Here is a 228,400-nt window from a genome sequence, read left to right on the forward strand (position 1 = left end):
CCGCACCGCCCACCGCACCGGCCACCGCACCGGCCACCGCACCGGCCACCGCACCGGCCCACCGCACCGGCCACCGCACCGGCCACCGCACCGGCCACCGCACCGGCCACCGCACCGGCCACCGCACCGGCCACCGCACCGGCCACCGCACCGGCCACCGCACCGGCCACCGCACCGGCCACCGCACCGGCCCACGCACCGGCCCACGCACAGCCCACCGCACCGGCCCACGCACAGCCCACCGCACCGGCCCACGCACCGGCCCACGCACCGGCCCACGCACCGCCCCACGCACCGCCCACCGCACGCTTGGCCCATGCGCCGTTCCCGTCCCGCGTCCCGTACTACGCCGGCGCCTTAGCCCACCGCATATGCTTCGGCCGCGCCTTTCGCGCAGAACTTCGTTGGCTGGGTGGAACCGCTCCAGGACGCGATCCGGCCGGCTGCCCACCATGAGCCGACTCCCCGCCGTATACACGTTTCCCGGTAGGTCGAGCATGTGACGTTTCCCCTTGTGGATAAGGGAAAACCAGCTGGCCCCACCTCGCTGATGCGGCATAGAATCGAACACATGTTCGAGGAAGATCTGGAGTCGATCCCCACCCGCGACCTGCTGGAACAGGCCGCCGACTGCCGCACGATCGCCAACCGGGCCGACGCACGGCTGCTGGAATGCGCCCAGACGTACGCCGACCGCTTCCACCCCTCGATCTGCGAACCCCGCCCCACCCGCCGCGCCTATGACGGCCGCGAACGCGCCGTGATCCTGGGCGGCGACGGCTGCCCAGCAATCGCCGAGTTCGCGATCGCCGAATTCGCCGTCGTGCTCGGAGTCTCGCCCGGCGTCGGCCAGGTTCTGCTCGCCGACGCCCTCGCCCTGCGGCACCGGTTCCCCCGCACCTGGGCGAGGATCCAGGCCGGCGAGGCCACCCCGTGGAAGGCCCGCCAGATCGTCCGGGCATGTATGAACCTCGACCACGCCGCCGCGGAGTACGTCGACCGCAAGGTCGCCGCGATCGTCGACACCCTGCCGCCGTACCGGCTGGAAAAGATCGTCCGCGCCGCCCGCAAACACGCCGACCCCGCCCGCGCCACCGCCGAGGCCACGCAGGCCGCCGACGAACGGGGTGTCTATGTCGGGCGCGGGGACGGCCACGGCAACAAAACCCTCTACATCAAAGCCCCCGCCGGCGCGGTCAACCGCTGCAACGCCACCATCACCGACATCGCCGAAGCCCTCCACAAATTCGGCGACACCCGCCCCGTCCAACACCGCCGCGCCGACGCCATCGAGATCCTCTCCGACCCCGCCTTCACCCAAGAACTCCTCACCCAAGCCCGCACCCAGCCTCGCCCAAACCCGCCAACCATCCCCACCGAACCCAAACCGGACACCAACCACGAACCCCACACCCCCACAACCCCAGAGTGCCCACCCGCGCCGAACAACCCAGCGCCCCCGAACGACGCGACGGTGCAGGACAACGCGGCGGTGCAGGACCCAGTGGCGCAGCATGACCCGGTGGTGTGGAACGACCCGGTGGTGCGGAACGACCCGGTCGTGCAGCACGACGGGGTGCAGGACGACGGGGTGCAGGACGGCGCGGCCCCGCTGGACGACGGGGTGCTGCCGGGCAACTCCGTGGTGTCGGGCGATGCGATGGTGCCGGTTGGTGAGCACTGCGGGGAGGTGACGCACGCCAGCCCTCTCGGTCGGCCGCTTCCCGGCTCCCGACGCCGACCGGACCTGCTCAAGCCAGCGGACCTGCTCAAGCCAGCAGACTCGCTCAAGCCAGCGGACTCGCTTGAGTCACTCGACCCGGTTGAGTCGCCGGTCCCGATCGGCCTACAGGCGCCGCTCGAATCGCCGCACTCGGGTGAACTGCAAGGGACGCGTGAGTTGGTGGAGCCTGTCGGTCCGCCCGACGATCCGTGGCTGGAAGCCGCAGCGCCCTACGACCCCGACCCACCAACCGACCTGTACGACCGGCGAACACCACCCGAACCCGCCCACTCACGAACCGAACCCGACCAGGGCTCGGCAATGGATCCTGCCGCGCTGCGGGCACTCCGCGCCCGGCTCGCCCAAATCAAGCAAGACGCCTACACCAACTCGAGCTGCCCCGCCAACCCCAACGCCCAAAGCAGTCAGCCCGACCCAGCTGGGCCGCATGACCTCGGCAGTTCAGGTGATCCGGGCAATTCAGGTGACGCGGACAGTTCAGGCGAGCTCGCGCGCCCGGGGACTCCGGCGCGACCGGGTGACGGGGTCAAGGGACAGGTGCGTCCGGTGCAGGTGCGTCCGCGGCGGGCGGGTGTAGGTCAGGTACGTCCGGCACAGACCGAAGTCATCGTGCACCTCACCGATCACACGCTGGCCACCGGCAGCGGCGTACTGCGGGCCGAAACCATCGGGCCGCTGCTCGCCACCCAACTCACCGAACTCATCGGCTACGGCCCATACACAGTGAAGCCGGTGATCGACCTGAACGACGCGGTGGGCGTCGACGCATACGAGATTCCCACCTCGATCCGGGAGCGCGTCAAGCTGATGTATCCCGCCGAGTTGTTCCCCTACGGCACCCGCGAAACCACCAACACCATCGACCTCGACCACATCGAGCCATACGACCCTCACGGACCCACCAAACAAACCAGCACCACAAACCTTGCACCGCTCAGTCGCTTCGGCCACCGGGTGAAGACCCACGCCCGCGGCTGGACCGTCCGCCGGATCGACTACAGGACACTCGAATGGACCACCCCCCACGGCTTCACCTTCGACGTCGACCCCACCGGCACCCACCGAGTCGACCCATGAGGCCATGCCGTCGAGGTCGAATGCCCGTCGGTGAGGCGCAACGCGTCCGGGTTCACCGACTGGGCCGACGGCCAGATCGTCGTCGACGCATCGGCCAGCGCACCCGGGTGCCGACGCAGCAGCCACCGCCTCGTACTCCAGTTGTAGTTCGTGATCAGGCGGCGTGGCGGTCCCGGAAGCGGAACGTCGACTGCTCGATGATCCCGGGTTGTCTCGACTCGGGAAGAACGATCGACCGGTACGAGATACCCAACGGGCGGATCCCGTATGTGCCCCGAAGCATCCGATCGCTTAGTGCGGACCCGTCCGCCTTCACCATCAGCAGCCGGGGCGCCATCGGCAGATGACGGCGTCCTCCACCAGACTGGGACGGCGCCGCGTCACGCCGGTGACAGCCGCAGGAGGTCGTGATAGGTCTCGGGCTCGCCTACCGAGGTCGCCGAGGTCCCGCGCCGGACAAACTCACGCCCGTCCGGCCAACGGGCGACGAACTGATCACCCGTGGCATCGTCGTAACGGATGACGGTGATGTCAGTGACATCGACCGCGAACAGATGGAAGTGGCCGGGCACGGGACGCCAGCCGAGGGCGTCTGCGACCGCGTCCGCGTAGCGACGCTGAATCGCGGCGTCGTCAGTCGGCTCGGCGCGGCCGCGCACCTTGTACTCACCCTCGCCGCCATCGCGGCTCGTGATCACACTGTGCACGAGGATCCGCGGGTCACGCAGCAGGTCACGTGCCTTGGTCGACCCCCACATCATGGACAGCCAGAGATCGCCGTCCATCACATACGGCTCGACCGGGCTGAGCCGCGGCGTGCCGTCGCGCCTGATCGTGGCGACGAGGACGACTCCCGGATCCAGCAGCCGTCGGCGCCCGAACTCGATCAGACGCGGCTGACGGGATTCGATCTCGGCCCAACGCATGGTGTCCTCCTCGGTGAGCGCCGTCATCAGTCACCGTCCTACACCGGCCCACGGACATTCGCAGGCGTGACGGCACGCCTACTGCACGCCTAGTGCACGCCTAGTGCACGCCTACTCCGCTCGCCGAACGGCGGCCCTTCCGGCATCTGCACCGCCGCCAACTGCCACGGCACACCGACCAGCCGGCCCAGCGCTCGCCGCGGCGCGAGCCCTCTGGACTGGAACGCCGGCCGCGGCTAACCGGGGTTCACCAGCTTCGGCCCGCCTGTTCACCCGGCTGCTCCGCCACGCCGACCGACAACCTTGGACACCTTCGGCGCTGGTCACACCGGCGACGCCGCCACCAAGCCCGAACTCGCGACTGCCACCGCCGCCGCCAAATAGGCCAACTCACCTGATCACGAACTACGACTGGAGTACTAGGCGGGACTAGCAGCTCGGTGGCGGCCAGTCGGCATGCCCGGCCAGTTTGTCCTCGCACCAGGAGGGCAACGGCGCCGAATCTGGCACGATCGACATATCGCTCGGCGGTGCCGCGCCAGCAGCGAGTCGGCGAGTCGGCGAGTCCCACGGGTGCGGCTGTCCCACGATCTGCACACGTCGGGCGAAGGGGGCGGGGCAGCGTGGGGATTCCCGCTGGGCCGGGAAAGTTGCCTTGGGCTACGAGTGATCAGCCGCTGGGGCAGGGGAGACCGGAGCCGTCGAGGCCGTCGGAGGGGTTGGATGGGGTGTCGGTGAGTACGACGGTGCCGCCGAGGCTGCCGAGCAATGCGGCGGTCAGGAGGATGCCGGCGAGGGCGGTCAGGCCACGGCTGGATCGGAGGAGGGCGACGCTCGAACAGGCGGCTGCCACCAGGCACATCGCGATGCCGACGAGTGTGACGACGCCGACCTGGGGGAGTGGCGGGACGTGGTGACAGTCTTCGGCCAGGACGGTTTCCAGCCAGCGTTGGCGGCGAGACCAGCGGTACCAGTAGGCAAGCGCGCCGACGCTCAACGCCAGTACGCCGCCGAGGATGAGTCCGAGGGAGCGTCGCCTCATACGAGCGGAGCGCCGTCGGGTGCTACACCGGCGAGAGGTCCGACAGGGATCAGTTCGACCTGCATGACCGCTCCCGCCTTCCCGCGTTGAGCGAATCAGCCTAGGACTCCCCAGGGTCGGCCCGCAGTGGACCCTGTGCCAAGCACGGCCCGCGGTAGATCCCGGCCCAGCACACCGGAGGCGGCCCGCACTAAGCCCCGGCCCAGCACACCGGAGGCGGCCCGCACTAGGCCCCGGCCCAAGCACGCCGGCGTGGCCCGCAGTAGGCCCCGGGCCAAGCACGCTGTGGGGTGGGTCCTCGGTCAAGCAGGCCGGGGTGGGCCTTTGGTCAAGCACGCCTGGGGTGGGCCACGTCAAGCATGCTTGGGTTAGGCCTCCGCTCAAGCACGCTGGGGGCGTCCTTCCAGGACGAGCAGTCGCAGGAACCGCTGCTCGCCCGCTGTCGTCCGAGCGAACAACCCGTCCACCGGAGCCGGTCGGCGGGCCTGTACGCCGGTGCCCGACATCTCCGCCAGCTCCGCGAACGTCGCGTCGACCTCCTCGACCGTGACCGTTGGCTCGGTGGATGGTGACGGTGGGGTCCTTCGCCTCGAACGCAGGCGTGCACATCTCCACCTGCACCGGCACCAGCTGCACCACCTGCGCCTGCACCGCCTGCGCCTGCAGCGCCTGCACCGGCATCCCCTGCGTCGGCAGCAGCTGCGCCGGCCGGCTGTCGCGGCACGATCCGGCCCGGCGGCCGAGGCGTTCCCTGATGCCGTAGAGGTTCTGAACCGCTGTCACTCAGGGGCCGAGGGTGGTGCTCGGTCAAAGCACGAGCGGATCGCGTTGAAGCCCGGAACCGGGCAAGCAGCCGGGGTGAGTGGGATTAGCGTTAAAAGTTGTGGTCGGGGTTGAGGTCTTGACGGGGTGCGGCGTGACTCAGTAGCTTGCAGGGGTTGTTTTTAACGTTAATATCAGCCGGGAGGCGGGGATGGTGCGGCAGCACACCAGTCGGGGCCCGGCTCCGCATGGGCACGTGACGCTTGCGCAGGTGGCGCAGCGGGCTGGGGTGTCGGCGCAGTCGGTGTCGAATGCGCTCAACAATCCCGATCGGCTCGCGCCGGAGACCCGGAAGCGGATCCTGGCCGCCGTCGAGGAGCTGGGCTACGAGCCGAATCTGAGCGCTCGCGCCCTGCGCAACCGGAGCTCGTCGCTGATCGCGTTCAAGATGCGCCCGTCCCGCCCGGACAAGGCGTCGCTCCTCATGGACGACTTCCTGTATGTACTGAACGCAGCCGCCGTCGAGGCCGGCTACCACCTGATCCTGTGTCATGCCGAGGACGGCCCGGCCGGCGAGATCAAGGCGTACCGGGACCTGCTGAAGAAGACCTCGATCGACGCTTTCGTGCTGGCCGAGACGCATCACAACGACGACCGGGTTGCCGCGCTGCGTTCCTGGGGTGTGCCGTTCGCCTCGTTCGGCCGCTCCTGGGACGGCGACGACAGCCTCGCATGGGTCGACGTCGACGGCCGCGCCGGCACCCGCGCCGCGACCGACCATGTGGCAGCGCAAGGACACACAAGGATCGGCCACATCGGCTGGCTTGCGGAGTCCGAGCTCGGCCAGGACCGTCGCGAAGGCTGGCTCGACGCCTGTCGCGAACGGGACCTCGAGACCGACCTGCAGGCCGCGGTCGTGGACTCTCTCGAAGCCGGCTGCCAGGCCGCACATCGCATGCTCGATGCCTCGCGTCCCGCGACTGCGCTGGTCTGTGCGTCCGACACCCTCGCGCTCGGCGTGATGCGGGCGCTGCACGAAAGAGGCCTGCGGCCCGGGGTCGACGTCGCGATCACCGGGTACGACGACTCACCGACCGCCGCCCTGGTGAGTCCGGGACTGACCACTCTGCGCCAGCCGATCGACGAGGTCGGACGGCAGCTGATCCAGGCCATCGACAACCTGATGGCCGGCGATCCCCGCCAGCCGCAACACGTCCTGCTCGAACCTGAACTCGTCGTCCGCGGATCGAGCCTGCCCGGACCACGCACGCATACCTCCTGAAGGGACCCAAGATGAGGCACGGAACCAGACTGCTAGCGGTGCTAGGCGCCGCAGCGCTCGTGGTCACCGCAGTGATCTCCGCCCCGGCCGCACCCGCGGCCGCCCCGCCCGCCGACCCGTTCGTGGTGAACGTCGAGAACCTCCCGAGCGGTCGCGGAGTCGGCGGTGCCATGGATCTGACGTCGTACGGCGACCTGGACTGGGTCCACGTCATCGGTACGGGGATCGATCGCAAGGCCGGCGTACCGCAGGCGATCACGGTCGACGATCTGAATCCCGACGGCGGCCGCACCACGCTCGACGACAGCCCGATCTCGTTCGGGTGGTCGGACGGACCGGCCACGGGGGTCGCAGGGGCCTCGGGGATCACCACCGGAGGTGTGTTCAACTACGACACGACGACCGTGGGCGACACGACGGCCCACGATGCCGGTTATCGGATCACGGTCCCGGCCGCGGACTCGCCACGACGCCTGGTGTTCGTGGGTGGGATCTGGCAGGCCACCGGAGCCGTCACTGTCGCGGCGGTTGACGGCAGCGGTACGGCGTACACCACGCAGATCAACGCGAGTGGTACGGCGGCCGCCAAGCGCTACACCGTGACGATCCGCCCGGGCGAGGGCGTCGTCGTGACGGGCAGATTCGCGAGCAAACTCCAGGCGGCCGGCAACCTCTCCCTATCGGCTGCGGCGCTCTCGACGGTGTCGCCCGGTCTGACGACGACTGCGGCACCGGTCGCGATGAACCTGACGGCCGAGGGTGTGGACGATTGGATGCACCTGGACGGATCGACGCTCAACCGTCGCGCCGGCGTACCGGATTCGACGCCGCGGCTCGCGGTCGCGAACCGGCAGGGGGGCGGCGCGATCGGCGCGCAGAACGACAACCCGGTGAGCTATTCGTGGACGAACGGTACGCCGACCGCGTCTCAGCCGGGCACCCGTCACGGCGGGATCTTCTTCGCCGACGGCGCGAACACCGACGTCGACCTCACCGATCCGTACGGGTACGACCTCACGGTCCCGGCGGCAGCGGATCGTCGTACGCTGCGCTTCGTTTCCGGCGTATGGCGTGCCTCGGCGAAGATCTCGGTCTACGTCAACGGAACGCTGGCCTTCGTGAACACGGATCTGGTCAGCATCGATCCGTCGGTCACCAGGCTCTTCGAGCTGAACCTCGGGCCCGGTGACTCCGCCCGGATCAGCGCGCAGCTGACCCGCAAGACGCATGCCTCAGGCAACGTCACGTTGGCGGGAGTAGCGTTGGCGAGCAGCTACCGGCAGCTGATCCAGAACACCCTCGACGAGGCAGCGTCGGCCGACGTGTACGCCGCCAGCGCGTCCGCGCAACGTCAACTGGACAACGAGATCACTTCCGCGACGGCGACACTCGCGGATGGCGGCGCGCAGCAGGACGAGCTGCGACTGGCGTACACCTTCCTCAAGGCCGCCTTCGACGAGGCGCTGTCGTCTGCGGCAAACGCGCAGTACACCTCCGTGACCAACCCGGGGCTGACGTCGTCGTTCGGTTGGGAGGGCGATCTGAACGCGCCGATCGCGTTCATCGACGGCAGTTACCGACTGCGCAGTCGGGGCGACGCGATGATCACCTTCGGGGTGCCGAACGTCCCGGGCAAGATCAAGTGGTCGAACGCCGAAGGGTACCTGCCGGCGTTCGTCAGCGAGTACGCGAAGGACGGGCTCGCAATCAAGATCGAAAGCTTCGCAGACCTGGTCGTTGTCGGCGGCAACCGGTTCGAGGTCGCGTACTCGCGGATGACGGTCACCAACACCACGTCCGCACCGGCCCGGCTACCGCGGGTGTCGAACCTGCTGACGCCCCTGAACCATGCAGACACCACCGTCGGCGCCGGGCAGACCGTCGTACGCGACTATGCGGTGGCTGCCGATCGGTTCGGTGGCACGTACGACTGGCCGACCGCGGTCCAGTTGCAACAGCTCGGCGGGTTCGACCAGCACTACGGTCACATGCGCCAGTACTGGAACGACCGACTGTCGGCGATCGCGAACATCACCGACCTGCCGGACAAGCGGCTGATCAACGCCTACAAGGCCGGGTACATCTACACGCTGATCATCCGTGACGACATCAACGGCGCGAAGGAACTGCACGTCGGCGAGAACGGGTACGACGAGATGTTCGACCACGACACGATCGGTATCGTGTCGACGCTGCTGACGATCGGCGATTTCACCTACGCGCGCGACTATCTGTCGACGCTGCCGGCGCAGCTGCAGTACGACGACGCGAAGTGGAAGTACAGCTGGCCGTACGCCCTGTACCTGCAGCGCACCGGCGACAAGGACTTCATCCGCAGCCGGTTCGAGACGATCAAGAAGAACACCCACACGATCGAGACCGACCGGATCGACGGCGGCACCGGGATCATCAAGCAGACCGACGCGATCGACTCCCACGGGTACTGGACGATCGACAACTGGTCCGCGCTGACCGGGCTCACGACGTACCGCTATCTCGCCTCGGCACTCGGGGAGACCGCGGAGGCCGCGTGGGCGAAGGCGGAGTACGACGACCTGCTGAAGGTCGCGACCGCCCGTATCGATCAGACGATGAAGCAGTACGGCCTGGACTACATCCCGATCTCGATGGTCGAACCGAACGAGACCGGTCCGCGCAAGGATCCGCGGGACGCGAACTGGGCCTCGATGTTCCTGTTCGGGCGATGGGCCTGGGACGGGTACCTGTTCGGCGCCGCGCAGAGCGGGACGATGTTCGACAAGATCGACGACACGTACACGCACGGGTTCGAACGGCGCAAGGACATCTCGGACTCGATCTACAACTTCGGCGGGTACCCGCACGGGTACTTCTCGAGCGCGTACAACGCCGGCTACGGGAGCGCCGCGCTGCGGGGCGAGGAGTACCGCGATCTGGGGATCAAGTCGTACCAGTACATGATCGACAAGACGATGAGCGGACCGTTCGGCTGGTGGGAGGGCGTCGACTACCCGAGCGCCGACTCGCCGTGGGACATCGACCACGCGCGCGGCGGTGGCGGGTCGAACCAGCACATGTGGGGCCAGTCGACCGCGACGAAGGTCCTGTTCGACTCGCTGATCGCGGAGAAGTCCGACGGCACGGTGATCATCGGGCGCGGCGTCCCGAACGAGTGGATCCGCACTCGGCAGAAGATCGGTCTCAACAGCTACCCGGTCACGAACGGCGGCCGCCTCGGCTACCAGCTCACCACGGCGGGCAAGACCGTGACCCTCCAACTCACCGGCAACACGGCAACCCCCACCGGCTACAGCCTCGAACTCCCGGCGCTACGCAACAACATCGCGTACGTCGCAGCAAAGGGCGCAACCATCAACCAGTCCGCCGGCACCATCCACCTACCCCGCGGCACCACCCACGCAACAGTAGTCCTGCGCCACACCATGTGAGGCACCGGCCGCGGCACCCGCGTCCGGACTGGCGGAGCCATGCAGGGGCCGGTAGGTTCGCGCGGGTTGATAGCCGGGCGGGAGGAGCGTTGTGGCCAGGAAGCGGAAGCGCCGCGGTGGAGCACCGGGGCGGGCGGGTCGCACGGCGCCGGGGCAGGCGGGAGGTACGCCGGCGGTTGCCGCAACACGTCGTACGTCGGCTCCGGTGCCGTGGGCGGTGTTCTGGTTGGCAGTGATCATGTTCGCGAGCATCGGCCTGCCGGAGGACTGGATTCTTCTGTGGAGCAAGGACGACGGGCCGCAGGCTGCGCAGTCGGCGGTGCTGATTGGCGGGTTCGTCGCGACGACTGTGCTCCTGCATGCGATCGTGGTTCTGCAGCTTGCGGCGCGTTCGGGAGCCGACGATGTGGTGCGGTCGGCGAAGGACACGTACCAGATCGCACTCGCTCGTACCGGCATCGGCGTACTGGTCGGAACGACGATGGTGTTCCTGCAGTTCAACGGCGCGCCGGACGGGATCAAGGTCACCAGTGTCCTCAGCGATGCCGCGACGGTCGGCGGGATCGTCGGGCTGATTGCGTGTGTGCCGCACAACGTGTGGGTCACCTTCACCACGCTGCGTCGCATGCGCGCGGAACGTCTACCGCATTGGTTCAAGGTCCAGATGACCTTGGCCGTCATCGACACCTATCTGCTGTACCGCCTCCTACTCCTGATCACGACGATCTGAAGGTGAGCTCGATGTGGGTTCCGGTGGGGACGCCGGGGTGGCGGAGCCATGCGATGCCGGTGTCTGCGTCGTAGTGAAGGTCGGCGCCTTCGACGGACGTCGGCTCGGAAGGCACGCGTAGAGCTGTCGTGACCTGCACGCCGTGCGGTGCCTCGCAGGAGAAGCGGATTCTGGTCTGATCTTGCTGCCAGTCCACGACCCGGCCGGCCGACGCCAGCAGCGGCTCCTCGTCGTAGGTGAGGTCGCGAAGCCAAGTCAACTCACCTGGACCCATCGAACGATGCCGGACGATGCCCAGCCGCGGATCGAGCAGATCGAGATAGGTGCCCTCGACAACATGCGAACCGCCACTCTCCTCGAGCACAGCGCCGACGAGATACGGACCACGCTGCACCGACAACCAGTTGGTCGACTCCCAGGAGCGACCGATCAGCTCCCGGATCGCGGCGACCAGCTCGGAGGCGCGCTCAGATGATTCGGTGAAGTCGGCCGGACGAGACGGAAGGAACCGCACCCGACCCTGACCGACCGCCTGTACGCCGTCGTGCTTGCGATCGGCCCCAAGAGCTTCGGCCAGATGGTCCGCGCAGGTGTCGTACCGGCCGGTCCACCAGGAGCGGATCTCGTGGTACGGGTCCGCGTCGTCGCCGACGTACAGCAGGCTCCCGCCGCGACTGACCCACCCGGCCAGGGCGTAATGGATGCCCGGGGCAAGAGGTTTCTGGAACTCGTAGCTGAGGACGAGTACGTCGACGTCGTCCAGCGCATCGGGAGTGTCGATCACGTTCTCGAGTTGAACCGGACAAACCCGCTGCCCGTCGTACAACGGCGGCAGCGCCAAGCCGTAGAAGTCGGAGAAATGCAGCTGCTCGCGGCCCTCCAGCGCGAGCGCGTCCTGCAGGCCGTCGTAGTGTCCACTCTCCCCACCGGGCGACCAGCGCTGGAACATGGCGGTGTCCGAGAGCGCGATCCCGATCCGGGGGCCTTCGTGAGCCCACCGCACGTCGGGTTGGTCGAGGTCGCGCAGGCTGTTCATCGCGATCAGATAGCTGGTCGCGGTGTCCGGCGGAATGAGCTCCCGTTCGGTGGATCCGTCGCGCAGGTACGGGCGGTTGAAGATCCGGTTCGGCCACGGCGCCACCTCGTACCGCGCGACGCCCGGGTGCAGCAGCGACGCGATGAGGGTGCGCTGCCAGTTGGCCAGGTAGTCCTCCCAGGTGCGGTCCGGGTGGTCCTCGATCGGGTCGTGCAGGAACCACATCCGCCGGTCCGTGCCGCGGGTGAGGTCCTGCGCGATGCCGTACTCCAGGTACGCCGTCTCGAACGTGCGCTCGGCGACCTTCCCGGCGTAGACGTTCGGCGTCCGGGACGTTCCGGTCCACACCTGCGCGATCGCGCCGTCGATCGACGGCAGTGTCCGCAGACGTGATTCGGGGCTGATGATCTGCCACTGCGTGTAGTTCAGGAGGCTGTGCGTCGGCACGTAGAAGCGCACCTGCCGACCCTGCTGCAGAGCCTCGTCGCGTAGCACCGAGGTGACGCGGTCGAGGCTGCGGGAGAGCAGGTGCTGCTTGAGCTGCCCGGAGCGGAAGTGCGCCTCGGGAGTGCTGTGCGGAGGCTGCCACGGCTCCTTGAAGAACGCTTGCCACTCGCGCTTGAACGACTCTGAGTAGCCGGCACGCGCCCAGAACTCCGGCTCCTCGAGATGGATGCCTTCGACGCCGAGCCCGATGATCGGGCGGAGCTTCTGCACCAGGTACTCGGTGAAGTTGAACGTCGGGACCATGTACGGGATGTCGGTGCTCTCACCGTGCAGGATCGGCGCCCCGTCGCCCGCCGTCTGCGCGTCGTCCCAGTGCCCGGAGCCGTCCCATCGTCCGTCGAGATAGTCCTGGTAGGTACCCCAGGAGATCCCGGTCATCAGGTGCACGCGATACCCGGCTTCACGCCAGCGCGCGATCCGCTGCGGTGTCGTGTCGTTGAGCCCGTAGACCATCACGAAGTCGGTGCGGAGGTCGATGGATTCGTCGTACGGCGCCTGCTCCTGAAAGCCCGTCAGCTCGCCGTCCTTACCGGTGCTCATCCGATGACCTCCGCGAGCCAGTCGAGTCCCGGCTCGGCGTGCTCGACGATCGTGAAGTGACTCGCGCCTTCGCGCACCCGCAGCGTCGCGGTCGGGCAGTGCGCGGCGAGCCAGCGGCCGTGGTCCGCCGGGATGATGCGGTCTGCCGTACCGTGCAACAGCAGGACCGGCGCTGTGATCGCTTCGACCCCGCAACCCCACGGACGGGTGTAGGACGCGTCGTCGTCGATCTGCCCGTACGGACCGGCGTCGAGCCCCGGACCGGCGACCTTCCCCAGCCATCCCCATGAACCGTCGAACATCGCCAGGTCGTCGGCCGTGAATCCCGCGTCGTAGTCGAACCCCGAGTTGTGCAGCGCCTCGCGCACGTCGGCCCCGGCGGCCGCGGTGCCCAGCGCCGCGATCGAGGACGGCAGCATCCCGTCGAACCAGCCCAGACCCTCGACGCCGTACGGCGCGATCGCCGCCAGCGTGACCACCGCGCGGACGCGGGCGCCCAACGCAGCCGCGGTACCGAGTGCGAAGGTCCCGCCACCTGAGTAACCCGCGACCGCGAACTGGTCGATCTCGAGCGAGTCTGCGACCGCAGCCGCGTCGGCGGCGACGGAGGCGACCGGTCGGCCCCGCCGGACCGTGGAACCGCCGTACCCCGGCCGATCGAACGACACCCAGCGCAGCCCCAACCGGTCGGCCGCGGCGAACAGCGGCTCCGGCGGCGCGCCGACGTTCGGCGTGCCGTGGTTCCACATCACTGGGAAGCCGTCGCCGCCGGTGTCGTAGCTGTGCAGAATGCGCCCGTCGGCCAGGTGCAGGTCACGTTCGATCATCAGCCGAGAAGTTCGGAGGCTCGGAGTTGCTGCCAGATCTCGGACTGGTCGACGACAGCGACGCCGAGCTTCTCGGCCTTGGTCAGTTTGGACGCGCCGACGTCGGCCCCGGTGATGAGCAGGTCCGTGCTGGCCGAGACCGACGAGGCGATGGTCGCTCCGGCCTTCTCGCAGAGGCGCTGGAAGGCCGGCCTCGCGACCTTCTCTCCGGAGCGCGGATCGCTGATGGAGCCGGTGACGACGACTGTCTTCCCGGCCAGCGGTGCGCCGGCCGCCACGACCGGCGGGAGATCTTCCTCGCGTACGTCGAGTGAGACGCCGGCGGCCCGGAGGCGCTCGAGCTCGGGCCGGAGGCGGGTCAGGTGCTCGATCAGCGAGGCGGCGACCTTCGGGCCGATGTCCTCGACGGCGACCAGACCGTCCTCGCCCGCGTCGGCGACTGCTTCCAGCGAGGTGAAGCCGGCCCGGCACAACCTGGCCGCAGTCCCTTCGGACGCCATCGGGATCGCGAGGCCGATCAGTGCGCGGCGCAGACCGACCTGCCGGCTCGCGTCGATCGAGTCGATCATCCTGGCAGCTGAGACCTCTCCGATGCGGTCGAACTCGAGCAGTCGCTCGGTCGTCAGCTTGTAGAAGTCCGAGGGGTTCTCCAGGATCCCGGCCTCGGCCAGGCGCTCGATCCAGACTCCGCCGATCGCGTCGATATCGGCCGCGGCGCGGGACGCCCAGTGGATCAGCCGCCGCACGGTCTGGGCCGGGCACGCGACGTTGGTGCAGAACAGTTCGCGGCTGTTGCCCTGCTCGGTCAGGGGTTGCTCGCACGACGGGCACTTGCTCGGCGGCACGATGTCGCGTTCCTGTCCGGTGCGCTTGGACGCATCAAGTACGCCGGCCACGAACGGGATCACGTCACCCGCCCGGCGGACCAGGACCGTGTCGCCGATCTTGATGCCGCGGGCCTTGATCACCTCCTGGTTCGCGAGGGTCGCGCGAGTGACCGTCGTACCGCCGACGAACACGGGCTCGAGCCAGGCGACCGGGGCGATCTTGCCGGTCTTGCCGACGTCCCACACCACGTCGGCGAGCACCGTGGTCTTCTCCTCGGCGGCGAACTTGAACGCCAGCGCACCACGCGGCGAGCTCGACCGCGTGCCGGCGGCAGCGAAAGCGTCGCGATCGGCGAGCCGCAGTACGGCGCCGTCGAGGTCGTAATCCAGGTCGTTGCGTTGCTGCTCGATCGTCGAGATCACCGCCTGCGCCGCGGCGGCGTCGTCGCAGTGCCGCATGTCGGCGACCGTGAACCCCATCGTCTGCAGCGCGCGCTCGAGATCCGCCTCGGCCTGGTCGCTGAGCAGATCGAATGCCAGGAACTGCAGGCGCCGCTCGGCGACCGTCGCGGGATCCTTGGCCCGCAGCGTCCCGGCCGCGGCGTTGCGCGGGTTGATCAGCGGCTTGTCCGGGTGGGCGGCGTTGTAGGCGGCGAACGTGGAACGCAACATGACGGCCTCACCGCGGACCTCGACCCGGTCCGGTACGTCGAGACGGTCGGGGACGCCGTCCGCAAGGGCACGCACGAGCGGCGTCACGTCGTCGCCGGTCGTCCCGTCACCACGGGTGATCGCCCGGGCGAGGCGACCGTTCTCGTAGACGAGAGCCAAGGACAGACCGTCCAGCTTGGGCATGACGACCACCGATTGGCCGGGGAAGCGGCCGAAGAAGGCCTCGACCTGCTCCGGGCGGGTCGCCTTCTCCAGCGACAGCATCGGTCGCGAGTGCCGGATCGGCGCGTGCAGGATCGCCGGCGCGCCGACCTGCTCCAGCGGGTTCGGGTCGGGCGCGAGCTCCGGGTTGGCCTCGACGAGCGTCCGCAGCTCGTCCTCGATCGCGTCGTACTCCGCGTCGGCGACCGTCGGTGTGCCGCGGTAGTAGGCGTCACGCAGTACGACGATGCGATCGGCAAGTTCCTGGATGCGCTCCCCAATGTCCACGCCAGGACACTACCCAAGCACTCCGACAATCCGCGCGATCTCCTTGCCGGTCAGTCGATCACCGTCTCGTCGACGAGGTGCGTCACCTCGCGTTTGCGGGGGAGCATCAGGGCCGGCACCAAGGTGAGGAGGACCAGGGACCACGCCACCCAGTACGTGTGCGAGAACGAGTTCGCGGCGTCCACCAGCCCGCGTCCGATGGCCGCGGGGTCCAGATGCAGCGCGGCGAGGCTCTCCGGCCGCGTGTTGGAGATGATGGCCGCCTGGGTCTCGCGGAGCCCGTCGCCGAGCCCCGGGATCTGCTGTGTGCCGGGGATGATCGGCGAGTCGTTGAGCTGGTTGGTGAGGATCACCGACATCGTCGCGACGCCGACCGACGACGCGATCTGCTGGCTGATGTTGAGCAGTGTCGAGCCGCGCGCGACCTGGGGCCCGGAGAGCGTCCGCAGTGCCGTCGTGAACAGCGGCATCATCGTGCCGCCCATCCCGAAACCCATCACGACCAGCATCGCGATGATCGCGATGTACGGCGTGGTCGCGGTGATCTGGGTCAGCCCGAACATACCGATCACGATCGCCGCGAGCCCGAACGGGACGATCCGGCCCACCGGGATCTTGTCGACCAGCCGGCCCGCGATCGGCATCGTCACCATCGCGCCGAGCCCTTGCGGCGCGACCAGGAGGCCGGCGTGCAGCGTGGACTCGCCGCGGATCTGCTGGAAGTACGTCGGCACCAGCAGCAGCCCGCCGAAGAACGCGGCCGCGAACAGGAACATCGTGATGATCGAGATCGTGAGGTTGCGGTCGCGGAACAGCCGGAGATCGAGCAGCGGGTGCCGCGGCCGGAACGAGTGCCAGACGAACGTCCCCATCAGCGCCACGCCGATCAGGATCGAGACCCAGACCCGCGGCGCTCCGAAGTCACCGCCCTCGGCGGGCAGCGACGAGACGCCGAACAGGAACAGCGCGAGTCCGGGCGACATCAGCACGACGCCGAGGACGTCGAGCGACTCGGTGCGCTCCGCCGTGTCCTTGGCCAGCGCGAACCAGGCGTAGACGAGCGCGATCGCGCCGAGCGGCACGTTGATCAGGAAGATCCAGTGCCAGCTCGCCACCTGGATCAGCCAGCCGCCCAGGATCGGGCCGAGGATCGGTCCGAGCAGCATCGGTACACCGAGGATGGCCATCAGCCGGCCCATCCGGTGCGGCCCGGCCGCTCGAGTCATGATCGTCATACCGAGCGGCATCAGCATGCCGCCGCCGAGGCCCTGCAGGACCCGGAAGCCGATCAGCATGTCGATGCTCGTCGCGGTCGCGCACAGCGCGGACCCGGCGGTGAACAGGAAGATCGCCATCATGTACAGCCGCTTGGTGCCGAACCGGTCGGCGGCCCAGCCGGTCAGCGGGATCACGGTCGCCAGCGCGAGCGTGTACGCCGTGACCGTCCAGGCGACGTGCGAATACGCGACCGGACTCTCGGGCGAGCCGAACTCGTCCTGGAAGGTCGGCAGCGCGACGTTGACCACGGTGATGTCGAGAATCGACATGATCGCGCCCAGCACCACGACGCCGGCGATCTTCAGCACCGCGGCATCGATGTGGTCGGGATACTCGGTAGTGCTCTCGCTCACAGTCTGTCCCCCCTCGAACGAAACATCCCTGTGCAGACCCTACGCCCGAAACCCCACCCGAAAGCTAGCCCTTTCCCGCCGCACTACACGGTGTGTTGCCGACAGACAACGCACCGTGCCCAACCGCCTACCCCCGAGATCGACCTAGTACCTACGTTCGGACGTTTCGTTCGGTGAGATGGATCAGGGGATGTCTAGTGGATTGGTAGACTTTGAGGTGGATCGCGTCCCGGTGGGTTTGTTGCCATCGGCCCCGTTCACCAGGCGGGACCGCGGGTGCCGGGACGCGATCCGCACGGCCCCGGATCGGTTGCTCCTGGGGTAGGGGCCGGCTTATTGTTGCGCAAACGATTGAGCAGTTGGGTGACGGGCGAGCGGGGGATGGATGCAGGCGGCGGAGCTTCCGTTGGCGGGAGTTGTGGTGCTGGACTTCAGCCAGTTCCTGGCGGGTCCGGTTGCGGCGCTGCGGCTGGCTGATCTCGGTGCGCGGGTGATCAAGATCGAGCGGCCGGTGACCGGCGAGATCGGCCGGACGCTCGCGTTCGCGGGTCGGTGGGCGGACGAGGACACGGTCTCGTTCCACGCCATGAACCGGAACAAGGAGGCGGTCGTTGCCGACCTCAAGGACCCCGGCGAGCTCGAGCAGGTCAAGAGCCTCGTCGCGCGCGCCGACGTACTGATCCACAACTTCCGGCCGGGCGTGATGGAGCGACTCGGCCTCGACTACGCGTCGGCGCGAGCGCTGAACCCAGGGCTCGTGTACGCGGCCGCATCCGGGTACGGCGCCGACGGACCATGGGCGAGCCGCCCGGGCCAGGACCTCCTCGCGCAGTCCGTCTCGGGTCTCACGTGGGTGAACGGCGGCGATCGCCCTGTCACAGTGGGTCTCTCGCTGGCCGACCACCTACTGAGCTGTCACCTCGCCGAGGGGGTGACCGCCCTCCTCGTCCGCAAACTGCGCACCGGCCGCGGCGGCCTGATCGAGACAAGCCTCCTCGAAGGCATGCTGGACCTACAGTCCACCGTCCTCACAGCTCACCTCAACAACCCGCGCGCTCCGTCGGCACCTGACCGTCGCCCAGTGCCCCGCGACGCACTCACGCCTGGCCGCCTCTACGCAACAGCCGACGGCCACCTAGCGATCGCCCCGACCTCCCTCACCCATCTCCTCCAAGCCCTGACCCACCAGCCCGTGCCATCCCACGCCACCTCACCACTCGAAGGGGCGCCGGGTGTGCTTGTGTCGGATGGGCATGGACGGGACGAGAGCTGGGTTGCGGAGCGGCTCTTGACGGGTGGTACGGCGTACTGGCTCGAGGTTCTCGGTGGGTTCGGGATCGAGTGTGCGCCGCTGCGAACGCTCGACGAGCTGATCGCGTCGCCGGAGTTCGCCGCGATCGCGATGACCCAGACCGTGGAGCGTCCGCCGGCCGAACCATGTGGTGAGTCGCTCCGGTTGACGACCACGCGAAGCCCGATCCGCATCGACGGCGCCATACTCCACAATCACCGAGCCGCACCACGTCTGGGAGCCCAGGGTCGCCTACGCGGCGGCGCCGACCCACTCGCCGAGGCCCGTGAGGGCCGTGGGGGCACAGGCCGGGGGCGTCAGTAGGGTGGGCGGTATGGCCACCCTGGGAGACGTCGCCGCGCGTGCCGGCGTCTCGATTTCTGCTGTGTCCCGGGTGCTCAGCGACGCGCCGGACTCACGTGTGAGTGCGGCGACTCGCGAGCGGATCGTCGACGCGGCGCGGGAGCTGAACTACCGCCCCAACTTCGCGGGTCGCGCGCTCAAGTCCGCGCGTACGCAGGTGGTCGGTCTGGTCGTCCCCGACATCACCAACGCGCTGTTCACCGAACTCATGCACGGCGCCGAGGACGAGGCCACCGAGCGCGGGTACACGGTTCTGCTCGGCCGCTCGGACGACGTCCGGCCAGGCGGCGAGGTCATCGCGCGCCTGATCGGCGAAGGCCGGGTCGACGGTATGGCGCTCCAGGTCGGCGACGCGGTGCAACCCGCGGGACTGCGCGACCTGATCACCACACAGGCGCCGATCGTGCTCGTGAACTCCTCCTACCCGGGTCACGTCGGCTCGGTCACCCTCGACGACCATCGCGGCGCGCTGATCGCGACGCAGCATCTGCTCGAGCTCGGGCACGAGCGGATCGCGTTCGCCAACGGGCTTCCGCGGTCGTTCACCGCGAAACGCCGGCGTACCGGGTACAAGCTGGCGCTCGCCACCGCCGGCCTACGGATGCCGAAGGAGTACGAGACCAGGATCGGCTACACCGTCGACAACGGCCGTACGGCGTTGCGCCGGTTGATGGCGCTCGACCCGAAGCCGACCGGCATCGTGGTGGCGAACGTCAACGCCGCCGTCGGCCTGCTGGGGGAGGCGCGCAGGGCAGGGATCCGCGTCCCGGAGGATCTCTCCGTCGTCACCGTCCACGACTCGTGGACCGCCGAGAACACCTGGCCGCCGCTGACCGCGGTGAAGATGCAGTTCTACACCGTCGGGCGCGCCGCCGTACGCAGCGTCATCCGCCGCATCGAGACCGGCGAAACCTCCGACGAGGTCGTCACCGACCCACCCCCGGAACTCGTCGTCCGCGAGTCCACCGCCCCACCCCGCACCGCCTGACCCGCCGGCAGCTCCAGCGTGCCCGCGGACTTATGCAAACGTGTGCAAAAGTCCGTGCGCAAACGATTGACCACTTTGGGGTCTGCGGTTTAGCGTTTCTGCTCTAACGTTTGAGCAGATGGAGTTCTTTCATGAAGTCACCCGGAGTACGTCCCGGGGCAGTGCGCACTGTGGCTGTCGCGGCTGCTGCGTGTGCGATCGGTTTGCTGGCTGCTTGTGGTTCGTCGGGCGGTGGGGCGGGCGCGGATGTCGAGCAGACCGACTCCGGCGGGGCGATCACGGTGTGGGTGGATCCGCCGCGAGTGCCTGCTGCCAAGGCCTTTCAGAAGGCGCATCCTGAGATCAAGGTGACGCTGAACCAGATCGACGGGACGGTCGGCGGCAAGTCGCTGCAGCAGCAGTTCGCGCAGTTCAACCAGGCCGGCAAGGGCTGGCCGGACGCGATCTTCTTCCCGTCCAACGACGACATCGCCTGGGCGGCGGGTGCGCAGGTCAACTTCACGGCAGACCTCACCGAGCTCGTCCCGGACGTGATCAAGGGGTACGAGGACGCCGTGATCGCGCCGTGCAAGATCGACGGCAAGATCCGCTGCCTGCGCAACGACGCCGCGCCCGACATCTTCTGGTACAACAAGGCGTTCTTCACCCAGAACGGGTACCAGGTCCCCAAGACCTGGGAGGAGTACGGCGACCTGGCGGTGCGCATCGCGAAGGAGCACCCGGGCAAGCTGAGCGGCTTCACCGGCGACGCCTATGCACCCGACCGGTACCTGTGGGCCTCCGGCTGCCCGACGAACGCCCGCAAGTCCGAGACCGAGGTACACCTCGACCTGACCGACCAGAAGTGCGTACGAGCCAAGGAGTTGCTCGCGAAACTTGTTCAGGCGAAGGCGGTTTCGACCGTCGGGATCTTCGACGCGGACGCCGCCAAGGTCGGCAAGGACCTGGTCATGAGCCCCGGCGCCGCCTGGTGGGGCGACTACCTGTTCCGTCAGTCCTGGAAGGTCCCCGCCGGTCAGATGGCGGGCGTCGCGCCGTTGACCTGGAAGGGCGAGGACAAGCCGGCCACCGGCAACGAAGGCGGCGGACTGTGGGGCTTCTCGCGGCACATCACCGGTAAGCAACTCGAGAACACGCTGACCTTCGCGAAGTTCGTTGCCACCGACCCCAAGTGGCAGGTCGAGCTGTCGACCGGCCTTCCGGCGTACGGGCCGGTCCAGGATGCGTGGATCGCGAAGCAGTCCGAGCAGAAGTACTTCGCCGACAACGCGGGGACCTTCGCCGCGATGAAGGGCGCCAACGCGTACGTCCAGCCGGATCACTCGTACCTGCTCTACAACACGGGCAGCGTGTGGACCGAGACGATGGCGGCCGGCCTGGCCTCGGGCAAGAGCGTTGACCAGGCCTGGACCGGGTTCAACGACGAACTTCTCAAGCAGGCCAAAGCCATGGGTTACACCGTCAAGTAGGCCGTCAAGTAGGCAGTCGAGCAGAGCAGGAGTTCCGCATGACGACCGCGACGGTCGACAAGCGCAGTACGCGTGTGCCGGTGCCGAAGACCCAGCGATCCCGCGCGACGGCGTCCCGGTCGAGTGAGACGCGCGGCGCCTGGATCCTGTTGTCGCCGTACGTCGTCCTGCTGCTCATCGGCGGCATCGTGCCGGTGGGGTACGCGATCAAGACCGCGCTGGAGAAGCCGCCGACACCGCTGGACCCGAGCACCGGGTTCGGCGGCGTCGCGAGCTTCAGGACGGTGTTCACCGACTACCGGTTCGTCGACACGTTCCAGAACGTGCTCGCGACGCTGGTGATCTGGCTGCCCATCATGATGGTCGGCATCGTTGGCCTCGCACTGCTGATCCACGCCAGTCCGGGCCGTTTCGGTTCGGCGATGCGGTTCGTCTATTACATCCCCGGCGCGCTGGCCGGTATCGCCAACTTCGTCCTGTGGGTGTACCTGCTGAACCCCGGGCAGTCGCCGATCGAGGGGTTCTGGCACGCGATCGGCGTCGACACGATCAAACAGGCGGTCGCGGCACCCGGGCAGCTGCCGTTCATCCTCACCGCGATGATGTTCTTCCAAGGCGTCGGCTCCTGGATCGTCGTCGTCAACGGCGGGCTGAACGGCATCTCCGAGGACATCTTCGAGGCGGCCGCCCTGGACGGCGCGAACGCGTGGCAGCTCGCGTGGCACGTCAAGCTCCCGATCATCCGGCCGTGGGTCGGGTACGCCGCCTTGATGAACCTCGCGTACGGGTTCCAGCTGTTCCTCGAGCCGCAGCTCCTCGACCAGGTGGCGAGCAACGCGCTGCCGGACCAGTGGACGCCGACGCAGCTCGGGTACGCGTTCGCCTTCAGCAACTACAACTTCCCGGCCGCGGCGGCGATGTCGCTGATCCTGCTCGTGATCACGCTCGGCATCGGACTGCTGATCGTGTTCCGCAGCGGGCTCTTCGGCAAGGAGGACAACTAAAGTGACTGGCATTGAGAGCTGGAGCCCCGGCAGGCTGGCCAGGGTCGTGTCGATGCTGTTCGTCGCCGCGATCTTCCTGCTGCCGATCGCCGGGTTCGTCGCGATGGCGTTCCGCTCCAACGACGGCGTGGAGGCCGGAAGCGGCGGGTTCCTCGGCCTCGGGGACATTGCCTGGAGCAACGTCCGGTACAGCTGGTCGCAGGTCAACGGTTTCGGCCCGGAGGGCGGCCTGTTCACCCGTTGGCTGACGAACTCGCTCGTCGTGGCGGCCGGGGGAGCGATCCTGGCCGTCGTCGCGGCACTCCCGGCTGGCTACGCGATGGCGCGGCTACGGTTCCGTGCCCGCCGGGCGGTGCTCCTGATCACCTTGGTCACGATGGTGATGCCGAACACGGTGCTGGTGATCCCGCTGTTCCTCGAGGTGAACGCGGTGGGTGCGGTCGGCGAGCTGTGGCCGGTGGCGCTGATCATGGGATTCTTCCCGTTCGGCGTGTACCTGTCCTACATCCACTACCTCACCACGATGCCGAAGGAACTCGTCGAGGCGGCCCGTCTGGACGGCCTGGGGGAGGTGTCGGTGTTCTGGTGGATCGGGCTGCGGATCTCCAAGCAGGTCGTCGTACTCGTCGCGTTCTTCGCCTTCGTCGCGAACTGGACGAACTTCCTCCTGCCGTTGGCCCTGCTGTCGTCGAACCAGAGGAACCAGACCGTGTCGATCGGTCTGCAGCAGTTGATCGGCGCGAGCCCGCTGTTCAACCCGACCGTCGCGGCCGGCCTGGACGTCAAGCTCTACATGCCGCAACTGGCGCTGGCGACGTTCATCTCGATGCTGCCGCTGCTCGCGGTCTTCCTCGGCGCCCAGCGGTTCCTCATCCGCGGCGAGACCGTCGGGGCGGTGAAAGGCTGATGACCGGCCTTCCGGAATTCGCGCCTCACCCCGGCTACACGCTCAACCCGCCGGCCAGGCCGCGCCCGATCGTGATCGTGGGCGCCGGCGGCATCGTCCGCGACGCCCACCTGCCCGCGTACAGCAAGGCAGGTTTCCCCGTCGCGAGCATCACCGACCTCCAGCTCGACCGCGCACAGGCCCTCAAAGACAAGTACGGCATACCGAAGGCGTACGACGATGTCGCTGCCGCCGTCGCAGCCGCACCGGACAACGCGGTGTACGACATCGCCCTCCCGCCCGAGGCGCACGTCGACGTCCTCGAACAGCTGCCCGGCGGAGCCGCCGTACTGCTCCAGAAACCCTTGGGCAACGAGCTCGTCGAGGGCATCCGTACTCGCGAAGTGTGTCGCCGCAAGGGTCTCGTCGCGGCGGTCAACACCCAGCTCCGCTTCGCGCCGTACGTCGCGGTCGCGCGGAAGCTGATTGCCGACGGCATCATTGGCGAGCTCTACGACTTCGAGATCCGGGTCTCGGTCCGCACGCCGTGGGAGATGTTCCCGTACGTCCTCGAGCTCGACCGGCTCGAGATCAACATGCACAGCGTCCACTACCTCGACCTGATCCGCTCCTTCCTGGGCGATCCGACGGGCGTGTCCGCGGTCACCGTGCGACACCCGGAGAAGACCCACGCCAACAGCCGCTCCGACATCGCCCTGACGTACGGCGACCGCCCGGTGCGGGTCGTCGTGTCGACGAATCACGATCACCACTTCGGTGAACGGTACGAAGAGAGCTACATCAAGTGGGAAGGCACGAAAGGCGCCGTACGCGTGCAGCTCGGGCTGCTGCTCGACTATCCGCGCGGTGGTGAGGACCGGCTCGAGCTCGTCACCGACGATCGCCTGGAGGCGGGCTGGCGGCCGGTGCCGTTCGAGGGCTCGTGGTTCCCCGACGCGTTCATCGGCTCGATGGGCGTGGTCCAGCGCTACCTGGAGGGCTCGATCCCTTCGCTGCCCACGTCGGTGGAGGACGTCTTCCGCACGATGGCGGTGGTCGAGGCGGCCTACACGTCCGCGGCACATGGTGGCGAGCCGCCGCAGTACGACGCCTGATCGATCAGAGAGGAACAGCGATGGGGACCGAGTGGTGACGGAACTTCCCCTGTCCGGGGTGACCGTCCTCGACTTCAGCCAGTTCCTGGCCGGGCCGGTGGCGGCGTTGCGGCTGGCCGATCTGGGCGCGCGGGTGATCAAGATCGAGCGCCCCGGCAGCGGGGACGCGGGCCGTCAACTGGCGTTCGCGGGCCGGACGGTCTCGGGCGACAGCATGTCGTTCCACGCGATGAACCGGAACAAGGAGAGCATCGTCGCCGACCTCAAGGACCCCGCCGACCTGAACAAGGTCCGGGCACTGGTCGCGGCGGCCGATGTGGTGGTCTCGAACTTCCGTCCCGGCGTGATGGAACGACTCGGCCTCGACTACGACACCGTCCGCCGGATCAACCCCGGCATCATCTACGGCAGTGTCAGCGGGTACGGCGAGACGGGTCCGTTCAAGGACCGGCCCGGGCAGGATCTTCTCGCCCAGTCGATTGCCGGACTGCCCTGGCTCAACGGTTCCCGCGACGACCCGCCAGTACCGGTCGGACTGGCCGTCGCCGATCATCTCGCCAGCTGTCATCTCGCCCAGGGCATCACGGCGCTGCTGGTACGGCGGTTCCGCACCGGTCGAGGCGGACACGCGCAGACCAGTCTGCTGGAGGCGCTGCTCGACCTCGAGTTCGAGCTGCTGACGACGCGGTTGAACGACCCGTCGATCGCCGTCCAGCGGAAGGGCAGCCGCTCGGCGCACGCGTTCCTGCCGGCGCCGTACGGGATCTATCCGACCAGCGACGGGTACCTCGCGATCGCGATGAACCCGGTCCCGACCATCGGCCGCCTGCTCGACCTGCCCGAGGTCGCCGCGATGACCGATCCGCAGTCGTGGTGGGACCGGCAGGAGGAGATCGAAGAACTGCTGTCGGCCAGGCTCAGCACCCGGACTCGCGACGAATGGCTGGCTGTTCTCGACGCCGAGGACGTGTGGTGCGCCCCCGTTCTCACGCTGGACGAACTGGTGGCGCACGACGGTTTCCGGGCGATAGCGATGACGCAGGAGTTGCGCCGCGACGGGCTCGAGCTGACCACCACGCGGAGCCCGATCAGAATCGACGGCGAGCGGCTGACCAACTCGCGGCCGGCGCCCCGGCTGGGCGAGCACAATCCCGTCGAACAGGAGATCGCATGACGACGTTGCGTGGCATGACCTGGGAGCATCCGCGCGGGTACGACTGTCAGGTCGCTGCGGCGAAGGAGTACGCCCGTCGTACCGGTGTCGACGTGCAGTGGGAGTACCGCTCGCTCCAGGCCTTCGCCGACGAGCCGATCGCGGGTCTCGCGGCCCGGTACGACCTGCTCGTCATCGATCATCCGCACGTGCCTCTCGCGGCCGCCGAAGGACTGCTGGCACCGCTGGACGGTGCCGGTCACGACGAAGAGCTAGCGGCGCTGGCGAACGATGCCGTGGGCAACAGCCACGCGTCGTACGCCCACGACGGCCACCAGTACGGACTCGCCACCGACTCCGCTGCGCAGGTCGCCGTACATCGTCCTGACCTGCTGCCCACGCCGCCGACGGACTGGGACGGCGTACTCGAACTGGCCCGCGAAGGTCGAGTCCTGTGGCCCACGAAGCCGATCGACGCGTACTCGAGCCTGTGCACCCTTGCCGCCAACCGCGGTACGCCGGTCGCAGCCGAGCCGGGCCGCTTCCTCGCCGCCGACGACGCGGGCGCCGTACTCGACCTGATGCACCGACTTGCAGAGCGAGTCCCGGAGTGGTGCCTCGCAGCCAACCCGATCGAGGTCGCCGAGGCCTTGGCGGGGGACGGGCCATGGGCCTACGTGCCGTTGGCGTACGGGTACACGAACTACTCACGTCGAGGTTTCCGCACGCATCGGCTCAAGTACCTCGACATTCCCGCCGGGCCGCGTGGTGTCGCCGGGTCGCAGCTCGGGGGAGCCGGCATCGCGGTCTCGGCGTACACCCGGGAACTCGACGCGGCCCGTGCGTACGCCGTTTGGCTGGCCTCGCCGGAGGTCCAGAACGGGGTGTACTACGACGCGGGCGGCCAGCCCGGGTACGCGTCCTCGTGGGACGACGATCGTCTGAACGAGGACTCGTGGGACTTCTTCCGCGGGACCCGGCAGACCCTCGAAGACGCGTGGGTGCGACCGCGGACGGCGGGCTACATGGAGTTCCAGGACGTCGTCTCACCGTGGGTCACGGCGACCCTCCAGGGAGAGCTGACCGATGCCGAGCTGGTACGGCGCGCGAACGCGCTGGCCGAGCGACTGTTGGGAGAGCGATGAAGGTCGCGGAGCGGTGGTTCGAGGAGTACGAGATCGGTGAGAGCCGCACGACCGTCGGGCGGACGATCACCGAGGCCGACATCGTGCTGCACGCCGGTCAGACGGGTGACTTCTTCCCGCATCACCTCGACGCCGAGTGGATGGCGACGCAGCCGGCCGGGCAGCGGATCGCGCACGGCACGCTCATCCTTTCCGTCGCCGTCGGGATGACCGCGGGCGACATCAATCCGCGGTCGATGTCGTACGGCTACGACAGGATCCGCTTCATCAAGCCGGTGTTCATCGGCGACACGATCACCGTCACCGCCGCCGTCACCGGGAAGTCCGACCACAAGCGGACGCCGGAAACCCACGGCTATGTTCACGAGCAGGTCAGCGTGACGAACCAGCGCGCGGAGACCGTTCTCGTCCTCACCCATCTCTACCTGGTCGACAAGCGAGGTCCGGCATGATCATCGACGCACATCAGCACGTGTGGGATCTGGACCGCTCGCCGTACCGCTGGCTCGGCCCGCACGTGCCGCAGTGGAATCGCACGTTCACCTTCGAGGAGCTCAAGCCGCAGTTGGTGCGCAACGGCGTCGACGCGACCGTGCTCGTGCAGTCCGACGATCACGACGGCGACACGGACCTGATGCTGGAGGTGGCCGATCAGCATCCGGAGGTCGCGGCGATCGTCGCGTACGTTCCGCTCGATCAACCCGGTGTCGCCGCCGAGCGCCTCGCGCAGTTGCGCAAGGATCCGCGCGTGGCCGGGATCCGCAACCTGATTCACGACCTCCCGGACCCGGACTGGATCCTGCGGCCCGACGTCGACGAGGGTCTCGGCGTACTCGAGCAGGCGGACGTGACGTTCGACTACGTCGCCGTACTGCCTCGGCATCTCGAACACGTCCCGACGCTGTCGGAACGGCACCCCGAACTCCGGATCGTCATCGACCACCTCGCCAAGCCACCGATCGGCGAGGCCGAACGTGAGCCGTGGTGGAGCCTGATCGCGGCCGCCGCTGAGAACCCGCGGGTGTACGCGAAGGTCTCCGGTCTCTACCCCGAGACCTGGACCCGGGACTCGCTGCAACCCTTCCTCGACCGGGCCCTGGAGGTGTTCGGGCCGGAGCGACTCATGTACGGCGGCGACTGGCCGATCTCGACCGCAGCGGGCGGCTACGACCCAGTCTTCAAGGGCCTGTCCGAGGCCCTCTCGCACCTCTCGGACAGCGACCGCGAACAGATCTACTCGGCCACCGCCCGCCGCTTCTACCGAATCAGCGGGTAGGCGGCCTCCAGGCACCGGGGTTTGCGGGAGATTCGCGCGGGCACCGGATGGTGTCGCACGGGGATTCAACCTGCCGGGTCGAACCCGGCCCTGGAAAGGGAGAGGACCATGGAATTCGTTCTGTGGATCATCGCCGTGATCCTCGTGATTTCGGGGATCGTGTCGCTGTTCCGTGGCCAGATGATCTGGGGTGCCGCGCTGATCGTGCTCGGCCTCCTGGTCGGACCAGGTGGAGTCAGCATCTTCACGTGATCAACCGCGTCCCCGCGCCGTCCTCGGCGCGGGGACGATCAGGTTCGGCCGTTCGTGCCCTTGTGTCTGATGTACGCCGGGAGCGCGAGCCACAACGCCACGAACCAGATCAGTACGCCGACGACCGTGGCGACGGCGGCGGCGCGGGGGAGAACGACGTCGATGGCGATCAAGATGCCGCCGCACATCGACACGATGAGGAGCGCCAGACCGCCGCGCGTCAGGCGGTCCGCGGCATTGACCAGGCGGTCGCGCAAACCGTGGCGGTACAGCAGCCGGTGCAGCGCGACCGGCGCCAGGAACAACGCGACCGCCAGCGCCGCGGCGATCAGCGTGCAGGCGTACACCGCGTGTGTGAAGTCGTCCGCCGCGTGGAACTGATTCTGGAACGCGATCCCCAGCAAGAACGCGAACAGGATCTGCGTCCCGGTCTGCACGAGCCGCAGCTCTTGCAACAGTTCGTTCCAGTGCCGGTCGAGGCGCTCACCGGAGCTCTCGTCATCACGCTCGTACGTCTGCGGATCCGAGCTCATCAGTCAGCCTTCCGTCGTACGTCGCCCTCAGGGTACCCACCGCGTATTCGGATCAAGCGTTCGCGACGGCGATCCGGGCCGCGACGGCAGCGTTGTTCCGGGCCAGTGCGAGGTTGGCCGGGATGCTCTGCCCGTCCGTCTCCTTCTCGATCCTGGCGAGCACGTACGGCGTGACTGCGGGCCCCACGACTCCTGCCCGCGCGCTCGCTTCCAACGCAGCCGTGAGTACGGCGTCGATGCGCTCCGCCGGAATCTCGTCGTCCACGGGAATCGGAACCGTGAGCAGGACGCCGGTCTCGGGCCGCGCCCGGAAACGGAGGACGTCGCAGACCATTCGCTCGTCGTCGACGCGGTGCGGGACCGGCAAGCCGCTCGACCGCGTGTAGAAGGCCGGGAACCAGTCGTGCTGCCAGCCCAGGACCGGTACGCCGGCGGTCTCGAGATACTCGAGTGTTCGCGGCAGGTCGAGGAACGCTTTGGCGCCGGCGCAGACGGTGATGACCGGGTGGTTGGCGATCGCGTCGAGGTCGGCCGAGACATCGAGGTCTGATCCGCGGTGGACGCCACCGATGCCACCTGTTGCGAACACCGGGATGCCTGCGGCGTGTGCCAACGCCACCGTCGCCGAGACGGTGGTGACGCCGACGCCCCAGCCCTGTGCCTGCGCGACTGCGAGATCGCGTTCGGCGACCTTGCGGGTGCCCTGCAGCACTCGCTTCTCCTCGTCCGGCGAGAGGCCGACGTGGGCCTGACCGTCGAGGACCGCGGCGACCGCCGGCACCGCACCGTGCTCTCGTACTGCCTGTTTGCAGAGTTCGAGCGCGTCGGCGTTCGCCGGGGCGGGCAGTCCGAGGTTGGAGAAGATCGTCGACTCGAGCGCGACGACCGCTCGGTGCTCGGCGAGGGCCTGGGCCACGTCGTCGGACAGAATGGGTTCAATCACACGCGGTTCCGTTCTCCTCGGCGGTCATGGACAGCATGGCACCGGGCTCGCGGAGAACCCGCCTGGCAAGCGTATGGCCCGCCGTGACCGCCTCGACGACGTCGGCATCATCGAGTACGGCGGACAGGAAGCCCGCCGCGAACGCATCGCCCGCACCGGTCGTGTCGCGCACCTCGTCGACCGGGGGCACCGGGACAGTTGTCGAGGTGGTGGCGTGGATCTCTGTCGGCTCGACGCCGTTCTTGACGACAACCGTCGTACCAGATGTCGCGAGGTCGCGGAGGGAGCCGAGGTCGGCTTCGATGCCGTTGGCAAAGATGTACGTCGGTCGCAGTGTCCGGATCAGGTCGCGGAACGGCGCGGGACCGATCGAGTCGATGAGCGCGATCGAGGACGCGTCGATCGTGAGGATCGCGCCTTCCGCGTGCGCGATGTCCGACGCGCGGCGGAGGACGGACAGCGACTGGCCGACGAGGGAGTACGCCGACAGGTGGACGACTCCGGCGCCGGACAGCCAGCGGTCCGGTACGTCGGCCAGTTCGGCTGCGGCGGCGCGGTCCGGGTACATCGTGCGTTCGCCGGACGGGTCCACGATGATGACGATGGTTCCGGTCCGCCCTTGGCGCTGGACCTTCGCGTCGACCCCGGCCTCGGTCAGGTCCCGCACCAGAGCCGTGCCGACGGTGTCGTCCCCGACGCGTCCGACGAACCGCACCGCCGTACCGAGGCGGCCGGCGAAGGCAGCGACGTTGGCTGCCGCGCCGCCGCGTGTCCGGCAGATCCGCGCGGGGTTGTCGGTGCCGGACCGTGCCGCACCCGCCGCCCAGACCACGACGTCCTCGACGAGGTCGCCGACACACACGAGCGTACGGCGATCCCGCACAGCCATCACCTCCCGCGCCGACGCTACGAGACCCCACCGCCCCGGGGCGAGTTCCGCGGCATGTCGACCGCTATGTCGGCACGTTCGCGAGCAGGCCTTCGAGCAGTTGCCGGCCGAGCGGCCAGTCGCCGAGATTGCTGGCGGAGTTGAGATGGCCGGCGTGGTCCACCAGGTGGCAATCCGCCTTCCAGGCGTCGGCGAAGGTGGTCGCCCGTTCCGCGCTGCAGTACGGGTCATTCGTGCTGGCTATCAGGAGCGAAGGGCAGGGGAGTGGTTGCGTCGCGACGGTCTGGAACGTGCCTGCGCGTTCGCTCGGGAACGTGGGGTGCTGAGTGTCCGGGGGTGCCACCAGCAGCGCAGCTGTGGCAGACCCGCCCGCGGCAAACCAGGCGGCTGCGGCCCAGCAGCCGAGGCTGTGCGCTACCAGCACGACGTCATCGTCACGGCTGCGAGCATCGTCGTACGCACGCTGGACCGCGGCGACCCAGTCGCCCAGCTCGGGCTCGCTCCAAGACGCCGGAACGATCCGTACGGCGCGATCGCCCCAGGACTGTTCCCATCGGCTTTGCCAGTGCACATCGTCGGAGCCGTCGATGCCCGGGAGGATGACGAACGCTGTCACTGCAGACCTCGCTTTCACTTGCGCAACCCACAACCGTGGGAGGCTTGAGGCCCTGAGTCTGATCGAATCAACGGACCCACAACAGCGTGGCAAGTGATCACAAAGACATTGGCGGCGACAACCATGGAATCACTCGACGAGATCGACCGGCGGATCCTCGCCCTGCTCCAGGCCGAGGGCCGGCTGACCGGTGCCGAGCTCGGCCGCCGGGTCGGGCTCTCCCAGCCCGCCGCCAGCGCGCGGGTCCAGCGACTCGAGAAGACCGGCGTCATCACGGGGTACCGGGCGATCGTCGACCCCGCCAAGCTCGGGCTCGGCATCACCGCCCACATCAGGCTGCGCACCTCGCACGCGCAACTCGAACAGGCGCTCGCGCTGGCCTCCCGGACCCCTGACATCACAGCGATCCGTCGGGTCACCGGCGAGGACTGCCTCCTCTGCGACGTTCATTGCTCCGACGCGCGACGCCTCGAGACCATCATCGACAGCCTCGCCCGCTTCGGCCCGGTGACCACGGCGCTCGTCCTGCACGACTACTCGGCCCGCGCGTTGACCCCGGCCCCGGAGTGAGCGGGATGATGGTTGTGCATTGGTGCGCGAATCTGCATCATAGATTCCACTAATACGCATGGATGGTGAATGCCGTCCTGTCGGAAGGAGTGGTCCGAAGTGACCGCCCAGTGGGAGTTCGTGCTCTGCGACGCGCTCGCGAAGGTGCACCCGGTGCGGGACCCGCGCCCCGTGTCCGCCGAAACCCGGTTCCAGGCCTTCCTCGGTGAGCGGGCATCGTTCCAGCTCGCGTATCGCCCTCCGCTCGAGCCGACGTTCCGCGACCCACGGCCGCTGCAGGTCCGGGTCGAGGGTACGGCGGCCGACCTGGTCGCCATGTCGAGCGTGGACCTCGTGCCTTGCACTTTCGTCGCGCTCCCGGGGCATGACGACGGGTACGAGTTCGACGAGCCCGGCCTGTACCCGGACGTGCTGCGTCCAGTGCCGAACGGTGAAGCACCGGTGCGGTTCGGCAGCTGGAGTGCGTTGTGGTTCGACGTCATGACGACCGATCCGGCGCGGGCCGGCGTACATGAACTCACTGTCGTGGTGAGCGCGCCCGACGGCTCCGAGTTGCATCGCGCTCCGGTCGCCGTCGAGATCACGGGGATCGAGTTGGAGCCGCTCGACATTGTGTCGGGGCATTGGATGCACCTCGACTCGCTCGCGGACCACTACGGCGTCGAGGTGTTCAGCGAGGAGCACTGGGCCATCGTCGAGCGCTTCATGGCGTCCGCGGTCGAGATGGGTGCGACGTCCTTGCTGGCACCGGTGTGGACGCCGCCGCTCGACACCGCGGTCGGTACGTATCGCACCGTGGTGCAGCTGATCGACATCACGGCGACCAACGACGGGTACGCGTTCGGGTTCGATCGGCTGCGGCGGTGGCTCGACGTCTGTCGGCGTACCGGGATCACCGGGGTCGAGGTCGCGCATCTGTTCACCCAGTGGGGCGCGAAGGCCACGCCCGGCATCGTGGTGGGCGAGGAGCGCGTCTTCGGGTGGGACGTGCCGGCGACCGACGTACGGTACCGGGAGTTGATGGAGGCGCTGCTGCCGGCGCTGCAGGCTGTGCTCGACGAGGAATGGGATCGCGAGTACGTCGTCTTTCACATCTCGGACGAGCCGTCGGGGCAGGACGGGCTTGCCGGCTACCTCGCTGCGAAGGCTGTCGTCGCCGATCTCCTGAAGGGCTGGACGGTCGTCGACGCCCTGAGCGAGCACTCCTTCTACACGTCGGGTGCCGTCGAGGTTCCCGTGGTCGCGACCGACCATGTGGAGCCGTTCCTGGCCGAGCGTCCTGAGCGGATGTGGGTGTACTACTGCGTCAGTCAGGACCGCGATGTCGCCAACCGGTTCATCGGGATGCCTTCGGCGCGGAACCGTGCGATCGGGCACCAGTTGTTCGCGTCCGGCGTGGACGGGTTCCTGCACTGGGGATTCAACTTCTGGTACACGTGGCACTCGATCCGGCGGGTGGATCCGTTCGCGGACACCTCGGCCGGCGGCGCGTTCCCGTCCGGCGATCCCTTCGCCGTCTACCCCGGCCCGGACGGCACGCCCTGGCCGTCGCTCCGGCACCGCGTTTTCGCGCAGGCGATGTGGGACCACCGCGCGCTGCAGGCCGTCCGCGCGGCCCACGGCAACGCGGCCGCCCTCGACCTCATCGACCCCGACCGAACCCTCCGCTTCGACCGCCCAGTACTCGACCCGAACCACTACTACGAAGCGCGCCGACGCATCACCAATGCACTGACTACCGGTAGCCGCGTTTGAGGAGGTACTTCGCTCCGGCCTCATAGCCTTTCGGGGTGAGGAGCTCGAAGCCGAAGGCATCGGCGAGGCGGCTGGTCGTGTTGAACGCGGCGCACACCGCGAGCGCGTCCTTGACCTGCTGGGGCGAGACGCCGGCGGCCAGGACTTCGCGCAAGTCGTCGGCGTCGACGCGTCCGTTGCGGATCAGCTTGCCGAGCATGCGCAGCGTTGCCCGGAGCGGCTCGTCGATCGCCGCCGATTCCAGGTCGTCCAGGATCGCCGCAACCCGTTCACCGTCCTGGTAGGCGAGGCTCGCGGTCGCCGTGTGGGCGCCGACGCAGAAGGCGGACTGGTTCAGCTTGGAGACGTAGGCCGCCATCAGCTCACGATCGCCGACGGACCAGTCGGACGGCCCGCGCAGTGCTTCGTGGGTGAACTCCTTGGCCGGGTTGCCGTAGAAGTCGGACCGGTAGAAGGTCAGCTTGGCGGCGTCCGGAAGCGGCTGCCCGGAGAACAGCCGGACGAGCGCGAACATCAGCTTCGTCCCGGGCCGGTAGCCGTGGTTGAGGATGTCAAGATGCATGACCGGGCGCCTCCTCGGAGACCGCCTCGGCCAGCGCCGCCAGCCCGGCTTCGTACAAGCGGGTCGAGTGACCGACGGCGGCGCAGATCACCAACTCGAACACCTCGTCCTCCGTGCATCCCGTTACGGCCAGGTCGGCCTCGCTGACGCGTACCGGCGTACGAGTGATCTTGCTGATCAGCGTGCTCACCGGCGGGACGAGACTTTCGTCGTTGAACGCACGCGCGCGCTGCTCGGCAGCTGCTCTGCCGTCGCCCGTCAGGATCCGGTCCACGAGCGCTCGGTGTGCCGCTCGTTTGGTGTCGTCTTCCAGCACCGTGCTGTCACCTCCTCGGCGGACTCGGCCGTCCGCCCTCAGGTGTATGACGATCAGCGCACCACGAAATGCGACATCCGCGCTACTTGGTGACCAGCGAGCGGAGCAGGAAACCGACGTTGGCGGGGCGTTCGGCGAGGCGGCGCATGAAGTATCCGTACCAGTCGTCGCCGTACGGGACGTAGATGCGCACCCGGGACCCCTGCGAGCGGAGCTGCTCCTGCGCGCTCGGCCGGATGCCGTAGAGCATCTGGAACTCGAAATCGTCCTGACCCTTGCCGTGCTGTGTGGCGAGTGCCTGGGCGATGGAGATCATGCGCGGGTCGTGACTGGCGATCATCGGGTAGCCGAGTCCGCCCATCAGGATGCCGAGGCAGCGGGCGTACGCGCGGTCGACGTCGCTCTTCGCGGGGTGCGCGACGGACTTCGGCTCGGCGTACGCGCCCTTGACCAGGCGGACCCGCGACCCGGTGGTGGCGAGGTCGCGGCAGTCGGCCTCGGTGCGGTACAGCATCGCCTGCAGCGCGACGCCGACCGACGGGTGGTCCTTGCGCAGCTCGGCCAGGATGCCGAGCGTGGAGTCGACCGTGGTGTGGTCCTCCATGTCGAGGGTGACGGTCATCCCGGCCTCGGAGGCCGCGGCGCAGATCGCGTGCGCGTTCTCGGCGGCCAGCGCCTCGCCGTCGCCGGGCAGCGCCTGACCCATCGCGGACAGCTTGAGCGATGCCTCCGACCTGGACGCGAGACCTTCGTCGGCCAGCAGTTCGATCAGCGTGAGGTACGCGTCCCGGGTCGCCTCGGCCTGGGCTCGATCGAGCGTGTCCTCGCCGAGGTGGTCGAGGGTCACGGCGAAGCCGCCGGAGGTCAGCCGGCGGGTGGTGTCGACGGCGGCGTTCACGTCGTCGCCGGCGATGAACCGCCTGACGACCTTGCGCGTCACCGGGGACTTGGTGACAGCGGCCCGGACACGACGGCTGCGGGATGCGGCGAGCAGAGCGGTACCAAGCACGGCGGACTCCTCCTGGTCAGGATGTGAGTGCACTGTAAGGACCATTACGCTCGGCGGGCGTCATCCAGCTGACAGAGGCTACGTGGCAGATCGTCATACAAATGTCTAAGCTGGTCGGATGGACCTCGATGACCTGGTCGGCGCGGTCTCGGACGCGTTCGGTACGCCGGCTGTGCTCGAGGACCGCGACTTCAACCTGATCGCGTTCAACACGCAGGCCGACGAGATCGACGCGGTCCGGGCCGGGTCGATCCTGCGCCGGCGTTCGACGGCCGACGTCCGGAGCTGGTTCGAGCAGTTCGGCATCGCCACCGCGACCGGACCGGTCCGTACGCCGTCCGAGCCGAGCCTCGGCATCCTCCCGCGGCTGTGCCTGCCCGTGCGATGGAACGGCGTGACCTACGGATACTTCTGGCTGCTCGACCCAGAAGGCGGATTGGGTACGCCGGAGCAGCTCGAGGCGACCGCCGCGATCGCGCGCGAGGCGGGTGCTCTGCTCGCGCAGCGGGCCCGGGGGAGTCGTGACGCGTCGCTGCTACTCGCCAACCTGCTGGCACCTGACGACGCGGTGTCGGCGCGGGCGGTCGAAGAGCTCGACAGCAGGGGGCTCGTCCAGCGGACGGCGTACGTCGTGGTTGTCCATGCCGAACAGCCCTCGCGTGAGGTCGTGCCGCTCAATCTCTGGTCGCTGCCGCGCCATGTGCTCGCCACTTCGGGAGAGGGCTTCACGACATTGCTTGTCGACCTCGCGAACGAGCGGATGTTCTTGATCGAGCAGGCGATCGACCGACTTCGGCAGTTGCACGCCCAACGCCTGGGCGACCAGGCCGCGGCGCGCCTGCTCGTCGGAGTCGGTGAGCCGCAGCGCGGCCTCGCCCACGCGCGGACCAGCCATGAACAGGCCATGCGCGCCACGAAGATCCTGGCGGCCGTACCGCGTCTCGGTGCGGTCGCTCATTGGTCGCAACTCGGCGTACACCGGTTGATCTCCTGCGGTCCGCGGTCGGCCCTGGTGGACGCCGTACTCGATCCGCGGGCGCAGCGGCTGCTCGACGCCGGCGGTGAGCTGGTTCGGACCGCGCAGGTCTTCCTGGACCGGGCCGGCAACATCCAGGAGCTGGCCACGGAGCTCGCCATCCACCGCCAGACGGCGTACTACCGCCTCCGCCGCATCGAGACCATCACCGGCTTCGACCTGCACCGCGGCGAGGACCGCCTCACTCTCCACCTCGCCCTGACAATGGCACCACTGCTCACCGAAATCAACGAACCAGTTCAAGGAGGACGACGTGCTCGTCAATGACGGCAGGTCTGGGCCAGGCACGCTCATCGTGACCAATGTGACGGTCTTCGACGGTGAGAGCGCTGAGCTCGTCGACGGACCAGTTGCTGTCCGGGACGGGCGGATCGTCTCGGTCGGGGACACCGCGGACCTTGGCGACGGCGCCGTTGTCGTCGACGCCGAGGGCGGCACCGTGCTGCCTGGGCTGATCGACGCGCACTGTCATCCGTACGGCATCAGTCTCGACATGGTCGATATCGAAGCGAGCCCGCTGAGCTACATCGCGATCGTCGCGGCCGGCCGGCTGCGCAACGCGTTGCGGCGCGGCTTCACGACGATCCGCGATGTCGCCGGTGGCGAGGCTGGGCTGGCGAAGGCGATCGCCGAGGGGCGGCTGGAGGCGCCGCGGTACCTGTTCACCGGACCGGCGCTGAGCCAGACCGGTGGGCATGGCGACCCGCGGCCGGCGCACTGGGACACGTGTCCTTGCCACAGTCACACGACGGAGGTCGTCGACGGGGTGGACCCGCTGCGTCGGGCTGTCCGTGAGCGTTTCCGGCAGGGTGCGCACGCGATCAAGATCATGACGTCGGGCGGCGTCGTATCGCTGACGGACCCGATCCGGATCCCGCAGTACTCCGAGGACGAGATCCGCGCCGTCACGGCCGAGGCGGCCCGGCGGGGGAGCTACGTCGCGGCGCATTCGTACTCGCCGGAAGCGATCGTGCACTCGGTGCGGAACGGCGTACGGTCGATCGAGCACGGCAACCTCCTCGACAGCGCGTCTGCTGCGGCGATGGCTGAGTACGGCGCATTCCTCATCCCGACGTTGGCGGCGTACGACGCGATCGACCGGCGCGGCGTGGAGCTCGGGATGGCTGCGGTGTCGCGGGCCAAGAACCGTGAGGTGCTCGACGCCGGCCGGCAGGCGATCGAGCTCGCCGTCGCCGCAGGGGTTCCGGTCGGGTTCGGCACCGACCTGATGGGTGAGTTGGAGGAAGAACAGCTCAACGGGTTGCGGCTGCAGAGCGAGGTGCTCGGCATCCTCGACACCCTGCGCTGCGCGACCTCGGTGAACGCCCGCCTGCTGGGGTTGGAGGACCTCGGCGCGGTCCGGCCTGGGGCGATCGCGGACCTTCTCGTAGTCTCGGGCAACCCGTCGGAGCAGCCCGAATGCCTGTGGGATCCAGCCGCACAACGGGTCGTCATCCAGGGCGGACGCGTCGTTTAGGAGATCCATGCCGGACAGCATCAGGTTCATCGACAAGGCGGCCCTCGAGCGCACGCTCGGCTGGACGCAGGCGATCGACGCACTCGATGCCGCGCTGATCACCGGGACTGGGAACACGCCGCCGCGGACGTTCGTGGAGGTGTCCGGCGGCCAGCTCATCCTGATGCCCGGCGAGGTCGGGCCGCAGGTCGGCGTGAAGGTCGTGTCGGTCAGCCCCGGCAATGCCGCCCGCGGCCTGCCCCGGATCCAGGGTGTCCACATCGCCTTCGACGGGCCGACGCTGCGGCCGGTCGCCGTCATCGACGCCGAGTCGCTCACCTTGCGACGTACGGCGAGCCTCTCGGCGCTCGCCGTACGTCGGCTGGCGACCACGGACTCGAACTCGCTGCTGGTGTTCGGCACAGGCCCGCAGGCGTTGAGCCATGCCCTGGCGATCAACGCGGTCCGTCCGCTGGACCAGGTCGTCGTCGTGGGCCGCCGGGCCGAGGCGGTTACCGCGCTCGTCGGCTCGCTCGAAGCGCAGGGCCTCCCGGCTCGGCGCGGGGTCCCCGACGATGTCGCGGACGTCGACCTGGTCGCCTGCTGTACGACGGCGACCGAGCCGCTGTTCGACTCCGAGCTGCTCCGGCCGGAAGCGACCGTGGTCGCCGTCGGGTCGCACGAACCAGCCGTCCGGGAGGTCGACACGAACCTCCTCCGCCGCGCCACCGTCGTGGTCGAGTCACGCGCCTCAGCGCTGAGCCAGGCCGGCGACATCATCCTCGCCATCGCGGACGGCGTACCCGAAACCGACGCGATCACAGCCGACCTCCACGAACTCGCCACCGGCCGCCTCGACATCACCGCCGGCGCGCCCCGCCTCTTCAAAAGCGTCGGCGAAGCCTGGTGCGACGTAGTAGCCGCCACCGCCGCCCTCCAAGCCATCTCGTCAGACGACATGCGATAGACCGCCTGCTTCGCTGTCGAGGCGGCGCAGAGTTTCCGAGAAGCGGCCGCGGGCCTGGAGTTGCGCGGTGCCGGTGCTGTAGTCGGTGACCTGTTGCCATTCGTTGCCGGTCACGTAGTACACGTGCGGACTCACAGGTCCCGGCGAGTCGGCGAAGAAGCAATTGGCGAGTCTGAGGAGCATTCCGAAGGCGCTGACCACCGTCTGATCTCGCACCACGTGAATGAGCAGCATGTCCCGGGCCGGCATGGCCACGAGGCAGCCGTACGGAGGGTTCTCGATGCGCAGGGATTCGCGCAGCACGGTGTCGAGAACCAGCGCCCGGGACGCGGTGAACATGCCGCCGGTGAGCATGGCAACCTCGGCGCCGTCGCCACCCGGGTCTTGCACCAGCTCGACGTTGTCCTCGAGACGGCGCAGGTTCGCCAGACCCATCCGGGTGATCTCCTCCCACGGCACACCCAGGGAGTCGAGGTCGAAATGCATTGCGACCGCGCGCCCCGTGCAGGTCGCCGGCGCGATGAGTACGCCTGGCACGAACTCCGGCACCCGGTCGGTCCAACCTCGATCGATCGTGGCTGCGCAGACCAGCCGAAGGTGGAGCTCGTTCTCCAGGTCTTCCGGGACCATCGGCCGTTCGCCCGGAGGAAGCATCTGGTCGAAATGCGCAGCCACCGCCGATCGCCATTGCTGTCGTGGCAACCCGCTGACGGTGCGCGCGAGATTCGCGAGCCCGGCAGACGGAGTGTCGCCCACCGGACTGTCGTCGTCTCCGGCCGCTACCAGTGCGCCGGCGCCGTCGTACCGCATCGAAAACCCGCGTTCCGCGACCGCGGCCTCGGCCAGACGGACCAACCGCTCGGCCTGCGGCATGGTCAGCGGAGTCAGCACCGGGTGCCGCTGATCCATGTCCAGGCCGTTGTGTCGCCTGCTGCATCCACGGTCGCTCCGGCCGCCGTCTCTGTCCTTGCGAGCACTCATCGAGCACCTCCTTTGCCCCAAGAACATATGGACTTTCGGGCACTCGAACGGCCGGTCTTCGCAATCTGTGGATAACCGGCTCTTGTGATGCATGTGTGGCTGGCTTGGGCTTATCCGGCGGCTGCTCGAGCGACGTGATGCAGGCACTGGTGTCCGTCGAGTCGTGGATTTCGGCGGCCTGCTAGTCGGCCTCGGCCGGGTCGGGGTTGGAGTGGGGAGTTCTGCTGGTCGATCCGGGTACGCTGCTCTCCCCGCTCGGGGCCAGCCGCCCGATCGAAGTGGGGAGGCTCGTGTACTGGATCCGGCGGGTAATCCTCCCCGGTCCGTAGCTCAGGCTGTGATGGGCTCCGTCGACAGCAGGCAACTGATTCCTGCGTTGGCCGGGTTGTTCCCTGGTGTGGAGGGATGCCCCCTCGGATTTTCGGTGGGCAACCCTGCAGTTGAGGGGGCAACCTCCGGTTTGAGGCGTGGTCGGGGTTGGCCGGCTGGTCACCGACGGGATTGACAGCCGGCCCACTCCCTTAACCGAGCGGCGTTGCCCCTGGGAGCGGCTGTACGTCGGAGTGCGTCAGGGGGATAGGGTTTCGCTCTGATGTCTCCTACGCGTACTCGTCGTCCTCGTCCGGCTGATATGACCGTCCCCGTCGGGGCGCGCACCGTGTTCACCGATGGTGCCTGCTCGCGCAATCCTGGGCCGGGAGGTTGGGCCTGGGCATTGTCGAAGACCGTGCATGCCTCCGGCCACGAGGCGGTTTCCACGAACCAGCGCATGGAGATCCGGGCCGCGCTCGAGGCCGTGCGGGCGAACGAGGGTCCGCTCCTGGTCGTTTCGGACTCGACGTACGTCGTCAACTGCTTCCGCGACGGCTGGCACACCGGCTGGCTCGAGCGCGGCTGGCTCACCTCGGCAAGGAAGCCGGTCGCCAATCAGGACCTGTGGGAGCCCTTGGTCGAATTGGTGACCCAGCGCGGGGATGTCGCCTTCCAGTGGGTCAAGGGCCACTCCGGCCACGAAATGAACGACTTCGTAGACGCCCTCGCCGTCGCAGCCTGCTTCCCACAGCACTGACCCGGCCGGACGCCCAGTCGTTGGTGCGGGCTTCACCCTGTGGGTTGGGTGATGTTGTCGCGTCGTCGTTGTACGACCAAGGTGGTGCCGAGCGCGGCTCCGCCGAGTGCGATGCCACCCATAGCCCCGAGCGCGATTGAGGTGGCGTCAAGGCCGGGGGTCGACCGGGCGCCTGTCGCAGGGGCCTGGTCGGCGAACTCCGGATATCCAGTGCCTTCATCCGGCCAATCGTCGGGCACGAGGTTCGTGGGCGACGGGTCTCCGTATCCGGGATAACCGGACCCTTCGTCCGGCCAACCGTCCTGGGACTGAGCGGGCTGGCGCGTGCTGTCGGGTTCCCGAGGACTTGCTGAAGCTTCGAGCGTGCCGAGCGTGCCGGCCGCAAACGCAACTGCGAGTACCGCGAATGCTGAGGTTCTGTGATTCCTGATTCCCTCGGACATGTTCCGTTCTCCTGTCCTCGCATCTGGCGGGGCCGCCGGTGCTGGTGGTCCTGGTACGCCGGATGCTCGGTGCTCCCGTTCTCGCTCGGGCAGGTATCACGGCGGCTCGGCCCGGTATCACGGCGGTATCGCGGCTGTTGACGCGCTGCCAGGCGAGGTCGACAGTCGAGAGGTGGGTATCGACGTGCTCGGCCCGCTCTCGATCGAGGGGGATCAGAAGACACTCGGACGACGTGACCGCGTCGTGGTTGCCGCTCTGGCCGTGCACCCTGGTGAGGTCGTCAGCGCCGAGCGACTGGCCGACGCCTTGTGGGGGGAGGTATTGCCGGCGTCGTGGCCGAAGGTGGTCCAGGGGTGCGTGATGCGCCTGCGCAAGGTCCTCGGACCTCACGCGATCGAGACGGTGCCGCTCGGCTACCGGCTCGCCGTACCGCTCGACGAGATCGATGCGCAGCGTTTCGATCGCGCCGTTGCTCGCGCCAGGGACCTGCTGGCGGCCGGCGAACCGGAACGGTCCGCGCTGGTGCTCGCCGACGCGTTGACCCTGTGGCGGGGTCCGCCGCTGACCGAGCTGGACAGCTGGGACACGGCTCGGATCGAGGCATCGCGACTTATCGAGCTGCGGCACGCCGCCGAGGAGCTGTACGTCGAGGCGGCGCTGCGATCGGGCCGGCACGACAACGTGCTGGCCAAGGCGGAGGCGCTGGTCGCCGAGGAGCCACTGCGTGAACGTCGCTGGATTCTGCTGGCGACCGCGCAGTACCAGTCCGGCCGCCAGAGTGAGGCGTTGCGAACGATCCGCCGACTGCGCACCGTGCTGAATCGCGACCTCGGCCTGGACCCCAACCCCGCCATCGACGCCCTGGAGCAGGCGATCCTCCAGCAGGACCCGTCGCTGGTGGCGGAGAGTGTCCTGCCGGAGCCGAGCCCGGTCTGCCCCTATCCGGGACTGAAGCCGTACGACGTGGACGACGCGGACGGCTTCTTCGGACGCGACGCCGATATCGCGGCCTGTCTCCACAAGCTGTCCGAAGAGTCCGTCGTGGCCGTCGTCGGACCGTCCGGCTGCGGTAAGTCCTCCTTGGTGCGGGCCGGGGTCGCGGCAGCGTTGCAACGCGACGGCTTGCGGGTCGTGGTGATGACCCCGGGACCGCATCCACTGGCTGCGATGGCTGCCGCGATGCCTGGTGCGGGTTCTTCGCCAGTGCTGCTCGTTGATCAGTGCGAAGAGGTCTTCTCGCTGTGCCAGGACGCCGATGAGCGCGCCCGCTTCCTGACCGCACTCAGCGCGCACCGGGCAGCGGCGCCGGTGATCATGTCGATGCGTGCCGATCGGCTCGCCGACGTCTCCTCGCACCCGGGTTTCGCCCGGATCGTCGAGCGAGGGCTCCACCTGTTGCCCGGCATGACGCCGCCTGACCTACGGGCAGCGATCGAAGAGCCCGCTCGGCTGGCATCGCTGGTGATCGAACCGGGACTGGTTGATCTGCTGACCAACGAGGTGGCCGACCAGCCGGGCGCGCTCCCGCTGATGTCGCACGCCCTGCGCGAGACCTGGCAGCGCCGCGAAGGACGCACACTCACCGTCGCCGGCTACAACGCCTCCGGTGGGATCCGTGGCGCCGTCGCTCAGTCCGCCGAAGAAGTCCACGAGCGGATCCCGGCGGACCAACGCCAGGTCCTGCGCGACCTGTTCCTGCGCCTGGTCGCGCCCGGTCCGGACGGCGACCCGGTCCGCAGCCGCTTGCCGCGCAGGGTCGTCGTGGTCCGTCCCGAGGACAACGTGATGATCGACAGGCTGGTGGCCGCACGTCTGGTCACCAGCGACGCCGGGGTGGTCGAGCTCGCCCACGAATCGCTCGTCCGCGCCTGGCCGCGACTGCGCGGGTGGCTCGAGGAAGATGTGGAAGGCCGGCGCATCCTGCACCACCTCGCCGGTGCCGCCGACGCCTGGAACAACCTGGGCCGACCCGGGAGCGAGCTATACCGCGGCGTCCGCCTCGCCAAGGCATTGGACTGGCAAAACCGTACGACGCCGACTCTGACTCTGGCCGAGGAAGAGTTCCTTGCCGCAAGCAAGCGATTGTCCGAGACGGAACTGCACAAGGCCGAGAGCCAAGCTCGCCTGCAACTCAGGATCAACCGACGACTCCGCGCCGCCCTCGTCGCGGGCGCGTTTCTGCTGGTCGGCGCGCTGACCGCGGGGCTGGTCGCCGTCCGTCAGGCAGACCGCGCAGAACAGGCCGCAACGAGTGAACTGGCCCGCCAGGTCGGCGCTCGCGCGCTGCTGACCGAGGACATCAGCCAGTCGCTCCTGCTCGCGACCCAGGGCGTCCGCCTCAACGACTCGCCGGAGACACGAGCCAACCTGGTGGCCGCGATGAACGCGCGCCCGCTCCTGGTTCGGTCTGCGCCCGCCCCGCTGGGCCTGATCGACTTCCTTGAGGTCTCTCCCGATGGACACCGGATCGTTTCCGGCGACAACAACGTGACGATCCACCTGTACGACGCGCGATCAGGGGATGTTCTCTACTCGTACAGCTTTGGTCCAGTGGTGGCGGACGAGCACGCAGATATCTTCACCAAAGCGAGGTTCAGTCCGGACGGCCGCTTGGTCGCGGCGCTTGCTGGGAGTGCTGAGGAAACACTTGATCCTCGATGGCCACTCGTTCTGTTGAGCGCCCAAACTTTGGAGCCCGTGACGCCACAGCCCATTCTTCCGCAGATGGACGAGCTGCGCTTCGACAGCCTGACCTTCAGTGCGGACGGTCGCTACCTTGCTGCCGGCGTTTATGGAGCGTCCTACTACTCCGACGCATTCGGTCTGGTCTGGGATCTCCGCGCACTTGGTCGGCCACCGCACAAGGTGCCGCTTACCACTGCCTCCCAAAGCGTCGTTCTCAGCCCGGACGGCCACACAATCTACGGCCAATGGCCGCTTACCGCCTACGACGTAACCACCGGCAAGCGGCTGTGGCAACGGCCAGATCTCCTTGGTGGGCCGTACTTCGACACCGCTATCGGTCCCCCCACCGCGGCCCTCACCAAGCGTGGCGACCTGCTGGCATTTCAGCATCCTGGCCCCGATCGGAGCGACAGGACGACGACGACCTTGGTGAACGCGCGTACGGGGAAGACCCTCAGGGTGCTGCGTAGCCAGACCGATCCACCTCGCGACATGGCATTCTCCGGCGACGGCAAGCTGCTGGCTACGGCTCAGTCCGGCGGAGAGGTTGTCATCTGGGAGGTCGCCAGTGGCGTCCCACGCCTTCGTCTCAAGACGACCGAAGCGTCGTGGGCCGTCGCCTTCAGCCCGGACGCGCGGAGGCTGTATACCGGCGGGGACGACGGCATCCTGCGTATCTACGATCTCGGCGGGCAGCGGCCGTACCTTCGCTCGACGCAGGCCGTTCCGCCGCGCCAGTACCTCCACGTCCTTGCCTCCGACAACGGACAGAAAACCGCCTACCTGTGGCGAGATGGCAAGTCGTCCTGGGTGCGGATCGCCGATGCGACCACGGGCACGATGACGACACCCACCCGTCTCGACATCGAACTGCAGCCAGTCTCACGGACACCGGCGGCGTGGCACCCGAACGGACAGGAGTTGATCGTCCACGACCTCGAGACGATCAAGATCATCGACGCCCGGACCGGCAAGATCCGCAAGGAACAGGACATCCCCGTGTCCGCGGTCGGTTACATCGACCATGGCAAGCGCATCGTTACCAGCAAGACGGAGGGCACCGCCTACTTCGACCCGGAGCTGTCACCCTTGGGGGCGACGTACACCTTCACCACAGACTGCTGCGTGGCGTCGTCGAAGGACGGTGAGACGGCGGCGCTTTTCAAGGACGACAACGGAGTCTCCAGGGAGAACTGGCGAATCGTCCGAGCGGCGACCGGCGCGGACATTCGGGGCGGAGGTCTTCCCGTTCGCCTCAACTCCACCACGTACTCGCCCGACGGGCGACTGATCGCAGTCACCGGAGCCGACGGCGCGGTACTCACCATCGACACCCGGTCGGGCGAGGTCAAACGCGCAGCGGCGACCGGACACACCGACGAAGGCATCAGCATCCGCTTCTCACCAGATGGCACACGCATCGTGTCCGGAGCCGCGGATGGCACCGTCAGCCTGTGGGACGCCCACACCCTCGACCTCCTCGGTACTGTCGCCGCCACCACCGAAGGCAAGCCAGTCGCAGTTCACGCGACTTTCACGGGTGGTGGCAGCGATATAGTCACGATCGCGGCGTACGACGGCAAGACATACCAATGGGACACGCGCATCAACCAGACCATCGCCCACGCCTGCGCCATGGCCGGCCGCAACCTGACCGCCGCCGAATGGGCACAGGCGTTCGGCAACCGTCCCTACGAGAAGACGTGTCCGTGAGGGGCGTGCCCGCACTCGGTCAGGTGAGGCCTGCGTCGTGGATGCGGTTGGCGATCTGGACGCGGTTGGTGGCTTGGAGTTTGACCATGATGCGCGAGACGTGCGCTTTGACGGTGGCCATGCTCAGGTAGAGCTCTTCGGCGATCTGTGCGTTGACCTTGCCTTGGCCGACCGCGATGGCTACCTCCCGTTCGCGGGAGGTGAGTGTGCCGGCCAGTGACCGCGCGTCGAGGACGTGCTGGGCTTCTGGCTCATCCGCGCCGAGGCGGGCGATCAATTGGGCGGTCACGGTGGGGGAGAGCATGTGTTCGCCGGCGGCGACCTTGTGTACCGCCTCGACGATGGCCGCCGGCGGGGTGTGTTTGAGGAGGAAGCCGCTGGCCCCGCCGCGAAGGGCGCGCAGAACGTAGTCGTCGGCGTCGAAGGTCGTCAGCACGATCACTTTGGGCGGTGCGGGCCGGTCCATCAGCTGAGCGAGAGCCTCGAGCCCGTCGAGTCGCGGCATACGGATGTCCATCAGGACGACGTCGGGCGTGACCCGCGCGATGAGGTCGAGCCCGGTCTGGCCGTCGTCCGCCTCCCCGGCCAGTTCGATCGTCGCGTCGTCGCGCAGGATCATGGCGAGTGCCGCGCGCACGAGCGCGTCGTCGTCGATGATCACCACACGGACGGCGGTGCTCATGCCGGCCACGGCAACCAGGCGCGGACCACGAAGTGCCCGTCCAGTTTCAGGTGCTCGAGGCGGCCGCCGATCAGCTCGGCGCGTTCGGTCAGTCCGAGCAGGCCGAGACCGGATCCGGGCGTCAAGCTCACGGCGGAGCCGAGTCGCAGCGGGTTGCGTACCTCGAGCACCAGTTGCCCGCCCGCGTGGCCGCTGAGGGTGACGTCGACTGCTGTGTCCGGTGCGTGTTTGCGGGCGTTCGTCAGACTCTCCTGGATCATCCGGTAGGCCCCGCGCCCGATCGCCTCGGGCGGTTCCGCCAGGTTGTCGACCCGGTTGTGCAACCGGACCTTCGTGCCTGATCCGATCGCCTCCTGGACCAGTGCCGGAAGGTCGGCCAGCGTCGGTTGCGGACGCTCCGGTGGTGCGTCGGTTTCGAGGGTTCGCAGTACGCCGAGGATCGCGTGCAGGTCCTGAAGCGCGAGGTGGGCGCTCTTGCGGGTGATTGCGGCTGCCTCGGCCACCTCGGCATCGCTCAGATTTCGGCAGTACTCCAGTGCACCCGCATGCAATGCCACCAGCGACAGGCGATGCGCCAGGGCGTCGTGCATTTCGCGGGCGATCCTTGCCCGCTCGGTGACCTGCGCCTGCTCGACTCGCAGGCCCTGCTCGCGTTCGGCACGATCCGCTCGCTCCCGCAGCGTGGACAGCAGGTCGCGGCGAGCACCGACGTACATGCCGGGAGCGATCACGGCACTCACGAAGACGACCGTGAACAACAGCGAGAAGAGCAGCGAGTCCTCCGCGCCGGGATGGGTTTCGAAGAAGACGACCGACGCGGCGAAGCCCACGACCGCGACCGGTACGATCTCGCGCCAGCGCCGGCGCGTCGCCAGGGACACCGTGGTGACGACGACAGCCCCCGACGCGGCCGTGGAGAAGGATCCGAAGATGTTGACGATCATGGCAACGAGGAACGGGTTGGTACGTCGCCGGCGCATCAGGACCACGCTGACTACTCCGAGCAGCAGGTCGATGGCCCAGAGCGCACCGATCTGTCCGGCGTACGTGTTGTAGTAGCTCGTGATCCAGAAGCCGGCGCCGGTGACGATGGCGAAGAGGTAGCGCCACGTCGACTGCCAGTGGCTCAGCGGAGGTGGTGGCGCGGCTTGAATGGCGTCCACCTTGCTCACGGTACGGGAGGTCTGCCGTTCCGGGCAGAGACCACGGTTCGGCCGGACCCCTACCGTGGTCTGTTCAGCTCTGTCCCGTGGTTCGAGGTCATGGCATTGCGGCTGATGTGCCGGGCCGGTGCGGGGGCCCAGGCTCGACCACATGATCACAGTCGAAGAACTCAGTAAGCGGTACGGAGCGCACCAATCCGTGGACCGCGTGTCCTTCCGGGCGCAGCCCGGATCCGTCACCGGCTTCCTCGGTCCCAACGGGGCAGGCAAGTCGACCACGATGCGCATGATGACGGGGCTCACCCCGCCGTCGGCGGGTCGCAGCACCATCCTCGGCGTCCCGTACGCCGAACTTCCCAACCCGGGGCGGCACGTCGGGGTTCTCCTGGACGCGTCCGCGCAGCACACCGGGCGGACCGGGCGCGAGATCCTTCGCCTCGGCGCCATCGTCATGGGCCTTCGCCCCCAACGGGTCGACGAGATGCTCGAGATCGTCGGGCTGTCCGCCGACGAGGGCAACCGCCGGGTCGGCAACTACTCGCTCGGCATGCGGCAACGTCTCGGCATCGCGCACGCGCTGCTCGGCGACCCGCAGGTGCTGATCCTGGACGAGCCGGCCAACGGGCTCGACCCCGCCGGCATCCATTGGATGCGCGGGCTGCTGAGAGGCTTCGCGGACCAGGGTGGAACCGTCCTGCTGTCCTCACATCTCCTGCACGAGATCGAGGTCATCGCCGACCACCTGGTCGTCATCGGTCGCGGCGTCATCGTTGCTGATGGCAACAAGGCCGACCTGCTGAACGCCGCGGGCACGCTCGTCCGCGGCCTGGACCCGGATGCGCTGGCGCGCTGCCTGGACGCCGCCGGGTTCGTGTACCAGCTCGAGCCCGACGGCGCGTACGTCGTGGATGCCCCCCGCGAGCAGATCGCCGCGGCCGCCGCACGGCATGGCGTGGCCGTCACCGAGCTGCGAGGCGCGGACGGTTCCGGACTCGAGGAAATGTTCTTGCAGCTCACCGCCGACGACGCACGAGAGAAGGTCATCGCATGACTACCGCGACCCACCACCTCGAACTGTCACCGGATCCGAGGGTGGCATCCGTACCGTTCAGCCGCCTGCTGCGGGCCGAACTGCGCAAACTGGTCGACACCCGGGCCGGCTTCTGGCTGCTCACCGCGATCGGTCTCATCACGGTCGCCGTGATCGTCGTGTTCCTGTTCGTCGCCGATCCGGACCAGCTGACCTTCATGAACCTCGTCGGTGCGACGGCGACCCCGCAGAGCATCTTGCTCCCGGTGCTCGGCATCCTCGCGGTCACCGCCGAGTGGAGCCAGCGCACCGGCCTGGTCACCTTCACCCTCGAGCCCAGCCGGATCCGGATCGCCGTCGCGAAACTGGTCGCTGTGGTCCTGGTCGGCCTGCTCGCGGTGGTCGTGGCACTCGGTGTGGCAGCCTTGAGCAACCTCGCCGGGATGGCGTTCATGGACGGCGCCGGTAGCTGGAACATTGGCGCCGCCAACGTCCGCGACTTCTTCGCCGTACAACTGATCGGCATCGTTCAGGGCTTCGCCTTCGGCATGTTGCTGATGAACACCGCCGCCGCCATCGTGCTCTACTACGTGATCCCGATCGCCTGGACGGTGCTCTTCTCGATGGTCGGCAGCCTCGAGAAGGTCGCGCCCTGGCTCGACGTCAACACCGCCATGGCGCCGGCCTTCGACCAGCGGACGTTCCAGGCCGGCGACTGGGCCCACATCGCAGTCTCCGGCGCCATCTGGGTACTCCTGCCACTCGCCCTCGGCCTCGTGCGGCTCCTCCGCCGCGAGGTCAAGTCAGCCTGACATCACCTCGGCAGCAGAACCTGGACCTGGGTTTTGATCTCCTGGACGACGTCGTCGACCGGCTTGGCGATGTTGATCGTTGCCGCCATGCTGACGAACATGATCGCGGACACGATGTGGGCGAGCGTTGCGGCGTCGGCGGCGCTGCTGCGCCCGTCTCGCTGGAGCACGTCGGCGATCGCCTGCTCGGTCTGGACGGTAAGGCCGAGGGCGGTGCGGTGGTGGGGCTCCTCGGGGTCGCCGAAGACGATCTCGCGCAGGTAGGTCCGCCCGTTGTCGATCTGCTTGCGGTTGCATTCCACGACCGGGCGGACGATCGCCATCACCGCGTCGAGTACGTCGGGGATGCTCCCGGCAGCCGACGTACCTTCGGCGAGCGCGTCGGCGTACGACGAGTTCTGCACGAGCAGGAGGAGTTCGCCCTTGGTCTTGGCGTAGAGGAAGAGCGTGCCGGCGCCGATGTCGGCCTTGTCGGCGATCTCCTGGGTGGTGACCTCGTCGACTCCGCGCTCGGCGAAGAGCTCCCGGGCGGCGGCGGTGATGCGGTCGAGCTTCTCCTGCTTGTTCCGCTCGCGCCGTCCGACTCGTTGGGAGGCGAGTGGCATGGCTGCCTTCCTTATCTGCTGCGTGGGCTCCGGCTGTGTGGACTCGAATGTGCCGGCGCTCATTCTTCCACGGGCGCAAGAGCAGCCACTGGTCAGCGGGCGAGGAACTCGACGGCGACCGGGGCGAATTGCTCGTGGTACTGGAAGATGCCGCCGTGGCCGGAGTCGGGGTAGATGACCAGTTCCGAGTCCTTGATACGCCGGTGCAGGTCCTCCGACAGCACCGAGGGCACCATGCGGTCGTTGTCGCCGTTGGCGATCAGGGTGGGCTGGGTGATCATGGACAGGTCGGCGGGGGCGGAGCGTCCCCACCTCTTGATCGCCTTCAGCTGCGTCTGGAACGCCGTGACCTTCATCTCCGCGTCGCGGTCGGCAGTGCGCTCCTTGAGCCGGTTGACGAACGCGCGGGCGGCGGGCTTGCCGGTGGCGTTGCGGTTGAAGAACAGGAACTCCTTGGGGTCCGAGCGGGTCAGAGTCGCTCTGAGGATGTCGTAGTACGTGATGCCGGCGACCTTGTCGATGTCCTTGCCGCCCGCGGGGCCGGTGCCGGTGAGGACGAGCTTGCGGACGAGCTCGGGGTGTTTCACCACGAGGGCCTGGGCGATCATGCCGCCGAGGGAGAAGGAGAAGATGTCGATCTTGTCGAGGCCGAGCGCCTTGACGAAGGTGTAGGCGTCGTCGGCCATGGCCTCGATGCTGTCGGGAACGCGGCCGGTGGAGGCGCCGACGCCACGGTTGTCGAAGGCGATGACGTGGTGCTCCGCGGCGATCGGGTCGATGATCCGGGGATCCCAGTTGTCGAGGGTGGCGGCGAGGTGGACGAAGAAGACGACAGGGATGCCGCCCTCCGGCCCGAGCTCGCGGTAGGCGTAGGTGACGCCGCCGGCGTCGACCGTGCGGGTCGGCGCGTCCTTGTAGGCGGTGATGACGGTACTCATGATGGTTCTCCTGGTTCGTAGGGTTTGTCAGGGCAGGCTGATGACGGCTTTGCCGCGGATGCCGGCCTTGTGCAGGGACTGCACGGCCTGCACGGTCTGGTCGAAGTCGAAGACCCGTCCGACGACGGGGCGCAGTACGCCGCTGTCGACGAGGGCCGTGATCTGGCGAAGCTGGTCGCCGCTGGCGCGCATGAAGAGGAACTCGTACGTCACGCCGAGGCGCCGTGCCTGGCGCCGGATGCGGCTGCTGAGCGCGGCCATCGCCAGCCGCAGCACCGGGTTCGCGCCGACCTCGCGGCCGAACGCCGCATCAGGCGGTCCTGCGATCCCGATCGCTTTGCCGCCCGGACGCAGCACGCGGAGCGACTTCTCGAGGTTCTTGCCGCCGAGGCTGTCCAGCACCAGGTCGTACCCTTCGACGAGCTGTTCGAAGTCCTGGCTGCGGTAGTCGATGACGAAGTCCGCCCCGAGCTCGCGCACGAAGTCGGCGTTGCCGGCGCTCACCGTGGTGGCGACCGTTGCGCCGAGGTACTTGGCGAGCTGGATCGCGACGGTCCCGACTCCGCCGGAGCCGGCGTGGATCAGGACCCGTTGACCCGGCTGCAGGTTGCCCCGCTCGACGAGTGCCTGCCATGCGGTCAGAGCCACCAGTGGTAGCGAGGCGGCTTCCTCGAGGCTGACCGAGGCGGGCTTGAGCGCCAGGTCGGCCTCGGCGACCGCGATCCGCTCGGCGAATGTTCCGATGCGGTCCTTGCCGGGCCGGGCATAGACCTCGTCGCCCAGCCTGAATCCCCGCACCTTCGCACCGACGCCGAGCACCGTTCCGGCGACGTCGTTACCGAGGATCAGCGGCAGCTTGTACGGGAGGATCCGCCTGAACTCGCCCGCCCGGATCTTCTCGTCGAGCATGTTGAGCCCGGCGGCCCGGACCTGCACGAGTACGTCGTGCTCCCCGACCACGGGCTCGGGGACGTCCGCTTGCTGAACCGGCCCCTTGTACTGCTTCACGACGAACGCGCGCACGGCGACTTCCTTCTAGTTCCGACGACTTGCTCAGATCGAATAACCTGAGTTGCCTCAATAATGAGTGCACTCAGTTAAATTGTCAAGCGAGCCTCGGAAGACAAGACAGAACCCCCGGCGAGTGGACGTGTAGCGTCGTCGGCGGGAGGCGTTGATGAAGGAACTTGTCGGGCGGGTGGCCCTCGGCGTTGCCGGGTTCTCGTTCGCGCCCAGGGATCGCTCCGCCGATCTCGCGACGATCCGGGCCGGAATCGCTGCGGGTACGGCGATCCTCGACACCGCGCGTGCATACGCGCGCGTCGACGCGCCGTTGTACGGCGAGGAGCTGGCCGCCGAGGCAGCTCGGGGTACGGGCGTGATCGTCGGGACCAAAGGTGGTCATTCGCGAACCGGCGAGTCAACCTGGGATGCCGACATCAGCGCGCGCCGGATCCGGTCCGACGTCGAGACGAGCCTTCGGGTGTTCGGGCGCGAGCGACTCGATCTCTACTACCTCCATCGCGTCGATCTCGCCGAACAGCCTGTGGAAGAGGGCGTTTCGGCTCTCGCGGAGCTGCGCGACGAAGGCAAGGTGGCCCGGGTCGGCCTGTCGAACGTCAGCGTCGCCGACCTCGAGCGGGCGGCCGCGGTCGCGCGTGTCGACGCCGTACAGAATCATCACAGCGCCATCGGACGCGAGTCGCTCGACGTGCTTGCGTGGTGCGAGGCCAACGAGGTCCCGTTCTTCGCCTACTCGCCCCTTCGGCCCGCGTCCGCGGCTCCGTCGCCACATCTCGCCGCGCTCGCCGACGAACGTGGCGTCTCGCTGCAACGCCTGTACCTACGTGCCCTGCTGGCGTCGTCGCCCGTGCTGTCCGTCGTTTCCGGCGCGACCCGACCGGAAACTGTCCTCGACTCCCTCGCCGCAGAATCCGAGCCGTGGGACGAGCCCCTGGCAACGGCCTACGCCGCCGACCTCACCTGACCTCCGCGAACCGAACTTTCCGGTGGGCGGCAGCGTCGATGGTGGTGACCAGGACGATGTCGGTGCGGAGATTCGGGGGACGGGATGGGGAGCAGGTTCGGGTTGCCGATCGGGCTCGCGCTTGGTGCGGCAGTGGCGATGGCTTGCCTGCACACCGCATTCGCGAGTGAGGGCCGGCCGGCTAACGCATCCGAGACGGCACCGCGTGCCGCTGCGACCACTCCTGTGAAACCGGCAGCGTCACCTTCGGCGACGCCCTCCCACGCGCCGTCCGCCGGGCCGGTGAAGCAGGCGGGCGGGAAGGTCGTCTACCTGACGTTCGATGACGGCCCGGACCCGCACTGGACGCCCGAGGTGCTCGCCGTACTTCAGGCGCACAACGCGCACGGCACGTTCTTCATGCTCGCCGAACACGCGAACGAGCACCCCGACCTGGTCGACCAGGTCCGCTCAGCCGGCAACACCATCGGGAATCACTCGGTGTCGCACCCGCAGTTGCCCAAGCTCTCGCCCGCCCAGTTGCACCACCAGATCGCCGACGGCGTCCGCTCGAAGTGCTTCCGCCCGCCGTACGGCGCGACGAACGCCGCGGTCCGTGCCGAGATCCGGCGCAACGGCATGCAGCAGGTCTTGTGGGACGTCGATCCGCAGGACTGGGCGCGACCGGGTACGTCGACGATCGTGCGGCGCGCGCTGGCCGGCGCGCACCCCGGCGCGATCATCCTCATGCACGACGGTGGCGGGAACCGAGCCCAGACGGTCGCCGCCCTGGACCAGGTCCTGACGACCCTGTCGGCCCGCGGCTACACCTTCGCCACCCTGTCCTGCTGACGTCCGTATCCTGCCGCGGCGTGACTCAGGTTGGTCGAGGTTGCTCGTCCTCGGGGAGCGGGCGAATATGCACCCGCGATCCGGAGGTCGCGGCCTGGCGGACGAGTTCGGTGACGCCGGCGGCGTCCGTCACGGTCCGGGTGGGTGCGGCGCGGTCGGGCACGGTGTAGGTCACTTCGTAGAGAGCGGCGGTCTCCAATGTCCCCCCAGACGGTGTCGGTCGTTCAGGCGTGCTGGCCGGTGCCCTCCGATGGAACGGTGATGCCGTTCTCGAGAGCTTGGCGCAGGAGGCTGTCGAGTTCGCCGGAGTAGATGCGCTCGGCGTCAAGGTCTCCGGTGTCCTGGGCAGTGCGGAGTTGTTCCCGGGCGGAGGTGATCCGCTGGTGCAGTTCCGCGGTGAACGTGTCCATGATGGACCTACCTTATGCACGAGTTGCAGAATTCTTCAATTCGTGATCGCATGAATTTGCAAGGTAGGGAGCGAGTGGAGGGCGGAGGATGACGACACCGTTGCACCAGTTGAAGGCGGAGTTCTTCAAGACACTGGGGCATCCGGCGCGTATCCGGCTGCTGGAGCTGTTGAGCGAACGCGAGATGGCGGTCAGCGAGCTCCTGCCGGAGATCGGCCTCGAGGCGTCGAACCTGTCCCAGCAGTTGGCCGTGCTGCGCCGCGCGGGCCTGGTGACGGCCCGTCGCGAGGGTTCGCAGGTGTACTACGCGTTGACCAGTCCGCAGGTGGCCGAATTGCTCGCGGTGGCCAGGCGCATCCTGACGTCGGTTCTGTCGGACCAGGTCGAGCTGCTGGACGGCCTGCGTGCGGACCGGTGACCTCGAACATGTCTGACCTTCATCAACCTCTCCGACGCAGGGAACGACCTATGAAGCGGCGCCAGCCCCGCCCGATGAAGATCGAGACCGTCCAGAAATGGGTCGCCTCGGTCATCCTGTTCCACGTCGGCAGCGTCCCGACGGTGTCGCTCGCCGTCTACAGCATCGGCTTCGCCGACACCGAGCGCGGCCGCGGGATCGGGCTGTGGCTCATGTCAGGCGTGATCGGCCTGCTGACAGTCGCCGGCATGCGCCTCATCCACCAGCGCACCCCCTTCTCGCCCTGGCTGGCCCTTGGCATCCTCCCCACCGCCGTCACCGGCTTCTACATCTTCTGACCTCTCAGTTGCGGAGTTGGGCGGCGTGGTCGGGGACTTGGGTTTGCATGTCGCGGGGTGGGCGTTCGTAGCCTTTGGAGGGTGGGCGGGGTGGGAGCTCGAGGGGCGGTCGCTGGACCTCGTGGTAGGGGACGGTCGACAGCAGGTGGGCGATCATGTTGATCCGGGCGGAGCGTTTGTCCTCGCTCTCGACGACGTACCAGGGCGCCTCGGGGATGTCGGTGTGGACGAACATCTCGTCCTTCGCGCGGGAGTAGTCCTCCCAACGGGTGATCGACTCCAGGTCCATCGGTGAGAGTTTCCAGCGGCGCATCGGGTCCTCGACACGGCTGCGGAAGCGGTGCTCCTGTTCGCTGTCGCTGACCGAGAACCAGTATTTGCGCAGCAGTACGCCGTCCTCGACGAGCAGCCGTTCGAAGATCGGGCACTGGTGCAGGAACCGTGCGTACTCCTGGTTGGTGCAGAATCCCATCACGCGTTCGACGCCGGCGCGGTTGTACCAGCTGCGGTCGAACAGGACGATCTCGCCGGCGGCCGGCAGGTGTTCGACGTACCGCTGGAAGTACCACTGCGTTCGCTGGCGCTCGGTCGGTGCGGGCAGGGCGGCGATCCGGGCGACGCGGGGATTGAGGTACTCCGTGACGCGTTTGATCGTGCTGCCCTTGCCGGCTGCGTCACGGCCCTCGAAGATCACCACGACCCGGGCCTTCTCGACCCGTACCCATTCCTGCAGCTTGACCAGCTCGGCCTGCAGCCGCAACAGCTCGCGCTCGTACCGCTTCTTCGGCAATCGCTTCGTAGCGCCCATCCCAGAACGATGCCGCATCCGCCGCCAAGAACACAGCGGTCACGCCGCAGACGGGTCTTTCGCCTCTCTCACTGAGGTGACAACGACTCTGCCCGGCGGGACGACGGGAGCAGACGATCGAGGTGTCAGAAGTTCAAGGGAAGGGAAGATACATCATGACCACCACGCTGCACCGGCGCGATCTACACACTCCCGCGACGGAGCCCGTTCGCCATCCGATCATCACTACTGCGGCCGGGCGTGCGCTGGCCGTACTGCGGGTTGTTGTCGGGCTGTCGTTCTTGTGGGCGTTCGTCGACAAGGTCTTCGGTTTCGGTTACGCGACCCCGTCGGGTAAGGGCTGGATCGACGGCGGCGACCCGACGGCGGGGTTCCTGGGTAAGGGAACCAGTGGCCCGTTGGCGGACTTCTATCAGTCGCTGGTTGGTGACTGGTGGGTCAGCCCGTTGTTCATGATCGGTCTGGCCGGTATCGGTGTGGCGTTGACGCTGGGCATCGGGATGCGGATCGCGGCCATCAGTGGCGCGATGCTGTATCTGCTGATGTGGTCGGCGAATCTGCCGCCGGAGAACAACCCGGTCCTGGACGACCACATCGTCGGCGCTGTCACGGTCGTTGTCCTGGCGCTGGTTGCGGCTGGCAACGTCTGGGGCTTCGGCAAGTGGTGGAGCGGCCTCGACTTCGTCCGCAAGTACCCCTGGCTGCGGTGACCTCGATGGAAACCAAGCCGGTCAGGGCTAGCATGCTGGCTCATGGGAGCTTGGTCCGACGCTGACATCAACGACCAGGGCGGGCGCACCGTCGTGATCACTGGCGCGAACTCGGGCCTGGGCCTGCGCGCCGCGACGGTGCTCGCGGCGTGCCTGGATTCGGTGCGAAAGGCCGCGGCGGACATCCGGGAGGCGACCGCACCCGACGTGCAGGGCGGCGACTACTACGGGCCGCAGAAGTTCGGCGAGTTCTTCGGTGGGGTGGGCCCGGCCCGGATCGATCCACGGGCACAGGATCAGAAGCTGCGTGCGCGCCTGTGGGAGCGCACCGCGGAACTGACCGGCGTCCCCCCGGATCCCGCCTACGACCATCCCGCTGGCGCAACGGATGACCCGCCTCAAGCGCTGGGCGGGAGGTGCCGGTCCGATGAGTGTTGACGTGATCGTCGTCGGCCTCGGTTTCGGCGCCGCGTTCGTCCCGATCTACCAGGCGCACCCCGAGGTCGGCCGGGTCGCGGTCGTCGATGCCGATCCCACCCGTACCGCGTCTGTCGCGGACCGGCTCGGGATCACGGTGCGCTTCGCGTCGCTCGAGGACGCGCTGTCCGCTCCCGGGTGGGACGCCGTACACCTGCTGACGCCGGTGCGGTTCCATGCCGCGCAGGTCCAGGAGGTGCTGAGGTCCGGGCGGCACTGTGCGTCGGCGGTGCCGATGGCAACCACCCTGGAGGACCTCGATGCGCTGATCGCGGCGCAGGACGATGCCCGGCGCAACTACATGATGATGGAGACCGCGGTCTACTCCCGCGAGTACTTCCACGCCAAGGAGTTGCTGGAGACCGGGAAGCTCGGCCGGCTCACGTATTTCAAGGGCGACCACCTGCAGAACCTCGACGGGTATCCGGAGTACTGGCTGGGTTACCCGCCGATGCACTACGTCACGCACGCCCTCTCGCCCGCATTGGCGCTGGCGAACACGCGGGTCGAGTCGGTGCGCTGCCTGGGCTCCAGCCGGCTGACGCCTGATCGCATCGGCGTTGCGGGGGAGGGGTTCGGGACCGAGGCCGGGCTGTTCAAGCTGGCGGGTGACGACTTGGTCGCCAACGTCACGATGTCGTTCTTCCAGCTCGGCCGCAGCTATCTCGAGGGTTTCTCGGTGTACGGCGACGAGGGCGCGCTGGAGTGGCCGCAGCTCGAGGGCGGGCCGATGAAGCAGTTCAAACTCGAGCCGCTCGCGGACGGTCGCCGTGGACGTCCAGTGACGGAGGTCGACGTACGGCCCGGCGGAGCGACGGAGTTGCTGCCCGAGGCACTCAGGCCGTTCACCGACGGCGGTCACGGCGGATCGCACCCGCACCTTGTCCACGAGTTCGTGTCGAGCATTGTCGAGGCCCGGACTCCGCGGGTCGACGCCCGGACCGCCGCGACCTGGACGGCGCCCGGGATCTGCGCCCATCAATCGGCCCTGCGGGGCGGCGCGGAGGTCCAGGTGCCGGACTACGGGGAATGATGGGGTGGGGGTCAGGGCACCGGGAATGGATGATCAGCGCAGCGTGGCGATTGTTGGCCGGAACCGCGGTGCTGGGCCTCGCGTTCGTTGCCTCGGCCCCTGCGGTTGCGCACGCACAGGACACGACCGTGCAAGTGGCGGTCGCTCCGACACCGTCTCCGACCCTGGGCTCGACCAATTCCAGCCGACCCCAGCCGCCGGGCGCGTCGGACTCCAGCCCGAGTGACTACGACGGTGCGATCTGGGTGGTGGTGGCCGTGGTGGTCGTCGTCGCCCTGGTCGGAGGCGGAACCCTCTACCTGATGCGGACCCGTCGCATCGACCTGACCCAACGAACCACACCGGACGAGGAACGCGACGCCGAAGCCGAACGACGCGACCACCAGCAATAACAAGCCGGCAATAGCAAGCCGGCAATAACAGCCCAGGCCGACAGGTCACCCGTCGGCAGGGTGCGCGCGATGCTCCGCCCGCCGCTCGGCCCCGGTCTCCTCGGCGTCGGTGTCGTCGCCGGCGACGCGACCGACGAACTCGGCGTTGGTGCCGGTGCCCGTCGTGGTCGGCGTACCGTGGTCGGGGTTTCCGCCCGTGGCCCGCGTCATCGCGGTGGTGTCGTCGGCCGGCGCGTCGGCCTCGTTGATCGTGTGGGACAGGCGCCAGCGCTTGAACCGCTGCCAGATCGACATCGAACGCTCCGATCACTCGCGGAAAATGATCCGGTACCCGCGGAACACCCCAGAAAACCGGCAGGCCCCCTCAGGACTGGCCGTTGGGCGATGGGACCGCGATCACGCAGAACTCGTTGCCCTCGGTGTCACGCAGCACGACGAAGTCGTGGCGCTCGGGGTACGGCCAGTCCTCCGCCCGCATGGCGCCGAGCTTGAGGAGGCGCTCGATGTGGCCATCGCGGTCCGAGGTATACAGGTCGAGATGTACGGGCGTCGGCACGGAGGGGATGTCCTGTGCCCGCTGCAGGAGCACCGCGGGCCCCGTCCCTGCTGGATCCTCGAGCCTGGCGAACTGGTCGTCGGCGCCGATCCGTGCGGGTCGCTCGTACCCGAGCGCCGCGGACCAGAAGTCGGCGGCGCGATCCATGTCGGTGGCGTTCACGCAGACGGTCGCCAGGCGGAGGTCCCCGACCTCTTCAGGGCGTTCAGTTGTAGTCGGCATACCGCTCCGGTGCCCTCGGCGGTATGCCTGCAATCGGCGGTTTGCCTGACGAACGTCAGGGGAGCGGGCGGCCGCCGGTGGCGCCGATTCGTTCGCCGGTGACGTACGTCGAGTCGTCCGAGGCGAGGAACACGTACAGCGGTGCCAGTTCGGCAGGTTGGCCGGCTCGTCCGAGTGGTGTGTCGGCGCCGAATTCACCGACCTTGTCGGCGGGCAGGGTCGCCGGAATGAGGGGCGTCCAGACCGGCCCCGGAGCGACCGCGTTCACCCGGATGCCTTTCGGTGCCAGCTCCTGCGCAAGTCCCTTGGTGAAGTTGAGGATCGCGGCTTTACTGGTCGCGTAATCGAGCAGATTCGGCGACGGCTCGTACGCCTGGATCGACGTCGTGTTGATGATCGACGACCCCTCCGACAGATGGGGGAGCGCTGCCTTGCACAGCCAGAACATCGCGTAGACATTGGTCTTCAGCACCCGGTCGAACTGCTCGGTGGAGATGTCCGCGATCCCTTCACGCGACATCTGGTACGCCGCGTTGTTGACGAGGATGTCGAGTCCGCCGAGTTCCTCCACGCAGTGCTCCACGAGTCGCTTGCAGTGCTGCTCATCCTGAATGTCGCCGGCGAGTGCGGCCGCCGTCGACCCCGACTCGCGGACCAGCCGGCAGGTCTCGCCGGCGTCCGGTTCCTCGGCTTCGAGGTGCGAGATCATCACGTCCGCGCCCTCCCGCGCGAACGCGAGTGCGACGGCGCGCCCGATGCCGGAGTCGCCGCCGGTGATCAGCGCCCGCTTGCCGGCGAGTTTCCCGCTGCCGCGATAGGTCTTCTCGCCGTAGTCGGGCTCAGGCGTCATCGCGCCGCCATGCCCGGGATGCTCTTGCTTCTGCGGCTCTTGCTGCTCAGGTCCGGCGTACCTGGTCCTCGGATCGCTGCTCATCGCGTGCCTTTCGTCGTTGCGTAGCCCTCGCAGTACCCGCCGCCAGACATCGATACGCGCGTTTCTGCGCCGGACCCACGGGTACCGGCCGGGCGTCCACGACTTGAGGTGACCACGATGTCAGGAACTGTCCGTTCGGAGGCTGAGGAGTACCGGCAAGGAGCCGACCGGCCGCTGGGTGGTTATGCGGTGCTGATGACGCTGTTCGGCGCTCTGGTGGGTATCGCGGGGGCGGTCGCCGCGGTCCGAGGGACGAACGGCCGGCGGATCTCGCCGTACGACCTGCTGCTGATGACGGCAGGCACCCACAAACTCGCGCGGCTGGTCAGCAAGGATGCGGTCACCAGCCCGCTGCGGATGCCGTTCACCCGGTATCGCGAACCCGGCGGACCGGCCGAGGTCATGGAGGAGGTGCGCTCCGAAGGGTCGCTTCAGCATGCCGTCGGGGAGCTGGTGACCTGCCCGTTCTGCCTGGCGATCTGGGTCGCGACAGCGTTCAGCATCGGTTTCCTCTTCGCACCACGCGTCACCCGCGTGGCGGCTTCGGCGCTCACCGCGACCGCCGGTTCCGACTTCCTGCAACTCCTCTACGCGCGGCTGCAGCGGTCTGCGAATTGACCTGATCCGGCCTGGGTACCTGCCGGTGTGCGTCCTGCACGATGAGGAGATAGGGCCGATGGTCGTTTCGGATCAGGTACCGATTGGCAAGCGCTCTCTCGACCTGGAGTGGTTCCGTCGGGAACTCGAGCAGGAGCGGCAGTTCAGGCTGGAGCAACTCATCAGCTTGTCGTACCAGGCCGAGGCGCCGTGTTCAACGGCTCTCGGCGAGGTCCGAGCCGCGTTGACGGCCGGCGCGCGGCGGGCGTTGGCGGAGATCGACGCCGCACTCTTCCGCCTCTCCCGGAACACCTTCGGAGTCTGCGAACTCTGCGGGCAGGCAATCCCGAGCTACCGGCTGATAGCGATCCCGACGATCAGGCTGTGCCTGCCGTGCGAGCGCTCCCAGCCAAGCCATCAGGACTAGCGGCCATGGGGGCGTATCGATGGATCTGGCGCGCGATCGCAGGCCTCTGGATCGTACTGGGTGCTGCCGCCGGCGCCGTCGTTCTTCCGCTCGCGGTCTGGATCGCCCTCGGGCTTCCGGCGGTGGTTCTCTGGCTGGCGTCCTCGGTGCGGAAGCTGGTCACCGACGACGGCAAACCTTCACCGACACGAAGTGCGGCGTTGGTGCTCGTTGTGTACCTGGGTGTCATCGCAACCCTGGCGGCTGCGGTCTTCATCGATCTCGGGGCGTTGGTGGTTCTGGCGTTCCTGGCCGCCGGCTCCCCGGCGGCAATAGGGTGGTACGCGCGGAGGCTCGGCTGGGACAGCCCGAGGTCAGGACCCTCGCCGACATCCGCCAGTACGGCTGAGCTGTGCAGGCAATGGATCGAGAGCTACGGCGAGTTGCGCCGTGCGACCTCGAGTGCGGCGCGCCTTCGCGTGGTGATGGCGCGCCAACGCTGCCTCGACGAGCTCGAACGGCGTGATCCGGACGGTTTGCACGCCTGGCTGTCCTCGGCGGCGAGCGCGGGCGGCGATCCGCGGCGCTTCTTGTCCGACGCCGGCGGCTGAAGCAGCGCGTTGCGCGGCCCCGGGGTTGCGGCAGGCGACGAATTCCGAAGCGCATGCCTGCTCGTGGCGGTGGGAACCGCGTGAGTATCAGGGAAGAATTTGCTCAAGAGGGTGATGACATGACGACTGCACGGGATTTGATGACGCCGGGTGCGGAGTGTGTCGGCGAGAACGAAACCCTGGTCCTGGCGGCGCGGAAGATGCGGGATCTGGATGTCGGGGCGCTGCCGATCTGCGGTGAGGACAACCGGCTGAAGGGCATGCTGACCGATCGTGACATCGTCGTGAAGTGCATCGCCGACGGAGGCGATCCGACGAAGGCCACGGCTGGTTCGTTCGGGCAGGGAAAGCCGGTGACGATCGGTGCGGACGACAGCATCGAGGAGGCGCTGCAGACGATGGAAGCGCATCAGGTACGCCGCCTGCCGGTCATCGACGGTCATGATCTCGTCGGGATGCTGGCCCAGGCGGACGTCGTACAGGCGATGCCCGGGCGCGCCGGCGGGACCGTCAGCGACATCTCCGAGCCGAGCTAGCTGACGCCGAGCAGGCGGGTCGCCTGCAACGAGGTGGCCAAGCTGCGCTTCGGTGACCGGTGTGTGTCGAGGGGGCCGGCGATATTCGGGGATGAGGCAGATGGATCTGGTGGATCGGACGGCCTTGCTGGCGCGGTTGGCGAGGAAGATCGCCGAGGACGGTCCGGAGCTGTCGCTCGTGACCCGTCTCTGCCGCGCGTTTCTGGCTCTCGTGGGTGGTGACGGAGCTGCGATCACCCTTTCCTATACCGAGCCGAGCCGCGTGACGCTGTGCGCCACGGACGACGTGGCGGCGCGTTTGGAAGATCTGCAGGATGTGCTGGGCGAGGGCCCGGGCCCTGCTGCGTACAAGGCCGAGACCGCCATGGCGACCGACCTGCGTGTCGATCATGATCGATGGCCGTTGTTCACCGAGGCGGCCCGCGAGGTGGCGGGTGCCCGGACCGTGTACGCCGTACCGATGCGTCCTGGTCAGCGCACGATCGGCGTAGTCACGGTTCACCAGAACGACGGCGACCTGCCGGACGGTGACCGCGCGCAGTTCCTGGCCGATGCGATCGGGGCCGCGCTCATGAAGGAGCCACCGCCACCGGTCGAGTCGGAGCTCGAGCCCGGGCCGTGGTCGACGCGGGCGCAGATCCATCAGGCCACAGGCATGGTACTGATGCAGTTGCGGATCAGTCCCAGCGACGCGATGGCGTTGATGCGGGCGCATGCCTTCTCCCACAACACGACCCTGGCCGACGTCGCCGAGCAGATCATCAGCCGGCGCCTGCGATTCTCCGATGACGACGACGCCGACCACGACGCCGAGAGTTGACGGCAGCTGAACTCAGGACTTCTTGGCGGCGGCTTTCCCGCCCTTGCGGCCGGCTTCCTTCTTCTGGGCCGTCGTACCGCCTTGCTTGCTGTTGCCGCCCTTGCCGCTCTGTTTTCCGCCGTGCTCGCTGGACTTGGGCGCGTTGGCGATCTTGGCAGCGCGCTCCTTCGACATTCCTTTGTCCTTGAGCGCCTCGTACTGCTTCTCGTTCTTGACGTTCGCCGACTTTCCGGGCATCTCTGCCTCCTCGGGTGTGTGAATCGCGTTACCCGCCGTCAAGTAGTTGCTGGTGGCCCCTGACAGGAGTCCGCCGTGGACGGGGCCACAGCTCCGCGGCCCGATGTCCGCGTAGCCCAGCAGTACCCGCGGCCGAACGATTCATGCGCCGGTCAGACGGTGGGGAGGCGGCGGCTGTCGATCAATTGCTGAGCGACCTCGCGGAGCTTGGTGTTGGTGTCCTGGGAGTAGCGCCTGAGGACCTGGAAGGCACGGTCACTGTCCAGGTCGTAGCGCTCCATCAGGATCCCCATCGCCTGGCCGACCAGCTTCCGGGCGTCGACCGCGACCATCAGGTTCTGCTCGCGGCGCGCGGTCGCGACCGCGACCGCGGCGTGCCGGGCGAGGATGTGGGCGACGGCCTCCTCATCCGGCCCGAAGGCTGCCGATTGATGGCTGTAGAGGCCCAGAACGCCGACGGCCCCGAACCCCGTCCACAGCGGGACATCGAGAACACTGTGAACCCCGAGGCCGAGAACCTTCTTGGTCCACTCCGGCCAGCGGGTCTCCTGGACGAGATCAGGGATCGAGACGGTGGCACGGTCGCGCATGCACTCCACCAACGGTCCGTCCCCGCCGGCCAGCTGGAACCGGTAGATCTCGGCGACGACAGGATCGGTGACGGCGGGCACCTCCGGCCGGTTGCCGGCCGTGTGCAGTGCTACGCCGGCGTAATCGCAGTTCAGCGCCTGCAACGCGAACTCGACCAGTGCCTCGACAGTCTCTTCCACACCCTCCGCTTCGTGCATCTCCAGAGCGAGCCGGGAGAAGCCTTCAGCGGCCGGTACAAGGTCTGTCCGCGCCGAAGGTTCGCCCGCATCGTCCTCGGTACCCGTGATTCGCCGGCCTGTGTCCGTCACGTCCCTATCATGCACCGCAGCACGCGCCGAACCCAGAAGGGGAAGCCGTTTCGAGGGGTACGCCGAGGGCACCAGAGCGAAATGGGAGAGATCGATCGGATTGCGGAGCCGTGGGGGACACGGGCGGCGTACGGACCGGGGGAGTTCTGGCCGGTGCGGGTGGACGTGCGGCTGGACGACGGAGTGCGTCCGGCCGATGTCGACGAGTGGGTACAGTCCGCGACCATCCTGCACTCGAACGGTGACGGGCTGGACATCGCGGTCAAGGACGGCCGGATCGTGGGGGTGCGGGGCCGGGCCGACGACCGGGTGAATCACGGCCGGCTGGGGCCGAAGGACCTGTTCGGCTACCAGGCCAACAACTCGGCGGACCGGCTGACGACGCCGCTGGTCCGCCGGGACGGGGAGCTCGTGGAGACGGACTGGGACACCGCGATGGCGGCGGTGGCCGGACGAACGCGGGAGCTGCTCGCCGAGCGCGGCCCGAGTTCGGTCGGCTTCTACACCACCGGCCAGCTGTTCCTCGAGGAGTACTACACGCTCGCGTTGATCGCCCGCGGCGGTATCGGCACCAACCACCTGGACGGCAACACCAGACTCTGTACGGCGACCGCGGCGGCAGCGCTGAAGGAAACGTTTGCGTGCGACGGTCAGCCTGGCTCGTACACCGATGTCGATCATGCCGACGTGATCGCGCTCTACGGCCACAACATGGCCGAGACCCAGACGGTGCTGTGGACCCGGATCCTCGACCGGCTCGCCGGCCCGAACCCGCCGAAGATCCTGTGCGTGGATCCGCGCCGTACGCCGGTGGCCGCCGCCGCGACGATCCACCTGGCGCCGAAACCCGGGACGAACGTCGCCCTGATGAACGCGATCCTGCACGAGATCATCGCGAACGAGTGGGTCGATCGCGACTACGTCGACCGGCACACGATCGGGTACGACGAACTCGCGAAACAGGTGGCGGACTGCGATCCGGAGTGGGCTGCGGCGATCTGCGACGTACCGCCTGGTGACATCCGCGACGCGGCCCGGCTGCTCGGCACCGCGGAACGGCTGCTGTCGACGGTGCTGCAAGGCTTCTACCAGTCTCACCAGGCGACGGCAGCCGCGGTCCAGGTCAACAATGTCAACCTGCTCCGCGGGATGCTCGGCCGGCCGGGGTGCGGGATCCTGCAGATGAACGGCCAGCCGACCGCGGAGAACACCCGGGAGTGCGGCGCCGACGGCGACCTGCCGGGTTTCCGGAACTGGGCGAACGAAGACCAGGTCGCCGACCTCGCGAAGGTCTGGAACGTCGACCCGACGCAGATCCCGCACTACTCCGAGCCGACGCACCTGATGCAGATGCTGCGGTACGTCGAGGACGGGTCGATCCGCTTCCTCTACGTCAGCGGGACCAATCCGGCGGTGTCGCTGCCCGAGCTGGCCAGGGTCAGGAAGCTGCTCAGCCAGGAGCGGCTGTTCCTCGTCGTCCAGGACATCTTCCTCTCGGAGACCGCGGAGCTGGCCGACGTGGTGCTGCCGGCGGCCACCTGGGGCGAGAAGACCGGCACGTTCACGAACGCCGACCGTACCGTGCATCTGTCGGAGAAGGCCGTGGAGCCGCCCGGTACGGCGCGGGCTGATCTGGACATCTTCCTCGACTACGCCCGGCGTCTCGAGCTGACGGACAAGGACGGCGAACCGCTGGTGAAGTGGACCGACGCGGAAGGCGCGTTCGAGGCATGGAAGGAGTGCAGCGCGGGGCGGCCGTGCGACTACAGCGGTTTGAGCTACGAGAAGCTGCGGGGTGGGAGCGGGATCCAGTGGCCGTGCAACGCGGAGCATCCGGACGGCACCGAGCGCATCTATACGAATGGCGAGTTCTGGAGTGAACCGTCGTACTGCGAGAGCTATGGCAAGGATCTGGTGACGGGCGCGCCGTTGGACCCGGTCGAGTACGAGGCGATGAATCCGTCCGGGAAGGCGGTCCTGAAGGCGGCGGAATACCTGGAGCTGCATGAGCCGCCGACGTCTGAGTATCCGTACCTGCTGACGACCGGGCGCACGCTGTACCACTTCCACACGCGGACGAAGACCGGGCGCGTGCGGCAGCTGCAGAACGCTGCGCCGGAGGTCTGGGTGGAGATGTCGCCGTACGACGCGGAGCTGCAGGGATGGGACGAAGGCGATCTCCTGCGGATCAGCACGTCGCGGGGGAGCGTGAGGGCGCGGCTGCGGATCAGCGGGATCCGGCCGGCGACCTTGTTCCTGCCGTTCCACTACGGGTACTGGGACGCGCCCGACGAGCGGTCGGCCCGGGCGGCCAACGAACTCACCGCCACCGACTGGGATCCGTGCTCGAAGCAGCCGCTGTTCAAGTGCGCGGCCGCCAGGGTCGAACGGATCGGCGTGGGGAACGCGCCCTCGCCGGCGCCGACCACGACGGCGTCCAAGCCGGTCGTCGCCGGCGTATCACCGACGCGAGGTGGGACCGACGCCGTGGTTCTCGAGCACTTCCCGGCGAAGGGGGACGAGCGATGACGAACAAGGTGGGCCTGGCGATCCGGGAATTGCACCGCGCGGAGAACGACCTGGCCGCGGAACTGCTGCAGGTGTCCAGCCGGCACAAGTCCGATCATGAGATCTTCTACCTCGGCAGGGATCTGGCCAGGTGGTCGCAGAACCACGTGCGGGAGCTCGCGAAGCACGGCAAGAACTACGAAGTCGACCTGGACGCCGAGGCGCACGACGAACCAAGCCTGCTGGCGACCGTCCGGCAGAAGGGTGCAGAGCTGATCGGCGGGCTCCACGATCCGTCGCTCCTGCTCCTGAAGGACCTCAGAGAGATCCACCGCAAGGCGGCGGGTGTGTCACTCGACTGGGAGGTCCTGGCCCAGACTGCCCAGGCCCTGAAGGACACCGAGCTGCTCACCCTCACCAAGACCTGCCATCCCCAAACCCTGCGTCAACTCCGCTGGGCCAACGCCTCCCTGAAGGCGAACGCCGCCCAGATCATGGTGACGCCTTAGCTCGTGTGGGTACAGGGTGTTGACAATCGGATGACTGAGGAGGACACAGTGGGCAGGATCGCTTTTCTGGTAGCCGCCGAAGGGATCGAGCGGGTCGAGCTGACCGAGCCGTGGGCCGCTGTCGAGAGCGCCGGGCACGAGCCCGTTCTGGTGAGTCCGGACAGCGGCGAGGTGCAGACGTTCGACCATCTGACGGCCGCGGACAAGCTGCCGGTCGACGAGGTTGTCGCCGACGTGGCAGTCGACGACTTCGCCGCGCTCGTGCTGCCCGGTGGAGTCGCCAATCCGGACGCCTTGCGGCGCGACGAGAAGGCTGTTGCCTTCGTCAAGGATTTTGTTGCCTCCGGCAAACCGGTGGCCGCGATCTGCCACGCTCCGTGGACGTTGGTCGAGGCCGGTGTCGTGCGTGGGCGCACGCTCACGTCCTGGCCCAGTCTGCAGACCGATCTCCGCAACGCCGGAGCCACCTGGGTCGATCAGGAGGTCGCGACCGACGACAACCTGATCACGAGCCGGAATCCGGACGATCTCCCGGCGTTCTCCACCGCTCTGCTCAAGGCTCTCACTTGAGACCTGCGAGGCGGACGCCGTTGACGATGTAGCGCTGGAAGATGAGCACGAGCAGGATCGTCGGCAGCGCTGCCAGGGTCGATCCGGCCATCAGCATGCCCCATTCGTTGCCGCGCGCCGAGCGGAACGTCGCGAGGTACTGCATGATCTGGGTCAGGTCGGGGTTCGACACGACGAGCACCGGCCAGACGTAGGAGTTCCAGTATCCGAGGAACGAGGCGATGCCGACGACGACGAACGGCCCGAGCGACTGCGGCACGAAGATCTGCAGGAAGATCTGCCAGCGGGTCGCGCCGTCGATGAGCGCGGCCTCCTCCACCGCGGCCGGCATGTTGAGGTAGAACTGCCGCAGGAAGAACATCTGGGCGCTCGCCGCGACGCCGGGGATGATCAGCACCGCCAGGGTGTCGAGCATGCCGAGCTTGCTCACGACGACGAACGACGTCAGCAGGATCGCCATCGCCGGGACGAACATCGGCGTGATGCAGACCAGCCACCACAGCCGCTTCCCGGCGAAGTCGAGGCGCGCGAACGCGTACGCCGCCATCGAGTTCACCACCAGGCTCGCGACAGTGAAGATAACGGCGCCGACGAAGGTGATGACCATGGCGCGCACGAACGCCGGATCCGCGAGGATCAGGCGGTAGTTGTCGATCCGCCAGACGTCGGGGAAGAACTGGAACGGACTGCGCAGCACCTCGTCCTGGCCCTTGAACCCGGAGATCGCCATCCACGCCAGCGGAAAGAGCGCGGTCACGGCGATGCCGGCGACGAGCAGGTACGACAGGAGCCGGCGCGGGGCGTACCACGAGCGGTTCATCGGGGTCCTTTCGGTGACGCCACCTCAGGCGTCCGACGACTTCTCGGAGCTGACGACCCGGAAGATGACGAGCGAGATGGTGCCGATGACGAGGAACAGCAGCAGCGCCGCGGTCAGGGAGTAACTCGTCGCGTACGGCGTGGCGTCACGGAAGCTGTTGAAGATGTAGAGGTTGGGCGTGTTCGTCGCGTTGACGGGGCCGCCGTTCGTCATCACGAGCGGCAGCTGGAACTCCTGGATCGTCAACGTCAGGCCGGAGACGAGCAGGAACAGGATGACGTTGCGCAGCGACGGGATCGTGATGTAGCGGGTGCGCTGCCAGAAGTTCGCACCGTCGAGCCTGGCCGACTCGAAGTAGCTTTCGGGGATGTCGAGGATGCCGGCGAGCATGATCAGCGTCGAGACGCCGAAGCCGAGCCAGATCGCGGGGACCGCCACGGCCGGCAGCGCCGTCGACGCCGTGTTGAGCCACGCGAGCGGGCCCTGTCCGAACAGCCCGATGAACCAGTTCGCGAAACCCTCGTCCTGGTAGATGAAGACGAAGATGATCGCCGCCACGACGCTCGAGACGACGGCCGGCACGTAGACGGTCGTCTTCATGAAGGCCGCCATCCGCTTCGACAGCGTCGCAAGGAAGCTCGCCAGGAGCAGGGCCAGCACCAGGATGGTTGGCACGACCATCAAGGCGAGCTTGAGGCCGACCAGGAGCGACTCGTAGAACTCAGGGTCGGTGAGGACGTACTTGTAGAAGTCGAACCCGACGAACTCGGCGTCCTTGTAGAAGCTCATCTCGAAGAAGCTCAGGTAGAACGCGTAGACGAGCGGCCAGATGACGAAGATGCCGAGCAGCACGACCATCGGCGTGATCATCAGGTACGCCGTGAGATGCGCACGCAGATGCCGCGGGACCTGTTCGGTGATCTTCGTGGGACGTCGGCGCCGTCGGCGCGACGTACGGCCCGGGTCGGTCGCCGCACCGGCCTGGGCCGTCGGCTGCGCCGGCGTGTCGATCATGGACATACCTGTCAGCCCTTCGGTGCCGTGCCCTTGAGGCGCTGCTGCTTGATGACGCGGTCGATCGCGTCGCTCGCCTTCTGCGTCGCCGTCGGGATGTCGGACTTGCCCTTCATGACGGACTCGATCGCGGTCGCGAAGGCGAGGGAGATGTCGAACGGGTACGCCGGCTCGGCCTTGCCGGTCGCGACGACCTTGTCGCTGATGATCTTCATGAACGGGTCGGCCGTGGCTGCCGGGTCACCGGCGAGCGCCTGGTCGACCGACGTACGGACGGTGTACTTCGAGAAGCCGCTCTGCCGGAAGAAATCGGCCATGATCGCCGGGTCGCCCGCGAGCAGGTACTCGATGAACTTCGCCGCCGCCTCCTTGTGCTTCGACTTGGCGTCGACCGTGAGGGTCCAGCCGCCGAGCGTCGCGGTCGGCTTGCTCGGATCGCCGTCGACGGACGGGAACGGAGCGACCGCGGTGTTCTTGATCATCGCCGGGAAGGTTTGCTTGAGCTGGCCGACCGCCCACGAGCCGTTCGCCATCATCGCGACCTGGCCCTGACCGTACGGCGTCGCGTCGGGATAGCCGACCTTCGGCTGCTGCGGAATCCAGCCCTTCTGGAACAGGGTCTGGTAGAACTCGAACAGCTTCGTGTAGCACGGGTCCTTCGCGTTGGCGGCGGACCAGTCGTCGTTGATCGGCAGGTGGCCGCACGCGTTGTACTGCAGGCCCCAGCTCGACCAGCCGAGGTCGGTGGCGACGGAGGCGATGCTCATGCCCTTGACCTTGCCCTTGGTCAGCTTCTCGGCCCACGTGAGCAGTTCGTCCCAGGTCTTGGGTGGCGCATTCGGGTCGAGACCGGCGGCCTTGACGAGGTCGGTGCGGTAGTAGAGCACCGTCGACGGCTCGACGAGCATCGGGTACGCGTAGTGCTTGCCGTCGACCTGGACGAACCCCCCGACGTTCGACTTGATGTCGCTCCACGCCTTGCCGGGCAGCAGCTTGTCGAGCTCGGCGAACTGGCCGTTCGCAACGCCGGCGGGAATGCCGCCGTAGTTCGTCGTCGCGACATCCGGTTGGGTGCCGGCGGCCTGCGCGGCCTTGAGTTTCTGCTGCCACGTGTCACCGGGGACGACCTGGTACTTGACCTTCACATCGGTCTGCGACGCGTTGAACTTGTCGACGTACGTCTTGAACCATTTCTGCTGGTACGGCTCGAACTGCGACTGCCAGAAGGTGATCTCGGCCGGTCCTCCGCTACCCCCGGAGCCCCCTGAGTTGCCGTTGTTCGAGCTGCAGCCCGCGAGGGCGATCAACGCGGCCACGGCTGTTGCTGCGACGATCCTGAGTCTCCGTTGACGCATGCCGATGCTCCCTTGACGCTTGGGTCCTACAACGCTGCTCACGCGAGGGAGTGTGGCAGAAATCGATTTCCCAGACAATGCCCTGGAGACTGGTTATCGAGAAGTTGCAGAGCGTTCGGTTGCGTTCGGTTACGTTGTGCGCTCGCTGATGCTGTCTCGATGTTGTTCCAGCAGGTGGAGCACGGGTACGCCGAGGTGGCGGCGAGCCTGCGCCGACCAGTCGACGTGGAGCAACTCGGCGATCACGTGCGGCCGGGTGAGTACGACGACCTCCTGGCCGTTCACCCGCTCGATGTAGTCGGCCAGCTCGTCGATCGGGTGCCGGCGGGTGATCAGGCCCTCCGCCTCGCGATCGAACGAGCGCAGGCGCCCGACGCTGCGGTTCAGTGCCTCAGTGGCCTCGGCGTCGACGGCACGCTGTGCCTCCTCGGCTGCTACGTGGACCTCGTCGTCGGCGCGGACGGCGTACCGCTGTGTGGTGATGCCGAACAGATCCGATCCGGCAAGGTCGGCCAGCGACGTCTCCACCTGGGTTTTGGCGTCCTCGCAGGGAATCACCACGTGGAACTTCACTCGATCGGGAGCGTCGGCGAACAGCTGCACGATCTGTTCCGCGTCGGCTACGCTCAGTTCTTCCTCGACCAGAATCATCACGTCGTACATGTGACTCACCTCCACTCCTGGTCCGGTACCCGATTGGCGTCCGGAGGTCACGGCCGAGTCAGACGGGTGCGGGTTCGGTGGGTGGCGGCGGCGGTTCGGTCGGCTCGGGTGGCTCGGGCGGTTCGGGACGGGTCGGGGTCGGCGGCACCGGCTCGTGCGGGTCCGGTGGATCCGGCGGCGGCGGGATGGTTTCCGGGTCGATGACCATGGCAAACATCGGCTCCTCCTGTGATCGGGAACTGATCAGGTGGCGCTGCGCATGGTGGTCCGGTATCCGGCTGCCCGCTGCCGAAACGGCCAGGGTTTGCCCGGGCACGGCGCGGGCACCGGAGGGTGGCTACTCGGGGATTCAGCCTGCCGGGTCGTGCCCGGCTGTGGAAAGGGGAAGACCATGGGACTCGTTCTGTGGATCATCGCCGCGATCCTCGTGGTGTCCGGGATCGTGTCGCTGTTCCGTGGCCAGATGATCTGGGGTATCGCGCTGATCGTGCTCGGCCTCCTGGTCGGACCCGGTGGTGTCAGCATCTTCACCTGATCCGCGGCGTCGCCCCCACCGCTACCTCCGAGTGGGGGCGACGTACGCCTAGCTGGTGGGGTCGTCGTCTTCCCAGGCGATCGAGCTGATGCGCCAGCCGGCCGGTGTGCGGACGAACTGGATGGTCTTGTGCCCGCCGCCCTCGAACCGCCGGCCGTTCTGGACGCCCGACTTGCGGTACTCGCTGAAGCGGTGGGCGATCGAGCCGTAGATCTGGGTCTGCTCACCGACCTCCCACTCGGCGAACTCGGCCAGCGTGCCATCGGTGAGTATCTGCTGCCGGGGTGCGATGAAGGAGCCGAGATCGTAGACGACGGTCCGGTCGCCGGTCTGACTGATGATCGTCCCTTCCGGGATGAACACCTCGTGGATGCGGTCCGTGCGGGGCGGCCCGTCGGTGTTGGTGAACGCATTGAAGAACAGGCGCATCAGCTCATCGAGCTCGGCTTTGACGACATCGGACTCGCGGCGGTTCGGCATGCTGCGCATCCTAGGTGACCCGTACGAAACCGACCGGCAGTTTGTCAGGTGCCGGAGCGGGAGGCGCCGAGGGTGGCCTGTGCTTTCTCCACCGCGGTCGTGGTGGCGCCGTCGATGTCGTCGGGCAGTCCGTTGATCACGGTGACGGCCACGATCACGTCGTCGACGGCGACGGTGACCATGGTGACTTCGAAGCCTTCCAGCGGACCGCCGGTCGCCGTGAAGCGGACGGCGACCGGGTCGGTGCCGACGGCCGGCGCGGAGACCTCACGGACACTGATCGGCGAGCTTCCTTCGCCCGGAATCTTCAAGGTCATGGTGCGGCAGGTGGTGACGGCCTGCTTGAAGGACTTCTGGAGTGCCCGGGCGGCTGCCGGTGATCCCATGGCGTCGATGGTCTCGTCGACGAAGGGGCCTTGCGCGCCACCGGAGTACGACTGACCGGCGGATGCCTTCGAGCCGGGCGGGTTGTCCGCGTTGGTGAAGGCAACCAGCTTGGCGCAGCGGCTGTCCTTCGACGACACGCTGACGTCGGAGTCGTCGCCCGCGTCGTCCTTCTCGAGCGAGAATCCCGGCGGCAGATCGGCCAGCGCGAGCAGTGCCTTCATGAGCTGAGCCGCCGTGCGTGCCGGTGCTGCGGGCGGGTTCGACGACGGTACGGCGCTCGGCGTGACGGCAGGCGGCGTACTGCTCGGTGCCGTGCTGGTGGGCGCCGGCGTCGAGGAAGGGGCGCTCGAGGGCGTGGAAGAGCCGCTGTCCTTTCCGCCGGAGCAGGCGGTGAACGCGAGCATGAGAACCGCGGAACAGGCAACAGCACGAAGGGATTTCGTCATGGGAGTCTCCTGGTGGCAAAGGGCATGGGTCGGGCGCTGCCGACCAGACTTCCCGGCACACCAGAACAACCAACTGCGGTCCCGCCGGGACCGCACTCACAGAATGAATCGTTTGAAGCCGCCGAACGTTACGCCAGTGACAAAACTGTGACCGAAGGCTCAACGTCTCCAGCGCCGGGCGACTGAGCTCTGAGGGGTCAGGGTTGCTGGTGCGGAGCCGGAGGTGTTGGGAACAGCGAGATGAGTTTGCCCGGCTGCCGGGGCCGCGGGGCGCCGGCGGGGTCTTCGAAGATCTCGAGCCGGTCGTGGATTCGCATGATGAGTAGTTGTGCGATCGCGCTCAGGTCGCTTCCCGGGTCGTCGGCGATCTGTTCGAGCAGTTCGGCGACGATCAGTGCCTCCGGGCCGGACAGCACCGGCACGAGGCTTGCATCGGTTCCCGCTCCGAGGCGGTCTCCGAGCGTGTCAGGTCGTCGTCCCGGCCAGGGGATGGTCCCGGACGGATCGGCGGTGGTGAGGCTCTCGTCAGGTTGTGGCATGCGATGCGCCTCCAGGCGGGATGTGGGGTCCAGACGTCGCCGACCAGACTTCCCGGCACACCAGACTGCTTACTCCTGACATCGAGCAAGCGCCCGGCCGCGTTACAGCGATCGCGGTCTTTAACGATCCAAGGACCCCCCTTGACGCTTGCCTCGCGCAACGATCACGGAGAGTTGCCGTCTGAGCGGCGGTCGGTCAGGACAGAACGAAGTACCGCAGCCACAGGTACGGCGCCGCGACGGCGATGGTGATCGCGGTCATCACCACGCCCTTGCGGGTGAACTCCCAGAAGGTGATCGGGTTGCCGGCGCGCAGCGCGATGCCGATGGCGACGACGTTGGCGCTGGCGCCGACCGCGGTCGCGTTGCCGCCGAAGTCGGCTCCCGCGGCGAGCGCCCACCACAGGGCGTTGGCGTGGGCCGGGTCGTGCATGCTCTTGGTCAGTTCGAGGACCACGGGGCTCATGGTGGCGACGTACGGGATGTTGTCGACGATGCCGGACAGGACCGCCGACACGAACAGGATCAGCATCACCGCCAGCAGGGGCTTGCCGTTGGTCGCCTGGCCGACCTGGTCGGCGAGGTTGCCGATCACGCCCGTCTTGACCAGGGCGCCGACCATGACGAACAGGCCGGCGAAGAACAGCAGGGTTTGCCACTCCACGCTGGTCATGTAGTCCTTGGTCGGCACGCCGGAGATCAGCACGAGCAGGCCGGCGCCGAGGAGTGCTACCACGGACGGGGCGAGGTGGAAGAGCGAGTGGCCGATGAATCCGGTGAAGACGACCACGAGGACCGAGCCGCATTTGATGAGCAGGCGGGGGTCCTGGATCGCCTCGCGCTCGTTCAGCCGCAGGACGTTCTCGACCCTGTCGGGATCGACGTCGAACGATCCCTTGAACAGGCGGGGGAGGACCAGCGTGAACACGATCAGCTCGATGACGACGAGCGGGGTCATGTGGAGGAGGAAGTCGTTGAAGGTGAGGCCGGAGCGGCTGGCGATGATGATGTTCGGCGGGTCGCCGATCAGCGTGGCGGCGCCGCCGATGTTGGAGGCCATCACCTCGGCGATCAGGAACGGGACTGGATTGATCCCGAGCCGGTCGCAGACCAGCAGTGTGACCGGTGCGATCAGCAGCACCGTGGTCACGTTGTCCAGGAACGCCGAGGCGACGGCGGTGATCAGCGTCAGCAGGATCATCACCCGCAGCGGCGATCCCTTGGCCCGCTTGGCGGCCCAGATGGCGACGTACTCGAAGACTCCGGTACGGCGCAGGATGCCGACGATGATCATCATGCCCAGCAGCAGGAAGATGACGTCCCAGTCGATGCCGGTGTCGTGGGAGTAGAACGCGTGCTCGGCATCGGTCACCCCGAGCGCGAGCAGCACGGCCGCACCGCCGAGTGCGGCGAGCAGCTTGTGCGTCCACTCCGTCGCGATCAGCACGTAGGCGACCACGAAGACGACGACCGCGATCACTGTCACGTGATCACTGGTCCGTCGGTCAGTGCGCCGCGACGACCAGTTCCAGCAGCCGGGACGCGGTGATCGCGCCCAGGATCTCGCCGTCCTTCACGACCGCGACCAGCGGGCACCGCAACCGGGCCATGATGGCCGCCACCTCGATGACCGTGTCGTCGTGGTTGACCACCGGCAGCTCGACCGGTTCCCTCGGCAACAGCTTGCGGACGGTCACTCCTGCCAGCCGGTCGGCTACCTGGTCGGCCAGCGGCTCGTCCATCACCCGAGCCAGGGACGGATCGTCCTGCACGTACGTCGGGACCAGGAAGCGCACCACCTGCGACGCGGGCAGCACCGAGTGCGGCCGGCCCTTCTCGTCGACCACGATCAACCCCGGCAAGCGCCGCGAGGCGAGCAGTTCGGCAGCGTCGCGCGCGTCCGTGTCCAGGCTGACCACCGGAAACGCCTCGGCCATCTGCTCTCCGTGCACACCTGCACCATACGCCGGGACTCTCAGGCTCACACAACGTCAGCAGGTCCTGACCGTGGGATCCTTCCAGCATGGTGCGGCCTCCGGGGTCGTCGATCGCCCCGCACCTCGGTCGAGGGCGGGTACTGCCGACCAGACTTCCCGGCGCTCCGCCGCCAAGCCTCTCCCATCACAGGCATTAGGCGCAAACGAACTCGCGGACCGCAGACGCAGCGACCAATGCCGTCGGCAACCAATTGCCACCTTCTCGGACAGAGCGGTGGATGATCGAAGTGCGGACTATGCTCGGCCCATGATCTGTCGTCAGTGGCGAGGGTGGACCACGCACGAGAACGCTGCCGCATACGAGCGCGTCGTCCGGGAACAGGTCATCCCCGGAATCGAGGCGCTGCGCATCCCGGGCTTCCTCGCGATCGATCTGGTTCGCCGCGAGCGGGAGCAGGACGTCGAGTTCATGACCCTGATGTGGTTCGAGTCCTTGGACTCCGTACGGACGTTCATGGGCGAGGACTACGAGACGGCCCACGTGCCGGCAGCCGCCCAGGCCGTACTCGCGGACTTCGACAAGCGATCAGCCCACTTCGAGGTACTCGACCGCCGCGAACAGCCACACTGAACCTCACCCGCACGCCGGCACCTCCGCAAACGTGGCGGGTCACGTTGGACGCGTGGGACGGAGGGCTGTGTGTCAGCCGCCGGTGGCGGCGGCGGGGATGATTGTGACGGGGCAGTCGGCGTGGTGGAGGACGGTCTGGCTGACGGAGCCGATGAGCATGCCGGCGAAGCCGCCGCGTCCGCGGGCGCCGAGGACAATCAGGCCGGCGTCCGATGAGAGACGCAGAATGTGCTCGGCCGGGTGGCCGGTGATCTGGATGAGTTCGGCGTCGTGGCCGTCGCGTTTGTGGACGGCCTCCCGGAGCTGGTCTTCGGTGATCCGGTGGAGCTCGGTCCCGGTCGGCTGGGCGGCGACGACCCGTACGGCGAGGCTGTGGCGGCGGGCGTACTCGATGCCGTAGTCGAGGGCTGTGTCGCCGGCAGGCGATCCGTCGTACCCGATGACGACGCGGACTCCGTCGAGCTCGGCGAGGTCCGGGCGTACGACGACGATCGGGCACCGGGCGTTCGCTGCGAGGTCCAGGCCGGTCGCACCGACGAGCGCACCGGCCATCAGGCCGAGCCCGCGGCTGCCGATCACCACGACCTCCGCGTCGCCGGAGGCCTTGACGAGAACCGTTGACGGCGCGCCCTTGTCGATGTGGGTGTCGATCTCGATGCCCGGGGCCAGCCCGCGGGCCAGCTGGACCGCGCGATACACGACTTCGCCGGCGTTCGACGCGGCCTCATGTGCCGCGACGGCGTGCAGCATGCGGAGAGTGCTGCGCAACGACGTTGCTTCCACGGCCGCCCACTTGATGGCGATCTCGGCGGCTGGTGATCCGTCGATGCCTACGACCACAGGCTTGTGCCTCATACCTCCTCCTGAGCTCCTTTCGTTCCAGCATGGCCCGTTCGGGTGGCGCGCGCACCGGCTGGGCTCATCAGCCGAGGAAGTGGCCGGCTGGGCGCTTGCGGGAGTGGTTGGCCGGTGGCCGGTGCCAGGTGCTGCGTTGGGTGGCTTCGATGGCGGCGCTGACGTCGGCTGACCACGCACGGATCTTGTCCCAGTCGCGCGCATCGCCGGCCAGTTTGCCGGCCGCGAGCCGGCGAGCCAGGAAGCCCTTCGCCGTGGCCGGTTCAAGGCGGCCGGCGAAGGTGACGGCCGGTGTCGCGCCGATCGAGCGGGCGAGGTGGCGGACCGCCGGCGGCATCGTCTGGTCCTCGTCCTTGTCGGGTCCGACAGGCCCGCTGTGGAAGAGCCAGACCTGGCGCTGACGGAGACCTGCGACGTTGTGGCGGAGGAAGCGTACGGCGTCCCGCCGCCACCGACGGACGTAGATCGCGCTGCCCAGGACGACGGCGTCGTACGGCGCGACGTCGTTCACACTCGTCACCTCGGCAACGTCGGCGGAGTGCCCGTGCGCACGTAGCTCGTCACCGATCGCGGCGGCAATGCCCGCGGTCGCGCCCATCTTGCTGGCGTAGGCGACCAATACCTTCTTCGACATCGGAACCTCCTTCGGGGTCGCATCCAGGACACCAGGCAAAGGGCCGCGTGGGCAGAGCCGAACGGCCCGGTTGCCTAGGACCCAACGGCACCCCTCGGGCGTTTTCCGGCGCTCTTACGTCGGATCGCCTGTGTGCTCCTCACCGACGGGACTTCCGGCCCTGTGGCCTGACCGCGGTGCGGGCTATTGCTGGAGCTATGACCGACGTCGCGTGGCCCCTGCGCAGGTCGGCGCCGCGCAATCCGTGGTTCCGGCAAGATCCGTCCGTAGCCCTCGTGGTGGCGGCGGGGTTGTACGTCGTCGTTCTGTTGCTGACTCTGTTCGCCGGTACACCAGGCGACGACTACTTCTTGCTGTATGTGTTCCCGGTCGCCCTGATCGCGATGACGTTCGGCCTGCGCGCGGGCGCCCTTGCCGGGATGTCCGCCGTTGCCTTCGTGGTGGTCTGGGTCGTGGTGCGTGACATCTCGTTCTCCACCGCTGGGTGGGCGGCGCGCGTTGCGCCGCTGCTGGTGCTGGGGCTCCTGCTGGGTATGGCGGCCGACCGATTGCGTTGGGCGGAGGCCGAGCGTCTCCGGCTTGAAGCAGCCGCGCTGCTGCACCGCGAGGCGATCGAGATCAACGATTCGCTGGTGCAGGGCATGGCCGCCGCCCGGTGGTCCTTGCAGGCCGGTGAGGTGGGTGTCGGCGTCAGGATCCTCGACGGGACTATCGACAGTGCCCAGGAGTTGGTGTCCGACCTGATCCGGAGGGCCGGCATGGGACGCCGCTCCGAACCGCTCGACGGCTCGGCGGCGAGGCGTCCACCAGTGCCCTGACACTCGCCACGACGGGTGCGTCTCTGATCAGTCGGTCGGTGCCTGGAGTTCGATGACTGTGCCGTGGGGATCGTTGGTGGTGATGCGGACGGTGCCGCCGAGGGCCTGCGCGCGTTCGGTGAGGTTGCGGAGGCCGCTGCGGCGGGTGCTGGGGCCGATGCCGATGCCGTTGTCGGTGATGCGTGCTAGGACGAGACTGTCGCCGACCGAGATCTCGACGGTCGCTTGTGAGGCTTTGGCGTGCCGGACGATGTTGGACAGCGATTCTCGGATCGCGGCGAGGATCTGGGGCCTGGCCGCGGCTGGTACGGCGGTGTCGATCGGGCCGCTCAGGGTCAGGTGTGGCCGGAACCCGAGTGGTTCGGTGTATTCGTTGACCAGGGCCTGGATGTCGCCGCGTAGTGTGCTGGCGCCGGGGGCCTGCTGGAGGCCGAAGATCGCGGCGCGGAGGTCGTGGATGGTGGTGTCGATGTCGTCGACCGCCTGGGCGAGTCGTTGCTGGTGTTCGGGGCGTGCCAGGCGGTGCATTCCCTGGAGTTGCAGTCCGGTGGCGAACAGGCGTTGGATGACGAGGTCGTGCAGGTCCCGGGCGATCCGGTCGCGGTCCTCGAGGACCGCGAGCATGTCGCGGTCGCGTTGCGACTGAGCACGTTCGAGGGCCAGGGTGGCCTGGCCGGCGAACATCCGGATCAGGTCGGTGCCGTCGGACATGGCGGTGTCGCGGCCTTGTTCGGAGGCGACCACGAGCAGGCCGCCGGTGCCGGTAGTGCCTGCCGGTAGCGGTGCCATCGTGGTACGGCCGAGCCGTGCGCCTTCGGGGAACTCGGTCAGGGTGTCGTTGTCCTTCAGCAACTCGGCCAGGTCGTCGATCGTGACCTGCTCGCCGCCGGTCAGGGCGCGGCCCAGCACGGGAAGGTCGTGGGGCAGCCGTTGTCCGAGGAAGCGCTGGAACTGCGGCGGCCCGTCGACGGCTCGGACGACGAGTTGGTCGCCGTCGGCGAACAGTACGGCCGCGACGGCGGTGCCGGACACCTCCCGGGCCCTCTGCGCGATCAGCTGGAGTGCCTGGTCGGGGTCGAATTCGCCGAGCATCAGCTGGGTGATCTCGGCGGTGACCTCGTGCCAGCGGCGGCGCTGTTCGGTGTCGGCGTACAGCCGGGCGTTGTCGATGACCACGCCGGCCGCGGCGGCCAGGGCGGTGACGGTGCGTTCGTCGTCTTCGGTGAAGTCGGCGCCGCCGGTCTTCTCGGTCAGGTACAGGTTGCCGTAGGCGTGTTCGCGGGTCCGGATCGGGACGCCGAGGAAGCTCTTCATCGGTGGGTGGTTGGCCGGGAAGCCGTAGGAGCGGGGGTGCTCGGCGAGGTCGTGCATCCGGATCGGTTCGGGGTGCTCGATCAGCAGGCCGAGGATGCCGTGGCCCTCGGGGTACGGGCCGATGGCGGCGATCTCCTCGTCGCTGACACCGCGGGTGATGAACCGGACCAGTCGCCGGCCGTCCGGCCCGACGACGCCGAGCGCGCCGTACCGGGCACCGGCGAGTTCGCAGGCCGCGGTGACGATGCGGTCCAGGGTGCTGTTCAGATCCAGATCCGCACCGATGCCGACAACCGCGTCGAGGAGCGCCCGCAGGCGTTCCTGGTACTCCATGATCTCGTCGACACGCCCGAGCAGCTCCTGCAACAGCGCATCAAGACGCACCCGGGACAGGCCTGCGTACTCCAAAGCGCCCTCGTCCCAGCCCCCACGCCCTGACCGCGAGCCGTCAGTCACACCGCAACACTACGTGAAGTAACCGTCTGAATGAACCGCAACGCTGACCGCACCGACGGTGGGGGAGTGGGAACAGGCCCTGGTGACTGGGGACAGGCAATACCGGGTTCCGACCCACCGTTGCCTGTCGCACGTTCCGCGGTGGGCATGAGATCGGCGCCGGTGGGTCGTACCGCTGTTGTGGCGGCCGTCGTTGCTCGACCGGAAGGTTGCCGTCGGCATCGACGGTACGGCGTAGTCCGCGGAGGCGCTGGGGTCCGCTCAGCCCGCCGCCGTCCGCGGCGCTGGTGCACGAGAGCGCCGACGTCGGCCTGGTGGTGGTCGGGGCGCACAGCGCGCTGCGGGGCAGGGGTGGCGGCGGCCGCCGAAGGTCCTGCACAAGGCGGGACTCTGGGCCCTGGCGGGTAGCGTGGGTACGGCGGGATGCTGGGGAGGGGCGCCGGGGTACCGGCTGGCCGGAGCGAGACGTGGTTGAAGGAGTTCGTGATGGCGATCAAGGTGTTCCTGCTCGATGACCACGAGGTGGTGCGGCTGGGGCTGCATCAGTTGCTCGACGCGGAGCCGGACATCGAGGTGGTCGGGGATGCGTCGACGGCAGCCGAGGCGATTGCCCGGATTCCCGCCGTACGTCCCGATGTCGCTGTCTTGGATGTGCGGCTGCCTGACGGTGACGGGATCAGCGTGTGCCGGGAGGTCCGCTCGCAGATGGACGAGCCGCCGGCGTGCCTGATGCTGACCTCGTTCTCCGACGACGAGGCGCTGTTCACCGCGATCATGGCCGGCGCGTCCGGGTACCTGCTGAAGCAGATCCACGGTCAGGCCTTGATCGACGCCGTACGTCGTCTTGCGGCCGGGGAGTCGCTGCTGGACCCGAGCATGACCGCCAAGGTGCTGGACCGTCTGCGGCACCCGGTTGACACCGAGGACCCGCGGTACGCGTCGTTGACCGAGCAGGAACGCCGGATCCTCGCCGAGATCGCCGAGGGCAAGACCAACCGCCAGATCGCGCAGTCGCTGTTCCTGGCCGAGAAGACCGTCAAGAACTACGTGTCCTCGCTGCTGCGCAAACTCAACCTGGAGCGCCGCACCGAGGCGGCTGTGTTCGCTGTCGAGCACGAGCGGAAGCAGCGCGGCTGAACCTCGATAGCGGCTGTCGTGAAGCGCCGATAGTCAGGGCCGGGGTTCGGCGTTCGTGATGGGGGAGGGCTTGAAACCCTTGGTGACCAGATAGACGCCGAGCGAGAGCTCCCACACGGCGATCGGGAGGGTCAGGACGGCTGAGATGGCGGACGTCTGCGCCCAGAGATCGAACAGTGTTGCGATCACGGAGATGACGAGGAGTGGGGCGCCGATCAGGCCGAGCACCGGGAGTGCTCGCGGCACGAGGCGCGACTGGTACAGCAGGGTGCCGATCAGCAGGGCGTTCACGGCCGGGATGAAGCCTTGCCCGAGCAAGAAGATCCAGTCATGGAACGCGACCAGCGCCCGGGCAGCCACTTCTGTGTCCGGTCCGGCGCCGGCCCTTCGCAGGCTGACGACGGACATCAGGCTCACGACGCAGCCGACGATGGTGGCAGCCTCGAGGACGCGCGCTCCGACGAAGCCCAGCGCACGCAGTTCGCTCTGCCTGCGCACCACCGGGTACAACGCGACCGCGGTGCCGATGCAGGCCAGAGCGACGATCATCTCCAGGATGCCGCCGATGACCACCGGGGTGTCCGGTCCGGGGCCGGTGACATAGTTCGGCTCGCGGACCTTGCTGTAGAGGCCGAGTGTCGGGATCGAGACGAAGCTGAGCAGGTAGAAGGCGCCAGCGACGAGGGCGGTCTTCCGCAGGGAAGTCATCGGGACCCGGGTCGGCGTCGTGGTCTGCTTGAGGGTGGTCATGGCGTTCTCCTTGCGTGCGTTGAGGTGCCGTCCGGGTACGGCGTACCGGCTTGCGATCGTCTGGTGACCGAGATCAGCGGCAGGCCCAGGTCACGGACCTTGTCCAGCAGACCGTGCAGGGCGGCTTGGTCGGCAACGTGGCCGGAGATGACGGTGGTTCCGTCGGGCTCGACGGTCAGGTTCAGGCCGTCGAACCAGGTAGCCCATCGGCGATCGAGGTGGCCCTGCAGGCGGATCTCGTAGGCGTCGCTCACGATTCCTCCGTCCCTCGCCTTGATCGAAAGGTAGAAGGAGAGGTGGTGAGCGAGCATCACCACATGTGGTGATCTGCGTGATGAAAGGCTAGGAGAGCAGACCGAGTTCTCGAGCCCGGCGGACCGCGGCCCGGCGGTTGTTGACCCCGAGCTTGGCGTAGACGTGTTTGGTGTGGGTCCGCACCGTATTCAAGGAGACGACGAGTTCCCGGGCGATGTCAGGACCGTCGAGGTCGGTGTTGAGCATCCTCAGGATGTCCAGTTCCCGCGCACTCAGTTCCTCGACGAGGCCGCGTTCGGCCGGCCGGTTCGTCGCGACGCCGCTCAGGAGCCTCCGAACGTAACTCGGCGCGATGCCCCGTTTCGCGGCGGTTCTCAACAGCGTCGTCATCGGCGCGCCCTCGTCCGCGAAGACGCAAACGTAGTGTTCCGGCTCGGCCAGGGTCAGCGCTCGTCGCAGCAACGCGAGCGCGGAGGCGGTGTCGCCTCGCGCTTGATGCGCGAGGGCCTGTACGACCAGGATCTCGATGACGCTTCCCGTTCGCAGGCCCTCTTCGGCCGCTGTCAGGAGACGCTCGAGGAGCCGTACGGCGTCATTGATCAGGCCTTGGTCATGCTCGGCCGTGGAGCGGGCGAGAAGCAGCCTGGCGAGGGTGAGGTGTTCGAACTCGCGGCCGTAGCTCAGCTCGTCCTCGGTGGACAGAGTCGCGTGGTGCGCCCAGTCGAGGGCTTCGCCCAGGTTGCCTTGCCGGATCCAGACGCGTGCTCTGAGTGCAGGGATCGGCCGTACGGCGGGGAAGAAGTCACCCACGTACACGCGCTCCGCCTCGTTGAGCAGTGTGACGGCGCCGTCCGCATCTCCGTCGGCTTCACACATCCTTGCCATCGCGACCCGTCGGCGGTACGGGTTCTGCGGTAGTCCGGTGTTCTCGCCCAGCTCTTGAGCGTGCTGCAGTTGCTTCCTTGCCGCTCGGAGGTCGCCGCGCTCGCGGTGGAGCTCGCTCAGGCCGACGTACATGTCCGCGGTGCCGCGCAGCACAGGCTTGCCTTCCTCGGCGGCTCGGCTCAGTGCCTGTTCGTAGGTGCGTAGTGCATCGCCGAGACGCCCCTGGGTGACCCGGATGTCTGCCAGCGCGATCGCGCAGCCCAAGGTGTCGGCGACGAACCCGGCCTTCAACAGTCCTGCGACGCAATCGGAATACGCCCGGTGTCCGGCCTCGAGGTCTCCGCTGCCCCAGAACGCGAGCCCCATCAGACCGGCGGAGCCGGCACGGCACAGATCGTCCTCGTCCTGGGCCAGACTGATCGCCTGCTGAGCGTGTCTGACGGTGGCCGCTGTGTTGCCTTCGGCAAGAGCGAGCGCGGCGCGGTACATCTCGATCGTCGCCGGAAGGCGGGAGAACTCGGCCCGGTCGACGACGACCATCTCGATCGCCGGGTCCTCCGACGGGGTCGCGACCGCTGATCGGTGAATCCACCGCTCCGCGATCCGCAGCCGGTTCTCCACGCCGTCCAGCTGACCGCCGGACAGCAGAGCGCCGGCCAGTCCAACGGTGAGTACGGGTCGCTGGTGGACGAGGTCGTCGGGCAGCATCTCCTGCCAGACCCGCAGTGCGGCCTCCTGTCTGGTACGCCGCATTGCCGGGATCGCGAGTTCGATGAGGCCGGCCGCTCGTTCCAGGTCTGCCGCGGCGAACGCGTGGCGGATCGCCTCGGCCGCGTCGTCGTTCTGCTGGTACCACAAGCTCGCACGCCGGTGCAGCTCGGGAACATCGCCGGATCGCTCGTCCAGGAGATGTGCTTGGAGGACGTCGGCGAACAGTTGGTGATAGCGATACCACTGGCGGCGGTCGTCGAGCGGAACCAGGAAGAGGTTGGCGCGCTCCAGGGCCGCGAGCTGTGCGGTGCCACCGGACTGAGAGGTGACTGCGTCGCACAGCGGGCCGCTCAGCCGGTCGAGGATCGAGGTCATCAGCAGAAACAGCCGGGTGGATTCCGGCTGCCGTTGCAGGACTTCCTCGGCGAGGTAGTCGACGACGTATCGGTCGTCTCCACCGAAGCCGGCGACGAACCCGGCGACGTCCTCACGGCCCTGCATCGAGAGCGCGGCAAGTTGCAGGGCGGCGATCCAGCCTTCCGTACGTCGCTCCAGCGTCAGGATCTCCTGTGCTGTCAGGGACAGTCCCATGGTCTCGCTCAGATAGGCCGCGGCTTCGTCGGGGGTGAATCGCAGGTCCGCGACGCGGATCTCGACGAGCTCGCCCTGCCCTCGCAGCCGCCCCAGTGGAAGTAGTGGATCTGCGCGGCCCGCGATCACCACGTGGGCCTGTTCGGGCAGGTGTTCGAGCAGGAAGGCCATCCCGTCGTGGATGTCGCGTGTGTCGATGTGGTGGTAGTCGTCGAGCACCAGCACGACGTCCGTCGGGGCGGCGTGCAGATCGTTGAGCAGGGCGCTGAGAACAGCCTCCACCGGCGGCTGGGGCGACTGCAGGAGAGCCAGCGCGCCTGCGCCGATCCCGTCCACAGCAGTTCGCAGCGCGGCAACGACGTACGTCCAGAACACCGTGGGGTCGTTGTCCCGCTGATCGAGGGAGAGCCAGGCGATGGCCCGGCCGTCGCGCCCAAGTCCGGCCACCCAGTCCGTCAACAGCGTCGTCTTGCCGAACCCGGCCGGAGCAGACACCAGCGTGAGCACCGAATCCGACCCACGGCTCATCCGGTCACTCAGCCGAGGACGTGCGACCAGCCCACGCCGCAGCCTCGGGACACGGACCTTGGCGTCGAGCAGCGTCCCCGCCATCACAACCTCCCCCTCGCGAGTTCCATTGTGACCGGACCAGCGCGAACCGGACAGCCTGGGCGGGACCGACCGTTTTCGAGGTCGACGACGCGGGCACCCGGCAAACACGGGCGAAACGCTGATCGGAACCGGGACCGGAGGGGCTAAGTGAAAGCGCTGACCTGGCAAGGCAAGCGGGACGTCGCGTACGGCGATGTGCCCGACCCGATCATCCAGCAGCCGACCGACGCGATCATCAAGGTCACGTCGACCGGGATCTGCGGGTCCGACCTGCACCTGTACGAGGTGATGGCGCCGTACCTCGAGGAAGGCGATGTGCTCGGCCACGAGCCGATCGGCATCGTCACCGAGGTCGGTGCGGAAGTGACCGGCCTCGCTCCCGGTGACCGCGTCGTCGTACCGTTCCAGATCGCCTGCGGGCGGTGCTTCATGTGCGATCAAGGCCTGCAGACGCAGTGCGAGACCACTCAGGTCCGCGATCAGGGGATGGGCGCGGCGCTCTTCGGCTACACCAAGCTCTACGGGCAGGTCCCGGGCGCGCAGGCGGAGTACTTACGCGTCCCGCAGGCGCAGTACGGGCCGATCAAGGTGCCGGCGGGGCCGCCGGACGACCGGTTCGTCTACCTGTCCGACGTACTGCCGACGGCCTGGCAGGCGGTCGAGTACGCCGACGTGCCGCCGGGCGGGACCGTCGTGGTGATCGGGCTCGGTCCGATCGGCGACATGGCTGCCCGGATCGCGATGCACCGCAGCTGTCGGGTGATCGGCATCGACCTGGTCGCGGAGCGGCTCGAACGCGCCCGGCGGCGCGGCGTCGAGACACTGGAGTACGGCGACGACGTGGCCGAGGTGGTCCGCGAGCTGACCGCCGGGCGCGGGGCCGACGCGGTGATCGATGCGGTCGGGATGGAGGCGCACGGGTCACCGGTCGCGAAATTCGGGCAGCAGCTGGCCGGGTTGCTGCCCGACAAGGTCCAGCAGCGGTTCATGGAGACGGCGGGAGTGGACCGGCTGGCAGCGCTGTACCTGGCGATCGACGTGGTCCGTCGCGGCGGCACGATCTCGTTGGTCGGTGTCTACGGCGGGATGGCGGATCCGCTGCCGATGCTGACGATCTTCGACAAGCAGATCCAGTTGCGGATGGGGCAGGCCAACGTTCGCCGCTGGGTGGACCAGATTCTCCCGCTCCTCGGGAACGACGATCCGCTCGGGGTCGACGACTTCGCCACCCATCGCCTGCCGTTGTCGGACGGGCCTGCGGCGTACGAGATGTTCCAGAAAAAGCAGGACGGCGCGGTCAAGATCCTTTTGGCTCCGTAGCCGGGTGGGTACCGGTAGCGGGATGTTGGCAGCAGGACGGTACAGACTGGGCTCCGTCATCGGGCGGGGCGGAATGGGCGAGGTCTTCCGCGCGACCGATGAACAGCTGGGACGTCCGGTTGCGGTCAAGGTGCTGTTACCGTCCGATCGCGATCCGTGCGCGGGGGAGAGGTTCCACCGCGAGGCGCGCGCCGCGGCGAGGCTGAACGATCCGCACGTCGTGTCCGTGTACGACTTCGGCCACCACGACGACGGCTTCTTCCTGGTCATGGAACTGGTCGAAGGTCGTACGATCGCCGACGAGCTGGCCGAGCACGGGCCACTGCCGAAAGACCGGGCGATCGACATCGTCGAGCAGGCCGCCGCGGGACTGGCCGCGGCACATCGTGAGTCCGTCGTGCATCGCGACGTCAAGCCGGGCAATCTTCTGCTGGCGGCGGACGGGACCGTCAAGGTCGCGGACTTCGGGATCGCTCAGCTTCCAGGAGATGGCGCGGCAACGCTGACGGCGGGCGGCCAGATCATCGGCAGCGCGCCGTACCTCGCGCCCGAGCGTGCCAGCGGCGGTCAGGCCGGCCAGCCGTCCGATGTGTACGCCTTGGGTTGCGTGCTCTACCAGTTGGTCACGGGGCAGCCACCGTTCACCGGGGAACACCCAGCGGCGATCCTCTACCAGCACGTCGACGCCGATCCCGAGCCGCCGAGTCTGGTCAGCCCCGAACTCGGCGGACAGTTCGAGAGCGTTCTGCTCAGCATGCTCGCCAAGGATCCCGACGGCCGTCCGTCCGCTTCCGAGATCGCCACCGGCGCGCTGCGTGCTGCGCCAGTCCGTACGCCAGACCGTACGCCAGCCGGTGCGCCTGTTGGTGCGCCTGTCGGCTCGCGGCTGAAGGCGTTGCTGGCCGGGGGGATCGCGGTCCTCGCGACCACAGCTGCCGTGCTGGCCGGAGTCGTCCTGGACGACAGTGAGAAGAGGTTGCCTCCGACAACCGACGTCGGTCCGCAGCCGATCGTGACATCTGGTACGCCGGAAGCGCGCCCGACCGCGACGAGAACGTCAACCTCCACAACGCGACGTACCCCGTCAGGGGCGACGAGGTCAGCTCCGGCGTCGCAACGGGTGTCGCCGAGCACGCCTGCGGCTGCCACGACCTCGACCGACCAGTCGCCGTCGAGCGCACCCACTCGAAGCAGCACGACACGAACACCGGAAACGCCTGCAACCGGTCCATCCTCCTCGGCCCCGCCTCCGACATCCGAGAGCCCGACGCCTGACAGGCCGACATCCGGCTCCCCGGCATCCGGCACGCCGTCGCCGAGTTCCCAGGCCAGCACCACGCCATCGGCTTCGACCCCAGCCGCTCAAGACCGAGCCCACGGGAATTCGACCGATCGCACCGAACCGACTGCCTGCTGACGCCTACCGTGGGTACCTGGCTTACGGAGAGAGGATCCTGGACGGAGGAAATCGACACCATGGCTGAGGCGGAGCCCGCAGACGAGGCCGCGACGATCGCGGACCGGGTAGCTCATGCCGCTCAGGACCAAGGGCTGACGATCGCGGTCGCGGAGTCGTTGACGAGCGGTGCCATCGCCAGCCGTCTCGGCGCGGCGCCCGACGCCAGTTCCTGGTTCGCCGGCGGTGTCGTGGCGTATGCGTCGGAGGTCAAGTTCAAGGTGCTGGACGTCGTGCCAGGGGCAGTCGTGTCCGCGCGGTGCGCTGCGCAGATGGCGCGTGGTGCCGCACGGTTGATGGCTGCGGATCTTGCCGTCGCGGTGACGGGAGTCGGTGGCCCGGGGCCGGTGGAGGGCCATCCTGCCGGGACGGTCTTTCTCGCCGTCAGCTCCGGCTCGGAAGAGCAAGTCCTCGAGCACCGTTTCGACGGCAGTCCGCAACACGTGGTGGAGCTCGCGACGCTCGCCGCTCTGCAGGCCCTGCTGAGCGCACTGGGAGCCGCAGGCTGACGCCCGCGAGCGGGTTTGCGGGCAGCCAAGGCTGGCTACCGGCCGAGAATGATGAAGCTGGGGTTCAAGTTGATCGCCGAGGCGTACGGACCACGGGAGATCGTCGCGCAGGCGGCGCGCGCCGAGGAGGCCGGGTTCGACTTCGTCGAGGTGAGTGATCACTTTCATCCGTGGGTGAGCGAGCACGAGCATTCGGGTTTCGCGTTCTCGATGCTGGCGGCGATCGCTGCCCGTACGTCGTCTCTCGGTCTGGCGACCGGTGTGACGTGTCCGTTCATCCGGTATCACCCGGCGATCGTCGCGCAGGCCGCGGCGACCATCGCGATCCTGTCCGACGGGCGCTTCACGTTGGGAGTCGGTGCGGGGGAGCGGCTCAACGAGCACGTCGTCGGCGCCGGTTGGCCGGCGGCCGCCACCCGGCACGAGATGCTGCGTGAGTCGCTGGAGATCATCCGGCTGCTGTGGAGCGGCGGATACCACTCGTACGACGGGAAACATGTGCGACTGGAGGACGCACGCGTCTTCGACCTCCCCGATGAGCGGCCGGATATCGCCGTCGCCGCCGGTGGGCCGGAGGCGGCTCGGCTTGCCGGTGAGCTTGGTGATGCGTTGTTCGTGACCGAACCGCGTGCGGACCTGGTTGCGGCGTACGAAGAAGTCGGTGGGCGCGGCCCTCGCTATGCCGAGGTCCCGTTGGCGTGGGCGGAGTCGGAGGATGACGCGGCGGAGTCGGCGCGGCGGTTGTTCCGGTTCGGTGTGACGGGCTGGAAGGTGCAGGCCGAGCTGCCGAATCCGGTGAACTTCGACGCCGCGACGGAGCTGGTCACCGCGGATCACATGCGTGACCAGTTCGGCTGCGGGCCTGACGTGGAACGCCATGTGCAGATCGCGCGTCCGTTCGTCGATGCGGGTTATGACCGTCTGGCGCTGATCAACGCCGGCCCGGACATGGACGGCTTCTTCGACTTCTTCACCAAAGAACTCGGCCCCGCACTCCGCGCCCTCTGACACGACCTGACACGACCCGGCGGACGGCATGGACCGGTGTGTCGGCGGGTACCGGGAGGGGGACCGTCCAGCAGCGGGCGGGTGCTGACGGATCGCAGCGCTGGAGGCGATTGTGATCACAGTTGGTGACGTGGACACGTACTACGACTACGACGAGCGTCGATGGAAGTATCGCCGCCTGGGCGGCGGCCCCGTTCGTTCGAAGCCCGTATGTCCACAGGCGAGAGAACTGATGACGGGAGAGATCGATGGGTCTCGGAGACAAGGCGAAGCACACCGCGGAGGCGGCGAAGGGCAAGATGAAGGAGAAGACCGGCGACGCGACTGACAATCGCGATCTGCAGGCCGAAGGGCAGGCGGAGAAGACCAAGGCCGACCTGAAGCAGGCCGGCGAGAAGGCAAAGGACGCCTTCAAGGACTGACCCCTCCCGCAAGGAACTCCCGGATCCCCACTCCTCACGGGTGGGGATCCGTCGCGTTGTGCGCACCCTCCGTTCGCCGCCCGGCCCGCTGCCACGGCCAGCTCGACCAGCCGGCCGACGCCGATCCGTCTGCTGAGTCACGGTTCGGTGACGTCAGCGGTACGGCATGAGCATGCTCGGTCTGGTGAGTATGTTTCAGTTGTTAACGTGTCCATAGATGGGTGAAGACTTTCCGCGTGCCGGTCGCGGGGGCGGAGGCAATTCCTCCAGGGATCGCGCTGTGCGCGGAATGCCCTTTCCAGGAACGATGTTCGGCGATGCGTCGCCAAGGTCCGATTGATCGCCGTTACGAGAACGTGACGCGTGGATGTCTGGTTGATGTCTTGACCAACCGGAATGTGAGCGCAAACATGTGAGCGCTAACAATCCGATCGGGCCCTGGAGGGGAAGAGTTGTGAAGAAGAGGTTTGTGGCCACTCTGAGTGGGGCCTTGCTGATGCTCGGCCTCGCGGCGTGCGGCGGACAAGGAGCGGGCGCGACTACCGACACCGCGAGTCAGCAGCCCAAGGATCTGACCATCGGGGTATCGATGCCGACACAGACGTCCGAGCGCTGGATCGCCGACGGCAAGGCGGTGAAGGAGAAGCTCGAGGCGAAGGGATACAAGGTCGATCTGCAGTACGCGAACGACGACATCCCGACCCAGTCGCAGCAGGTGGACCAGATGATCACCCAGGGCGCCGACGTGCTGGTGATCGCCGCGATCGACGGCACCGCGCTGAGCAGCCAGTTGCAGGCTGCGGCCGACAAGAAGATCCCGGTGATCGCGTACGACCGGCTGATTCGCGGCAGTCAGAACGTCGACTTCTACGTCAGTTTCGACAACTACAAGGTCGGCGTCGCCCAGGCCAAGGCACTTCTCCGCGGGCTGGGTCTGGAGAACGCGGACGGCTCGAAGGGCACCAAGACCGGGCCGCTCAACATCGAGGTCTTCGCCGGTTCGCTGGACGACAACAACACGCACTTCTTCTTCCAGGGCGCCATGGACACCCTCAAGCCGTACATCGACAACGGCACGCTGGTGGTCAAGTCGAAGCAGACCAAGCTCGAGCAGGTCGCGATCCTGCGCTGGCAGCAGGAGGCCGCGCAGAAGCGGATGGAGAACCTGCTGACCTCGAGCTACAACGACGGCGCCAAGGTGGCCGGCGTCCTCTCGCCGTACGACGGCATTTCGCGCGGCATCATCACCGCGTTGCAGAACGTCGGTTACGGTACGGCGGCCAACCCGATGCCGGCGATCACCGGTCAGGACGCGGAGATCGCGTCGGTCAAGCTGATCAACACCGGTGTCCAGAGCTCGACGATCTTCAAGGACACCCGGTTGCTGGCCGCTCAGGCCGTCAACGCGTCGGTGGCGTTCCTGGAGAAGAAGGAGCCGGAGGCGAACGACACCAAGTCGTACGACAACGGCGTGAAGGTCGTCCCGGCGTACCTGCTGCCGATCCAGACCGTCTTCAAGCAGGACATCCAGAAGCAGCTCGTCGACTCCGGTTACTACACGGCCGCCGAGGTCGCCGCCGGTCAGGCGAAGTGAAGCCCGGCCGGGTCCCGGCGGTATGCGAACCGCCGGGGCCCGGCCGCGATCCGATGTGGATGGTGTGGCCGTGAAGGAGGCTGAATGAACGACGTGCTGCTCGAGATGCGGGGAATCACCAAGCGTTTCCCCGGTGTCACGGCTCTCGAGGACGTGTCACTCGCCGTACGGCGTGGGGAGATCCACGCGATCTGTGGCGAGAACGGTGCCGGCAAGTCGACGCTGATGAAGGTGCTGTCCGGCGTCTACCCGACCGGTAGCTACGAGGGCGAGATCAGGTTCGACGGAAAACCCGTGCACTTCGGTGGCATCCGTGACAGCGAAGCCGTCGGGATCGTCATCATCCATCAGGAGCTGGCCCTCGTGCCCTACCTGTCGATCGCGGAGAACATCTTTCTCGGCAACGAACGCCGCGGCCGCGGCGGGCTGATCGACTGGAACCGGGCCAACGCCGAGGCCCGCGAACTGCTGACGTCGGTCGGGCTGGACGAGAACCCCGTGTCGCCGGTGATCCAGCTCGGAGTCGGCAAGCAGCAGTTGGTCGAGATCGCCAAGGCCCTGTCCAAGGAGGTCCGGCTGCTGATCCTCGACGAGCCGACCGCCGCGCTCAACGACGTGGACTCGGCACATCTGCTCGAGCTGCTCCGGCGGCTCCGGGACCGGGGGATCACCTGCATCATGATCTCCCACAAACTCAGCGAGATCACGGCGATCGCCGACTCCACCACGGTGATCCGGGACGGAAAGACGGTCGAGACTCTCGACATGAGCTCCGGGGACGTGACCCAGCAGCGGATCATCCGCGGCATGGTCGGACGCGACATCGACAGCTTCTATCCGGACCGGGTCTCCGAGCCCGGGCCCGAAGTGCTGCGGATCGAGAACTGGACTGCGTGGCATCCGGTCCAGCAGCGCAAGGTCGTCGACGGAGCCTCCCTCAACGTGCGGGCCGGCGAGGTCGTCGGCATCGCCGGACTGATGGGCGCGGGACGCACCGAACTCGCGATGAGCGTCTTCGGGCGCTCGTACGGGCGCAATATCAGCGGCCGGCTGTACCTGCACGGCAAGGAGGTCCGGGCCCGAACCGTGGCCGAGGCGATCTCCAACGGCATCGCCTACGCCACCGAGGATCGCAAGCGGTACGGGCTGAACCTGATCGCCGACGTCCGGGCCAACGTCTCCGCCGCCGCACTAGGCAAGCTGGCCCGGGCCGGCTGGATCAACGGCAACGAGGAGATCAAGGTCGCCGAGCAGGGCCGGCGGGACATGAACATCAAGACGCGCACCGTGCTGGACACCGTCGGCACCTTGTCCGGGGGCAACCAGCAGAAGGTCGTGCTGTCCAAATGGCTCTTCACGGATCCGGACGTGCTCATCCTGGACGAGCCCACGCGCGGTATCGACGTCGGAGCCAAGTTCGAGATCTACACGATCATCAACCGGCTCGTAGCCCAGGGGAAGGCGGTCATCGTCATCTCCTCCGAACTCCCTGAACTGCTGGGGATGTGCGACCGGATCTACACGTTGTCGGCCGGACGGATCACTGGCGAGTTGCCGGTCGGCCAGGCCACCCAGGAAGACCTCATGGCGCTCATGACGATGGAGAAGGAGCTCGCCGGATGACCAGCACCGAACCAACCGCTCGACCACAGGACGCACCGGCGGAGAGCGCCCCCGCCGCCGCGCTGCACGTCGGTACCAGCGATCCGCTCACCTTGCTGACGCGCAACCTGCGGCAGAGCGGCATCTACATCGCCTTCGTCGTGATCGTGGCGCTGTTCGCGTTCCTGACCGACGGTGTCCTGCTCAGCCCGGGCAACATCACCAACATCGTGCTCCAGTACTCCTACATCCTGGTGCTCGCGATCGGCATGGTGATCCTGATCATCGCCGGCCACATCGACCTGTCGGTCGGGTCGATCGTCGCGTTGACGGGCGCGGTGTCCGCCGTACTGGTCATCCAGCACGGACAGCCGTGGTGGGTCGGCGTGGTCGCGGCCGTCGCGGTGGGTGTCGCGGTCGGGGCCTGGCACGGCTTCTGGGTGGCGTACGTCGGTATGCCTGCGTTCATCGTGACGCTGGCCGGCATGTTGCTGTTCCGTGGCCTGACGTTGCAGGTGCTGGACAACGTCTCCTTGTCGCCGTTCCCGGCCGACTACCAGAAGGTCGCCAGCGGCTTCCTGAACGGCCTGATGGGCGGGCAGGGGTACGACGCGTTCACGCTGCTGATCGCCGGGATCGCGGTCGCCGGGTACGCGGTCAGCGTGTTCCGCACCCGGTTGGCGCGGATCCGCTACCAGCAGCCGGTGGAGTCGTTCCCGCTGTTCGTGGCTCGCGTGCTGGTGGTCGCCGCGGTCGTCATGTACTTCGCCTGGCAGCTGGCTCATGCCCGCGGTCTGCCGATCGTCCTGATCATTCTGGCCGTCCTCGTGATCGCCTACGGGCTGATGACGAACAACACCGTCTTCGGCCGCCAGGTCTACGCGATCGGCGGCAACCTGTCGGCCGCGATGCTGTCCGGTGTGAAGGTCCGCAAGGTCAACTTCTGGATCTTCGTGAACATGGGCTTCCTGGCCGGGATCGCCGGCGTCATCTACTCGTCGCGGTCCAACGGCGCCCAGCCCGCGGCCGGCAACATGTTCGAACTCGACGCCATCGCCGCGGCGTTCATCGGCGGCGCCGCCGTCGCTGGCGGCGTCGGCACCGTGGTCGGGGCGATGGTCGGCGGTCTGATCATGGCGGTGATGAGCAACGGTATGCAGTTGATGGGTGTCGACCAGTCGACGCAGTCGGTCGTGAAGGGCCTGGTGCTGCTGCTGGCCGTTGCCTTCGACATCTACAACAAGCGCCGCGCCGGCGCCTCCCGCTGACGAAGGAGCCCTATGGATCGCCCCGTGGTGGGTTCGGGACCAGCAGATCTCGGGGCGACCCGCTCCCTCGGTATGGCGGACGTCGCGGCCCGCGCCGGGGTTTCGCACCAGACGGTGTCGAGGGTGGTCAACGCGCAGCCGAACGTGGCTGCCGCGACCCGCAAGAAGGTGCTGGACGCGATCGCCGAGCTCGGCTACCGGCCCAACAGCGCGGCCCGGGCCCTGGTGACCGGGTCGTCGCGCACGATCGGCCTCGCGATCGCCAACGTGAGCCAGTACGGACCCGCCCAGACCTTGCTGGGTCTGGAACATGCGGCGCGCGAGGCCGGCTACTTCCTGACCGTGTCGGTACTCGACGACGACAGCCCCGGCAATCTGATCGAGGCCGTCGAGCGGTTGGCGACGCAGTCCGTCGCCGCCATTGTTGCGTTGAGCACCTATGAGGGTGCTGTTCGCGCCTTGCCCGTGGTGAATCCGAGAGTGCCGCTGATCACCGTCCAGGCGGAGCGTGGCGGGCAGGACCTCGCGGTCTGGGTCGACCAGGAGACCGGCGCCGCGCTCGCCACCAAGCATCTCCTCGACCTCGGGCACCGCACTGTGCATCACGTGAGAGGGCCGGCCAACGCCCTCGAGGCCGACGCCCGGCAACGTCGCTGGCGGATCGAGCTCGAGTCGGTCGGCGCTCCGGTGCCCCCTGTGCTGCACGGTGACTGGTGGCCGCCGACCGGTTACCTGGCTGGTCGCGAGCTGATCGCACGGCGTCGCGGGGGAGAGGAGGTCACAGCCGTCTTCGTCGCCAACGATCAGATGGCCCTGGGCCTGCTCAGCGCGTTCGACGAAGCTGGGATCCGGGTTCCGGACGACATCAGTGTCGTCGGATTCGACGACGTCCCCGAGGCGCCGTACTACGCGCCGCCCCTGACGACAGTTCGGCAGGACTTCGCCGAACTGGGCCGGCGCGTCGTCCAGGCGGTCCTCGCGCGCATCGGTGGTACGTCGGTCCAGCCCGAACCGGTGCAACCGCGTCTGATGGTCCGCAGTACGACCGCCCCGCCACAGGCTGCTCGGCCGGGCATCCGGGGGTCAGCGGCGCCGCGCACCTAGTATTTCCCCATGGCGAGAGCAAGCGAGGGGCTTGGGCGAGCTCCGAGCATGACCGATGTGGCCGCTGCGGCAGGCGTCTCGCACCAGACCGTATCCCGGGTGCTGAACGGATCGGAGCTGGTGCGGGACGAGACCCGCACCCGCGTGCTGGCGGCGATCGCCGAGTTGGGCTACCGGCGCAACAACGCGGCCCGGCTGCTCGTGACGAACAGGTCGCACCGCATCGGGATGATCTCGGCTCATCTGGTGCTGCACGGGCCGAGCATGATCGCTGTGTCGGTTCAGGACGCCGGCCACAAGGCGGGGTACGACGTCTCGCTCGTCGCGGTCGAGGACTTCACGGCGCAGTCGCTCCGGGAGGCCGTCGATCGCCTGCTCGACGAGGCTGTTGAGGCGATCGTCGTTGCCGTCGCCCATCGCGAGGCACTCGGGCAGGTCAGGTCCCTCGAGATGCCCGTACCCCTGGTCGTCGTCCAAGGCGTGAGCGACGGACAGCGGATGGCGGTGGGAATCGACCAGGAGGCGGGTGCCTGCCTGGCGGTGGAGCATCTGCTCGACCTCGGCCACCGCCACGTCGCCCATGTCACCGGGCCGCTGGAGTGGGTGGAAGCCGGCCAGCGGCGTGCGGGCTGGCGGAGCGCGCACGAGCAGCGCCATGTTCTGCCCGGACCGGAGCTCTCCGGCGACTGGTCGCCGGAGAGCGGGTACCAGGCGGGTCTGCGGATCGCCGAGGATCCGGACGTGACGGCGGTCTTCGTGGCCAACGACGGGATGGCCATCGGGTTGATGTACGCCTTGCACGAGAAGGGCCGCGACGTCCCCGGTGAGATCAGTGTCGTGGGATTCGACAACGTGCCGGAGGCGCGGTACCTCTGGCCGGCTCTCACGACCGTCGACCAGGAGTTCTCCCTGCTCGGCCGGCGAGCTGTCGAGCTGACCCTGCGGGCGCTCGGCGGTGAGGTCGATCCGTCGGCCGAGCTGATCCGTCCGGCACTCGTCGTACGCGACTCCACGGGACCACCGCGGTACTGACAGTTAGCGCTAACAGGCACTGTCCGAATGGTTGTTGGCGTTGTTGACAAGCTAGAATGTTAGCGTTCACAATCTCGGCACTGATGCTGTTCCTGCGCATCATCAGAGAGGATCTGTGCATGAGCCCCGAAGACCAGTACGTCGTCGGAGTCGACTTCGGTACGTTGTCCGGCCGCGCTGTTGTCGTTCGCGTGAGTGACGGGGCCGAGCTCGGTACCGGCGTCCACGAGTACGCGCACGCGGTGATCGACGACCGGCTGCCGGCGACCGGTCTGCGGTTGCCGCCGGAGTGGGCCCTGCAGGTCCCCGACGACTACCGCGAGGTGCTCAGGACCGCCGTCCCCGCGGCGATCGCCGCGTCCGGGATCGACCCGGCGCGGGTGATCGGAATCGCTACCGACTTCACCGCCTGCACGATGGTTCCGTGCCTCGCCGACGGTACGCCGCTGAACGAGGCCGACGGGTTCGCGGACAGACCGCATGCGTACGTCAAGCTGTGGAAGCACCACGCCGCGCAGTTGCAGGCCGACCGCATCAACGAACTCGCCCGCGAGCGGGGCGAGGACTGGCTGCCGCGGTACGGCGGATTGATCTCGTCGGAGTGGGAGTTCGCCAAAGCGTTGCAGATGTTCGAGGAGGACCGCCCGCTCTACGACCGGATGGAGCGCTGGGTCGAGGCGGCCGACTGGATCGTGTGGCAGTTGTGCGGGCGCTACGTCCGCAACGCCTGCACCGCGGGCTACAAGGGCATCCTGCAGGACGGCCGGTATCCGTCGACGGACTTCCTCGAGGGCCTCGCGCCCGGTTTCGGGCGCTTCGTCGAGGACAAACTGGAGCACCCGATCGGGCAGCTCGGCTCCGCCGCCGGACAGTTGACTGCCGAGGCAGCTGCCTGGACCGGCCTCCCTGAAGGGATCGCGGTCGCCGTCGGGAACGTCGACGCGCACGTGACAGCGCCCGCGGCGCAGGCAGTGGATCCGGGGCAGATGGTCGCCATCATGGGTACGTCGACGTGTCACGTGATGAGCGCGGACGCGCTGCGTGAGGTGCCCGGCATGTGCGGTGTTGTCGATGGCGGCATCATCGCGGGCCGCTGGGGCTACGAGGCCGGCCAGAGCGGTGTCGGCGACATCTTCGGCTGGTACGTCGACAACGCCGTACCGCCGTCGTACCACGAAGCTGCTGCCGCCGCGGGGGAGTCGTTGCACGAGCACCTGACGAGGCTCGCGGCCGATCAGGCGGTAGCCGAGCACGGGCTGGTCGCGCTCGACTGGCACAGCGGCAACCGGTCGGTGCTCGTCGACCACGAACTCTCGGGACTGGTCGTCGGCCAGACGTTGGCGACTCGCCCCGAGGACGGCTACCGCGCCCTGCTCGAGGCGACCGCGTTCGGTACCCGCGTCATCGTCGAGACGTTCGCGAACAGCGGCGTACCGGTCAAGGAGCTGATCATCGCCGGCGGGCTCGCGAAGAACGCCCTGCTGATGCAGATCTACGCCGACGTCACCAGGCTTCCGCTGTCGATCATCGATTCCGAACAGGGGCCGGCGCTGGGTTCGGCCATCCACGCGGCGGTCGCCGCCGGTGCCTATCCCGACGTCCCGACGGCGGCCAAGAGCATGGGCAAGGTCCGGCGCGGCGTCCACCTCCCGGACGAGGAACGGGCTAGGGCCTACGACGAGCTGTTCGAGCTGTACCTCGAACTGCACGACTACTTCGGGCGGAACACCAAGTTGATGCGGAAGCTGAAAGCGATCCGGCGTAGGGCGGTGGAGACCAAGTGAGCGCGATCGCGGACGTTGCCGACACGCTCACCCGGCTGCGGGCCGAGGTGTGTCAGCTGCATGCGCATCTGCCTGCCTACGGGCTGGTGGTGTGGACGGCGGGCAACGTCTCCGCCCGGGTTCCCGGACACGACCTCATGGTGATCAAGCCGAGCGGGGTCGCCTACGACGAGCTGACACCGGAGAACATGGTTGTCTGCGACCTCGACGGCAAAGTCGTCGACGGTGAGCACGCGCCGTCCTCGGACACCGAGGCGCAGGCCTACGTCTACCGGGAGATGCCGGACGTCGGCGGTGTGGTGCACACCCATTCGCCGTACGCCGTCGCGTGGGCCGCGCGCGGCGAAGCGATCCCGTGTGTCACGACGATGTGTGCCGACGAGTTCGGCGGCCCGATCCCCGTGGGGCCGTTCGCGATCATCGGAGACGACTCCATCGGCCGCGGCATCGTCGAGACGCTCCGCGGCTCGCGTTCGCCCGCCGTGCTGATGCAGAACCACGGCGTCTTCACCATCGGGCCGACCGCCAAGGCCGCCGTCAAGGCGGCTGTCATGTGTGAGGACGTCGCCCGGACGGTGCACCTCGCCCGGCAACTCGGCGAGCCGATCCCCATCGACCAGTCGTACGTCGACCAGCTCTTCGACCGCTACCAGAACGTCTACGGACAACGATGACCGCTGCTCTGTGCTGGTCAGATCCCGGAAGGACCGCATGACTGTGAACACCACTGAGACCGCTCGCGAGGTCTGGTTCCTGACCGGCAGCCAAGGCCTGTACGGCCCTGGCACCCTCGAGCAGGTCGCCGAACAGTCTCAGGCGGTTGCCAAGCGTCTCGCCGAAGCCGGCCTGCCCGTGGAGATCGTGTGGAAGCCGGTGCTGCTCGACGCCGATGCGATCCGCCGGCAGATGCTGGCGGCGAACAGCGCGCCGGAGTGCGTCGGCGTCATCGCGTGGATGCACACTTTCTCGCCGGCCAAGATGTGGATCGCCGGACTCGACGCGCTCCGCAAACCGCTGCTGCACCTGCACACGCAGGCCAATGTCGCGTTGCCCTGGTCAACGATCGACATGGACTTCATGAACCTCAACCAGGCCGCCCACGGCGACCGCGAGTTCGGCTACATCCAGTCCCGGCTGCAGGTGCCGCGCAAGACCGTGGCCGGGCATGTCGAGTCTGCTTCGGTCCAGCAGCGGGTCGGGCACTGGGCTCGTGCGGCGCTCGGCGTCGCCGAACTTCGCTCGCTCAAGCTCGCGCGCTTCGGCGACAACATGCGCGACGTCGCCGTGACCGAGGGAGACAAGGTCGAGGCGCAGTTGCGGTTCGGCGTGTCGGTCAATACCTACAGCGTCAACGAGCTCGTCGCAGCGGTCGACGGCGTCTCGGGTGACGAGGTCTCCACCCTGGTGGACGAGTACGTCGAGACGTACGCCGTCGTACCGGAACTGCTGCCCGGCGGCGAGCGGCACGAGTCGCTGCGCTACGGCGCACAGATTGAGCTGGGGCTGCGATCGTTCCTGACCGACGGCGGGTTCGGAGCGTTCACCTCCAACTTCGAGGATCTGGGCGGACTCCGCCAGCTGCCTGGTCTGGCCGTGCAGCGGCTGATGGCCGACGGCTACGGATTCGGCGGTGAGGGGGACTGGAAGACCTCGGTGCTGCTGCGTGCCAGCAAGGCGATGGCCGACGGGCTGCCGGGCGGCACGTCCTTCATGGAGGACTACACGTACCACCTGGTGCCGGGGGAGGAGAAGATCCTCGGCGCCCACATGCTCGAGGTGTGTCCGTCGCTCACGTCGGCCCGCCCGTCGCTGGAGATTCACCCGCTCTCGATCGGCGGCCGCGAGGATCCGGTCCGGCTGCGCTTCACCGCCGACCCGGGAGACGGTGTCGTGGTCGGGATCGCCGACCTGGGCGACCGCTTCCGGCTCACGGCCAACGTCGTACACCTCGTCGAGCCGGACGAGGCGCTCCCGCGGCTCCCCGTCGCCTGTGCGGTGTGGAAGCCCGAGCCGTCCCTGTCTACCTCGGCCGAGTCGTGGCTGGTTGCCGGCGCACCGCATCACACGGTCCTGACGACCGCCCTCGACCGGGAGGTCTACGAAGACTTCGCCGACATGCTGTCCGTCGAGCTGGCCGTCATCGACGCGTCGACCACCGTGCGCGAGTTCCAGCGCGAACTCCACTGGAACGACGTCTACCACCGCCTCAGCAGAACCCGCTGAAGGAGGTTGATCTGCGCCATCAACCCGTGATGCAACTGCCGTCGGGCCCGCCTGGTGCATGGTGGTGGGAGGACGCGGGGTAGGAGGTGCGATGCGGCTGCGCGGGAAGGTTGCGTTGGTGACTGGCGGGTCCGCGGGGATCGGGGCTGCTGTGGTGGAGCGGCTCGCTGCGGCTGGGGCCCAGGTGGTCGTGCATGGACGCGACGCTGAGCGGAGCGCTGCGGTTGCCGAGAGGGTGGGCGGTGCCGTTGTGCTGGGAGATCTGGCCGTGCCTGGCGTGGCGGCCGAGGTCGCCGAAGCGGCGATCGCCGTCCACGGGCGTGTCGACGTCCTGGTCGCGAATGCCGGCGCCGGCTGGTCGGGGCCGTTCACGAAACTGAACGGCGACGAGCTCGAGCGGCTGGTCATGCTCGACCTGCTCGCACCACTGCACCTGGTTCGTTGCCTCCTTCCCCCGATGATCGAGCGGCGAAGCGGTCACATCGCGCTCGTCGGGTCGGTCGCCGGGCGTACGGCGGTCGCCGGCGAGGCCGTCTACGCCGCCACCAAGGCCGCTCTGGACATCTTCGCGGAGAGCCTCCGCCTGGAACTTCGTGATACCGGTGTCGGTGTGAGCCTCATCGTCCCTGGCGTCGTGGACACCGCGTTCTTCACCGCCCGCGGCCGGCCGTACGAGCGGAAGCGCCCCCGCCCGGTGTCCGCAGCCACAGTCGCGCAGGCGCTGGTCGATGGCATTGCCAACGACCGCGCAGAGGTCTGGGTGCCGGGCTGGCTCCGCGTCGCGCCGGCCGTGCGTGCGTTGGCGCCCGGCCTCTACCGACGACTTTCCGCTCGGTTCGGCGAGCAGGCGCCGGGGAGATGAAAGGCACCGTCGTAGCGTCCGCGGACGCTTTCTTCCTGCACATCGAGCGTATGGGCGCAGCGCAACATGTCGGCGGTGTCGTCGTCCTCGAACCCACCGATCAGCGACCCACGCTGGACGAGGTCCGGACTCTGGTGGCCAGTGACTTCGCGCGACTGCCACGAATGCATCAGCGCCTCGCACCGCCGACGCGCTGGCGCCGTCCGCGCTGGGTCGAGGCGGAACATGTCGACCTCGATTGGCACGTAGTCGAGCACCGGTCGCCTGCTGGGTACACCGGCCTGCTGCGGCTCATCGGCGATCTGGCGGAACAGCCGATGCCGCGGGACCGGCCGCTGTGGCGGATCGTGCTCGTTCGCGACGTCGGTCCCGACGGCGCCGACGCCCTGGTTGTGCTCGTTCACCATGCGATTGCCGACGGCATCGGAACGGTGCTGCAGGCCATGAGCCTCTTCGAGCCTCGCATTTCGATCGCCGTGCCGACCGGTCCCAGGCCCCGTCGACCGGCACGTGCGGCGGCCATCGCGGCCGGTCTGGCCCAGCTGGCGACCGACGGCACCGCGAAGCCGTTGCCGGGCGGCTCGTTGCGCCGCGACTTCGCGACGGCCGACGTCCAGTTCGACGTCGTACGACGGATCGCGGCAACCCGGGGCGTACGGGTCACAGACCTGTTGATCGCACTCCTTGCCGACGGCGTGCACGCTGTGTCGCCGAGGCTCCCGCAGGCCATGCGGTTCTCCGTGACGACCATGGTGCGGACGCCGGACACCGCGGCGGAAGGCAACGCGACCGCGGCGGTCATCGTCGAGGTTCCGGTGGACGGGAGGCCGTTCGACGAACTGGTCGCCGAGGTCGCCACGCGGACCGCCCGGCTGCGGCGGCCCACGCGGGCGCTCGCGTCGCGGTTCGTGATGGCGACCGGGCTGCGGGTCGTACCGGAGCCGTTCGCGGAGTGGTTCGCGCGCACCGTGTACGGTCCACGATTCCTGCACGCAGTGGTCTCGAACATGCCCGGTCCGACGGTCCCGATGACGTTCGCCCACGTCCCGCACCGCAGCGCGTACCCGATCCTGCCGCTGGTGCCGGGTACGCCGCTCGCGGTTGGTGCGCTGAGCTGGTCCGGCGTCCTCGGCATCGGCCTGGCGACCGACCCCGAGTTGATCGACGGTACGGCGCTGGCCGCTCATGTGCAGCGGACGCTCCGGGAGCTGAGCACCGGGTCAGGGCCCGGGCCACTCGAGGGCCAGGAAGAGGCGGGCGCGTGAGTCCGGGTCGTCCAAGCGGTCGCCGTACAGGGTTCTGAGCCGCGCCATCCGGTACCGCACTGTCTGGGGGTGGATGCTCAGCTCGTCTGCGATCGCGTGCCGGTCGCCGAAGTGCCGAAGCCAACTGGCCAACGTCTGTGCGAGCCGTTCGCGGGCCGCGGCGGTCTCACCGGCGAGTGGCGCGAGCATCTCGTCGCGGAGCGCGGCGACCAGGGCCTCGTCGCGCCACACGATCAGCGCGTCCAGGTGCTCGTCGGCGAACACCGGGTCGTCGGAGAGTACGCCGGTACTCCGCAGCCGGACCGCGATCCGGGCGATCTCCAGGCTGCGCGGAAGTTGCGCCAGGGCGACGGCGTTGCCGACCACCGCGCCCATCCCGGCGAGCTCGCGACCGAGCTGCAGCCGGCGTCCCGGACCCGACGGTTCCGGAACGATCGCGCCGACCAGCAGGCCGTTGCGCCGGATCGGCAGCGCGCCGGGCTCGAGCCGCGCGACCAGCGTGCCCGCGGGCTGGTGGTCGCCGCCGTAGATGACGACTGCGGCGGTCTCCGGGATCCGCCAGGCCGCCTGCCGTGCGGCGGTGCGGATCGCTTCGGTACTCGCCCGGCCGGACAGCAGCAGGCTGGCCAGCTCCTCGCGACGCCGCTCCCGGGCCAAGGCATCGTCGAGCTGTTCCTGCAGATAGCCGTTCGCAGCCGAGAAGGACAGTTGGTTGACGAAGACGAACACCGAGTCCGCCAGCGCGGCGAGATGGTCCGGCGCGAACTCCAGCCGCAGCGCAGTGGCCGCGACGTGCCGCCACGCGACCCGAGCACCGAGCTGGAAGGCGGTGAGCAGCCGGGTCAGATCGGTGCCCTCTCGCAGCTGGCGGCGACCGATCTCCTCGAACACCTCGCGGACGCCTCCGTCAGCCCGTTCGGCGTGGTCGAGCGTGGTCTGCCCCGGGCTGCTGAGGTTGGCGATCGACATGTCGAGCAGGCGGTGGACGAACAGTTCCGCGGGCCCGAGCACGACGTCCCGGTCGGTGTCCAGGAACGCCGCGTAGTCCGGCCAGTGCTCGGCCAGCCGGTCGCGGACCTCGTCGAGCAGATCAGGGAGGCCTGTGAGCAGAGCCGCCTCGAGGCCGGCGCGGTCGAAGGTGGCGATGGTCATGCGATGACTCCCACCGAGAAGCTCAGGGAATGCGCATCGAGCCAACTGTAACGCGGTGACAAATTCCGGTCGCCCGAATGTGCACGATCGGGGCAGAGTTGGCAGGAAACCGCTTCCGATCATGGAAAGGTGCATCCAGACGGGCTGCAGAGAGAACTCGGTAGGAGGGAACAGGGCGAGAACTTCCCTGTCGCGTTGAAGCTCCTCCCCGGCGCACCGCGGGAAGGCCTGCATGCCATCTACGCCTACGCGCGGACGGTCGATGAGCTGGGCGACAGCCTCCCCGGAGACCGTACGGCGGCCTTGCACGCCTTCGCGGACGACCTGGACCGTATCTGGACCGACCGCCACCCGGCGCACCCCGTCCTGCGCCGGCTGGAACCGGTCGTCCGCGCCCACGGCCTGCCGGCCGATCCGTTCCACCGCCTGATCCAGGCCAACCTGCAGGACCAGACGGTGACGCGCTACCGCACCTTCGACGATCTCGTCGGCTACTGCCGGCTGTCCGCCGATCCGGTCGGCCGGATGGTGCTAGGTGTCTTCCATGTCAATGATCCCGAAACCGAGCGGCTGTCCGACCTGGTGTGTACCGCGTTGCAGCTGGTCGAGCACTGGCAGGACGTCGCGGAGGATCGCCGGGCCGGACGGATCTACCTCCCGCAGGAGGACCTGACGTCGTACGGCGTCCCCGAGAGTGACCTCGACCAGCCCGCGGCGTCGGAGGCGCTGCGGCGGCTGATGATTTTCGAGACCGATCGGGCCGCGAGGATGCTCGCCGAAGGGGCCGCGATCGTGCGGCGGCTGCACGGCTGGGCGCGGGTATCGGTCGCCGGGTTCGTGGCCGGCGGGCAAGCCACGGTACGGGCGTTGCGCCGTACGGGCGGCGACGTACTGGCACACGAGGCGCGGCCGTCGAAGGCCGAAACGGTCCGTCTGTTGATCAAGGCGGTGGCGCGATGAAGCCGACGGTTGCCGAGGCCTACGCCGCCTGTTTGGACATCACCAGAGCGGAGGCGCGCAACTTCTATTACGGCATCCGGCTGCTACCGCCTCCGAAACGCAATGCCTTGTCGGCGCTGTACGCACTCGCCCGGCGGATCGACGACATCGGCGACGGCGACCTGCCGTTGGAGGACAAGCGAAACGCGCTCGCCGGGGTCCGCAAGGATCTCGGCCGGCTCGACGACCTGGACGAACCGGTGTACGTCGCGGTGGCCGACGCCGCCCGTCGGTACCCGGTCCCGCTCGGTGCCTTCGAGGAGCTCGTCGCGGGGGTCGAGACGGACCTGTGCGACGTACGCATCGCGGACTTCGATGAGCTCGTCGTGTACTGCCGCCGGGTCGCGGGATCCGTCGGTCGGCTCTGCTTGTCCATCTTCGGTCCCAGCACCGGGGGCACCGACTTCGAGACCCTCGCGCTGTACGCCGACCAGCTCGGCATCGCTCTGCAGCAGACCAACATCCTGCGCGACATCCGCGAGGACTTCACCAACGGCCGGATCTACCTTCCGTCCGACGAGCTGGAGCACTTCGGCGCCCGGGTCGCCCTCGACGAGCACGGCGCGCTCGATGACCCGCAAGGCCGGCTGGCCGGGTACATCCGGTACGCGGCCGGCCGGGCACAGGACTGGTACTCGCTCGGCTGGCGGCTGCTGCCGTACCTCGACCGGCGCAGCGGTGCGTCCTGCCGCGCGATGTCCGGTATCTACCATCACCTCCTGCGCCGGATCGGCGCGAACCCTGTCCTCGTCTATGACCAGCGGTTGTCGCTGTCGGCGGGCGAGAAGGCCCAGGTCGCTCTCGCATCGTTGGCCGGACGACGGAAGTCGGTGCCGTCATGAAGCGGGTGGCTGTCATCGGCGGCGGACTGGCGGGGATCACCGCTGCGCTCGAGCTGGCCGATGCGGGCTGTGCGGTGGCGCTGTTCGAGGCGCGGCCGAAGCTCGGCGGGCTGACACACTCGTTCGAACGGCACGGTCGGTGGATCGACAACGGCCAGCACGTGTTCCTTCGGTGCTGTACGTCGTACCTGCGGCTGCTCGACCGTTTAGGGGTGCGGGATCAGGTGCAGCTGCAGCGGCGGCTCGATGTACCGGTGCGAAGCGGCCTGCACAGCGGTGTAGGGCGGATCCGGCGGAACGGGATGCCTGCGCCGCTGCACCTTGGGCCTGCGTTGGCGTCGTACCGCTGGTTGAGTGTCGCGGAACGGGTTGCGGCGATGCGAGCGGCGCTGGCGATCGCACGGGTGGACCGTACGACTGCCGAAGCGGATGCACAGTCGTTCGGGGAGTGGCTGGCGGCGCACGGTCAGAGTCCGCGCGCGGTGGAGGCCTTGTGGGAGCTGATCGGGATCGCGACGCTCAACGCCCGGGCTGACGATGCGTCGCTGGCGGTGGCGGCGACGGTGTTCCAGCTCGGACTGCTCGAGCGGAGCGATGCCGCGGATATCGGATGGTCGTTGGTGCCGTTGCAGCAATTGCACGGTGATGCTGCGGCGCGGGTGTTGATGGCTGCGGGCGTCGCGGTGCGGTTGCGGGCCCGGATTCGTGCCCTGGAGGAGGGCGACGGTGCATGGGCGATCGAGGGGGAGGAGTACGACGACGTCGTACTGGCGGTGCCGCCGGCCGAGGCTGCAGGACTGCTGCCGGACGGTGCGGTGGAGCTGCCTGCAGGGTGGGCGGAGGCACTCGGTAGTTCGCCGATCGTCAATGCGCACGTGATTTTCGATCGGGCTGTGCTGCACGAGCCGTTCGTCGCCGGTGTCGACAGCCCGCTGCAGTGGGTGTTCGACCGGACGGTGCAGAGCTGCGGGGGAGTTCATGGCGACAGGGATGAGCAGTACCTCGCCGTCTCACTGTCGGCGGCGGACGAGCTGATCGACGCTCCGGTCGCGGACCTGCGTGAGGTGTTGGTGCCTGCTCTCCGGCAGTTGCTTCCCGCGGCTGCCGACGCGCGTGTGAAGGAGTTCTTCGTGACCCGAGAACGACATGCCACCTTCCGGGCGGCACCTGGCTCCGGCCGGCTCCGTCCGGGTGCGACCACGGCCCGCGCGGGCCTGCATCTCGCAGGTGCGTGGACCGCGACCGGCTGGCCCGCCACGATGGAAGGCGCCGTACGCAGCGGCGAGGCCGCGGCAGCCTCGGTGCTACAGACCTCAGCACTGCCGGTCGCGTCATGACCGCCGTCGATCCGATGCCGTCGGCAACCAAGGTTCCGGATCTGTTGGCCCGTGCGCGGGACCTGGTCGAGCCTGCGCTGCGGCAGGCCGTGACCCGGCTCGACGACCAGACCCGGCTGGTCGCGTCCTACCACCTCGGATGGTGTGACGAGGACGGCCGGCCGACGACCGGCAGCTCTGGCAAGGCGATCCGGCCGGGGCTGACGCTGCTCGTCACCGAGGCGGTCTGCGGTACGCCGGATCCGGGTGTGCCCGGTGGTGTCGCGGTCGAGTTGGTGCACAACTTCTCGCTGATCCACGACGACCTGATGGACCGCGACAGCCGGCGCCGGCACCGCCGGACCGTCTGGGCTGTCTGGGGCGACGCCACCGCGATCCTGGTCGGGGACGCGCTGGCCTGTCTCGCCGACGAGGTGCTCGCGGAATGCGGCTCGCCGTACGCTGCCCGAGCCGGTCATGCACTGGCGGTCGCGACGCGGGAGCTGATTCGCGGACAGGTTCTCGACGTGGCCTTCGAGCAACGAGACGACGTCGGCCTGGCGGAATGCGTGGACATGGCCGTCGGCAAGACCGGCTCGTTGCTCGGGGCATCGGCCGAGCTCGGGGCGATCCTGGCCGGTGCTGACCCTGCGACGTGCGAGGCGTTCCGGAGATACGGGCGGGAGCTGGGGCTGGCGTTCCAGCTCGTCGACGACCTGCTGGGCATCTGGGGTACGCCGGAGCAGACCGGCAAACCGGTGTTCTCCGATCTGCGGGCGCACAAGAAGACGCTGCCGGTCGTGTGGTCCCTCGAGTACGGCGGGACGCCTGGGCAGGAACTGGCTGCGTGGCTCGCGGAGACCGGGGACCCGTCCGAGGACGACCTGCAGCACGCCGCCGTACTCGTGGAACGTGCGGGCGGACGCGAGTGGGCGATGGCCGAGGCCGCGGAGCGGGTGCGCCGAGCTGGCAGGGCCTTGTACGTCGGGGGCGTCCAGCCGGCCAACCGTGAGCAGCTCGATCAATTGGCCCAGTTTGTCGCGGAGCGTCAGCTGTGACCGCCGAACGGGTGGCCGAGGAGTCGCGGGCCGACGTACAGGTGCAGGAATGCCTGGACGCCGCGGTGGCGTACCTGCGGTCGTTGCAGCACGAGGACGGATGGTGGAAGGGCGACCTGGCGACGAACGTGACGATGGACGCCGAGGACCTGATGCTGCGGCACTTCCTCGGAGTGGCGACGGCGCGGACGGACGCGGAGACGGCGCGATGGATCCGGTCGCAGCAGCGTGACGACGGGACGTGGGCGACGTTCCCCGGCGGGCCCGGGGACCTGTCGACGACGGTCGAGTCGTGGGTCGCGCTGCGGATGGCGGGGGAGGATCCGGAGGCGCCGCACCTGACGAAGGCGGCCGAGTTCGTCCGATCGGCGGGCGGGGTGGAGAAGGCCCGGGTGTTCACGCGCATCTGGCTCGCGCTGTTCGGGCTGTGGCCGTGGGACGCCTGCCCGGGCCTTCCGCCGGAGCTGATCTTCCTGCCGCGCTGGGCGCCGTTGAACGTCTACAACTGGGCGTGCTGGGCCCGTCAGACCATCGTGCCGCTGACCATCGTGAGTGCGCATCGCCCGGTCCGGCCGGTCGGCTTCACGATCGACGAACTGTTGTCGGGTCGTGCAGCGTCGGCGCATGCTCCGCTGTGGAACCTCGAAGGAGCGTTTCAACGATTGGACGTCGTACTGAACGCCTACACGCGGTGGGGGCCGCGCGGGCCGCTGAAGGCAGTGCGCCGGTTGGCGATGCGGCGGGCCACCGAGTGGATCGTGGCTCGGCAGGAGGCGGACGGCGGTTGGGGCGGCATTCAGCCCCCGTGGGTCTATTCGCTGATCGCGCTGCAGTTGATGGGCTATCCGATCGACCATCCCGTGATGGCCGCGGGGCTGCGTGGGCTGGAAGGGTTCACGGTGCACGAGGAGACGGCCGACGGGCCAGTGCGCTGGTTGGAGGCCTGCCAGTCGCCGGTGTGGGACACCGGGCTCGCGGTGGCCGCGCTGCTCGATGCCGGCGTACCCGGGGACGACCAGACGGTGCTCAAGGCAACTGATTGGCTACTGGCCGAACAGATCGACGCGCCGGGTGACTGGCAGGTCCGGCGGCCGGAACTGGTGTCGGGCGGGTGGGCGTTCGAGTTCGCGAACGACGGTTATCCCGACACCGACGACACCGCAGAGATCGTCCTCGCACTCCGTCGGGTCGAGCATCCCGAACCGGAGCGATTGCGGTCAGCGCTGGACAACGCGGTCGCGTGGACGACCGGCATGCAGTCGGCCGACGGGGGATGGGCTGCGTTCGACGCCGACAACACGGACACGACTGCGCTGAAGTTGCCGTTCTGCGACTTCGGTGCCGTGATCGACCCGCCGTCGGCCGACGTCACCGCGCACGTGGTGGAGATGCTGGCGGCGGAAGGGAAGGTTGACACGGACGAGTGCCGGCGCGGCGTTCGGTGGTTGCTGGCCGCGCAGGAGGACGACGGATCCTGGTTCGGTCGCTGGGGGACGAACCACGTGTACGGCACGGGGGCGGTGGTCCCGGCTCTGATCGCGGTCGGGATGCGGACTGACGATCCCGTCATCCGGCGGGCGGTGCGATGGGTGGAAGAGCACCAGAATCCGGACGGTGGCTGGGGCGAGGATCTGCGCTCGTACGTCGACCCGTCCTGGATCGGCCGAGGTGACTCCACGCCGTCGCAGACCGCGTGGGCCCTGCTGACCTTGCTGGCCGCCGAGTCCCGTGGCGAGGCCGTGCAGCGGGGACTCGCGTACCTCGTCGACACGCAGCGACCGGACGGCGGCTGGGACGAGCACCGGTACACCGGCACAGGGTTCCCCGGCGACTTCTACATCGGCTACCACCTGTACCGCTTGGTCTTTCCGATCTGGGCCTTGGGCCGCTACCTGAGGAGCACGCGATGAGCGGCGTCGTCTGCACGCCTCTCTACGCCGAGTGGCTGGCGCTCCGAGCGGCACGCCCCGTTCACACCGGCCGTTCTCGCGGATCCCGGCACGAAGGCCCGGTCCTCGTTGCAGGGGTCGCCGGCGCGCTGGTCGACGGAATCGCCCCGGGAGACCTGGTCGTTGCGACCGAGATCCAACACCACCAGCGAACAGTGAGCTGTGATGCCGCTCCTTTTGTCGTGGGGGAGTTGCGTCGGCGGGGGTTCACCGTGCATGCGGGGCGTGTCGTGACCACTGATCACGTTGTTGACTCGCCCGCGGAGCGGGCCGCGTTGGCGGCGCAGGGAGCTGTTGCCGTTGACACCGAGTCGGCGCTGCTGGCCGGCGGCGACGGGCGGACCGTGGTGGTTCGCGCGGTGGTGGATACGCCGGGGCGGCCCCTTCGGGCGTGGGGGATGCCCGCGCGCGGAGTGCGTGCACTGCGAGAGTTGCGGCGTACGGCGGGAGTGATCAACGCGTGGAGCGCGGCCACTGGTGAGCGAGAGGTGCTGCTGGCCGGGCCGCGGTCGTTCTGCGCTGGTGTGGAGCGGGCAATCGAGACGGTCGAGCGAGCCCTGGAGCGATTCGGTGCGCCGGTGTACGTACGCCGGCAGATCGTCCACAACCGGCACGTCGTCAGCGACCTCGAACGCCGCGGCGCGGTATTCGTCGAGGAGGTCGACGCGGTCCCGGAAGGCAGCCTGCTCGTGCTCGCGGCGCACGGCGTCGCTCCCGCGGTACGCGCCCAGGCGGCCGAGCGTCAGCTCCGCGTCGTCGACGCCACCTGCCCACTGGTCGCCAAGGTCCACCAAGAAGTACGACGGTACGCCGACCACGACGACACCGTCGTACTCATCGGGCACGCCGACCACGAGGAGGTCGTCGGGACGACGGGCGAGGCGCCCGGCCACGTGCTCGTCGTCGCCGGACCCGCCGAGGCCGAAACGATCCAGGTGCCGGACCCGACCAGGGTCGCCTACGCGATGCAGACCACCCTCGCCGTCGAGGAAGCCTCCGAAACCGCTGCCGTCCTCCGACGGCGATTCCCGGCGCTCAAAGGTCCTCGCACCGACGACATCTGCTACGCCACCAGCAACCGCCAGGCGGGCGTCCGCGCCATCGCCAGGCAGTCCGACCTGGTGATCGTGCTCGGTTCCCAGAATTCGTCGAACTCCCGCCGGCTTGCCGAGGTCGCAGAGGCTGCGGGAGCCCCCGCAGTCCTCATCGACGACGCCACCGAGCTGGAGCTCGCCCGCTTGGCCGGCGCGACCAGGATCGGCATCACAGCAGGCGCGTCCGCCCCGCCAACACTCGTCGACGAACTTGTCCGCTGCCTGTCGGGCCTGGGGCCGGTCATGGTGACCGAGGCCGGCGAGCTGACCGAGGACATCCGTTTCGCGCTACCGAAAGAGGTGAGTCAGGCGTGACCATGCCGCTGCGGCAGTCCATCCGCCTGGGCAGCTACCTGATGAAACAGAAGCTTCGGCGCCGGGAGAAGTTCCCGATCCTGCTCGAGCTCGAGCCGCTGTACGCGTGCAATCTGAAGTGTGCCGGCTGCGGCAAGATCCAGCAGACCCACGACTGGCTGAAGCAGCGGATGCCCGTCGAGCAGGCCGTCGCGGCGGTCGAGGAGTGCGGTGCGCCGATGGTGTCGATCGCCGGCGGCGAACCGCTGATGCACAAGGAGATCGACGAGATCGTCCGGCAACTGCTGGCGCGGAACAAGATCGTGTTCCTCTGCACCAACGCCGTACTGCTGCCGAAACACCTGCACAAGTTCACGCCACACCGGAACTTCGCCTGGATGGTCCACATCGACGGGCTGCGGGACCGTCACGACCAGTCGGTGTGCAAGGACGGCGTGTTCGACCAGGCGGTCGACGCGATCAAGCAGGCGCAGGCGGCCGGCTTCCGGGTGATGACCAACACGACGTTCTTCGACACCGACAGCCCGCAGGACGTGATCGACGTCCTCGACTACCTGAACGACGACCTGCACGTGGACAACATGCAGATCTCCCCGGGGTTCGCGTACGAGAAGGCGCCCGACCAGGAGCACTGGCTCGGCCCGGACGAGACCCGGCAGTTGTTCCGGAAGGCGTTCGGCGACGGGCGGCGGAAGCGCTGGCGGCTGAACCACTCGCCGCTGTTCCTCGACTTCCTGGAGGGCAAGGTCGACTTCGACTGTACGGCGTGGGCGATCCCGCTGTACTCGCTGAAGGGCTGGCAGCGGCCCTGTTACCTGATGGACGACGGGTACGTCGAGACGTACCAGCAACTCCTCGACGAAACCGACTGGTCCAAGTACGGCCGCGGCCGCGACCCTCGCTGCGCCAACTGCATGGCCCACTGCGGCTACGAACCAACCGCCGTAGTAGCAACCCTGGGCTCCCTCCGAGAATCGATCCGCGCAGCCATCAGTTAGCCCGTGGGCCGCCGGGCCGCTCCAGCTTGCCCATCCCGGCCTACGCGTCGCACTGTAGCGGTACAAGGTCCAGTCGCCGGGCCCTTCCGCTGCAGTGCGTGCGGGCGCACGATGAGTCATGAAGACCATCGCTGCACTGCCCGACGGTTACACCGTCCGTCCGGCTGAGCCGGCCGATGCCGAGGCGCTGTTCGACATGCTCGCGGCCTACAACACTGCGGTGGTCGGGTTCGCCGACACAACGTTGCAGGAAGTCGCCTACTGCATTGACAGGCCCGGCTTCGACCGGACGATCGACGGCTGGCTCGTGCTCGCCGCGGACGGCCTGCCGGCCGGGTATGCGACCACGCTCGGCACAGGTGATCGTCGGCAGATCGACATCGAAGTGGCGGCGAAGGACCCAGAGGTCGCCGGCTGGCTGGTCGATCGGACGACGCAGCGCGCCCAGGAGATGGGACGCGAGCGCGGCCATGCCGAGGTCACCGTCGACGCGTTCGTCTGCCGGACAGACGAACCGCTGCGCGCGCAGCTGTCCGACCACGGCTTCACCACAGGTACGTCGTACCACCGGATGCGGATCGACCACACCGGACCAGCTGCCACCCCGGCTGTCTCCCAGGACGGGCCCGTCGGCGTCGTGGTCCGCCGCGGGGCCTTCGACGACGCCACCCGCTGGGCCGCACACGAGGTCATCAACGAGTGCTTTCGCGGCCAGTTCGGCTGGGTCGAAACTCCCCACGAGGCGTGGCTCGAGGCGAACTACGACTTACCCATCTTCGAGTGGGCCCAGCTCACCCTGCTCGAGGTTGACGGCCGGGCGGTCGCGGTCCGCGTGTGCAGCGACAAGTACGTCGAGACTGAGAACTGCGGCTACATCGGCATGCTCGGCGTGGTCGAGGAGTTTCGGGGGCGGGGTCTGGCCAAGTTCCTGCTGCACGACGCCTTCGCCCTCGACGCAGCCATCGGCCGGGCCGGCACGATCCTGCATGTCGACACGAACAACCCGACGCCTGCACTCGGCCTGTACCTGTCAGTGGGCATGAACGCCACCGTAGTCTTCGACGGCTGGCGCCGTGTTGTCCCCGTCGCCTAGCTCGGCGAAGCGGGCACCGACCGAGGGGCTGACGGGGTTCTGAAAGGTAGGGGCATGTCCGATCGCCCCTGCTCTTGCCACCCGCCGGTTTGCGCGGTGAGAACCTCCGAGTGTGCCAAGCACACGTTGCAGAAGATCTGCACCGACGGCCTGATCGCTCAGGACGACCAATGGTGGGATCAGATCATCTGGGTCATCGGCGCACGGCACCATCACCTGGTGACCGGCGACGCGGAGTTCGCGGCCGATGCTTTCCGGATCGGCGCGGCTTCCCTGGACATCCTCCGGCGTGATCGCTTCGACAGCCGGTCGGGCCTCTACCGCGGTCCGGCCCTCACGCAGGACGGCAGCGCCGGCTACCCGGAACCGCCGTACCAGCTACTCGCAGCCGAGGTCGGCGCGGATCCGGAACCGTACGCCGCCCAGCGGGCCGAACTCGTTGCCGCCATCAACGACCATCTCTGGTCGGACAAGCTCGGCACGTACGGCTATTTCCTCGGACCCGACGGCCTTGATCTCCATCAGGAAACCGCTGGGCTCGCGCTGGTGATCGAGTTCGGCATCGCCGAGGCGGAGCGCGCAGCGGGGATCGTCGGGGGCACCCACCGCGAGCCTTTCGGCGTGGTGAACGTGTGGCCGCACTTCGCCCGCTTCAGCCCTCCGACTCGTCCACGAAGGTCCGTTCGGGCTCAGGTTCGGTGCCGACGGCATCACGATCCGGCCGACCGTGCCGACGACGTACGCCGGTGAGTGGTCGCTGCAATCGCTTCGTCACCGAGCAGCGACGCTCGACGTGACGCTGCGCGGCGAAGGCACTCGCGTCCGGTCTGTTCACCTCGACGGTCAAGCGATGGAAGCACCGTTCGCCCCGGCGACCCTCGCCGGCCACCATCACGTCGAAGTCGTTGTCGGCTGATCGCGCCGGTGTGGCAAGAGCAGGAATCCCAGGGCAACCCCGAGGAGACAGGGGAGGCCGTGGTTGTCGTGCAGGATCGTGTCGACCACGGCCAACACTGGTACGGCGAGCGCCGTGATCCGGAGCTGTACTGGCGGTAGGACGCCGTACCGGCGCGGGGCCAGGAGGATCACCGTGGCCAGCCCGCCGATCAGGCCGGCGACGCACATCGAGTTGCCTGCCCCCACTGGATTGAGCCAGATGTAGCTCATGAACTGACCGAACCATCCGCAGGCGAAGTAGAGCACAAGCCACCGTCGGCGGCCGAACACGCGCTCGGCCAGCGTGCCAAAAACCGCCAGCAAGAGCAGGTTCGAGACGAGCCCGGACGCCCACCCGTCCTGGAAGAACATACCTGTCAGCAATCGATACCACTGGCCGTGGTCGATGCGAGAGGCGTCCCGTACGACGTGCTCGTAGAGCGGCCGGTACACCAGTTGCGCGATCCCGCACGCCAGCGTCACCAGAAACACGGCTGCAGTCAGCAAGGGCCGGGTCGGGCCGACGGCGAGTGCCGTGAGCGGGGTCCGAGTTGCGGTGGTCACAGCAGGACCCTACGGTGCCGACGGCTGCCGCACCTCCGACGTTTGTCATGGTGAAGGTGCTCAGCTCGAAGACTTGACCCACCACCGGTGACGTGCGCCGGTGGCGGGTCAAGCGCCTACTCGCCCACGAGTGGGTCGACGGATGGGGCCCAGCTGAAGTACGCCGGGTCGTTGAACGTGCCGGGAACCTTGCCGAGACCCTGGATGACCGTCGCGGTGCCGTTGGCGTGCCCGACGGCGTACAGATAGGCCGATTGGGTGTCCTTGTCGATGCCCAGCAGCAGGGTGCCCTGAATGCCGCACTTCTGCGCGATCAGGAATTCGAAGCCCTGCCAGGTACGGGTGCGTACCGGTTTGACGACCGGTTTCATCGGCGACGTCGTCGGGATGTGAATCGTGTAGAGCGCGCCGCCCCGGGTGTTCGCGAGGAACGTGTCGTAGGTCCGGGTCTTGCTGATCAACGTCATCGCCTTCACCGACGCGAAGCCCGAGGACATGCCGGTGATCTGCCTACCCGCGCTGGTGGAGGTCCATCTGTGCAGCGCGCCGTCGCCTCGCAGTCCGTAGTTCGTGGTTCGCGGGACGGAGGTTCCCTCCTGATAGCGAGCCTCCTCGAACGCGACCATGTCACCGTACTCGCCGCCGTCGACCGGCAGGAGTCGGATCGAGGCTGTATCGAGTCCGCCGTTGACGAACGTGTACACACTGCGGGCCAGGGTGCCGCCGGTGATCACCTGGCTCTCGACCAGATCTCCGCCCGGACTCGGGACGGTGAAGGTCGAACCGCTGAGCCGTACCGGATCCTTGAACAGCCCGGGTGCCACCACATGGTCGTTCGTTCTCGTCGGAGGCGAGTTGGCAGTGATGCGCTGCGACCTGTGATCACCTCCAGCCGTGACCGAACCCAGATCCAACGCGCACTTGCCGGCGCTTACATCGCCGGTGGTTGTGGTCACAGCGTCCGCGGCTCCGGGAAACAAGCCGACGGCCAACAGCGCAGCCGCACTGAGTACTACCGATCCTCGACGGACAAGCCTTCGCTTACCGTGCATTTCGCAACCTCTCGCGACCCGACCCCCAGGTTGCGGCTCCATGCCAGCAGTAGATCGTTACCCACCTTGATGCAGCCGACCCGCAGAAAGTTGCGCGCACTCGTAACCGAGCCAGGTTACGTCCTATCATCAGCCGCATGGGGGAATCTGAAGCCGGGGAGGGGACCGATCGCGGTCCCGATGAATCAGATCTCAGTCGTTGGCGTGAGCGTCAGCAAAGATTGTCCGAGATCCACACGCGTGGAACAGCGCAACTCGACGCGCAGTTCGAGTTGCGGCCGATCGCACGTGACTTGGCCGAACTGCTGTGGTCCTTTCACGACGACGATCAGCTCTGGAAGCAACTGAGATCGGAGCATCGAACGCTGGAGGGCCTCGACGAAGGTCAACGAGTACGCCTCCTTGCCGCCGGCAACCTTGATTGGACGCCGTTCCTGGTCGAGGCGGGATATCGCCCGCCTCCGCAGGTCGAGGTGCTCGCCGACGAATTCCGGCGAGACATGTTTCGCGCCATCGACAACCCGCAGGGAATCCACATCCGCGCGCTGCGCGATCGCGTCGCCGATCTCGCCACCCGGCTCGACCAGACCTTGGCGGACGAACGGCCCGGAGCCTTCGCAAAGCTCGGCTCGTATCTGCGACTGACCCTGCCCGTCGCCGCCCGGGCTGCCCTCGTCAACGGAGCCGCCGCAGCCGGCGGCCTCGCAGCCGGCGCCGCAGTAACCGCAACGGTCGCAGGGATCGGGGTAGGTCCGGTCGCTGCCGCTGTTGCAGGAAGTGCCCTCCGGGTTGCGTTGGACCGGGCGCTTCCGGAGTGGTCGCCGGAGGATCGGCCACAGGCCGGACGTACGGCGGATGAAGTCACCTGGACACTCATCCAACGGATCCGTCCGGGCGAGGCCGGCATGACCCAGGCCAACCTCCGCATGCTGAGCATGGTGGCCGCCGAACGTCCGGACGACATGCTGTGGGTCGTCGCTCAGGACGCCGGCATGGAACCCCACTTGCAGGCTGCGATTGAATGGATCGACCGCAGCCTGGGCGCTCTCTTCATTGCTTGGGAGCAGACCGGCGCCGAAGGCAAGCGGGACGAGAATCTGGAGCGCCTCGTCGATCGATTGACCGGCATCCGCAGAATTCTGGCCGACATCGGCCTCGGTGGTGGGCCGCTCCTCGGCGAGCTCGCAGACGGCCTGGGCGAAGCCGTCGTCGCCGTCCTGAGCGACCTCCCTCCGGGCCACTGCCAGCCAGGCTGATCAATCGCCTACGCGGGAGGTCGCGTGGTCCGAGCCGCGGACTTCGAAAGACGGATCGACGGCGGCGCGCGCTCGACGCTGGCTGGGTGGGGGGCCGTGGACCTGCACGAGCTGGCGTTGACGTACCAGCACGCCCAGCGGACGCTGAAGTGGAAATCGTCCCGCTGGCCGACCGTGTGGATGAGCACCGTCCCGAGGAGGGATACGCAACCTTGACCATCTAGACTGCGGGGGTGCGACATCACGACGTGATTGTCATCGGGGCCGGGTCCGGGAACATGGTCATAGGGGACTCCTTTGCCGGGCTCGACGTCGCCGTCGTGGAGGAGCGCCGGTTCGGTGGAACCTGTTTGAACTTCGGGTGTATCCCGTCGAAGATGCTCGCCTATGCGGCCGAGGTCGCAGACACCGTACAAAGGGCGGGGCGGTACGACGTCGACGCCGAGTTGCTCGGATTGCGCTGGACCGAGCTCCGGGACCGCGTCTTCGCCCGCATCGACGCTGATGAGGCGAAGGGGCGTGCTGGTCGGGAGGCGAGCGACTTCGTGACGGTGTATCCGGGACACGCTCGCTTCCTCGGTCCAACCAGGTTGCAGATCGAGCTGGGTGCCGAGTCGGTTTCGGTGGAGGCAGATCAGATCGTGATCGCAGCCGGCGGCCGTCCGGTGATACCGCCGCCGGTTGCGGCGTCGGGTCTGCCGTACGAGACGTCGGACACGATCATGCGGATCGAGACTCCGCCGCGGCGGCTGGCAATCCTCGGGGGCGGCTACATCGCGGCTGAGCTCGCCCACGTCTTCGCTGCCGCGGGCAGCGAGGTCGTCATCATCGAGCAAGCAGACCACTTGCTCGGACCCCAGGACGAGTCGGTCGCGCAGGCTTACACCGAGCTGGCGCGGCATCGTTTCGAGCTGCACCTTGGTCGCGAACTGACGAAGCTGGAAGGCGGACCCGGCGCACTGCGGCTGCGGCTTGACGATGGTACGACGCTGACCGCCTGTACTCTCCTGGTCGCCGTGGGCCGCACGCCGAACTCGGACAAGTTGGATCTGGACAAGGCCGGGATCAGCACGCACGACGACGGACGCATCGTTGTGGACAAGTACCAGCGCACCGAGGTCGACGGGGTCTACGCGCTGGGCGACATCTGCTCGCCGTACCCGCTCAAGCATGTCGCGAATCGGGAGGCCGAGACCGTCGCGCACAATCTGCGCCATCCCGAGGATCTGCGTGCGACCGACCACGGCGCCGTACCCGCGGCTGTCTTCACTGATCCGCAGGTCGCGTCGGTCGGTTCGACCGAGCAGGACATCCGGGACGCGGGAAGCGACTATGTTGCCGCAAGCACCCAGTTCGCCGATGTCGCGTACGGGTGGGCGATCGAAGACACCACTGGCTTCTGCAAGCTGCTCGCCGACCGTGCCACGGGCCGCCTGCTCGGCGCACACCTCTTGGGCCCGCAGGCGGCGACGCTGATCCAGCCGCTCGTCGTGGCGATGACGCTCGACATCGACGTCAAGACCCTTGCCGAACGCCCCTTGTGGATCCATCCAGCCCTCACCGAGGTAGTGAAGGAGACCCTGCGCCAACTCGCGGCTTGATGCGATTGCTGAGCGGTGAGTGTGCGGCGGCGGGTAGCTGCACGGCCCTCGCAGCCCTTGCCGCTCTGCTCACCGCCGTGCATGTTTGACTTCGGGCGGCGGCGTGAGCTCTTGTGCAAGTCCCTTGGTGAAGTTGAGGATCGCTTTGCTGGTGGCGTAGCTCCCTTCCGCGCGAACGCGACCGCGAGTGCGACGGCGCGCCCGATGCCGGAGTCGCCGCCGGTGATCAGCGCCCGCTTGCCGGTCAGCTTCCCGCTGCCGCGCCCGGCAGGCGCCTTTCTGCCAACGCGGCGGCGGCACCTTCTGCGCGACGTCCGGGCGGATAGTGAGGGCCCGCGAAGAAGGTGGACAGGCGGGCACAGGCATCACGTTCCATGACTGGAGGTTGCGACCTGTTGCGCTTGTGAAGTGGGTACAGCGGGGGGATGTTCGAAGACTTTGTGTTGAAGGAGCTCGACGTCGCGGGGATCCGGACCCGGGTGCGGTACGGCGGTTCCGGGCCGGCTGTGGTGTTGCTGCACGGTCACCCGCGGACGCACACGACGTGGTACGCCGTCGCGCCACGGCTCGCCGACGCGGGGTTCACCGTGGTGTGCCCGGATCTGCGTGGGTACGGCGGATCGGGCAAACCTGTGACGGACGCCGACCACACTCCGTACTCCAAACGTGCGATGGCCGCCGAGGTCGTCGGCCTGATGGAAGTGTTGGGCCATCAGCGGTTCGCTGTCGTGGGGCACGATCGGGGCTCGTACGTCGCCTATCGGACCGCGCTGGATCATCCTGATCGGGTGGCGAAGCTGGTCGTGATGGACGGGGTGCCGGTGGTGGAGGCGCTGGAGCGGTGCGGGTCCGAGTTCGCGGCGGCGTGGTGGCACTGGTGGTTCTTCGCGCAATCGGCGAAACCGGCCGAACGGGTGATCTGCGCCGACCCGGAGACCTGGTACGAGGCCTGGACCAAGAACACACCGCAGGCGCTCGGACCGGAGAACCACGCCGACTTCTTGGCGGCGATCCGCAACCCGGCGACGGTGCACGCGATGCTGGAGGACTATCGGGCCGGGATCGGGATCGATCGCCACAACGACGAGGCCGATCGTGCTGCCGGTCGGCGGATCGAGTGCCCGACGCTGGCCCTGTGGTCGACCGATGACGATCTCGAGCGGCTCTACGGAGATCCGGTCGAGGTCTGGCGGTCCTGGTGCCACCAGGTGGAAGGGCACGGCATCAAGTCCGGTCATCACATGGCCGAGCAGGCGCCGGAAGAGCTGGCCAACAGCTTGTCCGCGTTCTTGGGCTAGTTGCCGGGTAGGAAGAGGCACACCAGGTGGACGCGGACGCCGTCGGGTTATGGCTGATGTGACTCGACCGTCGCGCCGAGCTTGACGGCGCGCTCGGCCTCGCGATCCAGGTCATCGACCGATTCGCCTTGCTGGTCGAGCTTGCGCCGGTAGAAGTCGTAGGCGGCCTGCCTGCTCATGCCCAAGGCGGTGCCGACCTGGCTCCAGCTGGAGCCCTCCTCGCGGGCCTGACGCATGAGGTGCCACCGCGCAGCGGTCAACGGCTCCACCACGCGCCTGCTTGCGGCGCAGCGCCTCCAGCCCGGACGCCCGCCAACTCGTCGGTCAGGCAGTGGGCATCCTGATGGAGCGCTACAACCTCGACGGCGACCGGGCCTTCGCCATACCGCGGCGCTGTTCCCAAGACACCAACACGAAGCGGCGCGCCGTCGCGCTCCAGCTGATCGACACCCGCAAGCTGCCCGACTGATCATCCGGAGTGCCGCAGGCCGGGTGATTGCCGTACGCATACGGCCGGGCACCGGCAGTGTCAGGAAGCCTGATCGCGCGCGAGGTCCGGTGTTCCAGGTTCCGGGAGTTCAGACCAGCAGCCCCGGAACCGCACCCGACACCAGGGGCTTGACCGGTTTGTGGCGTGGGCACCGGTGAGGTCGCTGCGGTACATCACCTCAGCGATTCGGGGTTACAAAGAGGAACGGAATCATGGAAATCATCGGAGTCATCGTCGCCGGCATCATCATCGGCCTACTCGGAAAGTTCGTCGCTCCGGGCAACAAGGACAACATCCCGATCTGGCTGACCATATTGTGCGGAATCGGCGGGGTAATTATCGGATGGTTCGTCTACACAGCGTTCGGCGGTAATGGCAGCCCAGGCGTCGACTGGGTGCGCTGGATCGTGGCCATCGCGATCTCAGCCGTTCTGGTCGTCATCGCATCCACGGTGACCGGTCGGAACACGTCCGCGCGAGGCTGAACGGCAAGTCTGCTCGCCCATTCGAGCCGCAGTGGACGGCTCGAAGGGGCGTGGGGCAGGGGACATCAGGAGCGGCCTAGCCTCTCCGGTCGATGTGACATGAAGTTGGTTGGAGCATTGGCGGCGGGGGCCAACGCGACCCCGGATGGGTGGACTACGCCGGGCACGTCGAGGGGAGGAGTTGGCGTGTAGTCGGGCGGCCTTCTTGGTCGAGGCGTACGACTATGTGCTTGTCCCATCGTTCGTCGGCGTGCGGATGGTCGGAACGCCAGTGGCAGCCGCGGCTGTCTTGTCGTGCGGTCGCCGCAGCGACGACAGCCCGCGCCACCGTCGCGAGCGGGCCGGTGCCTAGGGTGTCGAGCTCGTCCGCGGCGGCGTTCAGGCCGGCGCCGTCGCGACGGATCCCGGCGTACCTGCTGAGGATCGTGCGAATCCGCTCCGGTTCACGATCCTCGCCGAGCGTGAGCTCACGGGCGCGGCCGAGGTCCTTCGCGGGGATGTCGAGGGTCAGGGCCGTTGCGACGCGTCGCCCGAAGACGAGTCCTTCCAGCAGGCTGTTCGAGGCGAGCCGGTTGGCCCCGTGTACGCCGGTCGCGGCGACTTCGCCGACCGCGTACAGGCCGGGTACGTCGGTTGCGCCGTTCCGATCGGTCCGAACGCCGCCGCACAGGAAGTGTTCGGCCGGCGCGACCGGGATCTGCTCGGACAACAGGTCGACGCCGATGCGTGCGCATGAGGCCAGTACGGTCGGGAACCGCTTCCGGAGTACGTCCGGCGCGACAGCTGTCGCATCCAGCCAGACATGGTCCGATCCGTCGCGGCGCATCGTCGCCTCGATCGCCCGAGCGACGACGTCTCGCGGCGCCAGGTCGGCCCGCGGATGCCGTCCGGCCATGATCCGACGGCCGTGGACGTCGCGCAGTACGGCGCCTTCACCTCGGACAGCCTCGGTGACCAGGGGCAACTGACCGCTGGTCTCACCGGTGTGGAGCGCGGTCGGGTGGAACTGAACGAACTCCATGTCCACCAGCGACGCGCCGGCCCGCAGCGCCAAGGCGATCCCGTCACCGCGCACCGTCGCGGGATTGGTGCTGGCCAGGTAGGCGTTGCCGATACCGCCGGTGGCCAGTACGACGGCGCGCGCCTCGATCTGCCTGAGTTCGGTGCCCGTCTCGACGAGCACCCCGACCACGCTTCCGGACTCCGACTGAAGCAGACCGACGGTACGCCCGGTCACCGTCTGAACGCTGCTTCGTTGCAGGGCGCTGAGGAGCGCGCGGTGAACCTCAGCACCGGTGGCGTCACCGCCTGCGTGCACGATCCGAGGACGACTGTGACCGCCTTCGAGCGTCCTCGACAGCGAGCCGGCACCGTCACGGTCGAAGCGCGCCCCGTGAGCGATGAGTTCGGCAAGCCGCTGCGGTCCCTCCTCGACCAGCGCGCGGACGTTCCGGGGATCGCAGAATCCCGCGCCCGCGACCTCGGTGTCGTGCCAGTGGTCGAGTGGATCGTCCTCGCCGTACGCGGCCGAGATGCCACCCTGCGCCCAGGGCGTACTGCCGTCGCCGGCACTGAGCAGGATCACCTGACGGGTGGCCGCGAGACCGAGTGCGGTTGACATGCCCGCCACGCCGGAGCCGATGACGACGACATCGGCCACGCGCGTCATCGAGCACCCGCAGGCTTGCCGATGGCAACCATCCGCTCGACCGAACGCCGCGCCCGCTCGACGACCTCAGGCGGTAGCTGGATCTCGTCGCGTCCCTCCCGCAGGCACCGCACCAGCAGCTCCGGGGTGATCATCTTCATGAAGCGGCACGAGGCCTTCGGGTTCACCGGCAGGAACGTCGTCTGCTGGTTGACCTTGCGAAGCTGATGGAGCATGCCGATCTCCGTCGCGACCAGAGCCGTCTTCGCAGTCATGCCGCGAGCGGTGTCCAACATGCCGGCGGTGGAGAGGATGTGCGTCCGCTCGGCCGGAAGGTCACCCACGCCGGCGAGCCAGAGGGCCGATGACGCGCAGCCGCACTCGGGGTGCACGAGAACTTCGGCCGCGGGATCGGCGGCTACCTGAGCGCGCAGGTCGGCCGCGGTGATGCCGGCATGTACATGACACTCGCCCATCCACACCTCGATGTTGTCCCGGCCGGTCTGTCGCCGGACGTGCGCGCCGAGGAACTGATCCGGCAGGAACAGGACCGGCTGATCCGCCGGAATCGAGTTCACCACCTCCACTGCGTTGGACGAGGTACAACAGATGTCGGCCTCGGCCTTCACCGCCGCGCTGGTGTTGACATAGGCAACAACAACCGCATCGGGATGGTCAGCCTTCCAGGCTCGTAGCTGGTCGGCGTCGATGGTGTCCGCCAGCGAGCAGCCCGCCTGGGCCGTCGGGATCAACACGGTCTTGCCGGGGCTGAGAAGTTTGGCCGTCTCCGCCATGAAGTGCACGCCGCAGAACACGATCGTGGACGCCTCGGTACTGGCCGCGATGCGCGACAGTGCGAGTGAGTCGCCGACGTGGTCGGCTACGTCCTGGATCGCCGGTTCCTGGTAGTTGTGGGCGAGGATCACAGCATCCCGCTCCTGGGCGAGGCGCCGTACCTCTTCCTGCCAGCTGATTGCCGTGCGCTGACCAACGGTCACAACAGATCCTTCTTTCGGGAGGTTTTCGCTTGATAAGCGATAACTGGGCATGGCGAGCCCTGGTTCAGCCGTGGCTGCGGGTCACCAGCAGACTGATGTCGAGTGCGGTAGGGGAGTGGGTCAGGGCACCGACCGAAATGGCATCGACGCCGGTGGCGGCGACATCGGCAATGGTGTCCAGGGTGATGTTGCCGGAGGCCTCGAGCCGGGTGGCGGATCCGGAGGTGTTGCGCCGCTCGACGATCAGAGCCATCTGCTCGAGCGGCATGTTGTCCAGCAGGATCCACTCGACCTGGCAGTCCAGCGCTTCGCGGGCCTCCTCGGCAGTGGTGACTTCGACCTCGATCGCCATGCGGTTGTCTTCGGCGGCCATGCCGTCCCGGACCCGGCGAACGGCCGGGAGGACGCCGCCGGCCGCGGCGAGATGGTTCTCCTTGAGCAGCACCATGGCCGACAGGTCGAGCCGGTGGTTGGTCCCCCCGCCGCAACTCACGGCGTACTTGTCCATGGCCCGGAGGCCGGGTGCTGTCTTTCGGGTGTCGAGGAGCGCGATCGGGCGTCCGTCGATCGCTGCGACGAACGCCGACGTGAGGGTTGCGATGCCCGACATCCGTTGTGCGAAGTTCAGCGCCACCCGCTCGCCGGTGATGACCGACCGCGCTGCGCCGCTGATCCACGCCAGCGGCTGCCCCGGGACAACCGGATCGCCGTCGGCGACAGCCGTCCGCACCGTCACGGTGGGATCGACGGCGGCGTACACCTCCTGTACAGCGGTCAGACCGGCCACGCGACCGGACTGCTTGGCGATCATCGTCGCCTCGGCCTCCAGCGCCTCCGGGACGCTCCATCGGGTGGTGACATCGTCTGCCGCCTGGTCCTCGATCAGTGCGGCCGCCACCGCGGTCCGGACCGTCTCCGTCGTCAGTTGCATCTGCTGCCCTGCTCTCCGTGATGTTTTCGCTTCAGAGGCGATAACTAGATGCACGCTACCATCGGCCTCGTGCCCACAGCCAAGAAAGGTGATCCGGTTAACTTCCCCAGTTACCCGCACGAGGTGCTAGCCGTGGTCCTGTCCGTTCGCGACGGCAGGCTGTGCGTGCTGCTGTGGAAACGCGCACGGAGCCCGTACCGCGGCCGCTGGGCCCTTCCCGGCGGCGGGGTCGAGCCCACGGAGCGGCTTCGGGACGCCATCACCGGGCACCTTGCGACGAAGGTCGACGTTCGTGACGTCGCGCACCTCGAACAGTTGGCCACGCACAGTGCGATCGATCGTGATCCGCGGGCCCGCGTGCTGGCGACGGGCTATCTGGGCCTGGTTCCGTCCGACGTACAGCCGAAGCTTCCGTCCGACACGCAGTGGCACCCCGTCGACGAACTGCCGCGGACCGCGTTCGATCATCACTACTTCATCGATGCCGCGGTCGCGCGGTTGCGCGCGAAACTGTCGTACACGAACATCGGTTTCGCGCTGGCTCCGCTGGAGTTCACCATTGCGGAGCTCCGTGATCTGTTCGGTGCCGCACTCGGCTATGAGCTCGGTGCCACCAATCTCACCCGCGTGCTGACCCGCAGGCACGTGATCGACCCCACCGAACGGCGAGCCAGCCCCGGCCAGAGCGGCGGCCGTCCTGCGACCGTCTACAAGTTCGTGGCCCGCGAGCTGACCGTCACCGACCCGTTCGCAGTACTCCGCCCCCCACGCTGACGAGTTTCCCGAGGGTGGCAGGAGAATCACGCACCTTCTCAGGTCATGCCTGGACAGTGCCTCGGCAGCCGGGGGTCTGGCGGCGTTGGGTCCAGCCGCTGCCCCAATGGACGATGTCGAGGATCCCGGCGAAGACGACCCAGCCCCAGTCGAATCCGTGCAGGCCGCCGCCGGTGTGCAGGGTATGCTCCAGCCGCCGGGTGATCGCCTTGAGCTCCTGGACAGTCAGCGTTCCACTCCTGTCCGGTCGGAGCCGGCGGCGCGGTAGTCGGCGATCGGGTGGTATCGGTCGTACAGCGTCGTGAGAATGCTGAACAGGAAGATGAAGAAGAACGCGTCCACCAGGTGCAGTTGACCTGGTCCCCGCGAGAGCAGCACGTCGGCCAGGATCACCAGTACGACGTTCGTCGCGAAGACGACCCCGAACGACACCGCGGCGGAGTTCCACGAGTAGCCGCGCTTCGCCGCCCACAGGCCGATCGCGGCGTTGATCACCACGAAGACCGCGATCCCGAGGAACACCTGCAGGCTGCTCGCCTCGACGCCGGGCAGCACCTCCCCGAAGATGATGCTGATCAGACCGATCAGGAAGACCTTCTCCAGCGTCGTCGCGTCGAGAACCTTCCGGTGCGCGGCCTGGTACGCCGCACGCTCGGACGCCTCGTCGATTCCCAGCGGCAGCGGATCGGCGCGGAACTTCCAGGACCAGTCGGCGGGGCTCAACCGTGGACGGACGAAGAAATACAGGACCGCGAGCAGCGCGAGCACCGCGACGACGAGCGCCGGGAGGAACCACGGGACGTCCTGGATCGTGTCTGTCAGGTCCAGCTTGGCGACGTGGATCCAGTACTCCTGCGGCAGCTTGACGATGATCCAGATCGCAGCGGCGACGATCACCCAGAACTTGAAGGCGTACCGCAGTGGGTTTCGCCGGGTGCGAACCCCCTCGTACGCGATGAAGAAGTACTCGAAGGTGTTCGGGAACAACAACAGCAGCAGCCGTACGCCGCTCAGCTCGAACACGACCACACCGATCTGCCGGAAGAAGAACAGGAAGCGGCTGACCTTCACCGCCGAGGGATTGGTCCAGTTCCGCAGACTCGCCAGGTAGGCGATGGACAGGTAGAAGACATCCATCGCCTTGTCGTAGCTCTGGTAGAACGGCGGGTCGAACCCGAAGGTCTGGAAGATCGTCTGGTCGACACCGTCGAGCAGAAGACACGCGATGATCGCCGGTAACGGGAACAGGGGGATCAGCAGCGGCAGCGCGAATCGCGCGAGGACCACGCTCCAGAACACGACCTCGACATCCATGTCAGAACTCCCCGTTCCGGCCCATCCGGCGGGGTCGACCTGTGGTCGATCATCGTGACCCCCCTCGGTCGAGTGTTGCCTGCCGGCCGCTCAGGTTGCTCATCCGCTGCGGGTGAGTCTTCGCCGAACCGGCGGTGATAGATGTGCCGGATGGAGCCTGTCCCAGTGCGCCATGCCGCTACCACGCGCGACGACGTAGACGAGCGCGGTGATCAGCGGGAAGAACAACAGGGCGACGAGCCAGACGGCCTTGACCACTCCCGAGGTGTCGGGTCGCGGAACAGGTCACCCACGATCGAGAACAGCATCATCAGATAGGCGACGAAGGCAAAGCTGATGATGAACCACACAACATCCCAGGCGTGGTCCTGGTCGTTGCGGGCCTCATGCTGAGCCGCCAACACGCCTGGCCACCGGCGCCGGCGACTACTCCTGATGCGTCTTCTTCGTGATGCGGCACCCCGACGTCCAGCGGTGGTCGGCTAGCGTCGGGGCGTGTTGCTGCCTGAATCGTCGGTGCCGGGGGCGGATCTGCCTGTCCGGGCGGTTTTGCCTGCCACGGTCGATGCGGTGCGTTCGCGCGGTACCGCGGTGTTGGTTGCGCCGCCTGGGTCAGGGAAGACCTCGCTGTTGCCGCTTGCGCTGGGCGACGCGCTCGAGGGCACGATCGTCGTCGCCGAGCCGCGAAGGATGGCAACCCGCGCGGCTGCGACCCGGCTGGCGATGCTGGTCGGCGAACCGCTCGGGCAGCGGATCGGCTACGCGATGCGCGGCGAACGCAGCGGCAGCAAAGGACTCCGTATCGAGGTCGTGACGACCGGGCTCCTCGTACGGCGACTGCAACAGAACCCGGAGCTGCCGGGTGTCGCCGCGATTGTGATCGACGAGTGCCACGAGCGGCACCTTGATGCCGATCTGCTGCTCGCGTTCTGCGTCGACATCCGGGCGAATCTCCGGGAAGACCTGGCGATCGTCGCGACCTCGGCCACGGCGGACACGATCGGGCTGAGTCGCGCGTTGGGCCCGGATGCTCCGGCGCCGGTGATCACCGCGTCTGCGGCGCTCTTCGACGTGGCGATCGAGTGGGCGCCACCACCGGTCCCCGTGCCGCTGCTTCCCGGTGGGCGGGTCGACCCGCGCCTGCTGGATCACGTCGCGGCCGTCGTCCGGCGTGCACTGACCGAGAACGACGGCGACATCCTCGTGTTCGTCCCGGGGGAGGCCGAGATCAACGGTGTGACTCGCCGGCTGGCCGGGCAGAATGTCCTGCCGTTGTACGGTCGCCAGTCCAGGGCCGAACAAGACCGCGCGTTGAGGCCCGCCGCAACTCGTCGGATCGTGGTGACGACGTCGGTCGCGGAGAGTTCGCTGACGGTGCCTGGCGTCAGGGTTGTGGTCGACTCGGGTCTTGCCCGGGAGCCGCGGACCGATCAGTCCCGTGGCCTCGGTGCGTTGGTCACCTGCCGGGTGTCGAAGTCGTCGGCCGACCAGCGAGCGGGCCGTGCCGGGCGGGAGGCGCCCGGCCGGGTCTATCGGTGCTGGTCCGCCACCGACCACGCGCATCTCGACGATCATCCGGCGCCGGAGATCGCGATCGCCGATCTGGCAGCTTTCGCCCTCGATCTCGCGGCGTGGGGTGCGCCGGCCGGCGACGGTCTGACCTTGCTCGAGGCGCCGCCCGTGGTGGCGATGACCGCGGCCACCGAACTGCTGCGCCGCCTCGACGCCATTGACGACGGCGGCCGGATCACCGAGCGAGGACGGCAGATGGCGGCGATCGGCGCGCATCCTCGGCTGGCTCGTGCGCTGCTGGACGGGACGCCGCGCGTCGGCGCCGACCGAGCACGCGAGATCGTCGCGATGCTCTCGGACGACTCCGGACGCGACTTCGGCGATGACCTACCGGCCCGCTGGCGGGCCCTCCGCCGCGGCGAGGACCGCGGAGCCACGGCCCGCTGGCGAGAAGAGACGAAGCGCCTCGGCCGAGGCGACCCGCTGGGTGGAGACGGAGTACGGCGGGGGACGGGCGCCGTACCGGATGATCTTGCAGTGGGGGTTGTGGTGGGGTTGGCGTATCCGGATCGGATTGCCCGGGTCCGGGGAGCTGACTCGGCGACGTACCAGATGTCTGGTGGGACGGGGGCTGCGCTGGATCCGCAGTCGCCGTTGCGGACGACGACCTGGCTGGCGATCGCGGTCGCCGACCGAGCGCCCGGTCGCGCCGACGCCAGGATCCGTTCCGCGGCGCCGATCGACGAGCAGACCGCGCGAGACATCGCCGGCGACCTGGTCTCGACCACCGACCAGATCCGCTGGGACGACGGCCGGATCGTGACGCGACGTGTCGAGGCACTCGGCGCGATCGTGCTCAACGACGTCCCGCTGGCAAAGCCCGACCGGTTCCTCGTCCAAGCCGCCGTCCGGGACGGTATCCGGCGCAGCGGTCTGTCGGTACTGCGCTGGTCGGAGGCCGCACTTGCCTTGCGGGAGCGGCTCGCGTTCTGCCACGCCCACCTCGGCGCCCCGTGGCCTGCGGTCGACGACGAAGCGCTGCTGGCCGATGTCGACGAATGGCTGGGTACCGAGCTCGCCTCGGTGCGAGGCGCGCGCGATCTTGCCCTCATCGACGTGGCTTCGGCGCTCCGGCGACTACTGCCGTGGCCCGCAGCAACCCGGTTCGGTGAACTCGCACCGGAACGGCTCCAGGTCCCATCGGGGTCCGAGGTCCGACTCGCGTACGACGGTGCCGAGCCACCGGTGCTCGCGGTGAAGCTGCAGGAGGTATTCGGCTGGACTGCCACTCCAGTCGTCGCGGACGGTCGTGTCCCAGTCGTTCTGCACCTCTTGTCGCCCGCACGGCGGACGGTCGCGATCACGAGCGATCTCGCCTCTTTCTGGAAGCAGGGCTATCCCCAGGTCCGAGCCGACCTGCGAGCCCGCTACCCCCGCCATCCCTGGCCGGAAGACCCACTCACCGCCATCCCGACCAAGCGACCAAAACCCCGCCAGTGAACCGAGCTGAGGCCGTCCCTTGACAGTCAGCTGTAGGGACCCTGATGAGCACGAGGCGCCTACCCACGTCGGTACGCCGTTGGGGTGGTTCGGGTCAGCCGCTTGAACGCAGTGGCGAAGTACTGCGTGCTGGCGAAGCCGAGGGAGTGCGCGATCTCGGTGACCGGCAGATCGGTCTCGCCGAGCAAGGTGCGGGCGTGCTCGATCTTGCTGCGGAGTATGAACTCGCCCGGCGGCAAGCCGAGCTCCTGGCGGAACTGTGCGTGCAGGCGGGCCGGTGACAGGCCGACGGCGCGGCTGAGCATCGGCACGGTGATCGTCTCGCCGAGATGTTCTGCGACGTACTGCCTACTCCGCTCTACCACCGCCGACACCGGCCGCGCCTGGTCGGCGGCGCTCGCCGTCACTGTCCGGACCAGGAACTGCGCAAGGGACATCGCCGCCTGGAGTCGGGCGAGCTCGCTCGCCTGGCCGCTGAGCTGCGCGATCGCGTCGTCCAACAGGAACCCAGCCTCGGGGTGTGCTCGGAACTGCCGGGTCGGGATACCCAGTAGCGCCTGGGTCAGCTGTCGTCGGCGGGTGCTGTCCAAGTAGAGCAGCGGCGAGTCACGGACGCGGACGATCAGCCAGTACAGCACGCCCTTGTCCTCGGGCTCGCCGGCACTGTCGTGCTGCTCGTCCGGGAGGGTGACGAACTGGTCGCCGCCGTTGAGCTGATAGACCCGGTCGCCCAGCCGGTAGCGCTGCCGTCCCCGGGCGAGGAAGCAGACCTCGACGCAGCCCGGGTGGGAGTGCGCGCCGAGTACGTCGTGCGCATACGAGTACCGATAGCGGCCGAGGGTGACGACTCCAGGCAGGCGGGGATCCTGCAGCTCCAGTCGGTCGGCCATGTTCGATTTTGTCTCGCGTTCGATTCCGGACGCAAGCAGTCGGAGCCGACCCTAGCGTCGTGGTCATGCTGACAACAGACGATGTGGTCCGGTACCACGACCAGGGTTTCCTCGCGCTCGAGTCCTTCATCTCCGCCGAGGAGGTCGAGCGGATGCGTACGATCTACGACCGTCTCTTCGCCGAGCGGGCCGGACGTTCGGCCGGCGATCAGTTCGACCTGGCCGGTGCGGACGACGAAGAGAGCGAGGCCAACCTCCCGCAGATCCTCAACCCGTCGCAGTACGCGCCGGAGCTCCTGCGCAGCGAGACGCTCGATCGCGCGAAGGAGGTCCTGGCCGAACTGCTCGGTCCGGAGGCGACGTTCGGAGGCGACCATGCGATCAACAAGCCGCCCCGGAACGGGGTCGAGACGCCCTGGCACCAGGACGAGGCGTACTGGAACCCGGCGGTCAGCTACCACGCGCTGAGCATCTGGATTCCGTTGCAGGAGGCAACGGTTGACAACGGCTGCATGCATTTCGTCCCCGGCTCGCACCGCGGCGAGGTGGTCCCGCACCGGCCGATCGGCGGCGACCCACGGGTGCACGGCCTCGAAGTGGAGCCCGGATCGGTCGATGTCTCCACCGCCGTGGCGTGCCCGATCCCGGCCGGCGGGGCGACGATCCACGCCAGCCGCACCCTGCACTACACGTCACCGAACCGGTCGGCCGACCACCGGCGGGCGTACATCATCAGCGGCGGCACCCCGGAGGAGCAGGCCGCCACGCCACGCGACTTCCCCTGGCAGGCCGCCCGACACACCGCACGCGAAAAGCGAGCCAACACCGCCCGCCCCACAGACACCTGACCGCCAGCGGCCCATCCCGCTGAGTGATTGGACGCGATCCGGGTAGCTCAGCAAGCGTGTGGCCCATTCGCCGGGCTCGTCCTCGTCCGACATGACCCAGTCAGCCCGAGCACCAGGTGGATTGCCTCCATGTCTCCATCTAGTCACGTTCTGCATTAGGATGTGGTCGCCGAGGGCGTCGAGGGTCCGTCGCCGGGGCATGGATGGCTTGACCGCGGGGTGAATCCTTCGCGTTCGTACATCGACAGTGTGCCGACGTACCCGACACCGCCTGAAGTGGCGGCGGTATCCGTTCGCTACGACGAAGCAACTCCTCGCTGGGACCGAACTGGCACCATCCGACCGGCTCGATCCCGTCGTACACCAGCACGCCGTGCGTGTGACCTTGGTTGAGCAGTTCCTTCTTCCGCGCACGACTCCAGGACGCCAGCTCGGCCCGCTTCCTCGAACACAACGACTGAGCGCGAAGTGCCGCTAATTCACAGTGGGTGGGGTCTGGCTGTTGACGGACAGGTCGAGCGGGATGACGATCCGAAGTGGGACGCGCCCCCGTCGAGGTGAGCAGCGTCGCTTGCCCGGGTGCGTTGGGGAGGAACCATGCGGGCCAGATCCCTCGTGGCCGGTGTCGCCACACTGCTCGTCGTACCGATGATCGCCGTGCAGGCCGCCGAAGGACGCGACCGGCCGTTCTCGACCGCCAGGATGGTCGTTCGGCCTGTCGTCGACCCGGTGACCAGCGGGAGTACGACCGGAGGTGGCGGCCAGTTCAGCAAGGTCCAGATCGAGCGCTACCGCTGTGCGGTTGCCGCCGGTTCCGCTTACGGGACTCCGGCCGGGTCGATGGACATCTCCTGCAACGATGTCCAGCCGTACCGCCAGGACTTCAACCCGGACAACGAGCTTGCGATCGTGGTCAACCCGAAGGTGCCGACGCATCTGCTGGCCGGATCGAACGACTACTTCTATCGGTTCAACAACTCCACCGGGGCACGCCAGGCGTTGGTGCCGACCGGGTTCTTCACGTCGTTCAACGGCGGGGCGAGCTGGGTCGACGGCCAGATCCCGATGCGGACCGGCAACGGCGCCGGCGACCCGTCGCCGGCCTTCAACGCGCGGCTGTCCGGGAACACGGCGCAAACCGGCTGGGCGATGATGGCCCAGCTCGAGAACGTCGGTGGCCTCGGCGGCCCGTTCGTTGCCCAGGGCGATGTGTCGGTGAGCTACTCGCGCAACGGCGGTATCACCTGGAGCGAGCCGGTCACGGTGATGAAGGGCAAGGGCGCCTCCATCGGGCCGGCGAACCAGGCGACCTTCTTCGACAAGGAATGGCTGACCGTCGACAACAACCCGGCCTCGCCGTTCTACGGCCGCGCGTACGTCGTCGCGGCGCGCTTCCTGAACGCCTTGCAGGGCGCGTACGCCGAATCGCCGGTCTACTTCGCCTACTCCGACAACGGCGGGCAGACCTGGTCCACACCGAAGGAGATCTCAGGCTCCAACGCGCTGTGCACGTTCCAGAACGCCGGGCCGGCCGGCGAGTGCGACGAGAACGGGTTCCCGATTCCCGATGTGGCGCCGAACGGCGACCTGATCGTCCACTTCCAGAACGGCAACATCCAGGCGGGCTGGGAGACTCCCGGCGAGTACGAATCGACCCTGCTCGCGGTGAAGTCCACCAACGGCGGAGCCACCTTCGGGGATCCGGTGGTGATCGCCAATCTGGAAGACGGTGCGGCCGACACTCCCTGGAGCGTCATCGGACGGCAGACCGTGACCGGGCACCAGATCCGGTGGCAATCGCCGGGCACGATCGTCGCCGACCCGAACAACCCGGCGCATTGGGTCGTGGTCTACAACGACAACTTCGCCGGTACGCACGACGCGGCGCCGGCCAGCTGCCTTGACGCGATCCCTGGTACGGCGCCGGACTACAATCCGTGCAACGCCGTGACCAACACCAATATCTACATGGCAGAAAGCTGGAACGGCGGTGCCTCGTGGACGCCACGGATCACCGTGGACGCCGCCGCCGGCGACCAGTGGTTCCCGTGGGCGGACTTCCGGTCGGACGGCTCACTGGCGATCGCGTACGACTCCAACGAGAACATCGCCGACCCGGCCGGTGATCGTGACGACACCTTCAACCACGTGCTGCTGACGATCGCGCCACGGACACCGGCGGGAGGTGCGGTATCCGCCCTCACGCGTGAAGCACTCGTCCCCAACGGCACCGGCCGCAGCCCTGCGGAGCAGATCGACATCTCCGTCACGCATTGGGCGGGTCAGTACGTCCCGCAAAGCCAATGGCCGCGCATTTGCGGACCCGACGGCTACACCGACCCACCGATCACCAACGCGGAAGGCAAGGACTGCAACGTCTTCCACGGTGACTACACCGGACTGGCGGTCGGATCCGACAACCGCATCAACGTCGTCTGGACCGGCCTGAACCGTCTGGTCGTATCCCCACAGATCGACCCATACACCGGCGGTCTTCACAACGGCTACGCCCAGGACGCGATGTTCGCCCGCCGCTGACCCTCGATCCGCCGGCGCGTGACGAGTTTCCCGAACTCGTCACACGCCGGCGCCGGAGCCCGGCGTACCGCTCAATGCCGGGTCAGGGCGAAGAGCTCACCAACCAGAGCCTGTCTGACAGTGGCAACGGGCTCAGTTGAGTGGCTTCCAGCCGGGCCATGGGCGCGGTCCACGCGGGCCACGAATACAGGCCACTCGTAGATCGGCTTCCGGGCGGCTCCTCATTCGCACGCTGAGCCGCTTGCGTACCCGATCGCCTCCGCCCAAGCCGATTCATGCGCACGGCAACTCACCGTTCTACTCACCGGATTGGCTGATTCGAGTCCCCTCACCGGCTTTGGAAGATTAGTGGTCGGGCGTCTCCAGGACCGTGGCCGGTGTCTGCCTGAAGGCGTGTGCCTCACCCGCCGCGGGTCCCTGGACCTTCATCAAGCCGTGCCCCCGCCTGGCAGTGCCGGGCGGGGGCAGGGGTGTACTGCGGTTGGTTCAGTCGCCGAGGCGTTGTGGGCCGTAGGCGCCGGTGAGCAGGAAGTTGACGTTTGCGCCGAAGGTTGTCTTGAAGCTGCCGAAGCTTCGGATGGGGGTGGTGGGGCCGGTGGTGCGGCCGACGGCGTACACGGTGGCGAGGTTGGTGTCGCGGTCGAAGGCGGTCAGCAGGGTGCTGGTGGCGCCGCAGCGCTGCGCGATCAGCTCCTCGTAGCCGCCGAACCCGCCGGCGCGGACCTGGGTCACGATCGGCTTCATCGGCGCGGTCACCGGGATCCGGACCGTGTACATCTGGCCGCCCCGAGTGGTGACGAGCAGCGTGTCGTACGCCGCGGTCTCGGCGATCAGCGTCATCGCCCGGACCGAGCTGAAGCCCGGCGCCGAGCCGTACGCCTTGGGTGCGCTCGACACCTTGTAGCGGTAGATCGACCCGTTGGCGTGCAGGCCGTACAGGAAGTAGTGCTGGTTGGCTCCGTACACGTAGTTGGAGTCGGTGATCTGACTGAAACCGCTCCAGCCGGTGCCCAGCTTGGTCGCGTGGACGGTCGGCGTGGTCGCGGTGCCGGTGTAGATCGTGGTCGCGGCGTACAGGTTCGCGCCCTGCAGGATCATGCCGTAGTAGGCGTCGGTGGACCGGTCGGATTCTTCGTACCAGGTGGAGCTGGCCCGGACGCCGGACAGCTTGTACTGGCTCAGGTTGGCCACTGTGGGTGGCTTGGTGGCGGTGATGTGGTAGCCGCCGGCGGTGCCGGTGGCGTTGACGGCACCGACCGCGACGCCGCAGGCCGTGGTGGCGGCCTGGGCGGCGGTGGTCGGAAGGGTGGCGGCGGCCTTGCCGGCGGCGCGGAACGATTCCGGCCTCGGCGTGGTCGCATCCGCGGTCAGGGGGACCGCCGCTGCCGCGGCCAGGCTCAGACCGGCCATCGTCAGCGCAACACGTCGCTTACTCAACACAGAAGTTCCCTCTCGTTATGCACAACCCCCACGGACATGTCGCCCGTACGCAGGTTCAGATGTCCGAGCCGGGTGGTTTGGTTGAGTGCGAATTTCGATTTCTGTGGGCATTTCCTGAGAGAATTCTCAGGAATAGGGGATTGCTGAGAATTTTCTCAGTAACGCTTTTGTTGACAGCTGCCAAGGTCAGCGCTACCGCGAGCATGGCGCGGCTAGGCGCGTGCGGGCCGTGCCTCTCGTTCCGAGGGCAATGATTCAGTCGTCCAGTACTCACCATCGACCTGGAAGGCTTCGAGCTTGGTCGACGCAACCTCGACTGGTTGGCTGTGCAAAGAATCAGCCTCAAACCACGCTCCGCCGTTCTGCGCTATCTGGCTGTCGGCAGGCCCGCCGTGCGGATCTCTGGCGGGGCGCGTCGGATGATGGCGCCATAGACGACTGCGGCCGCGACGGCGAGGACGAGTCCGGCGTCGACCGACGCGGACCATGCCATACCGGTGCCCGCATCGGTTCCGGCCGCCTCGAAGTACAGGGTGCCGATGACGGCTACACCGGCGGCGCTGGCGAACTGTTGCGTTGTCGTCAACGCGCCGGCCGCGGCGCCGACGTGAGCAGCGGGTACGTCGAGCAGGGCGGCTCCGACGAGCGATGGGAGCACGAGGCCGTTGCCGAGGCTGATCAGCGCGCTGATGGTGACGATTGCCGCGATCGACGAGCCGTGACCTGCGACAGCCGCGAGGATCACGAGACCGGCTGCGGTGAGCAGGCTTCCGCCGACGAGCACGCCGGCCCCGTGCCTGGCGACGAGTCGGGGTGCGAGCAGAGCGCTCGCCGAGAACGTCACTCCGGCAGGCGCGAAGGCCAGGCCGGCACGGAACGCGTCGAGTCCGAGTCCGGTTTGCAGCAGCAGGGCAAGGGTGAACATGTAGCTGCCGAAGAAGAGCATGAACGCGAAGTTGGCCACCAGGCCCGTTCGGAAGGACCGCGCGCGCAACAGCGAGAGCTCCAGCAGGGGTTGGCCTCCGCCGGTTTGGAGCACTCGCTGCCACCTGATGGTGAGTGCCAGGACAGGCACCGCGGCCAGCAACGAGATCCAGGTCCACAGTGGCCAGCCCGAGGAGCGTCCTACGGTTAGTGGTACCAGCAGCAGCGCGACTCCGACGGCGAGTCCCAACGCGCCGAGCGGGTCCAGCCGGGCATTGGCCGTCGTTCGAGCTGATGGCCGTGCCGGCAGAACACGGAGCGCGGCGACGGCCCCGACCGCGCCGATCGGCAAGTTGATCAAGAAGATCAGCCGCCACCCCAGGCCGGCGACGTCCGCGGTCACCAGAAGCCCGCCGAACACTTGTCCGGCGATCGAGCCCGCCCCTGCGGCCACGCCGTACCACGCCATTGCCCTAGCTCGCCCGGAACCTTCGGACTCGGCCGAGATGACCGCCAGCACCTGCGGCAACATGAGCGCAGCGGACAGCCCTTGGAGAAGGCGTGCGGCGATCAGTTCCTCCGGCGTCTGCGCAACACCGCACAGAGCGGACGTGATCGCGAACGCCACCATGCCGGTCGTGAAGAGCCGCCGATGCCCGAACAGGTCGCCGAGCCGACCGCCCAGCACAAGAGCGCTGGCGTAGGCGAACGCGTAGCCACCGACAACGAGTTCGATCTCGGCCTCGCCGGCCCGCAGGTCCAGCCGGACCGATGGTGCCGCGACGTTCACAACGAAGAAGTCGAACGCTGCCATGAAGGACCCGGTCAGCAGCACCACCAGCAGCCCGGCAAAGCTGCCGGTCGCCAACGGCGGCGTACTCGGCTGGGTCCATCACGACGACGCGGCCGCGGCCACCGTGGCGGCCCTCGAGCACGGTGACGCCGGCAACGCGTACAACATCGTCGACGACCTTCCCGCGACTTGGGAGGAGCTGTTCACCGCGATGGCGCGGCAGTTCGGTGCCCCGCCGCCACGCAAGGTACCGCGGTGGTTGATGCGGCTGGCGGCGCCGTACGTCGCGTCGTTCGCAACTGACACGACGATGCGGGTGTCGAACGCCAAGGCCAAGAACCTGCTCGGTTGGACACCCGCGTACCCGACCTACCGCGACGGCATCAAGGCCATCCGATCGGTGTGACTCTCGGTCCGATGTCACACCGGCCGCTCGGCGCGTGTCCTTGTGTCATCGACCGACGAGAGGAGAAACATGGAGCGCCGGCAGCCGGTGGTGACCGGGTCCGTGGTCCTGGGGGCGTTGACGTTCGTGGTTCCGGGCCTGTGGTCGTTCTTCTGGCCGGAGAGTTTTCACCGGCACATCGCGAGCTTCGACCCGTTCAACCTGCATCTGTTCCACGATCTCGGCGCGTTCCAGCTGGGAATCGGTGTCGCGTTGCTAGGTGCGCTCTGGACGAGAGATGCCCTGGTTGTCTCACTGCTCGGCGGTGCCACCGGGGCGGTCGTGCACTTCGTGTCCCATCTGCTGGATCGTGACCTTGGCGGGCGCTCCAGTGATCCGCTCACGCTGGGCATCCTGGCCGCGATCCTCCTCGTCGCTCTCGGGCTCCGCCTGCGAGCCGTGAGGCGAACCGCACGGCCGTAGGAGGCTGGTCAAGTCGGAGGATTTGCTGCAAGTACCGCATCAGCCCGCGTCGTTCACCAGCTCGATGAGCGTTTGTTTGGTGACCTCACCGAGCACCCGCGCGGCGACCTTGCCGTTCTTGTCGATGACCAGCGTGGTCGGGATCGCTGACGGTCTGATCTGCTTTCCGAAGCCGAGCAGCAGCTTCCCGCTGGGGTCGAAGAGGCTGGGATAGGTGAGGCCGAGCTCCGCTACGAACCTTCGCGGCGCCGGCTTGGTCAGTTCCCGCGTGTTCAGCCCGATGAACCGTACCGACGGACCGAGCTCCTTCGCCGCGGCGACCAGATCCGGGGCCTCTTTGCGGCACGGCGGGCACCACGAGCCCCACACGTTCAGTACGACGACTTTTCCGCGCTGATCGGACAGCGACCAGGTCTTGTCGTCAAGCGTCTTGCCGGACAGCGCCGGCGCTTGCTCGCGCTCGGCTGGCGCGAACACCGTCACGTTGCCAGTGCTACTCGCGAAGCCGGTATGGCCCGGCCGCGCTTGCGTCGCGTGCTGCCCGGACGAGCACCCCGTGACAGTGAGCATCGCACCGGCGAACACGACCAGCAAGCAACGCATCAAGCGCCTCCTGTGTTTGACCAAACCTGGACCTCCGATGGACCAGCGGAGTTGGTACTTCGGAACGCCGTTGCGGATCGAGAGCCCGTTGCTGCAGGCGGAGCAGTTCGGGGGCCAGCGCTGACACCGTTCGACGCCCAATCTTCGTGGGTCGGCGTTCACGGCGAATCTGCTGTTCGACTGGTGAACCGGCGCCTTTGCTGGGGCGGGAAGCTAGTCAGGTGCGGTTCGCCAGGTCGGTTGGTCCGTACCGAGTAGGCCTGGCGGAGTTTTCCAGTTGGTGGGTGCGCCGTCATAGCTGATGGGTGATTTGGCGTGGCACAGGGTGCCGAGTGGAGATTGTGTTTGCGTCAGCCATGGTTCCGCAGTGCCTGGCTCGACGGGGGAGGGAGCGGGGCCGGTGTGCCGTGGCAGTCTCATCAGCCAGGCGGCTGTAGTGGCGAGGGACAGGCGGAGTTGCCAGCCGGTGCCTGTGCTGAGGCGATCGGTGATGGCGCGGAGGGCAGCGGCTGCGAGGAGGTAGCCGGTGCTGTGGTCGAGCGCCTGGGCGGGCAGGGCTCCTGGTGGCGCGTCGTTGGCTGCCCGTTCCAGGAGGGAGATGCCGCTGGCCGCCTGTACCAGGCTGTCGAAGCCGCGGCGGCCGGACCATGGGCCGTCGAATCCCCATGCGGAGAGTTGCGCGACGATCAGGCTTGGTCGGCGGCGGGTCAGGTCGGGAGCCGACAGCCCGTACCGGTCGAGGGCTCCGGGGCGGTAACCGGTGACTACCAGGTCGGCGCTACACAGGAGGTTCTCGAAGGTCCTGCGATCGGCTCGGCGTCCCAGGTCGAGCGCGACGGAGCGCTTGCCGAAGCCGGAGTCGGCGTGCGCGTCCGGATCTTCCGGCAGGCTGGGCGAATCGATCCGCAGCACGTCCGCTCCGAGCAGTGCGAGGGTGCGTGTTGCCACCGGTCCGGCGATGACCCGCGTGAGGTCCAGTACGCGCACGCCATCGGCGGGTAGCGTGCTAGACGCAAGCGTCGTACGGCGTACGCTCTCGCCGGTCGCATGTCGCCGTACCAATGGCTGTGCGGCCGCCGCCCTGCCCTGTGGATGGGCGGCCCATTCGTCGGCGGTCCGTACGGCGACCGCCAGCCCGCCCGCGGCGAAGATGGTCTCTTCGGCTTGCTTCGCGGGTGTGCTGGCCAGAACGTCCGCGATTGCAGCAACCGTACGGTCGATGTCCTGCTGCTCCGTGACGCCGAGCGCTGACAGCAGCCGAGAGCGATGATGCGGGTAATGGCGTGCGTGCGCAACCAACCGTCCGCGGTGGGCCAGAATCGGGACAGTGGCGCGAATGAGGTCGTCGGGCGGCCGTCGATTCGGAGCAACCGCTCGCTGCGGAACGCAGCCGCTACCGCTCCCTCATGGACTCGCACCGCCGGCATCCGCTCGCCGGTGGAGCGGTGGCTGAGCAATTCGGCGGCGGCCAGCGAACAGGCAGCTACGCTCGCCCTGCCCAGCGACATGACCGGCAGCCGCGACGACAGCAGACCGTGCGGTCCGTCGTACGACACGAACCGCAGCAGCGACTCGGCACCGCCGAGCACCGCCCAAGCCTCCGCGACCGCCTCGCCATCCAGAGCCATGGGATTTGCTCCGCTCCGTCGCACTTCGATCATGCCCGTCGAAGCGAGTGTAGAGACCGCCCCGGACGAACCGAATCCGCCATTCGACGGGCCTCATTGGAGGTGCGCCACCTCGTCACGATGGCCACCGCGAGTCGGCGGCATTGTTGTCCAGAGCACCGACAGCCAGAGTCTCCAGAGTCCGCAGCTGGCCGTCGTCCGGTTCCACCTGAGCGCCTCTCGAGCCTGGATGGCCGGCCCGGTCATCTGACAGATTCGCCCGGCTGGCCTGCCGCCTAGCTTTGAGGCGCAGGCGTGGGCCGACGCGACCACATTCGCGGAGTCTGACGATCCATTGATCGCGACAATGTTGTGCGCCCGGCCGCCACGATCCAAGTAGTGCCGGACCGCGACCCGTCTTCAGTCGGGGTGGCACCGAATGGCACCTTACGCTGGAGATACCGCGTGACGAAACGTGTCGATACCTTCATCACCGACTCGGCGGACTGGGCGCAGGCCCTGGCCGATCTGAACACCGACCAACTGGTCGTGAACATGGGCCCGCAGCATCCGTCCACGCACGGCCCGATGCGTTTCACCCTGACCTTGGACGGCGAAACCATCACCGACGTCCGGCAGACGATCGGGTTCCTGCACACCGGCATCGAGAAGACCATGGAGTTCCGGTCCTGGACGCAGGGCGTCACGTTCTGCACCCGGATGGACTACCTGTCACCGTTCTTCAACGAGACGGCCTACTGCCTCGCGGTCGAGCGGCTGCTTGGGATCGAGGAGCAGGTTCCCGAGAAGGCCACTGTGATGCGGGTGCTGCTGATGGAGCTGAATCGGATCAGCAGCCACCTGGTTGCCGTCGGCAGCGGCGGGATGGATCTGGGCGCCATCACCGTGATGACGATCTCCATGCGCGAGCGGGAGAAGACGCTGGACCTGTTCGAGCTGATCACCGGCTCGCGGATGAACCATGGGTTCATCCGGCCGGGCGGTGTCGCGCAGGACCTCCCGCCGGGTGCGCTGGACAAGATCCGCGAGTACATCACCTGGATGAGCAAGCACCTGCCCGAGTACGCCGAGCTCTGCAACGCGAACCCGATCTTCAAGGCCCGGCTGCAGAACATCGGCTACCTCGACCTGGTCGGATGCATGGCCCTCGGCGTGTCTGGACCGATCCTGCGGTCCACCGGATATGGGCACGACCTGCGCAAAACCCAACCGTACTGCGGGTACGAAACCTACGACTTCGACGTGCAGACGTGGGACACGGCCGACGCGTACGGTCGGCACCGGATCCGGCTCAACGAGATGAGCCAGTCGCTGAAGATCGTCGAGCAGTGCGCCGACCGCCTGGCCGCGATGGACGGCCTGCCCGTGATGGTCGCCGACAAGAAGATCGGCTGGCCGAGCCAGCTCGCGATCGGCGCCGACGGGATGGGCAACTCGCTCGACCACATCAAGCACATCATGGGCGAGTCGATGGAAGCCCTGATCCATCACTTCAAGCTGGTCACCGAGGGCTTCCGGGTCCCGGCCGGCCAGGCCTACGTGCCGATCGAGTCGCCGCGCGGCGAGCTCGGCTGCCACTTGGTCTCCGACGGTGGCACCAAGCCCTACCGGGCGCACTTCCGCGACCCGTCCTTCAGCAACTGCCAAGCCGTGCCCGCCATGACCATCGGCAGCCAGGTCGCCGACTTCGTCGTAGTGCTCGCCAGCATCGACCCGATCTGCGGTGGCGTGGATCGCTGACCGGGGCCTGCTCCCGGAACCTCGGATCGGACTGGCCTCCGGTCGTTCGACGGATGCGGCAGCCTTCCGGTCGACCCTAGGGTGACACGGCGCCGACAAGTCTGCTGCCGCACCGGAGGAGAAGGAATGGATGCCAAGACCCTGCAGGCCTATGACAGTGCCGCTGAGGCTTTTGCTGACGATTGGGACAGTCAGCCCGCCGGTACCGATTTACAGGCTCTGGTACGGCGCTACTTCACGCCTGGTCCGACCGCCGACGTCGGCTGCGGTAGCGGTCGGGACGCTGCCTGGCTGACCGCGGACGGTTTCCCCACGATTGGTTTCGAGCCGTCGGAGGGACTACTTGTTGAGGCGAAACGCAGGCATCCGGATGTCACCTTCAGGTATGCAGCGCTACCTGAACTGAAAGGTGTTGCCGACGGCACCTTCACCAATGTGCTCTGCGAGACCGTGATCATGCATCTCGAGCCGTCCGCCGTCGCGAACTCGGTGCGACGCCTGGTGGAGATCCTGCAGCCCGGCGGTACGCTCTACCTCACCTGGCGAGTGACTGAAGGTTCGAACCAGCGTGACAATGCCGGCCGCCTGTACGCCGTGGTGGACCCCGATGTCGTCTGTGCCGCCCTGGACCGAGCGGAACTGCTGCTGGACGAAGAGTCGATCAGCAGCAGTTCCGGTAAGAAGATCCACCGCCTGATCGCACGTAAACACCAGCCTCACCGCTAATTCGTCAGCCGTTCCCTGTGCGACGGCTTGGGAAGTGATCGGCCAGGTCGCTGCGTAGTCTGGCTCGGCCGCGGTGGATCCGGCTCTGAACTGTGCCCAACTTGATGTTCAGGATGGTGGCAATCTGAAGATAGGGCAGGCCTTCGACATCGCGGAGCATGACGGGGTCACGCAGGCGTGGCGGAAGCCCGTTGAGCGCTGTCCGCAAGTCGTCGCCGAGCCTGCGGTTGTCGAAGATGTCGGCCGGGGACGGGTCGCTGCAGGCCAACGTGTCGTGAGCACCGTCGGGCAACGGTTCGAGTCTGATGCGATGCATGGAGTACAGCCGGTCGCGAAAGAGGTTGGTGGTGATACGGCACAGCCAGCCCTCGAAGTTGCCGGGCTTGTATGTATGCAGATAGCGGAAAGCCCGGAGGAACACGTCTTGAGTCAGATCGTCCGCGTCGTGAGGATTTCCTGTCAGCCGATAGGCTAAACGTCGCACGCTTCTGGAATGCGCTCTGTAGATGTCCTCCAATGGGGCGGAGAAGACTTCGTCATGCATCATTGCGCCCTCATCACCGTGGGCGCGAGGCACGCTGACCTGCTCGATCGGCACCTGCCCGACGCCCGGGATCGTAGATATTGTCGGCTATTGATTCATCATCGGCGGCCAATCGGACTGTATGCGTGCGTCGAGGCTGACGGCATCTGTCACACGACCGGCCCACGAGCGCGAGCAGCCGTCACACCGCTGATCAGTCCGTTGTCGTCCTTCAGGAGTTCGACCGACACGGCCGATCGCTGGGCGCCGCTACGCCGCCTATCGCAAGGAGAACCTGGCGGCCGTTGTCATCGCCTTGCTGCTGCGGAGGAGCAGTTGCATGAAGGCGAACGGCAGCTCGGCTGCGTAGTCGAGCGAGCGGTCTTGCCGATGCCTGGATCGCCGACGATGACCAGGGCTCCACTGCGTCGTGGGCGGCGCATCAAGTGATCGATTTCAGCGCGTTCCGCGGCTCGCCCGTACAGCGACCGCCGCTCATCCGCGACAGATCTATCTCCGTAAGGATCTGATCACTCCGCACATCAATCGCTGGATCGGCAGCCTGTTCGATCCAATCCATCGGAGCGAGACGATCACAGCACTCCTGCAGGCTGACGACTCAGCCGACCAGCTACGCGACCAGGTCCAACGACTGCGAGATCGCGCGGCCGCGGCCGAGACTGTTATGGAGAAGTTGCGCAAGGCATTGGATGCCGGTTGGGATCCGGTCGAGTTGCGGGCGCAGTACAACGCGGCGGCTGCGGAGAAGCACGCGGCCGAGGCGGCACTCGCCGCGGCGCCGAGTGAGAAGGGTCTGACCCGTGAGGAACTCGAGGCGCATGTCAACCAGCTCAGCGACGTCGCGCGGGCCTTGGACTCTGCCGAGCCGGAGGAGCTGAGTGAGCTCTACTCGTCGCTTCGACTGTCGCTGACGTATCACCACATCGATCAGACTGTCGACGTGGAGGTCGACCCGTTGACCGACCGTGTGGATAAGTACCGTGTCCGAGGAGGAACACGCACCTTAACCACACGCCTGGACCTGGAGCTCGACACCGATCCAGCTGCACGAAACCCGTAACACGGATGGCAGGTGCGTAAAGGTGTCTGTAAGAGGGCGCTTGGGCGATGCCACGGACCGGTCTGAACGACGTGGGTGAGGTTCGGTCGGCAGTTGCCGATGATTGGGCGGTTGCCCTCAGATCTAGCCGAACTCGCCGAGCCGCCGCGCAGCCTGCTCGATGCGGTGGACGACATCCGGGAGAACTTCGGCTGCATTCATAAGGTTGGATGCACTGCGGCCTAAGCTTTCGGCGCTGAAGATCTCGGCAGCCTCCGCCAGGGCCAGGGCACTCCGCCGGTCGGGGGAGATGTCGGGTGACGACAACAAATCCACGAGGTACCTCAGCTCACGGACGTTCTCCTCGGTGGCCTCTCCGGTCTTCTCGAGCCGCTCGGTAATCGATTCGAGGCGGTCGAGTGGGGGTTTCGCGAGCTTGGCGAGGAGGTCCATGAACTTGTCAGGATCCGAGATTGTGGCGCCGCTGAGTGCCGCGACCTCCGGGCCGTCGTGCGACTCCTTCCACTGCCGAAGGAGTTCTGACGGATAACGCTTCTCGTCGTCGTCGACCTCGTCATGGTGTGGATGACACAAAAGAAGGAGGTTGTAGAAGGAGTCGCGTACCGTAGCGGGAAGGTCAGGGCGGTAGCGTGCACCCCGCACTCCATAGATGTGCGCGACTTGCGCATTCTTTCGATACACGCCGGGGCGGACTTCGAATACGACCGGCATGGTGCAACCGGGTGCGTAGCAGCGGCCGCTACTCAAGGCCCAGAGCGCCGCCTCGGTGGCCGGATGAATCTTCTTGCGTTCGCCTGCGCCCTCGGCGCGATCCGGTGACATGTGGCCAGCTTGGCAGTCGGCGTAGCGGTTGGCTTGATGCTTCGGCGTGCCATGTGGATCGGACGCCTGGCGCCAGAACCAGTGCACAGATCGACTGGTGCCAGCGTCGGCATCACCCTCTTGAAGGAGTCGTCCGTGCTGGCAATATCCGATCTGTGGTGAGTGCGCGTCAATCCGAGATTGCGCAGTCTGAATGCAATTAATCGGTCAGACGATGCTTGGTGCGCAACGTTCCGCGCCGCTCTTTTGTCAGTTCAGTATTCACGATCGCTCGGCTTGTGCTCGTGCCTTGGAATGTATGTCGCGTGCCGCAGGGGCTGACGTTGGATCCGGTAGCGTCGCGATCGGTCTTCGTCGAAGGCTCCTCTGCGACCGCGGTGGAGCACGCATGAGCGGTGCAGATAGTCGGATATTCATATCGTGGCGGGAGTAGGTCAGTCATCTGCCGGCGGACCCGCCTGCGATCTTCTCCACGGCTTTGACGATGTGTGGAGCAAGCTTCAAGACGTACTCTCGGCGGTCGGTTGGTAGTGCCAATGCGAGGAGCGCGAGAACTCCGAAGAGGACGAGCAATACGGTCAGCGGAACAACGCCGACAAGTAACCGAGCCGCGCTGCCAGTGAGTGTCATCGGGAGCATTGGTTCTCCTGAAGCTGTGGGTCTGGCTGACCGTGAGCTGTTCGGAGCTCGGTGTCGCTCACCGGCGCCGAAGCGGTCTGAGGCTGCGCCTGCTGCAGGCTGAGGGCGCGACGCTTGCAGATGGACCGAGATCCATCTGTGCGTTCGATGCCGTGATGCATCGCTGATCTCTCGTGCATGAGCTCTCCTGGCGCGAGGGTTGATTAGGTGCCAACGGATTTGGCACCGGCATAGCGCGAACAGCTAGGCGGAGTCGCGTTGGGGCTACGTTTCTGACGATTGAGCCCGGACTTGCTCGGGGATTGCGCGCGACCTTGACCCAAGGTGTCGACACTGACTGTAACTCAGCCTTGGTGTTGCGCCAGGTGTCCTAGAGTCTAGAAGGCCTTGTAGGTAAGGAGAATCGCCACATTTGAATGATTCGGCCAGGGCTGAATATTGCTGACAGTAGTCGGCTCAGGTGGATGACTGACGATAAGACAAGCTCTTGTGGGGGCGCTCGTCAGACTGCTGACGACTGGATCTGTCGGCAGCCAGGTGTGCGCAACGCAGGCCGATGTGCTCCGGGCGGACGCCTGAGCCGGGAATCGGCGGAGCAGATGCGCGGCGCTTGAACGGACCGGAGCAGAAGCGGTGCACCGGTGCGGCACCGGTGCACCGGCAGGGAACCGACCGGAGCGGTCTCGGTGCACCGGAAGAGTATGGAGGGGTACTGCTACGCCGAATGGAGCGGATACAACAGACCGAGGTCGGACGTGGTCGCCGCGTGGCCGGACGCCGTGGCCGGGACTGCACCGGGTGGCCGAACGGGGCGGCTGCCGCGGGACCGACACGCGTGGCCGGACACGGCGGACGGGACCGGACGGGGCGGCCGGACAAGCTGAGCCCGGTTGGGGTGGTGGGGTGTGGCTGCCATGTGTCCGGACAGGTGGGCAGGACGGGGGCCGGGACCGGTGGCTGGACAGGGCGGGTGGCGTCGTGGACCACGATGGACAGGCGGAGGCTGCACTCGGGCAAGTCGGGGCGGCGCGGCGCTGGAGCGGATGAAGACAGTGGCGGGGCGGCACTGGTGCACCGTAGTGCTCCGGGATCGGTGCAGTGCAGTGGTGCGAGTCCGAGCGGCGAGACGAAACTTGCATCGGAGCGGTCCAGTGCACGTGGAGCGGAAGAGGGCGGGTCGGGCGTGAGGGGATGAGATCAACTCGGCTGGCTGATCGGAAGGGTGGTTGACGCCGAGGGGAAAGGTGGGCGACGGCGGGGCTGGGCGCGTCGCGTGACAGATGGCTGATGGCGAGTTCTCGGCTGTCTCAATGGAACTCTCCGTAGCCGGCGGTCTTCGTGCGATCTGAGACAACCGGCATTCTTCACATCTGTGTGACATGCGACACGTTCTGCGGGTCGCCAGCGGTTGACGAGCCGACTTGCTGCGTGGCGAGCAACTGGCAGTCGAACTGCCTGTTCGGCAGCGCCGACGGCGAACGACCAGAGATGCGTTGCCACCGCGCGACAGAAGCTGTATCGAGATGCAGGGCGGGATGACGACCTCTCGCTGCGGCATCTGCCGTCGCTGAACGGTTACTAGTCGGAGCTCTGGTACGCCGGGATGTAGTGGCGGGTCTCGGTCGAGCTGCCGATGGAGAGATAACGGCGCTCGATGACCTTGCGCTTGAACCCAGTCTTCGCTCCGAACGTTGTCCTGCTTCGGTCGTGCTGGCGAGGGTGACTGAGGAGAGACCGATCTCGATCGGCGGTAACAGGACTGCCTAGGTTTGGTCCATTTCGACGGTAGCGGTTGTCGGCGTACGTCTGGCGGTCTGGCGTCGGCTGGAGCTCTCGTGTTCTGAGGAGTTGCGAGCGCTCGTGCTCGATCCGGTGGTAGCGAGTGCGGCGCCCTCGACGGGGCTTCGATCGACAGGCCGCGGAGCGAGGTCCAGCCCCAGCTCCCGAGCGACAACGGCGAGAACCCGGTGCACTCGTGATCGGGCGCGTCCGGTCGAGTCCGGTGGGTGCCTACATCATGAGCTCCGCACTTGCTGGGTCATTCCGCCACCTCGTGAGCGAGTGGGTTTGCTTCGACTTCCTCTGCGGAGTCCCCACTCTCGAACTCATCCTTTCTCTCCGCGACCTCAGATACGGCTGGCTTTGGACTTTTCGAACCGTCGATGACGTCCGCCGGCTCGATCTCGGTCACAGCAGCTGGCACGCCGGACGGCGTTAGGGCGTCGGCTCTGCCGTCAGCGTCGTCGATGTCGCCGATTTCCATCCTTCCCTGGTCCCTGAGGCGTGGGAGGAGTGGCAGGGTCTGAAGTTCGGTTCGGAACAGCGGATAGTCCGTGATGCGCTTCAGCGGCTCAGCCGTGAGCTCATGGTCGCGACGGATCGTCGCGAGTCCGGCCCGAATCACATCACCGACCTCGGTGTCGTCAGTCGCTGCCTCGATTCGCCGTAGCGCGACAAGCGCGCGGTCTCGGATGCAGCCATCGGGGTAGGCGTCGATGAACTCGGCGATGAGTTGCTCGACTCTCCGGTCACGGCGCCGAGCGATCTCGGTTTCCCGCGCCGTGGCCAGGGTCTCGCTCAAAGTGGCGATCAGGGCCGCAAAGTTCGTGTCAAGCACGTCGACACCCTCTGGCGCTACCTCGTCGTTCGCGTGTTCGCCCAGGTAGGCGATTAGTTCTTTTGCGAATCCGGCCTTGCCGATCCCGGTGTCGAACGCCGCCTGAAAGGCGGACTCGATGGCGTCCCAGAGAGATGGTTTGTCTGACGTGACGCCCGCAAGGATCGCTTCGTTGGTCAGAACGTCTGCCTCTTCCTCGCTCAGGCCGAGCAAGTTTTTGGCGTAGCGCCGAGCCGCAATCCCAGCAAGGACAAGCGGTACGAGGTCTTCAGGTTCCTCGATGACGACACGTGGCTCAGCGACGGCTCCTGGGACTGCGTCTGCGAGCATCAGGATCAGGTCGTCTGGCACGGTGGGGCGACCCTTGGCGCCGCCCTTCTTGATTTGGCGCCGAGCTTCCTGGCCGGCGTTATCGCTGTCGAGCAGTACGGCGCAGGCTGGCTTGAACTGGTCGCGCCCACGAGCGAGGTACAGCATGTAAGGCATGTTCGAGCCGCCCGGTACGAGCGTCACCTCGTTCAGATCGAGAGTACGGCTGGGCGGGGCGCCGGCGAGGCGAAGTCGGCCATTCATCCCAGAAATGAGCACTTGGTCAGAGATGCCCTCCACAAACAGGTTGTCCCCACCGATGAAGGCCGTTTCCGCTACGAATGCCCCCAGCGACGTGCGCAGCGGCTCATAGTGATTGCGGGTGGCATCGGAGACTAGCCGAGTACCCTCGTCGCCGGATCCCTTGTCGACGACTCGGACGCGGTGTCCAGCGTTACGGTTGATCAGGAACGGTGAGTGGGTGACATAGACGACCTGATCCCTGCGTTCTGAGTCGTCGGGGTGCGCGTAGTGCTCAAGGATCCGCAGCAGGTCCTGCTGACCGACGGCGGACAGATACGCGTCGGGTTCGTCCATCAACAGCACTTCGGGTACGGCTGGCCGGTCATGCGACCACAGCTGGACGAAGTACGACAAGAAGTAGGTCAGGCCGCGGCTTCGTTCGCTGAACGAGTAGTCAGTTCCAGTGCGATCCCGAATCGTGAATACGAGCTCGTGCTCACGTGGCGAGACTCTCAAAGCGAAATCTTCGTCCTGGCTCCACCACCGCGAGATGTTGAGGTGTCTGGCGATGGACTGGTTCATCTGCTGTATGAGGGCGTTGACCAGGCCTTCGCGCTCCTCCGCAATCGCGTCCATCAGGTCGACGAACGAGCTCCGATCGATGCCGGCGAGCTTGGTCAGCAGATCCTGACCAAGCTGCCGCTGCTGGGCCACCAGTTCCCGGTCAGACTCGTCCTGGGAGGACCGGCGAGCTGCTTCGAGCAGGGAAAACAGACCGGCCACCCGCTCCTGGAGGAGTTCCAGACCTTTGACGCCAGAGAGGAAGTTCAGCAGCTCGAAGCGCTTGTTCCGTTCGTACGGAACAGGTGTACTCCCTGCTAGGGCTGCAAGTGGGACAGAGTCAGGCAGATCGACCTGAGTCTGCAGCTTGTGAGCCTTCGGCAGCAAGGCCTGCAGTTTCGCGGCCTGAGCCGGGTTCAGCTGTACGCGCTCCTCGTTTGCGTTGAGAACCTGCACGACTCCTTCACTCGGTCTCAGCATCAGGAGGTCGCCGTTGTTCTGAAGCGGGATCTGAAGTGCTGTGAGTTGAGTCTGTTCCTCGCTCGAGAGCGCAAACACAGCACCAACTTCAGGGTGGAGCCGCTTGTCCTTTTCGACGGAGAAGAGTGTTGAGTAGCGGCAGAAGTCGCGACGTGAGTGGTCCTCGCCCGACAGCACGATGTGGATGGCATCGAGGAGATGCGACTTCCCGGACTCGTTTGCACCGACGACGGCCGTGATGTCGCGTTCGAGGTCAACTCGGACATGCGGCAGCCATCCGTCTTCGGTGACTTGCCAATTCTTCTTTTTCGATGTTGGCGCGAACTTCAGTTCGTAGTCGTAGTTGAAGGACTTGTACCAGCGGACGAGTACCTCACGGATATGCATGTCGCATGCTCTCCCTTTCAACCTTGGGTCGCTCGTAGGACCATCTGAAGCAAAACACCAACCTCGGACAATCGGAATGGCGCTCGAGTCGTCGCCTCCGGCCAGGAGGGAGGTCTTCAGACCGGACGACTCCGAAGGCCTGTGACCGTCTAGGCTGGGCGAGCCGGTCGATCCAGCGCCGGAGGGATGCCTTGGGTCCGTCGATGGCACTGACGTTCACCGACGCCCTGCTACTGCGCAGACTGACGCGCTCGTCATGGAGCCGCCCATTCGGCTCTACGCCAGGCGGCTCCAGGCATCGGCCAGGAGTGGTTCGAGTTGGTAGTGGCCGTCCTTGGTTGGGGTGAAGACGCCGAGGGACATCAGGCAGGCGACGACGAGTTCCGGATCGGCGGTGACTTCGCCGGCGCCGGAGTGGAGGTCTGCCAAGTCGGCGCTGTCCTCGTCGAGCATCGTGACCAGGGCCGAGTAGGCGCGGGCCACCTCGTCGTCGGTTCGGATCCCCACCAGCCGGACGAGTTCCTCAGCACCGGCCTCGGTGGCCAGGTGCTCGGTCACGGACTCGATGGCCCGCAGCTCCCCGGCTTGGTCGGTGCTGCTGGTTGCGATCCGGTCGACGAGGAACGGCCAGCCGCCGGTCGCCGACATGACCTTGTCGAGGCGTCCCGCGGCGCCGAATCGCTCGTTGAGGATCGACCAGGCGCGCAAGGTCCTCGCGTCGTACCGTTGGAGCGCGACCGTTCCCAACGAAGGCTCCGAGGTTTGCTCGACCTCGCGCCAGAAGGGCATCTGGTGAGCGTTCGTGATGAGCACGACCGCGCGGGTGACCCCCGGCTTGTCCGGGGTCTGCTCGATCGAGGCACGCAGTGTGGTGGTGCAGACCTCCGGATTCCTGTTGGTCAGGTCGCAGATGATGACGCGGCGCTGGCCGGGGGTGCCGTCGATGAGGGCTGACTCAAATGCATTTCGGTTGCCGGTCGGCGGAACCGTGAAGCGGCCACCGATGTCGGCGGCTGCGCGGATTGCTGTCGCAGTGTCGGCGATGCCGGTCGCGTCCGACCCCATGACGACCCGGACCTGTGTCGAATAGTCGCCGAGCAGGTCGTCCAATTGGCTTGCCGTCACCGGCGAGGTCCGAGCGTCTTCCAGCTTCTCCCGGGTAGCGAGGGCCACGAAGTCCTCACGCAGTGACTCTGTCTCAGCTCCGAGCAGTTGGCTTTCGACGTCGGCCGTCGTACCGATCATGGTGAGTACGGCGGGTCCGCGCAGACGCCAACCGTGTCCGTCGGTGTTGCGGGCGAGGACTCCGAGCCCGACCATTTCGGACAGGTACGCACGGAACGCGGCGGTGTCGAGGTCGCTGAAGCCGTCGTCCCACCACTGCAGGCATTCTTCGAGCAGTTCGGTGTCGGTGAGGCGAGCCTCCAGGCCGGACTCGTGCGCGTTGCGGGCCATGACGTTCGCGATGACGTTGTACCGCGGGTCCAGGTTGAGGGTGTCGCGGAAGGCCGTCGAGATGTCCTCACGCAGTTCTTCGTGGCTCTCCACCGCGTCGATGTCTTCCCGCGTGATCCGGTACGGCAGCTCGACCGCATGCTCGCGGCGCTGTTTGTGCATTCGCTCGACGAGCCGGTGGCCGAACATCTGGAGAAGGAACGGCTGGTACGAGCACTTGGCCAGCACCCGATTGATCAGGTCCGGCTCCTCGAACTCGTAGCCCATCGCGGCCATCGGCTCGACGAGCAGGTTCAGTGCGGACTGCGGCCGCAGCGGACCGATGACGGTGGGTCGCTGGGCGAGATGGGAGAACGGTCCGTTGCTGGCGACCTTCGCGAATCGCTGGACCGAGTGCAGCCCGGCGAGCACGACCTTGGCGCGATACTTCGTGGCCGTCCCCAGATTGCGTAGCCGTGAGGTCTGAAAGAACGCCGGCTGATCGGCCTCGAAGAAGCGGTCGGACTCGTCGAGGAGGATCAGCAGGCGCCGCGAGGAATCCTGGTCCAGCCACTCGGTGACCCCGGCGACCACCCGCGCGTGCGCGTCCTTGGACCGGCCGCTGCCCTTCGCCGCGATGATCTCGCGCCCGATCAGAGCGTTGAGCAGGCCGTCCCACAACGTTTCGGCCCCCGTGGCCTGGCCGGTGCCGATGCGCAGGTCGTCCAGCGAGAGGTAGATCGCCACGCGTGTATCTGGTCCCGGGCTCGAGCGTTCGAACTCGGCCTCGGCGTCACGGAGCAGAGCAGACTTTCCCAGTCCGCGGCCGCCGTACACGATCTGTGTGCTGTCCTTGTCAATGACCTGGCGTTGCTCGTCTTTCCGGCCGTAGAACATTTCGGGTGCGACCAGCCCGCGCTTCTGGCGTACGTACGGATTGATGTGCGCGAACGGCAGCAGGATCATCATCGTCGCCTCGAGCAGCCGGTCTCCGCGTGCCGCGAGGTAGGCGAGCGCCGCATCGTCGAGAACGATGACGGGCGCCTGGGACGACGGTGTGAGCCGGGCGAGCTCCCGGCGTACGGCTGCGCTCATCGTGCCGAAGTACGCGACGATCACGGCGTCGCCGGCCGGATCCTGATCGACCCAGGACATCAAGGTGTCGGCTGACGGCTCACCCCAGGCCAGCAGGATGCGGCGTCGGTCCCCGGCGTTGGAGCCGAACGCCGGCACCATTGCCTTGCCGTTGACCGTCACCTCGCTGACGTCGACGAAGCGGCGATCGCGGGCTCGAGGTGCGTTCGGCTGCAGCACCTTCTTGGCCTCCAAGCCCGCGATCCGGAGAGCAGGAAGCAGATGGTCGCTCTCGCTGACCATGTAACGCTTCTCCGGCTGGGTCTTCCGCAGTGTGCGCCAACCGGCGAGCGCATCGGCGGCGCGAGTGGCCTGGTCGGAACTGAGGGAGGAGAAGTCCAGCGTGGGGCAGGAGCTGAAGGCGGTTCCCTCGCGAGCCACTCGGATCAGTTCGTCGGTGATGCCGTCCGGCAGCGCGTCGGGGATCTGAGGAAAGAACAGCCTCAGATCTTCGTGGGGTCTCGGCGACGGCAACTGCTGTTCATTTGTCTCCAGGAGGTAGATGAGCTCCTCCGCCGTTCCGAGGTCACCGCTGACGATGAAGCCGTTGATCCGTGCGAAGTCCTGATCTCCGACCCGCTGGTTGGTCTTGCGCGTCTGCTCGAGACGGTCGCGGAGAGCCTGAGCTGCCCGCTTGCGATAGTCCGGAAGGCTGCGGCTGATCCACTCGAGCGTGCTCCGGACCTGAGCGAGGTCGGTGCCCGGACGCTCGGAGTCGTCGAGCCTGGCGGTGAGTTCGGCGTCTTGTTCCTCGTCGATCTCGTTGTTGATGCGGGCCCTGCGAAGTTCTGCGGCGAGGGCGACGCGGTCCCGCTCGAGTTCGTCACGTGAGATCAGCTCGCGGCTGGACATGAGCGCGGCCGTCTCGTCGGAGACCCGCCCCGCCGGTCCAAGGGCAGAGAGCATTCCGATCCGGGCGGCATCAACCAGGTAGCGCGCTGCCGAATAGTTCTCGTCGCCGACGTGCAGGCGCACGGCGTCGTCCCAGCCTCGTTCCATCGCGGAAGCAACCTCGGCGGGCGTCAGGTCGGTCGGCAGCCGCACGTCGTCGGTGGCCACATCGACGTGTGCGCCGCGCACGTGGAGGAGATCGAGGCCGAGCACGCTGGCGGGTGAGAACTCTGCAGGATCGAGGTACGAACGCCCGTCGAGGAGGGAGAGCGTCTGCTCGAGCGACGCCCGCGCGCTGACGGCGGCCGCGGTGACCAGCGGGTCGTTGCTGTCTGCCTGTTTCCCGAGTGTGTCGAGCGCCGTCGGACCGCTGCTCAGGACAGCCTCGCGCATCTCAGCGACTTCGCTGGTCGACCATCTCGTCGCCTGGTCTCCAAGAGCGAGGGCGGAAGCGGCCTGATACCAGGCGATCAGTGGCTTGACTGCCGCGGTCGCGATACCGATGAGATCGTTGCGCACGGCACCTTGCAGGGCCTTGCTGCTGCCGCTGCGGATGCGTCGGTCCTGATTGTCGATGGCACGAGCGATCTCGTTGTGGTCGTTGAGCCTGGAGATGGTGGCGGTCACCACGTCCAGGCGATCGCGCTCATCCCGGGCGACGATCGTCAGTGCCGCGCCCAGGAGACCGTCAGATGCCAGCCAGCCGTTGACGATGTCGCTCGCGCGCTTGAACCGCAGGCGGCGAGGGTGCAGGAGGTCCTCGGCCTCAGCGCGCGCCTCGGCGAGGATCCGTTCGGTGTCCGTGACGTCGGTAAGAGCAGTCAGCGGGGGAGCCGTCACGAAGACGCCTTGGACGGCTCGCTTTCCGATCTGGCTTGCCATCTCCCCGAGTTGGTCGCCGAGATGGGGAGCGAGGTCGATCAGCAGGGCTCCGGCTGCGGGCTCCCCGGTCACGAGTGCGGCGCGAATCAATGCGGGTGCCGCCAGCAGCAAGGACGTCGTACCGGCTGAGAGAACGCTTGAGTCCAGATCGGCGAGGTGATGGCGCAGGGCAGATGCCACCTCGCCGTGGGGATTGCGAACAGCGGCGCTGAGAGCGCTCGTCTGTAGGAGGACGGGATCGACAGGAGCGGCGGCGGCCTGAGCGGCGAATGCTCCGGCCAATGCGTGCCGACCCTCTGCGATCAGCGTGGCGACTGAGGTGGTCAGGGGTTGGTCTTCAGAAGCCGCCGACGGAGCGGGGACTGGCTCCGCCTCGAACGGCACCTCGGACGCCGTCGCGGGTGCCGGCTCGGCACCGGCGGTAGTCGTCTCCTCCGCGGGAACCTCGTCCGTGGGAACCTCATCCGCGGAACCCGCGCCCGTGGAAGCCTCGTCCGTGGAAACGTCGGCGGTCGAAACGGTGTCAACGGGATCGTCGTCGGTGGGGACGTCGTCTGTGCCGGCGGTCGGCGTGGCCCCAAGTGTGCTCGCGAGTACGGCGATCAGGGCGAGGTGTGGTGCTCCGGCGATGACTCGGCTCTGTGCCGCTACGAGTTCCGCCGGCTCGAGTGTTCCGGTCGCGATGCCGGCGATCTCGGCGATCGCGGTCGCCTCGGTACGGTCCTCGTCCGACCAGTCAGTGGAGTCGAGCAGTTGCGCGGCTCGCTCCATGCTCTGGTCGACCGCGGCGACTACCGCCGTGTCACCCGCTGGAAAGTGCAGGCCGCCGAGCACCGAGAGGGCGGCACGGATCGGCGCCTCGTCCTCTCGTCGGGTGGACGTTTCGAGTGCCTCGCGAAGGCCCGACAAGCTCCGGTCCGTCGGGCTCACGCCGGTGGACCGTATGTGGTTCTCCACTCTCTCGAAGTCCACCGCGACGCTATCGAGGATGGCCAGCGTCTCGGCGGCAGGCGGTCGTCCGGATTCGAGAGCCCTGGACAGAGCGCGAGCGGCCGAGGCAGCGTTGTCGAGCGACTCGTCGAGCCCTGCCAGCATCGCTTCCAGGTCGATGTCGGCCGGCTCGGTCGACTGCTCCGGCTCATCGCCTGGATCGGTCTGGTCCGTGTCTTCTTCCTGATCGATCGCCTCGGCAACCGTGGGTGCTGCTTCGCCGATCGGATCGAAGCCCTCGGTGCCGTCGGCCACTGCTTGGGCGGCGGCGGCCACCGCCTCGAGTTGGTCTGGGGTCGCGCCGGGCAACGGGTACCAGGGCTGGCTCGCGGCCCACACCACGACGCGTGCTCCGATGGCACTGCTCGTGACACCGGCCCAGAGCGCCAACCGGAGAACGTGCGGGTCTGCCTTGTCGAGCTTCTCCTGGGCCCGATCCGTCCCGGTTTCCGGCCCGAGGGCCATCGTGAGCATCGCCACGTAGAGCCCGGCCACCAGTCGCTCGGCCGAGCGACGACGCTCGTGCTGGGAGATCCGCCGCAGCCGGTTGGCTGCGTCCGCCGCCATCGCCGTGGCGACCTTGCGCGGCTGAATGTTCAGACCCAACGGTCGCAGGGCAGCACCGCGAGCGGGTGGGTCGAGAGTTTCGAGCAAGCCCTTGACGTCGGCCGGTGTCAGCTCGGCGACGGACGACGTGACGGGGTCGGGCAACTCCTCGAACGCAGTGGAGAGGTTCTTGAACAGCTGATCGCGATCCTCGTCCGATCCGAAGGCGAACTGCGATTCCGGTCGGGGCGAGTACCCGAATCCGTCCGCGCCGAACGCGCAGTTCTGGTGCGAGTGGCTACGTGCCATGAAGCAATTCCCCCAAGGTTGTGTCGAGTGTGTGTGTCAGATGCCGCGCTGGAACGGACTGACGAACGTGTAGCCGTCCGGTAGCTCGGACGGGCCCGCGAGGCGGTATCGGGCCCGGAACTCCCGGTACTCGGCCCGTTTCTCTGCCCTGGCTTGCCGCCCCGCGGGAAGGTGACGTAGATGCCCGACAACCTCGATGTCGCGAACCATCCGAGCTTCGACGCCACTGGTTGCCATTAGACCGCGCAGGACCGCGGGCACCGGCGGTCGGGGACGCCCGACGACGACAGTCGGCACGTACCGAAGTACCGTGATCGGCCGGACACCGGGCAGAGAGCTGAGAACGATGTCACCGCTCGCATCGACGGATGCCGTCAGCCTAGTCAGCTTGCCGCACCGCAGAAGATCGGCGATCGCCGCCTCCGCGTCCTCGCGATCGTCCCCGGGCCTGTTGCAGGCCAACCGGAGCAGGTGGATCTCGTCGATGACCGCTTCACCTTGGACATCCAGTTGGCCGGCTTGGCGGACGATGGTCATGATCCGCGCGATCCAGCTGTCCGGGTCGGTGCCGGAGCGGGTCTCCTTGGTCAGTACGGCGGGGTCGTAGCGGTGCTCGATGTCCGCGCCGTCGACGGTGACCGGTGCGTCGAGCAACGTCGACGTGACACGAAGCATTCGTCCGCCGCGCTGCCAGGTACCGGTGAGGATGATGCCGGGGAAGAACTCCAGCGGCCACGACACCTCGGTCAAGGACCAGAACTCGCCGTCGCGCACGAGATTGACCTCCTGCGAGGCCTCGTCCGGATCGAGTTGGTATCCGTCATGGTGCACGGCGAGCTTCACCCGACCGGGCTCGACCATACCGTCGAAGAGCGCTCCGAGCTTGCTCGGGATCGGCAAGTACGAGCTGACTTGATGAGCCTCACGCAGCGTCTGGATCCACATGACCTGCGAGTCGGAGACGTTGAGGACCCGACCGTCGTCGATCGGCTCGGGTTCGGCGTCGGGTTCAGGTGGTGCAGGGTCGAGCGGACTGGGCAGGCCGGCGGCCTCGACCCATCCCAGTCCGAGCGGATCGGTGACATCGACATTCTCCGGGACAACCCCTGGCCGTTCGGCGCGCCAGATCCCGCCGCCTTGCCAGGTGTCGTCGACGCGCAGATGTACGCCGTTGGCGTGAAGCCCGGTGTCCGGATCGGCGTCGCTTCGCGCCCAGTCGCCGACGACGGTGTGTGCGTGAATGACGGTGGTCGCATGGTTCACGCCCAGGAGATGACGGGCGCCGCCGGCGACCTGGCGCAGGAGTGGCGTGATCGCTGTGTACGCGACCTTGTGATCCGGACCCCAGCGGGAGGTGTGTGATGGCACGGCGGCTCTTGCCAACTGGTCGGCCAGAGTGCCGAGATCCTCCTTGCCCAACGGTCCTGCGTCGTTCAGCCGGTATGCGAACTGAGCCCTGGAGAAGGCATACGAACCCCAGAGGCGGACCGATCTCAGACAGGCCAGCGCGGCCGCGAGGGTCGCGAAGATCCCTGCGAGGGCAGCCTCCAGATCGTCGTCACCGGCACCATCAGCAAGAAGTGTGGGCAGTGGGACAGGAGCGGCCGCGGAACACAACTGTGCGAGGCCGTGGGTTCGCAGGTATCGCTGGTATTGCTCTGCGCCGGTCAGGTCCGCTACCGCACCGGTGTTGTACTCGGCGTCCACGATGACATGGCCGGTGTTGTCCAGATAGCGCCCACGGTGACGCAGCCGATCGAGCTGCGCAGGGGTCGGCGTGAGGCCGGCCGTGAAAGCGGCGAAGTCGACGATCACACGTTCCCGGCGCGCCACCGGGTGAGCCGCTGTGTCAGTCGGTACATCGCCGGACCGGGGTTCGTGAGCGCCCGCAGGTGCTCCGGAGAGCCACCCTGGAACGGTGCCGTCGGCGTCGATCAGATCGTGTGCGCCCTCGCGGTAGATCACCTCGCCGAACAGCGGGTCACTCCCTGTGGCAAGCCGAACCATCGACCCGACAGGTAGCGCCGGGCAGCTGTCGCCATGTGTCAGCAGCGGGAAGGCATCGAGGTCCAACGGGCCGCCGACGTAGCCGCGTTCCACGACGTCGTAACCGAAGTACACCGCGTTGAAAGCGACATTGACGTGCACCGGGATTCCGCGCACCTCGATCAACGTCTCCAGAAACGCTGCGAGGGCGGCCATCTCTTCGCGGCTGACGTGCTCAGGGCCGCGAGTCATGCTCGCAGTCAGTGGCGAGAGATCGGCGTACGGACGCCACGCTGAGGTGGGCGCGACCAGAGTTGTCATGGCGTGCTCCCGGAAGCGACGGGTTGTGAGGCAGCCGCTTTGCGCGCGTCGCGGGCGATGTGCTGACTCTCGCGCCACACGGCTCCGACCTGAGCGACGCGGCCTGCGTCTTGGAGGCGCTGCAACGAGTCTTCCAGCTCCTCGAGACGGATGGATGGACTGGACCCGAAGTACCGCGAGTTGACCAGCGCCGTTCGTAGTCGGCGCCGCTTGCGCGTCTTCGGATTCCACGAGGAATCCTCGCCGCGCAGCGCGCGCTGCAGGTCACGGATGTGGACCCCGGCGTAGATGTCCCACACCAGGTCGTAGACCTTGTCGTCCAGGCGGCGCTGGGCGAACGCGGTGTCCGTCCGGCTGCCCGCGGGCCTTGGCTTCGGCGTCTCGAGGGCGTCTGCGACCTTCGGCTTGGTCTCTCCGGCCGGCCAGTTGCCCGACTGCCAGCAGGCCGAGCATCGGTTGCCGGCGTGCGAGCAACATCCGTCGGGCAGGTCGCGGACCCCGAAGTAGTCGGCCAGCTTGCGGTTCGCACACGTGGTGGAGTCGGCGAAGAAGTCGCGCAGGAAGGTGATCTCGGCTGCGGCCCGTGCGGCCTTACCGGATACGGCGGCCTTGAAGCCGGCTGGAAGCGTGGCGACGTTCGCCCGCAAACCGGTCACCATCCGTCGAGAAGGTGCGGCTGACACATCCAGCAGTCCTTGGTCGTGCAGGTCAGCCAGAAGGTGCCAGGTGCCGGCCGCGTCACCGGCGAAAGCGTCGTAGCCGGGCACGACCGCGGCGAGGTGACGATGAAGCTTGCTGATGGCAAGAACCGAGCGATGCAGAGTGCCGTCGGTCGTCCTGTTCGGCAGCGCGAGGACGGCCTTGATGGCAGCGCGAACGCTCGCGTCGTCGTCGCCGTCCTCGCTGTAGGTGTCCAGGAGTTCTCCGGCGCGAACGGTCGCCAGAGGAGGGAAGTCGCCGAGGTCGTCGACCGCGCCGAGCGACGCCAATGCGGTGAAGGCGCGCATGACGCCGGAGTTGTATGTCTCTGCCGTACGGGTCTTGCCGGCATCCTGCTGGCTGAGCCGGCCGGCATCGACGTCCTCGCCCATCAGCCGGTCGGCGACCGTGGAGACGTCAAGCGTTCCGTGAGTCGCCAGGACGGCCTTGCCCATGCGGACGAGCAGCTGCATCGAAAGGTCGCCTTCGGTCATGAACTGCACGGTCCGCAGACCTCGTCCGGTCATCAGGGCCAATCCGACATTGGCCGGTCCGTCCGCAGCGCTTCCCGGCTGGGCCGCGGCGTCGCGGCCGGTCCGACCCACCTGCTGATACAGCGCGGCGAGATCGGTCGGTGCCGAGGCGCAGTACACGGTCCGGACATCCGCGCGATCGATGCCGAGGCCGAACGCGGACGTGGCCACCACGATCAGCGGAGCGAAACCCTCCTCTCCTCGTCGCGGAGCCTCCCGGAACTCGTTCAGAACGGCTGACTTCTCGATCTCTGTCAGACGGCCGTGGAATCGACGGACCCGAACCGAGCCGTCGCCGAGGAAGTCGCGCAGATGCGCCGACAGGGCGACGACCTCCTTGACCGTCAGGCAGTAGAAGATCGCGTGGTCCTCGACCGCGGAGGCGACCTCCTCGGCGAGGCCGCCGGTAATCGCCGAACCCGCGGCAGAGATCGAGCGGCGGAACAAGGCGAGTTCGGGGCGGATCGGGTTCTCGCGCACGGTCAGCAGCGTGCCGACCTTGTCCTCGGCGGCCTCCGCGTCGAGGTTGGTGTCCGGAAGCAAGGCGAACACGCCCTGTCGCAGACCGGCGAGCACTGTTCGGTTCGCTGTCGCGGTCAAGGCGGTGACAGGCAGGCCATGGTCCGTACGAAGCTCTTGAAGGAACTTCTCCGCCCTGCCCATCGAGGGCCGGAAATCATCCCATTGAACGAACGTATGTGCCTCGTCGAGAGCGATCCGGTTGACGATGCCTGCCTTCACAGCGGAGCGGACGACCTCGCGAAACCGGCGCTGGGCCAGGCGCTCAGGTGACACGTACACCAGGCGGATGCCGTGGTCGTGCCGCCCGAGCAGCTGATCCGCGACCTCGGTCTTGCCGGCCCGCGAGCTGGACTCTCGCAGCGGTGCGACCAGCGCTCGGACCGCGCCGCCGATCGAACGGTTCAACGCCAGCGCCTGGTCCGTCATGAGCGCGACCAGCGGAGACACGACGATCGTGACCCCGGGCAGGACGAGTGCGGGGAGCTGGAAGCAGAACGACTTCCCGAAGCCTGTCGGCAGCAGACCGAGCACATTGCGTCCTTCAGCCACCGCGGCGATGACGGTCTGCTGCGCAGGCTTGAGCTCGGCTGGTGTGTCGCGCAGCGCGAGGAGGCCGCCGATCTGCGCGCCACGCCGTACGACTTCGTCGGCGAGCGTGCCGGCGGCTCGGTGCTCGTCCACTTGCTCGGCTGTGAGAGCGAGCTGGCGGATCATTCGGGTGTGCGGCAGCAAGGTGTGCTCGTTCAACTTCTCAGGCGTACACAGCTTGTCGGCGCGGGGCTGTGAGATCAGGTCGAGGCGTGCCAGGAACGACCAGATGCGCTGCCATCCATCCGCCATCGTGACGACGTTCCCGCCGCCTAATTCACCGGTGACCTCGTCCGGACGGAGCAGACCCTCGTCGAGCGAGCCGAGGAAGGTCCGCCGGTACGCGCGCCGCAACGCGGTCTGGCCGGCGAGCTTGCGATCGCTGATGACGACCACACCGCGATGGCGTTCCGACCGGATCAGGCGGCCGACGGCCTGGCGCAGTTGCAGCGCGGCCAGCGGAAGGTAGTACATCGCCGTCGCTGCCGCGTCCGGGTCCTCCGCGTGCGCGGCCATGGCGCGTGCCGCCACGACGGCGCGCCGCGCCTCAATGACCGGGGCCGCGAACGGGGCGAAGGGGAGCTTGTTGATCCAGACCAGACGCAGCCGTTCCTCGTCGTCGACGTCGACTCCCTGCCAGAGTCCTTTGGTACCGATCAGGAATCCACCGCCGTGCTCCTGGTCCTTGAACTCGTCGACGCCGCGCCGGTTGCCGAGGACGAGGGCCGAGCGGACGGGGGTGTCGTCACCGCGCTTGCGCAGTTCGTCGGCCAGGTGTTCGGCGATGCCGCCGGCGGTCGATCTGGCTGTCGTCAGGACCATCGCTCCGCCGACGTACCCTCCGCGCCCGCTCTCGTCCGGATCGGCTTGGGTGACGACCTCGGTGGCATAGCCGGCCAACTGGTGGGCGACCGTCCGCATGGCGCCTTCGGACTGTTCGGCCCACGACGGGAAGTCCGAGAAACAGACGAGCTCGGCCTGTGACTTCATGTCGAAGGGGGTGTTGAGGCTGAGGGTTCGGGTGTTCGGGTCCAAGCCGAGCCGGGCGCGGATGAAGTCCCAGCGACCGCCGATGCGCAGCGTAGCCGATACGTAGTAGGTGCGCGGAAAGGTGATCAGGAACTGCCGCCAGTCGACATCCTCCGGCAGCTCGATCGGCGACGACGTCACCGAGAAGTCGTACGAGCGCAGGTCGCCGCGCAGTTGCCCGAGCTCCTCGGCGTACACGACCCGATTCGACGTGCCGGGCGGAAGATCGGCCAGAGCAACGTGGTCCGGGTCAAGGTCCGGATCCGCTTCGACCGTCGGCGTCTCGGGTTCGGGGGCGCCGGTGGCGGCCGGTCTCGCTCGTCCGATGATGGCGTCGATGTCTGCGTTGATGGACTCGGTGTTCGCCTTGTAGGTCGCGGTGGCGGTCAGCAAGGCCTGGACGCGCTCGAATTCGAAGAAGTTCAGCGTCGAGCCGTGTTCCCTCAGATAGTTGCCCAACGCCCCGGTCAGTGCGTGGCATTGTCCGGACAGCCGGCGGATCAGGGATTGCAGCGTACGGACCTGGCTCACGCCGGACGTCCCCGTGTAGTCCGACGCGAGGGTTACGGTGCGTCCGCCAACCTGTCCTCCTACGGCGCCGCGCGCGTCCATGACCAGCGATGCGGCCTTGGGGAACTGTGCGTTGTCGAGGAGCAGGCCGAGATTCGTCACCGCGGCGCGCACCGAATCGTGCGCTGAGCCGGTCTGCGCGGAGCGCGACCATGATAAGAGATCGGCGTGGAGACTCTGCACGCCGCGATGCTCGAGCACGGTGGACAGCGCACTCGTCGCGGCATCCTCGAGCTGATGCGCCTCGTCCACGATCAGCAGAGTGTCCGGACCCATCGACCCCAGTTCGCTCAGGTGCGCCAGCAGCAGAGCGTGGTTCGCCAGCAGCAACCGGTGCGACGACAGCGCCTCGGCGACATAGTCCGTGTGAGGTGCCATCGGCGTTCCGGCAGTGGCGCCGTACTCACCGTTCGTTCCCTGTGACAAAGACTCCAGCCACACTGGCAGCGCCTTGGTGAGGTACTCGCTGAAGAACGGCGGCATGTCGACCGGATCCACCGAGTGCGCGGTCCAACCGGCCTCGACATCCGGCGAGGCCAGGAACCGCAGCGTCAGGAAGACCAGCAGCTCACGGAACCCGGCTGTCGCCAGGAACCGGTTTCGCTCCGGCGTCCTCCTCGACCGCGTCAGTTGCGTCGCATCAGCGAGTGCGGCGACGAGCGCACGAAGCGACAGTCGGTTGCTTGCGCCCTTGACGACGTCGCACTCGGCGAGCAGGCCGAGCCCAGGCGCGTTGCGATCCAGGGCCACGACGTCGTGCGCGAGCTGCAACTGAAGCTGTTTGGTGAAGGTAGTGATCAGGGCCCTTCGGTTCGGGTCGCCGGCGAGCCACTCCAGCGCACAGGCGAGGACTGCGTAGCTCTTGCCCGTACCGGTCGGCGCCTCGACGAGACCAGGTACGCCGTCGTCGACCCACCGGTGAATCGCAGAACTCATCTGCTCTTGCTCGTCGCGCAGGCGTGCGCCCGGACCGCGGACGATCTGCGCCAGTCTCCCTGGGCTGACCCGGCCGTCATCCCGCATCTCTGATGTGACGCGGATGGTTGCCGTCGGGCCGGCGGGGCCTTGCCGTCGGGGAACATGTGCGCCCAACCCGGTGCCGAGTACGGCGGTGATCGCGGCCTGGTTGTGGCTGGTCGGTTCCCCAAGGTGGCCCGCCAAGTGGAGGACCAGGGACCAAGCGGGGGAGTCCGGCGCTACTGAGCACACCAACTGGCGCATCTGCTCGGACCACCCAGCCAGCTCAGCTGCCATCCGGATCACCAGACGTTCGAGCAGACGGGCGTCGTCGACGGCGTCGTGCCAGGCGAGATCACCCCGGTCCACACCAACGTCGTCGCACAGGTTCGCTAACCGATGACTGGGCGCGGTCGGCCACAGCGACAGCGCCAGGTAGTAGGCGTCGACGGGCGTCGTCGACAAAGGTGGCAACAACTCGCGCCCCATCGCGTCGGCCAGTATCGGGACGTCGGCTACCGTGCCGTTGTAGGTCAGAAGCACATCGGCCTCGGCACAGTACGCCTGTAGATCTGTCAACGCATCCAGAGGCGGCTTCCCTTCTGCTGCATGCCTGGCTCGAAGAGTTGGCGAGCGGATCTCCCAGCTCTCATCTGGCAGCATCAAGAATCGCTCGAACTCAGGAGCTGTCTGAACCCAAGCGACATCCGAGCCCATACGAAGCGCGCCTATCTGGAAGATGCGCTTCTCCGTGAACGGCTCGGTGTCAGTTGTGTGGACGACCGACTCAAGGTCGAGTACGACGATCCGAGCACCCGGCTCCGGAGTCGCTTCGCTGCTCGGCTCAGCGAGCTCCTCTCCCACGCGGATCACGTCGCCAGTCCGCTGCAGAGCCCGTGCGGTCAAGGCGTGATCCAGCAAAACAGTCAGGCGCGTCGGCGTGACCCCCGGGAAGCGGCTACGAGCAGCCGCCACCAAGTCAGCGAACGTGACGCCGTTCTCGTGCTCGCCAACGAGTGCCACAACCTTCCTAACCGCAGCCGACATCGTTCCTGTTTCGTCCCCCTGCGGCATCTGCCCTCCGTCAGCCATCACCGTGAGATTAGTCGTCGCTGGCTGAAAGGTGTTCCCTCCACAGCCAGCGTCAGGCTCGCCGGAACGACGGGCGTCGGATCATTCGGATGTCCCCCTCCAACGCACCGCCCCGGCGTCGCTTGACCTCCGTATCGCGAGCGAGGGCGCATCCGTTACACGTTGTGATCAATGCTTAATACCCTGAGCAGTGACCGGCTTGATACGAGAGGGAGGCTCGGTGGCGTGGACGGCAGAACTTCGCGGTATTCGCATGGCGAGGTGCTGGGCGAGCGCGTGGCCACCCCCGAACCAGTGCGTCCCTACAGACGCCCTAGATGCAGCTCGACCTGCGCAGCATCCGACACACGGGGAGTCCGCCGTGGCTACATCAGGTCCCCGATGCGGTATGAGTTTCGAGCGGATAAGACTCGCGTCTGTGCACAGCTCCGAGCCTCGCGGAGAGTTGCGTTCGCGCGCCGCAGCTCGCTGACTTGGTGGTGTAATCGGGCGACTTCCGCGAGAAGCACGGTCACGTGATCGGCTCGATTGCCTCGGCTAAATGGACCCGTTTGCGGATTCGCCAGTGGCGCAGGCGGCAGCGATCTGAGCAGAAGCGTTGGTCGGATCGGGCCGCGATGTAGGAGTCGCTGCAGTGTTCACAGACGCGTTGGCGGGCGGTCAGATCACGCTGGAATGGCGGTCGACGGTCGTCCATAATTGTTCAACGTCGCGCCGGCGAACATACTGAAATACTCGTTGCACCGCGCTGAAACGCCTCAAGTGCCAGATGTGTGCCAGCTTCGAAGTCGTCGTTTCGATGCAGTCGCGGTGCGTTCGGCTCCTGGAGAGTCTGCCGAGTGGTTGAGTCTTCACTTAAAGGCCATTTGGCGCCGCATCGGCGGCGTAGGGGATCGTCAGCTACCTCGCGCAGGATTTGGAGTGGGCGACGCGCAGAAGGGTGTCGCGGTATCCGACTAGCGCGGTCAGCAGCAACAGGAACTGCATGATGCGATGCAGGAGGCCGATGCGAAGGCGGAATCTCAGGCCGATCCGTCTGCCACGGTGCTCGAGGAGAGGGCCAAAGCTCACCAGAGACATCTTGCAGCTCACGTCAACGTGCAGCAGGCTCTCGATCGCCTGTTGATTGTCGCGCCAAATGACGTCGTTGAGTCAGCGTTCAAGTGGCTAGACGTTGTTCGAGACGACGACGCGAACGAGGAGCTCTTCGTTGATGCTCGGTTTGTGTTCGTGAACGCCGTGCGCCGCGACTTGAATATCGTGAAGCCCATCCAGCAGGTGAAGCCCGTGAGCGCATAGCGTCGGCCTTGGCGGTGTCGAGCAGGCGCAGACAGTTCGAGGACTGCTGACGGCGGATATCAACGTCCGGGTTCGCAGGCCGGATCCTTCCCTGGCCGCGCTACGTCCGATCTACTACTGATCCTCGATGACGGCAGTGGGGTGCGGTATGACGCAGCAGGATGCGCAGCGGGGTCTGCAACATGGGTCGGTGGTCCTGGCCGGTGGACGACGAGACGGAGTCCGTCGACCTGGGGTGCCGGATCGCGAGACCGCCGATGCCGGCGGCTTGTCCCGTGCCACGGTGCGGACCGCCGTGGGACTCTTCTTCGGCGCCGTCGCGGCTTGGATGGTCATCTCTGGGCTCCTGGCACGGAGGTGGCCGTGGCAGCTGTACGGCGATCAAGCCTCCCAGTCTGATGTGCTGAAGCTTGCTCTGGGGGTGGTCGCCGCCGGTGGTGCCGCGATCGCCCTGGTTGTCAACTACCGCCGTCAGCAGCACCTTGAACGCGACGATGTCGGCAAACGCGACCAGATCCGGCTGTTCACTGAGCGATTCGGAGCCGCCGCCGCCCAACTCGGTGGCGACCGGCCCGCTGTGCGGCTAGCCGGTGTATACGCCATGGCTGCCCTGGCCGATGAGTGGTCCACCCGACGGCAGCAGTGCGTCGATGTCCTCTGTGGGTACCTCCGCCTCCCTTACACCGGAGAACCTCCATTAGGCCACCCAGAACTAGTAGTCGAACAGCGTCACTACGCCGGCGGCACCATCCAACGCACTGAAACCACCACCCACCAAACCGGCGAGATCCAGGTCCGCCAAGCCATTGTGGACACGATCCGCCAGCACCTTCGGGCCAACGCCGAACAGAGCTGGAGCGACCTGACGTTCGACTTCACCGGTGCCACGCTCGTCAACGCCTCCTTCTCCGGGGCGACGTTCTCTGGTGAACGGACGTGGTTCGACGGGGCGAAGTTCTCCGGTGACTACACACTGTTCACGGGGGTGGCATTCTCCGGCGACCGCACGTGGTTCGCCGGGGCGACTTTTTCCAGTGGCCGCACGTGGTTCGATGGGGCGACGTTCTCCAGCGAGGACACCGTGTTCGAAGGGGCGGAGTTCTTCGGCGAGGACACCATGTTCGACGGAGCCGTGTTCTCCAGCGAGCAAACATGGTTCGCCGGGGCGAGGTTCTCCGGCGACAGCACGTCGTTCGCCGGGGCGGAGTTCGTCGGCGACAATGCCTGGTTCGATGACGCAAGGTTCTCCGGCAAGCACACGTCGTTCGATGGGGCGACGTTTTCCGGCGAGTTCGAGTCTTTTCGAGACTCGGCATTTACCGACGTGGACGACGCACTACATGAAGCTCGGATTTCCCCTCAGGAGATCCGCTGGGGACCGGTCCCATCACGCAGCGCCTGGCCTCCCGACTCCTCTGCTTAGTGCGAAGCGAACTGTTCGACAGCCGTTATCAACGGAAGCCGGTCGGCGCTCGCCACCTGCGGGGTGGGCCGTCTAGGTCGAGAGGGATGGCCGCGGGGAACGGCCGGAGTTGGTCTTGCGAGTTGAGCTACTTACGGCGCCGGGCTGAACGAGGTGCGGTCGCGGGGTTGCCCTACGATCGGTCGATGGCCTTCCAAACCGTTGTGCCGATTGAGGACATCCGGAATCTTCCGTTGCCTGAGCTTGCTCTGCGCCTGTTGAAGGTGCTGGCGAACAGCAGCGCGCAGATCAATCCCAACAACACGCTGCGCGGGATGCAGCAAGCGGTCGGTGGGGGGCAAGACGGCGCTCAACTCATGGCGCGAATCGCCGACGCCTGGGCCTGGCTGCAAGCCCACGCCTTGGTTGGCCGGCACGCCATGAACACCCTGTCGGAATGGCAGCAGGTGACCGAGCTGGGCCGCGAGATCGCCGACGACCCGAGCGCCGTCACGAAGGTCTGGGCGGCCGATCGCCTTGCGGGGAACCTCGATCCCCTCCTCTCATCAGCCCGCGCCAACTTCGGTCTGGGTGACTACGAGACCGCCTCCTTCGCAGCGATGAAGGCCGTGGAGGTCGAAGTACGGCGAGTAGCTGGGCTGTCGAACGATCTCATCGGCGTCGCGCTGATGCGGAAGGCCTTCAGCCCAAAGGACGGTGTCTTGCGGGACCCGGGCGCGGAACCGGGCGAGCAACAGGCCACCGCCGATCTGTTCGCCGGCGCAATCGGCGCCTTTAAGAATCCCGCCAGCCACAGGACTGTCCAGTTCGATGATCCGGTTGAGGCGGCCGAGGCAGTTCAATTGGCCGATCTCCTTCTGCGGATGGTGCATCGCGCGGAACAGCGGCTCGCGTAGCCGGCCCGGCCTCGGCAAGGCCAACGTGTTCGCAGCGTCGAGCACAGAAGGGGCTGGGTCCGTCTGCACCGGACGGGCTGCGGGGCTAGTCGGTGATCTGACAATCAGCCATCGTCTTCGCGATGACCTGCGAGGTGACATCGGCGAGAGCGTCTCGGCCCAGGCCGGCTATTGCCTCCGCACCGCTGCGAGCCTTGCGCTCTTCACCTCGTCCCACTCGTTGTCAGCGGCGTCGTTCAAGGCGGCAAGGCACCGGTCGGCGGCGGAGATGGTCAGAGGTCGAGTGTCCAGTTGCTGTCGGGGCTGGTGAGGGTGTTCCGGTCGGTGTCGAGCTCGACGGTCATGGTGTGGAGAGGGAAGTGGCCGGCGGCCGCCCATTTGGCTTGGACGCGCTCTAGGTCGTCCCACAGGCGCCGTGGGCCGCTTTGGTGGACGGTTTTGTCTTCGCTGTCGGCGCGGGCCCAGGATCCGTCGGCTGCTAGGAGCCACAGGAGTTGGCTGCCGTCCTCGCGGGTTGCCGAGCGGTTCTCGATGTCGGGGCTGTCGAGCTCGTACAGGCAGCGCAGTTCCCAGTCGTCCCAGAGATCGGGCAGAGGGCCGCTCAGTTGGCGGGTCTCTGTGCCTGGCTGGTCGCGGGCGTCGTCGTACACATGGTCGAGGCGAGCTGGGTAGTCGGTGTCGCGGCGGGTGCGCATGAAGGTGGCCGGGTCTGGTTGGACGCGGCCGCGGACTACTCCGTCTGGGTGTTTCTTGGCGTTGATGAGGAGTGAGGTGCCGGTGATGGTGGTGACGATCTTTCCGCCAGGTCGGAGTGCGTCTAGCCATGCGGGCGGGATGGGACGGACGGAGACGGTTGCGATGATGCGGTCGTAGTTGGCGTCGGGCAGGGAGCCGGTGGCGTCGGCGATCTCGAGGTGCGGTGTTCGGCCGAAGGCGGCGAGGCGTTCGCGGGCGGCGTCGACGAGGTAGGGGTCTACGTCGATGCTGGTCACCTGCTTGTCGCCGAGGCGACGGGCGAGGAGGGCGGCGGAGTAGCCGGAGCCGGTGCCGACGTCGAGCACCCGGTCCTGTTCGCCGGGGCTGAGCAGGTGCAGCATGCGCACGATCAACCCGGGCAGTGTCGAGGACGACGTCGGGAGACCCGTTGGACGGTCGGATAGGTCTGCCCTGTCGGCGTGGAGTGCGCCCACACGGGTCACCAGCGTCTCGTCGGCGTAGATCTCTGCCCATGGTTGGTCCGGGTGCGGCGTGCGGAGTCCCCAGGCGAATGGGTAGCTGTCGGGGATCGGCTCCCACCACCTCGGCACCAGTTGGTGCCGAGGTGTGGAGCTGACCGAGTCGTGCCACTCCGGTGCCGCTGCTGTGATCTCGTCGGCGAGCTTGCGAGCGGCGTCGGTCCAGTCTGTCACGGAGTCAATCGTCCTTTCCTTGGAGGGCGTCGGCCATTGATTCGATCATCGGTACGCCGGCCTTGACCGCGAGCCAGTGCCATTGACCGTTCGGGTTCACTTCGAAGAACACCCATCGGCCGTCAGGGGTCACGGCGAAATCCAGCGCTCCGAAGTACAGACCCAGTTCGTCCATGAGCAGCCGGACACCCTTCTCCACTTGCACCGGAAGCTCGATCGGACCGTAGGTGAGGGACGAATAGTCCGTTCGCCAGTCCAGTCTGGCAGCCGCACTTCCGGCATGGATCGCGACCGGGAACATCCGCTGCCCAATCACAGTCAGCCGTACTTCGCACTGCTTAGGAACTCGTTCCTGAAACAGATGCGCAGTGCCGGTGAGGCTCGCGTCGATCTCATCGGCGCGCAGCACCGTGGTCGGCAGGTACCGATGACGACGTTCCGCCGTGAGCACACCGCCGCTGAGGCCCTTGTAGATGACCTCGTCGGCGCCGATGAAGTCACGAGCATGATCGGGATCCGATGTGATGACTGTCCGCGGTACGTCGAGTCCTGCGCGGGCTGCCACAGCAAGCTGAACCGGCTTGTAGTTCGCGGCCGAGTCCTTGGCCGGGTGATTGATCCATCTCACTGGCAGTGACCCCAGTACGCCGAGTACTCCGACGCGCGCCTCAGACACCGCGAATGCCCGCGCTTCGTCCGGCCAGGCGCTCGGCACGCTGAACTCGGCTGGCCGTCGCCACCACACGGCACTAACCGCTCCGAGGTCGACTGACCGCTCACCTGTCAGGTGCCCCTCCCAGCCATTCACCCCGAGGGTCCCAGCTACGCGCGAAGACTGCGGGAAGTCGGAGGTGTCGTACCGGACGACTGATGCGTTCCGCCGGGTCAGCTCGTCGATGACGGCGTCTGCCGTCAGGTCATCGCGACCGGTCAGCACCAGGATGGTGCCCATGGTCAGTAGTTGTCGGTCGAAGTGTCCGATCCGGGGCGCTGGCCGTCGGGGATCGGTGTCTCGGTGTTCGTTTCCGGCAGGGCCGCGGCGATCGCGTGGTACGGGTTCCCGGTCGCAGACACATTCAACTGGAGGTTGGCGCTGTAGGTCATCGGCAGTTCCATCGGCGTCATGTCCGGCCCGGAAGCCAGGTGACGGACGCCGAAGGGAACCGCGGTCATCGCGTTGCTCATGGTCGTTCTCCAATGTCGGTGAGGCTTTGGAACGGCCGGCCCAGGACGGACTCGCTATCTCGTCCCGCGCCGGCCGGCTTCTGGCCTGCCGTGTCGGTGATTCGCTGACACCGCAGGTGTCGGCCCGGAAGGCCGTGGATCCGAAGGTTGATGACGTGCGCGTATTGCTCTGCGAGTGCAGTCGGGGCGATGTGCTCCTCGATCAAGTAGTCGCCCAGCCACAACTGCACGCGCCAGAGTTCCTGCTCGGCCATCGAAGTGAACGGTCGCTCAGACCGGGCGGTCGGAGTCGAGCCACCGGACGACAGTGGAACCGTTGTGGCCGTGTACCGCGAGGAGAGCGTCGAGGCCGTAGTCCCAGACGACTGTGGTGGCCCACTCTCCGCGCCACCGCAGCGCCACGGTGCCGTCTGACCACTCGACGCCCTCTGCAACATCGCCGGTGCCGCTGACGCCGGTCACGTCGACGGCCCGACGTAGTACGAACCGGCGTGGGCACGCGATGCTTCTGGCCGAGCGGTCGAGCTGTGCATCGACGTCCATTCGAATTCCCTTCGAGGTCCTTGGTGTCCATCGAAGGCCCATCGACTGCGGAACGTAAGGAAATCGTCGCTACCTGTTGATCGACCTGAACCGGAAATTTCCGGGCAGAACGCTGTCGGGCCGTGACTCGCCGTACATATCGTTGGGCTGTGGAGGGCAACCAGGTCCTGAAGGCGCGCATGGCCGAGATCGGCTTGACCCAGGTCGAGTTGGCCGAAGCGGTCAACGCCGATCTGCGGCGCGCCGGCTACGGAGGCACCGTCAGCGATCGAACGGTGCGGAACTGGCTGACCGGGAAGACTCGCTGGCCACATCACCGCCAGCGCGACGCGCTCTCCGCAGTCTTCAGCTGTCCCATCACCGATCTCGGATTCGTCACGCCCGCCGAGCCGGCGGATGTTCCGCGGCGTCGGTTCATCGGCACGTCCGCGGTGACCGTTATGGCTGCCGCCGGAGCATCGACGCAGCGCGGCACCCGGTCTCGGGTTGGTGCTGCTGACGTCGAGCGGCTGTTGTCCAAGTTCGCATTGATCGTCGCGAGCGATCATCAGTACGGCGGAAAGCTCACCATCGAGACGCAGGCGTCGGCGCTCGCCGGCGAGGCTCTCGCTCTGCAGGCGCGGGGGACCGCGAGTCAGCGCATTCGCAGCGCGCTCTACGGATGCGCCGCGTCGTTCACGTCGAGTGCCATGTGGGCCGCCATCGACGGTCGCCGGTTCGATACCGCGCAACGACATTTCGATCGCGCAGCTGGCCTGGCCACCATGTCAGGCGACCCGGCGATCCAGTTCAGGATCTGGTCCCACGCCGGCAGCCTGTACCGCCATATGGCCAGGCCGGTTGATGCGCTGGCTGCCAATGACGTGGCGCGTCGGCTGCCGATTGCGAGGCGAGATCCGATGTTCGCTTCCCTTGGCCATGCCAGGCATGCTGCGATCCTTGGCCAGACTGGAGATCACCGCGCCGTACGCCAAGCCGTTGCCCATGCCGAAGACGCCCTGGCCAGATCTGAACCCGGCGACGAACGGCCGCTCTGGCTGGACGCGTTCTATGACCAGGCAGAACTCGAGACTCTCGCGCTTGCCGGCTACCTGGCGCTCGGCGACTACGAGGTGGCTGAGGGCCATGCCCATCGAAGTCTCGCGCTTCTGCGGCCCGGCATGCGGCGTACCCGATCGATCACCACCGCGCGACTGGCCAAGGCACAGCTCGGGCAAGGCGATCTGGAGGAAGCGGTTGCCACCGCGATGTCGATCCCGATTGAACCGACCGGTCTGCATCCACGGATCAACTCGATGCTTCAGGATTTCGGCAGCGCACTGCGGATCGTTGCACCGTCCAGCCACCCGGCAACCGCCTGGGACCATTACGCACACGACTCATTGAGGAAGCTTCTGTGACCCCTGACGGTATTGCGCTGCGCCACTCCACCGTGATCGACGACGTGTGGAGCACGATGATCGAGGTGTATGCGGACGTGCGCGCAGATCAGCTTCATCTGCCGAACTACTCGGTCGAGCGATTCGGGGAACAGCTCGCGCGGCACGCGTCGGATCCTGGATGGGAGGTTGTCATCGGGTACGACGCGGAGGAGCCGGTCGGGTTTGCGTACGCGAACAGTCTCACACCCGACGATCGCTGGTGGCGCCGGATGACCACGCCGCTGCCCGACGGCTGCACAGAAACTCCCACCGCGGCGGTGAAAGAGATCATGCTGCGGAAGCCGTGGCGGGGTCGGGGGATCGCTCTGCTGATCCATGACGAGTTGCTCCTCAATCGTCCCGAGGCGCAGGTGTCGTTGCTGGTCAACGCCTTGAACGGCGATGGGAAAGTCAAGGCACTGTACGAATCCTGGGGCTACGAGCAGATCAGCACACAGCAACCGTCCGTCGACGGCCCGATCCTGACCGCCATGCTCCGGCCAACGCGCCCAGGATCGCGGTCGGCCAGTTGAGTCGAGACGTCCGGCGAAGCCGTAGGCGTTGGGCAGCGTCGCGAATCGTTGCTTAATCGATCGGCTGTGCGGCGTATTCGCTCGCGGAACTCTGCGTGGCTGATGCGTTGAGTAGGCATGGAGAAGCCAGATGCAGACCGCGTGAGCGAGGATCCGCAGATTCAGCTGAGGATGCCGGGCAGGCTGCCGGCGCTGTATCCGCAGGCCGCTCGGGTGCTGCGGCGGATTGTTGTACGACTGGCGCGGGCAAGGCGCGGCACCGACGATGTGTCTCGGCCGGGGGAGAGGGCGTCATGAGCGGCGACAGCGTAGATCCGTGGGCGACCCTGGATGATCTGCTGGGCACCGAGGCGCTGCCCGACCACCCGACGGGCACCGGCATTGGGCGGCTGGCGTTCTACGGAAGGTGCTCGACCGAGGACAACCAGGATCCGAAGACGTCCAAGGCCTGGCAACTGGGGGAGGCGGCCCGGTTCGTCGAGCCGCTTGGTGGCGTGGTCGTGGAGGAGTTCTTCGACATCGGGCAGTCGCGTTCGTTGCCGTGGGAACGACGAGACGAGGCCAGTCGCGCGTTGCAGGCCTTGAAGAATCCCAATCGCGGGTGGGATGGACTGGTTGTCGGTGAAGCGACTCGGTGTTGGTTCGGCAACCAGTTCAGCCTGACGTGGCCGAAGTTCGACCGGTACGGCGTATCTCTCTGGATCCCGAGCCTCGGTGGACGGTTCGACGCCGAGAACACGGTGCACGACATGGCGATGACGATCACGGGCGGCCTGTCGAAGTCAGAACGTCAGCACGTGCAACGTCGCGTTCGAGCCGCGATGGCAGCTCAGGTGCTGATCGACGGCAAGCATCAGGGCGGGCGTGCGCCGTACGGCTATCAAGTTGTCGACGCAGGTCCGCACCCGAATCCGCGGAAGGCGCAGGAGGGCTACCGGCTACGAGTCCTCGCCGTCGACGAGGTCGCGGCTCCGGTCGTCGAACGGATCTTAGCGCTGTACCTCGAGGGAGTGGGGCACAAGGGCATCGCCCAGTTGCTGAATGCCGAGCACATCCCTTGCCCGGCAGCCCACACTCCTCATGAGAACCGGCATCGTGCAGGCGACGGCTGGCAGGGCTCGACGGTCAGAGCGATCCTGTGCAATCCGAGGTATACCGGCTATGCGATCTACGGCAGGTGGCAGAAGGTCGAGGAACTGCTCGACCCGGATGATGTCGCGGCGGGCCACGTTGTCAGGTACAGGCGTTCGCCGTCCTCGAAGATCGTTCGATCACGCGAGCCTGCCCATCCGGCGATCGTGTCGGTCGAGGCCTTCACGCGAGTGCAGTTCGAGATGTCCGCGCGGGCCGGGGCAAGCATGTCCGAGCGGGCGCAAGCAACAAGGACCCGCGTCGCGTCGTCGCACACCTACGTGCTGCGTAGACGGATCCAGTGCACGATCTGCGGGCGACGGATGGAGGGCTCGCACCGATCACACGCGACGTTCTACCGCTGCCGGGCCCGAAGCCTCGCTCCCGGGTCACCCGCGCTGCAGGATCATCCGCCGAACGTCTATCTGCGTGAGGACCATCTGACCGGCAAGATCAACGCGTGGATCGCGCGGTTGTTCGACCCGGCCCATGTCGACAGCACTGTCGAGGCGCTGGCCGACGCCGACGAACTGGCCGACAGGATTGAGACCCAAGCGAAATCATTCCGGCGCCGTATCGCGGCCGCGGAGTCGACGATGGAGCGCCTGCGGCGGGCGATCGAGGTGGGCTGGGATCCGGAGACACTCACCGAGCAATACAACGCGGCAGCGGCCGACAAGCGAGCTGCGGAATCTGGACTGAAGGCTGTCGATCCATTGCCCCAACTGACTGCAAACGACATCCGGGCCCTGGTGACGCAGCTCGGCGACATGGCCAAGGCGCTGGATCACGCGGACCACAAGGATCTGGCCGAGCTGTACGAAGCTTTGGGCCTGGCGATCGCCTACGACCACCGACTGCAGGTAGCGGAAGTGTCGATAACTCCCGCCCTGCGTGGGGTTAAGAAGTGTGTCCGAGGGGGGACTTGAACCCCCACGCCCCGCGAAGGGCACTAGCACCTCAAGCTAGCGCGTCTGCCTATTCCGCCACCCGGACGAGTGGTCTGACCGCCTCAGCGGTGCTGACCGGAGAACAGTAGCAAACTCCAGGGGTGGAATTCACATCGGGCGGACCGGGGTGTCTGATGGGGCTGGACGAAGGGTGGGTGGAGATGACGGAGATCGATCTCTCGGCCGTTGAAGCGGAGCGTGAGCGGCTGCGTACGGCGTACTTGAAGGGTGGAGTCACGTCGTCGGCGCGTGGCCTTCATCACACTGCGTTACTGTGCGCGGACGTCGAACGGACGGTGCGGTTCTACCAGGAGGTGCTGGGGTTCCCGCTGACCGAGATGGTCGGGAACCGGGACTACGAGGGGTCGACGCACTTCTTCTTCGACATCGGGAACGGGAACCTGCTGGCGTTCTTCGACTTCCCGGGGCTGGACCTCGGGCCGTACGCCGAGGTGCTCGGCGGACTGCACCACCTGGCGATCTCAGTGGAGCCCGGGCAGTGGGAGCGGCTGAAGGCGAGCCTGACCGAGCATGGTGTCGAGTTCCAGGAAGAGAGCGGTACGTCGATCTACTTCCGCGACCCTGACGGTGCCCGGATCGAACTGATCTCCGACCCGCTCGGCGAGATGTACGGCCTAAAGGTTCTCTGATTCCCGAGCGCGCCGGGAGAGTCGGCGAGCCTCCCGGAGAGGCTCGGGCGTCCTGTGTCCGGCGAGGGACGCGGACACGATCCGGATCGCCATCGGCAGGTCGGTTCGCCAACCGGGATGTACCACGAGCGGCCGGGTGCCCTTCCTCGTCCGGAGCCAGGTCGCGACCTGGTCGGTGCCGATCGTCAACGGCGAGGTCCCGCCACGCTCGTCGGCCGGCCAATCACCCGAGGCGGTGAGCGGGCGGTGTGTCACGCCGACCGTTGGAAGGTCGAGGACGGCGCCGAGCTGTAGTGCCAGCCCGGCCTGCCGTGGGTGATCGCGGCCCGTCGCGTCGACGAGCAGGACGTCGGGCCTGGGGTGGAGCCGTCGTACGACGTCGTTCCACAGCGGACCCAGCCGAAGGGCCAGCAGTCCGGGGAGATAGGGACCCGACGCGTGATCGGTCACCAGCTCCATCGCGACGACCTGACGGCCGTCGAGGACGACGGCGCTGGTCCACGCCCGGTCGGTGGCCGAGCCTGGGCCGACCAGGCCGCGTGGGAAACAGGTCCAGACTCCGCCGATCAGAAAGCGCTCCGGGGGAGCCCAGAGCTCGGGTTGCGTGCGGACGAGTTCCTGCTGCCGCGCGATCAGTTCGGCGGGTTCGGTCGGCCAGGTCATAGGTGCGCGCGGAACCAGTCGCGAGCCAGCTCGGCGACGCGTTCGAGGGTGCCCGGTTCGGTGAAGAGATGGGTGGCTCCGGCAACGATCTCGAGCCGGTTGACACAACGCAATCGCTGCTGGGACTCACGGTTGAGCCTCAGTACGTCGGCGTCGAGCTCGCCGACGACCAGCAGCGTCGGCGCCGTGACGTCCGCGAGCTGCGGGCCTGCCAGGTCAACCCGCCCGCCCCGCGACACGACGGCGCGCACGTCACTCGCGCGGCCAGTCGCACTGTCACCCACGCCGTCACCCACACCGTCCCTCGAACCACCGCCCGCGGACCACACCGCGGCGGCTCCGCCGGTGCTGGCACCGAAGTATCCGACCGGAAGATCGCCGAGGCCGGGGCGCCGTCGGGCCCATCCGTGAGCCGCCGTCAATCGTTCGGCCAGTAGCGGGATGTCGAAGACGTTCCGGCGATCCCGGGCCTCGTCCGGGCTCAGGAGGTCGAACAGAAGGGTTCCGAGTCCGGCCCGGTCGAGGACCTGAGCGACGTACTTGTTGCGAGGACTGTGCCGGCTGCTGTCGCTCCCATGCGCGAAGATGACCAGACCCGTGGCCGGCGACGGCACAGCCAGTTCCCCGGGCAGTTGTACGCCGCGGGCGTCGACGACGACCTGCTCAACCTTCATGGCCGGTGGGCCGGGATCCGTCGGCCGACGGCTCGCTCGCCGGGTGTTCGACGAGGGCGATCACGCGGGCGGAGAGGAAGCGGGCGGTGCGGATCGGCGTACCGGACCGAGTCACCTCGACGACCTCGGTGACGTTGCGGCTGGTGGAGATCTCGACGCGGCGGCCCGCCTTCGTGGCCATGATCTCGTACGACGAGACGCCGTTGCCCGTGTCGACGACGATCTCGACCCGATCGCCCTTCATGAATCCAACGTACCCGGATCCCGCCGGACCCGTTGACCGGACGCGCGCCGGACGGGATGCTCGACCCGGGGGGACGAGATGGGGCGGCGCAGTCCATTGGTGACGCTCGCGGCAACGGCCGTGGGCCTCGTCGTCCTGCTCGCGGTCAACAGCACGGTCACCGGCAACACCGACCTCACCCAGACCGGTGGCGCAACCCCGACACCGACCGCGACAACTACGGCTCCTGCGGCCACGCCATCGACCACCCCATCGACCCCGTCGACGACCCCGCCGCAGACCGCGACACCGCCCACGCAACCGACAGCCGTCTACGTGGGCAGGACGACGGGGCGCGAGGCCACGGTCGCCATCGCCGTGAAGAACGGCCGGGCCGTCGCCTACGTGTGCGACGGCCGTCGCCTCGAGGCCTGGCTGACCGGACCGTTCCGTGACAACCAGGTCGTCCTGCGATCGCGCACAGGCGAGCGCCTCGTTGCCGCCATCGGCGCGAAGAGTGCCACCGGCTCTCTGACGCTCCACGGCCGCACGCTGCGGTTCGCGATCAGCGTGGCCGGTCCACCCGCCGGGCTGTACCGATCGGCGAGCAAGAGCAGGACGATCGGATGGATCGTGCTGCCGGACGGCAGTCAGGTGGGAGTCGACAACGACGGCACGCCGGCCCCGGCACCGCGGCTCGACCGGGAGCGCGGCGTCGCAAGTGTCGGCGGCGTACGCGTGACGGCACAGCCGATCACCGGCGACGAGACATTCTGAGGAGCGGATGTGACGACGACGCCGGTGCACCAGGTCAGCAGGGTCGGGATCCCACTCGCGGCCGGTGCCGCGGCTGCGGTCGCACTCGGCGTCTACGGCCGCCTCCACGATCCCACCGGCGTCGCGATCGACATCGCGGGCTTCTCGAGCTTCCAGGCTGTGAAGACCTGGCTGGCGACCCTCGCTCTCGTACTCGGCGTGCTGCAGGTCGTCTCAGCAATCGCCCTCTACAGAGGCCGCGCCTGGCTGGCTCCGGTGCACCGTTGGTCAGGCCGCGCCGCCGTTGCGGTCACCCTCCCGGTCGTCGCGCATTGCCTGTACGCGTTGGGATTCCAGTACGGCGAACCACGCGTACTGATCCACTCGCTGCTCGGCTGCTTCTTCTACGGCGCCTTCGTCGTCAAGATGCTGACCCTCACCCGCAGGGACGCGCCGTCATGGCTGCTGCCCGTCGTCGGCGGGGCAGTATTCACCGGCCTGATCGGGCTGTGGCTCACCTCGGCGCTGTGGTTCTTCACCACGTTCGGCGTCATCCGTTGAAAGGACCCGCTGTGGACGCACCCAGCCGCCGTACCATCCTGACCGGAGCCGCCGCCGGGCTGGCGACTGTGGCCGGCTGCGCGAAGTACGGTGAGCCGAAGCCCACCCCGCAGCCCGCGCCGGCCGATACGGTGCTCGGCAAGACTGAGGACATCCCGGTCGGCGGCGGGCAGATCTTCGCGCCGCAGCAGGTCGTGGTCACCCAGCCGGTCCAGGGCACGTTCAAGGCGTTCAGCTCGATCTGCACCCACCAGAGCTGCCCGGTCGCCAGCGTTGCCAGCGGCACGATCAACTGCGACTGCCACGGCAGCAAGTACTCGATCAAGGACGGTTCAGTCGTCAACGGACCGGCGCCGCGCCCGCTTCCGCCGAAGCAGATCAAGATCTCCGGTGACGCGATCACGCTGACCTGAAGGGCGGCGAGACGTGTAATAGGTACTGGGAGGCTTGATGGAGGACGGTCCCGGCGCCAAGCGACCGCGCAGGCGACCCGCGGCGGTCATCATCGCTGCCCTGGTCGTCACGCTGGTGTCCGCTGTGCTCGGCGCCATCGCGGTCGGCCGACTCGACGGCGGTCCGCGGTCCGGGCCCGGGCAGAACGCCGTACCCCTGGCACCTGCCACGAGGCTGCCTTCGACGACGGCGGGTACGCCGGACACCGTGAGCCCGTCTGCACCGGCGGCGACCCCGGCGCCGCCGCCGACGACCGAGTTCAGGTTTCAGCCTCTCTGGCCGTTCCGGTCGGTGGCGGAGGCCGCGGCCTGGCAACGGTCGTATCGCGAGAGTGGCGGGCAGCCGTGGCATCTGGACGCCGAGGAGACGGCGCTCAATTTCACGCGAGGCTTCCTCGGGTTCACCGAGATCGACCGGGTGGTGTCGCGGTCGGCCCGAGGTGACGACGCCTACATCGGCGTCGGCTACCAGGCCGAGGGCCGCTCGAGCGTCGCAGCCGTCATCCATTTGGCGAAGATCGGACGTGGATCGGACGCACCGTGGGAGGTGGTCGGCACAGCGGATACATCGCTCACAGTGGAGCGGCCGCGGTACGCCGCCCGCGTCACGTCACCGATCACTGTCGGCGGGCGGATCAGCGGGGTGGACGAGTCGATCCGGGTTCAGATACGGCAGCCGTCGTCGGAGGAGCCGATCGGCACCTACTGCTGCCGGCCCGGCGGCGGTGAGAAGCAGTCGTGGTCCGCACAAGTGACCTTCCGCGGGGCGGTGGATCCGGCCCTGACCGTCGTGGCCTCGACAGGCGGGCATGTGAGGGAGATCGAGCAGTTCGCGATCACAGGGGTACGCCGGGGTTGACCGCCGGCCCGTGGTTCGCCGTACCGGGATCTGACTGTGGCCGCGCCGTGGGAGAGGATAGACCTATGAGTGCACCGGAGACCGCTGATCGTTCGTACACGCCCGATGCCGAAGTGGTGGAGCTCTGCAGTGAGCTGATCCGGATCGACACCACGAACTACGGGAACGGCAAGAGCAACGGGGAGCGGGTTGCGGCCGAGTACGTCGCGGCGAAGCTGGACGAGGTCGGGATCGAGTCGACGATCTACGAGTCGGAGCCGGGGCGGGCGACGCTGGTCGCGCACTGGGACGGCGAGGACCAGAGTGCGGACCCGCTGCTCGTGCACGGGCACCTGGACGTCGTGCCGGCCGATCCGAAGGACTGGAAGGTCGACCCGTTCGCGGGGGAGATCTTCGACGGGTGCGTGTGGGGTCGCGGCGCGGTCGACATGAAGGACTTCGACGCGATGGTGCTGTCGGTCGTGCGCGCGCGGCAGCGCGCCGGCGTGAAGCCGCGGCGTCCGGTCCGGCTGGTGTTCACCGCCGACGAGGAGGCCGGCGGCGTGTACGGCGCCCAGTGGCTGATCAACAACCACCCGGACACCGTTGCCGACTGCACCGAAGGCATCGGCGAGGTCGGCGGGTTCTCGATCACCGTCAAGGACGACCTGCGGCTGTACCTGATCGAGACGGCCGAGAAGGGCATGAACTGGATGCGGCTCAAGGCCCGCGGTACGGCGGGACACGGGTCGATGGTCAACACCGACAACGCCGTGACGAACCTGGTCGAGGCGGTCACGCGGATCGGTTCGCACGAGTGGCCGCTGCGCGTCACGCCGACCGTCCGCGAGTTCCTGAAGACGCTCGAGGACGTGCTCGAGGTCGAGCTCGACCCGGAGGACATGACGACGACGCTGGCGAAGCTGGGCAGCTTCAGCCGGATGTTCGGCGCCACGATCCGCAACACCGCGAACCCGACGATGCTGAACGCCGGCTACAAGGTGAACGTGATCCCCGGCGACGCCGAGGCGCACATCGACGGGCGGTTCCTGCCCGGGTACGAGGACGAGTTCTACGCGACCATCGACGAGCTGCTCGGCGACAAGGTGCAGCGCGAGACCGTCGTCACGGACATCGCGCTGGAGACCGAGTTCAGCGGTGGTCTGGTCGAAGCGATGAAGGCGTGCGTGCAGGCCGAGGACCCGCAGAGCCGGTTCGCGCCGCTGCTGATGTCGGGCGGCACCGACGCCAAGTCCTGGAGCCGGCTGGGCGTGCGGTGCTTCGGCTTCGTACCGCTGCAGCTGCCGCCGGACCTGGACTTCATGGGCATGTTCCACGGCATCGACGAGCGGGTGCCGACCTCGGCCCTCGAGTTCGGGTCGCGGGTCCTGGATCGTTTCCTCGATCAGGCCTGACGCCGGCCGGCCGATTCACCCCTCCAGATGAGTCGGCCGGTGGGTCACCTGTTCGATGTCCTCGGCCGCCTCCAGCACAAGCCGGTGCGAGAGTTCGGACAGCGCCCGCGCCGTAGCCAGCTCGTCGCCGATCTGCGGGACCTCACGGTCGTTCGGATGGCGGTACGCCGTACCTCGCGCCGAGAGCTGCTCGCCCGCATGGGTCCGCAGCCGGGCCTCCGCCCGGGTCGTCCGCTCGTCCTCCTCCTCGTCGATCACGATGTCGACCGTCCATTGCCGCATCGTTGACATTCCACTCACCTTCGTCCACTGAGTTCCTACTCCGAGCGTCGTACGCCGGCGCGCGAAGTGCTAGTGCCGGAATCGGATCGGTGAAAATCGACTGGCTGCTCGATCAGGCCTGACGGATGATCCTCGGCACGGTCAGCAGGCCGGAGTTGAGGTAGTTGGCGGCGTGTTCGATGTGCTGGAGGTCGAACCGCCGCCCGTAGCGCGCGGTCACGTCTGCAGCCGCTTCGAGCAAGTGGTGATCGGCGGAGAGCGCGTTCGCAGCGGTGTTGTGTACGACGATCCGCAGCTCGTTCACGCCCGGTCGCGCGGCGGCTGTGAGGTCGACCTGGTACGGCGGTGCCCAGAGCGAACCGCAGTGGGTGTCGTTGAGCCATATATCGGCGGCGACACCAACGGGCGGGGTGATGAGCACGCGATAGGAGTTGCTCGGGAGGTAGGACTCGCTGTCGGGTGCGACCGGTTCCCCCGGGCCGAAGTCCAACAGCAAGCAGTCGGTGGTGTCCGGGAGTTCGATCTCGGTGCGGTACGTCGCGGAGCCGGAGTACGTCGTCAGCGCCGGGTCGTCCTCCCAGCGGTGCGGCAACGTGATCGGGCGACTGTCATTGCCAAAGGCAACCGACCAGCCGGTCTGAAGCGCGTGGACCTGTTGGGCCGGAGCGGCCGCGTCAGCTGCGGGCGTGGTGGTCGGGATCAGGACCGCTGACTCGTAGGGGTGGAGGGTGATGGTCCCGGTGACTGCAATGTCGTCAGAGAGCGCCCTCCAGTGTTCCAGCGGCTGGTCGAAGGTGAGAGTGCGAATCTCCGGTCCGGTGTTGGCGACGAAGTAGAAGTCGCCGTCGTCGAGGCGCCGGTGGACCACTCCGACGTCCTGCTGGGGAGTGAGCGGCGGGCGCGGAAGGTGGTCGGCGAGGGTGCTGACGTCGGTGATCACCTTTCCACCGGCCGCGACGACAGCATCCAGCCAACGCTGGGTTTCCGGTGGCGTGGCCGTTCCTTCGGTTACGACGACCAGCTGTGCGTCAGCGGGATCGAGTACCTCGAGCGCGTCGTCGTCGATCAGGTCGAAGTCCAGTCCGGCTTCCCGGATCATGCGGGGAGCGCTCTCTGGGATCAGCCGTCGGGCAACGCGGTAGAGATTGAGCGGCTCGGCGTGCCCCGTGCGTACGGCGGCGTACGCGTCGGATGCCGGAATGTAGATCTTCACCGGCCGGACAGGCGTTCCCTGCTGGAGCAGCCAGGAGAGACGGTGGAGGGAACGGAAGAGAGCGGTTGCCGACGGCCACCAAGGGTTCCGGTCGTCGAGTGCGCCCGCGGCGTAGAAGATCCACCCGAGCCCGGGCCCGTCGGTCGGAGAGTAGGGCCAGCCGTGGCCGATGAGCTGGTTGACGCCCGAGGGGAAGTGCTCGTGAGCCTCGCCCTGGAGATCCAGTGGCGTCGCGCGGAACGAGGGGGAGTGGACCCACGTCCACACCTCGGCGGACACGACCGAGCGGCCGTAGAGGTTCGCGGCCGACGACGCCCAGCGGGTCTCGGGGATCCGCGTCCACCCCCAGCCTTCGCCTTCGAACAGGTCGGCGTGCCGATAGCTGCTCATCGTCGCCGGCGGCTCACCGTAGCTCTGGATCCGGAACGGTACGCCGTATCCGGCCGCCCACTGCTGGAACACCTTCAGGAAGTTGTCCTCGTACAGCTCCGACAGCGTCCGCCCGAAGTCGATCCGCAGTTGCCGCGAGCCCTCGGTGTCCACGAGCAGCTCGAAGAGCCGCGGCCGCAGCTCGTACCCGCGCCGCTTCACGAACTCGTCGAAGATCCCCGGCGTCCAGTCCCCGCCGTACACCTCGAGGCTGTCGCAGAACACGGACCCGAGGAGCTCCGGCGTGGCCGCGAGCAGCAAGGGTTCGGCGACCTGCCTGATGTGTACCTGAGCGGCGGCTGCCGAGTAATGGTCGAGCGTCAGTCCCTCGGCTCCCACGGCGGTCCGTTTCACCTGCTGCCCGGTCACGCGGGACGTCGCGATCAGTACCTCGCGCGGCTGACCGCCGGCCGGTACGTGGATGATCCCGTCGCTCGCCGGCACCTCGACGTACGACGACGGCGCCCCGGCCGGCCCGTCGCCGACGTACGCCGCGACGAACTCGTCACCGGGCCAGCCGGCCACGATCGGTACGTCGTACGCCGCGGCACCGATCTCGCGGCGGTCCCAGTGCAACTGCCGTGCCGCGTACTCGGGCCCGACGTGCGCACCGCCGTACGACCACCCGCTTCCGAGTGTCACGTCGAACCGCAACCCGAGCCGTCGCGCCGTCCGCGCCGCGTGCCCGACCAGTTCGAGGAACTCGGGCGACCCGAACTGCGCCGTCACCGGTCCCATCGGATAGACGAACGCGACCTCGGCGCCGCCGAGCCCGGCGGCGGCCATGGCTTCCAGCTCGCGGTCGATTTCGTCTCGCTCGATGGATGGTCCGAACCACCACCAGCGCATCATCGGCCGCCCCTCGGGCGGCGGGTTCCGGAACTGTCGTCGTACGTCGTCGACGGTCGCCATGCTCTTCACCCCACAGTGACCGGCGACCCGCGGTCAACGGCGATGACCAGTACCGGACAGATCGTTCTGAGATTACGAGAGGTTGAGGGTGGCGCGGAGGTGCGGGAGGTGGGTGATCAGAGGCTTGGGCGGGGTGGGGGTGGTGACCACGGAGAGGGTGAGGCGGTAGTGGAAGGGGGCGGGAGTGAGGTGTTCGCCGGGGCGGAGTTCGGTGGCCAGGGCGCTGCGGGGGACCAGGGCCAGGTGGGACCGGCGGCGAGCCATGGCGACGGTCGTGCTCAGGGTGACGCCGCGGCGCGGGACGGCGCCTTGGGCGGCCAGGCGGGAGTGGATCTCCTCCGAGCCGCGGTCGTACGTGGAAAACGCGATCTGGCGGTCTTTCAGCGGTCGGCGGCCGCGGCCGGGTGGGCGGGCGCCGGGTGGTACGAACAGGACGAGTTCGTCCCGGCCGACGCGCCGTGCTGCGGTGCCGCGGGGGAGCGTCATCTGGTCCGCGATGGCGATGAACGCGGCGTCCATGGTGCCCTCGGCGACGCGTTCCACCAGGAAGTGACCGTGGTCGACCTGCTGCTGGATCTCCAGGTCGGGAAGGTCGGCGTCGAGGACCGGGAACAGGATCGGCGCGAGGCTGGCGAACGTGCCGATCACGAGGCGCTGCGTGACGGCGGCCGCGCGCGTGGCGTCGTACACCTCCTCGAGGTGGCCGAGGATGTGGTCGGCGCGGCGGCTGAGTTCGGCGCCGGCCGCGGTGGGGCGGGCGCCGCGGGTGTCGCGCTCGAACAGTTGGGTGCCGCAGAGGCGTTCGAGCCGGGCGAGGCGTTGGGACGCCGAGGGCTGGGAGATGCGGAGCTCGCGGGCCGCGGTACCGACGGCACCGGTCCGGGCGACGGCTTGGACCAGTCGCAGGTCCTCGACCGAGGGTAATGAGACCATAGGCTGAGCCTATGGCAAGCGGGCAAGCCGTGCCGGCTACCTGCGGCCGCGGGAAACGCCAAGAATTCAAGGTGTGAAGGCGAGATCCGAGGCGTTGGCGTTGCTGGCGGGAGGCGGTACGGCGGACTTCGCGTTCCGGATCTCCCAGGTCGCGCTGCCGCTGGTGATCCTCCGGGAAACGGGATCGGTGGCGGCGACCGGACTCGTTGCGGGTGCAGCAGGGGTGCCCGTGCTCTTGTCGCCGTGGTGGGCGCGCAGGGCTCGGCAGTGGGTGGACTCGGGGCCGCGGCTCGCCGGCGTCGCGCTGGTGTCCGCGATCGCGTTGGCGTCAGTGCCGGCGGCGGCCGGGTTGGGAATCTTGTCTCCGGAGCTCCTGATCATGAGCGGGTTGCTGCTCGGCTGCGGCGACGCGCTGTCGAACCCGGGACGATCGGCACTGCTCGCCGACACCGGCGACCGATGGGGTGCCGGTCGGGCGGTGCAGTTGCTGACCTGGCAAGACGGACTACGACGCGTGGGGATGCTCATCGGTCCGTCTGTCGGTGCTTTGGCGGTGTCGACCGGGTTGACGAGTGGGTTGCTGTGGGTCGAGGCCGCGACTGTTGCCGGCGCCGGGTTGCTTGCGTGCAGTGTGCGGGCCGAGCATGCCCCCGAAGGGGTGGTGACGCCGTCGATCCGGGGGAGCCTGCGTGGTCGGCCCGAGGTCGCGTACGGCTGGGTCGTCCGGGGAACGGGGTGCGTTACCTGGTTCGCGTTCACGTTGGGGTTGTCGGTGCTGGGGGAAGAGCGCGGGCAGCCGGGGATCTACCTGGCGGCGGGAATGACCGGGTACGGCGTCGGGTCGCTCGTCGGGACTGCCGTGTCGTTGGCAGTGGTACGGCGTACCCGGCCAGTGGTGACCGCCTCGATGGCGTGGGCCTGGAGCGGGTTGTGCTGGGTCGGAATGGGCGTCTGGACGACACCGCCCGTGGTCGCCGTGATGGGTGCGCTCTCGGGGGTGACCGTGGTGATCGGGATCGCGGCGATCTCCGTTCTCATCACCCGGTCGTCGGCGGGAGCCGAGCGACGCGCGTTGCTCTCCGGGCAGAGCGTCGTCGTGAACGCCGGGAGCGCGGCCGGGATGCTCGTCGGAGGACCGATCATCGGGGCGGTCGGAGCCGAGCTCGCGCTGATCGGGGCGGGACTCGTCACCGCGGCTGTCGCCATGCTGGTCCTGGTCCGGTGTCAGACTGCGACTCATGCCAGAGATCACGACCTTGGCCGAGCGGCCTGAGTACCAGGAGCGGATGTACGAGTTCGCCGACGCGTGGCCGGCGTTCATGCACAACGACCCGATCGGCAACGCGTTCATGAGTCAGGTCCCCGTGCACTTCCCTGACCAGTGCGTGGTCGCGACCGAGCACGGCGACCTGGTCGCGCACGGCCGGAGCGTCCCGTTCGTGTTCCCGGACGAGAACCGCACCGAGCTTCCGGCCGGCGGCTGGGATCGCGTGCTGCACTGGGGTTTCCAGGACCTCCGCAACGACCGTACGCCGAACGTCTCGAGCGCCCTGGAGATCCTCATCCGGCCGTCGCATCTCGGCCGCGGCCTCTCCCACGCCATGCTCGCCGCGATGCGCCAGGCCGTGAAAGCGAAAGGCCACACCGCGCTCTACGCCCCGGTCCGTCCGAACGGCAAGACCGACGCACACCAGCCGATGACGGAGTACGTCGAGCAACTCCGGCCCGACGGTCTACCGCAGGACCCGTGGCTGCGCGTCCACGTGAAGGCCGGCGCCACGATCGTCCAGGTCGCCCCACGCTCGATGGTGATCGCGGGCAGCCTGGACGAGTGGCGCAGCTGGACCGGCCTCCCGTTCGACACCACCGGCGACGTCGTCGTACCCAAGGCTCTCGTCCCTGTCCACGTAGACGTCGAGCACAACCACGCGGTCTACGTAGAACCCAACGTCTGGGTCCGCCACGACCTCTGAACACGCGCTCTACCGCGCGAGACGCCCCATGAGAGCGGCAGCCGCGCAGATGCCGGCGACGGCGGCGACGACGAGTACGGCGAAGTCGAGGAGGTAGTTGGTGGGTTGGCCGATCAGGAGACCGCGGAGTGCGCTCACCTCGTAGGTCAGGGGATTGGCATGGCTCAGCACCTTCAGCCAGCCCGGCATGATCGCGATCGGATACAGCGCGCTCGACGCGAAGAACAGTGGCATCGTGATCGCCTGGCCGATGCCCATCAGGCGGTCGCGGCGCAGGACCAGGCCGGCGATCGTCATCGAGAGGCAGGAGAAGAACGCCGCGCCGAGGACCACGACCGCGAGAACGGCGAGCAACTTCAGCGGATTCCACGTGAGACTGACGCCGAGCAGAGCGGCGACGACGAGGACGACGATCACCTGGGTGATCGTGCGGACGCCGGCCGCGAACGCCTTCCCGGCGACGATGGCCGAACGCGGTGACGGAGTGACCAGGAGCTTCGTGAGAATGCCCGCGTCGCGTTCCCAGATGATCTGGATCCCGTAGAAGATCGCGACGAACAACGCCGACTGCGCGATGATCCCGGGCGCGAGATAGTCCAGGTACGGGACGTCGCCGGTCGGGATCGCGTGGATCCGGCTGAACGTCTGGCCGAAGATCACCAGCCACAACACCGGCTGGATCGCTCGCGTGATCAGCTCGGTCCGGTCGTGCCGGAGCTTCTGCAGCTCGATGAGGCAGAACGTTCCGATCCGGGAGAACAGCCGGAGCACGGCTCGCGGCCGCGAATCAACCCATGCGCTGGGCGGTGCGGCGGGTGCCACGGACATCGCGCAGACCTCCCTTCGCCTGACCTTCGAGGCTCTCGCCGGTGTGGTGCCGGAACACGTCCTCGAGGCTGGCGTCCGGACCGAGCTCGGCCTTCAACTCGTTCGGCGTACCGACGGCGCGGAGTCGGCCCAGGTGCATCAACGCCACCCGGTCGCACAGGATGTCGGCCTCCTCCATGTAGTGCGTGGTCAGCAGCACGGTCATCCCGTACCGCTCCTGCATCTCCTGCACCCGCGCCCACACCGAGTCCCGCGCCACCGGGTCGAGCCCGACCGTCGGCTCGTCCAGCACGAGCAGCGCGGGCCGGTTGACCAGCGCCTGTGCGAGTTCGAGCCGCCGCACCATGCCGCCGGAGTACGTCGACGCGAGCCGGTCGGCCGCATCGGTGAGGTCGACGATCTCCAGGACCTCGGCCACCCGCGCGGCCCGTTCACGCCGCGGTACGTCGAACAGCCGTGCGAACCAGGAAACGTTCTCTCGTCCGGAGAGCGCTCCCTCGATGGACAGCTGTTGCGGGACGTACCCGAGCAGGCGCCGTACGGACATCGCCTTGGCGCGGACGTCGAGGCCGAAGACGCGGACCGTGCCGGTCTGGGGTGGGTAGAGCGTGTTCAACACGCGCAATGTCGTCGTCTTGCCGGCGCCGTTGGGACCGAGGAGGCCGAAGCATTCGCCGGGGGAGACAGTCAGGTCGAGGTCGTCGACTGCAACGTGGTCGCCGAACCGATGACTCAGCCCGGTGACCTCAACCGCGGGCGGGGATTCTGCACTCATGCGCGAACCTTCCGTTGCTGGTCTTCCAAGGGGTGCAGGCGTTCGGCCAGTACGGCGAGAACGGGCAGCGCCGATCGCAACGCCTCACGGTCGTCCGTCGTCAGATCGTCGAGCGTCCGGGTGACCAGCGCCGTACGCCGATCGCGCCAGGCCTCGACCTGTTCGCGGGCCGGCTCCGTGAGCGTCAACCGGGCGACCCTGCGATCGGACTCGTCGGGAGTGCGCTGCAGCAGCCCGCGCTCGGTGAGCTGGCCGACCAGGGTCGACACCGTGTTCGCGACCAGGCCGAGTTCGGCGGCGGCCTCGGCGACCGAGATGCCCGGATTGCGACGGACGGTCCGGACGAGCTCGGCCTGGGAGTCGGTGAGTGCGGACAGCGGGAACGGCCGCCCGACGGATCGGCGCAGGTGCCGCCGCACCAGTCCGATGGCCGCCAGCAGCTCCTCGGCAAGAACCTCGGTCACACGCTCAAGAATACCTCTGTTGCAGAGATATTGCGCCGGTAGAAAGGCCCAGAACTTCTGGGCCGCTGACGTCAGGCCAGGATCAGAGGGTCCGCATCACGCGGATGATGCGGCGGCGCAACCACACGCGTCGTGAACCGTCGGGATAGCGACGCAGACGGGCCAGCTCCCACCCGCCGTACTCCGCGTGCTCGGTGAGCAGCTTGCGCACCGCACCGCGGGACTCCGTCCTGGACACCTCGAACTGCTGCAGCTCGTACTCGGCCATCCACACCTCATCCCAACAAAATCAACAGCGTCACCTTCAGGAAACATCCTCCAGTGCCGCCGCGATGGCGGGCGGCAATGTGAGCTCCTCCACACCCAGCACAGACTTCAGTTGCAGTGCCGTCCGGGCCCCGACGATGGCCGCCGACACTCCCGGCCGGTCCCGCACCCAGGTCAGTGCGACCTCGAGCGGGGTCCAGCCGAGCCCGTCGGCGGCTCGTGCGACCGCTTCCACGATGCCCGAAGCCCGCGCGTCGAGGTAGGGGTCGACGAATCTCGACAGATGTTGAGACGCCGCCCGGGAGTCCGCGGGGATGCCCGTGCGGTACTTCCCGGTCAACACACCGCGGCCGAGCGGCGACCATGCGAGGACCCCGATGCCGAGGCCGGCGGCCGCGCGGATCGCGTCCAGTTCGGCGTCCCGGGCAAGCAGCGAGTACTCGACCTGGTTGGACACCGGGACCGCGCGGCCCGGCCAGGCCTGCTGCCAGGTGACGGCGCGGGCCGCCTTCCAGCCGGCGTAGTTCGAGATGCCGACGTACCGCACCTTGCCGGAGCTAACGGCGTGGTCGAGCGCCGAGAGAGTCTCCTCCAGCGGCACGTCGTCGGACCAGGTGTGCAGCTGCCAGAGGTCGATGTGGTCGACGTTCATCCGGCGCAGCGAGCCCTCGAGATCGCGCAGCAGCGCGCCGCGGGAGGTGTCGGTGATCCGCTCGCCGCGGCGGACGCTGAACCCGGCCTTGGTCGCGATGACCAGGTCGTCGCGGTCCACCACGTCGCCGATCAGCGACCCGATCAGCTGCTCGCTGTCGCCGTCGCCGTACGCCGCGGCGGTGTCGATGAGCGTGCCGCCGGCGGACACGAACGCGGCGAGCTGCTCGCGGGCCTCGTGCTCGTCGGTGTCCCGGCCCCACGACATGGTGCCCAGCCCGAGTCGGCTCACCGCCAGTCCACTGTGACCGAGATAGCGCTGCTGCATGGACCGAGCCTATTGCGGGCCACCGACAACGGCTCGCTAGGCTCGCCAGTCATGCGACTCGGACTCAACATCGGCTTCGTCTACGGCGGCGACGACCATCTGGACCACCTGAGGCTGGTGAAGGAGGCCGAGGCGCTCGGTTTCTCGGTCACCTGGGCCGCGGAGGCGTACGGCTCCGACGCGGCGACGCTGCTCAGCTGGATCGCCGCCCAGACCACCACCATCGACGTCGGCGCGGCGGTCTTCCAGATCCCGGCCCGGACGCCGGCGATGACGGCGATGACGGCGGCCACCCTGGACCGGCTGTCGAACGGCCGGTTCCGGCTCGGTCTCGGCGTGTCCGGGCCACAGGTCTCGGAGGGGTGGCACGGAGTGCGGTTCTCTCAGCCTCTGCTCAGGACCCGTGAGTACGTTGACATCGTGAACGCGGCCCTGCGGCGCGAGACGGTGGCGTACGAGGGCAAGTACTTCACCCTGCCGCTGCCCGACGGACCGGGCAAGGCGCTGAAACTGACCGTGCGGCCGATCCGCGACCACGTGCCGGTGTACCTGGCCGCGGTCGGCCCGAAGAACCTCGAGCTGGCCGGTGAGATCGCCGACGGCTGGCTCGGGATCCTCAACGACCCAGGCTTCCTTGGAGAGCAGTTGAACCACATCAAGACGGGCCGTGCCGTCCGTCAGCAGGACCTCGACGGTTTCGACGTCGTCGTCACCACCCCGCTGATGACCGGTGACGACATCCAGGCGGCGGCCGACCCGGTCCGTGGGTACGCCGCCTTGTACATCGGCGGCATGGGTAGCCGGGAGAAGAACTTCTACAACGCGCTCGCGGTCCGGATGGGCTACGCCGAGGAGGCGAAGGAGATCCAGGACCTGTACCTGGACAAGAAGCACCGCGAGGCGATGGCCGCCGTACCGTTCGGGTTCCTGGACTCGATCTCGCTGCTCGGTGACAAGGCGCGGATGGCGGACAAGCTGACGGCGTACGCCGAGGCCGGGGCGACGACGGTCGCGCTGACGCCGTTCGCGTCGACCGTCGAGCAGCGGATCGCCGACCTGCGGACCGCCGCCGAGGCTCTGGAGCTGTCCGGAGTCGGCAACTGATGACGATCTGGGACTCCATCATCCTCGGCATCGTCGAGGGCCTCACCGAATTCCTGCCGGTCTCCAGCACCGGGCACCTGACGATCGTGTCGAAGATGCTCGGGCTCAAGATCGACGACCCGTCGATCACCGGGTTCACCGCGGTGATCCAGATCGGGGCGATCGCGGCGGTGGTGCTGTACTTCTGGAAGGACATCCGGCGGATCGCGATCGCCTGGGTCCGCGGGCTCGCGAAACCGGAGTACCGCGGCGAGTTCGACCACCGGATGGGCTGGTACGTGATCGTCGGCTCGCTGCCGATCGTGATCGTCGGCTTCCTGGCGCGGGACCTGATCTCCGGGCCGCTGCGCAGCCTGTGGTGGGTGGCCGGTGCGCTGATCGGGTGGTCGTTCTTCATGGTCGCCGCCGAGCGGCTGGGCTCGAAGGCGCGCCCGCTCACCCGCATCACGCTCGTCGACGCGATCGTGATGGGCGTGGTGCAGTGCCTCGCGCTGATCCCCGGCGTGTCCCGGTCCGGTGCGACGATCTCGGCCGGCCTGTTCCGCGGGCTCGACCGGGTCGCCGCCACCCGGATCGCGTTCCTGCTGGGCATTCCGGCCCTGGTCGGGGCGGGCATCTACGAGTTGAAGGACGCGCTCAACGGCGACGTCGGCGTCGTACCGCTGCTCGTCGGCACGGTGGTCAGCTTCGTGGTCGCGTACGCGTCGGTCGCCTGGCTGCTGCGCTTCGTCGCCAAGCACTCCACCGAGGTCTTCGCCTTCTACCGCGTCCTGCTCGGCATCGTCCTCGTCATCCTGCTGGCAACGAGCACGATCACCGCGACCTAGGCCCTGTCTGGCAATCCAGCGCCTACTGCGGGGCACTCGGCACGGCACCTCGCCGCACGGGTGCAAAGGCCACGATGCTCCGCATCGAGACCTTCGCCCCCGCACGCCGATGCACCGCACCGAGCACCTCCTCGCTACGGCGCTGGATCACCAGACAGGACCTAGAGCCAGCCGACCTTGCGGAAGAAGCGGTACATGGTGACGCAGACCAGGGCCATCAGCAGCAGAACGGCGTAGTACCCGAAGTGCCAGCGGAGCTCCGGCATGTTGTCGAAGTTCATGCCGTAGATGCCGGCCAGCATGGTCGGTACGGCGGCGATCGCGACCCAGGCGGAGATCTTGCGCATGTCGTCGTTCTGCTGGACCGAGACGCGGGCGAGGTGCGCGTTCAGGGCCGACGTGAGCAGGGTGTCGATCGCCTCGGCCTGGTCGGACACCCGGCTGAGGTGGTCGGCGACGTCGCGGAAGAACGGGCTCGCCTTCGGGCCGATCCCGGCCATCCCGTGCGCGAACTGCTCCATCGGCTCCCGCAGCGGATCGATCGCGCGGCGCATCTCCAGCACCTCGCGCTTCAGCCGGTAGATCCGCTCCGCGTCGCTGGTCCGCTCGGGGGAGAACACCGACGACTCGATCTCGTCGACGTCGATCTCGACCTGCTCCGCGACCCGCTCGTAGTCGTCCACGATCGCGTCCGAGATCGCCCAGAGCACGGCCGACGGGCCGTGCCCGAGCATCGAGGCGCGGGCCTCGAGTTCGTGCCGGGTGGTGGCGAGTCCGCCGCCTTCCCCGTGCCGCACGGTCACGACGTACCGCGGTCCGACGAAGGCCGTCACCTGACCCGTCTCGACGGCGTCGCCCTCGTCGACGTACCAGAGTGTCCGCAGTACGACGAGGAGCGTGTCGCCGAACCGTTCCACCTTGGGTCGCTGGTGGAGCTGCAGCGCGTCCTCGATAGCCAGATCATGCAGACCGAACAGGTCCTGCACCCGCTCCATCTCGGCATCCGACGGCTCGTGCAGACCGATCCAGCCGAAGCTGTCGGCGCGCTCGTCGATGGCCTGGGCAACCGTCTCGGGATCCTTGGGCAGGTCCTGCCGCTCCCCGGCGGCGTACACCCCGCAGTCCACGATCACACCCCCATCATGACACCGCGACTTGCGGGGACGAGATAACGTGCACTGCATGCCCACCGTGATTCTGGTTCGCCACGGTCGTAGTTCCGCGAACACGTCCGGCACGCTGGCGGGTCGTACGCCGGGCGTGAAGCTGGACGACACCGGCGTACAGCAGGCCGCGGCGGTCGCGGAGCGGCTCGCCGAGCTGCCGCTGGCCGCGATCGTCACCTCACCGCTCGAACGCTGCAAGCAGACCGCCGCCGCGATCGCCAAGCAGCATGACGGGTTGCGTCCGGCAACGGATCGCCGGCTGACGGAGTGCGGGTACGGCGACTGGACCGGGCAGAAGATCGCCACGCTGGCGAAGGACCCGCTGTGGTCCGTCGTGCAGCAGCACCCGTCGGCCGTCACGTTCCCGAACGGCGAGTCGATGCGGGCGATGCAGCAGCGCGGTGTCGACGCCGTCCGGGCGCACGACGCGCTCCTCGCGAAAAGCCACGGGCCGAATGCGATCTGGGTCGCGGTCTCGCACGGCGACGTGATCAAGGCGATCGTCGCGGACGCGCTCGGTCAGCACCTGGACACGTTCCAGCGGATCGTCGTGGACACCGCGTCGACGACGATCATCACCTACACCGCGACCCGCCCGTTCCTGGTCCGGCTGAACGACTCCGGCAGCGAACTGGCGTCGCTGATCCCTAAGCCGTCAGCGAAAGGCAAGCCCAAGAAGCAGTCCTCGGACGCGGTCGTCGGCGGACGTTAGTAGGGTCATAGGTATGGCGCGAGTTGTGCATTCCTTCGACGACCCCGAGCGGTTCGTCGCCGGCACCGTGGGGGAACCCGGTGCGAGGACGTTCTTCCTCCAGGCCCGGGCCGGGCACCGGCTGACGTCGGTGGCGTGCGAGAAGGAACAGGTGATGGCGCTCGCGGAGCGGCTCGACGTGATGCTGGACGAGGTCGCGCGGCGCTTCGACCGCGAGCCGGTCACGCAGACCGCGAGTGACGACACCGCACCGCTGGAGCAGCCGATCGAGGAGGAGTTCCGGGCCGGCACCATGACGCTGGCGTGGGAGGCCGACGCCGAGCGGGTGGTGATCGAGGTGTTCGCGGTCGTCACCGGCGAGCAGGCCGACCTGGAGGAGACCGACCCGGTCACCGCCGCGATGGAGTCCGACGACGCCGAGGTGTTCATCGTCCGGATCACCGAGGAGCAGGCCCGTGCGTTCGCCCGGCGGGCGGTCGCGCTGGTCGCGTCCGGACGCCCGAGCTGCCCGTTCTGCGGCCGGCCGATCGACGCCGACGGCCACATCTGCCCGCGGGCGAACGGCTACCGCAGGCACCTGCCGGAATGACGGTCAACCCCGAGCTCCTCGCTCTAGGGGAGCTGTCGCTGCACGGTCGCCTGGTCGCCGCGTCGAACGGTACGTACCAGGGCTCGGTCAGCCTGGACGGCGAGACCGCCACCGTCGTCTACAAGCCGATCGAGGGGGAGCGGCCGCTGTGGGACTTCCCCGACGGCACGCTCGCCCAGCGGGAGTTCGCGGCGTACGTCGTGTCCGAGGCGCTCGGCTGGTCGGTCGTACCGCCGACGCTGCTGCGCGACGGGCCGCTCGGCGAAGGCATGGTCCAGTTGTGGATCGACGAGGCCGAACTCGGCCCGGGGGAGACCGAGCTGGTCGACATCGTGCCGCAGGGCCGCGTGCCCGACGGCTGGGTCGGTGTCCTGGACGCGCTCGACGGCCGCCACAACCCGGTCACGCTCGTGCACGCCGACAACGACGCGTTGCGGCGGATGGCCGTGTTCGACGCCGTGGTCAACAACGCCGACCGCAAGGGCGGCCACGTGCTGAACCCGGGCGACGGCCGGGTGTACGGCGTGGACCACGGCGTCACGTTCAACGCCGACGACAAGCTCCGTACGGTCCTGTGGGGCTGGGCCGGTGAACCCATCCCGCCCGGCCTGCTGGACGACGTACGGCGGCTTGCGGATCAACTGGCTGGTGGCCTCGGGCAACAACTGTGCGAGCTCGTCACGGCCGTCGAGCTGACCGCGACCCGGGAACGCTGCTCGACCCTGCTGAAGACCGGCACCTTCCCGTACCCGAGCGACGACTGGCCCGCGATTCCCTGGCCGGCGTTCTAGGCTTTCGGCTGCTGCACGCCGACGTTGCCGACCCGGCCCAGTTCGTCGAAGTCGACGACGATCGTGCTGCCGTTCGGCGCCGTACCGCGGATCGAGTCCTGGCCCTCGTCGTACTGCAGGCCGAAATAGTGGAAGTAGCCGCGGACGACCTGCCGGTGATCGGCGGGGAACACGCTGATCGCGGTCATCAGCAGGCGCGGCGTGGCGATCGCGTCGAACCCGGCCTGCGGCAGTTGCTCGTCGGCAACGTGCAGGTACACGTGCCCGCGGCCCTCGTTGATCGCGGTCGACCAGACGCCACGGCCGCCGAGGACGGAGCCGGCGGTGATCGCGAGCGTGATCGCCGCCTGGGCCGGCTGCTCGAAGCCGCTCAGATCCGGGCTCTCGGTGGTGAACTCGCCGATGCCGTGCCGCTCGCCGAACTCACGGATCGCGAGCGTCGGGGCGACCGCGGGCGCGTCCGGCCCGAAGCCCGGGTTCGCCCAGCCCCACAGCCAGGTCCGGTCGAGTTCGGAGAAGCTGCCGAGCAGCGAGATCCCGTGGAGTACGCCGCGCTCACCGCCGAGCGTCCGCGCGTCGAGGTCGGCCTGCAGCGAGTCCGGTCCGACCACCTCGTTGAACAGGTCCTGTTGCTGAATCGCGGCCGCCGCGATCCAGGCGCCGTACGACTGGAGCTCGGGGCTGAAGTCTGTACTCATCGCTCGCGAGGCTATCCGCCGGCGGGGTGCACGCCGAGCTCCGGACCAAAGAGTGGAACCGTGTCGCGTCATTGAAAATCGGACTGGCATAAGCTCCGACACATGCAGGCGTGGACTCAACCAGACATCCCGGTCGTACCCGGGCCCGCCCGGCGGCTACGCCTCTACGACACCGCCTCGCGCGGCCTGGTCGAGGTGCCGCCGACCGACGGCGGGACCGCCCGCATGTACGTCTGCGGCATCACGCCGTACGACGCCACCCACATGGGCCATGCCGCGACGTACGTCACGTTCGACCTGATCAACCGCCTCTGGCGCGACGCCGGGTACGACGTCTCGTACACCCAGAACATCACCGACGTCGACGACCCGCTGCTGGAGCGCGCGGCCGAGACCGGCGTCGAGTGGACCGACCTCGCGGCGCGGGAGATCCAGCTGTTCCGCGACGACATGACCGCCCTGCGGGTGATTCCACCGCAGCACTACATCGGCGTGGTCGAGTCGATCGACCTGGTCGCGAGCGCGGTCGAGGACCTGCGCCGCGCCGGCGCGGTCTACTCCGTCGACGGTGACCTGTACTTCGCCGTGAAGGCCGACCCGGCGTTCGGCGGCGTGTCGAACTACGACCGCGACACGATGCGCGAGCTGTTCGCGGAGCGCGGTGGCGACCCGGACCGCGAGGGCAAACAGGACCCGCTGGACAGCCTCCTGTGGCGGCACGAGCGGCCGGGGGAGCCGGCCTGGGACTCGGCGCTCGGGCGCGGCCGGCCGGGGTGGCACGTCGAGTGCTCGGCGATCGCGCTGAAGTACCTCGGGATGTCGTTCGACGTCCAGGGCGGCGGGTCGGACCTGATCTTCCCGCACCACGAGATGTCCGCGAGCGGTGCGCAGGTCGCAACGGGTCAGCACCCGTTCGCGCGCGCCTACGTGCATCAGGCGATGGTCGGTCTCGACGGCGAGAAGATGTCGAAGTCCAAGGGCAACCTGGTGCTGGTCTCGAAGGAGCGGCTCGCGGGCGCTGACCCGATGGCGATCCGGCTCGCACTCCTCACGCACCACTACCGGACGGACTGGTTCTGGATGCCGTCCGACCTCACCGACGCGCAGGCGCGCCTCGACGTATGGCGGGGTGCGGTCGGACGCGGCTCCGGGCCGGACGGAGCGGCTGCGGTGGACGCCGTACGGGCGGCACTGACCAACGACCTGGACAGCGCGGGTGCACTGGCTGCCGTGGACGCGTGGGCCGAGGCCGAAGGTGACGACCACGCGGCCCCCGCGCTGATTGCCCAGGCCTGCGATGCACTGCTCGGCGTGAAGCTCTGACAAGACTTGGGGAGGGTTTTGTGCCCGATTCGGCACAAAAACCTCCCCAGCTTCGTGCTTCGATCAGCCGGTGACCGGGTGGTGGGTCTTGACCGGGGTCGGGACCGGCGCGGCCGGCGGGGTGTTGACCTGGGCGGGCGCCTCGTGCGGCGGCTGCGGTTGCGGCTTGGGCTTCGGCTTCGCGGCCGGCTTGGCACAGGTCGCCGACGCCAGGTTGATGACCTCGGCCCCGCCGCCCAGGTTGATGCTCAGGCCGGTGATGGTGAACGCACCGTCCGAGTGCTTGCCCTGACTGTTGACCGTGATGCTCGCCAGCGGGTTGGACGGCAAGGACGCGCTCTGCTTCGTGCTCGGCAGCTTGACGGTCTGGCCGAGGAGCGTCAGCGAGCCGATGTCGACGCCGCCGTTGTCCCCGGAGCACCAGACGTTCAGCGAGTCGATGCCGAGCAGCGACTTCGGCGGGTTCAGCAGCAGGTTGCACAGGTCCGGCAGGTTCTTCACCGGCAGGTCCTTGGTGCTCAGCTTCGGCAACGGCAGACCGAGGTCGGGCAGCGCGATGTCCGGGAGCGGCAGGTTGTCCGCGCCGGTCTTCGGCAGCGCGGAGCACTGCTGCTTCAGCTCCGGCGGGATCGTCACCTGGCTCAGGATGTCGGGACCGACCACGACGTCGAACAGCTCGACGGAGGCCGAGTCGTTGCCCGCGGTCGCCGTACCGGCCCGGACCGAGATCAGCGGGTTCTTCGGGAGCTCGAGCGCGGACGTCGTCTGCCGCTTGCCGTCCAGCGATTCGGCGTACGGCGTCTTCGGGATCGGCACCTGCCCTTCGGCGCTCACGGCGTACGCCGAGGACGGGCGGGCCGCCGCGTTACCGACGGGGGCGCTCGCGACCAGGCTGAACGTCACGACGCCCGCCACGGCCGCAGCCGTCAGCGCGGTCGGAGTCAACTGTCGTCGCATCGGATTCTCCTTATTTGCTGTCGATCAGGACGAGCGTCCCGAGCGGAACCTTCTGCAGGTGGGCGAGGGCGGTCTTCGGCACCCGGACGCAGCCCGCGCTGATCGCGGCGCCGAACACGTGCGGATTCGGCCAGCCGTGGATCGCGACCGTACCAGGTCCGCCACCGAACGTGTCCAAGGTGGGACTGTGCGCACCCAACGGCAGCACGATCGGCGACGCCGAGCGCTTATGGTCGATGATCGAGCCGAGCAGGAACGTCCGCCCCGGCGGCGTCGGCGTCTTCGTCGCGCCGACCCCGGCCTTCCAGGTGCCGAGACTCTTGTTGTTCTCGAAGAGCTCGAGCGTCCGCGAACTGGTGTGCACGCGGATCAGGTACGACGAGGTGGCCCGGTCGAGCCCTTCGTCCTGGAGCCAGCCGGTGGACCGGTTGGGCTTGGAGGGGAGCAGGACCCGGACCCAGCCGTCGGTCTGCTCCACGACCGGCAGCCAGGTCGGCCCGAACTGGGTCGGGCCGATCTTGCCGAACGCGTCCGCGTCCGGGGAGCTGTAGAGCGCGGCCTCCGCGCGCGGGTGGACGACGAGCCCGGTGGTCCCGGCGAACGGCTCGGCGTCGAGCGGCGCGGTGGTGATCGTCGTCGCGGTCGTCGAGGCGGTCAGCGTGGTGAGGTCGACGGTCTCGTGCTTCTTGTTGCCGAGGATCCCGACCGCGGCGACCACGCCGAGCAGCACGAGCACGGCCAGCGCAGGAACCGAGCTACCGCCTCGCTCGTCGCGCATCCGATTGCTCCCCGTGGTCCCGGTGACGGCACGCCGTCACCCCCCAGTAGTCCGGACGAATATAAACCCACTGGTAACAACGCGCCACACCTCGCGGGGTTACGACGCCGCGTAGTGCTCCGCGATGGCGTCGCTGGTGGTCATCCAGACGTCCGGTTGCGCGCTGATGTACTCGAGGGCCAGGTCCAGGTACTTCGCGCGGAACGCCTGCCCGATGACGAACGGGTGCAGCGCGAGCGCCATCACCCGTCCGGTGTGGGCCGACTCGTCACGCAGTACGTCGTACTGGTCCTTCACCATCTGCAGGAAGTCCGGGCCGGTGAGGCCGCGGAGGAAGATGCCCAGGTCGTTGAGCTCGACGGTGTACGGGACGCTCAGCATGCCCGGGACGTTGAGGTGGTAGGGCTGGTCGTCGTTGGTCCAGTCGAGGACGTAGCGGTAGCCGAGCTCCGACAGCATTTGCGGCGTGTTGTGGGTCTCGGTGAGGGCGGGACCCATCCAGCCCTTCGGACGCTTGCCGGTGGCGGTCTCGATGGTGTCGGTGATCTCGGTGAGGATGCGTCGTTCGTCGTCGGGCTCGTAGCCGGTGTGCAGGGTGGAGTTGGTCGAGCCGTGCGCGAGCCAGGACCAGTCCCGTTCGACGCCGGCCTTGATGATCTGCGGGTTGTGCTCGGCAACGTCCGAGTTGAGCAGCACGCTCGCGCGGACGTCGTACCGGTCGAGGATGTCGACGGTGCGCCAGATGCCGACGCGGGCGCCGTACTCGCGCCAGCCGTGGTTCAACGGGTCGGGCTTGAGGTCGAGCGGCCAGATGCTGGTGGACGGCTGGTCGGGCAGGAAGTGCTCGATGTTGAGGCCGACGTAGAAGGCGACGCGCTTGCCGTCGGGCCAGGTCAGGCGGGGTCGTTCGGGAAGCGGGCTGTAGTCGTAGAGCGTCATGATTGGACGGTAAAGTCTGACATCAGTGTCAGGTTCAAGTCCGGAGGTCTGTCGTGCGGATCGGGGAGTTGGCACGTCGCACCGGCGTGAGCGAGCGGTCGTTGCGGTACTACGAGGCGCAGGGGCTGCTCGTGTCGGAGCGGACCGCGGGTGGGCAGCGTGAGTACGCCGAGCGTGCCGTCGACCGGGTGATCCTGATCCAGGAGTTGTTCGCGGCCGGGCTGCACAGCAAGAAGATCGCGCAGCTGCTGCCGTGCATGCGGGACCCGGACGGCGGCCCGAACGAGCGGGCCACGCCGGAGCTGGTCGTCGAACTGACCGCCGAGCGGGACCGCATCGACCAGATGATCGCCGACCTGGCCACATCCCGGGCTGTCCTCGACGAGGTCATCGCCACCGCGGCCCGCGAGCTCTAGTCGCCCGGGTGGTTCTTGTTGCGGCGTTTGAGGTACCGCTCGAACTCGGCGGCGATCGCCTCGCCGGTGGCCTCCGGGAGGTCGGCGGTGTCGCGCTGCTCCTCCAGCGATTGCACATACTCCGCGACCTCGGGGTCCTCCTCGCTGAGCTCGTCCGCGCCGCGCTGCCAGGCGCGTGCGAGCTCCGGGAGGTCGCCTTCGGGGATCGCGAGGTCGAGGAGCGCCTCGATCTTGCTGAGCAAGGCCAGTGACGCCTTCGGGCACGGCGTACCCGCGATGTAGTGGGGGATCGCGGACCAGATCGACACGGCCGGTACGCCGAGGGTGGTGCACAGGTCGGCGAAGACGCCGGTGATGCCGGTGGGGCCTTCGTACGTCGACGGCTCGAGGCTCCACGCCGCGGTGAGTTCCTCGTCGGACGAGGTCGCGGAGACCGGGATCGGACGGGTGTGCGGGGAGTCCGCGAGCAGGGCGCCGAGGACGACGACGAGCTGTGCGTTCGACTCGTCGACGATCTCCAGCAGCTCCCGGGAGAACGCCCGCCAGCGCATGTTCGGCTCGACGCCGCGGATCAGCAGCACGTCGCGGCCGGTGTCGTCCGGGCGGGCCAGGTAGATCCGGGTGGTCGGCCAGGTCAGGTGCCGTCCGCCGTCCTCGTCGAGGCCGACCCGGGGACGGTTCACCTGGTAGTCGTAGTAGTCCTCGGGGTCGATCGCCGTGACGAGCTCGGCCTCCCACTCGTCGATCAGGTGGTCGACCGCTCCGGTGGCCGCCTCGGCCGCGTCGTTCCAGCCCTCGAACGCGGCGATCACGACCGGGTCCCTCAGGTTTGCGAGGTCTACCACTCGCAGGCCCCCTGTCGTCTCTGTAGCCAATCCGGTGCGGTCACCGGAAACCGGACTGCCCAGCCTACGTGCTCCGCCGTGCGCGCGTGCCTGGTTTCACCCCAGGCGGAACGTGTCGCCGCACCCGCCGCACCCTGTCCCAACCCCACCGGGGAGAATGAGCACCGAGACTTTGAGAACCCACCAACCATTTTCCGAGCGCGCAAGTGGTTGGTGGGTTCTCAAAGTGAGGTGATGAGGTAGAGGAGCTGTAGTTGCCGGCCCTGCAAGCGGTGCTGTGGGACATGGACGGGACGTTGGTCGACTCCGAGAAGGTCTGGGCGGAGGTGCAGCTCGAGCTGCTGGCCGAACTCGGCGCGACCTGGACGGTCGAGGACTGCATGACCTTGATCGGGAGCGACCTGCGCGACGCCGTACAGGTCTGGATGGCGCGGATCCCGGAAGGCGTGATCACCGCCGAGGAGCTGGCCGACCGGATGTTCTCGGCGGTGGTGGAGGCGCTCCGCAAGGAGGTGACCTTCCAGCCGGGGGCGCTCGAGCTGCTCCAGGCGCTGCGCAAGGAAGACATCCCGTGCGCGCTGGTGTCGGCGTCGTACCGGGTGATGATCGACGCGGTGCTCGAACACCTGCCGCCGGACCCGTTCGCAGTGATCGTGGCCGGTGACGAGGTGACGCTGGGCAAGCCGAACCCGGAGCCGTACCTGACCGGTGCGGCCAGGCTCGGTGTCGACCCGGCGAACTGCGTCGTGATCGAGGACTCGATGACCGGCACCCAGGCCGGGACGGCGGCCGGCATGTACGTCGTCGCCGTGCCGCAGTGGGTGTCGATCCCGGACGCGCCGCGACGGCTCGTGGTGAAGTCGCTGGAGCCGCTCACCCCGGAGTCCCTGCGCTCGCTGCTCCGTTGAGGAAGTACCGTCACTTGGTGCCCTCGGGGGCGTTGTCTTGTGGTGGGGTCGCGGGCTGGGGAAAGGTGAGACGGTGAGTGAGTGGGTGCGCCGGGTGTCGGCGGCCGTGGCGGTAGGCGCGCTGGGCGTGTCCCTGGCGGCCTGCGGTGAGCCGGACGACAACGCCCCGCACCCGGGGGACCCGACGCCGAAGCTGATGCTGCTGCGGCTCGCGACCACGGACAAGATCTCGACGCTCGACCCGGCCGGGCCGTCCGACGTCGGCTCGCGGACCGTCCAGGCGAACCTCTACCAGACGCTGCTGACGATCCTGCCGGACAAGCCGACCCCGGTGCCGGACGCCGCGGACTGCCAGTTCGACTCGCCGACGACGTACACGTGCAGCCTGAAGGAGCACCTGACGTTCCCGAACGGTCACGAGCTGACCTCGTCGGACGTGAAGTTCAGCTTCGACCGGCTGGTCCGGCTCAGGACGCCCGGGGGAGCGGCGGCGCTGTTCTCCTCGGTGAAGTCGGTGAGTACGCCGGACGAGCTGACCGCGGTGTTCAACCTGACCAACCCGGACGCGCGCCTGCCGTACCTGCTGACCACGACCGCCGCCTCGATCGTCGACGAGGAGTCGTACCCGGCGAACAAGCTGCTCGACACGAAGGCGATCGGCAGCGGGCCGTACCAGCTGGCGGGATACAAACCGGGGACCGAGGTCACGCTGACGAAGTTCCCCGGGTACCACGGTCCGCGGGCGGCGCAGAACGACGGCGTGACGATCAGCCTGATGAAGGACTCGAACGCGCTCTACCAGGCGGTCACGACCGGCAAGGCGGACCTCGCGTTCCACGGGTTCGGCCCGAGTCTGCTGGACAAGCTGCGCAAGTCCGACCAGGTCCAGGTCGTCGAGACGGGCTCCGCGGAGATCCGGCTGTTCACGTTCCAAATGAAGTCGTTGCTGGCCCGCAATCCGGCCGTACGGCGTGCGGTGGCACAGCTGATCGACCGCCCGGCGATCGCGAAGAAGGCGTACGGCGACCACGTGTCGCCGCTGTACTCGGTGGTGCCGCCCGGCTACGGCGGACAGGCTGACGCGTTCAAGACGGAGTACAAGCAGCCGAGCAAGACGGCGGCCGCGGCGATCCTCAAGGAGGCGAACATCGCCGTACCCGTGCCGCTGACGGTCGGGTGGACGCCCTCGCAGTACGGCGTCGGCGCGAAGGCCGAGGTGCTGGAGCTGAAGCGGCAGTTGGAGGCGTCCGGCTTGTTCCGGGTGACGCTGCGGGGTGCGGAGTGGCCGCAGTACCAGGAGCTGACGAAGACTGCGACGTACGACCTGTACCAGGCCGGCTGGACTCCGTCGTACCCGGATGCGGACGACTACCTGACCCCGTTCGTGGCGATCGACGGCGAGTTCGTGAACGGCTACCGGTCGGCGGCGGCGACGAAGTTGCTGCAGCAGGAACGGACCGAGCAGAACGGTCTGAAACGCGACGACCTGATCGGACAGCTACAGGGAGTGATCGCGCGGGAGGCGCCGGTGATCCCGAGCTGGCAGGGACGCGTCGCGGTGGTCGCCGGCAAGGATCTGGAGAACCTCAAGACGGCTCTCGATCCGCTCTCGTTCCTGTATCTGTCCGGCCTTCGAAAGTGACACAAAGATGCCATGGCAGTAACGGTTCGCAAGGTGCTGACGACCGTGGGTGCGACGCCGTGGTTTACTGCGGAAAGTCCACGATACGGGACGATTTCCTGACGATCACGATCGGGCAACGCAGCACTTTCCGCGTTTGACTCCGGGCTGTAATGGCGGCAGGTTAAGGCGGCAGCCATTCCGGATTTCGTTCCGGTTCATCCGAACCAGGCAGGGGAACTCATCGCGTGAGCACGCCACTCGAGGTCGAGCCGGGATCATCCTCAGCGCAGCCCGAGGCGATCCTCGAAGGCGTCGGCAAGATCGAGGGCCGGTCGCTGTGGCAGATCTCGTGGATTCGGCTGAAGCGCGACAAGGTCGCGATCGCCGGCGGCGCCTTCGTCCTGCTGCTGATCCTGGTCGGCATCTTCGCGCCGGTGGTCTGCAAACTGGTCGGTGTCACCCCGAACGATTTCCACCAGGATCTGGTGGACCCGTCGCTGCAGACCCCGATCGGCAAGCTCGGCGGCGTCAGCTGGGACCACCCGTTCGGCATCGAGCCGGTGAACGGCCGCGACATCTTCGCCCGGATCGTGTACGGCGCCCGCATCTCACTGCTGATCGCGTTCCTGGCGACGCTGCTGTCGGTCGTGATCGGTGTCGCGATGGGGATCGTCGCCGGGTACTTCGGCGGCTGGGTGGACACGCTGATCAGCCGCTTGATGGACATCTTCCTGGCGTTCCCGCTGGTGCTGTTCGCGCTGGCGATGGTCGGTGCGATCCCGGACCAGATCTTCGGGCTGAAAGGCAACACCCTGCGGGTCGCGCTGATCGTGTTCATCATCGGCTTCTTCAGCTGGCCGTACATCGGCCGGATCATCCGCGGCCAGACACTGTCGCTGCGGGAGCGGGAGTTCGTCGACGCGGCCCGGAGTCTCGGTGCGCGCCGCCCGTACATCCTGTTCACCGAACTGCTGCCGAACCTGATCGCGCCGATCCTGGTGTACGCGACCTTGCTGATCCCGACCAACGTCCTGTTCGAGGCCGGCCTGTCCTACCTGGGCTTCGGTGTCCGCCCGCCCACGTCGAGCTGGGGCGACATGCTGTCCGGCGCGGCGAACTGGTACCAGGTCGACCCGATGTACATGATTCCGCCCGGCTTGGCGATCTTCGTCACCGTGCTTGCGTTCAACCTGTTCGGTGACGGATTGCGCGACGCGCTCGACCCGCGATCCCGGTAGGCGTTTCGCATCAACCAGGGAGCCTGGCTCTCAACGATTAAAGGGGTGCAACAAGAGATGAGATGGAATCGCATCACGACGGTAACAGCCGTCAGTGCGGCCGTCGCCTTGAGCCTGGTGGCCTGCGGGGGACCGAAGGCTTCCTCCGGAGGGTCGGGTGGCGGCAGCAGCGCGGCGACGCCCGAGTTCGACGCGGCCAACAACAAGATCTTCAATCCGAGCGACAAAAAGGGCGGCACGCTCCGGATGGCGATCACGGAGAAGTGGGACTCCACCGACCCCGGTGACACCTACTACGGCCTGTCCTGGAACCTCGTGCGGAACTACGTCCGGCCGCTGATGACCTTCAAGTCGGCACCGGGCAAGGAAGGCGCAAAGGTCGTGCCGGACCTCGCCGAGAAGCCGGGCGAGCCGAGCGACGACGCCAAGACCTGGACGTATCACCTCCGCAAGGGCGTCAAGTACGAGGACGGCACCGAGGTCAAGGCCAAGGACGTCATGTACGGCGTCGCCCGGTCCCTGGACAAGACCACGCTGCCGAACGGGCCGACGTACTTCAACGACTTCCTGCTGGACGTCCCGAAGGACTACAGCGTCGCCAAGGACCCGCAGATGAAGCAGTTGTCCAAGGCGATGACGACGCCGGACGACTACACCATCGTCTTCCACCTGAACAAGACGTTCGCCGGCTTCGACTACTTCGCGCAGCTGCCGTCGACGGCGGGGGTCCCGCAGGCGAAGGACACCGGCACGAAGTACCAGCTGCACCCGATCTCGAGCGGCCCGTACAAGTTCGAGAGCAACGACGCGAACAAGGGCTTCACGCTGGTCCGCAACGACCAGTACGACCCGGCGACCGACCCGGACTCGGGCCGCAAGGCGCTGCCGGACAAGATCACCGTCGCCTACAACGTGAACGGCGCCGACATCGACAACCGGCTGCAGGCCGGTGACCTCGACGTCGACATCGCCGGAACCGGCGTGCTGGCCGAGACCCAGGCCAAGGTCCTCGCCGACCCGAAGCTGAAGGCGCACACCGACAACGTGCTGTCCACGCGCCTGAACTTCACGGTGTTCAACAGCCAGGTCAAGCCGCTGGACAACGTCGACTGCCGCAAGGCGATCCTGTACGCCGCCGACCACGAGGGCTACCAGCGCGCGTACGGCGGTCCGATCGGTGGCGACATCGCGACGAACCTGATGCCGCCGACGGTCGTGGGCGCGCAGAAGTTCGACGACTACGGCTTCGAGCAGGACAAGAACGGCAATCCGGCGAAGGCCAAGGAAGCGCTGACGAAGTGCGGTATGCCGAACGGCTTCAGCACCAACATCGCCTACCGTGCGGACCGGCCGAAGGAGAAGGCCGTCGCCGAGTCGCTGCAGCAGTCGCTGGCCAAGGTCGGCATCAAGCTGACGCCGAAGGGCTTCCCGACCGGTGACTACACCAAGCTGTACGCCGGCAAGCCGGACTACGCGAAGGCCAACGGCCTGGGCATGATCGTCTACAGCTGGGGTGCGGACTGGCCGGACGGTTTCGGCTTCCTCAGCCAGATCGTCGACAGCCGGGTCATCCGGGCCGCGGGTGGTAACACCAACCTGGGGATCCGGATCCCGGAGGTCGACCAGCTGATCGACAAGGCGCTGGCGACCACCGACGACGCCGCCCGCAACCAGATCTGGGTGGACGTCGACAAGAAGGTCATGGAGCAGGCCGGCGTGCTGCCGGGTATCTGGGCCAAGGGTCTGCTGTACCGCCCGGACACGCTCGCGAACGTGTTCAGCAACGACGGTCAGAACATGTACGACTACGCGAGCATCGGACTCGCACAGAAGTAGTAGTCGGCAGTCAGTTGCCCTGACCAACAATCACCAGTAGAGGTAGGTGAAGGCTGAGGGTGGCCGATGATCAGCGATGATCACCGGCCACCACGCCGAGCATGGTGTTCGCATATCTAGTTCGCCGGGTGATCGGAGCAGTACTGCTGCTCCTCATCGTCACGGCCGTCACGTTCGCGATCTTCTTCCTCGTCCCGAGACTCGGCGGTGCCACCGCCGACGACCTGGCCGGGCGCTACGTCGGCAAGAGCGCGGGGCAGGAGCAGATCCACAACACGGCGGTCCGGCTCGGCTTCACCGACCCTCTCTACGTGCAGTACGGCCGATTCGTGAAGGGCCTCGTGGTCGGCCAGGACTACAACTACGGCACCGGCATCGAGCGCTGCCCGGCGCCGTGTTTCGGCTACTCGTTCCTGACCCAGCAGCCGGTCTGGCCGGACCTGGTCGCGCGAATACCGGTGACGGCGTCGCTCGCCGGCGGTGCGGCCTTCATCTGGCTCATCACCGGCGTCGGCACCGGCATCGTCTCGGCGCTCAGACGTGGGTCGGTGCTGGACCGATCACTCATGTCGGTGGCGCTGGCGGGTGTGTCGCTGCCGATCTTCTTCACCGGTCTGCTGTCGCTGTCGATCTTCAGTTACGGCCTCGGCTGGACCCAGCAGGGCGGCATCAACCCACTCGACGAGACGAACCCGTTGTGGTGGGCGTACGACCTGATCCTCCCGTGGGTCACGCTGGCCTTCCTGTACGCCGCGGCGTACGCGCGACTCACCCGCGCCGGCATGCTCGAGACGATGAACGAGGACTACGTCCGGACCGCCCGCGCCAAGGGCCTCACCGAGCGGACCGTGATCCTGCGGCACGGGCTGCGGTCGGCGCTGACGCCGATCCTGACGATCTTCGGCCTCGACCTCGGTCTGCTGATGGGCGGCGCGATCCTCACCGAGACCACGTTCTCGCTGCCCGGCATCGGTCAGTACGCCGTGATCGCGCTGCGGGCCAACGACCTGCCGAAGGTGCTCGGAGTGACCCTGGTCGCCGCGTTCTTCATCGTGCTGGCGAACCTTGTCGTTGACCTCCTGTACGCCGTCGTCGACCCGAGGGTGCGAATCTCGTGACTGAGCCGATCGAAGAAGTCCAGGACGCCCCGGTGCAGCGGGTGGAGCGCGGCGAGGCGTTCCTCGATGTTCGCAACCTGCAGGTGCACTTCCCGACCGACGACGGTGTGGTGAAGTCCGTCGACGGCGTGTCGTTCAAACTCGAGCGTGGCAAGACCCTCGGAATCGTGGGCGAGTCGGGCTCGGGCAAGAGCGTGACGAGTCTGTCGATCATGGGTCTGCACCCACCGGGGGTGGCCAAGATCAGCGGCCAGATCTTCCTCGACGGCCAGGATCTGGTGTCGTCGAGCCGTGAAGAGGTGCGGCTGCTCCGCGGCAAGCGGATGGCGATGATCTTCCAGGACCCGCTGTCCGCGATGCACCCGTTCTACACCGTCGGGCGGCAGATCATCGAGGCCTACCAGGTGCACAACGAGGTGAGCAAGCAGGTCGCGCGCAAGCACGCGATCGAGATGCTCGACCGGGTCGGCATCCCGCAGCCCGACCGGCGCGTGGACGCGTACCCGCACCAGTTCTCCGGCGGCATGCGGCAGCGCGCGATGATCGCGATGGCGCTGTCCTGCGACCCGGACCTGCTGATCGCCGACGAGCCGACCACGGCCCTCGACGTCACCGTGCAGGCGCAGATCCTGGACCTGATCCGGGACCTCCAGCGCGAGTTCAACTCCGCGGTCATCATCATCACCCACGACCTCGGTGTGGTTGCCGAGCTGGCCGACGACATCCAGGTGATGTACGCCGGCCGCGCAGCCGAGTACGGCACCGCGGAGGACATCTTCGACCGCCCGCAGCACCCCTACACCTGGGGTCTGCTCGGCTCGATGCCGAGGATCGACCGGGAGCGCTCCGAGCGGCTGATCCCGATCAAGGGCACACCGCCGAGCCTGATCAACGTACCGAGCGGCTGCGCGTTCAACCCGCGCTGCAACTACGCGCACCTGAACGACGGGCTCAGCCAGACCGAGCGGCCCGAGCTGCTCGACACCGGTAACGGCCACTTGGTCGCCTGCCATCTCTCCCCGCAGAACCGCCGGCAGGCGTGGGAGACCGACATCAAGCCGAAGCTGTGAACGGGACCGGAAATGGGACGCGGACTGTGACTACTGCTGACACCGAATCGACTCCCGTCGTTCCCAAGATCGGCGAGGAGATCCTGTCGGTCGACGGCCTCGTCAAGCACTTCCCGATTCGCAAGGGCGTCCTGCAGCGCCAGGTCGGCGCGGTGCAGGCGGTCGACGGCCTGACGTTCAACGTGACCCGCGGCGAGACCCTGTCGCTGGTGGGGGAGTCCGGCTGCGGCAAGACCACGACCGGGCGGTTGCTGACCCGGCTGCTCGCGCCCACCTCGGGCAAGATCGTGTTCGAGGGGCGGGACATCAGTCACCTCGGCGAGGGGCGGATGCGTCCGCTGCGTCGCGACGTACAGATGATCTTCCAGGACCCGTACGGTTCGCTGAACCCGCGGCACACCGTCGGCAAGATCGTCGGCGCGCCGTTCCGGCTGCAGCACGTGAAGACCGAGCACGGCGTGAAGCGGGCCGTGCAGGAGCTGCTCGAGCTGGTCGGTCTGAGCCCCGAGCACTACAACCGGTATCCGCACGAGTTCTCCGGCGGTCAGCGGCAGCGCATCGGGATCGCGCGCACGCTGGCGCTGCGGCCGAAGCTGATCGTCGCCGACGAGCCGGTGTCGGCGCTGGACGTGTCGATCCAGGCCCAGGTCGTGAACCTGCTGGAGGACCTGCAGGAAGAGTTCGACCTGACGTACGTGATGATCGCGCACGACCTGTCCGTCGTACGGCACGTGTCGGACCGGGTCGCGGTCATGTACCTCGGCAAGATCGTCGAGCTGGCCGACCGCGTCGACCTGTACGAGAAGCCGATGCACCCGTACACCGTGGCGCTGCTGTCTGCCGTCCCGGTGCCGGACACCAAGCGGAAGGGCAAGCAGGAGCGGATCCGGCTGCAGGGCGACGTCCCCAGCCCGATCAACCCGCCGCCTGCCTGCCGTTTCCACACCCGCTGCTGGAAGGCGCAGGAGATCTGCAAGACCCAGGAGCCCCCGCTGGTCGAACTGAAGCCCGGCCACCAGACCGCCTGCCACTTCCCGGAGAACGTGGAGGCACCCGCCGCCAAGGCCGATCAGTAGAAGTCGATGATCGGCCTGCCGGTCGGCAACGCGAACGGCGCGATCCGCGGCGGCGTCGTACTGAAGGTCAGCCTGGAGAAGTTCGGTACGGCGACCTTGACAGTGCCGGTCGCGGCGGTCACGACGAGCAGATCCGTCTCCGCCGCCTTCGAGAACCGGCGCTTGCCCGCGGCAACGAACCTGTCGTCGTCGAGCCACTGGCCGAAGAACAGGCTGTCGTAGGCGTACGGCAGGCCGACCTGCCGCGCGGTTGCCACGTCGTACAGCGCGGGGCTCGCCCAGCCCGGCTCGATGCCCAGCAGCGCGTCTTCGGGCTCGGTCATCAGGTACTTTGCGGTCGGCGAGAGGAACGCCCTCTGGCCGGAGAACCTTGCCGGGGCGGTCGCCGACACGGTCTCCGCGATCGCCAGGCTCACGGCGGGTGGACGCTGCTCGAGCGGTTGCTGGAACACGATCTGCCCGGCCGTCACCGCGCGGACCGCGTTCGTCGAGACCTTGGCGATCCGTGTGCCCTGGTTCGTCCGGATGTCCCAGCGGTAGGGGCCGTCGACCGTCCCGAAGTACGCCATGTCGCCGTCGATCGCGACGACCTCTGAGCGGTACACGAGGCTCACGTTGGGCGGGATCGTGTTCCCGATCGCGGTCCGCACGAGTTCGCGATTCGCGGCGACGTCGTACACCACGGACTCGTAGCGGTCGTTGAAGCCCTCGACCCAGGCGACCAGGTTCCCGCGATGGTCCGCTGTCAGGCTCCAAGCGCTCTTGCCGGTCGAGCGGACGCCTGAGCGGTCAGCCACGTGGATGACATTGTCGGCGCTCAGGAACACGAAGCCTGCGTCGGTCTGGACGAACGCGGTCACCCGGTGCGGCGCCACCGAGATGACCTCAGAGCCGTAGTGGATCTCGCTGCCCAGTGCAAAGGTCGCGCGGCGTTGCGTGAACGGCCCGGGCCGGGCCGGCTGGGGTTGTTCGTTGCGGGGCCTCAGCACACTCGCTCCGCCGACGGCCACGGCCGCGGTCGCGACGGCACCGCCGAGGATGCCGAGCGTGCGCCGGCGGGCGGCCCGGTGGTTGCCGGCCGCAATGATGCCGTCGAGGTCGAGCGGCGGCGGCTCGGTGCCGGCGGCACGTTCGGCCAGCGTGTCTCTGAGGAGGTCGTTCATTCGGTGATCCCTGCCTTCAGCACGACGTCGGAGCCCAGGCGGGCCCGGAGCTTCTTCAGTGCGTCGGAGACCTGGCTCTTCACGGTCCCGACGCTGCAGCCGAGGATCTCGGCGGTTTGCGGTTCGGTGAGGTCTTCGTAGTACCGCAGCACCAGCGCGGCGCGTTGCCGCGGCGGGAGCTTCTGCAGTTCGCGCCACAGCCAGACCCGGGCGGTCGCGTCGTCGGCGCCGACGGGCTGATCGGGTACGTCGTCGTACGGCCGCTCCGCTCGCCAGGACTTCCGGCGCCACCAGCCGATCGCGGTGGTGGTGATCGCGCGGCGCGTGTATGCCTCGGCGTTGTTCGGATCGCGCAGACGGTGCCAGCCGACGTACGTCTTGACCAGCGCCTCCTGGACGAGGTCCTCGGCGAGGCCGCGGTCGCTCGTCAGCAGGTACGCGTACCGGAAGAGCGCGCCATGTCTACTGGTCGCGAACTCGGCGAACCCGGTCGCCTCGGCCATCTGTCCCCCTTGGGTCTGTCTACCCTCCCTGACGTGGGGACGTAGGCAAAGGGTTGGGCGTTGCAGCTAGAAGCAACCGGGCGATGAGCGCGTGACCGGCCGAATCCGGGTGGTCACCGTCCGAGGCGAGCAGCGCGGTGATGTCGGTGCTGTTCTCGAACGGCGTGTAGATGTCGACGTAGGTCGCGTCATCAGCCCGTGCCGCGGCGGCGATAGCGTTGTTCGTGCGGATCGTGAGCTGGTCGCTGGCGATCCGGCCGCTGGGGGTGTACTGCTGCTTGGCCACGTCGCCGTCCTTGAAGACGTTCCAGTAGCCGGTCATCAGGATCGTGGTCGGCAGGTTGCCGCGGAGATCGTGCACGCGGCTCAGGATCCGGCCGAGATTGGCCGTCAGCTGCTCGTACTCGTCGGACACGCAGTCGCCGGTGCACTGCCCGCTGGTGACGTCGTCGTGGTGGTCGCCGAAGTCGTTCGCGCCGATGGTGAGCAGTACGACGTTCGCGGCTTTCGTGGCCTGCTCGACGGGTGAGTTGCGCTGGTCGAGCTCCTGCAGCAGACCGGTCGAGTCGAGGCCCGCGACGCCTTGGTTGTCGACCGTGACCGGTACGGCGGAGCGGTTGTGGAGCAGGTCGCCGTACAGCTGAGGGAAGGCGGCGCAGTCGCAGTTGGAACCGGAGGTGACCGAGTCGCCGAGGGCCACCACCCGGACCTGGCCTGCGGCAGGCGGTGGGAGGAGCTCGCTGACCGTGTCGGCGCCGGTGACCGCGCTGACGAACGCGAGCACGAGCAGGCCGGCGGCGAGCCGTCGGAGTGTGTGGATCACGCCGGTTTGGTGTGGCTCCCGTCGTGCTGAGGAAGGGCGAGCTGGTTGACGAGCCAAGGATAGGCCGACGCGAACGCGGGCGCGGCGAACTGCCACACGTGCGTGCCGGGGGAGATCTCGACCCGGGACCAGATGCCCACCTTGGCCCCGGCCGTGGACAGTTCCTCGGCCTCGTGCTGGTGGCGCAGCTCCGCGGTGCTGGTGAGGAACAGTCCGTTCACGCCCGTGTACTTGCCGTGGGCACGCATCACGAGGAGCGGTTCGTTGGCCTTCTCGAGCGCCACGTTGCCGCCGTACAGATCGTGCAGGCTGGCGGCCGGCGTCGTCGTGTACGGCGCGAGGTCGCCGGAGATGTCGATGAAGTGGTCGAACACGTCCGGGTGCTCGACGACCAGGTCGAGGGCGCAGGTGCCGCCCATCGAGAACCCGGCGACGGCCCACTGCCTCGGGTTGGTGGAGGCGCCGAACGTCTTCTCGACGTACTTCGGGATGTCCTCGTCGAGATGGTCGGCGGAGTTGCCCCGCGGCCCGTTCACGCACTCGGTGTCGTTGTCGAACTTCGCGATCGGGTCGGTGAACACCAGGATCGGCGCGTACCCGTGGTGCCGGTGCGCGTACGCGTCGGACACCTGTACGGCGTTGCCGAGGCGCACCCAGTCACCCGGGCCGCCGCGCTCGCCACCGATCAACTCGACCACCGGGAGCGCCTGCCGGTGAGCGCCGCGGACGAACCAGATCGGCGGCAGGTACACGAGCTCCTGCCGGTGGTCGAAATGGCTGTACGTCGCGGGAATGTTCACCGCGACCAGCCGCCCGGCCGTCGGCATCTTCGTCGTACGGGCGTCGTGCGCGAGCCCCGACATCGACACCTGACCCGGCAGCGGAGCGTTACGCCAGTCGTTCACCGCGGAGTCGATCGTGGGGTAGTACCCGACGAACTGGTTGACGCCGTTGGCACCCACCAGCGCCGCGAGCGCCGCCGCAACCACAGCCGCCCCCCGCCGCCACCACCGAGCACTTCGCCACCCGACCCCCAGCACGATCAGCGCCCCCACAGCCACCCCGAACCACAACCACACGACAAACGGCAGCGGATCCGTCAGCCCGACGAGCTTCGCCCCCGGGTACGCCGCCACCAGCGTCACCAACGCGGCCCCACCAGCCACCCAGGGCACCCGCCGCCGCCACACCCGATCCCGCCACCCCACCGCCACAACCAACACCCCGGCAGCCAACACCTCCAGCACCACCGGAAACCATCCCCCGAGCAACGACACACTCATCCAACCCTCCGAACCCTGAACAAACCCAAACCGCAGACGCCCCACCACACCAAACGGTTGGCACGCCAGTCGCCGCCCCTCTCAGCGGCTACTCAGCCACCGAAGGCGAAGGCGGGAGGCACCTACGTCCACCGAGTCGTGAATCTCGGCGGTCGAACGCCGCTGACAGCAGCCTCGATCCACGACTCGGGATTCCGCGGACCAACCAAACGCCACGACTCGGCGTGCTGCCGAACGAGCAGATCCAGCGCGCAAGGTGGGCGTTCGGTGGTGCGGGCGACAGGAATGGCGCATGGCGACAACTCGGGAGTCGTAGGGTCGGGGCATGCTCGATCATCTGGTGTTGGCTACTGACGATCTTCGGGGGAGCGTGGCTGCGTTTGCTGCGGCTACTGGGGTTGAGCCTGTTGAGGGTGGGCGGCATGTGGGGCGGGGGACTCGTAACTATCTGGTCGGGCTCGGGGATGCGTCGTACCTGGAGATCATCGGGCCTGATGTCGAGCGGCCGGTCGAGGGGGCGATGCCGTTCGGGATCGATGGGCTTCAGGGGTCGCGGCTGGTGACGTGGGCGGTTCGGCCGGCGGACATCGAGGCCGCGGTGGTTGCGGCGCGGGAGGCCGGGGCTGACCTCGGCCCGATCGAGTCGATGAGCCGGAGGACGCCGGCGGGGGAGTTGCTCAGTTGGCGGCTGACCGCGGCGTACCCGGCGCCGTACGACGGGATCGTGCCGTTCCTGATCGACTGGGGGACGAGCCGGCATCCGGCCGGGTCCGGTTTGCCGTCGGTGGAGCTGGTCGACTTCGGGGCGACGCATCCACGGCCGGACGAGGTGAACGCCGTACTGGACGCGCTGGAAATCGGTCTGCGAGCGGTGCCGGGTGAGCCGGGATTGCAGGCGACGGTCGCCGGACCGGGAGGTACGTACTCGCTGCGGTGAGTTCACCGGGTGTCGCAGCCGGAAGCCAGGTGGGCGCCGTTCGACAATGTCGAACGATGGGCGTTGTGCCGCCTCGCGATCGCTCCTACATTCCAGCCAGCCGTGGTCGTCACGGCGGGGAAGGGAGGTTCGGTATGGCTACGACCGAAGCGGTCAAAGCGAAGACCCTTCTGGGGGAGTGTTCGGCCGAACTGGCGGGCACGTTCATCCTGATCCTGTTCGGCGTCGGCGTGGTGGCGCAGGTGGTGGCGGGCGGGATCGGGAACCACGACTCGATCGCGTGGGCGTGGGGTCTCGGCGTGACCCTGGGCATCTACACCGCCGGCCGGATGACCGGCGCGCATCTGAATCCGGCGGTGACGATCGCGCTGGCGGCGTTCCGCGGGTTCAGCTGGAAGAAGGTGCTGCCGTACTCGGTGGCGCAGTTCCTCGGGGCGTTCCTGGCGGCGCTCGTGGTTCGCTGGAACTACACCGAGGCGATCGGCAAGGTGGACCCGGGGCACACGATCAAGACCCAGGGCATTTTCTCCACCCTGCCCGGCAACGGCAGCCTGGATCTCGGCGTGCACATGTGGGGCGGCTTCCGGGACCAGATCATCGGTACGGCGATCCTGATGTTCGTGATCCTCGCGATCACCGACCTGCGCAACACCTCCCCGGCGGCGAACCTGGCGCCGTTGATCGTCGGCCTGCTGGTGGTCGGGATCGGGATGGCGTGGGGCACCAACGCCGGGTACGCGATCAACCCGGCCCGTGACTTCGGTCCCCGGGTCGCCTCGTTGATCACCGGGTACGGAGGAGCACTCAAGGATCAGTTCGGGGACGTCTATTTCTGGGTGCCGATCGTGGCACCGATCATCGGCGCGCTGGTGGGTGCGTTCCTGTACGACCTGTTGGTCGGCCGGAACCTTCCGATCGCCGAAGAGGACGAGGAGCCGGGCCGGATCCCGGAGGAGAACACCACAGCATGAGCAGGCAGCGTGAGCAGTGTCGTGAGCAGTGTGAGGAGAGGACTTTCCATGGCTGACTTCGTCGGCGCCGTCGACCAGGGCACCACGAGCACCCGTTTCATGATCTTCGACCACTCCGGCAACGAGGTGGGCATCCACCAGTTGGAGCACGAGCAGATCCTGCCGCAGGCGGGCTGGGTCGAGCACAACCCGGTCGAGATCTGGGAGCGGACCAGCTCGGTGATCCAGACCGCGCTGGGTTCGAAGGGTCTGCAGGCGAGTGACCTGGCGGCGCTCGGGATCACCAACCAGCGCGAGACGGCGGTGGTCTGGAACCGCAAGACCGGCCGGCCCTACTACAACGCGATCGTCTGGCAGGACACCCGGACCGACCGGATCGCGTCCGCGCTCGAACGCGAGGGCAAGGGCGACGTCATCCGGCAGAAGGCCGGCCTGCCGCCGGCGACGTACTTCTCGGCCGGCAAGGTGCAGTGGATCCTGGAGAACGTCGACGGCGTCCGGGCGGCGGCCGAGGCCGGTGACGCCGTGTTCGGCAACACCGACACCTGGCTGCTGTGGAACCTGACCGGTGGCGTGAACGGTGGCGTGCACATCACCGATGTGACGAACTCCAGCCGCACGATGCTGATGAACCTCGAGACGCTCGACTGGGACGACGAGCTGATCAGCTTCTTCAACATCCCGCGGCAGATGCTGCCGGAGATCCGGCCGTCGTCGGACCCGAACAAGTACGGCGAAACACTCGCCCACGGTCCGCTCGGCGGCGTCGTACCGCTGACCGGCGACCTCGGCGACCAGCAGGCCGCGACCGTCGGCCAGGTCTGCTTCAACCCGGGCGAGGCCAAGAACACCTACGGCACGGGTAACTTCATGCTGCTCAACACCGGCACGGAGCTGGTCCGTTCGAAGGCCGGCCTGCTCAGCACGATGTGCTACAAGTTCGGCGACGAGGCCCCGGTGTACGCGCTGGAGGGCTCGATCGCGGTCACCGGCTCCGCGGTGCAGTGGCTGCGGGACCAGCTCGGCATCATCTCCGGTGCGAGCGAGACCGAGACGCTCGCCCGCCAGGTCGAGGACAACGGCGGCGTGTACTTCGTGCCCGCGTTCTCCGGCCTGTTCGCGCCGTACTGGCGGTCCGATGCCCGCGGCGCGATCGTGGGTCTGTCCCGGTTCAACACCAACGCCCACCTGGCGCGCGCAACACTGGAAGCGATCTGCTACCAGAGCAAGGACGTCGCGGACGCGATGGAGAAGGACTCGGGCGTGAAGCTCGACGTGCTCAAGGTCGACGGCGGTGTGACGGCGAACGAGCTCTGCATGCAGATGCAGGCCGACATCCTCGGCGTACCGGTGAGCAAGCCGGTCGTCGCGGAGACCACCGCGCTCGGAGCGGCGTACGCGGCCGGCCTGGCCGTCGGGTTCTGGAAGAACCAGGAAGAGCTCGTCCAGAACTGGAACGAGGACAAGCGGTGGACGCCGCAGTGGGACGACGACCAGCGTGCGACGGGGTACGCCGGATGGCAGAAGGCCGTCCAGCGCACGCTTGACTGGGTCGACGTCGACTGATCTAGCACGACCTACGGATTCGGAAGGACGAAACACAGTGGCTGTAGTGGCTCTGTCACCGCAAGCAAGGGCCGACGCGATCGACGCGCTGGCCGACGGGCGCGAACTGGACGTCCTGGTGATCGGTGGCGGGGTGGTCGGCACCGGCGCGGCGCTCGACGCTGCGACCCGCGGCCTGACCACCGGACTGCTGGAGGCGCGCGACTTCGCGAGCGGCACCTCCAGCAGGTCCAGCAAGCTGATCCACGGTGGCCTGCGCTACCTGGAGATGCTCGACTTCCGGCTCGTGCACGAGGCGCTGCAGGAGCGCGGTCTGCTCCTGCAACGCCTGGCGCCGCACCTGGTGAAGCCGGTGCCGTTCCTGTATCCGCTGCAGCACCGCTGGTGGGAGCGGTTCTACGCCGGCGCCGGCGTCGCGCTGTACGACGGTATGGCGGTCAGCTCCGGCCTCGGCGCCGGACTGCCCATCCACCGGCACCTGACCCGGCGCGGCGCGATGCGGCTCGTTCCGTCGTTGAAGAAGTCCGCACTGGTCGGCGCGTTGCAGTACTACGACGCGCAGGTCGACGACGCGCGGCACACGATGGAGCTCGCCCGGACCGCGGCGTCGTACGGCGCCTTCGTCGCGAACCGGGTGAAGGTGACCGGGTTCCTGCGGCAGGGCGAGCGGGTCACCGGCGTCCAGGCGAAGGACCTGGAGAGCGGGCGCGAGTTCGAGGTCCGCGCCAAGCAGGTCGTGAACGCGACCGGTGTCTGGACCGACGACACACAGGCGATGGTGGGGGAGCGCGGGCAGTACCACGTCCGCGCGTCGAAGGGCATCCACCTCGTCGTGCCGAAGGACCGGATCCAGTCCAGCACCGGGATGATCCTGCGGACCGAGAAGTCCGTGCTGTTCATCATCCCGTGGGGCCGGCACTGGCTGATCGGCACCACGGACACGGACTGGCAACTGGACAAGGCGCACCCGGCCGCGACCAGCAAGGACATCGAGTACCTGCTCGACCACGTCAACGCGGTCCTCACCACACCGCTCACCCGCGAGGACGTCGAGGGCGTGTACGCCGGTCTGCGGCCGCTGCTCGCCGGCGAGTCGGAGAGTACGTCGAAGCTGTCCCGCGAACACGTCGTCGCGCACGCGGCGCCGGGTCTCGTGGTGGTTGCCGGTGGCAAATACACGACGTACCGGGTGATGGCCAAGGACGCGATCGACGCGGCCGCGGACGCGCTCGACGGACGGGTGCCGCGCAGCGTCACGAAGAACATCCCGCTGGTCGGCGCGGACGGCTACCAGGCGCTGTGGAACCAGCGGCACCTGATCGCGCGACGCTCCGGCCTGCACGTCGCCCGGATCGAGCACCTGCTGAACCGGTACGGCGCGCTGATCGACGAGGTCCTCGAGCTCGTCGCCGAGGACCCGTCGCTGGGCGAGCAGCTGCCCGGCACGCAGGACTACCTGAAGGCCGAGATCGTGTACGGCGCGAAGGCCGAGGGGGCCCGTCACCTCGACGACATCCTGGCCCGGCGGACCCGGATCTCGATCGAGGCCTGGGACCGCGGCGTCGGCGCCGCCGAGGCGGCCGCCCGGCTGGTCGCCCCGATCCTCGGCTGGGACGAGGCCACGATCGAGCGGGAGGTCTCGTTCTACACCCGGCGGGTCCAGTCCGAACGCGACTCGCAGGACCAGCCCGACGACGAGTCGGCAGATAAGGTCCGCCTCGAAGCACCGGACATCGTCTCCCCGGCCTGACAACTGGACGTCCTCGTCCCTCCCGTGTCTTACTCGATGCGGGAGGGACGAGATCATGGTGGGGGAGACAGCACAGTTGGATGGACAGTGGCGAACGCTGTCCATCACGGGTGGGTCGGCCGGCGTGGCAGGGCTGCTGCTGGTCGCCGGGAGTCAGGCGCTGGTGCAGGTCGGCGGCGGCGAGCCGGCGTTCGACGCGTCCGGGGACGAGATCCTGCGGTTCCTGGAGGCGCGGCACGACACCCTGTACGCGATCGGGACGTTCCTGGGCCTGCTCGCCGTACTGGCGCTGGCGTGTTTCGTCTCGGTGGTAGCGGTGATCCTCCGCGAGGCGGAGGGCCGGCCGGCGTGGCGATCGGCGTTCGCGTTCACATCGGGCCTCGCGTTCGTCGTACTGCTGATGAGTCCGGGCTGGGAGCTGGCCGCGTACCGGACGGACGACGGCGTCGACCCGCAGATCGCCCGGTACGCCTTCGACATGGGAAACCTGGGTTTCGCCAACGCCTGGGTGGCGCTGGCCGGATTCCTCGCCGCGGCCGGGTGGATCATGGTCGGTACGCCGTCGCTTCCGAGCTGGCTCGGCTGGGTCGCGATCGTGGCCGCGTTCGGTTTCCTGCTCGGCCGCGCGTTCTGGACCACGTCCGTCTGGCTGATCCCGTACGCGGTCTTCTGGATCTGGGTCGTCGCGCTCAGCATCTACCTGTTCCGCGGCCGCGTGCCGGGGAGGACCGGCTGAAGGGTTGCTACGGCTCTTGGTCCTCGGGGCGGATCCAGTTGAAGGTGCGTTGGACGGCGGCCTGCCAGTTCGCGTACTCGGTGGCGCGACGCGCCGGATCCATGTGCGGCATCCACTGGCCGGCGCGGTGCCAGTTGCTGCGCAGGCCTTCCAGGTCGGGCCAGTAGCCGACGGCCAGTCCGGCGGCGTACGCCGCTCCGAGCGAGACCGTCTCGGTCACCATCGGGCGGACCACCGGAACGTCGAGCAGGTCGGCGAGGAACTGCATCAGCAGGTTGTTGGCCGTCATCCCGCCGTCCACCTTCAACGCGGTCAGCGCGATCCCGGAGTCGGCGTTCATCGCGTCGACGACCTCGAGGGTCTGGAACCCGGTCGCCTCGAGGACGGCGCGGGCCAGGTGTCCCTTGGTGATGTAGCCGGTCAGCCCGGCGATCACGCCCCGCGCCTCGCTGCGCCAGTGCGGCGCGAACAGCCCGGAGAACGCGGGCACGATGTACGCGCCGCCGTTGTCCTCGACCGTCCGCGCCAGCGTCTCGATCTCGGCCGCGGTGTGGATCATCCCGAGCCCGTCGCGGAACCACTGCACGAGCGACCCGGTGACCGCCATCGAGCCTTCGAGCGCGTACGACGCCGGCTGGTCGCCGATCTGGTACGCGACCGTCGTGAGCATCCCGTGCTTGGACCGGACGATCTCCTGCCCGGTGTGCAGCAGCAGGAACGATCCCGTGCCGTACGTGCACTTCGCCTCGCCCGCACTGAAGCACGTCTGCCCGAACAGCGCCGCCTGCTGATCGCCGAGCGCCGCACCGATCCGGACGCCCGGAAGTACTTCGGTCGCGGTCGCGAACACCCCGGACGACGGGCGGATCTCGGGGAGGATCGCGCGCGGTACGTCGAACGCCTCGAGCAGTCTGTCGTCCCATTCGAGCGTCTCGATGTTCATCAGCATCGTCCGGCTCGCGTTCGTCACGTCGGTGGCGTGCAGTCCGCCGTTCGCACCGCCGGTGAAGTTCCAGATCAGCCAGCTCTCCATCGTGCCGAACAGGATCTCGCCGCGCTCGGCGCGTTGCCGCAGACCTGGGGTGTGATCGAGCAACCACCGGATCCGCGGCGCGGAGAAGTAGGTCGTCAGCGGCAGACCGCACAGTTGCGCGAACCGGTCCGGGCCTTCGCTGCCGGCCAGTTCGGTGACCAGCCGGTCCGTCCGGGTGTCCTGCCAGGTCACCGCGCGCCCGATCGGCCGGCCGGTGACGCGATCCCAGAGCAGACTGGTCTCGCGCTGGTTCGCGATGCCGATGGCAACGATCTGGGACGGCGTGGCGCCGATCTGCTTGATGGCGGCCGGCACCACGCGGGTGACGTTGTTCCAGATCTCCCCGGCGTCGTGCTCGACCCAGCCCGGCCGGGGGAACAACTGGTGGTGCTCCCGTTGTGCCACCGACACCAACCGCCCGCGCCGATCGAACAGGATGCATCGGGTCGAGTTCGTCCCCTGATCCACTGCTGCCACATACTGCTCAGCCATCGATCCACCTCACGGGTCCTCCCGGAGGTCGCGGGCGATGGCGTCGGCGGTGGCGCGGACCATGCTGACCAGATCCCCGCGGTGCCGGAGCCTGCTGTCGCAGATGCGCTCGATCCGGCCGGCCAGCCCGACCGCGCCGACGACCAGGCCGCCGAGGCCCCGGATCGGTGCCGCGATGCTCGCCAGTTCGACCGTGTGCTCCTCGAACTCGGTCGCCCACCCGCGCGACCGGACCGTCGCGAGCTCTTCGCTCAGCTGTACCGGATCGGTGATCGTCCGTGTCGTGTACGCCTCCAGGCTCCTCGGCCGGGCGCTGGTGTCGTACGCAAGCACGGCCTTGCCGAGTGCGGTCGCGTGCGGAGGCAGCGTCGTACCGACGTCCAGGTCCTGGTCGCTGTCGTCGGGCCGGAAGACGTGGTGCACGACCTCGACCTTGCCCTCGACGAGGCGGCCGACGCGCACCACCTCGCCGCTGCGGGAGGCGAGCGAGTCGGCCCAGTTGATCGCGCGGCTGCGTAGTTCGTTGGGGTCGAGGTAGCTCTCGCCGAGCCGGCCGAACGCGTCGCTCAGGTGGTAGTGCGCGCCGCTGTGGTCCTGTTCGACGAACCCGACCTGGTGCAGCGTCCGGACGATCCCGTGCACGGTCGTCTTCGCCAGGCCGAGCGCGTTGCCGAGGTCGGCCACCCCCAACCCGTCAGGCGCGGCGGCGAGCAGTCGCAGCACCGCCGCGGCCCGCTCGATCGACTGCACGGTCCCCGGCACACCGGCAGGCTACCTGTGAATCACTGGTCTGGCTCCACCTCACACGTCACGCCGAGCCATCACCTGAACCGATCACCTGAACCGATCACTCTGAAGCGATCGCTTGCAGGACGTCGAGCCGGGCTGCGCGACGGGACGGCCAGACCGCGGCCAGTACGCCGAACACGATCGCGAGCGCAACCGCGATCAGCAGTTGCAGCACCGGGATGTCGCGGACCGCCAGGCCGTCGTCCACCATCGCCGACTGCACCGCGACGGCGAAGGCGACGCCGATCGCCAGGCCGAGCAACGCGCCGAGCAGGGTGATCGCGATCGACTCGACCCGGAGCATCCGGCTGAGCTGCGGCCGGTCCATCCCGATCGCTCGCAGCAGGCCGATCTCCCGGGTCCGTTCGACCACACCCAGCGCGAGTGTGTTCACGATGCCGAGCAGCGCGATCAGGATCGCCATCGCGAGCAGGAACCCGACCGCGACCAGGACACCGTTCACGGGCTCCCGCGCGACCGCGGCGTACGCCTCCTGGTCGCGGACCTCGATCGTCGGGTAGTCCTTGCGCAGCTGGTCGAGGATCCCGGTCCGGACCTGCGCCACCTGATTGCCCTTGGCAACTTCGACGTACAGCAGGTTGTCGCTCGGCGACCCGCCGACCGTCGCGTACGTCGGCAGCGACACGACGATCGCGTTCAGCTGCCGGTTCGGGGCGAGCACCCCGCCGACGGTCAGGCGATGGGTGCCGTTCGCGGTCTTCAGCTCGAACGGCTTGCCGACGGTGAGCTTCAGGGTCTTGGCGAGGTTGCGGGGGAGGATCGCTTGACCGGCGGCGAGCGCCGCGGGCGAGCCGGCGTCGAACGCGGTCGTGACCGGCCCGGCGAGCGTGCCGTCGCTGACTCCGGTGACCTGGACGTTCGTCGTACCGACCTCACCGGATTGCTGACGGACCCGCTGCACCGCCTGGACGCCCGGGATCTTGGCGGTCCGGTCGCCGACCTCGGTGCTGAAACTGGGGGTGCCGTCGTTGGTGATGAGGATCTCGGCGGTGCCCAGCGCGTCGACCAGGCTCTTGTCGATCGACGCCTTCACCGAGGCGCCGATCACCAGCAGGCCGCTGATCAGGCCCACGGAGATCATCAGCGCGGACGCGGTGGCCGACGTACGGCGTGGGTTCCGCTCGGCGTTGCGGCGGCCGAGGGTGACCGGCGCCTTGCGGCCGAACGGGTACATCAGCGCGCGGACGACGTACCGGCTGATGAGCGGGTTGAGCATCACGACCGCGAGGACGGCGGTGCCGGTGCCGAGTGTGATCAGGACGGCGCCGGGGAGTCCGCCGGCGCCGACGCCGATACCGAAGAACAGGACGGCCATCAGCAGCATGAAGGCGCCGATCACGAGCCGGACGAGCAGCGAGCGTTCCGGGACGTGGACGTCGTCGCGCATCGCGGCGACCGGTGGGAGCTTCCCTGCCCGGCGGGCAGCGGGGGCCGCGGCGGCCACCGTCACGCCGATGCCGATCAGGTAGCAGGCGATGATCGTGGTCGGTGTGACCTGCAGCGACGCGGTCGGGATGCGCAGGTCGAGCAGTTCGTAGCCGAACCGGATGCCGGAGGCCACGCCGACGCCCACCAGCAGGCCGAGCGTTGCTCCGACGAAGCCGATGATGACGCTCTCGGCGAGCACCGTACCGGTGATCTGGCCGCGGGACGCGCCGATCGCGCGGAGCATCGCGAGCTCCCGGGACCGTTGCGCGACGACCATGGCGAATGTGTTGACGATCAGGAACCCGCCGACGAAGAGGGCGAGGCCGGCGAAGAGGAGCAGCACGGTGCCGAACCCGCCGAAGGTGTTGTCGAGGTCGTTCTCGCCGTCGGTCGCGACCTGCTTCGCGGTCCTGACCTTGACCGAGTCGCCGATGGTGTCCGCGATCGCCTTGCTGACGGCGTTCGGGTCGGAACCTGGTTCGAGCGAGACGGTGATCGACGTCCAGCCGGGCCTGCCGAGCAGCAGGAGCTGAGCGGTCGCGCCGTCGAAGCTGACCAGCGGTGCGCCGGCTGCCGCCCCGGCCTGCGCGGGGGTCGTGGTCGCGGTGAGCGTCGCGGTGACGGCTCGGGTCGGTGTGACGATCCGGACCTGGTCACCGACGTGGTAGCCCGCGCGGCTCGCGGTCGACTCGTCGAGTGCGAGCTGGTCGCTGCTCCAGGGCGCTGTACCGTCGACGAGCTTGAAGGGCGCCGCACCGGGATCCCGCGGCCAGGCGGCACCGAAGGACGTCAAGCCGTAGCTCTCCAGCGGTTTGCCGTCCGGGCCGAGGATCTGCACGTTGCCGACCAGGAGCTGCGGGACCGCGGCAGCGACACCGGGTACGGCGGCGATGCGGTCGACGAGCTCGATCTGGAAAGTAGCGGGGCGGTCCGTGCCGGTCTCGATCGGGGACGCCGGCGTGACCGTGATGTCCGCCGTACTTACCGCGAAGTTCTTCTTCAGCGCCGAGGACAACGTGTCGGTGAAAACCATCGCGCCGCCGGCGAACGCGACGCCGAGGGTGACGGCGAGCGTGCACAGCACGAAGCGGAGCCGGTGCGCCAGCACCGAACGGAGGCCGAGCTTGAACATCAGCCGGCCAGCTCGTCGGCGGTGTCGTGCCGGCTCTCCAGTTGCTTCATCGCGTCGAGGACGGACTCCGCCGTCGGGTCGACCAGTTCGGACCGCAGCTGTCCGTCGGCCAGGAACAGGACGCGGTCGGCGTACGACGCGGCCGTCGGGTCGTGGGTGACCATCACGACCGTCTGGTTGAACTCCCGGACGGAGCGATGCAGGAAGTCGAGGACGTCCCCGGAGGACCGCGAGTCGAGGTTGCCGGTCGGCTCGTCCGCGAACACCACGTCCGGGCGGGAGACCAGCGCGCGGGCGCAGGCGACGCGCTGCTGCTGGCCGCCGGACAGCTCGGACGGCTTGTGGGCGAGGCGGTCCATCAGGCCGACCGTGTCGACGACCGTGGTCAGCCAGTCCTGGTCGGGTTTGCGGCCGGCCAGGTCGAGGGGGAGTGTGATGTTCTCCAGCGCGGACAACGTCGGGACCAGGTTGAACGCCTGGAACACGAAGCCGATCCGGTCCCGGCGCAGATGCGTGAGCTGCTTCTCCGGCAGCGTGGTCAGGTCGACGTCACCGAGGAAGACCTTGCCGTCGGACGGCTTGTCCAGGCCCGCGAGACAGTGCAGGAGCGTCGACTTGCCGGAGCCCGACGGCCCCATGATCGCGGTGAACCGGCCTTTCCCGAAGTCCGCGCTCACGCCGGCCAGCGCATCCACCTGCGTGAGGCCAACGCCGTACCGCTTCCAGACGCCGGTCGCTCGCACCGCCACATCGCCCACACTCATGCGACGAACCGTATCCACCCAGGGTTCCTCTCCCCGGGGCGAGGTCAGCTCTAGCCGTCGACTGTGATCAGGTCTATGCCCGCCGACTCCGCGGCGACTTCCTCCACCGAGCGGGTGGGGAGCGGCGGGGGCGTGCCGCCCCAGGCCGGGCAGATGGGCTTGTGGTCGCACCAGTCGCACAGCGGCCCCGGGCTGGGGCGCCAGTCGCCGGAGTCGAGGGCTCTGGTGATCGCGACCCACAGCGCGGAGACCTTGCGTTCGCAGGCGCGCAGGTCGGCCTCGTCGGGGACGTAGCGGACGATCTCGCCGTTGCCCAGATAGACCAGTTGCAGCATCGCCGGCACCACGCCGCGCAGCTTCCACAGCACCAGCGCGTAGAACTTCATCTGGAACAGCGCCTTCGCCTCGAAGAACTCCGACGGCGAGCGACCGGTCTTGTAGTCGACCACCCGGATCTCTCCGGTCGGCGCCACGTCCAGGCGGTCGACGTACCCCCGCAGTACCAGACCGGAGTCCAGCGCGGTCTCGACGTACAGCTCCCGCTCGGCGGGCTCCAGCGCGTTGGGGTCTTCGAGTGCGAAGTACTTGCCGAGGAGTTGGTGCGCCTCGGCCAGCCACTTCGCCAGCTCCTCGCCGTCCGCGTCCTCCGCGAACAGCTCCGCGACCTCCGGCTCCTCCTCCAGCAGTCGTTGCCACTGCGGCTCGAGCATCTGCGCCGCCTGCTCCAGCGTCCGCTCGCCGCGGGGCAGGTCGAACAACCGCTCCAGCACCGCATGCACGACAGTCCCGCGGACAGCGGCCGCCGACGGTTTCTCCGGCAGACGGTCGACCACCCGGAACCGGTACTTCAGCGGGCAGCTCATGAAGTCCGCGGCCCGGGACGGCGACAACGCCCCGCGCGGATGCACATGCGGATCGACTACAGCTGCAGCGCTCATGCCCCAAACCCTAGGCACAACCACCGACAGTTCGCCCGCACCCCACCCCGAGCCTGTGGAAAACCGCCTCACAGGAATCTCCCAGCCAACTCACGGCCGACCACCGGGAGGCGTTGTCATGCTCGAACCATGACGCCACCGACGCAGCCTCCGCCGAACCACGACCGCGGTCTCGAGTACGACCTCGCGACACTCCACCGCCGTCGCTTCCTCGGCCTGTTCACGGCCGCCGGCCTCGCCGCCGTCGCCGGCTGCACGACGGACGACAGTACGCCGACCAGTACGCCGACCAGCACGCCGACCAGCACGCCGAGCGCGACGACCGATGCCTCCACGGCCGTG

General features: G+C 67.8%; 212 protein-coding genes, 1 tRNA gene and 1 pseudogene (1 of these 214 cut by a window edge). 116 read left to right on the forward strand and 98 right to left on the reverse strand.

Annotated features, from left to right (window positions below; translation table 11 throughout):
* Positions 1-318 (reverse strand): hypothetical protein (locus tag EV137_RS00005; RefSeq protein WP_511194516.1); only part of this gene is annotated, 318 nt, incomplete at its 3' end.
* 253 nt (positions 319-571) lie between these two features.
* Here EV137_RS00005 and EV137_RS00010 point away from each other — a divergent pair.
* Entirely contained in the window at positions 572-2,821 is a 2,250-nt protein-coding gene (locus EV137_RS00010) for a DUF222 domain-containing protein (protein WP_134125614.1), read from the forward strand.
* Between the two features lie 154 nt (positions 2,822-2,975).
* Here EV137_RS00010 and EV137_RS00015 read toward each other — a convergent pair whose 3' ends face one another.
* The 4 genes from EV137_RS00015 to EV137_RS41925 all read right to left on the reverse strand — a co-directional run bounded on the left by EV137_RS00015 (position 2,976) and on the right by EV137_RS41925 (position 5,388).
* The gene (locus tag EV137_RS00015; RefSeq protein WP_134125616.1) at positions 2,976-3,158 is read right to left on the reverse strand and encodes a hypothetical protein; all 183 of its coding nucleotides are present in this window, start codon (positions 3,156-3,158) and stop codon (positions 2,976-2,978) included.
* Between the two features lie 43 nt (positions 3,159-3,201).
* The gene (locus tag EV137_RS00020) at positions 3,202-3,774 is read right to left on the reverse strand and encodes a pyridoxamine 5'-phosphate oxidase family protein (protein WP_134125618.1); all 573 of its coding nucleotides are present in this window, start codon (positions 3,772-3,774) and stop codon (positions 3,202-3,204) included.
* Positions 3,775-4,417: 643 nt separating this feature from the next.
* Positions 4,418-4,789 carry a hypothetical protein gene (locus EV137_RS00025; protein ID WP_134125620.1) on the reverse strand — a complete coding sequence of 124 codons (372 nt, stop codon included), beginning with the start codon at positions 4,787-4,789 and terminating at the stop codon, positions 4,418-4,420.
* 380 nt (positions 4,790-5,169) lie between these two features.
* The gene (locus tag EV137_RS41925) at positions 5,170-5,388 is read right to left on the reverse strand and encodes a hypothetical protein (RefSeq protein WP_375372028.1); all 219 of its coding nucleotides are present in this window, start codon (positions 5,386-5,388) and stop codon (positions 5,170-5,172) included.
* 434 nt (positions 5,389-5,822) lie between these two features.
* On the opposite strand from EV137_RS41925, the gene EV137_RS00035 reads away from it, so the two are divergent.
* From EV137_RS00035 to EV137_RS00045, 3 genes are all read left to right on the forward strand, one after another.
* Entirely contained in the window at positions 5,823-6,833 is a 1,011-nt protein-coding gene (locus tag EV137_RS00035) for a LacI family DNA-binding transcriptional regulator (protein ID WP_166679734.1), read from the forward strand.
* 11 nt (positions 6,834-6,844) lie between these two features.
* Entirely contained in the window at positions 6,845-10,261 is a 3,417-nt protein-coding gene (locus EV137_RS00040) for a sugar-binding protein (RefSeq protein ID WP_134125624.1), read from the forward strand.
* Positions 10,262-10,352: 91 nt separating this feature from the next.
* Positions 10,353-10,991, forward strand: a complete 639-nt coding sequence (locus tag EV137_RS00045) for a hypothetical protein (protein ID WP_134125626.1) — start codon at positions 10,353-10,355, stop codon at positions 10,989-10,991.
* Here EV137_RS00045 and EV137_RS00050 read toward each other — a convergent pair.
* From EV137_RS00050 to EV137_RS00065, 4 genes are read right to left on the reverse strand one after another with little or no spacing between them, the layout of a single operon-like run.
* Entirely contained in the window at positions 10,978-13,074 is a 2,097-nt protein-coding gene (locus EV137_RS00050; RefSeq protein WP_134125628.1) for a hypothetical protein, read from the reverse strand. The two genes, EV137_RS00045 and EV137_RS00050, sit on opposite strands and share 14 nt — an antisense overlap.
* Positions 13,071-13,901, reverse strand: a complete 831-nt coding sequence (locus tag EV137_RS00055) for an alpha/beta fold hydrolase (protein ID WP_134125630.1) — start codon at positions 13,899-13,901, stop codon at positions 13,071-13,073. The genes EV137_RS00050 and EV137_RS00055 overlap by 4 nt, the downstream gene beginning before the upstream one ends.
* Entirely contained in the window at positions 13,901-15,889 is a 1,989-nt protein-coding gene (gene ligA, locus EV137_RS00060; RefSeq protein ID WP_134125632.1) for an NAD-dependent DNA ligase LigA, read from the reverse strand. Before ligA ends, EV137_RS00055 begins: the two co-directional genes overlap by 1 nt.
* 50 nt (positions 15,890-15,939) lie before the next feature.
* Positions 15,940-17,520 (reverse strand): DHA2 family efflux MFS transporter permease subunit, encoded by a 1,581-nt coding sequence (locus EV137_RS00065; RefSeq protein ID WP_134005183.1) that lies wholly within the window; start codon positions 17,518-17,520, stop codon positions 15,940-15,942.
* 406 nt (positions 17,521-17,926) lie between these two features.
* Here EV137_RS00065 and EV137_RS00070 point away from each other — a divergent pair, with 406 nt between their 5' ends.
* From EV137_RS00070 to EV137_RS40345, 11 genes are all read left to right on the forward strand, one after another.
* Positions 17,927-19,135, forward strand: a complete 1,209-nt coding sequence (locus tag EV137_RS00070; RefSeq protein WP_238174998.1) for a CaiB/BaiF CoA transferase family protein — start codon at positions 17,927-17,929, stop codon at positions 19,133-19,135.
* Positions 19,136-19,145: 10 nt separating this feature from the next.
* A complete protein-coding gene (locus EV137_RS00075) occupies positions 19,146-20,162 on the forward strand; it encodes a LacI family DNA-binding transcriptional regulator (RefSeq protein WP_134125636.1) in 1,017 nt (338 codons plus the stop codon).
* A 131-nt stretch (positions 20,163-20,293) separates the two neighbouring features.
* Positions 20,294-21,631: an extracellular solute-binding protein gene (locus EV137_RS00080; protein WP_134125638.1), complete on the forward strand. Its 1,338-nt coding sequence runs from the start codon at positions 20,294-20,296 to the stop codon at positions 21,629-21,631.
* A 38-nt stretch (positions 21,632-21,669) separates the two neighbouring features.
* Complete coding sequence (locus tag EV137_RS00085; RefSeq protein WP_134125640.1) at positions 21,670-22,635, forward strand: carbohydrate ABC transporter permease; 966 nt, start codon at positions 21,670-21,672, stop codon at positions 22,633-22,635.
* Position 22,636: 1 nt separating this feature from the next.
* Positions 22,637-23,542: a carbohydrate ABC transporter permease gene (locus tag EV137_RS00090; RefSeq protein ID WP_202870772.1), complete on the forward strand. Its 906-nt coding sequence runs from the start codon at positions 22,637-22,639 to the stop codon at positions 23,540-23,542.
* Positions 23,542-24,636: a Gfo/Idh/MocA family protein gene (locus EV137_RS00095; RefSeq protein WP_134125642.1), complete on the forward strand. Its 1,095-nt coding sequence runs from the start codon at positions 23,542-23,544 to the stop codon at positions 24,634-24,636. Before EV137_RS00090 ends, EV137_RS00095 begins: the two co-directional genes overlap by 1 nt.
* A gap of 34 nt (positions 24,637-24,670) precedes the next feature.
* On the forward strand, positions 24,671-25,810 hold the full coding sequence (locus EV137_RS00100) for a CaiB/BaiF CoA transferase family protein (RefSeq protein WP_238174999.1): 1,140 nt from the start codon (positions 24,671-24,673) through the stop codon (positions 25,808-25,810).
* The gene (locus tag EV137_RS00105; protein ID WP_134125646.1) at positions 25,807-26,934 is read left to right on the forward strand and encodes an extracellular solute-binding protein; all 1,128 of its coding nucleotides are present in this window, start codon (positions 25,807-25,809) and stop codon (positions 26,932-26,934) included. The genes EV137_RS00100 and EV137_RS00105 overlap by 4 nt, the downstream gene beginning before the upstream one ends.
* On the forward strand, positions 26,931-27,386 hold the full coding sequence (locus EV137_RS00110; protein WP_134005167.1) for a MaoC family dehydratase: 456 nt from the start codon (positions 26,931-26,933) through the stop codon (positions 27,384-27,386). Before EV137_RS00105 ends, EV137_RS00110 begins: the two co-directional genes overlap by 4 nt.
* On the forward strand, positions 27,383-28,210 hold the full coding sequence (locus EV137_RS00115) for an amidohydrolase family protein (protein WP_134125648.1): 828 nt from the start codon (positions 27,383-27,385) through the stop codon (positions 28,208-28,210). The genes EV137_RS00110 and EV137_RS00115 overlap by 4 nt, the downstream gene beginning before the upstream one ends.
* 108 nt (positions 28,211-28,318) lie before the next feature.
* Positions 28,319-28,462: a GPGG-motif small membrane protein gene (locus EV137_RS40345; protein WP_166658687.1), complete on the forward strand. Its 144-nt coding sequence runs from the start codon at positions 28,319-28,321 to the stop codon at positions 28,460-28,462.
* A gap of 38 nt (positions 28,463-28,500) precedes the next feature.
* On the opposite strand, the gene EV137_RS00120 is transcribed toward EV137_RS40345, so the two are convergent.
* From EV137_RS00120 to EV137_RS00135, 4 genes are all read right to left on the reverse strand, one after another.
* Positions 28,501-28,995 carry a DUF6328 family protein gene (locus tag EV137_RS00120; RefSeq protein ID WP_134005164.1) on the reverse strand — a complete coding sequence of 165 codons (495 nt, stop codon included), beginning with the start codon at positions 28,993-28,995 and terminating at the stop codon, positions 28,501-28,503.
* 52 nt (positions 28,996-29,047) lie between these two features.
* Positions 29,048-29,938, reverse strand: a complete 891-nt coding sequence (locus EV137_RS00125; RefSeq protein ID WP_202870773.1) for a pseudouridine-5'-phosphate glycosidase — start codon at positions 29,936-29,938, stop codon at positions 29,048-29,050.
* Positions 29,931-30,821 (reverse strand): carbohydrate kinase family protein, encoded by an 891-nt coding sequence (locus EV137_RS00130; protein ID WP_166679735.1) that lies wholly within the window; start codon positions 30,819-30,821, stop codon positions 29,931-29,933. Before EV137_RS00130 ends, EV137_RS00125 begins: the two co-directional genes overlap by 8 nt.
* A gap of 70 nt (positions 30,822-30,891) precedes the next feature.
* On the reverse strand, positions 30,892-31,443 hold the full coding sequence (locus EV137_RS00135) for an RBBP9/YdeN family alpha/beta hydrolase (protein ID WP_134005160.1): 552 nt from the start codon (positions 31,441-31,443) through the stop codon (positions 30,892-30,894).
* A gap of 123 nt (positions 31,444-31,566) precedes the next feature.
* Between EV137_RS00135 and EV137_RS00140 the strand changes: the two genes are divergently transcribed.
* Together EV137_RS00140 and EV137_RS00145 are read left to right on the forward strand one after the other, a co-directional pair.
* On the forward strand, positions 31,567-32,013 hold the full coding sequence (locus EV137_RS00140) for an Lrp/AsnC family transcriptional regulator (protein ID WP_134005158.1): 447 nt from the start codon (positions 31,567-31,569) through the stop codon (positions 32,011-32,013).
* A 99-nt stretch (positions 32,014-32,112) separates the two neighbouring features.
* Positions 32,113-33,768 carry a DUF4091 domain-containing protein gene (locus EV137_RS00145; protein ID WP_166679736.1) on the forward strand — a complete coding sequence of 552 codons (1,656 nt, stop codon included), beginning with the start codon at positions 32,113-32,115 and terminating at the stop codon, positions 33,766-33,768.
* On the opposite strand, the gene EV137_RS00150 is transcribed toward EV137_RS00145, so the two are convergent.
* The 3 genes from EV137_RS00150 to EV137_RS00160 form a co-directional block, all read right to left on the reverse strand.
* Positions 33,749-34,330: a carboxymuconolactone decarboxylase family protein gene (locus tag EV137_RS00150; RefSeq protein ID WP_134125654.1), complete on the reverse strand. Its 582-nt coding sequence runs from the start codon at positions 34,328-34,330 to the stop codon at positions 33,749-33,751. The two genes, EV137_RS00145 and EV137_RS00150, sit on opposite strands and share 20 nt — an antisense overlap.
* Entirely contained in the window at positions 34,320-34,646 is a 327-nt protein-coding gene (locus EV137_RS00155; RefSeq protein ID WP_134125656.1) for a hypothetical protein, read from the reverse strand. The genes EV137_RS00150 and EV137_RS00155 overlap by 11 nt, the downstream gene beginning before the upstream one ends.
* Before the next feature lie 82 nt (positions 34,647-34,728).
* Positions 34,729-35,655 carry a proline dehydrogenase family protein gene (locus EV137_RS00160; RefSeq protein WP_134125658.1) on the reverse strand — a complete coding sequence of 309 codons (927 nt, stop codon included), beginning with the start codon at positions 35,653-35,655 and terminating at the stop codon, positions 34,729-34,731.
* 118 nt (positions 35,656-35,773) lie between these two features.
* Between EV137_RS00160 and EV137_RS00165 the strand changes: the two genes are divergently transcribed.
* Genes EV137_RS00165 through EV137_RS00175 form a run of 3 tightly spaced genes read left to right on the forward strand, consistent with a single transcriptional unit; the run spans position 35,774 to position 39,114 of the window.
* A complete protein-coding gene (locus tag EV137_RS00165) occupies positions 35,774-36,958 on the forward strand; it encodes a PucR family transcriptional regulator (protein WP_134125660.1) in 1,185 nt (394 codons plus the stop codon).
* Complete coding sequence (locus tag EV137_RS00170) at positions 36,945-38,168, forward strand: metal-dependent hydrolase family protein (protein WP_134125662.1); 1,224 nt, start codon at positions 36,945-36,947, stop codon at positions 38,166-38,168. The genes EV137_RS00165 and EV137_RS00170 overlap by 14 nt, the downstream gene beginning before the upstream one ends.
* Before the next feature lie 7 nt (positions 38,169-38,175).
* Positions 38,176-39,114: an ornithine cyclodeaminase family protein gene (locus EV137_RS00175; protein WP_134125664.1), complete on the forward strand. Its 939-nt coding sequence runs from the start codon at positions 38,176-38,178 to the stop codon at positions 39,112-39,114.
* On the opposite strand, the gene EV137_RS00180 is transcribed toward EV137_RS00175, so the two are convergent.
* Entirely contained in the window at positions 39,097-40,095 is a 999-nt protein-coding gene (locus EV137_RS00180; protein ID WP_134125666.1) for a DUF1444 domain-containing protein, read from the reverse strand. The two genes, EV137_RS00175 and EV137_RS00180, sit on opposite strands and share 18 nt — an antisense overlap.
* A gap of 631 nt (positions 40,096-40,726) precedes the next feature.
* Here EV137_RS00180 and EV137_RS00185 point away from each other — a divergent pair.
* Positions 40,727-41,164 (forward strand): ribonuclease H family protein, encoded by a 438-nt coding sequence (locus tag EV137_RS00185; protein WP_134005140.1) that lies wholly within the window; start codon positions 40,727-40,729, stop codon positions 41,162-41,164.
* Positions 41,165-41,779: 615 nt separating this feature from the next.
* Positions 41,780-46,006 carry an nSTAND1 domain-containing NTPase gene (locus EV137_RS00190; RefSeq protein ID WP_166679737.1) on the forward strand — a complete coding sequence of 1,409 codons (4,227 nt, stop codon included), beginning with the start codon at positions 41,780-41,782 and terminating at the stop codon, positions 46,004-46,006.
* Positions 46,007-46,025: 19 nt separating this feature from the next.
* On the opposite strand, the gene EV137_RS00195 is transcribed toward EV137_RS00190, so the two are convergent.
* Together EV137_RS00195 and EV137_RS00200 are read right to left on the reverse strand one after the other, a co-directional pair.
* Positions 46,026-46,688 (reverse strand): response regulator, encoded by a 663-nt coding sequence (locus EV137_RS00195; protein WP_134125670.1) that lies wholly within the window; start codon positions 46,686-46,688, stop codon positions 46,026-46,028.
* Positions 46,685-47,851 (reverse strand): sensor histidine kinase, encoded by a 1,167-nt coding sequence (locus tag EV137_RS00200; RefSeq protein WP_166679738.1) that lies wholly within the window; start codon positions 47,849-47,851, stop codon positions 46,685-46,687. The genes EV137_RS00195 and EV137_RS00200 overlap by 4 nt, the downstream gene beginning before the upstream one ends.
* Before the next feature lie 151 nt (positions 47,852-48,002).
* Between EV137_RS00200 and EV137_RS00205 the strand changes: the two genes are divergently transcribed.
* Positions 48,003-48,902 carry an ABC transporter ATP-binding protein gene (locus EV137_RS00205; RefSeq protein ID WP_134005133.1) on the forward strand — a complete coding sequence of 300 codons (900 nt, stop codon included), beginning with the start codon at positions 48,003-48,005 and terminating at the stop codon, positions 48,900-48,902.
* Complete coding sequence (locus tag EV137_RS00210) at positions 48,899-49,693, forward strand: ABC transporter permease (RefSeq protein WP_134125674.1); 795 nt, start codon at positions 48,899-48,901, stop codon at positions 49,691-49,693. Before EV137_RS00205 ends, EV137_RS00210 begins: the two co-directional genes overlap by 4 nt.
* A gap of 2 nt (positions 49,694-49,695) precedes the next feature.
* Here EV137_RS00210 and EV137_RS00215 read toward each other — a convergent pair whose 3' ends face one another.
* From EV137_RS00215 to EV137_RS00225, 3 genes are all read right to left on the reverse strand, one after another.
* Complete coding sequence (locus EV137_RS00215; RefSeq protein ID WP_134005129.1) at positions 49,696-50,298, reverse strand: TetR/AcrR family transcriptional regulator; 603 nt, start codon at positions 50,296-50,298, stop codon at positions 49,696-49,698.
* A gap of 92 nt (positions 50,299-50,390) precedes the next feature.
* On the reverse strand, positions 50,391-51,236 hold the full coding sequence (locus EV137_RS00220; RefSeq protein ID WP_134125676.1) for an alpha/beta fold hydrolase: 846 nt from the start codon (positions 51,234-51,236) through the stop codon (positions 50,391-50,393).
* Between the two features lie 27 nt (positions 51,237-51,263).
* Positions 51,264-52,259 (reverse strand): NADP-dependent oxidoreductase, encoded by a 996-nt coding sequence (locus EV137_RS00225; RefSeq protein WP_134125678.1) that lies wholly within the window; start codon positions 52,257-52,259, stop codon positions 51,264-51,266.
* 154 nt (positions 52,260-52,413) lie between these two features.
* Between EV137_RS00225 and EV137_RS00230 the strand changes: the two genes are divergently transcribed.
* Both EV137_RS00230 and EV137_RS00235 read left to right on the forward strand, forming a co-directional pair.
* Positions 52,414-53,223 (forward strand): aldo/keto reductase, encoded by an 810-nt coding sequence (locus tag EV137_RS00230; RefSeq protein ID WP_134125680.1) that lies wholly within the window; start codon positions 52,414-52,416, stop codon positions 53,221-53,223.
* A gap of 282 nt (positions 53,224-53,505) precedes the next feature.
* Positions 53,506-54,054, forward strand: a complete 549-nt coding sequence (locus EV137_RS00235; RefSeq protein ID WP_238175000.1) for a polysaccharide deacetylase family protein — start codon at positions 53,506-53,508, stop codon at positions 54,052-54,054.
* A 25-nt stretch (positions 54,055-54,079) separates the two neighbouring features.
* Here EV137_RS00235 and EV137_RS40350 read toward each other — a convergent pair whose 3' ends face one another.
* The gene (locus tag EV137_RS40350) at positions 54,080-54,229 is read right to left on the reverse strand and encodes a DUF8834 family protein (RefSeq protein ID WP_166679739.1); all 150 of its coding nucleotides are present in this window, start codon (positions 54,227-54,229) and stop codon (positions 54,080-54,082) included.
* Positions 54,230-54,278: 49 nt separating this feature from the next.
* Complete coding sequence (locus tag EV137_RS00240; protein ID WP_134125681.1) at positions 54,279-54,464, reverse strand: hypothetical protein; 186 nt, start codon at positions 54,462-54,464, stop codon at positions 54,279-54,281.
* An 88-nt stretch (positions 54,465-54,552) separates the two neighbouring features.
* On the opposite strand from EV137_RS00240, the gene EV137_RS00245 reads away from it, so the two are divergent.
* Together EV137_RS00245 and EV137_RS00250 are read left to right on the forward strand one after the other, a co-directional pair.
* Positions 54,553-54,882 (forward strand): ArsR/SmtB family transcription factor, encoded by a 330-nt coding sequence (locus EV137_RS00245; RefSeq protein ID WP_134005118.1) that lies wholly within the window; start codon positions 54,553-54,555, stop codon positions 54,880-54,882.
* A gap of 50 nt (positions 54,883-54,932) precedes the next feature.
* Positions 54,933-55,220: a hypothetical protein gene (locus tag EV137_RS00250; protein ID WP_134005116.1), complete on the forward strand. Its 288-nt coding sequence runs from the start codon at positions 54,933-54,935 to the stop codon at positions 55,218-55,220.
* 4 nt (positions 55,221-55,224) lie between these two features.
* On the opposite strand, the gene ppk2 is transcribed toward EV137_RS00250, so the two are convergent.
* Positions 55,225-56,028 (reverse strand): polyphosphate kinase 2, encoded by an 804-nt coding sequence (gene ppk2, locus EV137_RS00255; protein ID WP_134005114.1) that lies wholly within the window; start codon positions 56,026-56,028, stop codon positions 55,225-55,227.
* A 155-nt stretch (positions 56,029-56,183) separates the two neighbouring features.
* Here ppk2 and EV137_RS00260 point away from each other — a divergent pair, with 155 nt between their 5' ends.
* Genes EV137_RS00260 through EV137_RS00275 form a run of 4 tightly spaced genes read left to right on the forward strand, consistent with a single transcriptional unit; the run spans position 56,184 to position 58,640 of the window.
* Positions 56,184-56,738 (forward strand): hypothetical protein, encoded by a 555-nt coding sequence (locus EV137_RS00260; RefSeq protein WP_134125683.1) that lies wholly within the window; start codon positions 56,184-56,186, stop codon positions 56,736-56,738.
* Positions 56,739-56,780: 42 nt separating this feature from the next.
* The gene (locus tag EV137_RS00265; RefSeq protein ID WP_134125685.1) at positions 56,781-57,176 is read left to right on the forward strand and encodes an SDR family NAD(P)-dependent oxidoreductase; all 396 of its coding nucleotides are present in this window, start codon (positions 56,781-56,783) and stop codon (positions 57,174-57,176) included.
* Complete coding sequence (locus EV137_RS00270) at positions 57,166-58,248, forward strand: Gfo/Idh/MocA family protein (RefSeq protein ID WP_166679740.1); 1,083 nt, start codon at positions 57,166-57,168, stop codon at positions 58,246-58,248. Before EV137_RS00265 ends, EV137_RS00270 begins: the two co-directional genes overlap by 11 nt.
* A gap of 29 nt (positions 58,249-58,277) precedes the next feature.
* Entirely contained in the window at positions 58,278-58,640 is a 363-nt protein-coding gene (locus EV137_RS00275) for a hypothetical protein (RefSeq protein ID WP_134005106.1), read from the forward strand.
* A gap of 45 nt (positions 58,641-58,685) precedes the next feature.
* On the opposite strand, the gene EV137_RS00280 is transcribed toward EV137_RS00275, so the two are convergent.
* From EV137_RS00280 to EV137_RS00290, 3 genes are all read right to left on the reverse strand, one after another.
* Positions 58,686-58,934: a hypothetical protein gene (locus EV137_RS00280; RefSeq protein ID WP_134005104.1), complete on the reverse strand. Its 249-nt coding sequence runs from the start codon at positions 58,932-58,934 to the stop codon at positions 58,686-58,688.
* A 70-nt stretch (positions 58,935-59,004) separates the two neighbouring features.
* Positions 59,005-59,418 (reverse strand): VOC family protein, encoded by a 414-nt coding sequence (locus EV137_RS00285; protein WP_134125689.1) that lies wholly within the window; start codon positions 59,416-59,418, stop codon positions 59,005-59,007.
* A 55-nt stretch (positions 59,419-59,473) separates the two neighbouring features.
* Positions 59,474-60,352, reverse strand: coding sequence for an SDR family oxidoreductase (locus EV137_RS00290; RefSeq protein ID WP_134125691.1), 879 nt, complete (start codon positions 60,350-60,352; stop codon positions 59,474-59,476).
* 117 nt (positions 60,353-60,469) lie between these two features.
* On the opposite strand from EV137_RS00290, the gene EV137_RS00295 reads away from it, so the two are divergent.
* From EV137_RS00295 to EV137_RS00315, 5 genes are all read left to right on the forward strand, one after another.
* A complete protein-coding gene (locus tag EV137_RS00295) occupies positions 60,470-60,970 on the forward strand; it encodes a DUF1360 domain-containing protein (RefSeq protein WP_134005095.1) in 501 nt (166 codons plus the stop codon).
* Positions 60,971-61,028: 58 nt separating this feature from the next.
* Positions 61,029-61,376: a TraR/DksA family transcriptional regulator gene (locus EV137_RS00300; protein WP_134005093.1), complete on the forward strand. Its 348-nt coding sequence runs from the start codon at positions 61,029-61,031 to the stop codon at positions 61,374-61,376.
* Positions 61,377-61,381: 5 nt separating this feature from the next.
* Positions 61,382-61,966, forward strand: coding sequence for a hypothetical protein (locus tag EV137_RS00305; RefSeq protein WP_134125693.1), 585 nt, complete (start codon positions 61,382-61,384; stop codon positions 61,964-61,966).
* 119 nt (positions 61,967-62,085) lie between these two features.
* Entirely contained in the window at positions 62,086-62,502 is a 417-nt protein-coding gene (locus EV137_RS00310; protein ID WP_133786872.1) for a CBS domain-containing protein, read from the forward strand.
* Positions 62,503-62,602: 100 nt separating this feature from the next.
* The gene (locus EV137_RS00315) at positions 62,603-63,322 is read left to right on the forward strand and encodes a GAF and ANTAR domain-containing protein (protein WP_166679741.1); all 720 of its coding nucleotides are present in this window, start codon (positions 62,603-62,605) and stop codon (positions 63,320-63,322) included.
* 12 nt (positions 63,323-63,334) lie between these two features.
* Here EV137_RS00315 and EV137_RS00320 read toward each other — a convergent pair whose 3' ends face one another.
* Both EV137_RS00320 and EV137_RS00325 read right to left on the reverse strand, forming a co-directional pair.
* Entirely contained in the window at positions 63,335-63,559 is a 225-nt protein-coding gene (locus tag EV137_RS00320) for a DUF7218 family protein (RefSeq protein WP_134005087.1), read from the reverse strand.
* 152 nt (positions 63,560-63,711) lie between these two features.
* Complete coding sequence (locus EV137_RS00325; protein WP_370343532.1) at positions 63,712-64,458, reverse strand: GAF and ANTAR domain-containing protein; 747 nt, start codon at positions 64,456-64,458, stop codon at positions 63,712-63,714.
* A gap of 81 nt (positions 64,459-64,539) precedes the next feature.
* Here EV137_RS00325 and EV137_RS00330 point away from each other — a divergent pair, with 81 nt between their 5' ends.
* The 3 genes from EV137_RS00330 to EV137_RS00340 are packed head-to-tail and all read left to right on the forward strand — an operon-like array spanning position 64,540 to position 68,045.
* The gene (locus EV137_RS00330; protein ID WP_134125695.1) at positions 64,540-66,987 is read left to right on the forward strand and encodes a molybdopterin oxidoreductase family protein; all 2,448 of its coding nucleotides are present in this window, start codon (positions 64,540-64,542) and stop codon (positions 66,985-66,987) included.
* Complete coding sequence (locus tag EV137_RS00335; protein WP_134005083.1) at positions 66,984-67,475, forward strand: hypothetical protein; 492 nt, start codon at positions 66,984-66,986, stop codon at positions 67,473-67,475. The genes EV137_RS00330 and EV137_RS00335 overlap by 4 nt, the downstream gene beginning before the upstream one ends.
* A gap of 48 nt (positions 67,476-67,523) precedes the next feature.
* Positions 67,524-68,045: a type 1 glutamine amidotransferase domain-containing protein gene (locus tag EV137_RS00340; protein ID WP_305000141.1), complete on the forward strand. Its 522-nt coding sequence runs from the start codon at positions 67,524-67,526 to the stop codon at positions 68,043-68,045.
* Here the strand turns inward: EV137_RS00340 and EV137_RS00345 are convergent.
* The 5 genes from EV137_RS00345 to EV137_RS40355 form a co-directional block, all read right to left on the reverse strand.
* Entirely contained in the window at positions 68,038-68,865 is an 828-nt protein-coding gene (locus EV137_RS00345; RefSeq protein WP_134005079.1) for a carbohydrate ABC transporter permease, read from the reverse strand. The genes EV137_RS00340 and EV137_RS00345 overlap by 8 nt on opposite strands.
* A 24-nt stretch (positions 68,866-68,889) precedes the next feature.
* Positions 68,890-69,885, reverse strand: a complete 996-nt coding sequence (locus tag EV137_RS00350) for a carbohydrate ABC transporter permease (RefSeq protein WP_134125697.1) — start codon at positions 69,883-69,885, stop codon at positions 68,890-68,892.
* 5 nt (positions 69,886-69,890) lie between these two features.
* On the reverse strand, positions 69,891-71,234 hold the full coding sequence (locus tag EV137_RS00355) for an extracellular solute-binding protein (protein WP_134125700.1): 1,344 nt from the start codon (positions 71,232-71,234) through the stop codon (positions 69,891-69,893).
* Between the two features lie 129 nt (positions 71,235-71,363).
* On the reverse strand, positions 71,364-71,897 hold the full coding sequence (locus EV137_RS00360; RefSeq protein ID WP_134005074.1) for a hypothetical protein: 534 nt from the start codon (positions 71,895-71,897) through the stop codon (positions 71,364-71,366).
* A 58-nt stretch (positions 71,898-71,955) separates the two neighbouring features.
* On the reverse strand, positions 71,956-72,114 hold the full coding sequence (locus EV137_RS40355; RefSeq protein ID WP_166679742.1) for a hypothetical protein: 159 nt from the start codon (positions 72,112-72,114) through the stop codon (positions 71,956-71,958).
* Between the two features lie 174 nt (positions 72,115-72,288).
* Here EV137_RS40355 and EV137_RS40360 point away from each other — a divergent pair, with 174 nt between their 5' ends.
* Positions 72,289-72,432, forward strand: a complete 144-nt coding sequence (locus EV137_RS40360) for a GPGG-motif small membrane protein (protein WP_166658681.1) — start codon at positions 72,289-72,291, stop codon at positions 72,430-72,432.
* A gap of 48 nt (positions 72,433-72,480) precedes the next feature.
* Here the strand turns inward: EV137_RS40360 and EV137_RS00365 are convergent, their stop codons facing one another.
* The 5 genes from EV137_RS00365 to EV137_RS00385 all read right to left on the reverse strand — a co-directional run bounded on the left by EV137_RS00365 (position 72,481) and on the right by EV137_RS00385 (position 76,236).
* Positions 72,481-72,912 (reverse strand): nuclear transport factor 2 family protein, encoded by a 432-nt coding sequence (locus tag EV137_RS00365; RefSeq protein ID WP_202870774.1) that lies wholly within the window; start codon positions 72,910-72,912, stop codon positions 72,481-72,483.
* A gap of 44 nt (positions 72,913-72,956) precedes the next feature.
* Positions 72,957-73,745 (reverse strand): sensor domain-containing protein, encoded by a 789-nt coding sequence (locus EV137_RS00370; RefSeq protein WP_134125704.1) that lies wholly within the window; start codon positions 73,743-73,745, stop codon positions 72,957-72,959.
* 197 nt (positions 73,746-73,942) lie between these two features.
* Positions 73,943-74,284 (reverse strand): hypothetical protein, encoded by a 342-nt coding sequence (locus EV137_RS00375; RefSeq protein WP_134125706.1) that lies wholly within the window; start codon positions 74,282-74,284, stop codon positions 73,943-73,945.
* Between the two features lie 196 nt (positions 74,285-74,480).
* A complete protein-coding gene (locus EV137_RS00380; RefSeq protein WP_134125708.1) occupies positions 74,481-75,770 on the reverse strand; it encodes an ArsB/NhaD family transporter in 1,290 nt (429 codons plus the stop codon).
* A gap of 19 nt (positions 75,771-75,789) precedes the next feature.
* Positions 75,790-76,236: a CBS domain-containing protein gene (locus EV137_RS00385; RefSeq protein WP_134005064.1), complete on the reverse strand. Its 447-nt coding sequence runs from the start codon at positions 76,234-76,236 to the stop codon at positions 75,790-75,792.
* A gap of 292 nt (positions 76,237-76,528) precedes the next feature.
* Here EV137_RS00385 and EV137_RS00390 point away from each other — a divergent pair, with 292 nt between their 5' ends.
* On the forward strand, positions 76,529-76,852 hold the full coding sequence (locus tag EV137_RS00390; RefSeq protein ID WP_134125710.1) for an antibiotic biosynthesis monooxygenase: 324 nt from the start codon (positions 76,529-76,531) through the stop codon (positions 76,850-76,852).
* A gap of 72 nt (positions 76,853-76,924) precedes the next feature.
* On the opposite strand, the gene EV137_RS00395 is transcribed toward EV137_RS00390, so the two are convergent.
* Together EV137_RS00395 and EV137_RS00400 are read right to left on the reverse strand one after the other, a co-directional pair.
* Complete coding sequence (locus EV137_RS00395) at positions 76,925-77,707, reverse strand: universal stress protein (protein WP_166679743.1); 783 nt, start codon at positions 77,705-77,707, stop codon at positions 76,925-76,927.
* A 67-nt stretch (positions 77,708-77,774) separates the two neighbouring features.
* Entirely contained in the window at positions 77,775-78,341 is a 567-nt protein-coding gene (locus EV137_RS00400) for a flavodoxin domain-containing protein (protein WP_134125714.1), read from the reverse strand.
* Between the two features lie 197 nt (positions 78,342-78,538).
* On the opposite strand from EV137_RS00400, the gene EV137_RS00405 reads away from it, so the two are divergent.
* A complete protein-coding gene (locus EV137_RS00405; RefSeq protein ID WP_134125716.1) occupies positions 78,539-79,159 on the forward strand; it encodes a hypothetical protein in 621 nt (206 codons plus the stop codon).
* Between the two features lie 27 nt (positions 79,160-79,186).
* On the opposite strand, the gene EV137_RS00410 is transcribed toward EV137_RS00405, so the two are convergent.
* Positions 79,187-80,929: a sensor histidine kinase gene (locus EV137_RS00410; RefSeq protein WP_202870775.1), complete on the reverse strand. Its 1,743-nt coding sequence runs from the start codon at positions 80,927-80,929 to the stop codon at positions 79,187-79,189.
* A gap of 486 nt (positions 80,930-81,415) precedes the next feature.
* On the opposite strand from EV137_RS00410, the gene EV137_RS00415 reads away from it, so the two are divergent.
* Positions 81,416-82,066: a response regulator gene (locus tag EV137_RS00415; RefSeq protein ID WP_134005026.1), complete on the forward strand. Its 651-nt coding sequence runs from the start codon at positions 81,416-81,418 to the stop codon at positions 82,064-82,066.
* A gap of 33 nt (positions 82,067-82,099) precedes the next feature.
* On the opposite strand, the gene EV137_RS00420 is transcribed toward EV137_RS00415, so the two are convergent.
* The 3 genes from EV137_RS00420 to EV137_RS00430 all read right to left on the reverse strand — a co-directional run bounded on the left by EV137_RS00420 (position 82,100) and on the right by EV137_RS00430 (position 85,870).
* A complete protein-coding gene (locus tag EV137_RS00420) occupies positions 82,100-82,816 on the reverse strand; it encodes a DUF4386 domain-containing protein (protein ID WP_202870776.1) in 717 nt (238 codons plus the stop codon).
* The gene (locus EV137_RS00425) at positions 82,813-83,070 is read right to left on the reverse strand and encodes a DUF8691 family protein (RefSeq protein WP_202870777.1); all 258 of its coding nucleotides are present in this window, start codon (positions 83,068-83,070) and stop codon (positions 82,813-82,815) included. The genes EV137_RS00420 and EV137_RS00425 overlap by 4 nt, the downstream gene beginning before the upstream one ends.
* Positions 83,071-83,158: 88 nt before the next feature.
* Positions 83,159-85,870, reverse strand: coding sequence for a winged helix-turn-helix domain-containing protein (locus EV137_RS00430; protein WP_134125718.1), 2,712 nt, complete (start codon positions 85,868-85,870; stop codon positions 83,159-83,161).
* A 147-nt stretch (positions 85,871-86,017) separates the two neighbouring features.
* Between EV137_RS00430 and EV137_RS00435 the strand changes: the two genes are divergently transcribed.
* The 15 genes from EV137_RS00435 (at position 86,018) to EV137_RS00510 (ending at position 103,319) form a co-directional block, all read left to right on the forward strand.
* On the forward strand, positions 86,018-87,190 hold the full coding sequence (locus EV137_RS00435; RefSeq protein WP_134005022.1) for an alcohol dehydrogenase catalytic domain-containing protein: 1,173 nt from the start codon (positions 86,018-86,020) through the stop codon (positions 87,188-87,190).
* Positions 87,191-87,212: 22 nt separating this feature from the next.
* Positions 87,213-88,607, forward strand: a complete 1,395-nt coding sequence (locus EV137_RS00440; RefSeq protein WP_134125720.1) for a serine/threonine-protein kinase — start codon at positions 87,213-87,215, stop codon at positions 88,605-88,607.
* Positions 88,608-88,666: 59 nt separating this feature from the next.
* The gene (locus EV137_RS00445) at positions 88,667-89,155 is read left to right on the forward strand and encodes a CinA family protein (protein ID WP_134125722.1); all 489 of its coding nucleotides are present in this window, start codon (positions 88,667-88,669) and stop codon (positions 89,153-89,155) included.
* Positions 89,156-89,203: 48 nt separating this feature from the next.
* The gene (locus EV137_RS00450; RefSeq protein WP_238175002.1) at positions 89,204-90,163 is read left to right on the forward strand and encodes a TIGR03557 family F420-dependent LLM class oxidoreductase; all 960 of its coding nucleotides are present in this window, start codon (positions 89,204-89,206) and stop codon (positions 90,161-90,163) included.
* Between the two features lie 248 nt (positions 90,164-90,411).
* Positions 90,412-90,585 (forward strand): CsbD family protein, encoded by a 174-nt coding sequence (locus tag EV137_RS00460; protein WP_133790049.1) that lies wholly within the window; start codon positions 90,412-90,414, stop codon positions 90,583-90,585.
* Positions 90,586-91,054: 469 nt separating this feature from the next.
* Positions 91,055-92,179, forward strand: coding sequence for a multiple monosaccharide ABC transporter substrate-binding protein (gene chvE, locus EV137_RS00465; RefSeq protein ID WP_238175003.1), 1,125 nt, complete (start codon positions 91,055-91,057; stop codon positions 92,177-92,179).
* Between the two features lie 84 nt (positions 92,180-92,263).
* The gene (mmsA, locus tag EV137_RS00470) at positions 92,264-93,802 is read left to right on the forward strand and encodes a multiple monosaccharide ABC transporter ATP-binding protein (RefSeq protein ID WP_134125728.1); all 1,539 of its coding nucleotides are present in this window, start codon (positions 92,264-92,266) and stop codon (positions 93,800-93,802) included.
* Positions 93,799-95,049, forward strand: coding sequence for a multiple monosaccharide ABC transporter permease (gene mmsB, locus EV137_RS00475; protein WP_134005008.1), 1,251 nt, complete (start codon positions 93,799-93,801; stop codon positions 95,047-95,049). Before mmsA ends, mmsB begins: the two co-directional genes overlap by 4 nt.
* A 12-nt stretch (positions 95,050-95,061) precedes the next feature.
* Complete coding sequence (locus EV137_RS00480) at positions 95,062-96,153, forward strand: LacI family DNA-binding transcriptional regulator (RefSeq protein WP_134125730.1); 1,092 nt, start codon at positions 95,062-95,064, stop codon at positions 96,151-96,153.
* A 48-nt stretch (positions 96,154-96,201) separates the two neighbouring features.
* The gene (locus EV137_RS00485) at positions 96,202-97,185 is read left to right on the forward strand and encodes a LacI family DNA-binding transcriptional regulator (protein ID WP_134005004.1); all 984 of its coding nucleotides are present in this window, start codon (positions 96,202-96,204) and stop codon (positions 97,183-97,185) included.
* A gap of 119 nt (positions 97,186-97,304) precedes the next feature.
* The gene (araB, locus tag EV137_RS00490; RefSeq protein ID WP_202870779.1) at positions 97,305-98,969 is read left to right on the forward strand and encodes a ribulokinase; all 1,665 of its coding nucleotides are present in this window, start codon (positions 97,305-97,307) and stop codon (positions 98,967-98,969) included.
* Entirely contained in the window at positions 98,966-99,643 is a 678-nt protein-coding gene (locus tag EV137_RS00495) for an L-ribulose-5-phosphate 4-epimerase (protein WP_134125732.1), read from the forward strand. Before araB ends, EV137_RS00495 begins: the two co-directional genes overlap by 4 nt.
* 37 nt (positions 99,644-99,680) lie before the next feature.
* Complete coding sequence (gene araA, locus EV137_RS00500) at positions 99,681-101,192, forward strand: L-arabinose isomerase (RefSeq protein ID WP_134125734.1); 1,512 nt, start codon at positions 99,681-99,683, stop codon at positions 101,190-101,192.
* Positions 101,193-101,283: 91 nt separating this feature from the next.
* Positions 101,284-102,054 (forward strand): SDR family NAD(P)-dependent oxidoreductase, encoded by a 771-nt coding sequence (locus EV137_RS00505; protein WP_134125736.1) that lies wholly within the window; start codon positions 101,284-101,286, stop codon positions 102,052-102,054.
* Complete coding sequence (locus tag EV137_RS00510) at positions 102,051-103,319, forward strand: wax ester/triacylglycerol synthase domain-containing protein (protein ID WP_134125738.1); 1,269 nt, start codon at positions 102,051-102,053, stop codon at positions 103,317-103,319. The genes EV137_RS00505 and EV137_RS00510 overlap by 4 nt, the downstream gene beginning before the upstream one ends.
* Here EV137_RS00510 and EV137_RS00515 read toward each other — a convergent pair.
* On the reverse strand, positions 103,275-104,471 hold the full coding sequence (locus tag EV137_RS00515; protein ID WP_134004992.1) for a PucR family transcriptional regulator: 1,197 nt from the start codon (positions 104,469-104,471) through the stop codon (positions 103,275-103,277). The genes EV137_RS00510 and EV137_RS00515 overlap by 45 nt on opposite strands.
* 129 nt (positions 104,472-104,600) lie before the next feature.
* Here EV137_RS00515 and hpnC point away from each other — a divergent pair, with 129 nt between their 5' ends.
* The 9 genes from hpnC (at position 104,601) to EV137_RS00560 (ending at position 114,885) form a co-directional block, all read left to right on the forward strand.
* Complete coding sequence (gene hpnC, locus EV137_RS00520) at positions 104,601-105,431, forward strand: squalene synthase HpnC (protein ID WP_134125740.1); 831 nt, start codon at positions 104,601-104,603, stop codon at positions 105,429-105,431.
* Positions 105,428-106,312 carry a squalene/phytoene synthase family protein gene (locus EV137_RS00525; protein ID WP_134125743.1) on the forward strand — a complete coding sequence of 295 codons (885 nt, stop codon included), beginning with the start codon at positions 105,428-105,430 and terminating at the stop codon, positions 106,310-106,312. The genes hpnC and EV137_RS00525 overlap by 4 nt, the downstream gene beginning before the upstream one ends.
* Entirely contained in the window at positions 106,309-107,649 is a 1,341-nt protein-coding gene (gene hpnE, locus EV137_RS00530; protein WP_134125745.1) for a hydroxysqualene dehydroxylase HpnE, read from the forward strand. Before EV137_RS00525 ends, hpnE begins: the two co-directional genes overlap by 4 nt.
* A complete protein-coding gene (locus EV137_RS00535) occupies positions 107,646-108,686 on the forward strand; it encodes a polyprenyl synthetase family protein (RefSeq protein WP_134004984.1) in 1,041 nt (346 codons plus the stop codon). Before hpnE ends, EV137_RS00535 begins: the two co-directional genes overlap by 4 nt.
* Entirely contained in the window at positions 108,683-110,596 is a 1,914-nt protein-coding gene (shc, locus tag EV137_RS00540) for a squalene--hopene cyclase (RefSeq protein ID WP_202870780.1), read from the forward strand. Before EV137_RS00535 ends, shc begins: the two co-directional genes overlap by 4 nt.
* Positions 110,593-112,044 (forward strand): 4-hydroxy-3-methylbut-2-enyl diphosphate reductase, encoded by a 1,452-nt coding sequence (gene ispH, locus EV137_RS00545; protein WP_134125747.1) that lies wholly within the window; start codon positions 110,593-110,595, stop codon positions 112,042-112,044. The genes shc and ispH overlap by 4 nt, the downstream gene beginning before the upstream one ends.
* A gap of 2 nt (positions 112,045-112,046) precedes the next feature.
* Positions 112,047-113,042: an adenosyl-hopene transferase HpnH gene (gene hpnH / locus EV137_RS00550; protein ID WP_238157439.1), complete on the forward strand. Its 996-nt coding sequence runs from the start codon at positions 112,047-112,049 to the stop codon at positions 113,040-113,042.
* A 118-nt stretch (positions 113,043-113,160) separates the two neighbouring features.
* Positions 113,161-114,135: a GNAT family N-acetyltransferase gene (locus EV137_RS00555; protein ID WP_134125750.1), complete on the forward strand. Its 975-nt coding sequence runs from the start codon at positions 113,161-113,163 to the stop codon at positions 114,133-114,135.
* Positions 114,136-114,231: 96 nt separating this feature from the next.
* Positions 114,232-114,885 carry a glucosidase family protein gene (locus EV137_RS00560; RefSeq protein WP_134125752.1) on the forward strand — a complete coding sequence of 218 codons (654 nt, stop codon included), beginning with the start codon at positions 114,232-114,234 and terminating at the stop codon, positions 114,883-114,885.
* Between the two features lie 141 nt (positions 114,886-115,026).
* Here EV137_RS00560 and EV137_RS00565 read toward each other — a convergent pair whose 3' ends face one another.
* Complete coding sequence (locus EV137_RS00565; RefSeq protein ID WP_134125754.1) at positions 115,027-115,635, reverse strand: rhomboid family intramembrane serine protease; 609 nt, start codon at positions 115,633-115,635, stop codon at positions 115,027-115,029.
* Positions 115,636-115,751: 116 nt separating this feature from the next.
* A complete protein-coding gene (locus EV137_RS00570; protein WP_238175005.1) occupies positions 115,752-116,459 on the reverse strand; it encodes a hypothetical protein in 708 nt (235 codons plus the stop codon).
* 365 nt (positions 116,460-116,824) lie between these two features.
* Between EV137_RS00570 and EV137_RS00575 the strand changes: the two genes are divergently transcribed.
* The 3 genes from EV137_RS00575 to EV137_RS00590 all read left to right on the forward strand — a co-directional run bounded on the left by EV137_RS00575 (position 116,825) and on the right by EV137_RS00590 (position 120,842).
* The gene (locus tag EV137_RS00575) at positions 116,825-117,943 is read left to right on the forward strand and encodes a hypothetical protein (protein WP_134125756.1); all 1,119 of its coding nucleotides are present in this window, start codon (positions 116,825-116,827) and stop codon (positions 117,941-117,943) included.
* Between the two features lie 233 nt (positions 117,944-118,176).
* Positions 118,177-119,544, forward strand: a complete 1,368-nt coding sequence (locus tag EV137_RS00580) for a mycothione reductase (protein WP_134125758.1) — start codon at positions 118,177-118,179, stop codon at positions 119,542-119,544.
* A 425-nt stretch (positions 119,545-119,969) separates the two neighbouring features.
* Positions 119,970-120,842 carry an alpha/beta fold hydrolase gene (locus tag EV137_RS00590; protein WP_134125760.1) on the forward strand — a complete coding sequence of 291 codons (873 nt, stop codon included), beginning with the start codon at positions 119,970-119,972 and terminating at the stop codon, positions 120,840-120,842.
* A 47-nt stretch (positions 120,843-120,889) separates the two neighbouring features.
* Here EV137_RS00590 and EV137_RS00595 read toward each other — a convergent pair whose 3' ends face one another.
* Complete coding sequence (locus EV137_RS00595) at positions 120,890-121,111, reverse strand: VOC family protein (protein WP_134125762.1); 222 nt, start codon at positions 121,109-121,111, stop codon at positions 120,890-120,892.
* A 23-nt stretch (positions 121,112-121,134) separates the two neighbouring features.
* Here EV137_RS00595 and EV137_RS00600 point away from each other — a divergent pair.
* Positions 121,135-121,311, forward strand: a pseudogene (locus EV137_RS00600) (ANTAR domain-containing protein); the annotation flags it as partial.
* Positions 121,312-121,544: 233 nt separating this feature from the next.
* A complete protein-coding gene (locus EV137_RS00605; protein WP_134004968.1) occupies positions 121,545-121,817 on the forward strand; it encodes a GlsB/YeaQ/YmgE family stress response membrane protein in 273 nt (90 codons plus the stop codon).
* A 154-nt stretch (positions 121,818-121,971) separates the two neighbouring features.
* Here EV137_RS00605 and nadB read toward each other — a convergent pair whose 3' ends face one another.
* The 3 genes from nadB to nadC form a co-directional block, all read right to left on the reverse strand.
* Entirely contained in the window at positions 121,972-123,486 is a 1,515-nt protein-coding gene (nadB, locus tag EV137_RS00610; RefSeq protein ID WP_134125766.1) for an L-aspartate oxidase, read from the reverse strand.
* The gene (gene nadA, locus EV137_RS00615; RefSeq protein WP_238175006.1) at positions 123,483-124,463 is read right to left on the reverse strand and encodes a quinolinate synthase NadA; all 981 of its coding nucleotides are present in this window, start codon (positions 124,461-124,463) and stop codon (positions 123,483-123,485) included. The genes nadB and nadA overlap by 4 nt, the downstream gene beginning before the upstream one ends.
* Before the next feature lie 64 nt (positions 124,464-124,527).
* Positions 124,528-125,394, reverse strand: a complete 867-nt coding sequence (gene nadC / locus EV137_RS00620; protein ID WP_134004963.1) for a carboxylating nicotinate-nucleotide diphosphorylase — start codon at positions 125,392-125,394, stop codon at positions 124,528-124,530.
* Between the two features lie 132 nt (positions 125,395-125,526).
* Between nadC and EV137_RS00625 the strand changes: the two genes are divergently transcribed.
* Positions 125,527-126,168, forward strand: a complete 642-nt coding sequence (locus EV137_RS00625; RefSeq protein ID WP_238175007.1) for an NUDIX hydrolase — start codon at positions 125,527-125,529, stop codon at positions 126,166-126,168.
* A 225-nt stretch (positions 126,169-126,393) separates the two neighbouring features.
* On the opposite strand, the gene EV137_RS00630 is transcribed toward EV137_RS00625, so the two are convergent.
* On the reverse strand, positions 126,394-127,482 hold the full coding sequence (locus EV137_RS00630) for a hypothetical protein (protein WP_134125768.1): 1,089 nt from the start codon (positions 127,480-127,482) through the stop codon (positions 126,394-126,396).
* Between the two features lie 99 nt (positions 127,483-127,581).
* Positions 127,582-127,740 (reverse strand): PLDc N-terminal domain-containing protein, encoded by a 159-nt coding sequence (locus EV137_RS41930; protein ID WP_202870781.1) that lies wholly within the window; start codon positions 127,738-127,740, stop codon positions 127,582-127,584.
* A 312-nt stretch (positions 127,741-128,052) separates the two neighbouring features.
* Between EV137_RS41930 and hrpB the strand changes: the two genes are divergently transcribed.
* Positions 128,053-130,494 (forward strand): ATP-dependent helicase HrpB, encoded by a 2,442-nt coding sequence (gene hrpB, locus EV137_RS00640; protein WP_238175008.1) that lies wholly within the window; start codon positions 128,053-128,055, stop codon positions 130,492-130,494.
* A 59-nt stretch (positions 130,495-130,553) separates the two neighbouring features.
* On the opposite strand, the gene EV137_RS00645 is transcribed toward hrpB, so the two are convergent.
* Positions 130,554-131,384, reverse strand: coding sequence for a helix-turn-helix transcriptional regulator (locus EV137_RS00645; protein ID WP_134125772.1), 831 nt, complete (start codon positions 131,382-131,384; stop codon positions 130,554-130,556).
* A 65-nt stretch (positions 131,385-131,449) separates the two neighbouring features.
* Here EV137_RS00645 and EV137_RS00650 point away from each other — a divergent pair, with 65 nt between their 5' ends.
* The gene (locus EV137_RS00650) at positions 131,450-132,232 is read left to right on the forward strand and encodes a phytanoyl-CoA dioxygenase family protein (RefSeq protein ID WP_134125774.1); all 783 of its coding nucleotides are present in this window, start codon (positions 131,450-131,452) and stop codon (positions 132,230-132,232) included.
* Positions 132,233-132,829: 597 nt separating this feature from the next.
* Complete coding sequence (locus EV137_RS00655; protein WP_134125776.1) at positions 132,830-134,770, forward strand: sialidase family protein; 1,941 nt, start codon at positions 132,830-132,832, stop codon at positions 134,768-134,770.
* A 486-nt stretch (positions 134,771-135,256) separates the two neighbouring features.
* Here EV137_RS00655 and EV137_RS00660 read toward each other — a convergent pair whose 3' ends face one another.
* Entirely contained in the window at positions 135,257-136,207 is a 951-nt protein-coding gene (locus EV137_RS00660) for a hypothetical protein (RefSeq protein WP_134125778.1), read from the reverse strand.
* A gap of 370 nt (positions 136,208-136,577) precedes the next feature.
* On the reverse strand, positions 136,578-137,948 hold the full coding sequence (locus EV137_RS00665) for an MFS transporter (protein WP_134125780.1): 1,371 nt from the start codon (positions 137,946-137,948) through the stop codon (positions 136,578-136,580).
* On the opposite strand from EV137_RS00665, the gene EV137_RS00670 reads away from it, so the two are divergent.
* Both EV137_RS00670 and EV137_RS00675 read left to right on the forward strand, forming a co-directional pair.
* On the forward strand, positions 137,947-138,333 hold the full coding sequence (locus EV137_RS00670) for an NAD-dependent epimerase/dehydratase family protein (RefSeq protein ID WP_134125782.1): 387 nt from the start codon (positions 137,947-137,949) through the stop codon (positions 138,331-138,333). The two genes, EV137_RS00665 and EV137_RS00670, sit on opposite strands and share 2 nt — an antisense overlap.
* Positions 138,334-138,402: 69 nt before the next feature.
* Positions 138,403-138,795, forward strand: coding sequence for a hypothetical protein (locus EV137_RS00675; protein ID WP_134125784.1), 393 nt, complete (start codon positions 138,403-138,405; stop codon positions 138,793-138,795).
* Between the two features lie 39 nt (positions 138,796-138,834).
* On the opposite strand, the gene EV137_RS00680 is transcribed toward EV137_RS00675, so the two are convergent.
* Together EV137_RS00680 and EV137_RS00685 are read right to left on the reverse strand one after the other, a co-directional pair.
* Positions 138,835-139,398: a TlpA family protein disulfide reductase gene (locus EV137_RS00680; RefSeq protein WP_134125786.1), complete on the reverse strand. Its 564-nt coding sequence runs from the start codon at positions 139,396-139,398 to the stop codon at positions 138,835-138,837.
* A 213-nt stretch (positions 139,399-139,611) separates the two neighbouring features.
* Entirely contained in the window at positions 139,612-140,697 is a 1,086-nt protein-coding gene (locus tag EV137_RS00685) for a CoA transferase (protein WP_202870782.1), read from the reverse strand.
* Positions 140,698-141,494: 797 nt separating this feature from the next.
* Here EV137_RS00685 and EV137_RS00690 point away from each other — a divergent pair.
* A complete protein-coding gene (locus EV137_RS00690; protein WP_238175307.1) occupies positions 141,495-142,766 on the forward strand; it encodes an NADH-quinone oxidoreductase subunit D in 1,272 nt (423 codons plus the stop codon).
* Positions 142,767-142,892: 126 nt separating this feature from the next.
* Positions 142,893-143,492: a class I SAM-dependent methyltransferase gene (locus tag EV137_RS00695; RefSeq protein WP_134125788.1), complete on the forward strand. Its 600-nt coding sequence runs from the start codon at positions 142,893-142,895 to the stop codon at positions 143,490-143,492.
* Between the two features lie 4 nt (positions 143,493-143,496).
* Here EV137_RS00695 and EV137_RS00700 read toward each other — a convergent pair whose 3' ends face one another.
* Complete coding sequence (locus tag EV137_RS00700) at positions 143,497-144,090, reverse strand: sigma-70 family RNA polymerase sigma factor (RefSeq protein WP_238175009.1); 594 nt, start codon at positions 144,088-144,090, stop codon at positions 143,497-143,499.
* 610 nt (positions 144,091-144,700) lie between these two features.
* On the opposite strand from EV137_RS00700, the gene EV137_RS40365 reads away from it, so the two are divergent.
* Complete coding sequence (locus tag EV137_RS40365) at positions 144,701-145,096, forward strand: hypothetical protein (protein ID WP_166679744.1); 396 nt, start codon at positions 144,701-144,703, stop codon at positions 145,094-145,096.
* Positions 145,097-145,219: 123 nt separating this feature from the next.
* Here EV137_RS40365 and EV137_RS00710 read toward each other — a convergent pair whose 3' ends face one another.
* From EV137_RS00710 to EV137_RS00730, 5 genes are all read right to left on the reverse strand, one after another.
* A complete protein-coding gene (locus EV137_RS00710; protein ID WP_134125790.1) occupies positions 145,220-146,005 on the reverse strand; it encodes a hypothetical protein in 786 nt (261 codons plus the stop codon).
* Between the two features lie 2,590 nt (positions 146,006-148,595).
* Positions 148,596-151,154, reverse strand: a complete 2,559-nt coding sequence (locus tag EV137_RS00715) for an AAA family ATPase (protein ID WP_134125792.1) — start codon at positions 151,152-151,154, stop codon at positions 148,596-148,598.
* Positions 151,155-151,430: 276 nt separating this feature from the next.
* Positions 151,431-157,340 (reverse strand): nSTAND1 domain-containing NTPase, encoded by a 5,910-nt coding sequence (locus EV137_RS00720; protein ID WP_134125794.1) that lies wholly within the window; start codon positions 157,338-157,340, stop codon positions 151,431-151,433.
* Between the two features lie 36 nt (positions 157,341-157,376).
* Positions 157,377-159,647 (reverse strand): hypothetical protein, encoded by a 2,271-nt coding sequence (locus EV137_RS00725; protein WP_134125796.1) that lies wholly within the window; start codon positions 159,645-159,647, stop codon positions 157,377-157,379.
* Entirely contained in the window at positions 159,644-165,124 is a 5,481-nt protein-coding gene (locus EV137_RS00730) for a DEAD/DEAH box helicase (protein WP_202870783.1), read from the reverse strand. The genes EV137_RS00725 and EV137_RS00730 overlap by 4 nt, the downstream gene beginning before the upstream one ends.
* Positions 165,125-166,630: 1,506 nt before the next feature.
* On the opposite strand from EV137_RS00730, the gene EV137_RS00735 reads away from it, so the two are divergent.
* The 3 genes from EV137_RS00735 to EV137_RS00745 all read left to right on the forward strand — a co-directional run bounded on the left by EV137_RS00735 (position 166,631) and on the right by EV137_RS00745 (position 169,255).
* The gene (locus EV137_RS00735; RefSeq protein ID WP_134125798.1) at positions 166,631-166,936 is read left to right on the forward strand and encodes a hypothetical protein; all 306 of its coding nucleotides are present in this window, start codon (positions 166,631-166,633) and stop codon (positions 166,934-166,936) included.
* Positions 166,937-167,084: 148 nt separating this feature from the next.
* On the forward strand, positions 167,085-168,359 hold the full coding sequence (locus EV137_RS00740) for a pentapeptide repeat-containing protein (RefSeq protein WP_134125800.1): 1,275 nt from the start codon (positions 167,085-167,087) through the stop codon (positions 168,357-168,359).
* A gap of 185 nt (positions 168,360-168,544) precedes the next feature.
* Complete coding sequence (locus EV137_RS00745) at positions 168,545-169,255, forward strand: TIGR02391 family protein (protein WP_166679745.1); 711 nt, start codon at positions 168,545-168,547, stop codon at positions 169,253-169,255.
* Positions 169,256-169,527: 272 nt separating this feature from the next.
* Here EV137_RS00745 and EV137_RS00750 read toward each other — a convergent pair whose 3' ends face one another.
* The 5 genes from EV137_RS00750 to EV137_RS00770 are packed head-to-tail and all read right to left on the reverse strand — an operon-like array spanning position 169,528 to position 172,392.
* The gene (locus EV137_RS00750; RefSeq protein WP_134004944.1) at positions 169,528-170,664 is read right to left on the reverse strand and encodes a methyltransferase domain-containing protein; all 1,137 of its coding nucleotides are present in this window, start codon (positions 170,662-170,664) and stop codon (positions 169,528-169,530) included.
* Positions 170,665-170,668: 4 nt separating this feature from the next.
* Positions 170,669-171,616, reverse strand: coding sequence for an ATP-grasp ribosomal peptide maturase (tgmB, locus tag EV137_RS00755; RefSeq protein WP_134125804.1), 948 nt, complete (start codon positions 171,614-171,616; stop codon positions 170,669-170,671).
* Positions 171,617-171,618: 2 nt separating this feature from the next.
* Positions 171,619-171,849: a putative ATP-grasp-modified RiPP gene (tgmA, locus tag EV137_RS00760; RefSeq protein ID WP_134004940.1), complete on the reverse strand. Its 231-nt coding sequence runs from the start codon at positions 171,847-171,849 to the stop codon at positions 171,619-171,621.
* Positions 171,846-172,103, reverse strand: a complete 258-nt coding sequence (locus EV137_RS00765; protein ID WP_134004938.1) for a hypothetical protein — start codon at positions 172,101-172,103, stop codon at positions 171,846-171,848. The genes tgmA and EV137_RS00765 overlap by 4 nt, the downstream gene beginning before the upstream one ends.
* Before the next feature lie 16 nt (positions 172,104-172,119).
* A complete protein-coding gene (locus EV137_RS00770; protein WP_202870784.1) occupies positions 172,120-172,392 on the reverse strand; it encodes a hypothetical protein in 273 nt (90 codons plus the stop codon).
* Positions 172,393-172,541: 149 nt separating this feature from the next.
* On the opposite strand from EV137_RS00770, the gene EV137_RS00775 reads away from it, so the two are divergent.
* The 3 genes from EV137_RS00775 (at position 172,542) to EV137_RS00785 (ending at position 176,406) form a co-directional block, all read left to right on the forward strand.
* A complete protein-coding gene (locus EV137_RS00775) occupies positions 172,542-173,792 on the forward strand; it encodes an NsdA family TPR-like regulatory protein (protein ID WP_202870785.1) in 1,251 nt (416 codons plus the stop codon).
* Positions 173,789-174,346 (forward strand): GNAT family N-acetyltransferase, encoded by a 558-nt coding sequence (locus EV137_RS00780; RefSeq protein WP_134125806.1) that lies wholly within the window; start codon positions 173,789-173,791, stop codon positions 174,344-174,346. Before EV137_RS00775 ends, EV137_RS00780 begins: the two co-directional genes overlap by 4 nt.
* Positions 174,347-174,639: 293 nt before the next feature.
* Positions 174,640-176,406 carry a recombinase family protein gene (locus tag EV137_RS00785; RefSeq protein WP_134125808.1) on the forward strand — a complete coding sequence of 589 codons (1,767 nt, stop codon included), beginning with the start codon at positions 174,640-174,642 and terminating at the stop codon, positions 176,404-176,406.
* Here EV137_RS00785 and EV137_RS00790 read toward each other — a convergent pair.
* Positions 176,388-176,473: transfer RNA gene (locus EV137_RS00790), tRNA-Leu, on the reverse strand. The genes EV137_RS00785 and EV137_RS00790 overlap by 19 nt on opposite strands.
* A gap of 115 nt (positions 176,474-176,588) precedes the next feature.
* Here EV137_RS00790 and EV137_RS00795 point away from each other — a divergent pair.
* Positions 176,589-177,077, forward strand: coding sequence for a VOC family protein (locus EV137_RS00795; RefSeq protein WP_134125810.1), 489 nt, complete (start codon positions 176,589-176,591; stop codon positions 177,075-177,077).
* Here EV137_RS00795 and EV137_RS00800 read toward each other — a convergent pair.
* From EV137_RS00800 to EV137_RS00810, 3 genes are read right to left on the reverse strand one after another with little or no spacing between them, the layout of a single operon-like run.
* Positions 177,063-177,740, reverse strand: coding sequence for an endonuclease V (locus tag EV137_RS00800; RefSeq protein WP_134125812.1), 678 nt, complete (start codon positions 177,738-177,740; stop codon positions 177,063-177,065). The two genes, EV137_RS00795 and EV137_RS00800, sit on opposite strands and share 15 nt — an antisense overlap.
* Positions 177,737-178,414, reverse strand: coding sequence for a dienelactone hydrolase family protein (locus EV137_RS00805; RefSeq protein WP_134125814.1), 678 nt, complete (start codon positions 178,412-178,414; stop codon positions 177,737-177,739). The genes EV137_RS00800 and EV137_RS00805 overlap by 4 nt, the downstream gene beginning before the upstream one ends.
* Positions 178,404-178,658, reverse strand: coding sequence for a DUF8836 family protein (locus tag EV137_RS00810; RefSeq protein WP_134004926.1), 255 nt, complete (start codon positions 178,656-178,658; stop codon positions 178,404-178,406). The genes EV137_RS00805 and EV137_RS00810 overlap by 11 nt, the downstream gene beginning before the upstream one ends.
* 78 nt (positions 178,659-178,736) lie before the next feature.
* Here EV137_RS00810 and EV137_RS00815 point away from each other — a divergent pair, with 78 nt between their 5' ends.
* The 5 genes from EV137_RS00815 (at position 178,737) to EV137_RS00835 (ending at position 182,659) form a co-directional block, all read left to right on the forward strand.
* Positions 178,737-179,414, forward strand: a complete 678-nt coding sequence (locus EV137_RS00815; protein ID WP_166679746.1) for a hypothetical protein — start codon at positions 178,737-178,739, stop codon at positions 179,412-179,414.
* A 9-nt stretch (positions 179,415-179,423) separates the two neighbouring features.
* Positions 179,424-179,954, forward strand: a complete 531-nt coding sequence (locus tag EV137_RS00820) for a DUF6529 family protein (protein ID WP_134125818.1) — start codon at positions 179,424-179,426, stop codon at positions 179,952-179,954.
* Between the two features lie 11 nt (positions 179,955-179,965).
* Positions 179,966-180,367, forward strand: coding sequence for a Rieske (2Fe-2S) protein (locus EV137_RS00825; RefSeq protein ID WP_238175010.1), 402 nt, complete (start codon positions 179,966-179,968; stop codon positions 180,365-180,367).
* Positions 180,368-180,404: 37 nt separating this feature from the next.
* Positions 180,405-181,265 (forward strand): hypothetical protein, encoded by an 861-nt coding sequence (locus EV137_RS00830; RefSeq protein WP_134125822.1) that lies wholly within the window; start codon positions 180,405-180,407, stop codon positions 181,263-181,265.
* Positions 181,266-181,330: 65 nt separating this feature from the next.
* The gene (locus EV137_RS00835; RefSeq protein ID WP_134125824.1) at positions 181,331-182,659 is read left to right on the forward strand and encodes a M20/M25/M40 family metallo-hydrolase; all 1,329 of its coding nucleotides are present in this window, start codon (positions 181,331-181,333) and stop codon (positions 182,657-182,659) included.
* A gap of 15 nt (positions 182,660-182,674) precedes the next feature.
* Here EV137_RS00835 and EV137_RS00840 read toward each other — a convergent pair whose 3' ends face one another.
* The 3 genes from EV137_RS00840 to EV137_RS00850 all read right to left on the reverse strand — a co-directional run bounded on the left by EV137_RS00840 (position 182,675) and on the right by EV137_RS00850 (position 186,428).
* Positions 182,675-182,950 carry a DUF1876 domain-containing protein gene (locus EV137_RS00840; RefSeq protein ID WP_238175011.1) on the reverse strand — a complete coding sequence of 92 codons (276 nt, stop codon included), beginning with the start codon at positions 182,948-182,950 and terminating at the stop codon, positions 182,675-182,677.
* A 103-nt stretch (positions 182,951-183,053) separates the two neighbouring features.
* The gene (locus EV137_RS00845; RefSeq protein ID WP_134125826.1) at positions 183,054-185,495 is read right to left on the reverse strand and encodes a glycosyl hydrolase; all 2,442 of its coding nucleotides are present in this window, start codon (positions 185,493-185,495) and stop codon (positions 183,054-183,056) included.
* 72 nt (positions 185,496-185,567) lie between these two features.
* Positions 185,568-186,428, reverse strand: a complete 861-nt coding sequence (locus EV137_RS00850) for a LysR family transcriptional regulator (RefSeq protein ID WP_134125828.1) — start codon at positions 186,426-186,428, stop codon at positions 185,568-185,570.
* A 73-nt stretch (positions 186,429-186,501) separates the two neighbouring features.
* Here EV137_RS00850 and EV137_RS00855 point away from each other — a divergent pair, with 73 nt between their 5' ends.
* Positions 186,502-187,701, forward strand: coding sequence for an MFS transporter (locus EV137_RS00855; protein WP_134125830.1), 1,200 nt, complete (start codon positions 186,502-186,504; stop codon positions 187,699-187,701).
* Positions 187,667-188,401: an N-acetyltransferase gene (locus EV137_RS00860; protein WP_134125832.1), complete on the forward strand. Its 735-nt coding sequence runs from the start codon at positions 187,667-187,669 to the stop codon at positions 188,399-188,401. The genes EV137_RS00855 and EV137_RS00860 overlap by 35 nt, the downstream gene beginning before the upstream one ends.
* 9 nt (positions 188,402-188,410) lie before the next feature.
* Here the strand turns inward: EV137_RS00860 and EV137_RS00865 are convergent, their stop codons facing one another.
* The 5 genes from EV137_RS00865 to EV137_RS00885 all read right to left on the reverse strand — a co-directional run bounded on the left by EV137_RS00865 (position 188,411) and on the right by EV137_RS00885 (position 191,714).
* Entirely contained in the window at positions 188,411-189,229 is an 819-nt protein-coding gene (locus EV137_RS00865) for an ABC transporter permease (RefSeq protein ID WP_134004905.1), read from the reverse strand.
* Positions 189,189-190,004 (reverse strand): ABC transporter ATP-binding protein, encoded by an 816-nt coding sequence (locus EV137_RS00870; protein ID WP_134125834.1) that lies wholly within the window; start codon positions 190,002-190,004, stop codon positions 189,189-189,191. Before EV137_RS00870 ends, EV137_RS00865 begins: the two co-directional genes overlap by 41 nt.
* Positions 190,001-190,468: a MarR family winged helix-turn-helix transcriptional regulator gene (locus tag EV137_RS00875; RefSeq protein ID WP_134004901.1), complete on the reverse strand. Its 468-nt coding sequence runs from the start codon at positions 190,466-190,468 to the stop codon at positions 190,001-190,003. Before EV137_RS00875 ends, EV137_RS00870 begins: the two co-directional genes overlap by 4 nt.
* A gap of 82 nt (positions 190,469-190,550) precedes the next feature.
* Complete coding sequence (locus EV137_RS00880) at positions 190,551-190,736, reverse strand: DUF5703 family protein (protein ID WP_130385444.1); 186 nt, start codon at positions 190,734-190,736, stop codon at positions 190,551-190,553.
* A 36-nt stretch (positions 190,737-190,772) separates the two neighbouring features.
* Entirely contained in the window at positions 190,773-191,714 is a 942-nt protein-coding gene (locus EV137_RS00885) for an aldo/keto reductase (protein ID WP_133791412.1), read from the reverse strand.
* A gap of 51 nt (positions 191,715-191,765) precedes the next feature.
* Here EV137_RS00885 and EV137_RS00890 point away from each other — a divergent pair, with 51 nt between their 5' ends.
* Positions 191,766-192,818, forward strand: coding sequence for an LLM class F420-dependent oxidoreductase (locus EV137_RS00890; RefSeq protein ID WP_134004899.1), 1,053 nt, complete (start codon positions 191,766-191,768; stop codon positions 192,816-192,818).
* Complete coding sequence (locus EV137_RS00895) at positions 192,818-193,645, forward strand: undecaprenyl-diphosphate phosphatase (RefSeq protein ID WP_134004897.1); 828 nt, start codon at positions 192,818-192,820, stop codon at positions 193,643-193,645. The genes EV137_RS00890 and EV137_RS00895 overlap by 1 nt, the downstream gene beginning before the upstream one ends.
* A gap of 161 nt (positions 193,646-193,806) precedes the next feature.
* Here EV137_RS00895 and corA read toward each other — a convergent pair whose 3' ends face one another.
* Positions 193,807-194,778, reverse strand: a complete 972-nt coding sequence (gene corA, locus EV137_RS00900; protein WP_238175012.1) for a magnesium/cobalt transporter CorA — start codon at positions 194,776-194,778, stop codon at positions 193,807-193,809.
* 49 nt (positions 194,779-194,827) lie between these two features.
* On the opposite strand from corA, the gene EV137_RS00905 reads away from it, so the two are divergent.
* The 3 genes from EV137_RS00905 to EV137_RS00915 are packed head-to-tail and all read left to right on the forward strand — an operon-like array spanning position 194,828 to position 196,903.
* Positions 194,828-195,523, forward strand: a complete 696-nt coding sequence (locus EV137_RS00905) for a histidine phosphatase family protein (RefSeq protein WP_134125838.1) — start codon at positions 194,828-194,830, stop codon at positions 195,521-195,523.
* A 13-nt stretch (positions 195,524-195,536) separates the two neighbouring features.
* Complete coding sequence (locus tag EV137_RS00910) at positions 195,537-196,112, forward strand: Rv2134c family protein (protein WP_134004891.1); 576 nt, start codon at positions 195,537-195,539, stop codon at positions 196,110-196,112.
* Positions 196,109-196,903 (forward strand): Rv2133c family protein, encoded by a 795-nt coding sequence (locus tag EV137_RS00915; protein WP_134004889.1) that lies wholly within the window; start codon positions 196,109-196,111, stop codon positions 196,901-196,903. The genes EV137_RS00910 and EV137_RS00915 overlap by 4 nt, the downstream gene beginning before the upstream one ends.
* Here the strand turns inward: EV137_RS00915 and EV137_RS00920 are convergent.
* The gene (locus EV137_RS00920; RefSeq protein WP_134125840.1) at positions 196,900-197,601 is read right to left on the reverse strand and encodes a DUF6882 domain-containing protein; all 702 of its coding nucleotides are present in this window, start codon (positions 197,599-197,601) and stop codon (positions 196,900-196,902) included. The two genes, EV137_RS00915 and EV137_RS00920, sit on opposite strands and share 4 nt — an antisense overlap.
* Positions 197,602-197,703: 102 nt before the next feature.
* Here EV137_RS00920 and mshC point away from each other — a divergent pair, with 102 nt between their 5' ends.
* Positions 197,704-198,924: a cysteine--1-D-myo-inosityl 2-amino-2-deoxy-alpha-D-glucopyranoside ligase gene (gene mshC, locus EV137_RS00925; protein WP_134004885.1), complete on the forward strand. Its 1,221-nt coding sequence runs from the start codon at positions 197,704-197,706 to the stop codon at positions 198,922-198,924.
* Positions 198,925-198,987: 63 nt separating this feature from the next.
* Here the strand turns inward: mshC and EV137_RS00930 are convergent, their stop codons facing one another.
* The 3 genes from EV137_RS00930 to EV137_RS00940 form a co-directional block, all read right to left on the reverse strand.
* A complete protein-coding gene (locus EV137_RS00930) occupies positions 198,988-199,881 on the reverse strand; it encodes an APAP(6x)LPVTG-CTERM sorting domain-containing protein (RefSeq protein WP_134125842.1) in 894 nt (297 codons plus the stop codon).
* A 10-nt stretch (positions 199,882-199,891) separates the two neighbouring features.
* Positions 199,892-200,659, reverse strand: coding sequence for a protein-sorting L,D-transpeptidase LdtCP (gene ldtCP, locus EV137_RS00935; RefSeq protein WP_134004881.1), 768 nt, complete (start codon positions 200,657-200,659; stop codon positions 199,892-199,894).
* 99 nt (positions 200,660-200,758) lie between these two features.
* Entirely contained in the window at positions 200,759-201,598 is an 840-nt protein-coding gene (locus EV137_RS00940; RefSeq protein ID WP_134125844.1) for a polysaccharide deacetylase family protein, read from the reverse strand.
* A 53-nt stretch (positions 201,599-201,651) separates the two neighbouring features.
* Between EV137_RS00940 and EV137_RS00945 the strand changes: the two genes are divergently transcribed.
* Positions 201,652-202,014, forward strand: a complete 363-nt coding sequence (locus tag EV137_RS00945) for a MerR family transcriptional regulator (RefSeq protein WP_134125846.1) — start codon at positions 201,652-201,654, stop codon at positions 202,012-202,014.
* On the opposite strand, the gene EV137_RS00950 is transcribed toward EV137_RS00945, so the two are convergent.
* Positions 202,011-202,859, reverse strand: coding sequence for a PAC2 family protein (locus EV137_RS00950; protein ID WP_134004875.1), 849 nt, complete (start codon positions 202,857-202,859; stop codon positions 202,011-202,013). The two genes, EV137_RS00945 and EV137_RS00950, sit on opposite strands and share 4 nt — an antisense overlap.
* 254 nt (positions 202,860-203,113) lie before the next feature.
* On the opposite strand from EV137_RS00950, the gene EV137_RS00955 reads away from it, so the two are divergent.
* From EV137_RS00955 to EV137_RS00985, 7 genes are all read left to right on the forward strand, one after another.
* The gene (locus EV137_RS00955; RefSeq protein WP_238175013.1) at positions 203,114-203,767 is read left to right on the forward strand and encodes an HAD family hydrolase; all 654 of its coding nucleotides are present in this window, start codon (positions 203,114-203,116) and stop codon (positions 203,765-203,767) included.
* 73 nt (positions 203,768-203,840) lie between these two features.
* Complete coding sequence (locus EV137_RS00960; RefSeq protein WP_134125848.1) at positions 203,841-205,409, forward strand: ABC transporter substrate-binding protein; 1,569 nt, start codon at positions 203,841-203,843, stop codon at positions 205,407-205,409.
* A 227-nt stretch (positions 205,410-205,636) separates the two neighbouring features.
* On the forward strand, positions 205,637-206,629 hold the full coding sequence (locus EV137_RS00965; RefSeq protein ID WP_134004871.1) for an ABC transporter permease: 993 nt from the start codon (positions 205,637-205,639) through the stop codon (positions 206,627-206,629).
* A 57-nt stretch (positions 206,630-206,686) separates the two neighbouring features.
* Positions 206,687-208,465: an ABC transporter substrate-binding protein gene (locus tag EV137_RS00970; protein ID WP_133789166.1), complete on the forward strand. Its 1,779-nt coding sequence runs from the start codon at positions 206,687-206,689 to the stop codon at positions 208,463-208,465.
* Positions 208,466-208,566: 101 nt separating this feature from the next.
* The gene (locus EV137_RS00975; RefSeq protein WP_255517715.1) at positions 208,567-209,583 is read left to right on the forward strand and encodes an ABC transporter permease; all 1,017 of its coding nucleotides are present in this window, start codon (positions 208,567-208,569) and stop codon (positions 209,581-209,583) included.
* A complete protein-coding gene (locus tag EV137_RS00980) occupies positions 209,580-210,653 on the forward strand; it encodes an ABC transporter ATP-binding protein (RefSeq protein ID WP_134125850.1) in 1,074 nt (357 codons plus the stop codon). The genes EV137_RS00975 and EV137_RS00980 overlap by 4 nt, the downstream gene beginning before the upstream one ends.
* A gap of 26 nt (positions 210,654-210,679) precedes the next feature.
* Positions 210,680-211,729: an ABC transporter ATP-binding protein gene (locus EV137_RS00985; protein ID WP_134125852.1), complete on the forward strand. Its 1,050-nt coding sequence runs from the start codon at positions 210,680-210,682 to the stop codon at positions 211,727-211,729.
* Here the strand turns inward: EV137_RS00985 and EV137_RS00990 are convergent.
* The 4 genes from EV137_RS00990 to EV137_RS01005 are packed head-to-tail and all read right to left on the reverse strand — an operon-like array spanning position 211,723 to position 215,501.
* Positions 211,723-212,892, reverse strand: coding sequence for a hypothetical protein (locus EV137_RS00990; RefSeq protein WP_134125854.1), 1,170 nt, complete (start codon positions 212,890-212,892; stop codon positions 211,723-211,725). The genes EV137_RS00985 and EV137_RS00990 overlap by 7 nt on opposite strands.
* Positions 212,889-213,395: a SigE family RNA polymerase sigma factor gene (locus EV137_RS00995; RefSeq protein WP_134125856.1), complete on the reverse strand. Its 507-nt coding sequence runs from the start codon at positions 213,393-213,395 to the stop codon at positions 212,889-212,891. Before EV137_RS00995 ends, EV137_RS00990 begins: the two co-directional genes overlap by 4 nt.
* Positions 213,396-213,414: 19 nt before the next feature.
* Positions 213,415-214,218 carry an SGNH/GDSL hydrolase family protein gene (locus EV137_RS40370; RefSeq protein WP_166679747.1) on the reverse strand — a complete coding sequence of 268 codons (804 nt, stop codon included), beginning with the start codon at positions 214,216-214,218 and terminating at the stop codon, positions 213,415-213,417.
* Positions 214,215-215,501, reverse strand: a complete 1,287-nt coding sequence (locus EV137_RS01005; RefSeq protein ID WP_134125860.1) for an alpha/beta hydrolase — start codon at positions 215,499-215,501, stop codon at positions 214,215-214,217. The genes EV137_RS40370 and EV137_RS01005 overlap by 4 nt, the downstream gene beginning before the upstream one ends.
* A gap of 325 nt (positions 215,502-215,826) precedes the next feature.
* Between EV137_RS01005 and EV137_RS01010 the strand changes: the two genes are divergently transcribed.
* The 5 genes from EV137_RS01010 (at position 215,827) to EV137_RS01030 (ending at position 221,461) form a co-directional block, all read left to right on the forward strand.
* The gene (locus EV137_RS01010; RefSeq protein ID WP_134125862.1) at positions 215,827-216,438 is read left to right on the forward strand and encodes a VOC family protein; all 612 of its coding nucleotides are present in this window, start codon (positions 215,827-215,829) and stop codon (positions 216,436-216,438) included.
* A 134-nt stretch (positions 216,439-216,572) separates the two neighbouring features.
* Positions 216,573-217,409 carry an MIP/aquaporin family protein gene (locus EV137_RS01015; protein ID WP_134004852.1) on the forward strand — a complete coding sequence of 279 codons (837 nt, stop codon included), beginning with the start codon at positions 216,573-216,575 and terminating at the stop codon, positions 217,407-217,409.
* Between the two features lie 48 nt (positions 217,410-217,457).
* The gene (glpK, locus tag EV137_RS01020) at positions 217,458-218,975 is read left to right on the forward strand and encodes a glycerol kinase GlpK (RefSeq protein WP_134125864.1); all 1,518 of its coding nucleotides are present in this window, start codon (positions 217,458-217,460) and stop codon (positions 218,973-218,975) included.
* A gap of 37 nt (positions 218,976-219,012) precedes the next feature.
* On the forward strand, positions 219,013-220,725 hold the full coding sequence (locus tag EV137_RS01025; RefSeq protein ID WP_134004848.1) for a glycerol-3-phosphate dehydrogenase/oxidase: 1,713 nt from the start codon (positions 219,013-219,015) through the stop codon (positions 220,723-220,725).
* A 55-nt stretch (positions 220,726-220,780) separates the two neighbouring features.
* Entirely contained in the window at positions 220,781-221,461 is a 681-nt protein-coding gene (locus tag EV137_RS01030; protein ID WP_134125866.1) for a hypothetical protein, read from the forward strand.
* A gap of 7 nt (positions 221,462-221,468) precedes the next feature.
* Here the strand turns inward: EV137_RS01030 and glpK (EV137_RS01035) are convergent, their stop codons facing one another.
* The 5 genes from glpK (EV137_RS01035) to EV137_RS01055 all read right to left on the reverse strand — a co-directional run bounded on the left by glpK (EV137_RS01035) (position 221,469) and on the right by EV137_RS01055 (position 228,058).
* Entirely contained in the window at positions 221,469-222,986 is a 1,518-nt protein-coding gene (gene glpK / locus EV137_RS01035; protein WP_134125868.1) for a glycerol kinase GlpK, read from the reverse strand.
* A gap of 9 nt (positions 222,987-222,995) precedes the next feature.
* On the reverse strand, positions 222,996-223,748 hold the full coding sequence (locus EV137_RS01040; RefSeq protein WP_134004842.1) for an IclR family transcriptional regulator: 753 nt from the start codon (positions 223,746-223,748) through the stop codon (positions 222,996-222,998).
* 85 nt (positions 223,749-223,833) lie between these two features.
* The gene (locus EV137_RS01045; RefSeq protein ID WP_134125870.1) at positions 223,834-226,356 is read right to left on the reverse strand and encodes an ABC transporter permease; all 2,523 of its coding nucleotides are present in this window, start codon (positions 226,354-226,356) and stop codon (positions 223,834-223,836) included.
* Positions 226,356-227,120, reverse strand: coding sequence for an ABC transporter ATP-binding protein (locus EV137_RS01050; protein WP_134125872.1), 765 nt, complete (start codon positions 227,118-227,120; stop codon positions 226,356-226,358). Before EV137_RS01050 ends, EV137_RS01045 begins: the two co-directional genes overlap by 1 nt.
* Before the next feature lie 50 nt (positions 227,121-227,170).
* Positions 227,171-228,058 (reverse strand): RecB family exonuclease, encoded by an 888-nt coding sequence (locus EV137_RS01055; protein WP_134004836.1) that lies wholly within the window; start codon positions 228,056-228,058, stop codon positions 227,171-227,173.
* Between the two features lie 129 nt (positions 228,059-228,187).
* On the opposite strand from EV137_RS01055, the gene EV137_RS01060 reads away from it, so the two are divergent.
* Positions 228,188-228,400: the 5' end (the start) of an intradiol ring-cleavage dioxygenase gene (locus EV137_RS01060; RefSeq protein ID WP_134125874.1), read on the forward strand. 621 nt of this gene lie beyond the right edge of the window; only the first 213 of its 834 coding nucleotides appear in the window; its start codon is at positions 228,188-228,190; the stop codon falls past the right edge of the window.

It is taken from the genome of Kribbella pratensis, from assembly GCF_004366075.1.
GTDB lineage: Bacteria > Actinomycetota > Actinomycetes > Propionibacteriales > Kribbellaceae > Kribbella > Kribbella pratensis.

Coding starts and splice junctions, on each gene's coding strand:
- EV137_RS00140 (WP_134005158.1), top strand. CDS start 31,567: ATGGAATCACTCGACGAGATCGACCGGCGGATCCTCGCCCTGCTCCAG.
- EV137_RS00525 (WP_134125743.1), top strand. CDS start 105,428: ATGAAGCCGACGGTTGCCGAGGCCTACGCCGCCTGTTTGGACATCACC.
- EV137_RS00215 (WP_134005129.1), bottom strand. CDS start 50,298: ATGCCACTCGCCTCCCAACGAGTCGGACGGCGCGAGCGGAACAAGCAG.
- glpK (WP_134125864.1), top strand. CDS start 217,458: ATGGCTGACTTCGTCGGCGCCGTCGACCAGGGCACCACGAGCACCCGT.
- EV137_RS00280 (WP_134005104.1), bottom strand. CDS start 58,934: ATGTCGATCTGGCAGCGGTTCAAGCGCTGGCGCCTGTCCCACACGATC.
- EV137_RS40360 (WP_166658681.1), top strand. CDS start 72,289: ATGGGACTCGTTCTGTGGATCATCGCCGCGATCCTCGTGGTGTCCGGG.
- EV137_RS00420 (WP_202870776.1), bottom strand. CDS start 82,816: ATGACCACCCTCAAGCAGACCACGACGCCGACCCGGGTCCCGATGACT.
- EV137_RS00015 (WP_134125616.1), bottom strand. CDS start 3,158: ATGGCGCCCCGGCTGCTGATGGTGAAGGCGGACGGGTCCGCACTAAGC.
- EV137_RS00305 (WP_134125693.1), top strand. CDS start 61,382: ATGGGGGCGTATCGATGGATCTGGCGCGCGATCGCAGGCCTCTGGATC.
- EV137_RS00150 (WP_134125654.1), bottom strand. CDS start 34,330: ATGCATCTTGACATCCTCAACCACGGCTACCGGCCCGGGACGAAGCTG.
- EV137_RS00445 (WP_134125722.1), top strand. CDS start 88,667: ATGGCTGAGGCGGAGCCCGCAGACGAGGCCGCGACGATCGCGGACCGG.
- EV137_RS00920 (WP_134125840.1), bottom strand. CDS start 197,601: ATGAGTACAGACTTCAGCCCCGAGCTCCAGTCGTACGGCGCCTGGATC.
- EV137_RS00860 (WP_134125832.1), top strand. CDS start 187,667: ATGCCAGAGATCACGACCTTGGCCGAGCGGCCTGAGTACCAGGAGCGG.
- EV137_RS00605 (WP_134004968.1), top strand. CDS start 121,545: ATGGAAATCATCGGAGTCATCGTCGCCGGCATCATCATCGGCCTACTC.
- EV137_RS00345 (WP_134005079.1), bottom strand. CDS start 68,865: ATGAACCGCTCGTGGTACGCCCCGCGCCGGCTCCTGTCGTACCTGCTC.
- EV137_RS00910 (WP_134004891.1), top strand. CDS start 195,537: ATGGCGCGAGTTGTGCATTCCTTCGACGACCCCGAGCGGTTCGTCGCC.
- EV137_RS00740 (WP_134125800.1), top strand. CDS start 167,085: ATGACGCAGCAGGATGCGCAGCGGGGTCTGCAACATGGGTCGGTGGTC.
- EV137_RS00995 (WP_134125856.1), bottom strand. CDS start 213,395: ATGGCCGAGGCGACCGGGTTCGCCGAGTTCGCGACCAGTAGACATGGC.
- EV137_RS00330 (WP_134125695.1), top strand. CDS start 64,540: ATGGGAGAGATCGATCGGATTGCGGAGCCGTGGGGGACACGGGCGGCG.
- EV137_RS00535 (WP_134004984.1), top strand. CDS start 107,646: ATGACCGCCGTCGATCCGATGCCGTCGGCAACCAAGGTTCCGGATCTG.
- ldtCP (WP_134004881.1), bottom strand. CDS start 200,659: ATGCGCGACGAGCGAGGCGGTAGCTCGGTTCCTGCGCTGGCCGTGCTC.
- EV137_RS00085 (WP_134125640.1), top strand. CDS start 21,670: ATGACGACCGCGACGGTCGACAAGCGCAGTACGCGTGTGCCGGTGCCG.
- EV137_RS00290 (WP_134125691.1), bottom strand. CDS start 60,352: ATGAGCAGCGATCCGAGGACCAGGTACGCCGGACCTGAGCAGCAAGAG.
- araB (WP_202870779.1), top strand. CDS start 97,305: ATGAGCCCCGAAGACCAGTACGTCGTCGGAGTCGACTTCGGTACGTTG.
- EV137_RS00365 (WP_202870774.1), bottom strand. CDS start 72,912: ATGCCGAACCGCCGCGAGTCCGATGTCGTCAAAGCCGAGCTCGATGAG.
- EV137_RS00080 (WP_134125638.1), top strand. CDS start 20,294: ATGAAGTCACCCGGAGTACGTCCCGGGGCAGTGCGCACTGTGGCTGTC.
- EV137_RS00505 (WP_134125736.1), top strand. CDS start 101,284: ATGCGGCTGCGCGGGAAGGTTGCGTTGGTGACTGGCGGGTCCGCGGGG.
- EV137_RS00865 (WP_134004905.1), bottom strand. CDS start 189,229: ATGTCCGTGGCACCCGCCGCACCGCCCAGCGCATGGGTTGATTCGCGG.
- EV137_RS00480 (WP_134125730.1), top strand. CDS start 95,062: ATGGATCGCCCCGTGGTGGGTTCGGGACCAGCAGATCTCGGGGCGACC.
- EV137_RS00360 (WP_134005074.1), bottom strand. CDS start 71,897: ATGTACGACGTGATGATTCTGGTCGAGGAAGAACTGAGCGTAGCCGAC.
- EV137_RS00485 (WP_134005004.1), top strand. CDS start 96,202: ATGACCGATGTGGCCGCTGCGGCAGGCGTCTCGCACCAGACCGTATCC.
- nadB (WP_134125766.1), bottom strand. CDS start 123,486: ATGACGCGCGTGGCCGATGTCGTCGTCATCGGCTCCGGCGTGGCGGGC.
- EV137_RS00650 (WP_134125774.1), top strand. CDS start 131,450: ATGCTGACAACAGACGATGTGGTCCGGTACCACGACCAGGGTTTCCTC.
- mmsA (WP_134125728.1), top strand. CDS start 92,264: ATGAACGACGTGCTGCTCGAGATGCGGGGAATCACCAAGCGTTTCCCC.
- araA (WP_134125734.1), top strand. CDS start 99,681: ATGACTGTGAACACCACTGAGACCGCTCGCGAGGTCTGGTTCCTGACC.
- EV137_RS00025 (WP_134125620.1), bottom strand. CDS start 4,789: ATGAGGCGACGCTCCCTCGGACTCATCCTCGGCGGCGTACTGGCGTTG.
- EV137_RS00460 (WP_133790049.1), top strand. CDS start 90,412: ATGGGTCTCGGAGACAAGGCGAAGCACACCGCGGAGGCGGCGAAGGGC.
- hpnE (WP_134125745.1), top strand. CDS start 106,309: ATGAAGCGGGTGGCTGTCATCGGCGGCGGACTGGCGGGGATCACCGCT.
- glpK (WP_134125868.1), bottom strand. CDS start 222,986: ATGGCTGAGCAGTATGTGGCAGCAGTGGATCAGGGGACGAACTCGACC.
- EV137_RS00260 (WP_134125683.1), top strand. CDS start 56,184: ATGACCACCACGCTGCACCGGCGCGATCTACACACTCCCGCGACGGAG.
- EV137_RS00415 (WP_134005026.1), top strand. CDS start 81,416: ATGGCGATCAAGGTGTTCCTGCTCGATGACCACGAGGTGGTGCGGCTG.
- nadC (WP_134004963.1), bottom strand. CDS start 125,394: ATGCAACTGACGACGGAGACGGTCCGGACCGCGGTGGCGGCCGCACTG.
- EV137_RS00940 (WP_134125844.1), bottom strand. CDS start 201,598: ATGACGCTCTACGACTACAGCCCGCTTCCCGAACGACCCCGCCTGACC.
- EV137_RS01015 (WP_134004852.1), top strand. CDS start 216,573: ATGGCTACGACCGAAGCGGTCAAAGCGAAGACCCTTCTGGGGGAGTGT.
- EV137_RS00195 (WP_134125670.1), bottom strand. CDS start 46,688: ATGAGCACCGCCGTCCGTGTGGTGATCATCGACGACGACGCGCTCGTG.
- EV137_RS00240 (WP_134125681.1), bottom strand. CDS start 54,464: ATGGACACGTTCACCGCGGAACTGCACCAGCGGATCACCTCCGCCCGG.
- EV137_RS00655 (WP_134125776.1), top strand. CDS start 132,830: ATGCGGGCCAGATCCCTCGTGGCCGGTGTCGCCACACTGCTCGTCGTA.
- EV137_RS00890 (WP_134004899.1), top strand. CDS start 191,766: ATGCGACTCGGACTCAACATCGGCTTCGTCTACGGCGGCGACGACCAT.
- EV137_RS00510 (WP_134125738.1), top strand. CDS start 102,051: ATGAAAGGCACCGTCGTAGCGTCCGCGGACGCTTTCTTCCTGCACATC.
- EV137_RS00210 (WP_134125674.1), top strand. CDS start 48,899: ATGACTACCGCGACCCACCACCTCGAACTGTCACCGGATCCGAGGGTG.
- EV137_RS00885 (WP_133791412.1), bottom strand. CDS start 191,714: ATGCAGCAGCGCTATCTCGGTCACAGTGGACTGGCGGTGAGCCGACTC.
- EV137_RS00270 (WP_166679740.1), top strand. CDS start 57,166: ATGAGTGTTGACGTGATCGTCGTCGGCCTCGGTTTCGGCGCCGCGTTC.
- EV137_RS00285 (WP_134125689.1), bottom strand. CDS start 59,418: ATGCCGACTACAACTGAACGCCCTGAAGAGGTCGGGGACCTCCGCCTG.
- EV137_RS00185 (WP_134005140.1), top strand. CDS start 40,727: ATGACCGTCCCCGTCGGGGCGCGCACCGTGTTCACCGATGGTGCCTGC.
- EV137_RS00220 (WP_134125676.1), bottom strand. CDS start 51,236: ATGAGTACCGTCATCACCGCCTACAAGGACGCGCCGACCCGCACGGTC.
- EV137_RS00765 (WP_134004938.1), bottom strand. CDS start 172,103: ATGGCCGAGCAGGAACTCTGGCGCGTGCAGTTGTGGCTGGGCGACTAC.
- EV137_RS00870 (WP_134125834.1), bottom strand. CDS start 190,004: ATGAGTGCAGAATCCCCGCCCGCGGTTGAGGTCACCGGGCTGAGTCAT.
- mmsB (WP_134005008.1), top strand. CDS start 93,799: ATGACCAGCACCGAACCAACCGCTCGACCACAGGACGCACCGGCGGAG.
- EV137_RS00180 (WP_134125666.1), bottom strand. CDS start 40,095: ATGAGTGCTCGCAAGGACAGAGACGGCGGCCGGAGCGACCGTGGATGC.
- EV137_RS00295 (WP_134005095.1), top strand. CDS start 60,470: ATGTCAGGAACTGTCCGTTCGGAGGCTGAGGAGTACCGGCAAGGAGCC.
- EV137_RS00800 (WP_134125812.1), bottom strand. CDS start 177,740: ATGACCTGGCCGACCGAACCCGCCGAACTGATCGCGCGGCAGCAGGAA.
- EV137_RS00205 (WP_134005133.1), top strand. CDS start 48,003: ATGATCACAGTCGAAGAACTCAGTAAGCGGTACGGAGCGCACCAATCC.
- EV137_RS00315 (WP_166679741.1), top strand. CDS start 62,603: ATGGATCTGGTGGATCGGACGGCCTTGCTGGCGCGGTTGGCGAGGAAG.
- EV137_RS00250 (WP_134005116.1), top strand. CDS start 54,933: ATGAAGCGGCGCCAGCCCCGCCCGATGAAGATCGAGACCGTCCAGAAA.
- EV137_RS00785 (WP_134125808.1), top strand. CDS start 174,640: ATGAGCGGCGACAGCGTAGATCCGTGGGCGACCCTGGATGATCTGCTG.
- EV137_RS01030 (WP_134125866.1), top strand. CDS start 220,781: ATGGTGGGGGAGACAGCACAGTTGGATGGACAGTGGCGAACGCTGTCC.
- EV137_RS00020 (WP_134125618.1), bottom strand. CDS start 3,774: ATGACGGCGCTCACCGAGGAGGACACCATGCGTTGGGCCGAGATCGAA.
- EV137_RS00725 (WP_134125796.1), bottom strand. CDS start 159,647: ATGACAACTCTGGTCGCGCCCACCTCAGCGTGGCGTCCGTACGCCGAT.
- EV137_RS00095 (WP_134125642.1), top strand. CDS start 23,542: ATGACCGGCCTTCCGGAATTCGCGCCTCACCCCGGCTACACGCTCAAC.
- EV137_RS00795 (WP_134125810.1), top strand. CDS start 176,589: ATGACGGAGATCGATCTCTCGGCCGTTGAAGCGGAGCGTGAGCGGCTG.
- tgmB (WP_134125804.1), bottom strand. CDS start 171,616: ATGGGCACCATCCTGGTGCTGACCGGTCGCGATGACCTGACGGCAGAC.
- EV137_RS40365 (WP_166679744.1), top strand. CDS start 144,701: ATGGAGAAGTTGCGCAAGGCATTGGATGCCGGTTGGGATCCGGTCGAG.
- EV137_RS00265 (WP_134125685.1), top strand. CDS start 56,781: ATGGGAGCTTGGTCCGACGCTGACATCAACGACCAGGGCGGGCGCACC.
- mshC (WP_134004885.1), top strand. CDS start 197,704: ATGCAGGCGTGGACTCAACCAGACATCCCGGTCGTACCCGGGCCCGCC.
- tgmA (WP_134004940.1), bottom strand. CDS start 171,849: ATGAGCAACGCGATGACCGCGGTTCCCTTCGGCGTCCGTCACCTGGCT.
- EV137_RS00055 (WP_134125630.1), bottom strand. CDS start 13,901: ATGATCGAACGTGACCTGCACCTGGCCGACGGGCGCATTCTGCACAGC.
- EV137_RS00370 (WP_134125704.1), bottom strand. CDS start 73,745: ATGACGAAATCCCTTCGTGCTGTTGCCTGTTCCGCGGTTCTCATGCTC.
- EV137_RS00680 (WP_134125786.1), bottom strand. CDS start 139,398: ATGCGTTGCTTGCTGGTCGTGTTCGCCGGTGCGATGCTCACTGTCACG.
- EV137_RS00915 (WP_134004889.1), top strand. CDS start 196,109: ATGACGGTCAACCCCGAGCTCCTCGCTCTAGGGGAGCTGTCGCTGCAC.
- EV137_RS00320 (WP_134005087.1), bottom strand. CDS start 63,559: ATGCCCGGAAAGTCGGCGAACGTCAAGAACGAGAAGCAGTACGAGGCG.
- EV137_RS00395 (WP_166679743.1), bottom strand. CDS start 77,707: ATGAGGCACAAGCCTGTGGTCGTAGGCATCGACGGATCACCAGCCGCC.
- EV137_RS01010 (WP_134125862.1), top strand. CDS start 215,827: ATGCTCGATCATCTGGTGTTGGCTACTGACGATCTTCGGGGGAGCGTG.
- EV137_RS00895 (WP_134004897.1), top strand. CDS start 192,818: ATGACGATCTGGGACTCCATCATCCTCGGCATCGTCGAGGGCCTCACC.
- EV137_RS00405 (WP_134125716.1), top strand. CDS start 78,539: ATGACCGACGTCGCGTGGCCCCTGCGCAGGTCGGCGCCGCGCAATCCG.
- ppk2 (WP_134005114.1), bottom strand. CDS start 56,028: ATGGGCGCTACGAAGCGATTGCCGAAGAAGCGGTACGAGCGCGAGCTG.
- EV137_RS40355 (WP_166679742.1), bottom strand. CDS start 72,114: ATGTTTGCCATGGTCATCGACCCGGAAACCATCCCGCCGCCGCCGGAT.
- EV137_RS00440 (WP_134125720.1), top strand. CDS start 87,213: ATGTTGGCAGCAGGACGGTACAGACTGGGCTCCGTCATCGGGCGGGGC.
- EV137_RS00430 (WP_134125718.1), bottom strand. CDS start 85,870: ATGGCGGGGACGCTGCTCGACGCCAAGGTCCGTGTCCCGAGGCTGCGG.
- EV137_RS00575 (WP_134125756.1), top strand. CDS start 116,825: ATGGGGGAATCTGAAGCCGGGGAGGGGACCGATCGCGGTCCCGATGAA.
- EV137_RS00805 (WP_134125814.1), bottom strand. CDS start 178,414: ATGAAGGTTGAGCAGGTCGTCGTCGACGCCCGCGGCGTACAACTGCCC.
- EV137_RS00040 (WP_134125624.1), top strand. CDS start 6,845: ATGAGGCACGGAACCAGACTGCTAGCGGTGCTAGGCGCCGCAGCGCTC.
- EV137_RS00810 (WP_134004926.1), bottom strand. CDS start 178,658: ATGAAGGGCGATCGGGTCGAGATCGTCGTCGACACGGGCAACGGCGTC.
- ispH (WP_134125747.1), top strand. CDS start 110,593: ATGAGCGGCGTCGTCTGCACGCCTCTCTACGCCGAGTGGCTGGCGCTC.
- EV137_RS00555 (WP_134125750.1), top strand. CDS start 113,161: ATGAAGACCATCGCTGCACTGCCCGACGGTTACACCGTCCGTCCGGCT.
- EV137_RS00930 (WP_134125842.1), bottom strand. CDS start 199,881: ATGCGACGACAGTTGACTCCGACCGCGCTGACGGCTGCGGCCGTGGCG.
- EV137_RS00970 (WP_133789166.1), top strand. CDS start 206,687: ATGAGATGGAATCGCATCACGACGGTAACAGCCGTCAGTGCGGCCGTC.
- EV137_RS00630 (WP_134125768.1), bottom strand. CDS start 127,482: ATGGATGTCGAGGTCGTGTTCTGGAGCGTGGTCCTCGCGCGATTCGCG.
- EV137_RS00880 (WP_130385444.1), bottom strand. CDS start 190,736: ATGGCCGAGTACGAGCTGCAGCAGTTCGAGGTGTCCAGGACGGAGTCC.
- EV137_RS00275 (WP_134005106.1), top strand. CDS start 58,278: ATGATCAGCGCAGCGTGGCGATTGTTGGCCGGAACCGCGGTGCTGGGC.
- EV137_RS00975 (WP_255517715.1), top strand. CDS start 208,567: ATGGTGTTCGCATATCTAGTTCGCCGGGTGATCGGAGCAGTACTGCTG.
- EV137_RS00050 (WP_134125628.1), bottom strand. CDS start 13,074: ATGAGCACCGGTAAGGACGGCGAGCTGACGGGCTTTCAGGAGCAGGCG.
- EV137_RS00105 (WP_134125646.1), top strand. CDS start 25,807: ATGACGACGTTGCGTGGCATGACCTGGGAGCATCCGCGCGGGTACGAC.
- EV137_RS01055 (WP_134004836.1), bottom strand. CDS start 228,058: ATGAGCGCTGCAGCTGTAGTCGATCCGCATGTGCATCCGCGCGGGGCG.
- EV137_RS00590 (WP_134125760.1), top strand. CDS start 119,970: ATGTTCGAAGACTTTGTGTTGAAGGAGCTCGACGTCGCGGGGATCCGG.
- EV137_RS00075 (WP_134125636.1), top strand. CDS start 19,146: ATGGCCACCCTGGGAGACGTCGCCGCGCGTGCCGGCGTCTCGATTTCT.
- EV137_RS00770 (WP_202870784.1), bottom strand. CDS start 172,392: ATGGACGTCGATGCACAGCTCGACCGCTCGGCCAGAAGCATCGCGTGC.
- EV137_RS00840 (WP_238175011.1), bottom strand. CDS start 182,950: ATGTCAACGATGCGGCAATGGACGGTCGACATCGTGATCGACGAGGAG.
- EV137_RS00675 (WP_134125784.1), top strand. CDS start 138,403: ATGGAGCGCCGGCAGCCGGTGGTGACCGGGTCCGTGGTCCTGGGGGCG.
- EV137_RS00905 (WP_134125838.1), top strand. CDS start 194,828: ATGCCCACCGTGATTCTGGTTCGCCACGGTCGTAGTTCCGCGAACACG.
- EV137_RS00830 (WP_134125822.1), top strand. CDS start 180,405: ATGGAGGACGGTCCCGGCGCCAAGCGACCGCGCAGGCGACCCGCGGCG.
- EV137_RS00300 (WP_134005093.1), top strand. CDS start 61,029: ATGGTCGTTTCGGATCAGGTACCGATTGGCAAGCGCTCTCTCGACCTG.
- EV137_RS01005 (WP_134125860.1), bottom strand. CDS start 215,501: ATGAGTGTGTCGTTGCTCGGGGGATGGTTTCCGGTGGTGCTGGAGGTG.
- EV137_RS00715 (WP_134125792.1), bottom strand. CDS start 151,154: ATGCATATCCGTGAGGTACTCGTCCGCTGGTACAAGTCCTTCAACTAC.
- EV137_RS01045 (WP_134125870.1), bottom strand. CDS start 226,356: ATGTTCAAGCTCGGCCTCCGTTCGGTGCTGGCGCACCGGCTCCGCTTC.
- EV137_RS00310 (WP_133786872.1), top strand. CDS start 62,086: ATGACGACTGCACGGGATTTGATGACGCCGGGTGCGGAGTGTGTCGGC.
- EV137_RS00400 (WP_134125714.1), bottom strand. CDS start 78,341: ATGTCGAAGAAGGTATTGGTCGCCTACGCCAGCAAGATGGGCGCGACC.
- EV137_RS00335 (WP_134005083.1), top strand. CDS start 66,984: ATGACGAACAAGGTGGGCCTGGCGATCCGGGAATTGCACCGCGCGGAG.
- EV137_RS00175 (WP_134125664.1), top strand. CDS start 38,176: ATGCCGGACAGCATCAGGTTCATCGACAAGGCGGCCCTCGAGCGCACG.
- EV137_RS00735 (WP_134125798.1), top strand. CDS start 166,631: ATGCAGGAGGCCGATGCGAAGGCGGAATCTCAGGCCGATCCGTCTGCC.
- hpnH (WP_238157439.1), top strand. CDS start 112,047: ATGCCGCTGCGGCAGTCCATCCGCCTGGGCAGCTACCTGATGAAACAG.
- EV137_RS00230 (WP_134125680.1), top strand. CDS start 52,414: ATGAAGGAACTTGTCGGGCGGGTGGCCCTCGGCGTTGCCGGGTTCTCG.
- EV137_RS00120 (WP_134005164.1), bottom strand. CDS start 28,995: ATGAGCTCGGATCCGCAGACGTACGAGCGTGATGACGAGAGCTCCGGT.
- EV137_RS00835 (WP_134125824.1), top strand. CDS start 181,331: ATGAGTGCACCGGAGACCGCTGATCGTTCGTACACGCCCGATGCCGAA.
- EV137_RS00845 (WP_134125826.1), bottom strand. CDS start 185,495: ATGGCGACCGTCGACGACGTACGACGACAGTTCCGGAACCCGCCGCCC.
- EV137_RS00165 (WP_134125660.1), top strand. CDS start 35,774: ATGGACCTCGATGACCTGGTCGGCGCGGTCTCGGACGCGTTCGGTACG.
- EV137_RS00350 (WP_134125697.1), bottom strand. CDS start 69,885: ATGTCCATGATCGACACGCCGGCGCAGCCGACGGCCCAGGCCGGTGCG.
- EV137_RS40345 (WP_166658687.1), top strand. CDS start 28,319: ATGGAATTCGTTCTGTGGATCATCGCCGTGATCCTCGTGATTTCGGGG.
- EV137_RS00990 (WP_134125854.1), bottom strand. CDS start 212,892: ATGAACGACCTCCTCAGAGACACGCTGGCCGAACGTGCCGCCGGCACC.
- EV137_RS00515 (WP_134004992.1), bottom strand. CDS start 104,471: ATGACCATCGCCACCTTCGACCGCGCCGGCCTCGAGGCGGCTCTGCTC.
- EV137_RS00645 (WP_134125772.1), bottom strand. CDS start 131,384: ATGGCCGACCGACTGGAGCTGCAGGATCCCCGCCTGCCTGGAGTCGTC.
- EV137_RS00695 (WP_134125788.1), top strand. CDS start 142,893: ATGGATGCCAAGACCCTGCAGGCCTATGACAGTGCCGCTGAGGCTTTT.
- EV137_RS00720 (WP_134125794.1), bottom strand. CDS start 157,340: ATGGCACGTAGCCACTCGCACCAGAACTGCGCGTTCGGCGCGGACGGA.
- EV137_RS00375 (WP_134125706.1), bottom strand. CDS start 74,284: ATGCCACAACCTGACGAGAGCCTCACCACCGCCGATCCGTCCGGGACC.
- EV137_RS00850 (WP_134125828.1), bottom strand. CDS start 186,428: ATGGTCTCATTACCCTCGGTCGAGGACCTGCGACTGGTCCAAGCCGTC.
- EV137_RS00745 (WP_166679745.1), top strand. CDS start 168,545: ATGGCCTTCCAAACCGTTGTGCCGATTGAGGACATCCGGAATCTTCCG.
- EV137_RS00670 (WP_134125782.1), top strand. CDS start 137,947: ATGAAGGACCCGGTCAGCAGCACCACCAGCAGCCCGGCAAAGCTGCCG.
- EV137_RS00010 (WP_134125614.1), top strand. CDS start 572: ATGTTCGAGGAAGATCTGGAGTCGATCCCCACCCGCGACCTGCTGGAA.
- EV137_RS00390 (WP_134125710.1), top strand. CDS start 76,529: ATGATCTGTCGTCAGTGGCGAGGGTGGACCACGCACGAGAACGCTGCC.
- EV137_RS00815 (WP_166679746.1), top strand. CDS start 178,737: ATGGGGCGGCGCAGTCCATTGGTGACGCTCGCGGCAACGGCCGTGGGC.
- EV137_RS00110 (WP_134005167.1), top strand. CDS start 26,931: ATGAAGGTCGCGGAGCGGTGGTTCGAGGAGTACGAGATCGGTGAGAGC.
- EV137_RS00665 (WP_134125780.1), bottom strand. CDS start 137,948: ATGGCAGCGTTCGACTTCTTCGTTGTGAACGTCGCGGCACCATCGGTC.
- EV137_RS00355 (WP_134125700.1), bottom strand. CDS start 71,234: ATGCGTCAACGGAGACTCAGGATCGTCGCAGCAACAGCCGTGGCCGCG.
- EV137_RS00245 (WP_134005118.1), top strand. CDS start 54,553: ATGACGACACCGTTGCACCAGTTGAAGGCGGAGTTCTTCAAGACACTG.
- EV137_RS00450 (WP_238175002.1), top strand. CDS start 89,204: ATGATGAAGCTGGGGTTCAAGTTGATCGCCGAGGCGTACGGACCACGG.
- EV137_RS01050 (WP_134125872.1), bottom strand. CDS start 227,120: ATGAGTGTGGGCGATGTGGCGGTGCGAGCGACCGGCGTCTGGAAGCGG.
- EV137_RS00115 (WP_134125648.1), top strand. CDS start 27,383: ATGATCATCGACGCACATCAGCACGTGTGGGATCTGGACCGCTCGCCG.